At 61.0% G+C, this 227,476-nt stretch carries 225 protein-coding genes, 3 tRNA genes and 1 riboswitch (2 of these 229 running past the window's edge); of the genes, 96 read left to right on the top strand and 132 right to left on the bottom strand.

Features of this window, described 5'->3' with window-relative positions:
• From BM229_RS01935 to BM229_RS01910, 6 genes are all read right to left on the bottom strand, one after another.
• On the bottom strand, positions 1–875 hold the beginning of the coding sequence (locus BM229_RS01935) for an OmpA family protein (RefSeq protein ID WP_093926014.1). It extends 1,096 nt beyond the left edge of the window; the window shows 875 of its 1,971 coding nt (coding positions 1–875); it begins with the start codon at positions 873–875; its stop codon lies off the left edge, out of view.
• Between the two features lie 162 nt (positions 876–1,037).
• Positions 1,038–1,826, bottom strand: coding sequence for an FAD binding domain-containing protein (locus tag BM229_RS01930; protein WP_093926013.1), 789 nt, complete (start codon positions 1,824–1,826; stop codon positions 1,038–1,040).
• A 74-nt stretch (positions 1,827–1,900) separates the two neighbouring features.
• On the bottom strand, positions 1,901–4,276 hold the full coding sequence (locus BM229_RS01925) for a xanthine dehydrogenase family protein molybdopterin-binding subunit (RefSeq protein WP_093926012.1): 2,376 nt from the start codon (positions 4,274–4,276) through the stop codon (positions 1,901–1,903).
• A gap of 115 nt (positions 4,277–4,391) precedes the next feature.
• Positions 4,392–4,877 carry a (2Fe-2S)-binding protein gene (locus BM229_RS01920; protein WP_093926011.1) on the bottom strand — a complete coding sequence of 162 codons (486 nt, stop codon included), beginning with the start codon at positions 4,875–4,877 and terminating at the stop codon, positions 4,392–4,394.
• A gap of 86 nt (positions 4,878–4,963) precedes the next feature.
• Positions 4,964–5,965: a molybdopterin-binding protein gene (locus tag BM229_RS01915; protein ID WP_093926010.1), complete on the bottom strand. Its 1,002-nt coding sequence runs from the start codon at positions 5,963–5,965 to the stop codon at positions 4,964–4,966.
• Positions 5,962–6,921, bottom strand: coding sequence for an XdhC family protein (locus BM229_RS01910; protein ID WP_093926009.1), 960 nt, complete (start codon positions 6,919–6,921; stop codon positions 5,962–5,964). Before BM229_RS01910 ends, BM229_RS01915 begins: the two co-directional genes overlap by 4 nt.
• A gap of 145 nt (positions 6,922–7,066) precedes the next feature.
• Here BM229_RS01910 and BM229_RS01905 point away from each other — a divergent pair, with 145 nt between their 5' ends.
• From BM229_RS01905 to grxD, 3 genes are read left to right on the top strand one after another with little or no spacing between them, the layout of a single operon-like run.
• Positions 7,067–7,303: a BolA family protein gene (locus BM229_RS01905; RefSeq protein ID WP_067629149.1), complete on the top strand. Its 237-nt coding sequence runs from the start codon at positions 7,067–7,069 to the stop codon at positions 7,301–7,303.
• 2 nt (positions 7,304–7,305) lie between these two features.
• Positions 7,306–7,650 carry a hypothetical protein gene (locus BM229_RS01900; protein WP_093926008.1) on the top strand — a complete coding sequence of 115 codons (345 nt, stop codon included), beginning with the start codon at positions 7,306–7,308 and terminating at the stop codon, positions 7,648–7,650.
• A gap of 1 nt (position 7,651) precedes the next feature.
• Positions 7,652–8,014, top strand: coding sequence for a Grx4 family monothiol glutaredoxin (gene grxD / locus BM229_RS01895; RefSeq protein WP_093926007.1), 363 nt, complete (start codon positions 7,652–7,654; stop codon positions 8,012–8,014).
• 97 nt (positions 8,015–8,111) lie between these two features.
• Here the strand turns inward: grxD and rpiB are convergent, their stop codons facing one another.
• From rpiB to BM229_RS01875, 4 genes are all read right to left on the bottom strand, one after another.
• Positions 8,112–8,561, bottom strand: coding sequence for a ribose 5-phosphate isomerase B (rpiB, locus tag BM229_RS01890; RefSeq protein ID WP_093926006.1), 450 nt, complete (start codon positions 8,559–8,561; stop codon positions 8,112–8,114).
• A 104-nt stretch (positions 8,562–8,665) separates the two neighbouring features.
• The gene (locus BM229_RS01885; protein ID WP_093926005.1) at positions 8,666–9,001 is read right to left on the bottom strand and encodes an MliC family protein; all 336 of its coding nucleotides are present in this window, start codon (positions 8,999–9,001) and stop codon (positions 8,666–8,668) included.
• Positions 8,998–9,390: a cell division protein ZapA gene (locus BM229_RS01880; protein WP_093926004.1), complete on the bottom strand. Its 393-nt coding sequence runs from the start codon at positions 9,388–9,390 to the stop codon at positions 8,998–9,000. Before BM229_RS01880 ends, BM229_RS01885 begins: the two co-directional genes overlap by 4 nt.
• On the bottom strand, positions 9,390–9,965 hold the full coding sequence (locus BM229_RS01875) for a hypothetical protein (RefSeq protein WP_208604008.1): 576 nt from the start codon (positions 9,963–9,965) through the stop codon (positions 9,390–9,392). Before BM229_RS01875 ends, BM229_RS01880 begins: the two co-directional genes overlap by 1 nt.
• Positions 9,966–10,281: 316 nt before the next feature.
• Here BM229_RS01875 and tkt point away from each other — a divergent pair, with 316 nt between their 5' ends.
• Complete coding sequence (tkt, locus tag BM229_RS01870; protein WP_093926003.1) at positions 10,282–12,297, top strand: transketolase; 2,016 nt, start codon at positions 10,282–10,284, stop codon at positions 12,295–12,297.
• A gap of 83 nt (positions 12,298–12,380) precedes the next feature.
• Here the strand turns inward: tkt and BM229_RS01865 are convergent, their stop codons facing one another.
• The gene (locus BM229_RS01865; protein WP_093926002.1) at positions 12,381–13,355 is read right to left on the bottom strand and encodes a DUF808 domain-containing protein; all 975 of its coding nucleotides are present in this window, start codon (positions 13,353–13,355) and stop codon (positions 12,381–12,383) included.
• Between the two features lie 217 nt (positions 13,356–13,572).
• Here BM229_RS01865 and gap (BM229_RS01860) point away from each other — a divergent pair, with 217 nt between their 5' ends.
• The 3 genes from gap (BM229_RS01860) to gap (BM229_RS01855) all read left to right on the top strand — a co-directional run bounded on the left by gap (BM229_RS01860) (position 13,573) and on the right by gap (BM229_RS01855) (position 15,892).
• Positions 13,573–14,574, top strand: a complete 1,002-nt coding sequence (gene gap / locus BM229_RS01860; RefSeq protein ID WP_093926001.1) for a type I glyceraldehyde-3-phosphate dehydrogenase — start codon at positions 13,573–13,575, stop codon at positions 14,572–14,574.
• Between the two features lie 58 nt (positions 14,575–14,632).
• Positions 14,633–14,776 carry a hypothetical protein gene (locus tag BM229_RS18170; RefSeq protein WP_167360176.1) on the top strand — a complete coding sequence of 48 codons (144 nt, stop codon included), beginning with the start codon at positions 14,633–14,635 and terminating at the stop codon, positions 14,774–14,776.
• A 111-nt stretch (positions 14,777–14,887) separates the two neighbouring features.
• On the top strand, positions 14,888–15,892 hold the full coding sequence (gene gap, locus BM229_RS01855) for a type I glyceraldehyde-3-phosphate dehydrogenase (protein WP_093926000.1): 1,005 nt from the start codon (positions 14,888–14,890) through the stop codon (positions 15,890–15,892).
• Between the two features lie 106 nt (positions 15,893–15,998).
• On the opposite strand, the gene coaD is transcribed toward gap (BM229_RS01855), so the two are convergent.
• The 3 genes from coaD to BM229_RS01840 form a co-directional block, all read right to left on the bottom strand.
• The gene (gene coaD / locus BM229_RS01850) at positions 15,999–16,496 is read right to left on the bottom strand and encodes a pantetheine-phosphate adenylyltransferase (protein ID WP_093925999.1); all 498 of its coding nucleotides are present in this window, start codon (positions 16,494–16,496) and stop codon (positions 15,999–16,001) included.
• Positions 16,497–16,609: 113 nt separating this feature from the next.
• Positions 16,610–17,044: a CBS domain-containing protein gene (locus BM229_RS01845; RefSeq protein ID WP_093925998.1), complete on the bottom strand. Its 435-nt coding sequence runs from the start codon at positions 17,042–17,044 to the stop codon at positions 16,610–16,612.
• Positions 17,045–17,105: 61 nt separating this feature from the next.
• Positions 17,106–18,026: a LysR family transcriptional regulator gene (locus BM229_RS01840; protein ID WP_093925997.1), complete on the bottom strand. Its 921-nt coding sequence runs from the start codon at positions 18,024–18,026 to the stop codon at positions 17,106–17,108.
• Positions 18,027–18,137: 111 nt separating this feature from the next.
• On the opposite strand from BM229_RS01840, the gene BM229_RS01835 reads away from it, so the two are divergent.
• From BM229_RS01835 to BM229_RS01810, 6 genes are all read left to right on the top strand, one after another.
• Positions 18,138–19,637, top strand: coding sequence for a CoA-acylating methylmalonate-semialdehyde dehydrogenase (locus BM229_RS01835; RefSeq protein ID WP_093925996.1), 1,500 nt, complete (start codon positions 18,138–18,140; stop codon positions 19,635–19,637).
• 51 nt (positions 19,638–19,688) lie between these two features.
• The gene (locus BM229_RS01830; RefSeq protein ID WP_093925995.1) at positions 19,689–20,798 is read left to right on the top strand and encodes a carboxylate-amine ligase; all 1,110 of its coding nucleotides are present in this window, start codon (positions 19,689–19,691) and stop codon (positions 20,796–20,798) included.
• Positions 20,799–20,881: 83 nt separating this feature from the next.
• Complete coding sequence (locus tag BM229_RS01825) at positions 20,882–22,024, top strand: acyl-CoA dehydrogenase family protein (RefSeq protein WP_093925994.1); 1,143 nt, start codon at positions 20,882–20,884, stop codon at positions 22,022–22,024.
• Positions 22,025–22,034: 10 nt separating this feature from the next.
• Entirely contained in the window at positions 22,035–23,075 is a 1,041-nt protein-coding gene (locus BM229_RS01820; RefSeq protein WP_093925993.1) for an enoyl-CoA hydratase/isomerase family protein, read from the top strand.
• A complete protein-coding gene (gene mmsB, locus BM229_RS01815) occupies positions 23,072–23,956 on the top strand; it encodes a 3-hydroxyisobutyrate dehydrogenase (protein ID WP_093925992.1) in 885 nt (294 codons plus the stop codon). The genes BM229_RS01820 and mmsB overlap by 4 nt, the downstream gene beginning before the upstream one ends.
• An 80-nt stretch (positions 23,957–24,036) precedes the next feature.
• Positions 24,037–25,074 carry a transketolase gene (locus tag BM229_RS01810; protein WP_244152090.1) on the top strand — a complete coding sequence of 346 codons (1,038 nt, stop codon included), beginning with the start codon at positions 24,037–24,039 and terminating at the stop codon, positions 25,072–25,074.
• A 35-nt stretch (positions 25,075–25,109) separates the two neighbouring features.
• On the opposite strand, the gene uvrA is transcribed toward BM229_RS01810, so the two are convergent.
• The 7 genes from uvrA to BM229_RS01775 form a co-directional block, all read right to left on the bottom strand.
• Positions 25,110–27,995 carry an excinuclease ABC subunit UvrA gene (gene uvrA / locus BM229_RS01805; RefSeq protein ID WP_093925991.1) on the bottom strand — a complete coding sequence of 962 codons (2,886 nt, stop codon included), beginning with the start codon at positions 27,993–27,995 and terminating at the stop codon, positions 25,110–25,112.
• A 66-nt stretch (positions 27,996–28,061) separates the two neighbouring features.
• A complete protein-coding gene (locus BM229_RS01800; RefSeq protein ID WP_093925990.1) occupies positions 28,062–29,237 on the bottom strand; it encodes an MFS transporter in 1,176 nt (391 codons plus the stop codon).
• A 494-nt stretch (positions 29,238–29,731) separates the two neighbouring features.
• The gene (lpdA, locus tag BM229_RS01795; protein WP_093925989.1) at positions 29,732–31,126 is read right to left on the bottom strand and encodes a dihydrolipoyl dehydrogenase; all 1,395 of its coding nucleotides are present in this window, start codon (positions 31,124–31,126) and stop codon (positions 29,732–29,734) included.
• Between the two features lie 99 nt (positions 31,127–31,225).
• The gene (locus BM229_RS01790) at positions 31,226–31,825 is read right to left on the bottom strand and encodes a DUF924 family protein (protein ID WP_093925988.1); all 600 of its coding nucleotides are present in this window, start codon (positions 31,823–31,825) and stop codon (positions 31,226–31,228) included.
• A gap of 65 nt (positions 31,826–31,890) precedes the next feature.
• Positions 31,891–33,225 (bottom strand): MFS transporter, encoded by a 1,335-nt coding sequence (locus BM229_RS01785; protein WP_093925987.1) that lies wholly within the window; start codon positions 33,223–33,225, stop codon positions 31,891–31,893.
• A 72-nt stretch (positions 33,226–33,297) separates the two neighbouring features.
• Positions 33,298–34,362, bottom strand: a complete 1,065-nt coding sequence (gene queA, locus BM229_RS01780; protein WP_093925986.1) for a tRNA preQ1(34) S-adenosylmethionine ribosyltransferase-isomerase QueA — start codon at positions 34,360–34,362, stop codon at positions 33,298–33,300.
• Positions 34,363–34,405: 43 nt separating this feature from the next.
• Complete coding sequence (locus BM229_RS01775) at positions 34,406–37,747, bottom strand: YhdP family protein (protein WP_093925985.1); 3,342 nt, start codon at positions 37,745–37,747, stop codon at positions 34,406–34,408.
• Positions 37,748–37,842: 95 nt separating this feature from the next.
• Here BM229_RS01775 and BM229_RS01770 point away from each other — a divergent pair, with 95 nt between their 5' ends.
• From BM229_RS01770 to BM229_RS01755, 4 genes are all read left to right on the top strand, one after another.
• Positions 37,843–38,316, top strand: coding sequence for a peroxiredoxin (locus tag BM229_RS01770; RefSeq protein ID WP_093925984.1), 474 nt, complete (start codon positions 37,843–37,845; stop codon positions 38,314–38,316).
• The gene (locus BM229_RS01765; RefSeq protein ID WP_093925983.1) at positions 38,313–39,137 is read left to right on the top strand and encodes a ferritin-like domain-containing protein; all 825 of its coding nucleotides are present in this window, start codon (positions 38,313–38,315) and stop codon (positions 39,135–39,137) included. Before BM229_RS01770 ends, BM229_RS01765 begins: the two co-directional genes overlap by 4 nt.
• 189 nt (positions 39,138–39,326) lie before the next feature.
• Positions 39,327–40,655: a M23 family metallopeptidase gene (locus tag BM229_RS01760; protein WP_093925982.1), complete on the top strand. Its 1,329-nt coding sequence runs from the start codon at positions 39,327–39,329 to the stop codon at positions 40,653–40,655.
• Positions 40,645–41,145: a bactofilin family protein gene (locus tag BM229_RS01755; RefSeq protein WP_093925981.1), complete on the top strand. Its 501-nt coding sequence runs from the start codon at positions 40,645–40,647 to the stop codon at positions 41,143–41,145. Before BM229_RS01760 ends, BM229_RS01755 begins: the two co-directional genes overlap by 11 nt.
• 230 nt (positions 41,146–41,375) lie before the next feature.
• Here the strand turns inward: BM229_RS01755 and BM229_RS01750 are convergent, their stop codons facing one another.
• Positions 41,376–41,930: a peptidylprolyl isomerase gene (locus BM229_RS01750; RefSeq protein WP_093925980.1), complete on the bottom strand. Its 555-nt coding sequence runs from the start codon at positions 41,928–41,930 to the stop codon at positions 41,376–41,378.
• Positions 41,923–42,429: a peptidylprolyl isomerase gene (locus BM229_RS01745; RefSeq protein WP_093925979.1), complete on the bottom strand. Its 507-nt coding sequence runs from the start codon at positions 42,427–42,429 to the stop codon at positions 41,923–41,925. Before BM229_RS01745 ends, BM229_RS01750 begins: the two co-directional genes overlap by 8 nt.
• A 127-nt stretch (positions 42,430–42,556) precedes the next feature.
• Between BM229_RS01745 and BM229_RS01740 the strand changes: the two genes are divergently transcribed.
• The 6 genes from BM229_RS01740 to BM229_RS01715 all read left to right on the top strand — a co-directional run bounded on the left by BM229_RS01740 (position 42,557) and on the right by BM229_RS01715 (position 48,514).
• A complete protein-coding gene (locus BM229_RS01740) occupies positions 42,557–43,735 on the top strand; it encodes a phosphoglycerate kinase (protein WP_093925978.1) in 1,179 nt (392 codons plus the stop codon).
• Positions 43,736–43,855: 120 nt separating this feature from the next.
• Complete coding sequence (locus BM229_RS01735; RefSeq protein ID WP_093925977.1) at positions 43,856–44,155, top strand: FtsB family cell division protein; 300 nt, start codon at positions 43,856–43,858, stop codon at positions 44,153–44,155.
• 182 nt (positions 44,156–44,337) lie between these two features.
• On the top strand, positions 44,338–45,351 hold the full coding sequence (gene pdhA, locus BM229_RS01730; protein WP_093925976.1) for a pyruvate dehydrogenase (acetyl-transferring) E1 component subunit alpha: 1,014 nt from the start codon (positions 44,338–44,340) through the stop codon (positions 45,349–45,351).
• Entirely contained in the window at positions 45,351–45,737 is a 387-nt protein-coding gene (locus tag BM229_RS01725; protein ID WP_093925975.1) for a VOC family protein, read from the top strand. Before pdhA ends, BM229_RS01725 begins: the two co-directional genes overlap by 1 nt.
• Position 45,738: 1 nt before the next feature.
• Positions 45,739–47,145, top strand: coding sequence for a pyruvate dehydrogenase complex E1 component subunit beta (locus BM229_RS01720; protein WP_093925974.1), 1,407 nt, complete (start codon positions 45,739–45,741; stop codon positions 47,143–47,145).
• A 10-nt stretch (positions 47,146–47,155) separates the two neighbouring features.
• Positions 47,156–48,514 carry a pyruvate dehydrogenase complex dihydrolipoamide acetyltransferase gene (locus BM229_RS01715; RefSeq protein ID WP_093925973.1) on the top strand — a complete coding sequence of 453 codons (1,359 nt, stop codon included), beginning with the start codon at positions 47,156–47,158 and terminating at the stop codon, positions 48,512–48,514.
• Between the two features lie 71 nt (positions 48,515–48,585).
• Here the strand turns inward: BM229_RS01715 and cysE are convergent, their stop codons facing one another.
• The 26 genes from cysE to fabD form a co-directional block, all read right to left on the bottom strand.
• Positions 48,586–49,398 (bottom strand): serine O-acetyltransferase, encoded by an 813-nt coding sequence (gene cysE / locus BM229_RS01710; protein WP_093925972.1) that lies wholly within the window; start codon positions 49,396–49,398, stop codon positions 48,586–48,588.
• A 98-nt stretch (positions 49,399–49,496) separates the two neighbouring features.
• Positions 49,497–53,426: a baseplate multidomain protein megatron gene (locus BM229_RS01705; RefSeq protein ID WP_093925971.1), complete on the bottom strand. Its 3,930-nt coding sequence runs from the start codon at positions 53,424–53,426 to the stop codon at positions 49,497–49,499.
• A complete protein-coding gene (locus BM229_RS01700; protein ID WP_093925970.1) occupies positions 53,426–53,872 on the bottom strand; it encodes an NlpC/P60 family protein in 447 nt (148 codons plus the stop codon). The genes BM229_RS01705 and BM229_RS01700 overlap by 1 nt, the downstream gene beginning before the upstream one ends.
• A complete protein-coding gene (locus BM229_RS01695; RefSeq protein ID WP_244152089.1) occupies positions 53,869–54,759 on the bottom strand; it encodes a DUF2163 domain-containing protein in 891 nt (296 codons plus the stop codon). Before BM229_RS01695 ends, BM229_RS01700 begins: the two co-directional genes overlap by 4 nt.
• Positions 54,756–55,388 (bottom strand): DUF2460 domain-containing protein, encoded by a 633-nt coding sequence (locus BM229_RS01690; protein ID WP_093925969.1) that lies wholly within the window; start codon positions 55,386–55,388, stop codon positions 54,756–54,758. The genes BM229_RS01695 and BM229_RS01690 overlap by 4 nt, the downstream gene beginning before the upstream one ends.
• Positions 55,389–55,415: 27 nt before the next feature.
• The gene (locus tag BM229_RS01685) at positions 55,416–56,075 is read right to left on the bottom strand and encodes a phage tail tape measure protein (protein WP_093925968.1); all 660 of its coding nucleotides are present in this window, start codon (positions 56,073–56,075) and stop codon (positions 55,416–55,418) included.
• Positions 56,068–56,280: a rcc01693 family protein gene (locus BM229_RS01680; protein WP_093925967.1), complete on the bottom strand. Its 213-nt coding sequence runs from the start codon at positions 56,278–56,280 to the stop codon at positions 56,068–56,070. Before BM229_RS01680 ends, BM229_RS01685 begins: the two co-directional genes overlap by 8 nt.
• Positions 56,277–56,591, bottom strand: a complete 315-nt coding sequence (locus BM229_RS01675; protein ID WP_093925966.1) for a gene transfer agent family protein — start codon at positions 56,589–56,591, stop codon at positions 56,277–56,279. The genes BM229_RS01680 and BM229_RS01675 overlap by 4 nt, the downstream gene beginning before the upstream one ends.
• 2 nt (positions 56,592–56,593) lie before the next feature.
• Positions 56,594–57,016, bottom strand: coding sequence for a phage major tail protein, TP901-1 family (locus tag BM229_RS01670; RefSeq protein ID WP_093925965.1), 423 nt, complete (start codon positions 57,014–57,016; stop codon positions 56,594–56,596).
• Between the two features lie 39 nt (positions 57,017–57,055).
• Complete coding sequence (locus BM229_RS01665; protein ID WP_093925964.1) at positions 57,056–57,466, bottom strand: DUF3168 domain-containing protein; 411 nt, start codon at positions 57,464–57,466, stop codon at positions 57,056–57,058.
• Positions 57,463–57,801 carry a phage head closure protein gene (locus BM229_RS01660; RefSeq protein WP_093925963.1) on the bottom strand — a complete coding sequence of 113 codons (339 nt, stop codon included), beginning with the start codon at positions 57,799–57,801 and terminating at the stop codon, positions 57,463–57,465. The genes BM229_RS01665 and BM229_RS01660 overlap by 4 nt, the downstream gene beginning before the upstream one ends.
• On the bottom strand, positions 57,798–58,397 hold the full coding sequence (locus BM229_RS01655; protein ID WP_093925962.1) for a head-tail connector protein: 600 nt from the start codon (positions 58,395–58,397) through the stop codon (positions 57,798–57,800). Before BM229_RS01655 ends, BM229_RS01660 begins: the two co-directional genes overlap by 4 nt.
• Before the next feature lie 166 nt (positions 58,398–58,563).
• Positions 58,564–59,748 (bottom strand): phage major capsid protein, encoded by a 1,185-nt coding sequence (locus BM229_RS01650; protein ID WP_093925961.1) that lies wholly within the window; start codon positions 59,746–59,748, stop codon positions 58,564–58,566.
• Positions 59,749–59,773: 25 nt separating this feature from the next.
• Entirely contained in the window at positions 59,774–60,394 is a 621-nt protein-coding gene (locus tag BM229_RS01645) for an HK97 family phage prohead protease (protein WP_093925960.1), read from the bottom strand.
• Positions 60,395–60,417: 23 nt separating this feature from the next.
• Positions 60,418–60,633, bottom strand: a complete 216-nt coding sequence (locus BM229_RS01640) for a GTA head formation protein, RCAP_rcc01685 family (protein ID WP_093925959.1) — start codon at positions 60,631–60,633, stop codon at positions 60,418–60,420.
• On the bottom strand, positions 60,626–61,801 hold the full coding sequence (locus tag BM229_RS01635) for a phage portal protein (protein WP_093925958.1): 1,176 nt from the start codon (positions 61,799–61,801) through the stop codon (positions 60,626–60,628). The genes BM229_RS01640 and BM229_RS01635 overlap by 8 nt, the downstream gene beginning before the upstream one ends.
• Before the next feature lie 127 nt (positions 61,802–61,928).
• Positions 61,929–63,299 (bottom strand): DNA-packaging protein, encoded by a 1,371-nt coding sequence (locus BM229_RS01630; RefSeq protein WP_420855246.1) that lies wholly within the window; start codon positions 63,297–63,299, stop codon positions 61,929–61,931.
• A complete protein-coding gene (locus BM229_RS18290) occupies positions 63,208–63,552 on the bottom strand; it encodes a hypothetical protein (RefSeq protein WP_093925957.1) in 345 nt (114 codons plus the stop codon). Before BM229_RS18290 ends, BM229_RS01630 begins: the two co-directional genes overlap by 92 nt.
• A 222-nt stretch (positions 63,553–63,774) precedes the next feature.
• On the bottom strand, positions 63,775–64,959 hold the full coding sequence (gene mltG, locus BM229_RS01620) for an endolytic transglycosylase MltG (RefSeq protein ID WP_093925956.1): 1,185 nt from the start codon (positions 64,957–64,959) through the stop codon (positions 63,775–63,777).
• Positions 64,960–66,219 (bottom strand): beta-ketoacyl-ACP synthase II, encoded by a 1,260-nt coding sequence (fabF, locus tag BM229_RS01615; RefSeq protein ID WP_093925955.1) that lies wholly within the window; start codon positions 66,217–66,219, stop codon positions 64,960–64,962.
• Positions 66,220–66,374: 155 nt separating this feature from the next.
• Positions 66,375–66,908 carry a GNAT family N-acetyltransferase gene (locus tag BM229_RS01610; RefSeq protein WP_093925954.1) on the bottom strand — a complete coding sequence of 178 codons (534 nt, stop codon included), beginning with the start codon at positions 66,906–66,908 and terminating at the stop codon, positions 66,375–66,377.
• Between the two features lie 159 nt (positions 66,909–67,067).
• Positions 67,068–67,301 carry an acyl carrier protein gene (locus BM229_RS01605; protein ID WP_067261852.1) on the bottom strand — a complete coding sequence of 78 codons (234 nt, stop codon included), beginning with the start codon at positions 67,299–67,301 and terminating at the stop codon, positions 67,068–67,070.
• A 202-nt stretch (positions 67,302–67,503) separates the two neighbouring features.
• Positions 67,504–68,241, bottom strand: coding sequence for a 3-oxoacyl-[acyl-carrier-protein] reductase (gene fabG, locus BM229_RS01600; protein WP_067626654.1), 738 nt, complete (start codon positions 68,239–68,241; stop codon positions 67,504–67,506).
• A 22-nt stretch (positions 68,242–68,263) separates the two neighbouring features.
• Entirely contained in the window at positions 68,264–68,833 is a 570-nt protein-coding gene (locus BM229_RS01595) for a COG3904 family protein (protein WP_093925953.1), read from the bottom strand.
• Positions 68,830–69,234 (bottom strand): hypothetical protein, encoded by a 405-nt coding sequence (locus tag BM229_RS01590; protein ID WP_093925952.1) that lies wholly within the window; start codon positions 69,232–69,234, stop codon positions 68,830–68,832. The genes BM229_RS01595 and BM229_RS01590 overlap by 4 nt, the downstream gene beginning before the upstream one ends.
• A 17-nt stretch (positions 69,235–69,251) precedes the next feature.
• On the bottom strand, positions 69,252–70,184 hold the full coding sequence (fabD, locus tag BM229_RS01585; protein WP_093925951.1) for an ACP S-malonyltransferase: 933 nt from the start codon (positions 70,182–70,184) through the stop codon (positions 69,252–69,254).
• 213 nt (positions 70,185–70,397) lie between these two features.
• On the opposite strand from fabD, the gene rpsF reads away from it, so the two are divergent.
• The 6 genes from rpsF to BM229_RS01555 all read left to right on the top strand — a co-directional run bounded on the left by rpsF (position 70,398) and on the right by BM229_RS01555 (position 74,731).
• The gene (gene rpsF, locus BM229_RS01580; protein ID WP_007119975.1) at positions 70,398–70,751 is read left to right on the top strand and encodes a 30S ribosomal protein S6; all 354 of its coding nucleotides are present in this window, start codon (positions 70,398–70,400) and stop codon (positions 70,749–70,751) included.
• A gap of 28 nt (positions 70,752–70,779) precedes the next feature.
• Positions 70,780–71,007, top strand: a complete 228-nt coding sequence (gene rpsR, locus BM229_RS01575; RefSeq protein WP_005852865.1) for a 30S ribosomal protein S18 — start codon at positions 70,780–70,782, stop codon at positions 71,005–71,007.
• A gap of 11 nt (positions 71,008–71,018) precedes the next feature.
• On the top strand, positions 71,019–71,645 hold the full coding sequence (gene rplI, locus BM229_RS01570) for a 50S ribosomal protein L9 (protein WP_093925950.1): 627 nt from the start codon (positions 71,019–71,021) through the stop codon (positions 71,643–71,645).
• Between the two features lie 151 nt (positions 71,646–71,796).
• The gene (locus BM229_RS01565; RefSeq protein ID WP_093925949.1) at positions 71,797–72,087 is read left to right on the top strand and encodes a hypothetical protein; all 291 of its coding nucleotides are present in this window, start codon (positions 71,797–71,799) and stop codon (positions 72,085–72,087) included.
• A 127-nt stretch (positions 72,088–72,214) separates the two neighbouring features.
• The gene (locus BM229_RS01560) at positions 72,215–72,700 is read left to right on the top strand and encodes a transglycosylase SLT domain-containing protein (RefSeq protein ID WP_167360175.1); all 486 of its coding nucleotides are present in this window, start codon (positions 72,215–72,217) and stop codon (positions 72,698–72,700) included.
• A 72-nt stretch (positions 72,701–72,772) separates the two neighbouring features.
• Positions 72,773–74,731, top strand: coding sequence for a bifunctional 2',3'-cyclic-nucleotide 2'-phosphodiesterase/3'-nucleotidase (locus tag BM229_RS01555; RefSeq protein WP_093925948.1), 1,959 nt, complete (start codon positions 72,773–72,775; stop codon positions 74,729–74,731).
• A 207-nt stretch (positions 74,732–74,938) separates the two neighbouring features.
• On the opposite strand, the gene tig is transcribed toward BM229_RS01555, so the two are convergent.
• From tig to BM229_RS01540, 3 genes are all read right to left on the bottom strand, one after another.
• Positions 74,939–76,270 carry a trigger factor gene (tig, locus tag BM229_RS01550; protein ID WP_093925947.1) on the bottom strand — a complete coding sequence of 444 codons (1,332 nt, stop codon included), beginning with the start codon at positions 76,268–76,270 and terminating at the stop codon, positions 74,939–74,941.
• 154 nt (positions 76,271–76,424) lie between these two features.
• On the bottom strand, positions 76,425–77,345 hold the full coding sequence (locus BM229_RS01545; protein WP_093925946.1) for a calcium/sodium antiporter: 921 nt from the start codon (positions 77,343–77,345) through the stop codon (positions 76,425–76,427).
• 126 nt (positions 77,346–77,471) lie between these two features.
• Positions 77,472–77,756: a DUF2312 domain-containing protein gene (locus BM229_RS01540; protein ID WP_093925945.1), complete on the bottom strand. Its 285-nt coding sequence runs from the start codon at positions 77,754–77,756 to the stop codon at positions 77,472–77,474.
• Positions 77,757–77,864: 108 nt separating this feature from the next.
• On the opposite strand from BM229_RS01540, the gene BM229_RS01535 reads away from it, so the two are divergent.
• Positions 77,865–78,104, top strand: a complete 240-nt coding sequence (locus BM229_RS01535) for a hypothetical protein (protein ID WP_208604007.1) — start codon at positions 77,865–77,867, stop codon at positions 78,102–78,104.
• Between the two features lie 68 nt (positions 78,105–78,172).
• Complete coding sequence (locus BM229_RS01530) at positions 78,173–78,595, top strand: protein tyrosine phosphatase family protein (RefSeq protein WP_093925944.1); 423 nt, start codon at positions 78,173–78,175, stop codon at positions 78,593–78,595.
• Here BM229_RS01530 and BM229_RS01525 read toward each other — a convergent pair.
• The 4 genes from BM229_RS01525 to BM229_RS01510 form a co-directional block, all read right to left on the bottom strand.
• Positions 78,592–81,342 (bottom strand): ATP-binding protein, encoded by a 2,751-nt coding sequence (locus tag BM229_RS01525; protein ID WP_244152088.1) that lies wholly within the window; start codon positions 81,340–81,342, stop codon positions 78,592–78,594. The two genes, BM229_RS01530 and BM229_RS01525, sit on opposite strands and share 4 nt — an antisense overlap.
• Positions 81,342–81,644, bottom strand: coding sequence for a hypothetical protein (locus tag BM229_RS01520; protein ID WP_093925943.1), 303 nt, complete (start codon positions 81,642–81,644; stop codon positions 81,342–81,344). The genes BM229_RS01525 and BM229_RS01520 overlap by 1 nt, the downstream gene beginning before the upstream one ends.
• A 6-nt stretch (positions 81,645–81,650) precedes the next feature.
• A complete protein-coding gene (locus BM229_RS01515; RefSeq protein ID WP_093925942.1) occupies positions 81,651–82,019 on the bottom strand; it encodes a response regulator transcription factor in 369 nt (122 codons plus the stop codon).
• A gap of 115 nt (positions 82,020–82,134) precedes the next feature.
• On the bottom strand, positions 82,135–83,427 hold the full coding sequence (locus BM229_RS01510; RefSeq protein WP_093925941.1) for a helix-turn-helix domain-containing protein: 1,293 nt from the start codon (positions 83,425–83,427) through the stop codon (positions 82,135–82,137).
• Positions 83,428–83,662: 235 nt separating this feature from the next.
• Between BM229_RS01510 and BM229_RS01505 the strand changes: the two genes are divergently transcribed.
• The 8 genes from BM229_RS01505 (at position 83,663) to aat (ending at position 91,606) form a co-directional block, all read left to right on the top strand.
• Positions 83,663–85,009, top strand: a complete 1,347-nt coding sequence (locus BM229_RS01505; protein WP_093925940.1) for a substrate-binding protein — start codon at positions 83,663–83,665, stop codon at positions 85,007–85,009.
• Positions 85,010–85,110: 101 nt separating this feature from the next.
• Positions 85,111–86,139: a branched-chain amino acid ABC transporter permease gene (locus BM229_RS01500; protein ID WP_067261822.1), complete on the top strand. Its 1,029-nt coding sequence runs from the start codon at positions 85,111–85,113 to the stop codon at positions 86,137–86,139.
• 3 nt (positions 86,140–86,142) lie between these two features.
• Positions 86,143–87,348, top strand: coding sequence for a branched-chain amino acid ABC transporter permease (locus BM229_RS01495; protein WP_093925939.1), 1,206 nt, complete (start codon positions 86,143–86,145; stop codon positions 87,346–87,348).
• Between the two features lie 10 nt (positions 87,349–87,358).
• Positions 87,359–88,123, top strand: a complete 765-nt coding sequence (locus tag BM229_RS01490) for an ABC transporter ATP-binding protein (protein ID WP_093925938.1) — start codon at positions 87,359–87,361, stop codon at positions 88,121–88,123.
• 33 nt (positions 88,124–88,156) lie between these two features.
• Positions 88,157–88,909 (top strand): ABC transporter ATP-binding protein, encoded by a 753-nt coding sequence (locus tag BM229_RS01485; protein ID WP_093925937.1) that lies wholly within the window; start codon positions 88,157–88,159, stop codon positions 88,907–88,909.
• A gap of 192 nt (positions 88,910–89,101) precedes the next feature.
• Positions 89,102–89,602 (top strand): acetyl-CoA carboxylase biotin carboxyl carrier protein, encoded by a 501-nt coding sequence (accB, locus tag BM229_RS01480; protein WP_093925936.1) that lies wholly within the window; start codon positions 89,102–89,104, stop codon positions 89,600–89,602.
• 9 nt (positions 89,603–89,611) lie between these two features.
• A complete protein-coding gene (gene accC / locus BM229_RS01475) occupies positions 89,612–90,964 on the top strand; it encodes an acetyl-CoA carboxylase biotin carboxylase subunit (RefSeq protein ID WP_093925935.1) in 1,353 nt (450 codons plus the stop codon).
• A gap of 6 nt (positions 90,965–90,970) precedes the next feature.
• Positions 90,971–91,606, top strand: coding sequence for a leucyl/phenylalanyl-tRNA--protein transferase (gene aat / locus BM229_RS01470; RefSeq protein ID WP_093925934.1), 636 nt, complete (start codon positions 90,971–90,973; stop codon positions 91,604–91,606).
• Here aat and BM229_RS01465 read toward each other — a convergent pair.
• Together BM229_RS01465 and BM229_RS01460 are read right to left on the bottom strand one after the other, a co-directional pair.
• Positions 91,570–91,932 (bottom strand): DUF2155 domain-containing protein, encoded by a 363-nt coding sequence (locus BM229_RS01465; RefSeq protein ID WP_093925933.1) that lies wholly within the window; start codon positions 91,930–91,932, stop codon positions 91,570–91,572. The genes aat and BM229_RS01465 overlap by 37 nt on opposite strands.
• 55 nt (positions 91,933–91,987) lie before the next feature.
• A complete protein-coding gene (locus tag BM229_RS01460) occupies positions 91,988–92,371 on the bottom strand; it encodes an NADH:ubiquinone oxidoreductase subunit NDUFA12 (RefSeq protein WP_093925932.1) in 384 nt (127 codons plus the stop codon).
• A gap of 123 nt (positions 92,372–92,494) precedes the next feature.
• On the opposite strand from BM229_RS01460, the gene BM229_RS01455 reads away from it, so the two are divergent.
• Positions 92,495–94,270 (top strand): FkbM family methyltransferase, encoded by a 1,776-nt coding sequence (locus BM229_RS01455; RefSeq protein ID WP_093925931.1) that lies wholly within the window; start codon positions 92,495–92,497, stop codon positions 94,268–94,270.
• Here the strand turns inward: BM229_RS01455 and BM229_RS01450 are convergent.
• The 12 genes from BM229_RS01450 to BM229_RS01395 all read right to left on the bottom strand — a co-directional run bounded on the left by BM229_RS01450 (position 94,267) and on the right by BM229_RS01395 (position 104,778).
• Positions 94,267–94,635, bottom strand: coding sequence for a RidA family protein (locus BM229_RS01450; RefSeq protein WP_093925930.1), 369 nt, complete (start codon positions 94,633–94,635; stop codon positions 94,267–94,269). The two genes, BM229_RS01455 and BM229_RS01450, sit on opposite strands and share 4 nt — an antisense overlap.
• A 70-nt stretch (positions 94,636–94,705) precedes the next feature.
• Positions 94,706–95,974: an ATP-dependent Clp protease ATP-binding subunit ClpX gene (clpX, locus tag BM229_RS01445; RefSeq protein ID WP_093925929.1), complete on the bottom strand. Its 1,269-nt coding sequence runs from the start codon at positions 95,972–95,974 to the stop codon at positions 94,706–94,708.
• Between the two features lie 123 nt (positions 95,975–96,097).
• Entirely contained in the window at positions 96,098–96,754 is a 657-nt protein-coding gene (locus tag BM229_RS01440; protein ID WP_067628353.1) for an ATP-dependent Clp protease proteolytic subunit, read from the bottom strand.
• A gap of 121 nt (positions 96,755–96,875) precedes the next feature.
• Complete coding sequence (locus tag BM229_RS01435; protein ID WP_093925928.1) at positions 96,876–97,931, bottom strand: c-type cytochrome; 1,056 nt, start codon at positions 97,929–97,931, stop codon at positions 96,876–96,878.
• Positions 97,915–99,174, bottom strand: coding sequence for a sulfite dehydrogenase (gene soxC, locus BM229_RS01430; protein WP_093925927.1), 1,260 nt, complete (start codon positions 99,172–99,174; stop codon positions 97,915–97,917). The genes BM229_RS01435 and soxC overlap by 17 nt, the downstream gene beginning before the upstream one ends.
• A gap of 73 nt (positions 99,175–99,247) precedes the next feature.
• Positions 99,248–100,948, bottom strand: a complete 1,701-nt coding sequence (gene soxB, locus BM229_RS01425; protein ID WP_093925926.1) for a thiosulfohydrolase SoxB — start codon at positions 100,946–100,948, stop codon at positions 99,248–99,250.
• Positions 100,949–101,036: 88 nt separating this feature from the next.
• Complete coding sequence (soxA, locus tag BM229_RS01420; RefSeq protein WP_093925925.1) at positions 101,037–101,885, bottom strand: sulfur oxidation c-type cytochrome SoxA; 849 nt, start codon at positions 101,883–101,885, stop codon at positions 101,037–101,039.
• 41 nt (positions 101,886–101,926) lie between these two features.
• On the bottom strand, positions 101,927–102,256 hold the full coding sequence (gene soxZ, locus BM229_RS01415) for a thiosulfate oxidation carrier complex protein SoxZ (RefSeq protein ID WP_067941571.1): 330 nt from the start codon (positions 102,254–102,256) through the stop codon (positions 101,927–101,929).
• Positions 102,257–102,289: 33 nt separating this feature from the next.
• Positions 102,290–102,709, bottom strand: coding sequence for a thiosulfate oxidation carrier protein SoxY (gene soxY, locus BM229_RS01410; protein WP_067628363.1), 420 nt, complete (start codon positions 102,707–102,709; stop codon positions 102,290–102,292).
• Between the two features lie 114 nt (positions 102,710–102,823).
• Positions 102,824–103,297 carry a sulfur oxidation c-type cytochrome SoxX gene (soxX, locus tag BM229_RS01405; RefSeq protein ID WP_208604006.1) on the bottom strand — a complete coding sequence of 158 codons (474 nt, stop codon included), beginning with the start codon at positions 103,295–103,297 and terminating at the stop codon, positions 102,824–102,826.
• 136 nt (positions 103,298–103,433) lie between these two features.
• The gene (locus BM229_RS01400) at positions 103,434–104,018 is read right to left on the bottom strand and encodes a thioredoxin family protein (protein WP_420855235.1); all 585 of its coding nucleotides are present in this window, start codon (positions 104,016–104,018) and stop codon (positions 103,434–103,436) included.
• Between the two features lie 22 nt (positions 104,019–104,040).
• Positions 104,041–104,778 carry a cytochrome c biogenesis CcdA family protein gene (locus BM229_RS01395; RefSeq protein WP_093925924.1) on the bottom strand — a complete coding sequence of 246 codons (738 nt, stop codon included), beginning with the start codon at positions 104,776–104,778 and terminating at the stop codon, positions 104,041–104,043.
• Positions 104,779–104,875: 97 nt separating this feature from the next.
• Here BM229_RS01395 and BM229_RS01390 point away from each other — a divergent pair, with 97 nt between their 5' ends.
• The 3 genes from BM229_RS01390 to BM229_RS01380 are packed head-to-tail and all read left to right on the top strand — an operon-like array spanning position 104,876 to position 106,624.
• Entirely contained in the window at positions 104,876–105,238 is a 363-nt protein-coding gene (locus tag BM229_RS01390) for a thioredoxin domain-containing protein (protein ID WP_093925923.1), read from the top strand.
• Positions 105,235–105,573, top strand: a complete 339-nt coding sequence (locus tag BM229_RS01385; RefSeq protein ID WP_093925922.1) for an ArsR/SmtB family transcription factor — start codon at positions 105,235–105,237, stop codon at positions 105,571–105,573. Before BM229_RS01390 ends, BM229_RS01385 begins: the two co-directional genes overlap by 4 nt.
• Positions 105,566–106,624 carry a YeeE/YedE family protein gene (locus BM229_RS01380; RefSeq protein ID WP_093925921.1) on the top strand — a complete coding sequence of 353 codons (1,059 nt, stop codon included), beginning with the start codon at positions 105,566–105,568 and terminating at the stop codon, positions 106,622–106,624. The genes BM229_RS01385 and BM229_RS01380 overlap by 8 nt, the downstream gene beginning before the upstream one ends.
• Positions 106,625–106,868: 244 nt before the next feature.
• Here BM229_RS01380 and BM229_RS01375 read toward each other — a convergent pair whose 3' ends face one another.
• Positions 106,869–108,062 carry a zinc ABC transporter substrate-binding protein gene (locus BM229_RS01375; protein WP_093925920.1) on the bottom strand — a complete coding sequence of 398 codons (1,194 nt, stop codon included), beginning with the start codon at positions 108,060–108,062 and terminating at the stop codon, positions 106,869–106,871.
• Between the two features lie 83 nt (positions 108,063–108,145).
• Between BM229_RS01375 and BM229_RS01370 the strand changes: the two genes are divergently transcribed.
• From BM229_RS01370 to BM229_RS01360, 3 genes are read left to right on the top strand one after another with little or no spacing between them, the layout of a single operon-like run.
• Complete coding sequence (locus BM229_RS01370) at positions 108,146–108,625, top strand: Fur family transcriptional regulator (protein WP_093925919.1); 480 nt, start codon at positions 108,146–108,148, stop codon at positions 108,623–108,625.
• Entirely contained in the window at positions 108,622–109,392 is a 771-nt protein-coding gene (locus BM229_RS01365) for a metal ABC transporter ATP-binding protein (protein ID WP_093925918.1), read from the top strand. The genes BM229_RS01370 and BM229_RS01365 overlap by 4 nt, the downstream gene beginning before the upstream one ends.
• Positions 109,385–110,179 (top strand): metal ABC transporter permease, encoded by a 795-nt coding sequence (locus BM229_RS01360; RefSeq protein ID WP_093925917.1) that lies wholly within the window; start codon positions 109,385–109,387, stop codon positions 110,177–110,179. The genes BM229_RS01365 and BM229_RS01360 overlap by 8 nt, the downstream gene beginning before the upstream one ends.
• Before the next feature lie 58 nt (positions 110,180–110,237).
• Here the strand turns inward: BM229_RS01360 and BM229_RS01355 are convergent, their stop codons facing one another.
• From BM229_RS01355 to BM229_RS01315, 10 genes are read right to left on the bottom strand one after another with little or no spacing between them, the layout of a single operon-like run.
• Complete coding sequence (locus BM229_RS01355; RefSeq protein ID WP_093925916.1) at positions 110,238–110,636, bottom strand: RidA family protein; 399 nt, start codon at positions 110,634–110,636, stop codon at positions 110,238–110,240.
• A gap of 23 nt (positions 110,637–110,659) precedes the next feature.
• On the bottom strand, positions 110,660–110,797 hold the full coding sequence (locus tag BM229_RS18025) for a hypothetical protein (RefSeq protein WP_208604005.1): 138 nt from the start codon (positions 110,795–110,797) through the stop codon (positions 110,660–110,662).
• A 54-nt stretch (positions 110,798–110,851) separates the two neighbouring features.
• Positions 110,852–112,039 (bottom strand): kynureninase, encoded by a 1,188-nt coding sequence (gene kynU, locus BM229_RS01350; protein WP_093925915.1) that lies wholly within the window; start codon positions 112,037–112,039, stop codon positions 110,852–110,854.
• Complete coding sequence (locus BM229_RS01345) at positions 112,040–112,867, bottom strand: tryptophan 2,3-dioxygenase (RefSeq protein ID WP_093925914.1); 828 nt, start codon at positions 112,865–112,867, stop codon at positions 112,040–112,042.
• Positions 112,864–114,486 carry an AMP-binding protein gene (locus BM229_RS01340; RefSeq protein WP_093925913.1) on the bottom strand — a complete coding sequence of 541 codons (1,623 nt, stop codon included), beginning with the start codon at positions 114,484–114,486 and terminating at the stop codon, positions 112,864–112,866. The genes BM229_RS01345 and BM229_RS01340 overlap by 4 nt, the downstream gene beginning before the upstream one ends.
• Positions 114,483–115,634, bottom strand: a complete 1,152-nt coding sequence (locus tag BM229_RS01335; protein WP_093925912.1) for an acyl-CoA dehydrogenase family protein — start codon at positions 115,632–115,634, stop codon at positions 114,483–114,485. Before BM229_RS01335 ends, BM229_RS01340 begins: the two co-directional genes overlap by 4 nt.
• A 41-nt stretch (positions 115,635–115,675) precedes the next feature.
• Positions 115,676–116,476, bottom strand: a complete 801-nt coding sequence (locus tag BM229_RS01330; RefSeq protein ID WP_093925911.1) for an enoyl-CoA hydratase family protein — start codon at positions 116,474–116,476, stop codon at positions 115,676–115,678.
• Positions 116,466–116,927, bottom strand: coding sequence for a MarR family winged helix-turn-helix transcriptional regulator (locus BM229_RS01325; protein ID WP_093925910.1), 462 nt, complete (start codon positions 116,925–116,927; stop codon positions 116,466–116,468). Before BM229_RS01325 ends, BM229_RS01330 begins: the two co-directional genes overlap by 11 nt.
• On the bottom strand, positions 116,924–117,655 hold the full coding sequence (locus BM229_RS01320; protein WP_093925909.1) for an SDR family NAD(P)-dependent oxidoreductase: 732 nt from the start codon (positions 117,653–117,655) through the stop codon (positions 116,924–116,926). The genes BM229_RS01325 and BM229_RS01320 overlap by 4 nt, the downstream gene beginning before the upstream one ends.
• The gene (locus BM229_RS01315) at positions 117,652–119,943 is read right to left on the bottom strand and encodes a bifunctional salicylyl-CoA 5-hydroxylase/oxidoreductase (RefSeq protein WP_093925908.1); all 2,292 of its coding nucleotides are present in this window, start codon (positions 119,941–119,943) and stop codon (positions 117,652–117,654) included. Before BM229_RS01315 ends, BM229_RS01320 begins: the two co-directional genes overlap by 4 nt.
• A gap of 181 nt (positions 119,944–120,124) precedes the next feature.
• Between BM229_RS01315 and BM229_RS01310 the strand changes: the two genes are divergently transcribed.
• Positions 120,125–121,009 (top strand): 2-dehydro-3-deoxygalactonokinase, encoded by an 885-nt coding sequence (locus tag BM229_RS01310; RefSeq protein ID WP_167360174.1) that lies wholly within the window; start codon positions 120,125–120,127, stop codon positions 121,007–121,009.
• Positions 121,010–121,022: 13 nt separating this feature from the next.
• On the opposite strand, the gene hpaR is transcribed toward BM229_RS01310, so the two are convergent.
• Positions 121,023–121,493 (bottom strand): homoprotocatechuate degradation operon regulator HpaR, encoded by a 471-nt coding sequence (gene hpaR / locus BM229_RS01305; RefSeq protein WP_317406076.1) that lies wholly within the window; start codon positions 121,491–121,493, stop codon positions 121,023–121,025.
• A 186-nt stretch (positions 121,494–121,679) separates the two neighbouring features.
• Between hpaR and BM229_RS01300 the strand changes: the two genes are divergently transcribed.
• Positions 121,680–123,083 carry a pyridoxal phosphate-dependent decarboxylase family protein gene (locus BM229_RS01300; protein ID WP_093925906.1) on the top strand — a complete coding sequence of 468 codons (1,404 nt, stop codon included), beginning with the start codon at positions 121,680–121,682 and terminating at the stop codon, positions 123,081–123,083.
• 3 nt (positions 123,084–123,086) lie between these two features.
• On the opposite strand, the gene BM229_RS01295 is transcribed toward BM229_RS01300, so the two are convergent.
• On the bottom strand, positions 123,087–123,962 hold the full coding sequence (locus BM229_RS01295; RefSeq protein ID WP_093925905.1) for a hypothetical protein: 876 nt from the start codon (positions 123,960–123,962) through the stop codon (positions 123,087–123,089).
• A gap of 127 nt (positions 123,963–124,089) precedes the next feature.
• Between BM229_RS01295 and BM229_RS01290 the strand changes: the two genes are divergently transcribed.
• A tRNA-Thr gene (locus tag BM229_RS01290) sits at positions 124,090–124,165 on the top strand.
• Between the two features lie 150 nt (positions 124,166–124,315).
• Here the strand turns inward: BM229_RS01290 and purU are convergent.
• Positions 124,316–125,200 (bottom strand): formyltetrahydrofolate deformylase, encoded by an 885-nt coding sequence (gene purU / locus BM229_RS01285; protein ID WP_093925904.1) that lies wholly within the window; start codon positions 125,198–125,200, stop codon positions 124,316–124,318.
• 235 nt (positions 125,201–125,435) lie between these two features.
• On the opposite strand from purU, the gene egtB reads away from it, so the two are divergent.
• Positions 125,436–126,698: an ergothioneine biosynthesis protein EgtB gene (gene egtB, locus BM229_RS01280; RefSeq protein WP_093925903.1), complete on the top strand. Its 1,263-nt coding sequence runs from the start codon at positions 125,436–125,438 to the stop codon at positions 126,696–126,698.
• 48 nt (positions 126,699–126,746) lie between these two features.
• On the opposite strand, the gene BM229_RS01275 is transcribed toward egtB, so the two are convergent.
• Entirely contained in the window at positions 126,747–131,945 is a 5,199-nt protein-coding gene (locus BM229_RS01275) for a DUF11 domain-containing protein (protein ID WP_167360173.1), read from the bottom strand.
• Between the two features lie 335 nt (positions 131,946–132,280).
• On the opposite strand from BM229_RS01275, the gene BM229_RS01270 reads away from it, so the two are divergent.
• Together BM229_RS01270 and cueR are read left to right on the top strand one after the other, a co-directional pair.
• Positions 132,281–134,788: a heavy metal translocating P-type ATPase gene (locus BM229_RS01270; protein ID WP_093925901.1), complete on the top strand. Its 2,508-nt coding sequence runs from the start codon at positions 132,281–132,283 to the stop codon at positions 134,786–134,788.
• A gap of 9 nt (positions 134,789–134,797) precedes the next feature.
• Positions 134,798–135,193, top strand: a complete 396-nt coding sequence (gene cueR / locus BM229_RS01265; RefSeq protein ID WP_093925900.1) for a Cu(I)-responsive transcriptional regulator — start codon at positions 134,798–134,800, stop codon at positions 135,191–135,193.
• Between the two features lie 76 nt (positions 135,194–135,269).
• Here the strand turns inward: cueR and choV are convergent, their stop codons facing one another.
• From choV to dctP, 14 genes are all read right to left on the bottom strand, one after another.
• The gene (gene choV, locus BM229_RS01260; RefSeq protein ID WP_093925899.1) at positions 135,270–136,289 is read right to left on the bottom strand and encodes a choline ABC transporter ATP-binding protein; all 1,020 of its coding nucleotides are present in this window, start codon (positions 136,287–136,289) and stop codon (positions 135,270–135,272) included.
• Positions 136,286–137,119 (bottom strand): choline ABC transporter permease subunit, encoded by an 834-nt coding sequence (gene choW, locus BM229_RS01255; protein ID WP_093925898.1) that lies wholly within the window; start codon positions 137,117–137,119, stop codon positions 136,286–136,288. Before choW ends, choV begins: the two co-directional genes overlap by 4 nt.
• An 86-nt stretch (positions 137,120–137,205) precedes the next feature.
• A complete protein-coding gene (locus BM229_RS01250; protein WP_093925897.1) occupies positions 137,206–138,126 on the bottom strand; it encodes a choline ABC transporter substrate-binding protein in 921 nt (306 codons plus the stop codon).
• Between the two features lie 128 nt (positions 138,127–138,254).
• Positions 138,255–139,883, bottom strand: coding sequence for a caspase family protein (locus BM229_RS01245; RefSeq protein WP_093925896.1), 1,629 nt, complete (start codon positions 139,881–139,883; stop codon positions 138,255–138,257).
• A 119-nt stretch (positions 139,884–140,002) separates the two neighbouring features.
• On the bottom strand, positions 140,003–140,398 hold the full coding sequence (locus BM229_RS01240; RefSeq protein ID WP_093925895.1) for a Na+/H+ antiporter subunit G: 396 nt from the start codon (positions 140,396–140,398) through the stop codon (positions 140,003–140,005).
• Complete coding sequence (locus BM229_RS01235) at positions 140,395–140,682, bottom strand: K+/H+ antiporter subunit F (RefSeq protein WP_093925894.1); 288 nt, start codon at positions 140,680–140,682, stop codon at positions 140,395–140,397. The genes BM229_RS01240 and BM229_RS01235 overlap by 4 nt, the downstream gene beginning before the upstream one ends.
• On the bottom strand, positions 140,679–141,179 hold the full coding sequence (locus BM229_RS01230; protein WP_093925893.1) for a Na+/H+ antiporter subunit E: 501 nt from the start codon (positions 141,177–141,179) through the stop codon (positions 140,679–140,681). The genes BM229_RS01235 and BM229_RS01230 overlap by 4 nt, the downstream gene beginning before the upstream one ends.
• A 1-nt stretch (position 141,180) precedes the next feature.
• Positions 141,181–142,725 (bottom strand): monovalent cation/H+ antiporter subunit D, encoded by a 1,545-nt coding sequence (locus tag BM229_RS01225; RefSeq protein ID WP_093925892.1) that lies wholly within the window; start codon positions 142,723–142,725, stop codon positions 141,181–141,183.
• Entirely contained in the window at positions 142,722–143,063 is a 342-nt protein-coding gene (locus BM229_RS01220; RefSeq protein WP_093925891.1) for a Na+/H+ antiporter subunit C, read from the bottom strand. Before BM229_RS01220 ends, BM229_RS01225 begins: the two co-directional genes overlap by 4 nt.
• A gap of 1 nt (position 143,064) precedes the next feature.
• Positions 143,065–145,923: a monovalent cation/H+ antiporter subunit A gene (locus BM229_RS01215; protein ID WP_093925890.1), complete on the bottom strand. Its 2,859-nt coding sequence runs from the start codon at positions 145,921–145,923 to the stop codon at positions 143,065–143,067.
• A gap of 198 nt (positions 145,924–146,121) precedes the next feature.
• Complete coding sequence (locus tag BM229_RS01210; protein ID WP_093925889.1) at positions 146,122–147,639, bottom strand: malonate--CoA ligase; 1,518 nt, start codon at positions 147,637–147,639, stop codon at positions 146,122–146,124.
• A gap of 179 nt (positions 147,640–147,818) precedes the next feature.
• Positions 147,819–149,135 (bottom strand): TRAP transporter large permease, encoded by a 1,317-nt coding sequence (locus BM229_RS01205; protein WP_093925888.1) that lies wholly within the window; start codon positions 149,133–149,135, stop codon positions 147,819–147,821.
• A 1-nt stretch (position 149,136) separates the two neighbouring features.
• Positions 149,137–149,631, bottom strand: a complete 495-nt coding sequence (locus tag BM229_RS01200; RefSeq protein ID WP_093925887.1) for a TRAP transporter small permease — start codon at positions 149,629–149,631, stop codon at positions 149,137–149,139.
• A gap of 7 nt (positions 149,632–149,638) precedes the next feature.
• A complete protein-coding gene (dctP, locus tag BM229_RS01195) occupies positions 149,639–150,610 on the bottom strand; it encodes a TRAP transporter substrate-binding protein DctP (RefSeq protein ID WP_093925886.1) in 972 nt (323 codons plus the stop codon).
• A gap of 226 nt (positions 150,611–150,836) precedes the next feature.
• Here dctP and BM229_RS01190 point away from each other — a divergent pair, with 226 nt between their 5' ends.
• Together BM229_RS01190 and BM229_RS01185 are read left to right on the top strand one after the other, a co-directional pair.
• Entirely contained in the window at positions 150,837–152,072 is a 1,236-nt protein-coding gene (locus tag BM229_RS01190) for a putative DNA modification/repair radical SAM protein (RefSeq protein ID WP_093925885.1), read from the top strand.
• A complete protein-coding gene (locus tag BM229_RS01185; RefSeq protein ID WP_093925884.1) occupies positions 152,072–153,502 on the top strand; it encodes a UdgX family uracil-DNA binding protein in 1,431 nt (476 codons plus the stop codon). Before BM229_RS01190 ends, BM229_RS01185 begins: the two co-directional genes overlap by 1 nt.
• Here BM229_RS01185 and BM229_RS01180 read toward each other — a convergent pair.
• Positions 153,499–154,137 carry an SOS response-associated peptidase gene (locus BM229_RS01180; RefSeq protein WP_093925883.1) on the bottom strand — a complete coding sequence of 213 codons (639 nt, stop codon included), beginning with the start codon at positions 154,135–154,137 and terminating at the stop codon, positions 153,499–153,501. The genes BM229_RS01185 and BM229_RS01180 overlap by 4 nt on opposite strands.
• Positions 154,138–154,272: 135 nt before the next feature.
• On the opposite strand from BM229_RS01180, the gene BM229_RS01175 reads away from it, so the two are divergent.
• The 13 genes from BM229_RS01175 to BM229_RS01115 all read left to right on the top strand — a co-directional run bounded on the left by BM229_RS01175 (position 154,273) and on the right by BM229_RS01115 (position 167,476).
• A complete protein-coding gene (locus tag BM229_RS01175) occupies positions 154,273–155,007 on the top strand; it encodes an ImuA family protein (protein ID WP_244152087.1) in 735 nt (244 codons plus the stop codon).
• Positions 154,955–156,442 carry a Y-family DNA polymerase gene (locus tag BM229_RS01170; protein ID WP_093925881.1) on the top strand — a complete coding sequence of 496 codons (1,488 nt, stop codon included), beginning with the start codon at positions 154,955–154,957 and terminating at the stop codon, positions 156,440–156,442. The genes BM229_RS01175 and BM229_RS01170 overlap by 53 nt, the downstream gene beginning before the upstream one ends.
• The gene (locus tag BM229_RS01165; RefSeq protein WP_093925880.1) at positions 156,442–159,771 is read left to right on the top strand and encodes an error-prone DNA polymerase; all 3,330 of its coding nucleotides are present in this window, start codon (positions 156,442–156,444) and stop codon (positions 159,769–159,771) included. The genes BM229_RS01170 and BM229_RS01165 overlap by 1 nt, the downstream gene beginning before the upstream one ends.
• A 111-nt stretch (positions 159,772–159,882) precedes the next feature.
• A riboswitch (TPP riboswitch) is annotated at positions 159,883–159,979 on the top strand.
• 66 nt (positions 159,980–160,045) lie between these two features.
• Positions 160,046–160,849 carry a bifunctional hydroxymethylpyrimidine kinase/phosphomethylpyrimidine kinase gene (thiD, locus tag BM229_RS01160; protein ID WP_093925879.1) on the top strand — a complete coding sequence of 268 codons (804 nt, stop codon included), beginning with the start codon at positions 160,046–160,048 and terminating at the stop codon, positions 160,847–160,849.
• Positions 160,842–161,822: an FAD-dependent oxidoreductase gene (locus tag BM229_RS01155; RefSeq protein WP_093925878.1), complete on the top strand. Its 981-nt coding sequence runs from the start codon at positions 160,842–160,844 to the stop codon at positions 161,820–161,822. The genes thiD and BM229_RS01155 overlap by 8 nt, the downstream gene beginning before the upstream one ends.
• Positions 161,812–162,009 (top strand): sulfur carrier protein ThiS, encoded by a 198-nt coding sequence (gene thiS / locus BM229_RS01150; RefSeq protein ID WP_093925877.1) that lies wholly within the window; start codon positions 161,812–161,814, stop codon positions 162,007–162,009. The genes BM229_RS01155 and thiS overlap by 11 nt, the downstream gene beginning before the upstream one ends.
• A 3-nt stretch (positions 162,010–162,012) precedes the next feature.
• Positions 162,013–162,774, top strand: coding sequence for a thiazole synthase (locus BM229_RS01145; RefSeq protein ID WP_093925876.1), 762 nt, complete (start codon positions 162,013–162,015; stop codon positions 162,772–162,774).
• Positions 162,771–163,367: a thiamine phosphate synthase gene (locus BM229_RS01140; protein WP_093925875.1), complete on the top strand. Its 597-nt coding sequence runs from the start codon at positions 162,771–162,773 to the stop codon at positions 163,365–163,367. The genes BM229_RS01145 and BM229_RS01140 overlap by 4 nt, the downstream gene beginning before the upstream one ends.
• Positions 163,364–164,326, top strand: a complete 963-nt coding sequence (locus BM229_RS01135) for a HesA/MoeB/ThiF family protein (RefSeq protein WP_093925874.1) — start codon at positions 163,364–163,366, stop codon at positions 164,324–164,326. Before BM229_RS01140 ends, BM229_RS01135 begins: the two co-directional genes overlap by 4 nt.
• A gap of 36 nt (positions 164,327–164,362) precedes the next feature.
• Positions 164,363–165,310 (top strand): ABC transporter substrate-binding protein, encoded by a 948-nt coding sequence (locus BM229_RS01130; protein WP_093925873.1) that lies wholly within the window; start codon positions 164,363–164,365, stop codon positions 165,308–165,310.
• Positions 165,307–165,990 carry a TenA family protein gene (locus tag BM229_RS01125; RefSeq protein ID WP_093925872.1) on the top strand — a complete coding sequence of 228 codons (684 nt, stop codon included), beginning with the start codon at positions 165,307–165,309 and terminating at the stop codon, positions 165,988–165,990. The genes BM229_RS01130 and BM229_RS01125 overlap by 4 nt, the downstream gene beginning before the upstream one ends.
• Positions 165,987–166,724 carry an ABC transporter ATP-binding protein gene (locus BM229_RS01120; RefSeq protein WP_093925871.1) on the top strand — a complete coding sequence of 246 codons (738 nt, stop codon included), beginning with the start codon at positions 165,987–165,989 and terminating at the stop codon, positions 166,722–166,724. Before BM229_RS01125 ends, BM229_RS01120 begins: the two co-directional genes overlap by 4 nt.
• On the top strand, positions 166,724–167,476 hold the full coding sequence (locus BM229_RS01115; RefSeq protein ID WP_093925870.1) for an ABC transporter permease: 753 nt from the start codon (positions 166,724–166,726) through the stop codon (positions 167,474–167,476). Before BM229_RS01120 ends, BM229_RS01115 begins: the two co-directional genes overlap by 1 nt.
• 22 nt (positions 167,477–167,498) lie before the next feature.
• On the opposite strand, the gene BM229_RS01110 is transcribed toward BM229_RS01115, so the two are convergent.
• Positions 167,499–167,588 (bottom strand) — tRNA-Ser (locus BM229_RS01110).
• A 247-nt stretch (positions 167,589–167,835) separates the two neighbouring features.
• Between BM229_RS01110 and BM229_RS01105 the strand changes: the two genes are divergently transcribed.
• From BM229_RS01105 to BM229_RS01075, 7 genes are read left to right on the top strand one after another with little or no spacing between them, the layout of a single operon-like run.
• The gene (locus BM229_RS01105; protein WP_244152086.1) at positions 167,836–168,729 is read left to right on the top strand and encodes an SPOR domain-containing protein; all 894 of its coding nucleotides are present in this window, start codon (positions 167,836–167,838) and stop codon (positions 168,727–168,729) included.
• 23 nt (positions 168,730–168,752) lie between these two features.
• Positions 168,753–169,943, top strand: coding sequence for a D-alanyl-D-alanine carboxypeptidase family protein (locus tag BM229_RS01100; protein WP_093925868.1), 1,191 nt, complete (start codon positions 168,753–168,755; stop codon positions 169,941–169,943).
• Positions 169,940–170,584: a dTMP kinase gene (tmk, locus tag BM229_RS01095; protein WP_208604004.1), complete on the top strand. Its 645-nt coding sequence runs from the start codon at positions 169,940–169,942 to the stop codon at positions 170,582–170,584. The genes BM229_RS01100 and tmk overlap by 4 nt, the downstream gene beginning before the upstream one ends.
• Before the next feature lie 47 nt (positions 170,585–170,631).
• Positions 170,632–171,744 carry a DNA polymerase III subunit delta' gene (locus BM229_RS01090; protein ID WP_093925867.1) on the top strand — a complete coding sequence of 371 codons (1,113 nt, stop codon included), beginning with the start codon at positions 170,632–170,634 and terminating at the stop codon, positions 171,742–171,744.
• 13 nt (positions 171,745–171,757) lie between these two features.
• Entirely contained in the window at positions 171,758–172,564 is an 807-nt protein-coding gene (locus BM229_RS01085; RefSeq protein ID WP_093925866.1) for a TatD family hydrolase, read from the top strand.
• On the top strand, positions 172,564–173,361 hold the full coding sequence (locus tag BM229_RS01080; RefSeq protein ID WP_093925865.1) for an MBL fold metallo-hydrolase: 798 nt from the start codon (positions 172,564–172,566) through the stop codon (positions 173,359–173,361). The genes BM229_RS01085 and BM229_RS01080 overlap by 1 nt, the downstream gene beginning before the upstream one ends.
• Before the next feature lie 33 nt (positions 173,362–173,394).
• Positions 173,395–174,324, top strand: coding sequence for an AEC family transporter (locus BM229_RS01075; RefSeq protein ID WP_093925864.1), 930 nt, complete (start codon positions 173,395–173,397; stop codon positions 174,322–174,324).
• A 60-nt stretch (positions 174,325–174,384) separates the two neighbouring features.
• Here BM229_RS01075 and BM229_RS01070 read toward each other — a convergent pair.
• A tRNA-Leu gene (locus tag BM229_RS01070) sits at positions 174,385–174,468 on the bottom strand.
• Positions 174,469–174,600: 132 nt separating this feature from the next.
• On the opposite strand from BM229_RS01070, the gene BM229_RS01065 reads away from it, so the two are divergent.
• Positions 174,601–175,122, top strand: a complete 522-nt coding sequence (locus tag BM229_RS01065) for a Hint domain-containing protein (RefSeq protein WP_093925863.1) — start codon at positions 174,601–174,603, stop codon at positions 175,120–175,122.
• On the opposite strand, the gene BM229_RS01060 is transcribed toward BM229_RS01065, so the two are convergent.
• Complete coding sequence (locus tag BM229_RS01060) at positions 175,110–175,973, bottom strand: NAD(P)H-hydrate dehydratase (RefSeq protein WP_093925862.1); 864 nt, start codon at positions 175,971–175,973, stop codon at positions 175,110–175,112. The genes BM229_RS01065 and BM229_RS01060 overlap by 13 nt on opposite strands.
• A gap of 213 nt (positions 175,974–176,186) precedes the next feature.
• Between BM229_RS01060 and BM229_RS01055 the strand changes: the two genes are divergently transcribed.
• From BM229_RS01055 to ligD, 11 genes are all read left to right on the top strand, one after another.
• Positions 176,187–176,525: a P-II family nitrogen regulator gene (locus tag BM229_RS01055; RefSeq protein WP_067266338.1), complete on the top strand. Its 339-nt coding sequence runs from the start codon at positions 176,187–176,189 to the stop codon at positions 176,523–176,525.
• 49 nt (positions 176,526–176,574) lie between these two features.
• On the top strand, positions 176,575–177,981 hold the full coding sequence (gene glnA, locus BM229_RS01050; protein WP_093925861.1) for a type I glutamate--ammonia ligase: 1,407 nt from the start codon (positions 176,575–176,577) through the stop codon (positions 177,979–177,981).
• Between the two features lie 139 nt (positions 177,982–178,120).
• Complete coding sequence (locus BM229_RS01045; RefSeq protein ID WP_093925860.1) at positions 178,121–178,711, top strand: exopolysaccharide biosynthesis protein; 591 nt, start codon at positions 178,121–178,123, stop codon at positions 178,709–178,711.
• Positions 178,712–178,795: 84 nt separating this feature from the next.
• Positions 178,796–179,026 (top strand): hypothetical protein, encoded by a 231-nt coding sequence (locus BM229_RS01040; protein WP_093925859.1) that lies wholly within the window; start codon positions 178,796–178,798, stop codon positions 179,024–179,026.
• 98 nt (positions 179,027–179,124) lie between these two features.
• The gene (locus BM229_RS01035; RefSeq protein WP_093925858.1) at positions 179,125–179,925 is read left to right on the top strand and encodes a lytic murein transglycosylase; all 801 of its coding nucleotides are present in this window, start codon (positions 179,125–179,127) and stop codon (positions 179,923–179,925) included.
• Between the two features lie 282 nt (positions 179,926–180,207).
• Positions 180,208–180,813, top strand: coding sequence for a hypothetical protein (locus BM229_RS01030; RefSeq protein ID WP_244152085.1), 606 nt, complete (start codon positions 180,208–180,210; stop codon positions 180,811–180,813).
• Positions 180,810–181,208 (top strand): phage holin family protein, encoded by a 399-nt coding sequence (locus tag BM229_RS01025; protein ID WP_093925856.1) that lies wholly within the window; start codon positions 180,810–180,812, stop codon positions 181,206–181,208. Before BM229_RS01030 ends, BM229_RS01025 begins: the two co-directional genes overlap by 4 nt.
• A complete protein-coding gene (locus tag BM229_RS01020) occupies positions 181,198–182,502 on the top strand; it encodes a DUF3618 domain-containing protein (RefSeq protein WP_093925855.1) in 1,305 nt (434 codons plus the stop codon). Before BM229_RS01025 ends, BM229_RS01020 begins: the two co-directional genes overlap by 11 nt.
• 73 nt (positions 182,503–182,575) lie before the next feature.
• The gene (locus BM229_RS01015; protein WP_093925854.1) at positions 182,576–183,523 is read left to right on the top strand and encodes a YihY/virulence factor BrkB family protein; all 948 of its coding nucleotides are present in this window, start codon (positions 182,576–182,578) and stop codon (positions 183,521–183,523) included.
• Between the two features lie 11 nt (positions 183,524–183,534).
• Positions 183,535–184,374, top strand: coding sequence for a non-homologous end joining protein Ku (gene ku / locus BM229_RS01010; RefSeq protein WP_093925853.1), 840 nt, complete (start codon positions 183,535–183,537; stop codon positions 184,372–184,374).
• A complete protein-coding gene (gene ligD, locus BM229_RS01005; RefSeq protein WP_093925852.1) occupies positions 184,374–186,833 on the top strand; it encodes a DNA ligase D in 2,460 nt (819 codons plus the stop codon). Before ku ends, ligD begins: the two co-directional genes overlap by 1 nt.
• 3 nt (positions 186,834–186,836) lie before the next feature.
• Here ligD and BM229_RS01000 read toward each other — a convergent pair whose 3' ends face one another.
• From BM229_RS01000 to BM229_RS00975, 6 genes are all read right to left on the bottom strand, one after another.
• Positions 186,837–187,862, bottom strand: a complete 1,026-nt coding sequence (locus BM229_RS01000) for a c-type cytochrome (protein ID WP_093925851.1) — start codon at positions 187,860–187,862, stop codon at positions 186,837–186,839.
• Positions 187,859–188,434, bottom strand: coding sequence for a cytochrome c oxidase assembly protein (locus tag BM229_RS00995; RefSeq protein ID WP_093925850.1), 576 nt, complete (start codon positions 188,432–188,434; stop codon positions 187,859–187,861). The genes BM229_RS01000 and BM229_RS00995 overlap by 4 nt, the downstream gene beginning before the upstream one ends.
• The gene (locus BM229_RS00990) at positions 188,431–188,832 is read right to left on the bottom strand and encodes a hypothetical protein (protein WP_093925849.1); all 402 of its coding nucleotides are present in this window, start codon (positions 188,830–188,832) and stop codon (positions 188,431–188,433) included. Before BM229_RS00990 ends, BM229_RS00995 begins: the two co-directional genes overlap by 4 nt.
• Positions 188,829–191,393, bottom strand: coding sequence for a cytochrome c oxidase subunit I (ctaD, locus tag BM229_RS00985; protein WP_093925848.1), 2,565 nt, complete (start codon positions 191,391–191,393; stop codon positions 188,829–188,831). The genes BM229_RS00990 and ctaD overlap by 4 nt, the downstream gene beginning before the upstream one ends.
• Entirely contained in the window at positions 191,390–192,361 is a 972-nt protein-coding gene (locus tag BM229_RS00980) for a cytochrome c oxidase subunit II (RefSeq protein WP_093925847.1), read from the bottom strand. Before BM229_RS00980 ends, ctaD begins: the two co-directional genes overlap by 4 nt.
• 129 nt (positions 192,362–192,490) lie before the next feature.
• Entirely contained in the window at positions 192,491–193,645 is a 1,155-nt protein-coding gene (locus BM229_RS00975; protein WP_093925846.1) for a trans-sulfuration enzyme family protein, read from the bottom strand.
• Between the two features lie 169 nt (positions 193,646–193,814).
• On the opposite strand from BM229_RS00975, the gene BM229_RS00970 reads away from it, so the two are divergent.
• The 4 genes from BM229_RS00970 (at position 193,815) to BM229_RS00960 (ending at position 197,923) form a co-directional block, all read left to right on the top strand.
• The gene (locus tag BM229_RS00970; RefSeq protein ID WP_093925845.1) at positions 193,815–195,026 is read left to right on the top strand and encodes a bifunctional alpha/beta hydrolase/OsmC family protein; all 1,212 of its coding nucleotides are present in this window, start codon (positions 193,815–193,817) and stop codon (positions 195,024–195,026) included.
• 271 nt (positions 195,027–195,297) lie between these two features.
• Positions 195,298–196,602, top strand: coding sequence for an adenylosuccinate lyase (gene purB, locus BM229_RS00965; protein WP_093925844.1), 1,305 nt, complete (start codon positions 195,298–195,300; stop codon positions 196,600–196,602).
• 74 nt (positions 196,603–196,676) lie between these two features.
• Positions 196,677–196,835 carry a hypothetical protein gene (locus tag BM229_RS18165; RefSeq protein WP_162931827.1) on the top strand — a complete coding sequence of 53 codons (159 nt, stop codon included), beginning with the start codon at positions 196,677–196,679 and terminating at the stop codon, positions 196,833–196,835.
• 179 nt (positions 196,836–197,014) lie between these two features.
• Positions 197,015–197,923: a lysophospholipid acyltransferase family protein gene (locus tag BM229_RS00960; RefSeq protein WP_093925843.1), complete on the top strand. Its 909-nt coding sequence runs from the start codon at positions 197,015–197,017 to the stop codon at positions 197,921–197,923.
• Between the two features lie 26 nt (positions 197,924–197,949).
• On the opposite strand, the gene BM229_RS00955 is transcribed toward BM229_RS00960, so the two are convergent.
• Positions 197,950–198,660, bottom strand: a complete 711-nt coding sequence (locus BM229_RS00955; protein WP_093927168.1) for a DUF1223 domain-containing protein — start codon at positions 198,658–198,660, stop codon at positions 197,950–197,952.
• Between the two features lie 253 nt (positions 198,661–198,913).
• Here BM229_RS00955 and acnA point away from each other — a divergent pair, with 253 nt between their 5' ends.
• Both acnA and BM229_RS00945 read left to right on the top strand, forming a co-directional pair.
• Complete coding sequence (acnA, locus tag BM229_RS00950) at positions 198,914–201,688, top strand: aconitate hydratase AcnA (RefSeq protein ID WP_093925842.1); 2,775 nt, start codon at positions 198,914–198,916, stop codon at positions 201,686–201,688.
• A gap of 150 nt (positions 201,689–201,838) precedes the next feature.
• A complete protein-coding gene (locus BM229_RS00945; protein WP_093925841.1) occupies positions 201,839–202,429 on the top strand; it encodes an NAD(P)H-dependent oxidoreductase in 591 nt (196 codons plus the stop codon).
• Here the strand turns inward: BM229_RS00945 and BM229_RS00940 are convergent.
• The 10 genes from BM229_RS00940 to yajC all read right to left on the bottom strand — a co-directional run bounded on the left by BM229_RS00940 (position 202,419) and on the right by yajC (position 209,244).
• On the bottom strand, positions 202,419–202,937 hold the full coding sequence (locus BM229_RS00940; RefSeq protein ID WP_167360215.1) for a DsbE family thiol:disulfide interchange protein: 519 nt from the start codon (positions 202,935–202,937) through the stop codon (positions 202,419–202,421). The genes BM229_RS00945 and BM229_RS00940 overlap by 11 nt on opposite strands.
• Before the next feature lie 13 nt (positions 202,938–202,950).
• Positions 202,951–203,106, bottom strand: a complete 156-nt coding sequence (ccmD, locus tag BM229_RS00935; RefSeq protein ID WP_067627937.1) for a heme exporter protein CcmD — start codon at positions 203,104–203,106, stop codon at positions 202,951–202,953.
• The gene (locus BM229_RS00930; RefSeq protein ID WP_093925839.1) at positions 203,106–203,840 is read right to left on the bottom strand and encodes a heme ABC transporter permease; all 735 of its coding nucleotides are present in this window, start codon (positions 203,838–203,840) and stop codon (positions 203,106–203,108) included. The genes ccmD and BM229_RS00930 overlap by 1 nt, the downstream gene beginning before the upstream one ends.
• A gap of 66 nt (positions 203,841–203,906) precedes the next feature.
• The gene (ccmB, locus tag BM229_RS00925; protein ID WP_093925838.1) at positions 203,907–204,563 is read right to left on the bottom strand and encodes a heme exporter protein CcmB; all 657 of its coding nucleotides are present in this window, start codon (positions 204,561–204,563) and stop codon (positions 203,907–203,909) included.
• Complete coding sequence (ccmA, locus tag BM229_RS00920; RefSeq protein WP_093925837.1) at positions 204,560–205,171, bottom strand: heme ABC exporter ATP-binding protein CcmA; 612 nt, start codon at positions 205,169–205,171, stop codon at positions 204,560–204,562. The genes ccmB and ccmA overlap by 4 nt, the downstream gene beginning before the upstream one ends.
• A gap of 19 nt (positions 205,172–205,190) precedes the next feature.
• Positions 205,191–205,544, bottom strand: a complete 354-nt coding sequence (locus BM229_RS00915) for an Mth938-like domain-containing protein (protein WP_093925836.1) — start codon at positions 205,542–205,544, stop codon at positions 205,191–205,193.
• An 18-nt stretch (positions 205,545–205,562) separates the two neighbouring features.
• Positions 205,563–206,318 (bottom strand): sulfite exporter TauE/SafE family protein, encoded by a 756-nt coding sequence (locus BM229_RS00910; protein ID WP_093925835.1) that lies wholly within the window; start codon positions 206,316–206,318, stop codon positions 205,563–205,565.
• The gene (gene secF / locus BM229_RS00905) at positions 206,311–207,279 is read right to left on the bottom strand and encodes a protein translocase subunit SecF (RefSeq protein WP_093925834.1); all 969 of its coding nucleotides are present in this window, start codon (positions 207,277–207,279) and stop codon (positions 206,311–206,313) included. Before secF ends, BM229_RS00910 begins: the two co-directional genes overlap by 8 nt.
• 1 nt (position 207,280) lies before the next feature.
• A complete protein-coding gene (gene secD / locus BM229_RS00900) occupies positions 207,281–208,930 on the bottom strand; it encodes a protein translocase subunit SecD (RefSeq protein ID WP_093925833.1) in 1,650 nt (549 codons plus the stop codon).
• 35 nt (positions 208,931–208,965) lie between these two features.
• Positions 208,966–209,244: a preprotein translocase subunit YajC gene (gene yajC / locus BM229_RS00895; protein WP_093925832.1), complete on the bottom strand. Its 279-nt coding sequence runs from the start codon at positions 209,242–209,244 to the stop codon at positions 208,966–208,968.
• 218 nt (positions 209,245–209,462) lie between these two features.
• Between yajC and serS the strand changes: the two genes are divergently transcribed.
• Together serS and BM229_RS00885 are read left to right on the top strand one after the other, a co-directional pair.
• A complete protein-coding gene (serS, locus tag BM229_RS00890; protein ID WP_093925831.1) occupies positions 209,463–210,893 on the top strand; it encodes a serine--tRNA ligase in 1,431 nt (476 codons plus the stop codon).
• A gap of 285 nt (positions 210,894–211,178) precedes the next feature.
• Entirely contained in the window at positions 211,179–211,895 is a 717-nt protein-coding gene (locus tag BM229_RS00885) for a hypothetical protein (protein ID WP_093925830.1), read from the top strand.
• Positions 211,896–211,904: 9 nt separating this feature from the next.
• Here the strand turns inward: BM229_RS00885 and der are convergent, their stop codons facing one another.
• The 3 genes from der to BM229_RS00870 form a co-directional block, all read right to left on the bottom strand.
• The gene (gene der / locus BM229_RS00880) at positions 211,905–213,386 is read right to left on the bottom strand and encodes a ribosome biogenesis GTPase Der (protein ID WP_093925829.1); all 1,482 of its coding nucleotides are present in this window, start codon (positions 213,384–213,386) and stop codon (positions 211,905–211,907) included.
• Between the two features lie 60 nt (positions 213,387–213,446).
• Positions 213,447–214,829 carry a PQQ-like beta-propeller repeat protein gene (locus tag BM229_RS00875; protein WP_093925828.1) on the bottom strand — a complete coding sequence of 461 codons (1,383 nt, stop codon included), beginning with the start codon at positions 214,827–214,829 and terminating at the stop codon, positions 213,447–213,449.
• A 67-nt stretch (positions 214,830–214,896) separates the two neighbouring features.
• Positions 214,897–215,601, bottom strand: a complete 705-nt coding sequence (locus BM229_RS00870) for a tetratricopeptide repeat protein (RefSeq protein WP_093925827.1) — start codon at positions 215,599–215,601, stop codon at positions 214,897–214,899.
• A 153-nt stretch (positions 215,602–215,754) separates the two neighbouring features.
• Between BM229_RS00870 and BM229_RS00865 the strand changes: the two genes are divergently transcribed.
• A complete protein-coding gene (locus BM229_RS00865) occupies positions 215,755–216,204 on the top strand; it encodes a DUF302 domain-containing protein (protein ID WP_208604003.1) in 450 nt (149 codons plus the stop codon).
• Between the two features lie 20 nt (positions 216,205–216,224).
• Here BM229_RS00865 and BM229_RS00860 read toward each other — a convergent pair whose 3' ends face one another.
• The 3 genes from BM229_RS00860 to BM229_RS00850 form a co-directional block, all read right to left on the bottom strand.
• On the bottom strand, positions 216,225–217,040 hold the full coding sequence (locus tag BM229_RS00860; protein WP_093927167.1) for an ion transporter: 816 nt from the start codon (positions 217,038–217,040) through the stop codon (positions 216,225–216,227).
• Between the two features lie 110 nt (positions 217,041–217,150).
• Positions 217,151–218,941 (bottom strand): ABCB family ABC transporter ATP-binding protein/permease, encoded by a 1,791-nt coding sequence (locus tag BM229_RS00855; protein WP_093927166.1) that lies wholly within the window; start codon positions 218,939–218,941, stop codon positions 217,151–217,153.
• 216 nt (positions 218,942–219,157) lie between these two features.
• Complete coding sequence (locus BM229_RS00850; protein ID WP_244152084.1) at positions 219,158–221,077, bottom strand: LysM peptidoglycan-binding domain-containing protein; 1,920 nt, start codon at positions 221,075–221,077, stop codon at positions 219,158–219,160.
• 104 nt (positions 221,078–221,181) lie between these two features.
• On the opposite strand from BM229_RS00850, the gene BM229_RS00845 reads away from it, so the two are divergent.
• Positions 221,182–221,730 (top strand): LOG family protein, encoded by a 549-nt coding sequence (locus tag BM229_RS00845; protein WP_093925825.1) that lies wholly within the window; start codon positions 221,182–221,184, stop codon positions 221,728–221,730.
• On the opposite strand, the gene rarD is transcribed toward BM229_RS00845, so the two are convergent.
• The 6 genes from rarD to BM229_RS00815 all read right to left on the bottom strand — a co-directional run.
• Positions 221,667–222,587 (bottom strand): EamA family transporter RarD, encoded by a 921-nt coding sequence (rarD, locus tag BM229_RS00840; protein ID WP_093925824.1) that lies wholly within the window; start codon positions 222,585–222,587, stop codon positions 221,667–221,669. The genes BM229_RS00845 and rarD overlap by 64 nt on opposite strands.
• A gap of 67 nt (positions 222,588–222,654) precedes the next feature.
• Positions 222,655–223,110 (bottom strand): host attachment family protein, encoded by a 456-nt coding sequence (locus BM229_RS00835; RefSeq protein WP_093925823.1) that lies wholly within the window; start codon positions 223,108–223,110, stop codon positions 222,655–222,657.
• The gene (locus tag BM229_RS00830; protein WP_093925822.1) at positions 223,107–223,316 is read right to left on the bottom strand and encodes a hypothetical protein; all 210 of its coding nucleotides are present in this window, start codon (positions 223,314–223,316) and stop codon (positions 223,107–223,109) included. Before BM229_RS00830 ends, BM229_RS00835 begins: the two co-directional genes overlap by 4 nt.
• Positions 223,317–223,569: 253 nt before the next feature.
• Positions 223,570–224,169, bottom strand: coding sequence for a superoxide dismutase (locus BM229_RS00825; protein WP_093925821.1), 600 nt, complete (start codon positions 224,167–224,169; stop codon positions 223,570–223,572).
• 123 nt (positions 224,170–224,292) lie between these two features.
• A complete protein-coding gene (locus tag BM229_RS00820; protein WP_093925820.1) occupies positions 224,293–224,871 on the bottom strand; it encodes a sarcosine oxidase subunit gamma in 579 nt (192 codons plus the stop codon).
• Positions 224,864–227,476, bottom strand: partial view of a sarcosine oxidase subunit alpha family protein gene (locus BM229_RS00815; RefSeq protein ID WP_093925819.1) — the 3' portion only. The gene runs 405 nt beyond the window's last position; only the last 2,613 of its 3,018 coding nucleotides appear in the window; its start codon lies off the right edge, out of view; its stop codon occupies positions 224,864–224,866. Before BM229_RS00815 ends, BM229_RS00820 begins: the two co-directional genes overlap by 8 nt.

Genomic DNA, 227,476 nt, shown 5'->3' with positions numbered 1-227,476 from the left:
GCCTGACGGGCCTCACGACGTTCTTCGCGCGCTTGGATTTGCTCTTCACTTAAACCGGCATCGGCTTCTGCACCGAGTGCTTCACCGCTTGTCTCGGATTCAGTTTCGGCGTTTTGCTCGTCCTGAGCGGGATCAGATTCGGGCGCAGTCTCAACGTCTTGGACGTCTTGAACCGGCTCGTTGGTTTCGGCTTCTGCCTCAACCGCTGTCTCAGCGTCGCTCATGCCCTCAGTCTCAGCCTCGACTTCGGTCTCAGCCTCAACCTCTTGCTCGACCTCCGCATCTGCATCGCCCTCTGCATCAGACGCGACTTCAGGATTTTGCGCGGGCTCAACAGGGTCTTGCGCGGGCTCAACTTCCGCCTCAACTTCGGCGTCAGCAGACATGTCTGCTTCGGCCTCCGCGTCTGTTCCGGTCTCCGGTTCGACAGTCTCTGCTTCCACGGTCTCGGCTTTGGCGCTGGCTTCAGCCTCTGCTGCTACGTTCGCAGCCTCGTCCGCCGCCGCTTGGGCTTCAGCATTCGCTGCTGCAGCGGCTTCTTCGGCCTGCTCTTCAGCGCCGGTAACTGCATCGGATACAGCATCCGCAGCTTGACCCAAAAGCGAACCAGCTTCTGCTTCTGCGTTACCTTCAGCTTCAGCCTGTGCATCTGCACTGTCGCCCGCTTCAGCATTCGCATCGGCACTCAGCCCAGCAACCAACCGAAGCTCTTCGGCGTTTTCCACCGTCTGGTCGTCAAACGCACAGGGGAATTCCGTCGCTTCGCCTACGGGGCCACATTCTGCCAGATTCTGATCCTGCGCAAAGGCACCATGGGGGAAAGCCAATGCAAGGCTCAGACCCAGCGAAGTCGTAGATCTCAGTAGGTTTTTCATGTTCACGTCCTCATTATTACGGGAACGCCGTTCGGGCAGCGCTTGTCACCTAACGCATGATGGGGGCTGAGGTTCCGCTATCCAATATCAATAGCCTATCTCATAAAAAGACCCCGCCCCGGTATGGGAGCGCGGTCAAGGTTTACGGCTTGTTATCGGCTATCAGGCTATGGCTTGGACTGCCCGGCGTGTCATCACACCGCAAAGATGTGCGCGGTAGGCGCCGCTGCCGTGCAGATCGCCGATCATATTGCCGCCATCAAGGGTCAGCCCATCCAGCGCGTCTGCATCGAACCGTTCGCTCAGTGCCGCCTCCGCCTCCGTCCAGCGGAAGACACCTTCGTTGGAAGCGCCAGTGATCGCCACGCGCACCCCATCACTGAACTGCGCAACATAGGCCGCGACCAGCGGAAAGCGCGAGGCGGGTTGGATGAACTTCTCGTAATGCGCGGCTTGCGGGATGGGGAAGCGTACGCCGGTGACGATTTCCCCCTCTTCTAGTGCGGTCGTGAACATGCCTTGGAAGTAGTCGTCAGCCGCGATCTCACGTCGGTCCGTCTCAATCGTCGCGCCGCTGGCCAAGGCCGCGGCCGGGTAGCAGGCGGAGGGATCGTTGTTCGCCAGTGATCCGCCGATCGTGCCACGGTTGCGCACCGCCGGATCACCGATCCGCGCGGCTAGCTTGGCCAAGGCCGGATAGCTCTCTGCCGCGTCGTGCATGACCGTGGCATGGGTGGTGCCGCCTCCAATCCAAAGTGCGCCATCGCGCATCTCGACGCCTTGGAGTTCTTTAATGCCCGTGAGTGACACCAGAACCGATGGCATCGCCAGCCGTGCTTTCAACGTCGGGATCAGCGTTTGCCCCCCACTAAGAGGTTGCGCGTCCTCTTGGCCTAAAGCCTTGACCGCGTCTGCTACGCTGCTGGGGCGCTCTATTTCGAATTCATACATCATTCATCCTTCCCAGAGGCCGCAAGGCGCGTCGCCCCTCTTCTTTATTAGAGATATCAAAGTGGATTAAAGACTTAACCATGCATCGCTTCCCAAACCCGTGCGGGACTGACCGGCATGTCGATATGGCCGATATCCTTGCCACCTGAACGCATGGCATCCAGCACTGCGTTCACCACCGCCGGAGGTGAGCCAATCGCCCCCGCCTCCCCACAGCCTTTCACGCCCAAGGGGTTATGGGTGCAGGGTGTTTGGCAGGAATGATCCACGTCATAGAACGGAAGATCGCTGGCGCGGGGCATGGCATAATCCATATAAGACGCGCTGAGGAGTTGGCCGTCTTCGTCGTAAACGCAGTTCTCCAAAAGCGCCTGTCCGATGCCCTGCGCCAAACCGCCATGCACTTGGCCGGTGACGATCATCGGGTTCACGACGTTGCCAAAATCATCGGCTGCGGTGAACCGCTCGACCGTGACATGCCCGGTTTCGGGATCAAGCTCGACCTCGCAGGCATAGGCCCCCGCCGGATAGGTAAAGTTTGACGGGTCGTAGAAGGCAGTCTCCTCCAGCCCCGGTTCGATCTCCTCCAGCGGATAGTTATGCGGCACATAGGCAGCCAGCGTGACATCGCCCCAAGCCACGGATTTATCGGTGCCTGCCACGCTGAAGGCCCCATCCTTCAACTCGATATCCCCTTCCGAAGCTTCGAGTAGATGGCTGGCGATTTTCTTGGCCTTGGCGATGATCTTTTCCGTCGCGCGCACCATGGCACTGCCGCCCACAGCCAGCGAGCGTGAGCCATAGGTGCCCATGCCCATCGGTGTTCTCGCCGTATCGCCATGGACGATCTCGACCATATTCTCGTCGATGCCGATCATATCGGCCACCACCTGCGCGAATGAGGTCTCATGCCCCTGCCCGTGGCTGTGGCTGCCGGTCATAACAACCAGCCCGCCGGTCGCGTTGACCCGCACCGTGGCGCTTTCATACAGGCCCGCACGTGCACCCAGCTGGCCAACAAGGTTCGACGGCGCGATGCCGCAAGCCTCGATATAGCAGTTCACGCCGAAGCCGCGCAACTTGCCTTTGGCTTCACTCTCGCGGCGCCGCGCTTCAAAGCCCGCGTGGTCGGCGATCTCTTCAAGCTTGTCCATCGTGGCGTTGTAGTCGCCCGTGTCATATTCCACCGCCACCGGCGTGGCATAGGGAAACTCCGTCACGAAGTTCTGGCGGCGCAGTTTGATCGGGTCGACCTTCAACTCATGCGCGGCCTTGTCGATCAAACGCTCCAATTGATAAGTCGCCTCGGGCCGCCCGGCCCCGCGATAGGCATCTACTGGCACGGTATTGGTAAAGACTGCCTTAACGTTCACATAGATCAGCGGCGTTTTATAGTTCCCCGCCATCAGCGTGCCATGCAACCACGTTGGCACCGAGGGCGCGAAGGTCGACAGATAGGCCCCCATATTGGCATAGGTATCGGTGCGCAGGGCGGTGAAGTTGTTCTTGGCATCCAGCGCCAGTTCGATCTTGGTCACGTGGTCGCGGCCATGGGCGTCGGACATGAAGGCTTCCGAGCGGCTCGACGTCCATTTCACCGGACGCCCCACCGCCTTGGCGGCGAAGGTGCAAAAGGCTTCTTCTTGATAGTGGAAAATCTTTGTCCCAAAGCCGCCGCCCACATCCGGGGCCACCACACGCAGCTTATGCTCGGGAATGCCCAGAACGAACGCCCCCATCAACAGACGGATCACATGCGGATTCTGGCTGGTGGTATAGAGCGTATAATCCCCAGCCGAGCGGTCGTACTCGCCGATGGCCACGCGCGGCTCCATCGGGTTGGCGACGAGGCGGTTGTTCACCAGTTCCAGCGTGGTGACATGGGCCGCGTCGTCGAAAGCCTTGTTCACCGCCTCCTTGTTTTCTTCCACGAAACCCCAATCGTAGCAGAGATTGCTGGTCAGATCGTCATGCACCTTGGGCGCATCGTCTTTGACCGCCTCCTTCATGTTCACCACAGCGGGCAACTCGTCGATGTCGACGACAATCGCCTCGGCGGCGTCTCGCGCCTGCGCCAGCGTCTCGGCCACCACGGCGGCGATGGGCTCGCCGACATGGCGGACCTTTTCATGGGCCAGAACCGGGTGTTTCGGCTCTTGCATGGGTTGTCCATGTTTATCAGTGATCTGCCAGCCACAGGGCATGCCGCCGATTTCGGCAAAATCCGCGCCGGTGAAAATCTTTAGCACGCCGGGCATGTCTGCGGCGGCGGAGGTATCGACCCCCGAAAGCCGCCCATGCGCCACGTCCGAGCGCAGGAAAAACACATGGGTCTGGCGGCGCAGATTGATGTCATCGGTATAGCGCCCCGACCCGGTGAGAAAGCGAATATCCTCCCGCCGCTTACTGCTGGCCCCAATTCCGCTGCTCGGTTCAAAATCCTTTGGCATAATGTCCTCCCGTTTGGTGGCGGTGCGGATGCACCTGATCCGTCACGCGGCGCCCGGCTCTGGCGGTCCTCCCTCCGCCATCACCGGTCTGCTCAGCGCGACACTGCTTCCAACGTTACTCTGCCGCCAGCGCGCTGACCTCCTGGCCGCTGGCCGCCATGATCGCTTTGACGATGTTGTGGTAGCCGGTGCAGCGGCAGATGTTGCCGTCAAGGTAATGGCGCACCTCGGCCTCGCTTGGCTTGGGGTTGTCCTTGAGCAGGGCCGCCGCCGACATCACCATGCCCGGCGTGCAAAATCCGCATTGCAGCCCGTGGTGATCCTGAAACGCCTGTTGGATGGTGTTGAGCTTGCCATCTGGGGCCGCCTGCCCTTCGATGGTGTCGACTTCGGCGCCATCCGCCTCGATCGCGAACATGGTGCAGGCCTTGACCGCATTGCCATTCACATGCACCACACAGGCCCCGCATTGGCTGGTGTCGCAGCCCACATGGGTGCCGGTGAGTTCCAGATCATCACGTAGGAAATGCACCAGCAACGTGCGGCCTTCGACCTCCCCTGACGCGGGTATGCCGTTCACGGTCATCTTGACCTGTGTCATGTTCTTCCTCCCAGTCTGACGCTTGTTAGAGGCAGTTAAGCACGACAAGCTCTAGTTGAGAACACATATTTTCTGAGGGCTTTTTCTCAGCTGCCACTCGCGCTTTTGCCGGGGTTTCGCGGCTGTGGGCGGGTCGGGATTTCTTTTAGCAACCCACCAACGCCCATCGCTGCAATATCCGCGCTGGTAACCGGAATGCCGCAGACCAACCTTGAGAGCACCCAATCCGCCCCGTTAAGCGCCGGCGAACGTGCGCAGCCCGGCAGGCCGATCACCGGGCGCTGCCCCAGATGACCGAGGAACAAAAGATTGCCGGGATCGACCGGCATCCCGAACCGCTCAACCTCACCGCCCGCCTGTCGCAAGGCGGAGGGGGCGATGTCGTCAATATCAGATGTGGCAGAAGCGGTGAGTACAAGGGTCAGATCGGTCTGTGCGGCGGCGAGTGCCTTTGCTAACGGCGCAGATCGATGTGGGACCATAACAACGTCATTCAACGTAACCCCAAGCGCATCCAACCGCCTCTCGACCGCCACGCGCCCCTTGTCGCCCGCCCCGCCCGGCACATCCGTGATGATCAGCGTCGCATCGCGAAGTTTTCTTTTTGCTAGACGCAGCGCTGCCTTTCCGGCTGCGGCACAGGCGGCGTCAACGGCTTCCTGCGGCACAGCGTAAGAAATAATCTTGATCGTCGCCACCATCCCATTCTCAGTCATCTGCTGAAAGGGCGGCACAGTGGCCAAGGTGACCATCGGATGTACTGCATTAACCGCCTCAAGTGCGGCGCGGTCCATCATCACAACGCCCGGCCCCTCTGCCAAAAGGTTCACCCGCCCGGTAAAAGGGTCGGAGATCCGCAGCCCAGGGCCGCAGAGCGCCTTGGCGAGACGCTCTGCGCCTGCATTTTCGTCTATATCACCGGGATCTAGGCAGGCGACGATGATCTCTTGAATGCCGGCCTGTTCAAGCGCTGCGATATCTTCTTGCGCCAACACACGGCCCTTGCGCAGCCGTCCGCTGCTGACGGCGACAGAATGGGCCAATGTTGCGCCAAGTGCGTCGCTTAATGGAACCGGACCGAACCTCATGGACGGCGCAGCGTTTGGATCACCTGTCCAAGGATCGACACGGCAATCTCGGCCGGGCTGGCAGCGCCAATGTCGAGACCCACCGGCCCGTGAATGCGCGCCGCTTGATCGGGGGGCACATCCGCCTCTTGCAACCGCGCAAGGCGACTGGCCTGCGTCCGGGTCGAGCCGAGCGCGCCGATGTAAAACGCCTCTGTCCCCAGGGCCACATGCAGCGCCGGGTCATCCAACTTCGGGTCGTGGGTCAACAACACCACGGCAGAACGGGCGTCCAAGCCGATTTCCTCAAGGGCAGCATCTGGCCAATCGTTCATCACGCGGCATTCAGGGAACCGCGCGGCGGAACCAAAGGCTTCGCGCGGGTCAACGACGATCGGATCGAAACCCGCCTCTCCCGCCATGCGCACCAGATGCTGCGCGATATGCACCGCGCCCACGATCACCAACCGCAGCGGCGGGTTGTGAATGGCGATGAAGCGCCCCGTGTCTTCGTCAATCCCAGAGCGGTCACGGCGGAAGCGGTCTTCATGCCCCGCGCGGGCCAGTTCTCGCGTGCTGCCATCAAGCGCCACCTCATAGCCCACGGGCTGCCGTGCAGCGCGTGACGCCACCAGATCGCGCAGCATCTCAAGCGTGAGCGCATCGGATCGTATCGGTTCCACCAGCACCTTGATTGTGCCACCGCAGGCCAACCCCACCGCAAAGGCATCGCCATTGCTCACGCCGTACTCCAGCAACCGGGTGCGCCCGTCCCCAATCGCCTCCAGCGCTTCGACCACCACCGCGCCTTCGACGCAGCCGCCCGAGACCGAGCCCATCATCGTGCCATCGCCCGACACCACCAGTTGCGCGCCTGCGCGGCGCGGGGCAGACCCCCATGTCTCTACCACCGTGGCCAATGCCACGGGCTGTCCGGCCTCAGCCCAATTCAACGCCTGTTCGGGGATGCAGTCCATCTGGTTTCCTCTACCTATTGGGGATGCAGAGTGTGTTGCTTCACGGGCAAAGGTCAATGCGAGATCGGCACAAGCCTTCGTCTTGCACGCAGCGCTATGCGGCACTACATCTAGGCCAAGCTAACACAGTAATCGGAGCCACCCCATGCCCATGCAAGCCAGCGAAATCGAAGACTTGATCCGCGCTTCCTTTCCTGACGCGAAAATCACCGTCGAAGGCAATGACGGCGTGCATATGGCGGCCATGGTCGTGGATGAGAGTTTCCGTGGCATGAACCGCGTACAACAACAGCGCGCCGTCTATGCGGCCCTGAAGGGCAAGATGGACGGATCAAACGGCGATCTGCATGCGCTGGCGCTGACCACGCGGACGCCAGACTAACGATGTGGGGCTGGACTGCAGCAATTGTTTTGGGCGGGATCGCCGCAATTGCTTTTGTTCAGCACCGCATGCAGCGCGGGCGACATGTGCCCTTGTCGCAGCGCCAACCTCCACGCCCTGAGACCGGCAAAGTGCCACTGGGGATGGAGGCGACCGATCTTGATGTCGTGGCAAGTGCGGCACGGCGCAACGAAAGCCTAGAACGCGGGCACACGAATTGGACCAAGAAACGAGGCGGTTTCTTTCTCGGCGGGGCCGAGTTGGACGTAAAGCCTTGGGCCGACGATGAAACCTATGCGCGGCGCTATCATGCTGCGTTCAAGAAATCAGATGTGAAGGACAAATGACATGAGCGATGCCTCAAGCCAGATCAAAGAACAAATCTCCAAAAGCGATGTTGTGCTGTTTATGAAAGGCACCAAGGAAATGCCGCAGTGCGGTTTCTCCAGCCGCGTGGCCGGGGTTCTCAACTATATGGGCGTCGAATATAGCGACGTGAACGTGCTGGCCGACGAAGGTCTGCGTCAAGGGATCAAAGATTTCTCTGACTGGCCAACCATTCCCCAGCTTTACGTCAAAGGCGAATTCGTCGGGGGCTGTGACATCATCACCGAAATGACGCTGTCGGGCGAGTTGGATACGCTTTTTGCCGAGAACGGCGTGACCTTTGACAAAGACGCCGCTGATAAGATCCGCGAAGCCAACGGCTGAAACGGCTTCGGACTGTCGATAATTTCAGGACCCCGGACGCCTATTGGCGCGCCGGGGTCTTTTTTTATCTCTGGTACTTTAGGTCTACCCTCTGGGTTCAGTCCTCAATCGCCGTGATCATATCGACGCGGCGGCCGTGACGCCCGCCTTCAAACTCGGTATCGAGAAAGGCATCCACGATCTCAAGCGCAAGCCCGGCACCGATCACACGCGCACCCATCGACAGCATATTCGCGTCATTGTGCGCCCGGATCATCTTGGCCGAGAATGTATCGGCGCAGACACCACAGCGGATGCCTTTGACCTTATTGGCCGCCATCATGATGCCCTGCCCCGTGCCACAGATCAGAATGCCAAGGTCGAACTCTCCGGCTGCAATGCGCCGTGCTGCGGCTTCTCCGTGCTTGGGGTAATCGGTGCTTTCCGCCGTGGCCGGACCAATGTCTTCAACTGTAAAACCACGGTCGGCGATATGCCGGGCGATGTCTTGGCGCAGGGCGATGTCAGCGTGGTCGCTAGAGATGATGATGCTTGGTTTGGCGGTCATGAGATGGCGTCCTGATTGCTATGGGCGAGAAAGACAGCGCGAATGGGGCGCTTTTCGCGCCCCCCAGAGCATATTGCTGCCTGCGCCGCAATCCCGTGGTTGGATCAATCCTGCGGCACGCAATCGTTATAGATTGGTGTCACCGCGTCGCTGGCGCCATCCCGCCAACCCAAGCGCGCGCGGCCCTGATGCTCCCACCATTGATAGGACGCCCCATCCGACGGCCAACCATACCGCGCACCAGAGGCGGAAGGCATGGTCTGTAGATTGATCAGCCGCCCTTCAACATAGAGCACCGCCACAGCGGAGTCTGCATCGGGAACATAGACCACCGGCACCGACGCGCCGCGCTCGCAGAGATAGGTGATCGCGATGGTCTCAGCGCCGGCGGGCAAGGCCCAGAGCGACGCGCAAAGGGCCACTCTGATTACCCTGCTCATTTGTCCGACTTTTCCTCAACCTCGGCGGCGAGCGCTTCGGCCCGTGCGGCGATCTCGGCCAGCGTGTCTTTGACGCTCTGCGGCACAACGGGCACTTCAATACGTTCAGGCTCGATTTTGGTATTACGCAGGCTCGTCAGCTCCGCTTCACGCTCGGCCAATTCGGCGCGCACTTCGGCAATGCGGTCTTCGACGCTGGCTGTTTTGTCGGCCAACAAGAGGCCCGCCATAAGCAGCATTCGCGCCTCGGGCATGCGGCCCACTTGATCGCTCAGCACATTGGCTTCGTCGTCCAACATCTTGGCCGCGGCGTGCAAATAGCTTTCTTCACCTTCCTGACAGGCGACCTCAAACTGGCGGCCGCCGATGGTGATCCGTATCTCGGGCATCAGTCGGCCCCTCCTGACTTGGGTTCTTCTTCGGCGCTCTCATCCTCGGTGCTATCTTCAGCACTACTTTTAATAGCCGCCTCGGGGGTATCTTCAGCAGCAGGTGCCTCGGAATCACCCTCTTCGACCAGAGGCGCCAGCGCAGTCAACACGGCGTCAATCTCGGCCATCTCAATCGCGCGGGTTGCACGCAGGCTTTCCAACTCGGCAATCACGGCGGTGTCGATCAACTTGGGGTCGGCCAGCCCTTCGGCATTGGCCAGACGCAACTGCTCACAGGCCGCTGACAACTGCTCATTCGCCTGACGCAGACGCTGCACGTCCATATCAAGCTGGGTCATCCGGTCATCGTTGAAGTCCATTTGTTCGCGCAAAGCAGCAAGATCGTTTTGATGGCTTTCTTTCAGGCTCTTCACCCGCTCGGTCAGCTGGGCATTGGCTTGCCGCTCATCTTCCAGCGCCTGCACGATATCCTCATCCGGCTCGGCCGGAGCGGCGTTCAGCTGATCCAGCCCTTTCGCCATCCGGTCCATCGCGGCCGTGATGCGGCGTTGATATTCTTCAAGTTCACTCATCCGCATGAAGTCTCCTTGTTCGTCCTGCTCTAGGGGCCGCATTATTTGCCTGCCGTGCCCATTGTTGGCTGCCGTTCCGGGCAGATAGCGCGCGCCTTGCACAATGTCACGCGCGCGAATCGCGGTAATAAGCCGGTTTCCGCAATCCTAGCCAAAGCGCAGGCGAATTGCGCCCCCCTTTCGTTTCAGCAGCTTGGGCAGCGGAGTTCATCTCAGAGCTTGCTCTGCGCGGGCAATGCAACCCGGTTGTGCTTGAACTTTGCCCGATCACTGGTATGCACAGGCCCAATCTGCCACAGCCGCAAAGGAACGCCCCGTGGATCTGACAGCCCTCGCACGCGCAAACCCCGATCACTGGTCCAAGGCCACCGCCATTCGCGCGCTGACCCTCGATGCCGTCGCCGCCGCCAATTCCGGCCACTCCGGCATGCCGATGGGCATGGCCGATGTGGCCACCGTGCTTTTTGAAAAGCACCTGAAATTTGATGCATCCAACCCGCTCTGGCCTGATCGTGACCGGTTTATCCTGTCTGCGGGCCACGGCTCCATGCTGATCTACTCGCTGCTGCACCTGACGGGCTATGAGCAGTTCCCCATCGAAGAGCTGAAGAACTTCCGCCAGATGGGCGCGCGCACAGCCGGGCACCCGGAGAACTTCCTCGCCGACGCGATTGAGACCACCACCGGCCCGCTCGGCCAAGGCATCGCCAATTCGGTCGGTTTCGCCATGGCCGAAGAGATGCTGCGCGCGCAGTACGGGGCAAAGGTCGTGGATCACCACACCTATGTCATCGCGGGCGACGGCTGCCTGATGGAAGGCGTGAGCCAAGAGGCGATTACCCTCGCCGGCCGCCACAAACTGAGCAAGCTCATCGTGATGTGGGACAACAACAATATCACCATCGACGGCCCGGTGACCCTGTCGGACAACACCGATCAGGTCGCGCGTTTCAAAGCCGCGCAATGGCATGTCATCGAAATCGACGGCCACAACCCCGATGAGATCGACGCGGCCCTGACCGAGGCGAAGGCCTCTGATCTGCCTACGATGATCGCCTGCAAAACTCATATCGCTCTGGGCCACGCGGCACAGGACACCTCGAAAGGCCACGGCGCTTTGACGGATGCCGATCAAATGGCAGATGCGAAGAAAGCCTATGGCTGGACGACTGGCCCCTTCGAAGTGCCCTCGGATGTGAAATCCGCATGGGAAGAGATTGGCAAACGCGGGGCCGACGAACGCCGCGATTGGGAAGAGCGTTTCGACAAGATGCCCCGCGCCAAGCGCGAGACGTTTAACCGCGCACTGGCGCTGGAAGCGCCCAAAAAGATGAGCGCGACCGTCAAAGCCTTCAAAAAGCAAATCACCGAGAGCGCGCCCAAGATGGCAACACGAGCGGCCAGCGAAAAATCCCTCGAAGTGCTGAACCCGATCCTGCCCGAAACGGTTGGCGGCTCGGCGGACCTGACCGGCTCAAACAACACCAAGACCTCTGATCTGGGTGTCTTTGACGTGGACAACCGCGGCGGGCGCTATGTCTACTGGGGCATCCGCGAGCACGGCATGGCGGCGGCGATGAACGGTATGGCGCTGCACGGCGGCATCCGTCCCTATGGCGGCACCTTCATGTGTTTCACCGACTACGCGCGTCCTTCGATGCGTCTGGCGGCGCTGATGCAAATCCCCACGGCCTTTGTCATGACCCATGACAGCATCGGCCTTGGCGAAGACGGCCCGACCCACCAGCCGGTCGAGCATCTGGCGATCAGCCGTGCGACACCCAACACCTACGTCTTCCGCCCCGCCGATGCGGTGGAAACGGCGGAGGCTTGGGAGATTGCCTTCACCTCGAAAACCACGCCGTCGGTACTATCCCTGACCCGTCAGGGCCTGCCGACCGTGCGTCTGGAGCACAAGAACAACAACCTTACCGAAAAAGGCGCCTATGTGCTGGCCGATGCCGAGGGCAAACGTCAGGTGATCCTGATCGCCACCGGTTCGGAAGTGCATGTGGCACTGGCCGCGCGTGATCTGTTGCAGGCCGAGGGCATCGGCACCCGCGTCGTCTCCATGCCCTGTATGGAGCTATTCGCCGCTCAGGATGAAGCTTACCGCAAGCGCGTGCTCCCCGGTGGTGCCGTGCGTGTCGGTATCGAAGCAGGCATGCGTCAGGGCTGGGACCAGTGGCTCTTTGGTGAGCGCGGCAAATACGGCAAGGCGGACTTCGTCGGCATGGACCGTTTCGGTGCCTCTGCCCCGGCGGAAGAACTGTTCGAGCGTTTCGGCTTCACCGCCGAGAACGTCGCTGAGAAAGCCAAGGCGCTGCTCTGATCCACGGATCACACGGCACAGCAAAAAGGGGCGACGGTTCAACCGTCGCCCCTTTTCTATTGTCCTATCACTAGAACCGCGTTTTACACCGCCGCCTTATGAAAGACCTTGCGCCAGATTGGCGTGATGATCTTCTCACCCACCGGGATTAGCAGCAGGCCAAGAGCCAGACCAAAGACGCCATCGATTGCCGCTGTTGTAGTCCACTCCACGGCCCCTTCGAATTGTGCGGGGACCGCATGGCCCACGGTGACTGCCACGTCGTGAATCCAGTCGTAAGGCGCCGCAAAGCCCATCTGCTCTAGCCCGTGAATAATGATCGACCCGCCAACCCAAAGCATTGCAGCCGTTCCGACGATCGTCAGCAGCTTTAGAAAGCCTGGCATCGCGCGCACCAAACCGCGCCCAAATGTCCGTGTCAGGGCAAAACGCCCCCTATTTGCCATCACCAGCCCCAAATCGTCCATCTTCACGATCAAAGCGACCGCACCATAGACCGCAACCGTGATCATCACCGCCACCGCCGCCAGCGTGGCCGCTTCCATCCAGAAATTGCTTTCCGGGATCGCCGACAACGCAATGGTCATAATCTCCGCCGAAAGAATAAAGTCAGTCTTGATCGCGCCCGAGGCCTTCTGCTCTTCCAGATGCGCAGGGTCTTCGACCACCTTCTCCTTATCGGGATAATCCTCGTGCCCGTGCCCCCAGCCAAGTGCATGGGCAACCTTCTCCGCCCCCTCGAAACACAGGTAAGCCCCGCCCAGCATTAACAAAGGCGGGATCGCCCATGGCGCGAAATTCGCCAACAACAGCCCCACTGGCAGCAGATACACCAATTTGTTGCGCAACGAACCTTTGGTGATCCGCCAAATCACCGGCAGCTCACGCTCAGCCTTGAACCCATGCAGATACTTCGGCGTCACCGCTGCGTCGTCAATCACCGCCCCCGCCGCCTTAGAGCCCGCCTTGGCCGCTTGCCCGATCACGTCATCCACGCTCGCCGCCGCAACTTTGGCGATGGCCGCCACGTCATCCACAAGTGCCAGTAAACCGCTCATTCCGTGCCCCTTTTTGCGTGTTGCAACCGAAGTAGCATGTGCAGCCCATCTGGCAAGCCCGAAGCCGCTGTGACCTTTACCGCTAACATGCAGGTTTAACGCTAACATATGGAAATCATTTGGTTTTGCCCCTTTCCCCGGCCTGCCTTGCCCGGATATAGAACGCGCGACCCCGACATACGGCCCCCTTCGCGCGGCCCATGACAAGGAATGCACCATGACCATCAAAGTTGGCATCAACGGATTTGGCCGCATCGGCCGCTGCACCCTCAGCCATATCGCGGCCTCGGGGCGCGATGACATCGAAGTGATCAAGGTGAACGCCACCGGCCCGCTCAGCACTGCTGCGCATCTTATCAAATACGATTCCGTCCATGGCCGTTTTCCCGGCGAAGTCTCCGTCGATGGCGGCTACATGAACCTCGGCCAAAACGACATCGAGATGATGTCGAGCTACAACCTCGAAGAGCTGGACTGGTCCGGCTGCGACGTGGTTTTGGAATGCACCGGCAAGTTCAACGACGGCAACAAAGCCAACGTTCACCTTAAGAACGGTGCCAAGCGCGTCCTGCTCTCCGCGCCCGGCAAAAACGTCGATAAGACAATCGTCTACGGCGTGAATGACGACCAGCTGACCGCTTCCGACCGGATGATTTCAAACGGGTCTTGCACCACCAACTGCCTCGCGCCGCTGGCCAAAGTCATGCATGACGCCGTGGGCATCGAAAGCGGCCTGATGACGACGATCCACAGCTACACCGGCGACCAGCCGACGCTCGACCGACGCCACGATGACCTCTACCGCGCCCGCGCCGCCGCCATGGCCCTGATCCCCACCTCCACGGGCGCGGCCAAGGCTCTGGGCGAAGTGCTGCCCGCGCTCAAAGGCAAACTGGACGGCACCGCCATGCGCGTGCCCACGCCAAACGTCAGCGCCGTTGACCTGACCTTCCAAGCAAGCCGCGACGTGACGGTGGAAGAGATCAACGCCGCCGCCCGTGCCGCGGCCGAAGGTCCAATGAAACGCGTGCTGGCCTATGACCCCGAACAGAAAGTCAGCATCGACTTCAACCATACCGAAGAAAGCTGCATCTTTGCCCCCGACCAGACCATCGTCGTGGCGGGCCGCACCGTGCGCGTGCTGGGCTGGTATGACAACGAATGGGCCTTTTCGGTCCGCATGGCCGATGTCGCCGTCGCCATGGGCAAACTGGGCTAAGGCTTGCACGGCGGGGGTGCGCCTGTAATATCAGGCCAACCCCGCCCGGAGCCGCGCCATGACCAATCCTATCGCCATCGTGCTGGCCCTCGTGATCGCCGGGGCGATGCTGGTTGATATTTATTCCTATGGAGCAGAGCATATGATCTATCTCGGCAAGAAGCTCTTTGACTTGATTGAGTGGATCGCCTTCTGGCGGTAAACAACCGGCGCCCTCAGAAACATTGTATCGGTACTTTTTTCACCCCTGTTGATCCGTTGACACCACGGCGCAGAGGCGCATCTTCGGCGTCGATCGAATGAAAGTACCCCAATGGCTGTGAACCTCGCTATCAATGGCTTTGGCCGCATTGGCCGCAACATCCTGCGTGCCCTGATGGAACGGGCGCCTGGTGATCTGAAAATCGTTGCAATCAACGATCTCGCACCGCTGGACACACTCGCACATTTATTCGAGTTCGATTCCATCCATGGTCGCTACCCCCATGAAATCGCTGTCTCGGATGGCCTGCTAGACATCGGCCCCGGCCCGATCCGCTTCACCCATGAAGCAGCCCCCGAAAATCTCTCGTGGGCCGATGTCGATCTGGTCTTGGAATGCACAGGCCACTTCCGTGACGTCACTCAGGCCGCCCGCCACCACTCCAATGGATCGGGCCGCGTTCTGCTTTCCGCCCCTGCCCGCGGCCACGCGAAAACCATCTGCTATGGGATCAACCACAACGACATCGGCCCCAAAGACCGCATCGTCTCCAACGCCTCCTGCACCACCAATAGCCTCGTGCCTATCGCCCATGTGCTGGATCAGAATTTCGGCATTCGCCGCGGCCATATGACGACGGTCCACAGCTACACCGGCAACCAACCCCTCCACGACAGCCCCCATGACGACCTCTACCGCGCCCGCGCCGCGGCACTTTCGATGATCCCCACCAGCACCGGCGCCGCGGAAACCTTGGGGCTTGTCTTACCAAAACTCGCTGGCCGGATAACCGGCACCGCCGTGCGCGTACCCACCGCCAATGTATCCTGCATTGACCTCGTGGTGGAGCTAGAGCGCGAAACAACTGAAGCCGACGTGAACGCCGCTATGCACGCAGCCGCCAAGGGCGCGCTCAAAGGTGTCCTATCGGTCACCGATCGCAAGCTGGTCTCGACCGATTTCAATCACGACCCCCACAGCGCCATCTTCGCCACAGATCAAACGACGCTACAACAAGGCAACTTGCTGCGCGTGCTGGCATGGTACGACAATGAATGGGCGTTTTCGAACCGCATGCTCGACACCGCCGGGATCATAGCCAGCCAGCCCCACTAACGAAATAGGGCGCGGCCTCTACTCCAGCGCTGCGCCCTACCATTTCATCCTTTTAAAAATACCGTGCAGAACCGAGCCTCACCCGCCCCGCTCGCCGCTCCAGACGCTACATCTGTGCAAACCGTTCAATCAGCACTTCATTCACCGCCGGTGTCACAAACTTGCTGACATCCCCATCCAACCGCGCGATCTCTTTTACCAGCTTGCTGGCGATCGCCTGATGGGTGGCTTCGGCCATCAAAAAGACCGTCTCAATAGAATCGTCTAGCTGGCGGTTCATGCCGACCATCTGGAACTCATATTCAAAATCCGACACCGCGCGCAGGCCGCGCACGATGGTCTGGGCGCCGACATCACGGGCGCAATCGATCAGCAGGTTCTCAAAAGGATGCACGACGATCTCAACACCGGTCTCTTGGGCCAATTGCACACATTCTGCCTCGATCAGTGCGACACGTTCCTCAAGGCTGAATAGCGGGCCTTTGTCACGGTTGATCGCCACACCGATCACCAACCGGTCAACCATGCGGGCAGCACGGCGGATAATGTCGATATGCCCCAGCGTGATCGGGTCGAATGTACCGGGGTATAGGGCTATGCGCATGAAATTGTCCTGAGTGTCAGCTGTGTTGCGCCGCAGCCAACCATTTCACCGCCCCAAGCGCAAGTCAGTTAGCGGTAGCGGTGGCCGCGGCAGCCCGTCACAACCACATGACGTCAGTGGCCCATGATCATACCCTCAAGGGCTTGTTTCTCCATCGATAGCTCTTGCAACTGGGCCTTCACCACATCGCCCAGAGAGATCAGGCCCACCAGTTCGCCATCCTCCAGCACTGGCATATGGCGAAAGCGCCCATCGGTCATTTTCTGCAAAATCGCGTCAGAGCGGTCATCGCGGCTGCAGGTGACCAATTTGGTCGTCATGATGCTCTCGACCGTCTGTTGCAGGCAACCCGCACCCTGACGACCCAGTTCGCGCACAATGTCGCGCTCAGAGAGAATCCCGTCTGGCGTCTTGCCATCGGCAGAGATCACCAGCGTACCGATCCGCTTTTCTGCAAGCATCGCTGCCGCCTCGGAAATCGCCAGTCCGGGTTTGGTCGTGACCACTCTATCGTCCGGTTTGGTCTTGAGAATTTGCGATACGAGCACTTGGCGCCTCCTTCGTTGCACGGCAAAGAGAAGTCCAGCGTCACCGCGAAATCCTTTTCTGTCAAGCTTTTGGCGCAGCCTGCCCTGCGGTGGCGGCCTCCAGCCGCGCAGTTTCGGCCCGCAACCCCACCGCCAGCGCCTCGGCAAAGGCGGCCAGCCGGGCATTGCGGCGATCATCGGCGTGGCGGATCAGATAGAAGGCGCGTTTCAGGCTAACCGCATCGGTCAGAATACGCCGCACACCCGGCGTCGCAGCGAGTGAGAAGTCATGCGCCACGCCAATTCCCCCACCCTGTTGGATCATCCGCACCTGCACAGAGACCGAATTAGACGCGAGCGCCACCCGGCTGACCCCCAGATCGGCAAGGTAATCCAACTCGCGGTCGAAAATCATATCGGGGATATAGCCGACCATCCGGTGCCCTTGCAGATCTGTGACAGCGGTGACTTCGGGATGTTGCGCAAGGTAGCTTTCGGCGGCAGCGAGATGCAGGTGATAATCTGTCACCTTTTGCACCACCAGCCGCCCCGCCGTGGGCGCGCTGACCCCAATTGCCATGTCCGCTTCGCGCCGGGACAGGTTGAACACGCGCGGCAGCGCGACGATCTGCACATCCAGACCGGGGTTTTCCGCAGCAATCGCCGCACAGACCTGCGGCAGCAGATAGTTCGCCGCTCCATCCGGCGCGCCCACACGGATTTGGCCCGTCAATTGATCACTCTGTACCGGCACCCCGGCAGTCGCCGCGCGCATGGCTTGTTCCGCCCGCTCGGCCCGCTGCATCAGGTCGCTCCCCGCTTCAGTCAGCGCATAGCCCTGCGGGGATTTAACGAAGAGCACCGTTTGCACCGATTTTTCAAGCCGCGCCATACGGCGGCCCAATGTCGCCGGATCCAGCCGCAACAGTTTCCCCGCCCCTGAAAGGCTCTCCTCCCGCGCCACGGCGAGGAACAGCCGCAAATCGTCCCAGTTCTGTTCCATTGGTGCCCCCTTTCGCCATCTTGCAAAAATGCAAGACGGTTTTGCCATCCTTCCTCTGTTACATTGCTTTTTGCAAGGCTATCGTGCCGCCAACCATAGAGGAGACCGATCATGCAAGAGATGACCCATTACCTGAACGGCGAACACGTCAAAGGCACCTCCGGGCGCTTTGCCGACGTGATGAACCCCGCCACCGGCGAAGTGCAGGCGAAAGTGCCGCTCGCCAATGGCGAAGAGCTGAACAAAGCCGTCGAATACGCTGCCGCCGCCCAGCCCAAATGGGCCGCGACCAACCCGCAGCGCCGCGCCCGCGTGCTGATGAAGTTCGTTTCCCTGCTGAACCGCGACATGGACAAGCTGGCCGAAGCGCTGAGCCGCGAGCACGGCAAAACCCTGCCCGACGCCGCCGGTGACGTGCAGCGTGGCCTTGAAGTGGTGGAATACTGCATCGGCGCGCCGGAACTGCTGAAAGGTGACTTCACCGACAGCGCGGGTCCGGGCATCGACATGTACTCCATGCGTCAGGCGCTTGGTGTGACCGCGGGCATCACGCCCTTCAACTTTCCCGCCATGATCCCGATGTGGATGTTCGCCCCCGCAATCGCCTGCGGCAATGCCTTCATCCTGAAGCCGTCCGAGCGTGACCCCTCCGTGCCGCTGATGCTGGCCGAACTGCTGGAAGAAGCCGGTCTGCCCAAGGGCATCATTCAGGTCGTCAACGGCGACAAGGAGGCGGTCGACGCGATCCTGCACCATGACGTGATCCAGTCGGTGGGCTTCGTGGGCTCCACCCCGATTGCCGAATACATCTATGCAACCGGCTGTGCCAACGGCAAGCGCGTGCAGTGTTTCGGTGGCGCCAAGAACCACATGATCATCATGCCCGATGCAGACATGGACCAAGCTGCCGACGCGCTGATCGGCGCGGGCTACGGTGCTGCTGGCGAACGCTGCATGGCGATTTCCGTGGCCGTGCCGGTGGGCGACGAAACCGCCGACCGCCTGATCGAAAAGCTTGTGCCGCGCATCGAAAAGCTGAAAGTCGGCCCCTACACCTCCGGCAATGACGTAGACTACGGCCCGGTTGTGACCGCTGCCGCCAAGGCCAATATCGAACGTTTGGTGCAGTCCGGTATCGACCAAGGTGCAGAACTGGTTGTCGATGGCCGCGACTTCAAACTGCAAGGCTATGAGAACGGCTATTTCGTCGGCCCGCATCTGTTTGACCGCGCGACCAAGGACATGGACATCTACCAGCAGGAAATCTTTGGCCCCGTGCTGACATGTGTGCGTGCCAAGGACTACGAAGAGGCGATCGGCCTTGCGATGGACCACGAGTACGGCAACGGCACCGCGATCTTTACCCGTGACGGCGACGCGGCACGTGACTTTGCCAACCGGATCAATGTCGGCATGGTCGGCGTCAACGTGCCGATCCCGGTGCCGCTGGCCTATCACACCTTTGGTGGCTGGAAAAAATCCGTCTTTGGCGATTTGAACCAGCACGGCCCGGATGCGTTCAAGTTCTACACCCGCACAAAAACCGTCACGGCCCGCTGGCCGTCGGGCATCAAAGAGGGTGGCGAGTTCTCCATCCCCGTGATGGAGTGATCCACCTGCCGGCTGCCTTCGGGCGGTCGGCCCCCTGCCAAAGGACAGGCCATGCAATCCAAATTCATCATCGGGATCGAAGAAGAGTATCTGCTGGTTGATAAGGATTCTCTGGCATTGGCCGATGTGCCCGAAGCGCTGATGGACGCCTGCCGCGAAGCGCTACAGGATCAAGTTAGCCCCGAATTTCTTGCCTGCCAAATCGAGATTGGCACCAAACCCTGTGAAACTGCCGCAGAAGCCCGCGACGATCTGTGCCACCTGCGCAGCACGATCGCCCGCCTGTCGGCTGCGCATAACCTTGCCCCTATCGCCGCAGCCTGCCACCCGTTCTCGGATTGGAAGACACAGGAAACCACCGATAAGCAACGATATAGTCAGCTTGAGTCTGAGTTGGAGGACGTGGCCCGGCGTATGCTGATCTGTGGGATGCATGTGCATGTGGGTATCGACAGCGATGATCTGCGTCTCGACTTGATGCCGCAACTGTCCTATTTCCTGCCGCATCTGCTGGCGCTGTCAGCGTCTTCGCCGTTCTGGAAAGGCGAGGACACCGGGCTTGCCTCCTACCGCATGGCCGTGATGGACAACATGCCGCGCACCGGGCTGCCGCCACAGTTCGACAGCTGGGCCGAATACGAACGTACAACGGGCACTTTAGTCGACCTTGGCATCATCGCTGATGCTTCCAAAGTCTGGTGGGATCTGCGCCCTTCGGTGTATTATCCCACGCTTGAGGCGCGTATCTGTGACGTGCAACCGCGCCTTGACCATGCCATCGCCCTCGCCGCGCTGACCCAAGCGCTCTGCCGGATGCTGCTGCGCCTGCGTGACGGCAATCTTAGCTGGCGCAAATATGACCGGTTCCTAATCTCTGAAAACCGTTGGCGCGCCCAACGTTATGGCACCCGCAATACACTGATCGACTTTGGCGACCGGCAAATGAAGGGATTTGACACGCTGTTCGAAGAGATCTTGGGTCTTGTGGCTGAGGATGCCGAAGCACTTGGTTGCCTTGATGAAATTTGCACCCTGCGCGATGTCGCAAAAGGGGGCACATCGGCAGATCGCCAACGCAAGGTCTGGGACAGTGCGCCCGAGGGCAAAGGCGGCGAAGCCGTCGTTCGCCACTTGATGGAGGAATACCACGCCGACCTGTGAGCCTTGTTGCGACGCGGCCCGGCTGATAGAATTAAACAAGTGTTCAGTTACCAGAATACAAAGACACCAGGGAGAGAGCCGCGATGGATTTCGCATTGAACGAAGAACAGACCGCCATTTTCGACATGGCCCATGCCTTTGGGCAAGACAATATCGCCCCCCACGCCCATCAGTGGGAAAAAGACGGCACCATCCCCAAAGACCTCTGGCCTCAGATCGGTGAGTTGGGTTTCGGCGGCCTCTATGTCTCTGTGGAGTCCGGCGGCTCCGGTCTCAGTCGCCTTGACGCAACGCTTGTGTTTGAAGCGCTCAGCATGGCCTGCCCCTCCGTCGCGGCCTTTCTGTCAATCCACAACATGTGCGCCAAGATGCTGGACAATTTTGCCAGCGATGAAATGAAAGCGCGTGTGCTGCCCGGTGTGCTCAGCATGGATACCGTGCTCTCCTACTGCTTGACCGAACCCGGATCTGGCTCAGACGCGGCGGCCCTCAAGACGCGCTGCGAACGGACCAATGACGGGTATACGCTCAACGGCACCAAGGCATTCATTTCAGGCGGTGGCTATTCGGATGCCTATGTCACCATGGTCCGCACCTCAGACGACGGTGCCAAGGGCGTCTCGACCGTCTATGTCGAGGATGGGACTGAGGGACTGAGCTTTGGCGGGCTGGAAGACAAAATGGGCTGGCGCAGCCAACCCACGGCCTTGGTCCAGTTTGACGACTGCAAGATCGGGGCCGAGAACCTTGTCGGACAGGAAGGCAATGGTTTCAAATACGCGATGGCCGGGCTCGATGGCGGGCGGCTGAACATCTCGGCGTGCTCACTGGGGGCGGCACAGACGGCGCTTACAAAAACACTGGAATACATGGGCGACCGCAAGGCGTTTGGCCAGTCGATCGACCAATTTCAAGGGCTTCAGTTCCGTCTTGCTGACATGGAGATCGAATTGCAGGCCGCACGTACCTTCTTGCGGCAGGCGGCATGGAAGCTCGACACTGGCGCGCCGGATGCCACCAAGTTCTGCGCCATGGCCAAAAAGTTCGTGACCGAAACCGGCAGCAAGGTCGTCGACCAATGTCTGCAATTGCACGGCGGTTACGGTTATCTTGCAGACTATGGGATCGAGAAACTGGTCCGAGATTTGCGGGTGCATCAGATCCTTGAAGGCACGAATGAGATCATGCGCGTCATCGTCGCCCGTGACATGCTGAAAAACCGCTGAGGGCTGCGCCGTGAATGACATCAATATCCGCAAAACGGGCCGTGCCGGGCGCATCACCCTCACCCGGCCAAAGGCGCTTAACGCGCTAAGCTATGACATGTGCCTCGCCATCGAGGCCGCGGTGGACGATTGGCGCGAAGATCCCGGCGTAGCGGTGATCGTGCTGGATGCGGAAGGCGACAAGGCCTTCTGCGCGGGCGGTGATGTGGCGCAGCTTTATGAAACTGGGCAAAGTGGCGATTACGCTTTTGCACGGCGTTTCTGGGCCGATGAATACCGACTAAACAACAAACTGCACGGTTATCCCAAACCGGTGATCTCTTTTATGCAGGGCTTCACCATGGGCGGCGGTGTCGGGCTAGGCTGTCACGGCTCGCACCGCGTGGTGGGCGAAACCAGCAAGATTGCCATGCCTGAGTGCGGCATTGGCTTGGTGCCCGACGTGGGCGGCTCTCTCCTCTTGGCGCAGGCCCCCGGACGGGTGGGCGAATACCTTGGCACCACCGGCGCGCGTATGGGTCCGGCGGATGTGTTGCACGCGGGCTTTGCGGATTACTTCATCACTGAGACGGAATGGCCCGCCCTCATCGCGCAGCTTGAGGAGAATGGTGATCCCTTCATCCTCGACAAGGCCGCGACACCTCCGCCGGGGGGTGAATTGGCTGACCTACAAACAGAGATTGATCACGTCTTCGCGGGTGAGACATTGAACGCGGTTATCGCCGCGGTGACGACAGCCAAGAGTGACTTTGCTGCCGAAACCCTCAAGATCTTGCGCCGCGGATCGCCTCTTTCCATGGCCTGTACACTCGAGATGCTGCGCCGCCTACGCGGCCCCGGCATTGGCATGATCCCAGCCTTGCAACAGGAATACCGCTATACGTGGCGGGCGATGGAACATGGCGATTTCATCGAAGGCGTACGCGCGGCGATCATCGACAAAGACCGCAGCCCCAAGTGGCAGCACCATGGGGATGTGCCGCAGTCCGATGTCGACGCGATGCTTGCGCCGCTGGGCGATAACGATTTGAATTTGGAGGAAAATACATGAGCAATCTTACAATCGGTTTCATCGGCCTTGGCAATATGGGCGGTCCGATGGCGGCCAATCTTGCCGCGGCTGGCCATACCCTGCGCGGCAATGATGTGGCCGGCACCACAGCCGAAGGCGTGGCAGAGGCCGCAACCATCGCCGAGGCGGTCGCAGGGGCAGACGTCGTCATCACCATGCTGCCCAACGGCGCGATCCTGCGGCAGGTGGCGGAAGAGGCAATCGCGCATATGGCCCCCGGCGCGCTGTTGGTCGATTGTTCAACTGTGGACGTGGAAAGCGCCCGCTTTGTGGCGGAGGCTGCTGAGAAAGCGGGGTTGCTCTTTGTCGATGCACCCGTCTCTGGCGGGATCGGCGGCGCGCAGGGCGGTACATTGACCTTCATGGCGGGCGGCGCTGAAGCCGCCTTTGAAAAGGCCAAACCGCTCTTTGATATCATGGGTCAGAAGGCCGTGCATTGTGGTGATGCAGGCGCAGGCCAAGCGGCGAAAATCTGTAACAACATGATCCTTGGCGCCACGATGATCGCCACCTGCGAGGCCTTTGCACTGGCCGATAAACTGGGCCTTGATCGCGAACGGATGTTCGATGTGGTCAGCACCTCTTCCGGCTACTCATGGTCAATGAACGCCTATTGCCCGGCCCCCGGCGTCGGACCCCAGTCCCCCGCCGACAACGATTACAAGCCGGGCTTCGCGGCGGAACTGATGCTCAAAGACTTGGGGTTGTCGCAACAGGCCGCCGAAATGGCCAATGCCGACACGCCCATGGGCGCGCTGGCCAAGGAACTCTACACCCACTTCGTCGAAGAAGAAGGCGGCAACGGGAAAGACTTCTCCGCCATGCTGCCCCGTTTCGAAAAACGCGGCTGGCAGGGTTAAACTGATCGCGTCCCCCGCGGGAACGACCTGATCCGGGCAGGCGTTGGCATCAGAATGACCCTATCTGTGGAGATCACCTGATGCGACGCCTGCTCATTACCACGATCCTGACGACCGCCTGCGCGACCGGCCCATTGGCCGCCGCTGGCACCGGCTTTGCTCCGGCGCAGCCTGCGATCGCGTTTGATGCCAATGGCCCTGAGACGCTTTGGCTCGCCAAAGACGAGAAGGGCAAGGACAAGAAAGACAAAAAAGAGAAGAAGAAGGACAAGCGCGAGAAAAAGGCTGAGAAGAAAAAGGCCGAAAAGCACAAGGAAAAGAAGGCCAAGAAAGACGATAAGGTCGAGATCAAAGTCAACGGCGACAAGGTCAAGATCAAGGGCGATGAGATCAAGCTGCCAAAAGGTGTGGACCGTGCCGAATTTAATGAGCGCGTGACCCGCTTCACGCAAGACCGCGAGACCGTTGTAACCCGCCTTCTGAACACTCCTGCACCCGAGGGCCGTGACATGGCCGTTATCCTCGGCGCAGCCGCACTGGCTCTGGCCGCGCCTGAGCTGAACGCAGCCGCCCTGCCCGAAGACGAGTTGATTACCTATCGCAACTGCCCGCCCGGATTGGCCAAGAAAGATCCGCCTTGCGTTCCCCCGGGGCTGGCCAAACAGGGCGTGACCTATGAGCAATGGGCCAGCTATTCTGATGAAGAACTGGACAGACTACTGCGCGAGCGCCGCGAACTCTATCTTGAGGCCGACCCTCTTACAGAACGTGAACTGCTGTTGTTGGAGTCCAATCAGATCGCGCAACTCTACAATCTTGATGCCGCGCCAGATGGTCATCGCTACGCATTGATCGACGGTCAGCCTGTCCTGCTCAGCAACGAAGATCACACCGCCCTGCTGCGGATCAATGAACTGGCGCGTGTCCCTGACATTGGCTCAGGCATTAACGTCGCGCCAACTGCCGCGCTGACGCAGGCGGACCTTATCAACCTCTACCGTCTGGCCGAGCCGCAAGAAGGTTATAACTACGCAGTACTGAACGGTCAGGTGATCTCGCTACAGGACAGTGCCTATGAGACGCTGCAACTGATCCGCATCGCCCGCGCCGTGCTCTAAAAGCACGCCGCAGGGAAAGCCGACTGTGGCGGCGGTTATTCCGCCGCCACTTTTGCTTGTTTGTACAACATCGGCTTGAGGTATTTGCCGGTATGGCTTTCGGCCACTTCCGCGACCTTTTCCGGTGTGCCAGTCGCCACCACCCGTCCACCGCCATCGCCGCCCTCAGGGCCGATATCAATGATGTGATCCGCGGTTTTCACTACGTCAAGGTTATGCTCAATCACCACAACCGAGTTACCCTGATCCACCAGTTCATGAAGCACTTCCAACAGCTTGCGCACGTCTTCAAAGTGCAGACCGGTCGTCGGCTCATCAAGGATATAGAGCGTGCGGCCCGTTGAGCGTTTACTCAACTCCTTACTCAATTTCACGCGCTGCGCCTCACCGCCCGAAAGCGTGGTCGCTTGCTGTCCGACCTTAATGTAGCCTAGCCCCACCCGCATCAGTGCGTCCATCTTCTCCCGGATCGAGGGTACGGCAGCGAAGAACGTTTGCGCATCTTCCACTGTCATATCAAGGACATCGGCGATGCTCTTACCCTTAAAACGCACCTCCAAGGTCTCGCGATTATACCGCGCCCCCTTACAGGTCTCGCATTCGACATAGACATCCGGAAGGAAGTGCATCTCGATCTTGATAACTCCGTCCCCTTGGCACGCCTCACAGCGCCCGCCCTTGACGTTAAAGCTGAACCGCCCCGGCTTATACCCACGCGCCTTTGACTCCGGGAGCCCGGCAAACCAATCACGGATCGGGGTGAAAGCCCCAGTGTAAGTCGCTGGATTTGAACGCGGAGTCCGTCCAATAGGACGCTGGTCGATATCGATAACCTTATCTAGATGCTCCAACCCCTTGATGGTCTGACAGGGTGCAGGCGTCTGCCGCGCGCCGTTCAGATTCATCGACGCGGTTTTAAACAAAGTTTCGATGGTCAGCGTGGATTTACCCCCGCCCGAAACACCCGTTACACACACAAATTTGCCTAACGGGAAGTCGACTGTTACGTTTTGAAGGTTATTCCCAGTCGCCTTTACAACCTGAAGCTTCTTCTTGTTCCCTTTCCGACGCTTTGTCGGAACAGAGATTTCACGCACGCCTGTAAGGTATTGGCCTGTAACAGAATTCGGATCATTTGCCACCTGCTCTGGTGTCCCGTGGCTGACAACCTGCCCGCCATGCACACCCGCACCCGGCCCGATGTCAAAGACGTAATCCGCCTCACGGATCGCTTCTTCGTCATGCTCCACCACAATCACGGTATTGCCCTGATCACGCAGGTTTTTCAGCGTGCCAAGCAACCTGTCGTTGTCTCGCTGGTGCAGACCGATGGAGGGTTCATCAAGCACATAGAGAACGCCGGTCAAACCAGAGCCGATCTGACTGGCCAAACGGATACGCTGACTCTCCCCGCCACTTAATGTTCCACTTGAGCGTGACATCGTAAGATACTCTAAACCCACGTTATTTAAGAATCCCAGGCGTTCACGAATTTCCTTCAAAATGGCTCGGGCAATCTCATTCTTCTGTGAGGTTAGATGCTCTGGCACAGAGGTGCACCATGCGTACGCCTCGCGGATCGACATCTCCACAACCTTACCGATGTGAAGCAACTCATTCTCATCCCCCGTCGCGGGGCCGATGCGAACCGCAAGCGCCTCTGGTCGGAGACGGAAACCACCGCAGGCGCCACAGGGGCGGTTGTTTTGATAGCGCTCGAATTCCTCGCGTACCCAATTGCTGTCAGTTTCACGATACCGACGTTGCATGTTGGGGATCACCCCTTCAAACACACGCTTTACTTCATAGACACGTCCGCCTTCGTCGTACCGAAAAGCAATCTCTTCCTTGCCCGAACCGCGCAGGAATACCTGCTGGACATTCTCCGGCAGGTCTTTCCACCGCGTTTTCTGATCGAATTTATAATGCTTCGCAATGGCTTCGATGGTTTGTTTAAAGTAGGGAGACTTGCCCTTGCGCCAAGGTGCCAGCGCACCATCATAGATCATCAGGTTCTGATCAGGGACCACCAACCGTTCGTCAAAGAACAGCTCAACGCCCAAACCATCGCACGACGGGCAAGCGCCAAAAGGCGCGTTAAAAGAAAACAAACGCGGCTCAATCTCGGGGATGGTAAAACCACTGACGGGGCAAGCGAACTTCTCGGAGAAAGTGTGCCGCTCAGGGTCGCCTTCACTCGGCGCTGTCTCCAACACCGCAATGCCATCGGCAAGGTCTAAGGCCGTGCGCAACGAGTCTGCGAGACGCGTCTCCAACCCTTCACGCACGACAATTCGATCAACGACCACGTCGATGTCATGGCGAAACTTCTTATCTAATGTAGGTGGCTCATCAAGGTCGTGGAACTCTCCATTCACCTTCACCCTTTGAAAGCCTTGCTTTCTTAACTCAATGAATTCCTTACGATATTCACCCTTTCGATCGCGAATGATCGGCGCCAAGAGATAGGCGCGCGTGCCCTCTTCCATGGTCATGATCCTGTCGACCATGTCTTGGACCTGCTGCGCCTCGATAGGCTTACCAGTGGCGGGGCTATAGGGGGTTCCGACGCGCGCAAAAAGCAGACGCATATAATCGTAGATTTCGGTCACCGTGCCGACTGTCGACCGGGGGTTCTTTGATGTGGTCTTTTGCTCGATGGAAATCGCCGGGCTGAGGCCAGAGATATGGTCGACATCCGGTTTCTGCATCATATCGAGGAACTGCCGCGCATAGGCCGACAGCGATTCCACATAGCGGCGCTGCCCTTCGGCGTAGATCGTATCGAACGCGAGGCTCGACTTACCCGACCCAGAAAGCCCCGTGATTACAACCAGTTGGTCCCGTGGAATATCCACGTCGATGTTTTTCAGATTGTGCTCGCGCGCACCGCGCACTTCGATGTTCTTCAACTCAGCCATGACATGCCCCTCTTAACGATTTGTACATAGGTGCTGATGCAGTGTTTTCCAATGAAAATGTGAGAACTAAACAGGAACGCGCAAGCTGCGACGCCGCGCCGCACCAAGGAGGAGATGTGCCACAAGCCCCATACCAAACGCCCCCCCTGCCAGCAGCGGCAGTGCGGCGCCGCCAAAGGACGCCAGACCGAAGGCCATCACAGGCGTGCCCAGACTATTGCCAAGGTTCCCCATCTGCGCCACCGCGCCATTGGCCTGCGCCTGCGCGGCGGGTCCATGGTTCAACTGTGCCACAGCGGTAAAGCTCGCCCCTTGGATCAGGCCCATCGACCCCGCGAGGGCCAGACAGGCCAACGGGGAGCCGGGTGCGATCCAAAGCCACGCCATTGAAAGGGTCGACAATGTGAAACCCGTTTGTACGACGCGAACAGCAGGAAGACGCCGCAGCAATGCGACACCGATGGTCATTGAGACGGCAATGCTGGTCAGCGGCATCGCTGCCATGGTGATCGCGCGCCACCCGTCGGGAAGATAGGGCGGCAGAACGGTAAGAATGGAGACAAAGCTGAATGTATAGAACAACCAGCCCGCAGCCGGAGCAGATAAAAAAGGCGATCGGTAGATCGCCACATGGTCGCGCAGCATCTGTGACAGAGAGAACGGCGGCTGCGCGCCCTCGTCTGGCAGGCTCCGCAGGGTGGCGGAAAGCACCAGAGCGCAGCCCGCCATATAGAGTGCATGGGCGGCGAAAAGCGCTGGTACGCCCCATGCCAGCGCAAGTGGGCGACCAGCAAGGGTCAAGACCGCGAAGGCCACGCCAAAGAAGGTACCCCAGAGCGTCAGTGTAAAGCCGCGGTCCTTCACAGTGCTGAGCTGCGCAATCAGTGTCGGTGCGGCCACGACGATGGCCAGATGTGAAAGGCCTTCGACAACACGACTGGTAAGCATCCAACCGAACCCTGGCAGCAGCGTCTGAAAAGCCGAAACCGCCGCCCCCAGCCACAAGGCGCATAGGATCGCGCGTCGATAGCGAATGCGCGCCACCATCAGCCCGGCAACAACACCTAAGAGGATACCGACACCACCGACCAGCGAAACGAGGAACCCAAGAGCCGCCCCGGCCTGTGGGTAGAGATCGGGCAGCAGATCAAAGATGACGCTCATCTTGCCATATTGAGCCGCAGCGCCCAGCCCGGCGGCCCAAAGCGCGAAAACGCGCAAAAAGGATGTGTGCTCAATCATAGTGTTTCTGTTCTTTAGGTTTCTGCCCGAGTGTAAAGCGGCGTCTTGGTGGCGTTAATAGGATCACTGCCTTTCCGCCCACATGCGGCAGCAAGTCCGGTTTTGAGTCGCACTGTAACCGAGTGGTTGGGCGACAGTCGTGCTCGGCGTTGAACTGAATTAACCGGTCTATTTCAGGTTTTTCCGCAAAAAGGAGGCGCTTTGGGAAGGCGGGAGAAAAGAAACTATGGCTTGATGATAGAGGAAATCCGGTCGGGGCGGAGGGTTCGCGCCGCATAGTTGGTCGCGGTCTGTAAGTACTCACAGAGCTGGTTGACGATTTGATCGGGGGCAAGCAAGCGAAATTTGCCGATACGGCTGTGTGGGCACGTCCGCTGATCGCCCGACGGATACTGAGGTGCAGGACGGCATCTTGGGCCTGACCATCCTATGAGATAGCGCCCAGCGTGCCGGCATCGGAGCAGGTGCATTTCGCGCAGCCTGCTCCGCTGAATTTACATATGAATCACGCGGTCGAAAGCATCGAGCACGGATTCATGCATCATCTCGCTCAGTGTCGGATGCGGGAAGACAGTGTTCATCAGGTCTTCCTCCGTCGTCTCTAACTGACGGCCCACGACATAGCCTTGGATCAACTCTGTCACCTCAGCCCCAACCATATGCGCACCCAGAAGCTCGCCTGTTTTGGCGTCAAAAATGGTCTTTACCATCCCTTCAGGCTCACCCAACGCCACGGCCTTGCCGTTGCCGATAAAGGGGAATCGTCCGACTTTGATGTCATAGCCTTGCTCTTTGGCCTTGGCCTCGGTCAGGCCGACTGAGGCGACCTGCGGGTGGCAATAGGTGCAGCCCGCAATGCTTTCGGGTTTGACCGGGTGCGGCTTCTGGCCGGCGATCAGTTCAGCCACCATAACACCCTCGTGGCTTGCCTTATGCGCCAACCATGGGGCACCGGCGATGTCACCGATGGCAAAGAGCCCGTCGACGCCGGTACGGCAGTATTCGTCTGTCACCACATGGGTCCGGTCCACTTTGACGCCGAGCTCTTCAAGCCCCAGCCCTTCGGTATTGCCGACGATTCCGACCGCAGAGATCACGGTGTCGAACTCCAGCTTTTCGACTTTGCCGTCGCGTTCGATATGGGCGGTGACCTTCTCGGCGGAACGGTCGAGCTTTTTGACCGTGGCCTTTTGCATGATGGTCATGCCCTGCTTCTCAAAGGCCTTCTTGGCGAATTTAGAGATTTCTTCATCTTCTACAGGCAGAACGCGATCCATAACTTCGACCACAGTCGTATCGGCGCCGAGCGTGTTGTAGAAGCTAGCAAATTCAATGCCGATGGCGCCAGAGCCGATCACCAAAAGCTTTTTGGGGTCATGGGCAGGCTGTAGGGCGTGGCGGTAAGTCCAGACCCGCTTGCCGTCGGCCTCAAGCCCCGGCAGCTCCCGGGCACGTGCGCCGGTGGCCAGAACGATGTTCTCGGCCGTCAGATCTTCGCTGCCCTTTTCGGTTTTGACGGAAACCTTCCCCTTCGCGGGGATCGAGGCTTCGCCCATGAAGACCTCGACCTTGTTCTTCTTCAGCAGGTGTTTGACGCCGCTTTCCATCTGTTTGGCAACGCCGCGCGAACGTTTGACCACGGCAGCGAGATCATAGTCTATCTTATCCGCCGCCAGGCCAAAATCCTTGGCGCGGTGCATCAGATGGAACACTTCGGCAGAGCGCAGCAGCGCCTTGGTCGGGATGCAGCCCCAATTGAGACAGATACCGCCCAGATTTTCCCGCTCAACAACCGCGACCTTAAGGCCAAGCTGTGCGCCACGGATGGCGGCGACATAGCCGCCCGGCCCCGCACCGATCACGATCAGATCAAAGGATTTGGCAGCCATGGCACGGACCTCGCGTTAGGGTTTGCAAATATAGTTTACCGCTAAACCATATTTGCAATCGCCACAACCACGCGTGTTGCACCCTGCCCGAGCAATGGCTCAGGCCGCTTGGCGGCTTTCACGAAGTTGCTTGACGGTACGGCCGTAGCCACCCTCTTTGAGGTAAGAGGTTTCCTGCGCGGTGAAGCTGCGCGAGAGAGCTGCGTTGCGATAGGGAAAACGGCCAAACTGGCGGATCACTTCGCGATGCGCGCGGGCATGCAACAGGTTGCTGTCGCGGCTTTCCGGCATCCGCTCACACATCAAGCGCACACAGCGATCCTGATCACAAAGGTTTTCGGAGTGCATCAGCGGCAGATAGAAGAACTGCCGCTCGGGCGCTTCAATGCGCATATCCCAACCCTTTTCAATCGCGCTTTTCGCGGCGGCCAGCGCGACCCGGTCGCTTGAAAACGCCTTGCCCGTATCGCGGAACATGTTGCGCGGAAATTGGTCTGTAAGGATCAAAAAAGCGAGCGCATCGGTGGGATTGGTCAGCCAATGGCTCAGCCTTCCGGCCTGCGCGTCATTCCAAAGCTCTTCAAAGCGGGCAAGGATATCGGCATCCAAATCTTCAGAACTGTTGTACCATCCGGCCGGACCGATGTCTTCCAACCAGAATTTCAGTACGTCTTCGGGTCCTGTATTTGTGCCAGTCATCCCGCACACTCCTTTGCCGCAATTTGGGCGATTCATTAAAGTTAAGAACGTCTTACCGCAAAAGCCTAGTCACGTTTTATGTCATCCGCGACATCGTTATCGCTATCAGAGGCGTTTTTATCTGCTTCGGCGTTTTCTTGGGCCGCCTCTTCGGCGGCTTCCTGTTCTGTTTCAATGATATATTCCTGCGCGATCTCCACGGCCACGGCAGTGGCCGAGGGGTAGATCGGCACGTAGTTGCCCGTCTCGTCGACCGGAATCGCGGCACGCTGCGTCTTACGGTAGGAGGCATAGCCAGCCAGAGCCACGAAAAGCACTGCCGTAAACAAGTAGAACCCCCCCGGCCCAAGCGCGGTGCCCATCATCCAACCTGTTATAACCGGACCCAATACAGCCCCTAAGCCGTTGATAAACAACATCCCGCCCGAAGCTGCGGGCATGTCCTCGTGGTCTAGAAAGTCATTGGTATGGGCCATGATTAGGGAATACAGCGGATTCGACATGCCGCCGACGACAAAGGCTGTCGCAAGCAGGATCGGAAAGATATGCCCCAGCATCATCCCAACGATAGAGCCCCCGCCCCCGATCAGCGCCGTGATGACGATCAAGCTGCGTCGGTCCATTCGGTCCGAGATCCAGCCAATGGGATATTGCAAGATCACGGAACCGACAAAGAAGGCCGCGACAAAAAGTGAGATCTGCGCAACGCTCAGCCCCGCTTCGGCCCCATAAACAGCCGCCATGCCGAATTGGGCTGAGAAGACCCCGCCCAAGAGAAACATGCCGACGCAACCGAGCGGAGAAGTCTCCATCAGTGTGCGAAGGCTCATCGGTTTGGTGGTGCCAAAGGGCGGCGTGGGGCTGATCGACAATAGGATTGGCGTCACCGCTATGCTCACCAAGACGGATGGAATGACAAAAAGCACAAAGCCCGAGGGGTCAGCAGTCAGCAACAACGCTTGAGCGATGACGATGCCGAGTGTTTGCACGATCATATAGGCCGACAGCGCCTGCCCCCGGTTTTCATTGGTGGCGGCGTTATTCAGCCAGCTTTCCGCCGTGACATAGACAGCGGAAAAGCAGAACCCGATCAGCACGCGACCGACCGACCAGACGATGATATTGGGGAACGTGGGGTAAATGATCATCACGGCAGAAATCAGCGAGGCAAGCGCGGCAAAGACTCGAACGTGACCAACCCGCCGGATCATTCCCGGTGCCATTCGCGAACCGCCAAGGAAACCGACAAAATAGGCGGACATAACGATCGACATTTGAAAGGTCGAAAACCCTTCGATGCCGCCGCGAATGCCCAGCAAAGTGCCCTGCATGCCGTTGCCGACCATCAAAAGGCACATGCCCAGCAAGAGCGCCCATGCGCTTGAAACCACTTGAATCATCGGTCAATTCCTTGTTCGCCCAGACCCTCCCATGGACCGCAATCGCAGGCTAGTCACCCCCTAGTGCGACATTCAAGCGGGTTTTTGCGCCTTCGGCAGCAGAAGGGAGGAGTCGCCATACGAAAAGAAACGGTATTTCTCGGCAATGGCATGGGCATAGATGTCTTTGACCTGCTGCACGCCCATCAGGGCCGAGACCAGCATCATGAGGGTCGATTTGGGCAGGTGAAAATTGGTCATCAGCCCGTCGGTTACATTGAATTCGAACCCCGGTGTGATGAAAATATCGGTGTCGCCTTCCCAGGCGGTTATCTGCCCGCCACGCGCCGCAGTCTCGATCAGGCGCAAAGCAGTGGTGCCCACGGGGATCACCCGCCCGCCAGCCACGCGGGTCGCTGTGATCTCTTCGGCAGCCTTGGCGCTGACCCGCCCCCATTCGGCGTGCATCTTATGTTCGGAAATGTCGTCAACCTTGACCGGCAGGAAGGTGCCCGCGCCGACATGAAGCGTCACGTGGCTAAACTCCACGCCCTGTGCCGCCAGCGCCGCCAGCAGCGCCTCGTCGAAATGCAGCGAGGCCGTCGGGGCCGCAACCGCGCCTGCATGGCGGGCAAAGACGGTTTGATAATCAGTCATGTCTTGCGCATCAGCCGCACGTTTGGCGGCGATATAGGGCGGCAGCGGCATAGCACCTGCGGCGTTCAGCGCGGCATCAAAATCATCGCCCGTGCAATTGAAACGAAGATGCCCCTGTCCGTCTTCGACCGCCTCCAATTTTGCGCGTAGGGCGTCGGTGAAGATCACCTCTTCCCCGATCTTCAGTTTGCGCAGCGGCTTGATTAACGCTGACCAAGTGCCGTCACCACGCGGTTCAAGTAACGTAACTTCGATCTTCGCCTGCACGGCCCCCTGCGCCGAGGCACGGTGGCGAACGCCGCTCAGCCGCGCAGGGATCACGCGGGTATCGTTCAGCACCAAACGGTCACCGGGGCGCAGCCAGTCGGTCAAATCGGTCACGCGACGGTCATGCAGCACAGCGCCATCCGCAACCAATAGCCGCGCGGAAGAACGCGGATTGGCGGGGCGCGTGGCGATCAATTCCTCAGGCAGGTCAAAATCGAAATCAGAAAGTTTCATGCGGCATTCCTGCTGGTCTGGCGGGCGTGGGTCGCCCCGGCGCTTAGCGGTCCTCTGGCACTCGGGCAACCGGATTCGCTGGGCCCTGCACACGCGGCGCGGCAGGTGGCGGGCTACGGAACAGCTCCCGGAACATCCCGGGCGTCAGGGCCGACAGCGGATTGACCGAGACATTGGGCTCTTTCGCTGGGCCATTAAGGCTGTAATTGAAACCAATCAACCCCTCGCCCTTGCGGGTGAACAACGACCCGATTCCGTTCACCAGATAGACCGGGGACACCACGCCCTGCATGTCGATTAACCCACTGTCGAGCGCATAGACTCCTTCCATCGACAAGCCCAAGGACGCCCCTACGGCGCTGGCTTCGATCAATGTCAGGCGGTTCGGGGTCAGGCGAAAGTTCGCTTCGACGTCATCGAAATAGATCCCATCGCCATTAAGTTCGTTGATCAGCCCCACGACCGAAATCGCATTAACCAGTGCGGCAATCCCCGGCGCGTCTTGTATGCCCACCTCGCTTACACTGAGTTGCCCATCAAAGGCCCCGCCCGATCCCACCGGCAGCAGGGTCAGCGATAGGTTTCCGCCCACCACCTGTTTGACCAACCCAGCCGAACGCAAGATCCCGCCCGCATCGCCTGAGACCACGCGCACCGCGCTGCGCCCGCCTTGGGGCAGCACCCGGCCTTGCACAGGTGTGCCGCCATTCAGCTGCGCAGTGAACGACCCATCCATCCCCTCGGCAGTGTCGAATGTGCCCGATAGGTTGGTGAGAGAAATTGTATCGGTGATCTGCAACCGATCCAGCGCCACGCGCATCGGTGGTCCGGCCTGCCCCTGGGAAGGCCCGAACTCTGCGCGTCGCATATCAAGTGTGCCGCCGCCCAGCACCACCTGCACCGGATTGCCCTTGCCACGCCCGATAAGTTGCACGGGGATATCAAGCCAGTCGCCGCGCCGCAGGCGGTCGATCCGCACACGGTCAAGCGCACCGCCGGGTTTCAAGTCTATCGATCCGGCAAGCCTCAGCCCCGGTGCGGTGAGTTGAAAGGCGTCGATGTTGGGCGTCTCTCCCAGCCGTCCGGCCAGCCGCAATTCGCCCTTGGTGCCCGGCGCTTTACTCCATGAAAGTTGCGGGACAGAAATGCCCACCCCCGCGAGATTGCTTTGCAGCGAGAACCGCGGCGCTGTGCCCTTTTTCAGATCCACCGCGATTTGCCCCGTGCCGCTGCCACGAATGCTGCCGGGCGGTAGGACGATGCCAAAAGCCTCTAGCCCCGTGGGGGTCAGCGCCACCTGCGCGGTAAGCTTGCTTTCGTCCGATCCCGGCCCAATGGCCTGCGACCATTCCCCGTCAAAGCCTACCCCGTCGATCCGGCCCGCGCCCCCGATGGTGATACGGTCGTTGTTGGCGCTGATTGACAGCTTGCTGGCCTGAAGGCTGCGATCCTTGACCAAGGTATCGGTCGACAAAGACAGCAGTTCCCCCGCAAAGTGATAGCGCACATCCTCGGGCTTGCCGCCCTTTTTCAGCGGCAGCGCCAGCGTGCCATTCAGCACCGCCTCACCATCCGCAAGTGTCACTGGCAGCCCTGCTTTATCCATCACCTGCATCGGCGGTTGGTTCAGCAGCGACAGCGCAGCGGTCAGGGTCGACCGGGTATTGAGGCGGATCACCGATGGGCTGCCGTCCTTCACACGCACGTCCGGGATAATGAAAGACGATCCATCCAGCGTCACCGCCCCACCCTGCGGTGCGATCACCTCGCCCGCGTCCACCGTCACAACCAAACGGTTGTTGAGCAAGCTCATATGCCCGCTGCCGTCGGTGATATGCGGCAAGGTCTTGAGGAAACGCACCTCGGCCCCAGCATAGTCAAAGGCCACATAGGTCTGCGGCGGTGCATCTGGGTCCATGCGCAGGGCCAAATCAAGGTTGCGCATCCGCCCCCCATGCAGGTTCTCATCCAGCCATTTGCGGGTCTTGGGTTTCACCGTTTCAGGCCAAAGGGTCAGCAGCCGCTCTGGGTTCAGCCGGTCCATCCGACCATCAAGCGACAGTTTCCAACCCTCGGGCGCGGCCAGCAATTCGCCATCAAGGCGAAGGCTGCGGCCCTGATCGCTGACCTCCAACCGTCCCAGCTTCAGACGAAAAGGATCAAGGCTGAGTTGGAAGTCGATGTCCGCCTGATCCAGCGCCACAGGCTCGGGGTAGAGTTCGGCAGGATTGGCGCGCAGATCGCGCAGGGTAAACTGCCCCACCATACGCCCCGGAATACCGCCCGTGACATCACCCAACTGCGAACTGCCCGTGATGCTGCCAGAAACCCACGGGCTGTCGAGCGACATCTCGTCAAAACGCAAAAGCTGGCGTGCGGGATCATAGCTAAAGTAGCTGCGCGCGCCGTCAAAGGGGATTGGCGTGGTCTGGGGATTGGGCTGCAACGCGCCCTTGCCGATTTGCAGCGAAGCGTTGATCGGCGTAAAACTGCCCGCGCTGTCGATCCCGCTGCGCACCGCGCCGGAGATATTGGCGCGCAGCACCTCAAGCCACGAAAACGCCGGGCCTTGGGCTGCGATATCACGCGCGTCGATCCCATCAAAGGTCACACCAAAGGTCGCGGCGTTCTGGCCAATTTGGCTGCTGTAATTGGCGGTCAATGTGGCCACCCCGGCGCCCCCGCTTAGCACTGCAAGGTCGGCAGATAGATCAAGCTGATCACCACTACGCGACAGGCGCAGCCGCCCTCCATCACCGGTCCATGCTCGGCCAGCACGGACATCTTCAAAACGCAGCGTCAGGGCGCGCAACTCGACCGATCGCAGGGCGGAAAGCGCAGGCGCTGCCAGCACCTCGTCAATCTGGCCGATCAACTGGGGCAACGTCGCGGCCTCGCGTTCAGGCGGGGCGATCCCGGCCCCGGCGGAAAGGCTCACCCGTCCGTCCGCGCCCCGGCGCAGATTGGCCACAACGCCTGACAATGAGATTTCTCGCGGTTGCGCCACGCCGCGCAACAATGACCGCATCGACAGGCTGGCCTTGAACTCATTGAAGCTGACGATCTCGTCGCCTTCGGGGGTGGTGACAAAGATGTCTTGCAGGCGCACACGAGGCCGCCAGCCCTCGTCGACGACAAACTCCATCGCGCCAAAATCCACCCGCGCCTGTGGCAGGGCGCTCGCGATCCGCGCCTCGATCCGCTCTTGCACCCAAAGCGGCGCAGGGATCGGACGCCCGGTGAAATAGATCGCCGCCCCCGTCGCCAGCGCCGCGAGTAGCACCAGCACCGCGACCGACGCGATCCCCGCACGGCGGCGCGACCTGCGGCGGGTCGGCCCTTCGCCTGTCGGCGCAGGCGGGCTGGAAGGGGATGGGTCGCTCATCGGGCTCCGGTTCGGCTGGGGCGGCTTTGACGTTGTCAAATCAGATGCAGTATGACAGCCCTGAACGACCCTTCACAAGCCAAAGGAACCGCCCCATGTCGCAGATCGGACCGCAGCCCGGCCAACCGGCCCCGGATTTCACCCTTCCCGTGACCGGCGGTGGCGAGATCACGCTCTCTTCCTTACGCGGTGCGCCGGTGGTTCTGTTCTTCTACCCGCGCGATGACACGCCCGGCTGCACCAAGGAATCGATCGGCTTTTCCGAACGTTTGCCCGAGTTCGCCGAGGCAGGCGTGCAGGTCTTCGGCATCTCGCGCGACAGCATGGACAAACACGACAAATTCGCCACCAAACACGCGCTGACGGTGCCGCTTTTGTCCGACACCGATGGCGCGGTGACCGAGGCCTATGAGGTCTGGGTCGAGAAGAACATGTACGGCAAGAAATCCATGGGCATTGAACGCGCGACCTATCTGATCGACGCAAATGGCAAGATCGCGCAGGTCTGGCGCAAGGTGAAGGTGCCCGGCCATGTGGATGCCGTGCTCGACGCGGTGCGCGGCGCATGATGCCGCTCGCGGAAATGGCCGAGGCGGTGCTGCGCACGGCGGATGGGCGCGAGAAGACGGCACTGTCTCGGAAATTCGCGGCGCAGTGGCTCTCGGCCCGGGAGGCCGGTGAACGCCCCGAGGTGGGACGCGCCGACCCGCCGTTGCACCCTGCCCGGCCCGCCAAGCCCGAATTGCTGAGCCCCCGCGAGGTGCCCCGCCGCCGTCCCGGCACGCCCGAGGGCCGCGCGGCGCTATTGCATGCCGTGGCACATATCGAGTTAAACGCCGTCGATCTTCATTGGGACGTGATCGCCCGTTTCTCACATGTGCCGCTGCCTTTGGGCTTCTATGACGATTGGGTCAAAGCGGCGGATGACGAATCCAAACACTTTAACCTGATGTGCGACTGCCTTGAGGAAATGGGCAGCCATTACGGCGCGATGCCCGCCCATGCGGGCATGTGGCGCGCCGCCGAAGATACCGTGGATGATCTGATGGGCCGCCTTGCCGTTGTGCCGATGGTGCTAGAGGCGCGCGGCCTTGATGTGACACCGGGCATGATCAAGATTTTTCGCAATGCTAAAGCCGATAGCGCAGTGGCCGCGCTTGAGACGATCTATTCCGAAGAAGTTGCCCATGTGGCCTATGGCAGCAAGTGGTTTCACTTTCTCTGTGGGCGTCATGATGAAGACCCGAAAGACCGTTTTCACGCCCTCGTACGCAAGTATTTCCATGGCGATTTAAAGCCGCCCTTCAACGAGGAAAAGCGTGCCGAAGCGGGGATTCCTCCTGACTTCTATTGGCCGCTCACAGCTGATGGTGCATCAACAAAGACCTAAGCCCAGTTGAGCAAGTGGTTGGAATAGGCGGATTTTTGCCAATCGCTTGCCGTAATAAACAGGGGAATGGGGGATTGCCGCGCAGGCTTGGGGCAACAGGGTTGCCCCATTTGAAACCACTGGCTATTGACGTTGGGCGCGGTCCGGGAGAGCCCTCCGCGTCGACGGGACGGGACAAAGGACGACAACGTGCGCACACGGATTGCCATCAAGACGCATGCTCTGCTTGAGCATTACTTTCCCGAACGCCGCGTCTTTCTGAAATCCGACAGCGACACCCGTTTCATCCGCCTCCGCCCCGGCACCCAGATTATCGGGCTCGCAGGCTCTGCCTTTCTCGTGTCATGGGCCATCATCGCTACAGCGATCATCCTGATGGACAGCATCGGCTCGGGCAATTTTCGCGAGCAGGCCAAACGCGACCAGCGCACCTATCAGGCCCGGCTAAACGAGCTTTCCGCGCAGCGTGATCTGCGCGCCGAGGAGGCACTGGCCGCCCAGGATCGGTTCAATGCCGCCCTGACTCAGATTTCCGTTATGCAGTCCGAACTGTTGTCGTCCGAGACCCGCCGCCGTGAGTTGGAGACCGGGATCGACGTGATCCAGTCCACCCTGCGCGACACGATGAAAGACCGTCAGAAGGCCCGGTTAAAACTGGCCGAACTGGAAGGCAGTCTTGAGAATGGTGAGGCAGGAAGTGTTCGCGCCGACGCGGATCAAGCCCCGACCGATTTCCTTGCCCAAGCGCTGGCGCGCACTGCCGCTGAGCGGGACAAGGTTGTCGTTGATGCCCAAGACGCCCTGCTGCAAGCCGATGAGATGGCGCAGGAAATTGCGCTCATGCGCGATCAGAACGATGCCATTTTCCGCCAGCTTGAAGAAGCGATGAGCGTTTCGGTTGCTCCACTTGATAAGATGTTCCGCAGCGCGGGCATGCCCACGGACAGCATTCTTGCCACTGTGCGCCGTGGCTATTCCGGTCAAGGTGGCCCGATGACGCCTTTGTCTTTCACCACCCGTGGTGAGGAATTAAGCCCAGACACGCTGCGCGCCAACCGTCTGCTAAACCAGATGGACCGGCTGAACCTTTACCGGATCGCCGCCGAAAAAGCGCCTTTTGCGAACCCGGTCAAAAACGCTTTCCGTTTCACCAGCCAATTCGGCTATCGCCGCGACCCCAAGACGGGTGGACGCCGGATGCACAAGGGTGTCGACTTTGCCGCTGGCATGGGCACGCCGCTCTATTCCACCGCCGATGGTGTGGTGATTCACGCGGGCTGGTCATCGGGCTATGGTCGTCTGGTGAAGATCCAGCACGAGTTTGGCATCGAGACGCGCTATGCGCATATGTCCAAGCTTCGCGTGAAAGTTGGTCAAAGAGTCTCGCGCGGACAGCATATCGGTGATATGGGTGCCTCAGGACGGGTCACCGGTGTTCATCTCCATTATGAAGTCCGCGTAGGTGGCAAAGCTGTCAATCCCATGATCTATATCAAGGCTGCAAACGATGTTTTCTAAAAGCAAAATCAATGATCCCGCGCCCAGTGATGCCGATGCCAACAAGCCGGCCTCTTCCGGTCATGCCCCGGCCCCCACTGCGCCAAAGCAGAACGAGTTCAAGGCCAGCGCGCCCAAGGCAAAGCCGCCTGCCTCTGTTCTGTCCTCTGATCTGCATGTGACCGGCAACATGAAAACCACCGGCGATATTCAGGTCGAAGGTACTGTAGAAGGCGACATCCGCGCGCATCTGCTGACCATCGGAGAGACCGCGACGATCAAAGGCGAAGTGGTTGCCGACGATGTGGTGATTAATGGCCGTATCGTGGGCCGCGTCCGCGGCCTTAAGGTCCGCCTGACATCCACGGCCCGCGTTGAGGGTGACATCATCCACAAGACCATCGCAATCGAATCCGGCGCGCATTTCGAAGGTTCCGTGCAGCGGCAGGATGACCCGCTGAACCCCGGTGCGAAATCCGCACCCGCGCAGAAGCCGAACCCTGCGTCCTAAGATTTCGGCAGGCTAAACATTCGCAGGCGTCGCAGGGAATGCGGCGCCTGTTTGCTTTTGGGGGGACGGTCTAGGCTGCGCCCTGCCCGCTTCGCCAATATCAATAGCTTGGAATATGCACCCCGCTGCGCTGCTGGCAGACCACTGGCGATAACGCTCATTTCATCACGGCCTGAGCTGGCCGGTGCGCGGGGTGAGCAAGCCCACCCCACGCGATGCTAGTCGGGACGTTACTCAGTCACCGTGACCTTCTGCATCACGTCCGGCGTGCCCACGACGGCGCCGTTCGGGCCGGTGCCGCGTTTGATGGCGTCGACCACGTCCTGCCCTTCGGTGACCTTGCCGACGACGGTGTACTGACCGTCAAGGAAAGGTGCCTCATCGAACATGATGAAGAACTGGCTGTTGGCGCTGTCCGGGCTTTGGCTGCGGGCCATGCCGACGATGCCAGCCTCATAGGCTATGTCCGAAAACTCGGCCTTGAGGTCGGGCTTGTCAGAGCCGCCCATGCCAGCGCGCGCGGTGTCGCCGCCGGATTTGCCGAATTGCACATCGCCGGTCTGGGCCATGAAACCATCGATCACGCGGTGAAAGACCACCCCGTCATAAGCGCCTTCTTTGGCCAGCTCGGTGATCTGTGCGACATGGGCAGGTGCCACATCTTCCAGCAGGTCGATCTTGACGGTGCCATTGGACTCACCCGCGACTTCGATCTCAAGCCCGGTTGCCGCAGCCGCCGTGCCAAGGATCGCCAGTACAGCGCTGGTGCCTGCGATCTTACGCATCTGCGGCCACCTTGACCGAGATCATGCGGTCGGGGTTCGCAGGCGGCTCGCCACGGGTGATCGCATCGACATGCTCCATGCCCGAGATGACTTGCCCGTAGACGGTGTACTGACCGTTGAGGAAGTCGTTGTCTTTAAAGTTGATGAAGAACTGGCTGTTGGCGCTGTCGGGGTTGGCCGAACGAGCCGCACCAATAGTGCCACGGGCATGGGGCACCTTGGAGAATTCCGCAGGCAGGTTCGGCAGGTCCGAGCCGCCGGTGCCAGCCGCGCGGAGGTTGAAGTTGTCTTCCATGTTGCCGTTGGCTACGTCGCCGGTCTGGGCCATGAACCCTTCGATCACCCGGTGGAAGGCGACATTGTCGTATTTGCCAGCGCGGGCCAATTCCTTCATGCGCTCAACGTGCTTAGGTGCCAGATCGGGCATCAGCTCGATTGTCACTGTGCCGTCTTTCAGCTCCATCAGGATGGTGTTTTCGGGGTCTTTGATATCGGCCATAGGGCATTCCTTGTGTTTGTCTTTGCCAAATACCTAAGGAGCTTGGCGGCGATTGCCAAGCCGCGCATTGACGTGGGGCCCGATAACAGCAAAACACAGCGCAAGAGATTGGAATGGGAGAAGACCGATGGGCTGGAAATCACTGGACGACATGGACCTGAACGCCAAGCGCGTACTGCTGCGGGTCGACATCAACGTACCCGTAGAGGATGGCCGCGTGACCGATGCCACGCGGATTGAGCGGATCGTGCCCACAGTGAACGACATTCTCTCGCGCGGTGGCAAGGTGACACTGCTGGCGCATTTCGGGCGACCTAAGGGCAAGGTTGTCGAGGAGATGAGCCTAAAACAGGTCCTTCCCGCACTGGAAAACGCTTTGGGTCGTGACGTGGCCTTTGTCCCGTCGCTTGAGGCCGCAGCTGGGGCGCAGGATGATCTGCAACTCATGGAAAACATCCGGTTCTACCCAGGTGAAGAAGCGAATGATGCAGAGTTCGCCCAACGCCTAGCTGATCTGGGTGATGTCTATTGCAACGACGCCTTCTCGGCTGCGCACCGCGCCCATGCATCGACGGAAGCGCTGGCGCGGCTGCTGCCCGCCTGCGCCGGCCGTTTGATGCAAGCTGAACTTTCGGCGCTAGAGGCGGCTTTGGCCAAGCCAGAGCGCCCGGTGGGTGCCGTTGTTGGCGGGGCCAAGGTCTCGACCAAGATCGCGTTGTTGGAAAACCTCGTGAACCGATTGGATGTGCTGGTGATCGGCGGCGGTATGGCGAACACCTTCCTCGCCGCACTTGGCGCAGATTTGGGCAAATCCTTGGAAGAGCCTGACTATTACAGCACCGCCAAAGACATCATGGCGCAGGCGGACAAGGCGGGTTGCCGGGTGATCTTGCCCGTTGACGGTTTGGTCGCGCGCGACTTTGCCAAAGGTGCCGCGCATGAGGTGGCCCAATTGGGCCCCGACGCGAAATTGGCCGCCGATCAAATGGTGCTGGATGCGGGCCCCGATACTGTCGCCCTTGTCGAGGCCGCTTTTGCCGGGCTGCGCACGCTGATCTGGAACGGGCCAATGGGGGCCTTTGAGATCCCGCCGTTCGACACTGCCACTGTTGCTGCCGCCCGCGCGGCGGCCCAGCAAACCCGCGATGGCACGCTGACCTCGGTTGCGGGTGGTGGTGACACGGTTGCGGCACTTAACCAAGCGGGTGTGGCGGATGACTTTACCTATATCTCCACTGCGGGGGGCGCGTTCCTGGAATGGATGGAAGGCAAAACCCTGCCCGGCGTCGCGGCATTGGGCGGATAAGTCACGCCTGCCAAAAAACTGGTTAAATTCCTATGGCATAGGCGCGCGAGGGGTTCCCCTGAGCGAATCGCCTGTGTCATAAAGGTTTCACGCCCGTTAAGAGGCGACAGAGGCAGAGACATGACGCGCACCACCCGCCCCGCATTCGGCACCTTACTGTTCTTCGCGATTGCCTTCGCGTTGAGCCTGTATTTCACCTTTGCCGCCGTGCAGGGTGATTTTGGCCTGTTCCGCCGGACCGAGATCGTGGCCGAAAACCAAAAGCTGGGCGCGCGGCTGGAAGAAGTTCGGGCTGAGGTGGCTCGGATGGAAAACCTCACCAAGCGCCTGTCTGACGATTACCTTGACCTTGATCTGTTGGACGAGCGTGCCCGCAAGGTTCTGGGTATGGTCCGCACCGACGAGATCGTCATCCGCTAAACGCTCCCTACCCCCACGATGGGGTTGCAATTCATTCTCGCTTCTGGCCCACTTTGGCTTGCCAGAACTGGCCTGTGCGCCAGTTTACAAAGTCTCTCGCAATCCATTCAGGAATGCGTTAGGGAATAGTTTAACGCTAAACTACTTTTGGCATCTGACCAGAGCCGACGGAGGAGACGTCCATGGCCGTGAAGAAATCGAGCAAGAAACCCAATGTCTCTGCGGAGGAGTTAAGCAACTATTACCGCGACATGCTGCTGATCCGGCGGTTCGAAGAGAAAGCCGGGCAACTTTACGGCATGGGGCTGATCGGCGGGTTCTGCCACCTTTATATCGGCCAAGAAGCGGTTGTTGTCGGCCTTGAGGCCGCGGCTGAGGAAGGCGACAAACGCGTCACCTCCTACCGCGATCACGGCCATATGCTGGCCTGTGGCATGGACCCAAACGGCGTCATGGCCGAACTGACGGGCCGCGAGGGTGGCTACTCCAAGGGCAAGGGCGGCTCGATGCATATGTTCTCGAAAGAGAAACATTTCTACGGCGGCCACGGTATTGTTGCGGCGCAGGTACCTCTGGGCGCGGGTCTGGCCTTTGCTGACCAGTATAAAGGCAACGGTCGCGTCACCTTCACCTATTTCGGCGACGGTGCGGCGAACCAAGGCCAAGTCTATGAGACTTTTAACATGGCCGCGCTGTGGAAACTGCCGGTGATCTTCGTGATCGAAAACAACCAATACGCCATGGGCACCTCGCAGCAGCGGTCGACCTCCTCGGCCGAGATTTGGGAGCGCGGCAAAGCCTTTGGCATCCCCGGTGAGGCGGTCGATGGGATGGACGTGCTGGCGGTGAAAGAGGCCGGTCAGAAGGCCGTGGCCCACGCCCGCGAGAACGGGCCGTATATTCTGGAGATCAAGACCTACCGCTACCGCGGGCACTCCATGTCCGATCCCGCGAAATACCGCACCCGCGAGGAAGTGCAAAAGATGCGCGACGAGCGTGACCCGATTGAGTCGGTTCGCACCCTGCTGCTCGAAGGTAATCACGCCAGCGAAGACGACCTCAAGGCCATCGACAAAGAGATCAAGAAGATCGTGAACGAGAGCGCCGATTTCGCCAAGGAAAGCCCCGAGCCTGCGCTCGAAGAGCTTTGGACCGATATCTACGCAACCGAAGTTCCGCAGGAGGCCGAAGCCTGATGCCGCATTTCGAGATCCACGCAAGCGACGTCGCGGCCGCCAAAACTTTCTATGCCGGATTGTTTGGTTGGGAATTTTCTCCCATGGAGGGGGGCGAAGACGCTTCCTATCACCTGATCGAAGGCCGGGACATCGGCACGGGCAAAGGCCTGACCGGTGGCATGATGACACGCGGTGACGCGACCCCAACTGCTGGCGGCCCGATCCGTGGCGGCACCATGACTTTTGAGGTCGAAGACTGTGACGCCCGCTATCGCTGGGCGCTTGATAACGGCGGGGCCGAGGCCCTTCCCCCCACAGATTTTCCGGGCATCGGCCGCTGCGCCTATGTCGAGGACGGCCAAGGCAACGTCGTCGGAATGATTACTCCTGCGGAGAAAAACTGATATGGCAACCGAAATTCTTATGCCCGCCCTCAGCCCTACCATGGAAGAAGGCACGCTGGCCAAATGGCTGGTCAAGGAAGGCGATGAAGTCTCTTCTGGTGACATTCTGGCCGAGATCGAAACCGACAAGGCCACGATGGAATTCGAAGCCGTGGACGAAGGCACCATCGGCAAAATCCTGATCGAGGAAGGCACCGAAGGCGTGAAGGTGAACACCGCTATCGCCGTTCTGCTGGAAGAAGGCGAAAGCGCCGACGATATCGACAGCGCGACATCGGCCCCCGCCGAGGACAATGGCGAGGACGCCAAACCCGCACAGGCCAAATCCTCGGACGACGGCGATAATGAAGGCGGGCGCGCCACCCCCGCCGAGGGCAAGAAACAGCCCGAGCCCGACACCAGCCCCGACTGGCCCGAAGGCACGGCGATGAAGCAGCAGACCGTGCGCGAAGCGCTGCGCGATGCCATGGCCGAAGAAATGCGCCGCGACGAGGATGTGTTCCTCATGGGCGAGGAAGTGGCCGAGTACCAAGGCGCCTATAAGATCACCCAAGGGATGCTGGACGAATTCGGCCCCAAACGGGTGATCGACACGCCGATTACCGAACATGGCTTTGCCGGGATCGGTGTTGGTGCGGCCTTTGGCGGTCTCCGCCCGATTGTCGAGTTCATGACCTTCAACTTCGCCATGCAGGCGATGGACCAGATCATCAACTCTGCGGCCAAGACGCTTTATATGTCCGGCGGCCAGATGGGCGCGCCCATGGTCTTCCGTGGCCCCAACGGCGCGGCGGCCCGCGTCGGCGCGCAGCACTCTCAGGACTACGCCGCTTGGTTCATGCAGATCCCCGGCCTCAAGGTCGCGATGCCCTATTCGGCGAGCGATTACAAAGGCTTGATGAAAACCGCGATCCGTGACCCGAACCCGGTGATCTTCCTTGAAAACGAAATCCTCTATGGCCGCAGCTTTGACGTGCCGGATGTCGAGGATTACACCGTCCCCTTCGGCAAAGCCCGCATCTGGCGCGAAGGCTCAGACGTGACCATCGTCAGCTTCGGCATCGGCATGACCTACGCGCTGGAAGCCGCCGAGAAACTGGCCGAGGACGGGATCGAGGCCGAGGTCATCGACCTGCGCACCCTGCGCCCGATGGACACCGACACGATCCTGAAATCGGTGATGAAGACCAACCGCTGCGTCACCGTCGAAGAAGGCTGGCCGCAGGGCTCCGTCGGTGGCTACATCAGCGGCGTGATCATGCAAGAGGCGTTTGATTATCTCGACGCCCCGGTCATCACCTGCACCGGCAAGGACGTGCCCATGCCCTATGCTGCCAACCTTGAAAAACACGCGCTGGTCACCACCGACGAGGTGATCGAAGCCGTGCGCAAAGTCACTTACCGGTAAGGAGCGGATCATGCCCACAGAAATTCTCATGCCCGCCCTGTCCCCCACGATGGAGGAAGGCACGCTCGCCAAATGGCTGGTCAAGGAGGGCGACGAAGTCTCCTCTGGAGACATCTTGGCTGAAATCGAGACCGACAAGGCCACGATGGAGTTCGAAGCCGTCGACGAGGGCACCATCGGCAAGATCTTGATCGAGGAAGGCAGCGAGGGCGTGAAGGTGAACACACCAATCGCCGTGCTGCTCGAAGAAGGTGAAAGCGCCGACGATATCGATACATCCTCCGCCCCGGCCAAAGAAGAGAAGCCTCAGGCCGAAGCAGCGCCCAAAGCAGCCGAAGCCGAGACGCCCGAAGCGGGCTTTGGCCGTGGTGCGACGGATGCGAATGACGCACCGACCAAGAGCGACGCCAAAGCCCCCGCCGCCCCCAAGGACGACAAGGGCGAGCGCATTTTCGCCTCCCCCCTCGCCCGCCGGATCGCCGCCGACAAGGGGTTGGACCTGTCGCAAATCGACGGCAGCGGCCCGCGCGGTCGGATCGTCAAAGCGGATGTCGAAAACGCACAGCCGACTGCGGCAAAATCCGACAGCGCGGCACCTGCCAAAGATGCCGCCCCGGTCGCCCAAGCCGCTGCCACCGGCCCCTCTGCCGATGCGGTCGCCAAGATGTACGAAGGCCGCGAGTACGAGGAAGTCACCCTCAATGGCATGCGCAAGACCATCGCCGCGCGTCTTACCGAAGCCAAACAAACCGTGCCGCATTTCTACCTGCGCCGCGACATCCAGATCGACGCGCTGCTTTCCTTCCGCAGCGATCTGAACAAGCAGTTGGAAGCACGGGGTGTGAAGCTTTCAGTCAACGACTTCATCATCAAAGCCTGCGCGCTGGCCCTGCAATCGGTGCCCGATGCCAATGCTGTCTGGGCCGGGGATCGCATCCTCAAGCTGAAACCCTCAGATGTGGCCGTTGCCGTGGCGATCGAAGGCGGGCTTTTCACGCCGGTCCTACAGGATGCCGACACCAAGTCGCTCTCGAACCTCTCGGCGCAGATGAAAGACCTTGCCACCCGCGCCCGCGACCGCAAGCTGGCGCCGCATGAATATCAGGGCGGCAGCTTTGCGATTTCCAACTTGGGCATGTTCGGCATCGACAATTTCGATGCGGTCATCAACCCGCCGCATGGCGCGATCCTTGCCGTGGGGGCGGGTGTCAAAAAGCCGATCATCGGCAAGGACGGAGAGATCACCGCAGCGACGGTCATGTCCGTAACCCTATCGGTCGACCACCGTGTCATCGACGGTGCCCTCGGTGCGCAGCTGTTGAATGCGATCGTCGAGAACCTCGAAAATCCGATGATTATGCTGGCCTAAGGCCCGCACTCTACGAAATAAAAAAGCCGGGGCATGCCCCGGCTTTTTTATTGCAAAGCTGGCGTCTGGGCCTATTCGCTGTCCGGCCCAAAAAGATGGTTCATCGACATCGACGGCTGATCGCAGCCCGCCTCTCCCACGATCCGCGCCGGAATCCCGGCGACAGTTTTGCAGGCAGGCACAGGCTCCAGCACCACCGAGCCCGCCGCGATCCGGCTGCAATGGCCGATGGTGATGTTGCCCAACACCTTCGCGCCTGCGCCAATCAAAACGCCGTTCCCGATTTTGGGGTGACGGTCCTCTTCTTCCTTGCCGGTCCCGCCAAGGGTCACCGAATGCAGCATCGAGACGTTGTCGCCCACCACCGCCGTCTCACCGATGACGATGGAATGCGCGTGGTCAATCATAATGCCCTTGCCCATCTTGGCCGCCGGGTGGATATCAACGCCGAAAATCTCGCTCACCCGCATTTGGATGAAATAGGCCAAATCGCGTTTGCCCTTGGCATAGAGGTAATGACCAACCCGGTAGGCCTGCACCGCCTGATACCCTTTGAAATATAGGATCGGCTGCAACAGCCGATGGCAGGCGGGATCGCGGTCATAGATCGCCACCAAATCAGCGCGCGCTGCGGCGACGAGGTCGGGGTCTTCGGCATAGGCTTCTTCTACCATTTCGCGCACGACCATCATCGACATCTCGTTCGACGACAGCTTCGCAGCGATGCGATAAGAAAGCGCGTTCTCGATGGATTTATGATGCAGGATACAGGCGTGAACAAAGCCGCCGATCAACGGCTCATCACGCACCGCATCTTCGGCTTCTTGCTGAATTTGGTCCCACACCGGGTCCACTTTCGAGATATTTCTGCGTGTCTGTGCCATGTCACGGGCTCCTTCGCTCTGCCGCTAAGGTAGCTCATGCAATAGCGCAGGACCATTTGTAAATCCGCCCATGCTCAAAAACGTGATAACGCGGGGGCTTACCCCGGCACCGCAAGGCGCGTTGCCAACCCCGCGCCATAGGTTGCAGAAACCTGCGCGACCGTGACCTCTAATGTACCGCTGATACCATCGCTTGCTTGCTCGGCACGGCTGTAGGTCCAAGTGGGCGCAGTAAGCAGCACCTCTCGCAGTTGCTCCGTGCCATCAAAGACCCGTAGAAGGTATTGTTCGTTCTCCTCACCAAGCGGCACGTCCGGCCCCTCCCACGGATCGCCGTCAATGCGTGTCCGACGCACCCAACTGATCGCGATGTCGTCATTCGGCGCGACTTTTGCGCGCAGATGACAAGGGCTGAAGGGGCGCAGGCCTTTCCCGTCGAAGGCTTGAACCTGGTGCACATAGGACGGATCATCCACTGGTCGCCGTGCCGGGCCAATCCGGTAGTGCTGCGCCACCCGCCGCAAATGTGGGCTGAGTTCAACTTGTTGCGGCGTGCCGTTCATCAGGACAAAAGTCGACCCCGCAGGCCAAACCTCCGGCATCAACCCATCGCTGCCCGCCTGCCCGCGCAGACGACCCTTGAGCCAATAGGTCAGCGGAGCGACAAGCTGTGCCTCCTGAAACTGAAACAACTCCCAATTGCCGGTACTGCCATCACCAATGACGGCAAGGTTCGCGCCGTTCAACAGCGCCTCCTTACTAACCGATTCAAGCGTGCCATTGGTCAGTTCAACCTCCAGCACCGGCCCCGCATCCGGCAGCCCGGGCCGCGCCGTATAAAGCGGCGATCGTGTAACACCTATGATTGATCGGCTGGGCACAATGGCGTTAAGCGCGTAATTTGCATCCACCGTCGAGCGATAGACCGCGACGGATCCCGGCCAAGTCGCTGCGGTAACAGCGAGATGCGGCGCATGTGGCACTTCATCACCCCGCATTAGTGGCAAATCCATAAATTGGGGCCAAACGGGCAGCGGAGGTACAAAAGGCCGCAGGCTTGCCAGCTCTTCCTCAAGCGGTGCGGGATCATAGACTTCGGGTTCGATCCGGGTGGCCTCTATCAGCATGGCCCCGACCTGTTCAACGCGGTCAATCCGGTAGCGCCCCGGCCCCTCTGCGCCGTCGCCCGGCAGTTCGATCACATCCCCGACACCCACAGCCATCTGCGACGGCGGCAGACATAGCCGTAACGTTTCGCGTGCGATGCGCGCTTCGGTCAGCCAACGCTCGGCCACCTGCCGCCCCTCGCCGCGTGTCAGCGCCATGTTTAGCTCGGTGCCGCTTACCGCGTGGGTCGCCTCGTCCGCCAGAACCGCCTCTTCCGAGATCGCGTCGAAATCCGCATCTGCCTGAACAAAACGCAATCGCACACGCCCCGAAACCTCGGCCTCCGCCTCGCGCAACTGTTCGGTCAAACCGTCAAGGTCAGGGCTTACGGCTAACCGATCACGGTCAATTGGCGCTGGATTCGCCCCATCTCGCAGGCGGAAGTGCAGCACGCCATTGCGTTCAATCGCGTCGAACCCATAGCGCAGCATAAGCGGTTGCAACGCCGCGCGCGCTTCGCTGACCTCGGTCACCGCATAGCCGCGCACGTAGCCGAACAGCTGTGACGTATCGAAATGCTCCACCCCCGCCCTGCGGCAAATCTCACTCACAACCGAAGCGAGCGACCGAGCCGAGGCACGTCCATTCAGCCAATGGCCTCGGCTGTAATTCTCGCCATCACTCCAAAGATCGACGTTATTGGGGAAGAATGGAAAGGGCCGCGTATCCCAAACCCAAACAAACGCTCGGGACATATCAAGCATCGGCCCGCTATATTCCGTTGAGGTCGGATTATGCGCCGGATCGCGCCAGTATTCCGACATTGCACGCAGATATTGCATCTGCATCAGATCGTCCCGCGCGCCCGTAGAATAATGCGGCAATGCGCTTTCCGAACTCTTCAAATCAAGGAATTTGTTGGGTTGGTTCGCCCCTTTGTCGACCGCGGCACAACCATATTCTGTGAACCAAATCGGCTTCGACATCGGCTGCCAATCCGTTGGCGCGGCTTGGCGCTCTCCGCCTATGCGCTGATGGTGATGTTTCTCCCACCAATTTCGCAGGTCCTTATAGCGGTAAACCCAAGGTTCATCATGTGCCCCATCTGTAATCGGCGTGCGGATCTGTGCGGCGCGGGCCTCGGGCGAATGGTAGTACCAGTCATAGCCCTCGCCACCTTCGATGTTGGATTGCAGATAATCGACATCATAGATGGCGGGCCATTGCGCTCCATCCAGATGCCCCGCCTCATCCCGCCAATCGGCCAGTGGCATATAATTGTCGATACCAATGAAATCGATGTCCTCGTCGGCCCAAAGCGGATCAAGATGGAAGTAGAGATCGCCGCTGCCATCCTGTGGCTGATAGCCGAAATACTCAGACCAGTCAGCGGCATAGCTGATTTTGACCTCTGGCCCTAACAATGCACGCACCTCTCGCGCCAGCATCCGCAATGCCACCACAGCGGGAAAACTATTCGCCGTCCCACGTATCTGCGTCAGCCCGCGCATTTCCGAAGATATGCAAAAGGCCTCAACCCCGCCTGCCGCCGCGCAAAGCGCCGCATAATGCAGAATAAACCGCGAAAGGGTCCATTCCTCAGGGCCATTGTAGCTTACCGTGCCCTGCGTAACCGCAAAATCCGCCGCCGTGACACTGCCGAAGAAGGCGCTCACCTCTGCATCTGCCGTTACCGTGCCATCCGGGCCGCCGGGGCGCCCCGGCGCCGCCGAGAGGGTGATCCGCCCCCGCCATGGCAGGCGCGGCTGGTCTTGCGCATCACTGTAGGGGTCCGGCAAGCCGTTGCCTACGGTTTGATCCATCAAGATGAACGGGTAGAACATCACAGCCTTGCCTGCCGATTTGAGCGCTTGAATGGCCTCGATGACCGCCGCATCCGCAGGCGTTCCGCCATAGATCGGACGCTCATTTTGCTGGGCGATCACCTCCGCAGTTGCACGCGTCACGCCAGACACCTGCCAAGGCATGTTCTCCCCATCAATGGCCGGGTCTTCTACCTTGGGCCGCAGACGACATTCCCCACACCGCAGGTCACTGCCGAACCAAGACACAACGAGAGAGGCCGCCTCTAGATTTGGCAACTCTTCCGTCATATTTTCCAACGCCACGGAAAAATCTGTCTTTGCGGCGGGCGTGTTCACATTTGCGCTCCAGCGACTGCCGGGACCATCTGAATAATGCACCGGCGTTGTCGCGAGCGCATATTCTCCCGTGCCGGGGATCAAAGCGACACCTTGAACCCCAAAGGCAGGCACATGCTCCCATCCCGGCGCGGCGGGCTGCTCAGGTCGCATCACCTCGAAAGAAAACTGCGGCACGCGGTTACCGAATTGCGCCAGTGGCAAATTCTCCATCACTACATAGGCCGTGCCGCGATAGGCAGGCACCTGATCCGCCCCCTCAATTGCGGCCATGGTCGGGTCAGGCTGCTGGTCTGGCTGGCCCAAATAGACACGCATGTTCAGATCATCAGGGGCAATTTCCACCCCATCGGCCCAGATGCGACCTACGCTGGTGATTTCCCCCTCACAAAGCCCAATGGCAAGACTGACAGTGTAGCTATAGTCAGTCGTTTTCGGCGTCGATGGACCACCTTTACCACCGCCGCTAACATTGACGGTCTCTTGGAACTGCGAGGCCCAAATAACATGACCCGCCAACCGTAGCCGCCCGTAAAGCTGAGCGATCGCAGCACCTTCGCCTGAGCTGGTTAGCCGGAAACGATCGACCTTGCCTGTCGCAACGGCCTGCCCACCTTGACCCAGCAACCGCTGGTCTACCAAACGTCCCAAGGTTGCGCCAACCGCACGGCCCACCGCGACTGAAGACAGCCCCGCCAGCGTGCCCCCAATAGAGCCGCCAACCGCTGCACCCGCTGCCGAAAGAACAATCGTCGCCATCAGGAGACCTCCTCAGGAAATATGAAACGCGCCACGATGCGCCGCTGCCAAGGTGCGCTGAGCGGGCTTTCAACCACCCCATGCCCTGCATAGGCATGAATGAAACTTGGGCGATCACCGATGCTTGCCTGCACCCCAAGATGTTTTGCCACCGCACCTTGACGCATCCGAAAGAGCAACACATCACCTCGCGCGGCCCCATCATCGCCCTTTGCCGTCATATGCCGTAGTGCCGCCGCCCAAAGTTGCTCTTCGCCCTGCGGCTCGGACCAATCCATCGAATAGGGCGGCACTGCCTCAGGCTCGCAGCCTAGCAACTCGGACCATACCCCCCGCAGCAGCCCAAGGCAGTCGCAGCCCGCCCCCTTGGTCGCGGCCTGATGCACATAGGGCGTGCCGATCCACTGCCGCGCAGCCCAGACCAGCCTTTCGCCAGCCGCACTCATCTGCGAGAACCGCCGCCGTTGGCTCCGTCGGAACGGGGCACCGCCATCATCCAATCTTCGTTCGGGAGATCGGGAAAACCTTGGAAATTTATCAGATTGTTGAACTTTAACCGGCAGGTTTCCATCCGCTTGTCGCAGCCCGCTGTGAGCCGTACCGCCGCGCCTTCTGGCAGTGGCCCGCGGATCGGCTCCCATAGCTCAACGACACGCTCCGCCCCTTTGAAGTAATCCAGCTTGATCATACCCCAAAGCCCTGCCGCCGGACCGTCGAGTACATCCAGCCTTCCGCGGGCAAACCAACCCTCTTCAAACCCCAGAAATGCACCCCAGCGAAAGTACTGCGCCTCTTGCGCGGCCTCAATCACCCGCTCAGCGATGTAGCCCGATGTGGAAAGGTCAAAGCGGCATTTGCCATCGCCCAGAACCGCCGAACAAGGCTTTTGATAGACACGTCCTAAGGGCCGATTCAGCGGTTCGGTAAGCCCGCGCAACTCAGCCCGAAAACTGCCGCCTGCGCGGCGTAATTCGCCAATGGACCCGCGAAACTGTAACACCCGTTGTGATGGCTCCGCCCAGTTTACCAGCCACGCTTGTACCTCCGCCCGACCAAAGCGCCCCTGTTCAATCTCATCCTCACGGATCGCATCGTCACACAGCGCGCCAAGCGCTTCGGTATTATCAACAGACAAGCCACTGGTCTGCGCCAGTGCCTGCGCACTCAGCCCTGCATTCGCCCGGTACGTAACACCATCAAAATGCAGCGCCACGTCATGGTCGGTAGATGCAAACCCCACCCCATCGCGGCGCGTTACTTGCCAGCAATGACAAAGCGTCGTGACACCGCTGGCGATATGCCCAGCAAATCCGGCTTCTATCCCCGCCCTCACACCCGCACCTCAATCACTGGAACGTTCGGCACCTGCCCGGCGTGAAAACTTTCTACCGACGTAAGAATGCGGTCCGTATCAAAACGCACCGGCACATCGAACTCAAATCCCGCAAAAATTTCCATCCCGGGATCAGGCGGGTGGGCGAAGGTGATGATCCCCGTGCTGGCGTCGACCTCATATTCCACACCTTCTTGCAACTCATCCTGCTCCACCCCCACACGCACTGTACCGACGACTGGTTTGATGATCGGACGGCGGTAGCTCTGCGCGCCCGAACGGTAAGTCTTAACGATCTGGAAGCTGGCCGAGGCCCCGTCGCCGCGACCAATACTCTGATCATCAAAGGCCACCGGAAGCGCCGCCTTGCCCGACTTGAAGTCGGCCCAATCCTTCCAGCGGAACCCATACATCTGCCCCATACGCGCTTCAAAGAATGCAATCAGTGTTTGAATGTCATCAATGGATCGCATCCCCAGCCCTGCATCATAGACACGACGCGAGTGTGCCCACGGCGTGTTGCGCTCCTCATAGCCATTGGCCAGCGTCACCACCTCCGTTTGTCGCTGTGGCCCGCCGACCGAGCCGAAGCTCAGCGAGGGTGGAAATCTGACATCGTGAAATTGCATGGTCTGCTCCTCTCGTTCTTCAACGGATCAGCGGTTGCGGTTGCCCGCGCTGAGCGCTCGGCTCACCTGCGCGGCGATCTGGCTTTGGCTGCGTTGAAAGCCCTGCACATCCGGCGTGGTGATGTTCATCACGATAGTGGTAGACCCCCCGCCGGCACTACGCACACCCAGCTTGCCATCTGCTCCACGGGCCAGCGGCATGATCGCTTCTGGCCCGGCTTCACCCATGACGCCTGTGCCCCCCCGCATGGGAAAGGCCGTGGCCGACGTCACCACCCCGCCTTGTGCGAATGGCATGACCTTCCCTTGGGAAAACGGCGCACCGTTGGCGAAAGGAAATATCCCCTCTACGATCCCGCCCACGCCTTCGCTGATCAGCCCGCCGAAATGGTCCGTAACTGGCCGCATTGCGGCGTTATAGGTCGAGCGGATCATTGAGTTGGCCAGATCGGTCAGCACCTCTGACAGCTTTGCGCCGTCAAAAACCACCCCGTCGAACGCGCGCCGCAGACCACGGCTTAGCCCCTGCTCAAGGGCCGCCATGTCTTTACCCGTGGCCGAGAGCGCGCTCTGCATCCGCCGCAATTCCCCGCCGAAACCCGACACGAGACCGCTGGTTTGCGCCAATGTCTCGTTTAGCCCGTCAGCGCGGCCCTCAAGGTTTTCTAAATCTTCGAAATCAGCCATCCTCGGCCCCTCTCTTCTTATCCGGGTACGCGGCCATCAGTGCTGCCAATCCTTGGCTCAAAAGCGGTGGCGCCTCAGCCGGAGGCCCTAACATCAACTGCAGCTCCGCTGGTGTCAGCGCCCAGAATTCCGCCGGGCGCAGGCCCAGTCGAGACAGTCCAACCCGCAGCAACGCCGGCCAATCAAAACCACGCCCATCGCTCACGCTTGCACCGAAAATGCCCGCGCCAACAATTCCGCTGCCGCCCGCGCCGCCGCCATCGGCCCACCCTCAATCCGCGCATGTTCAAGGGTTGCCGCATCCATCACCGTCCCGCCGCCCCTTAGCCCGGCAAGCAGCAACGCCAGAACATTCCGGCTTGAAAAGCGGTTACTCTCGAACCGCTCAACCAATGCCACCAAACTGTCAGCCCCCAACGCGACCTCCAGCTCAGCCAATGCGCCAAGGGTCAGCCGCGCCTCATAGCCTTGCCCGTCGATCACCAAACCCACTTCACCGCGCCATGGATTGCTCACGCTCAGCCCGCCACATCGGGGGTAAAGGTCAACTCACCCGCCGATTGGAGGCTCAGTTCAAACGTCGCCTCACCATTTAGCGATCCGGCATATTCCAACGCCGAAACTTGGAAAGGCCCCTGCACTACCCCAAAGTCGGGGATTATGATCTGATAATCCGGTGTCAGACCATCAAAGAACAGCTGTCGCGCACGTTCGTCCGTGCCCGCATCGCGAAACACCCCAGAGCCACTGATTGCAGCCGAGCGCACGCCCGCCCGCACCAGCAACTCCCGCCAACCACCGCTGGAATCGAGCGAGGTCACATCGACCGTTTCCGCGTTAAAACTCACCCGCTTGGCCCGTAGCCCGGCGATCGTTTCAAACTGACCGTCGCTGGTCATGTCCACTTTGACCAAAAGGTCTTTGCCCGCTTGAACTGCCATCTCTCTCTCTCCTCGCAACTATCTTGAAACTGTGAAGCCTTATGCGTCCGCAAGCCGCGCGCGGAACTGAAGGTCGATCTCCCTGCCAGCCGCTCCATCGATCCGCCGCGCTGCGGCTTTTTGAAAAGTCATATCAACGATATGGCCGCGGCTAAGCACGGGCACTGCCCCATGCAGCAGGTCGCAAATCACCGAAGCAACATTCTTGGCGGTTACGAATCCCGGCGCGCTTGTGACCACCGACACGACAAACCGATACTCCGCACCCGCGGCGTCCGCATCAGAGGCGTCTTTTGCCGTCTCTTTGCCAAGCAGCACATAGGTCTCAGGCAAGTCTCCCCCCGGCATCGCGTCATAGACCGCGTCACCGATAAGGGCCGTGAGCCCCGGATCATCTTGCAAATGACCATAGATCGCCGCCTGCAAAGCCCCTGAAAGCGCATAGGTCATACCACAACCTCCTCATCCGCAAAGCAGGTCAGATACCGCCCGCCCACATCGTGATCGGCCACCGCGCGGATCACGAAAATCCGTGTGCCATCGCGAAACCGCTGCTCTGCCGTGGGCCGCTCGACCGATCCAATGGGGGCCGCGCGAACCGTGATTTTGAACCCAGTCCGGCTGATCGCCAGCCCGCCTTTCACGGTCTCACGCCCCGTACGCGCGCGCACCTCGGCCCATAGGGTTCCTAGCGGCTGCCAGACCTCAGTATAGCCCCCCGCGCCGTCGTTTGCCCGTTGCGGTACCTCTAGCACCAACATGCGGTTCAGATGCGGCCGGCTCATGCCGCGCCCCCAAAACCAACCCGCACCCGACGATACCGTTCAATCAGGCTGCTCACGCCGAAGGGCATACAGCCTTCACCAAGCGCCGTGTCATCACGGTATTCATAGTAATGCGCCGCAAGAAGCATCACCGCTTGAGCCAAATCATCAGGCAGGCTTTCCCAATCAGGCCCCATCCCGGCGTCAAAGTTGATCAGCGCTGCCCCGGCGCTCGGGATGCGCGGAAGGGACGCCGTGCTGCTGCGCAGGCGAGGTGCCTGAGCATCGCGTTCCAGCCAATAACGACCGGGGTCAACAAGCGTTTCCGTCCCATCCCGCGCCACCAAGGCGAGCTGCGCGATCTCCTGCACGGGTGCCACGGGCAAGACCTGTGCCGCTGCATCACGCCAGAATGTCAACGAAAGCGCGAACCGCCGCGTGATCAGCACCTTTCCCGTGCGCGCCTCGACCGCCGCCATCGCGGCACGTAGGAAGCTGCGCAACACCGGGTCTTGAAGACCGTCCTGCCCAAAACCGCTGCCCGCGCGCAAATGCATTCTGAAGGCTCCCACAGGCAGCACGGCGCCAGGAACATTTGTTTCTTCGATCAACATCATCGAACGTCTCCAAAAATTGGCCCCTCGCCCCTTGGGGCCACTCGCTCAGTCCCGGACGCACACCGGTTGCATTGCTCGGTTGGAGGGGAGCAGCTAGACAACACAACCACGCTGGCGCACGTCCGGACCGGGGCCAAGTTGCCCCGGCCCCGGCTTCAGCACCGGCTTACGCCAGGCCGAATTTCATCAGCTTGATCGCCGCAAAATCGCTCACATCGCCGCCGACACGTTTGGTCGCGTAAAACAGCACATGCGGCTTAGCGCTGAAGGGATCGCGCAAGATCCGCAGATCGGGGCGCTCAGCCACCGTGTACCCGGCCGAGAAGTCACCAAATGCGATGGCCATCGCATCTGTCGTCGGGTCGGGCATATCCTCGGCCACCAGCACCGGATAGCCCATCAACCGCGCAGGCTCTCCCGCGGCCAGTCCATCCGACCACAGAAAGCGCCCGTCGGTGTCTTTCAATTTGCGCACCTTGGCCGTGGTCTTGGAGTTCATCACGAAGACCGCGTTCTTGCGGTAAGCCGCGCCGAGGGCGTAGACCAATTCGATGATCGCATCCGCCTCGGGATTGGCGTTGGTGCCGCTGGGGACATAGCCCAGATTACCCCAGCTCCAGACGTCGTTATCGACCGACGGATGGCTCAAAAAGCCTGTCGGCTTGTCGATCCCGTCGCCGCTGACAAAGGTCGCCGCCTCAGCCCGCGCGAACTTGTCGGCAATGCGCCCTGCCAGCCAACCTTCAATGTCAAAGGCGCTGTCATCCAGCAGCCGCTGGCTCGCCTTCGGCAGCGCGCTCAACTCATGCAATGGCACGGTGATCCGGTCGATCTGCGGCGTGTCCGTCTCGGCCTGCGCGCCGCTCTCGGTGGCCCAACCGGCCCCCACATCAGCATGATCCACCAGCACGTCATAGGACGTCGCCTCAACCTGAACGACCGCCGCAATCGCCCGGATCGAGGCCCCGGAATTCAACACCGACTGGACCCGCTCCGAGGTCTGCGGATCAACCAGATAGCCGCCGTCCGAATTCACCGCCGTCGACATCGACTTGCCGTCCAGCTCCAGCCCGCGAAGCGCATCATCGTCGCCGTTGCGCAGATAGGCATCAAAGGCCTTCTTGTGCGGCGTATCGTGGTCAATCGCGCCCCCAAGTGGGCTACGGGCAGGCAGGGTCATCTTGCGATCCATCATGGCAATTCGCTCTTCTGATTGTTGAAGTTTACTGTTCATTTCGGCCCGAAATCCGTTGAAGTCGCTGACAAAACCATTCACGGCCTGCCGCACTTCCTCCGCCGGGGACAGGTCTGCGCCTGACTTCGTGCTGACGTTTGCATCGCTCTTGCTCATCACATTTCCTCTGTTTTTGTGCAGATCACTGATCGGCCCCGCGCTTCATCTCGGCCCGCGCCTCTTCAAAAGCCGCAGCCATCTCGCGCAAAACCTCACCGACGGCTCTGAACTCGCCCTTGGCCGCGACCCGCGCGTTCGGCAGCATCGGAAAGGTCACCAACGACACTTCCCAAAGCTCCAATTCCGACAGCAGCCGCTGGCCCCTGCTATTCTTGCCCGCCTTCACGGTGCGGTAACCGATGCTCAGCCCATCAATCGCACCCGCCTCAATCAGCGCCGCCGCCTCCCGGCCCCGCGCCACGCTGCTCAGGATTCGTCCCTTGACCCAGAGCCCGCGCCTGTCCTCGCGCACCTCGTCCCAAACACCGATGGGCTGGGCCGGGTCATGCTGCCAAAGCATCTTGATGCTGCGCCCGGCGGATTTGGCGCGCGTGAGGCAGGCCGCATAGGCCCCCGCTTCAACCACATCGCCACCTTGATCCGCCGCACCAAAGAGGCTCGCATAGCCGCTGATCTCAACCCCGCCATCGACGGGCGCCACGTGGCCAAACTTAGCGAATTTATGCTCCAGCCCCGCCGCCCCTGCAGACAAAGCTCCCCCGTTCCCCGTCAAAGCACCGGGGTCAATCACCTGATAACCCATTGTATTTCCTCTTGTTCAGCCCGCTACGGCGACACCACCAGAAAGGATTGGACCGCCTGTGCGAGGATCACCGCCACCACGCCGTAAACCGTCAGCCACAACCGCCGCTCCATCATCTGCTCGATCCGGTCAAACCGCATCTGCATGTTCTCGCGGTGCACCGCGCTGATGGTCTCATGCGCCTGCAACCGCAGCCCTGGCGCACATTCAAACCGCTCAATCTCCCGAGGTTCATGCATGATCCGCCACCACCGGCAGCCCCAGCAGGCTGCGCTTTTCCGCATCGCTCAGAAATTCCGCCGCCGCCACCCGCGCCCATTGCGCGTCCCGCTCGGCAGAAAGCGCTGGCACCTGATCAAGGTCAGGCTTCAAGGTCACCGCCTCGCCCAAATACCCGCTCAGCCAATCCGTCAGCGCCGCCGTCACCCGTGTCGCCAGCGGCAGCACCGTCAGCCGGTAAAATGCCCGATGCGCTTCTTGATAATTCGTGTAAGTCGCATCCCCCTGCACCCCGATCAGCATCGGCGGCACCCCAAAGGCGAGCGCAATTTCACGCGCCGCACTCTCCTTAGTCTTCTGAAACTCCATGTCCGAAGGCGAGAAGCCCATCGGCTTCCAATCCAGCCCACCTTCCAGCAGCATTGGACGCCCTGCGTTCCGTGCGCCCTGATGGTGGCTCTCCATCTCGCTCACCAGCCGGTCATATTGATCCTCGCTCAGCTTGCCCTGCCCCTCGGCCCCGCGATAGACAATCGCCCCCGACGGCCGTGCCGCATTGTCCAAAAGCGCCTTCGACCAGCGGCTCGCCGCGTTATGCACATCCATCGCCATCGCCGCCGCCTGCATGGGGCTGAACCCGTAGTGGTCGTCCTGCGGGTGAAAGTTGCGGATATGACAAACCGGCGTCACCGCCCCGCTGGCGTCAAAGCGATGCTTGCGCCCGCCCACCGCATATTCATAGGCCACCGGCCATCCATCCGCCCCCGGCACCACGCTCATCCGGTCCGAGCGCAGCACATGTAACTCAATCGGCAAACCACCCTCGCCGCCCACCGCCTCGACATAGCCATCACCGCTGAGAAGCATCTGCCCGTAGAGCGCCTCGAACAACTCGGCCCGGCCCTGCCCCGCATTCGGGCGGCGCATCAGCGACATCAGCGGATGATCGTCATAGCGCCGCGCCGCGTCCTGCACGACCAGCGGCAAGGCCGCCGCCGCCTCGGCAATCAGCTTGACCGAGCGAAACCCAACCGGATTGCCACAGAACCCCGAGCGCGTCAGGCTCACACTGTCCCGCGGGCTCCAGGCCACGCGACCCGAGGTCTGATAGGCCACAACCGGCCCGGTCGCCGAAGCTTTCTGCTCAACCGTCTCAGCCGCGCCGCGCCGTAGAAAATCGAATACCATCTGTCGCTCCACATTCTGCTCGGCCTTGGCAGCAGCGTGATCTTCTGCTGCCCGGCGTTGACAAACTTTCTCAATAAAATCTTAAAACCCGCGAAACCCACCGTGCGCTGCTGCCTGCAACACCCCGTCAAAGGCTCCGCACCCCCGGGCTGCGCCACTGGGATGCAGGCTCAATCATCAGCTCATGCAGCGCCCAAACCAGCGCATCGACACGGTCCGGGCTGCCCTTGCCCTCATAGCCCCGCGCCGTCATCAGACACATCTGATCCTCCAGCGCGTCCAACTCCGGCAAATGGCTCACCCGCCCCTGCTCATAAAGCGCGGCCACAGGCTCCGCCCGCGCCACCTTGCCCCGTGCCGCATGAACGGTCTTGAGCGACACCAACGGATCGACCTGCCGCAAGACCTCACTGACCAACTGCCCCCCTTGGTTCACCTCGGCCACCAAACGGTCCGCCCCATAGCGCGTCATCGCCGCTATCGCCGCCTGCGCCCAGCCGTTCGGCGTGGCGCCCTGCACCGTGCAATCGGCCAGCACCACCGCCCGCCAATCCTGCGGCGGCCCTTTGGTCTGCGCGCCCACTACAACGATCCCACATTCATCCGAGCCCGCCCCGCTGGTCGTCGCCGGGTCCAAGCCCACCACGATCCGATCCAACTCCGGCGCCGCGCGCAACCGGCCCGCTTCCAGCAAAGCCGAGGTCCAGAGCGCGCCCTCCGCATCCGCCAGCAACACTCCGTCCAACTCCTGCCGACCGAGCCGCGTGCCGCGGTACCGCGCCCGCACCTCTTCAAGGAAAGACCCCGCCAAGTTCGCCGCATTCGCCTCCGTCGGCGCATGGGTCGTCACCGTGGACGGCGCGGCCAAAAGCGCCTTCAACACATCCACATTGCGCGGCGTCGTGGTGACACAGACCTGAGGCCGCTCCCCCAAGCGCAGCGCAAATTGCAACTGATCCCAAGCCTCCTGCCCGCGTTTCCATTTCGCCAATTCATCCACCCAAGCCGCATCAAACTGCGGCCCGCGCAGCCCTTCGGGATCATGCGCCGTATGCACCGTCGCAATCGCGCCGTTGGGCCAGACCAACCGCTTGCGCGTCGCCTCCCAATCGGGCCGCCGATCCGGCGGGCTACAGGCCAGAATGCCGCTGTCGCCAAAAATCATCACCTCGCGCACCTGCTCAATGGTCTCTCCCACCAGCGCCACACGGCTGCACTCCCCAGGATCAAGCGGACGGCTCCCCTCAACCTTGCTGCGCACCCATTCCGCCCCGGCGCGGGTCTTGCCCGCACCGCGCCCGCCCATGATCACCCATGTCCGCCAATCCCCCTCAGGCGGCAGCTGATGGTCCAGCGCCCAGAACTCGAACAAAAAAGGGAGAGCCAGAAGCTCTCCCTCACCTAGGTCATTCAGAAACTGCGCCTGGGTCAGAGCATCGGCGCAGGCGATCCAGCTTGCACCCGATGTCAGCCCGCGCTTTGTCCATGTCGAGGGCATAGCCCCCGCGCGCGATTCCAGCTTGTCGGTTTCGACAGTCACTCAGCGTGTTCTCCGCTTTCAGGCAATGCGCCAGCAGTCCCGCCACTTTGGACGTTTTGCCAGACACCGCAGTTTCCTTGAGTTCCCCCCCGGACCGGGTCTGTTCCGTCAGACCTTCGATTTCCCGACGCAGCGCGCCGATTGCTTCTTGAAGACCGCGCAGGATTTCTGCGCTGTCTTGCGTCTCTTGCTCCGGGGTAATGATCGTCATCGCTTTACCTCTCGTTGGTTTTCCCCAACCGAGCAGGCACAAAAAAACGACCACCGGGTCACCCCGGGGCCGTTCGCCCATGTCTTCTAGCGTGCCACAACTCCTACGTCAGACCGTGCGCAAAGTCAAGAAAAACTGTGTTAACAAAGCCTTACACCACCGCGCGGAGAGCCCCGTCGGCAAGCAAAAACCCCGCTGTCTCCAGCGGGGTCTCTAGTCGTTTCAGTTACCACCTGTCGAGGCATTCCCGGCCGCTTCTGCGCCGCGCTCCGCCTCGATCTGACGCCAACGCGCCACGTTGCGGTTATGCTCATCCAAGGTCTCAGCAAAAGCGTGCCCCCCGGTGCCATCGGCAACGAAGAAGACGAAATCCGTCTCCGCCGGTTGCGCGGCGGCCATCAGGCTTGCCCGGCCCGGATTGGCAATCGGGGTCGGCGGCAGACCGTCGATCACATAGGTGTTCCACGCCGTCTCTGCCCGCAGCTCCGAGCGGCGCAGCCCGCGGCCCAGCACGCCCTTGCCTTCGGTCACGCCATAGATCACCGTCGGGTCCGTTTGCAGGCGCATGCCTTGGTTCAGACGGTTCACGAAAACGCTCGCCACCTGCTCCCGCTCTGCCGCCACACCGGTTTCCTTTTCGATGATCGACGCAAGGATCAGCAGTTCCTCCGGCGTCTCAATCGGCAGATCAGCGTCGCGCGCTTCAAAGGCTTCGGCCAAAAGCACCTCTTGCGCCGCCGCCATCCGCGCGACCACCTCAGCCCGATCATCGCCCGGGCGGACCTCATAGCTGTCAGGCGCAAGACTGCCCTCGGCGGGCAACTCTTCAACGTCCCCGGACAACTGATCCACCTGCTTGAGCGCCTCAACCACCTGCCAGCTTGTCACACCTTCGGCCAGCGCCACACGAAACCGCGTGTCGTTCTTGCTGGAGATTTCGGAGTATGCCTCAGGGGTCTCTTCCTCACCCGGCGTGAACTCCGCGCGCTCAACGAACCGGCTTGTGACTGGGTCCAACTCACGAACCTGCACACTTACGCGGTTCACGCCCACCCGGTACACAACCTCGGTGCCGCAGGTGCTGGCCCCGCCTTGGGTCACGATATCAACAATCCCCTGCATCGACGTGCCGGGCTGCACAAGAAAACTGCCGGCTTTCAGGCTGCCCGACTTCTCCTCGTAATCCGCGCCCATGCGAAAGAGCGCGGGCGAGGAAACCGCGCCCTGCTCCACAAGGCTCTGGCTCACCTGCCGCATGTTCGAGCCGCGCTCGACCTGCACACAGATCGCCTGCTCCAGCGGCCCTTCGGCGACATAGGTCGTCTTGCCCCAGAGGATGATCCCCCCAAGCAGAAACAGGCCGACCAACAGAAACGTCACGGCGTTAGAAGCGATATGACGCCACATTTAGCGGACTTTCCCGAACAGTACCGATGCGTTTGTCCCGCCAAAGCCGAACGAATTGCTCAGCGCCACGTCGATCTTGCGCTCGACCTTTTTGTTGGGCGCCAGATCAATCGGTGTCTCAACCGCTGGGTTATCAAGGTTGATCGTCGGCGGGGCCACCTGATCGCGGATCGCAAGCATGCAGAAGATCGCCTCGATCGCGCCAGCGGCCCCCAAGAGGTGCCCGGTCGCGGATTTGGTAGAGGACATGGTGACCTTGTCCGCCGCATCGCCCATCAGACGCTCGACCGCGCCCAATTCGATGGTATCGGCCATGGTCGAGGTGCCATGCGCGTTGATGTAATCAACATCCTTGGGCTCAAGTCCTGCGTTCTTCAACGCCGCGCGCATCGAACGCTCACCACCCTCGCCATCTTCGGACGGTGCGGTGATGTGATGCGCGTCGCCCGACAGACCATAGCCCAGCACTTCGGCATAGATCTTGGCACCGCGCGCCTTGGCGTGCTCATATTCTTCCAAGACCACGATGCCCGCGCCCTCACCCATGACAAAACCGTCACGGTCCACATCATAGGGGCGGCTGGCTTTCTTGGGATCGTCGCCGCGTTTGGTGGACAGCGCCTTGCAGGCGTTGAAGCCCGCCATGCCGATCTCACAGATCGCCGCCTCGGCACCACCTGCGATCATCACATCCGCATCGCCGTATTTAATCAGCCGCGCCGCGTCACCGATGGCATGGGCCCCGGTGGAACAAGCAGTCACGACCGAGTGGTTCGGCCCCTTGAACCCATAGCGGATCGACACCTGACCCGAGATCAGGTTGATCAGCGCGCCGGGTACAAAGAACGGGCTCACGCGGCGCGGACCCTTTTCGGCCATCATGACAGCGGTATTGGCGATAGAGTTCAATCCACCGATGCCCGAGCCGATCAACACGCCGGTGCGCTCCTGATCTTCTTTCTCGGTCGGCAACCAACCCGAATCCTCAACCGCCTGCTGGGCGGCGGCCATGCCGAACAGAATGAAAGTATCGACTTTCCGCTGTTCTTTCGGCTCCATGTATTTATTGGCGTCAAAGGTGCCATCACTGCCATCGCCCAAAGGCACTTCGCAGGCGTATTGGGTCACCAATTTGCTGGGATCAAAGCCGGTGATCGGTCCGGCTCCGGATTGCCCATCAAGGATCCGTTTCCAGCTTTCTTCCACGCCGTCCGCGAGGGGGGTAACCAAACCCAAACCCGTTACTACAACTCTGCGCATCTTAGTGCCCCTTGCCGATAATCTCTCGGCGAACCTCTTACCCTGCAAAAGCCTGTAGGCACAAGCATATCGGCAGTGGGCCGCAGGCATAGCACAAAAACGCCTATCTGCGGAATCGGGCGGCCATCACAGGCGGTAAGGGTCTGGTGGTGACGTTAGACTGGCGGCCCACGCCGGGTTAGCAGATGCACCGGGCCACCCGCTGTCTTTGCCTCCCGCAGCGGCTGATACCCAAGCGCGCCCGCGATCCGCAACGCCGCCTCATTGCCCCCCGAAACCATGCAAACCGTGCGTCCGGTGATCACCCTATCAAACCATTCATGCGCCGCGCGTGCGGCCTCAAACCCCAAACGCTGGTCCTGCGCCTGAGGCGCCAAGACCAGCCGCGCTTCGGGGTAAGTATCGAAATCCTCACCTAAATTCCGTGAGCCAAAGACGAAACCCGTCTGCCCCAGCATCTCTCTTTGTCGGTGAAGCTGCACGGCCCATTGCCCGAATCCCGTGATCTGCCAATGCCCAGCATTGCGCAGGAAAGCATCCCACGACTGCCCCTTCGCCCGGGGCCGATCAAGTATCCGATCCGCCACATCCGGCATCGCCCAAATCTCGGCGTAACGCTCAAAATCCTCAGCCCGCATGGCGCGCAGGGTCAGTCTGGCTGTGTTGATGGTCGGGATCGTTCGGGACATGGGGTGAATTGCCTTCACGCTTGAAACTACTTGGCGAAGACATGCGGCTTCGGCACCAAAGGGACAAGCCCACCCCGCTACGGCAAATAAAAACGGCGTCATTCCGCTAGGAACAACGCCGTTCTAAAATCTCAATTCCGCCGGTCGCCCGGCAAAGCCTTAGGAGGCTTCTTTGATGAACTTAACCGCATCGCCAACGGTCTGGATGTTCTCAGCGGCGTCATCGGGGATCTCGATGCCGAACTCTTCTTCGAACGCCATCACCAGCTCCACGGTGTCAAGGCTGTCAGCGCCAAGATCGTCGATGAACGACGCATTCTCAGTCACTTTATCCTCTTCCACGCTCAGGTGTTCCACAACGATCTTTTTCACGCGGTCTGCGACGTCGCTCATAATAAGTCCTCATGTCTTCGGGCCATTCAGGCCCCTTTTGGTTTCCGCCCGCCGATGATCAGCGTTTGGAGGATGCCCCAAAAGGGGCGGCTATTTTCCTTGTTCGCACAAGGCGGAGGGGGCAATCAAGCTCCCTTCGTTTCGATTCTGCGCCCCCTTTAGCACATGCCGAAGGCTTGGCAAACGCTATTGCAGCGCAGGGTCACAACATGGCCATACCGCCGTTCACATGCAAGGTGGTCCCTGTCACATAAGCAGCCTCGGCACTAGAAAGATAGACCACAGCGGCGGCAATCTCATCCGGATCACCCATGCGGCCTGCCGGAATTTGCCCCATGATTCCAGACTTTTGCTCATCCGTCAGCTTGTCGGTCATCGCCGTGGTGATAAAGCCCGGTGCCACAGCATTCACGGTGATCCCACGGCTCGCCACCTCATAGGCAAGCGATTTGGACATGCCCACGACACCCGCTTTGGAGGCCGCGTAATTCGCCTGACCGGGATTGCCGGTGGCCCCCACCACGCTTGAGATATTCACGATCCGGCCCCAACGCGCCTTCATCATCCCGCGCATCACGCCTTTGCACAGCTTAAACGTCGCGGTGAGGTTCACATTCAGCACCGAATTCCATTCATCATCCGACATGCGCATGAACAGGTTATCGCGCGTGATCCCGGCATTATTCACCAGAATATCGACCGAGCCCATCGCCTCAGCCGCCTGTTTCGGCAGAGCATCGACGGCTTCCATGTCGCTCAGGTTACAAGGCAGCACATGCGCCCGCTCGCCCAATTCGGCCTTCAGCGCTTCCAGCGGCTCGGTCCGCGTGCCCGAAAGCCCCACGGTCGCGCCTTGGGCATGCAATTTGCGGGCAATATCCGCGCCAATGCCGCCCGAAGCGCCGGTAATCAGGGCATTCTTTCCTGTAAGATCGAACATGTCTCTTCCTTTATTCTATCAGTCAGGGCCGCGTCAGCAGCCCGTAGCGGCGGATTTCATCCGCTGTCATCTTGTGTATCCCGTCAGATGGCGCGGCCTGCAAGGTAAACCAGTAAAAGCCGTCATTGCCCAGCATCTCGGCCATATAGCGCCGTGTCATCTGGTGTTTGGGCGATTGCCGCGGATAGCTGCTGCCCTCGCGGTAACCATTGCGCCAGCTATGCACTCGCAATGCCGCCCCCGGCGCCATGCGCCGTTTGGCTCCGGCGATGAACAGCTCAACACCCCCAGAATCAACCACACTGCCCGATCGCAGCTCGGTCGCCAGCCCCAATCTGCGAATCTGTCGCCCCATCCGGTGCGTCGCTGCCGCATCAATAGAGCCGTCGATCTGCCCCAGAACCACCGTATCAATCCGCGGATTCTCGGCCAGATGGCGCGCGAAAGTGGCGGGTGTTCGGCTGGTGATCGTGCCGGACATCAACAGATACGGGCCCTGAACCTGCATCCGCGTGCCATCGCTGGCATTCTCAAGCGTGCCGCAGGCCACCAAAGAAACGAGCAGCGCGAATACAGCAATCAGCCGTCTCACGCCTCGGCCCCCAGCGGCGTCCGCTCGCCCAAGATATAACGCAGGACATCCACCACATCGAAGGCCAGCGAGATCAGCAAGGTGGCCAAGATCACCCGGATGATCCACCGCGCGGCAATGGGCATGGCGTCCTTAGCCTGTTTGCGGAACAGGTAGACCGCCAGCGGCCCCCAGATCAGCAGATGCGGCAGACCGAGCAATTTGACGTATCCCATTTGCCGGAACATTCCGTAGACCGCAGCGCCGGTCAGAATGCTCGCCAAAACGGCAATCACCCCGACTCTGCGGCTCTGCGGCCAGATCAGCAGCGTCAAGGGCAAGACCGCCACGGCAAAGACCAGCCAATTGAACCACCAGATCAGCCATTCCGGCAGCAGGGTCAGGGTTTCTTGCATCGTCATCTCGGCCCTCCGGGGCGTTACACCTCTTTCGCGGCTTTGACCTCATCCGGCGTGCCGATGCTGCGGGTGGCAAGCGACTTTTCGATCCGGCGGATCATGCCCGAAAGCGCCTTGCCCGCGCCGATCTCCCATGCTTCGGTGACACCCTGCGCGGCCATCCACTCAACCGAAGACCGCCAGCGCACCCGGCCTGTCACCTGCTCTACCAACAAGTCGCGAATCTTCGCGGCATCGGTGACCGCCTCGGCGGTGACATTCGCCACCAGCGGCACGGCGGGATCATTGAACGTGACCTCCCCCAAAGCGCGCGCCATCTCCTCAGCGGCAGGCCCCATCAGCGGGCAATGGAAAGGCGCAGAGACCGGCAGCAGCAACGCGCGTTTGGCGCCAGCATCCTTGGCCATCGCCACGGCACGCTCCACTGCGGCTTTGTGGCCCGACAATACGTTCTGGCTGGGGTCGTTCTCATTGGCGACCTGACAGACTTCGCCCTCGGCCGCGGCTTCGGCCAGTTTCCCGGTTTCTTCGATGCCAAGGCCAAGGATCGCCGCCATCGCGCCCTCACCCACCGGCACGGCGGCCTGCATCGCCTTACCGCGAATGCGCAGCAGCCGTGCGGTGTCGGCAAGCGACAGCGACCCTGCGGCGCAGAGCGCGGAATATTCGCCAAGACTATGGCCCGCCACATAGGCCGCTTTGCCAACTTCGATCCCTTCGGACTTCAGCGCCGCCATCGCCGCCATCGATGTTGCCATCAACGCAGGCTGGGCGTTTTGCGTCAGGGTCAGCGTCTCAATATCCCCCTCCCAGATCAGGTCAGACAGTTTTTCACCAAGGGCGTCGTCGACTTCTTGGAAAACGGCGCGGGCTTCCAGATAGGCTTCAGCCAGATCGCGGCCCATGCCGATGGTTTGGGCACCCTGGCCCGGGAAAACGAATGCAATGCTCATAGTTGCGGCCTCTCTTATGCGTTTTGCCTGATGTATCCTCTGCGCCTCAGCCGAACAAGCCTTGCCGCAGGCGCTTGGGGCTTGCCGTGCGGCGCAAACCGTGTATACGGGCGCTTCCTTGCAAAGCATATGAACCGCGCAGACTCTCGTGGTGGGGCCGCAAGGTTGAATGCCCCGCCTATGAAATGCGCCTTGATATAAATAGGAGTGCACATGCCGCTTTATGAGCATGTTATGATTGCGCGTCAGGACCTGTCCAACACGCAAGCAGAAGGCCTCATCGAACACTTTGGCACCGTCCTCGCGGACAACGACGGCAAGCTCGTCGACAGCGAGTACTGGGGCGTCAAAACGATGGCCTACAAGATCAACAAAAACCGCAAGGGCCACTATGCCTTCCTGCGTTCGGACGCCCCCGCGACCGCCGTGCAGGAAATGGAGCGCCTGATGCGCCTGCATGATGACGTGATGCGCGTTCTGACCATCAAAGTTGATGAGCACAAAGAACTGCCGTCCGTACAGATGCAAAAGCGTGACGAGCGGCCCGACCGCCGCGAACGCCGTTGATCAACGCTTGAAAAAAAGGACTTAAATCATGGCTGCAAAACCATTTTTCCGTCGTCGTAAAGTGTGCCCCTTCTCGGGCGACAACGCACCTGCGATTGACTACAAGGACACACGTCTGCTGCAACGCTACATCTCTGAGCGTGGCAAGATCGTTCCTTCCCGTATCACCGCCGTATCGGCCAAGAAACAACGCGAACTGGCCCGTGCCATCAAACGCGCTCGTTTCCTCGCCCTGCTGCCCTACGCCGTTAAGTAAGGAGAGAGCACATGCAAGTTATCCTTCTGGAACGTGTGGCCAAACTGGGCCAGATGGGCGAAGTCGTGGACGTAAAGTCTGGCTACGCTCGCAACTATCTTCTGCCCCAAGGCAAAGCGCTGTCGGCCTCCAAAGCCAACGTCGAAGCCTTTGAAGGTCAGAAAGCTCAGCTTGAGGCGCAAAACCTCGAGACCAAAAAAGAAGCCGAAGCCATGGCCGAAAAGCTGAACGGTCAGCAATTCGTCGTGATTCGCTCTGCTTCCGACGCTGGCGCGCTTTATGGTTCCGTCACCACCCGTGACGCCGCCGAAGCCGCCACCGAAGAAGGTTTCTCGGTTGACCGCAAGCAGGTCGTTCTGGGCCAGCCCATCAAGTATCTGGGCGTCCACGAAGTGCAGGTCGTTCTGCACCCCGAAGTGACCGCCACAATCGAGCTGAACGTCGCACGTTCGCCCGAAGAGGCCGAGCTTCAGGCATCCGGCAAATCGATTCAGGAATTGGCCGCCGAAGAGGAAGCCGCTGCTGAATTCGAAATCTCCGAACTGTTTGACGACATCGGTTCCGCCGCTGACGAAGACGGCGACTCGGACGTTGTGCGCACCCCCGAGGGCGACGCACAGGACGACAGCAACAGCTGATCCGTTCGTCAGAGCTAAATTTGAACGCCGTGCGGTCCTCCGCGCGGCGTTTTTCGTATTGCTGCCCCTCTCCGCAGCCCGGCGACAGAAGCCCCTGCAAAAACGATCAAATGTGTGGTATAATGCCCCCATTCAGCATGGAGGACGACACATGCGATACATCACCATTACCACTTGGGAAATCGCCGACGGGGCAGACTATGATGTCGCTCTCAGCGCGATCAAAGAGAAACGCCTGCCCGCACTCAAAGACTTCGGTGCCAGCCGCATCACCGTGGTACGCACCACTGATCGGACCAGCGCCGTCATCACCGAATGGCCAGATAAAGCCACGCGCGACGCTGCCGAGCTTAAAATCGACGAAGTGCGCCGTTCCGTAAGGCGCGAAGATCAAAGCCGCATGACAGGCGAAATGAAAGGCGAAATCGTCGCTGATGTCTGAACATGGCGAAAAGCCGCGCTTTGCGCCTGAACCGCTTGGCAAGGGGTCGCGTATGCGGGACCATGACGCTTGCCCTTGAGGCCCCTTGGGGCGATCTTCGCGCCGATATAACAAGCCCCGGTGCACCATGCCACAGACCACACGCCGCATGTTCCTCTCTTTCATTGCCGCTACTGCTCTCACCGCCTGCAACGCAGCCCCTATGGTGTCACCAGAGCCCCCGCAGCGCCCCGCCCTGCCCCTGCACCCGAACGAGACGCCTGAACTGCGGCGCAAAATCAACCACTGGGCCGATTTCTACGACCTGCCGCGCCCATTGGTTCACCGTCTGGCAATCCGCGAAAGCACCCATAACCCCCGTGCCCGCAACGGCCCCTACTACGGCTTGATGCAAATCTTGCCTGCCACGGCCCGTTCAATGGGTTTCCAAGGCAGTTCGTCCGACCTTTTGGATGCAGACACCAATCTGAAATACGCACTGAAATACCTTCGCGGCGCTTGGCTTTTGTCTGACGGAGACCACGGCACCGCCATCAAATGGTACGCGCGGGGCTATTATTACGAAGCCAAGAAACGCGGTATGCTAGTGGAAACCGGCCTGCGCGATGGGTGATTAATTTTCGGGCTTGCAACGGCCTCTCCCTTCGCCGCAGGTATGAGGTAACGCTGACAAAGGAATGCCCGCATGACCCTTCGCCTTAACCGCCGTCACTTCTTAGCCGGTTCTGCCGGGCTGTTGGCCCTGCATCCGTTTTCGCTCCGCGCTGCGGCCAATCAGGCGCATTTGCGGCTGATGGAAACGACAGACCTGCATGTGCACGTCTTTCCCTACGACTATTACGCCGACAAGGAGGTCGACACCGTGGGCCTTGCCCGCACCGCGAGCATCGTCAAATCGATCCGCGCCGAAGCGACCAATACGCTGATGCTTGACAACGGGGATTTCCTGCAAGGCAACCCAATGGGCGATTACATCGCCTATGAGCGCGGCATGAAAGAGGGTGACATGCACCCGGTCATCCAAGCGATGAACACGCTCGGTTTTGATGCCTCCACCTTAGGTAACCATGAATTCAACTACGGGCTCGATTTCCTGATGAAATCGCTCGCCGGTGCCGATTTTCCCGTGGTCAGCGCCAATGTCGTCAAAAAGACAGGTGCCAAGCCCAGCGACGATGAAACGCTGGTGAAGCCCTATGTCCTGCTTGACCGAAAGCTGACCGATGGCGCGGGCGCGGAACATAGCATCAAGATCGGCATCATCGGCTTTGTCCCGCCGCAGATCATGGCATGGGACCGCCGCCACCTAGAAGGCAAGGTACAGGCGCGCGACATCCTTGAGGCCGCCCGCTCGTGGGTGCCGCAAATGAAAGAGGCCGGAGCCGACATCATCATCGCGCTGTCGCACTCCGGCATCGGCGCGGCGAAAGAAGAAGACCTGATGGAGAACGCCTCGGTCCCGCTGGCCGCTGTCGAAGGGATCGATGCGATCATGACCGGGCACAGTCACCTCGTCTTCCCCTCAGGCACCTATGCCGACTATCCGGGCGTGGATGTGAGCAAGGGCACGATCCACGGCAAACCCGCCACGATGGGCGGCTTCTGGGGCAGCCACCTTGGCCTGATCGACCTAATGCTCGAACGTGATGGCAACGGATGGCGCATTGCCAGCCACAGCGCCGAGGCCCGCGCGATTTCGCAGCGCAACGAAGACCGTTCAGTCTTGCCGCTGGTGGAAAGCGATCCTGAAATCCTCGCTTCAGTCCAGCAAGAACATGACGAAACACTCGCCTATGTCCGCCGCGCCGTGGGTAAGACTGACGCAAACCTGCACAGCTATTTCGCGCTGGTGGCCGATGACCCTTCGGTGCAGATCGTCTCAAACGCGCAGACGTGGTATATTGAACAAATGCTCAAGGGGACCGAGCATGAGGGTCTGCCGATCCTGTCAGCCGCCGCGCCCTTCAAGGCCGGAGGGCGGGGTGGACCGGAGTATTACACCGATGTGCCCAAGGGCGATGTGGCTATCAAAAATGTCGCCGACCTCTACCTCTACCCCAACACCGCCCGCGCCGTGCGGGTGACCGGTGCACAGGTCAAAGACTGGCTGGAGCGGTCTGCTGGTATGTTCAATCAGATTACCCCCGGCGAGCAGGACCAACCCCTGCTCAGCGACAGCTTCCCCAGCTACAACTTCGATGTCATCGACGGGGTGAGTTACCAGATTGACCTAAGCCAACCGTCCAAGTTCGGCCCCGAGGGTGAAGTTCAAAACTCCGATGCCAACCGCATCACCAATCTGGAGTTCGACGGTCAACCGATTGACCCCAAATCTGAATTTATCATTGCCACCAACAACTACCGCGCAGGCGGGGGCGGCGCGTTTCCCGGCGCGAAGGGCGATACAATCGTCTTTGAAGGGCCAGATACAAACCGCGATGTGATCGTCCGCTACATTGTTGAGAAAGGCACCATCAGCCCACGTGCCGACGCCAACTGGCGCTTTGCACCGTTGGAGAACACCAGCGTCTTGTTTGAAACGGGACCAAAGGCTGCCGACTATCTGGATGAGGTGACCGGCGTGGAGATGGAGCAGGTGCGCGATACCGATACTGGTTTCGCCCAGTTCCGCATCACTCTGTAAGGCAAGTACTCAAGGTATCGCCCTCCGCGCCGGGGCGATACCAATTTGCGCATCTCACATCCGTAAAGGGTGCCGTCAGCCCCCTTGCGTGATTGCGCCTCGTGGTTCCCCCGTCTGGAACAGCGATAAGTTTCCACACCACTCCAAAACGAAACAGGGGCGACGGTAAACCGTCGCCCCTGCCCCAAATTCGATCTACGAGAAGACTTATTCGTCCTCCAGTTCCTCAACAGCTTTTTGAAGCTCGTCTTTGGAGATCTCTTTCTCGGTCACTTTGGCTTGCTCAACAACGTGATCGACAACCTTGTCTTCAAAGATCGGCGCACGCATTTGCTGCTGCATCTGCTGGTTTTGCTGCACGAACTCAAAGAACTGGCGCTCTTGACCCGGGTACTGACGCGCCTGGTTCATGATCGCTTGGGTCATCTCGGCATCGGTCACCTGAACCTCGGCCTTTTGACCCAGTTCGGCCAGAAGCAGGCCCAGACGGACGCGGCGCTCGGCCAGTGTCTTGTGCTCGTCTGTCGGCTCAACCTCGGGGTGATCATGGCCCTCAACTTCGGGGTTTTCCTCGTGCCACAGCTGATGCGCGATCTGCTTGGCTTCGGCGTCAACCAGCGACGGCGGCAGGTCAAAGCTGACCTCTTTGTCCAGCGCGTCCAGCAGGTTACGCTTCATCACAGCGCGCGAAGCACCAGCATATTCCGCTTCCAGACGCTCAGCGATCTGACCTTTCAGCGCGTCGAGATCCTCGGCGCCGAATTTCTTGGCCATCTCGTCGTTTACTTCAGCAGCAACAGGCTCTTTCACTTCTTTAACGGTGCAAGCGAATGTCGCTTCCTTACCGGCCAGATGCTCAGCCTGATACTCTTCGGGGAAGTTCACGACGACGGACTTTTCTTCGCCCGCCTTCACGCCGACCAACTGCTCTTCGAAGCCGGGGATGAAGGAGTTGGAGCCCAGCACCAGCGGGTAATCTTCCGCCGCACCGCCTTCGAATTCTTCACCGTCGACGGAGCCTTTGAAGTCGATCACAACCTGATCGCCATCTTCCGCTTTGGCACCCTCTTTGCGGGCTTTGAAGTCTTGTGCAGTTTCGGCAAGGCTTGCCAGCGCTTCTTCGACGGCGGCGTCATCGGCCTTAACGACCATCTTTTCCAGCTCGATCTTGCTCAGATCGACTTCGGGGATTTCCGGCAGTTTTTCGTAAGCCATGGAAACTTCGACGTCATCGCCTTCTTTCCAGTCTTCGTTGGTCATTTTGACTTCGGGCTGCATCGCGGGGCGATCGCCGGACTTTTCAAAATGCTCTGCCATGGCGCCATCGATGCTTTCCTGCATCGCTTCGCCCATGATCCGCTGGCCAAACTGCTTTTTCAGCAGTGCCATCGGAACCTTGCCCTTGCGGAAGCCCTTCATTTCGACTTCGGGCTGCGCTTCGGCCAGCTTTTCGTTGACCTTGGCTTCCAGTTCGGCGGCGGTCACGGTGATGTTGTAACCGCGTTTCAGACCTTCGTTCAGCGTCTCGTTGACCTGCATGTGTGCTCCATAGGGTAAGGCCGCGCAGCCGGGGCGCGGGCGAAAATTTGTGTCCTTCTATGGGTGTTGATCCGCCTGCGCAAGGGGGTCCGCGGCCATCGCACCACATCCGCCGAAATCGGCCCCAGCCCCCGTTCAACGCCTGCCGACAGCCTTAGATCAAAAGCACACCGATGTAGCCCGCATAGGTCAAGGCAAAGACCGCGCCCTGCCCACGCGTCACACGCCCGCCAAACGCGGCGCAGCCGATCAAAGCCAGCGTGGCCGCGAGCATGACCCAGATGTCGAGCATGGCAATCTGCGCAGCCACACCGACCGGCTGAATCACCGCCGTGATCCCAAGCACACCAAGAATGTTAAAGATATTGGAGCCGACCACATTGCCCAGAGCCACATCGCTCTGCCCGCGACGTGCCGCGATGACCGAGGTTACAAGTTCCGGCATGGAGGTGCCCACGGCCACGATGGTCAAGCCAATGACCGCCTCAGAGAGGCCAACGGCCTGCGCCAGCGCCACCGCCCCGGTCACCAGAAACCGCGCCGAAAGGATCGTCAGCACCAGCCCCCCCAAAAGCCAAAGCAGCGACAGTCCCATCGGTGCCTGATCCGGCAGGGGCTCAACGGCCTGTAGGCTGCTGCGATCACTCCGAAAGGTGTAAATCAAATACCCCGCGAGCCCGACGATACAGATCAACCCGGCCACACGGTCAACGCGCCCGAACAGCACCGCTCCCAAACAAAGCACGCTCGCCGCCAACATGACGGATCCATCGCGGGCAAAACTGCCCCGATTAATCGCAAAGGGCGCGATCAGCGCGGCAATGCCTAGAATCAGCAGGATATTCGCGATGTTAGAGCCAACGACGTTGCCAAGCGCGATGTCCGGCGCACCCAGCATCGCAGCCTGAACCGAAGTCACCAGTTCAGGGGTTGAGGTGCCAAAGCCCACGATCGTCAGGCCAATTACCAAGGGCGACAGCCCAACCCTTTGTGCCAGTGCCACGGCACCGCGCACCAGATACTCCCCACCGAGCACGAGACCCAGCAAGCCGCCAAGTACAAACAAAATGTTCACGAGAAAATCTCACCGGTCTCACACCATCGGGCGTCGCGGAGACCGCGCAGACGCCCGATGCAAATGGGCATGGACCGGAGGCGTTCAAGGCCGCGCGGAAAATTCAGTTCCGCTGCGGCCCGGCGCTCACATGCCCAAAGCTTCTTTGTACATCTCCATCACCGCTTCTTCTTCGGCGATGTCGTCCTTGTCGCGCTTGCGCAGGGCGATCACCTTGCGCAGCACTTTGGTGTCGTAACCGCGCGATTTCGCTTCGGCCAGCACCTCTTTTTGCTGTTCAGCGAGGTCTTTCTTCTCGGCGTCCAAACGCTCGATCCGCTCCACGAACTGGCGCAGCTCATTGGCTGTCACGCGGTAAGTGGCGTCGCCTTGGGATTCGACGACGTCGGGGTTGGTGCTGGTATCGCTCATGGAAAGTCCTCACGGAATGGCTGGCTCTGGCGGGTTTGACTACAGGCTGCACGCCCAGCCCGCAAGCGGGACTTGCCCCCCTTGGCGGTTTGGCGTAGCTCTGCCGCCATGGAAAGCGCAAACACATCAATTTTCGATCTCATGGTCTGGGGCGGCGCAGGTCTGTCCCTTCTGGGATTGCTCGGTCTTGGCTTGTGTATCATCAAAGTGAGCCGCGCCAAACGCGCCCAGCTTGACGATGAGGCGATGCGCGTTGTGTTGCGCAAAGTGGTGCCGTTGAACATGGGCGCGCTGTTTCTATCCGTCATCGGCCTGATGATGGTAATTTTGGGCATCTCTCTGGGCTGATCGGCGGGCGGTCGCGGCGGGTCTTAGCCGTCTCTGGACAGGGCCGCTGCATCTGCTTAAATCGACGCATGGATATTCGCCAAATCACCCCCCGCTATTTCGTCGCCCCGCAGATCGAGCCCGGTGACATGGAAAGCCTGCGCGCCCAAGGCATCACCCGCATCCTGTGCAACCGCCCTGATGCGGAAGTGCCGCCCAGCCACCAAGCCGCCGCCATGCGCGAAGCGGCCGAGGCGGCGGGCATCGCCTTTGCCGAACAGCCGCTGACCCATCAGACCATGACCCCCGATGTCATCGCCAACAACCGCACCCTTGGCGTCGAGACAGATGACACCGTGCTGGCCTATTGCGCGTCTGGCACCCGTTCGACCATCGCTTGGGCCTTGGGCCAAGCTGGTGAGATGGACAGTGACGCGATCATCGAAGCGGCGCGTCAGGGGGGCTATGACCTTGAAAACATGCGCCCTATGCTGGGTCAGAGCTACAGCTAAGACCGCGTGTCGGCCCCGACCACGGGGCCGACCGCTGGGCCGGTGTCTCTTGCAGGCGGTGCCAGAACGCTCTGCGGCAATTGCACCCGGAACGCCGTGCCGGGCACATTGCCCAAGAAGCTGATCTCCCCGCCCAAGCGGCACATGATCTCGCGGCAGATGGCAAGACCAAGGCCCGCGCCATCGCCCTCTCCGGTGATGCGCGAAAATTTCTCGAAAATCAGCGCCTCTGATCCTGCATCGATCCCGTGGCCGTTGTCGACGAAATCGATCACCAGCCCCTGCGCCGTGACCTGTGGAGAGATCACCAGTTGCGGCTGATCGGCAGCGCAGTATTTGCGGGCGTTGGTGACAAGGTTGATAAAGACCTGCACCAGCCGGTCGAGGTCGCTCGTCAGTGTGATATCCTCAGCCTGCGGATCGCGCAGCACCTCAAGCGGGCGCGTGGCCCCGGCCTGCGCCGTGGTCACCGCCAGATCGAGCAGGTCGCGCAGGTTGCCCTCCCGCTGGTTCAGCGTCACCTGCCCGTTCTCCAGCACCGACAGATCCAGCAGATCGTCCAACAGCCGCGTCAGGCGGATCGTCTCGCTGTGGATGATCGTGGCGTAGCGATTCTTATCCGCGTCCGTGAGGTCCGGCGCGTCGCGTAGAATCTCGGAAAACGACCGGATCGAGGTCATCGGCGTGCGCAATTCATGGCTGATTTGACTGAGAAAACTGTCCTTTTGCAGCGACAATTGCGTGAGCTTCTCATTCGCCGCGCGCAGCTGCGCCGCCGTTTCTGTCAACTCCCGCGATTTGGTTTCAAGCTGGCTGGAATACTCCAACATCTGCGCGGATTCGTCGGCCACGGCGAGCAGGTCCTGCACCGAAACAGACGCCCCGCCGACGATCTGGGCCACCATCGCATGGGCCGTCGCCGCCCCGACCGAAGCCGCCAACTCCCGCTCCAACGCCTGTACGAATCGTGGCGTGGGTTCCGGCAGGCGTTGCCCATGCCCTTGCCGTTCCGCTTCTCGCGCAAAGAACGCCTGCGCCTCTGTAGCGCCCAAGATCCGCTGCGCCATGATCATCAGGTCTTCGCTGCCCGCGACTGAGGCCGTCCACCCCCGCGCCGGGCCGGAGTGGTCAAAGACATTAACGAATTGCGCGCCCTGAAGCCGCTCCAGAGGCGCGGGAAAGCTGAAAAGCGAGACGACCACGAAGACCAGCGTGTTAAGCGCAAGGCTCCAGACCACCGCATGCACCGTCGGGTCAATCCCAGCGATGCCAAAGAGCGCCTCGGGACGTAGCCACGCAAGCCCCCACAGCCCGCTCTCCAAAGTCGCGCTCGACAATGCCACATCCGCGCCGAAACTGGGCAGCAGCATGGTGAAGACCCACAGCACAAAGCCCGTGCCCAGCCCACAAAGTGCCCCTGCCCGCGTGGCCCCGCGCCACAGGACACCGCCCAACATGGCAGGCAAAAACTGCGCCACACCGCCGAAGGAGATCGTGCCAATCGCCGCCAGCGCCCCGCTGCCGCCCGAGGCGCGGTAGTAGAGGTAGCCTAGCCCGACCACGCAAAAGATCGACAGCCGCCGCGCGAGGATCACGATATTGCGCACGTCACCCGACTGCGTCGCCCCGTCGCGCCGAAACGCCAGCCAAATCGGCATGACGATGTGGTTGCTGACCATGGTCGAAAGTGCCAGCGTGGCGACGATCACCATCGAGGTGGCTGACGAAAACCCGCCCAAGAAAGACAACATCGCCAGCCCATTCTGGCCTTGGCTCAGCGGCAGGCTCAGCACAAACAGATCGGGGTTCGCGCCTTCGGGCATCAGGTCCAGCCCCACCACCGCGATTGGCACGACGAAAAGACTCATCAACATCATATAAAGCGGGAAGGCCCAGCTGGCGATCTGCAACTGGCGCTCGTCGTCATTCTCGACCACCATCACCTGAAACATGCGCGGCAGGCACAAAAGCGCGGCCCCCGAAAGCACCGTCAGCGCGGCCCAACGGCTGCCTTGGACTTCCCATTGGCCGATGTCCGAGGCATCGATCCGCGCCAAAGTCTCACTCAAGCCTCCGGCCAGCCCCCAGATCACGTAGATACCGACCGCCACCAGTGCCAGCAGCTTCACCACCGCCTCAACCGCGATGGCGATGACAACGCCGTGGTGCCGCTCGTTCACGTTCAGGTTCCGCGTGCCGAAAAGCACCGTAAACAGCGTCAGCCCCGCCGCCACCCAGAGGGCGGCCTGCCCACGGTTGATCACATCGCCTCCCGCTTCGGCCAGCGGCACATCCGCGGCGGCGAAAATCGACAGGGACAATATAACCGACTGTAATTGCAGCGCGATATAGGGTGTCACGCCGATCACGGCCATGACCGTCACCACAATTGCCAACGTGTTTGACTTGCCGTAGCGCGAAGAAATCAGGTCGGCGATAGAGGTCACCCGATGGCTCCGCCCGATCCGCACCAAACGCCGCAGCCCCCACCACCAACCGATCATCACCAGCGACGGGCCAAGGTAAATCGTCACATACTCCAACCCCGAACGCGCGGCATAGCCCACCGCGCCATAAAAGGTCCAAGCGGTGCAATAGATCGACAGGGACAGGGTATAGACCAGTGGCGAGCGCAGCAGCCAGCCGCCCTGCCCGCGCAAGGCCGCGCGTTCGGCGGCAAAGGCCACGATGAACAGCCCCGCGACATACATCAGACATACCGCGACCAACTGGTTGAGCGACACCATCAGCGCGGCCCGTCTTTGGTATCGGCACCCCCGTCCGACGCCACATCCCGCGTCCGCCGCCAGAGCGCCCATGTCGCCAAGATCAGCAACGCCCAAACCCCGAAGAGATAGCGCAGTGCCACGCTCATAGCGATTGTCGGCTCGGTGGGTTCGGGGGTGGCGTCAGGCAGGATCTCTGGCACGGGCCACAGCAACGGCACCATCCATAGCATCAGCCCCAGAAACGGCAGCAGCCGCACCGCATCCATCATGCGCCGCTGGCGGTAGCCGCGTTTTTCCAGAAAGATCGGAGAGCGGGGCATGGCGGGTTAACTGGCGATCAGGTCGCGCACCGCGTCGAGCATCTCTGAGTTCGAAAACGGCTTGGTCATAAAGCGGCTGACCCCGGCCTTCTCGGCCATAGCGCGGTCCCGGCTTTGGCCGCGCGCGGTCAGCATCAAGACCGGCAAGGTCTCCATTGCCGGGTCACCGCGCAGCTCATCGAGTATCTCAAATCCGCTCTTGCCCGGCAGCATGACATCCAGCATCACCAGATCAGGCGATGCCTTGCGGATCACCTCCACCGCGCCCGATCCATTGGCCAGCGTCTCCACCCGCCAGCCCTCTTGGCCCAACAAAAAGCGGATGGCCTCGGCGATATTCACCTCGTCCTCCACCAAAACTACGAGTTTGCTCATCGGCAAAAAGTCTCCCCCCTCGGTGTGCGACCGCCCCGTCTTGTTGCAGGGTCTCGCGCACCGGGGCGAGCATGCATCGGTTTGGCAGCCCTGTCAAAAACTGCCTGAGCGCCTGTTAGATTCCGTCGCGCAAGATCGAAGGTTCGCGCCGGGCGCGGCATCCTTCGACCGGACAAATCCGGCAGGTTGCGCCCACGGGCTGCGCAGGTGCCGCCCCCGACGGCACCGGCAAAAGCAACATGACCGATTGGCTCAAGGGCGGCGTGTTATAGGCGGCGGCGGCCTGAACTTCGCAGGTCGCGATCGCCTCAAACAGCGCCTGACCCCGGCCCATCTGCATGACGCGAGATTTCACCACCAGCCCCGGCTGGCCCTGCACCGCAAAAAGCGGCCAAAGCGGGCAGCAGGCCCCAAAGCGTGGCACGGTGAACCCTTCGATCGACTTGGCAAAGGTCACGCTGCCCGAGCGGTCACAGACCACCAGCCCCGCACCCAAATCGGGCAAAGACGCCAAGCGCCGCAGCACCCGGCCCATCGGCTGGTCCAATCTGCGTGCCAATTCGGCTGGGTCATGGCCCGTCTCCTCAACGGTCCGCTCCAGACGCGCCAAGGGCAGCGCCGCCGCGTCCCGCGCGATCTGTTGCAACACCCCCGTCGCGATATGCTGCGCGGCCTTGGTCTTGAGCGCATCGGCCTGCTCCACAAGCGCCGCGATTGCCTCCTGCGGGGCGCGGGCCTGCTCCAACGGGTCAAAGCGGTAGTCATGCGCGGCGAGAAAAGCTTCCACCTCCGCCTGCGGGGAGTGGGCCACCTCACGGGTCTCGGCGGCATTGTCAAAATAGGTCACCAGCGCCTGCGCGCTGTCAGACAGGCGGCGGCTATCCTCGTGAATGTTCGCATGGAACCGGTCGCGCCATTCGGGCTGCAGACTGTCCGTCTCCGCCAAAATCGAGGCGGTCGATCGGATGGCGGCAGCGGTGCTGAGCAGCTCATGCATCGACGTGGCAAGCTGCGGATCATGGGCCAACCGGTCTGACAACGCCTCTACCGTCTGCTCCAACGCATCAATGCGCCGCTGGCTGGTGGCGAGCACTTTGGCCCACCCCGGGAAACGCCCCGCGAATTCGTCGGCGCGGTCGCTTTCCGGCCCCATCAGCCCTGCATCCTCAGCCGCTTCGCGCAGCGCGGCGATCAGCGCGGCTTCGGCCCCTTCGGTCAGCGCCTGCGGCTCCACCCCAAGCGCATGGGCGATGTTGAGCAAGAGTTTCCCGCCGATTCTGCGTCGGTTATGTTCGATCAGATTGAGGTAACTGGCCGAGATACCGCTTTGCTGGGCCAACTCAGCTTGCTTCACCCCCGCCATCACCCGCCGCTCACGGATACGGCTGCCAGTCAGCCCCTCACGCATGAGGTCGCTCCGCGCGTGGTTTCGCCCGTTGTTTCAAGGTCTTTCTGCGGCGCAACATCATGTTATTTACAAACCTCGCGAAGTGATTGCGAATATATTTACAGAAATATCGTTTCCATCAAGCAGGTTATTGATCGGTTTTCAGTTTCCGCGCCATAGTTTCTTTGCATTCTTGCGCGCCGTGGCACCGGGGGAGGTTCCGCTGCCACGGCTCTTAAAAACATGGGAGGACTTCATGTCGTTTACAAAACTGACACGCCGCGGACTGATCCAGACCGGCGCGGTTGCCGGTGCAGGGTTGGCGCTGCCGACCTATCTGCGCGCGGAAAATCACGCGGGCTTTACCAATGCCCCTACGGGCAGCACGGTCACGCTTGGCTTCAACGTGCCCCAGACCGGCCCCTATGCCGAAGAGGGTCTGGATGAGCTGCGCGCGCAGGAGCTTGCGGTCGAGCACCTCAATGGCGGGGGCGACGGCGGCATGATGAACACCTTCAGTTCTAAAGCGCTGAAAGGGAACGGCATTCTGGGCAAGAAGGTCGAATATGTCACGGGCGACACCCAGACCAAATCCGACGCGGCCCGCGCCAGCGCCAAGTCGATGATCGAAAAAGACGGCGCGGTGATGATCAATGGCGGCTCGTCCTCGGGCGTGGCCGTGGCGGTGCAGGACCTTTGCCAATCGGCGGGCGTGATCTTCATGGCGGGTCTGACCCATGCCAACGACACCACCGGCAAGGACCGCAAGGCCAATGGCTTCCGGCATTTCTTCAACGCCTATATGTCTGCCGCCGCCCTCGCCCCGGTGCTCAAGAACGCCTATGGGTCTGAGCGCCGCGCCTATCACCTGACGGCGGATTACAACTGGGGCTGGACCCAGCAGGAATCCATCGCTGCCGCGACCGAGGCGATGGGCTGGGAGACCGTGGAGAACGTGCTGACGCCGCTCGCCTCGACCGACTTCAGCTCCTATATCGCGCCGGTGCTAAACTCCGGCGCCGATGTGCTGGTGCTGAACCACTACGGCGGAAACATGGTGAACTCGCTCACCAATGCGGTGCAGTTCGGCCTGCTCGACAAAGAGGTCAACGGCAAGAAATTCGAGATCGTCGTGCCGCTCTACTCCGAACTGATGGCCGCCGGTGCCGGGGCCAACGTGCAGGGGGTCATCGGCTCGATGAACTGGAACTGGCAATTGCAAGACGAAGGGTCCAAAGCCTTCACCAAATCCTTTGGTGAGAAATATGGCCGTCCGCCGTCGAACTCCGCGCATACCTGCTACGTGCAGACCCTGCTCTACGCCGATGCGGTGGAACGCGCGGGCTCATTCAACCCCTGCGCCGTGGTCGAGGCGCTGGAGGGCTATGAGTTCGACGGTCTGGGCAACGGGCCGACGCTCTACCGCGCGGACGATCACCAATGCTTCAAGGACGTGCTCGTGATGAAGGGGGCGGAGAACCCGACTAACGAATACGACACGCTTGAGATCGTCGAACAGACGCCCCGTGCACAGGTCGAATATGCCCCCGATCACCCGATGTTCGCGGGCGGTGATCTGGGCAAATGCAACCCCGGCGCGTGATCCGCTGAAATCAGATGGCGCGCGGGCCTGATCCTGCGCGCCCTTTTTATCGCTGCATGCGGCCCTGCCGCTTGTAAACGCTTCCCTTACAGGTGGGGACCATGGACGCAATCCTTCTGCAAATACTCAACGGCCTCGACAAAGGCTCTGCCTATGCGCTCATTGCGCTTGGGCTGACGCTGATCTTCGGCACCCTTGGCGTGGTCAATTTCGCCCATGGGGCGCTTTTCATGATCGGGGCTTTCTGTTCGGTCACGCTGCAACGCATTCTGACCCTGAGCGTCGAGACCATCGACGAGACCAAGAAGGATTTCCTCGGCAATCCGCTGAAGGTCAAAACGCCCTATGTCGAACAGTGGTTCGGGCCGGAAACGGGGCAGGCGATTATCGATTGGTCGGTGCCGCTGGCGATCCTCTTTGCGATCCCGGTGATGCTGCTCATTGGCTTCATCATGGAACGCGGGCTGATCAAACATTTCTATAAGCGTCCCCATGCGGATCAGATCCTCGTGACCTTCGGCCTTGCCATCGTCCTGCAGGAAGTCGTCAAGTATTTCTACGGCGCCAACCCGATCCCCACCCCTGCGCCGCAGGCCTTTGTCGGCAGCTTCGACTTCGCGCCGCTCCTAGGCTTGGACACGTCTTTGGCCTACCCCTATTGGCGCTTGGTCTACTTTGGCTTTTCCACACTCATCATCGCCGCCGTCTTTGCTTTCTTGCAATTCACCACCTTCGGCATGGTCGTCCGCGCCGGCATGGCAGACCGCGAAACCGTGGGGCTTCTGGGCATCGACATCGACCGCCGCTTTACCATCATGTTCGGCATCGCCGCCGCCGTGGCGGGGCTTGCGGGGGTGATGTATGCGCCGATCAACTCGCCCAATTATCACATGGGCATGGACTTTCTGGTGCTGAGCTTTGTTGTCGTCGTGGTCGGCGGCATGGGCTCCCTGCCCGGCGCGGTGCTGGCGGGGTTCCTCTTGGGCATCCTCGAAAGCCTCGCGTCCATGAATGAAATCAAAAGCATCATCTACGGTATCGACCAGATCATCATCTACGTCGTTGCCATCGTGATCCTGCTGGTCCGCCCGCGCGGTCTGATGGGTCGCCGCGGCGTGATGGAGGAATAAGACATGTTCGGACTGGAAAAACGCGATACGCTTCTCTTGGGGGTCGTGGTCGTTCTCACGCTCTTTGCCCCCTTCATCCTCAACCCCTTTCCGGCGGATTCGGGCCTTGCGCAATTCAACGCGGGCTACCCCGACCTGATGCAACGCTTTGTGATCTTTGGCATCTTCGCCATCGGGTTCAACATCCTCTTCGGGCTGACCGGCTATCTCTCCTTCGGCCATGCGGCCTTTCTGGGTGTCGGTTCCTACTCTGCCGTGTGGATGTTCAAACTGCTCAGCTACAACGTCGTGCCCGCGCTGGTGCTGGCCGTCATCATGGCGGGGCTGTTCTCGGCGCTGATTGGCTTTATCAGCCTGCGACGCTCGGGCATCTACTTTTCGATCCTGACGCTGGCCTTCGCGCAGATGTCGTTCAACCTCGCCTATTCGGTGCTAACGCCGATCACCAATGGTGAGACGGGGTTGCAGATCTATACCTCCGATCCGCAGTACCTCCAGTCTGTCGACGCGCCGTCATTCCCTAATCTCTTCGGGGCTGCGATGAACTCCTCGACGACGCTGTTCTTTGGCGGTTGGACGTTTACTTTCTCCGTCGGCTACTACTTCTGCGCGATCTTCCTGATCCTCGCCTTCTATCTGGCGATCCGCATCTTCCGCTCGCCTTTCGGCATGATGCTGCGGGCGGTGAAGTCTAACCAGCAGCGGATGAACTACACGGGCCTAAACACGCGGCCCTACACGCTGGCGGCCTTTGTCATCTCGGGCATGTATGCCGGTCTGGCCGGTGGCCTGCTGGCCGCGATGGACCCGCTCGCCGGGGCTGAGCGGATGCAGTGGACGGCCTCTGGCGAAGTGGTGCTGATGACCATCCTTGGCGGCGCGGGCACCTTGATCGGGCCGGTGCTGGGCGCAGGGTTCATCAAGTACTTTGAAAACATCTTTGCCAAGATCAACGACAATGTGCTGCACGGCTGGTTCGCCTTCATGCCCGACGGGATCGAAGACGCGATGGTAGCGATCATCCACCCCTTCGTCGGCAAGGGCTGGCACCTGACGCTTGGCCTGCTGTTCATGCTTGTTGTGATCTTCCTGCCCGGTGGGCTGGTCGAGGGTGGGCAACGTCTGGGCCGTGTCTTCCGCCGAAAAGACAAAAACGCAGGCTCGGTCGAAGCCGACGCCGCCCAACGCCGTAGCGAAGCCGCAGAATAGGAGAGACATCATGTCCATTCTCGAAGTCAAAAATGTCGGCAAACGCTTTGGCGGGTTGCAGGCGCTGAGCGATGTGAACCTCAGTGTGGCGGAGAACTCCGTCCATGCGATCATCGGCCCCAATGGGGCGGGCAAGTCCACGCTACTGAACTGTCTGGTGGGCAAGCTTATCCCCGATACCGGCTCGGTCATGTTCGACGGCCAGTCGGTGCTGGGGCGCAAACCCTATGAGATCAACCAGATGGGCATCAGCCGCGTGTTCCAAACGCCTGAAATCTTTGGTGATCTCACGGTGATGGAGAACATGCTGATCCCCTGCCTTGCCAAACGCGACGGGGCGTTTCAGCTGAACGGCTGGTCGCGGGTCGTGGGCCAGCGTGACATGATCGACAAGGCCGAAGAAATGCTGCGCGACATGAACATGATCGACAAGCGGCACATGCCCGCGGCCTCCATGTCGCGGGGTGACAAACGGCGGCTAGAGATCGCCATGTGCCTCGCCCAAGACCCCCGTCTGCTGCTCTTGGACGAACCGACCGCCGGCATGGCGCGGGCCGACACCAACAACACCATCGACCTGCTCAAACAGATCAAGGACGAGCGCGACATCACCATCGCCATCATTGAACACGACATGCACGTGGTCTTTTCACTGGCCGAGCGGATCACCGTGCTGGCCCAAGGCACGCCACTGGTCGAAGACACGCCCGACCGGATCAAGGGCCACCCCAAGGTCCGCGAAGCCTATCTGGGCGAGAGCCAAGACGCTGCCTGATCTATCCTGTTGCCGAACCCCAAGGACACCCCAATGAGCACCGACACGCTAGACAAAAACGCCAACCACGCCCAAACCGCCCCGGCCTTCCTCTCGGTCTGGGACATTCACGCCTATTACGGCGAGAGCTATATCGTGCAGGGGGTGAGCTTTAACGTCCATGAGGGCGAAATCCTCGCCCTGCTGGGCCGCAACGGGGCGGGCAAAACCTCGACCCTGCGGGCCATCTCAAGGGTCAGCGACCCGGAACTCAAGCGCGGCGAGATTTGGCTCGACCATCAGCCGCTACACAATATGGCCAGCCACCAGGCCGCCGCAGCGGGGCTGGCGCTGGTGCCCGAAGATCGGCGCATCATCTCGGGGCTGACCGTCGAAGAGAACCTGAAACTCGCCCAGATCGCACCGCCTATCGGCTGGTCCCTCGACCGGCTCTATGACCTCTTCCCGCGCCTGCGTGAGCGGCGGAACCAAGAGGGGGTGACCCTTTCGGGCGGAGAGCAACAGATGCTGGCCATCGCCCGCGCCTTGGCCCGCGACATCAAGGTCCTGCTGCTTGATGAGCCCTACGAAGGGCTGGCCCCGGTGATCGTGGACGAGATTGAAAAGACACTGGGCCTTATCAAGGCACAGGGCATCACCACCATCCTTGTTGAGCAAAACGCTGTGCGCGCCCTGAAACTGGCAGATCGCGCGGTGATCCTCGACACCGGCGGCGTGGTCTTTGACGGCACGGCGGCGGAGGTGCTGGACAACGCAGAGCTGCGTGCGGAGTACCTCGCGATCTGATCCCCTTGTCCCCACGGCCCGGCGCCTGAGCATATTGCGTCATCATGTACCGGGCCGCATCTGCGCGTCAAAAAACCGATCCTACCCCCTAGACAACAGTTGGCTTTTCATGGCTTTGCCCATGCCCTATAAGCGAGCACAATCAATCGCGCAGCGATAGGCTGCCTGCCTGTCGAAATCTTCGAGGATCCAATGACAAAAAACACCCATGATAGTGACGTGGCCTTCATCAAGGCCCTCGCCGAACTGCTGAACGAGAACGACCTGACCGAGCTTCAGGTAAAACGCGATTACGCCGAGGACGACAGTCTGAACGTGCGGGTAAGCCGTAAACCCCCACAGCAGGTCATGGCCGCCCCGCAGCAGCAATACCAACCTGCCCCCGCCGCTGCCGCAGCTGCGCCCGCGGCAGGGAACGCCCCTGCCCCCGTTCAGGTCGAAACCGATCCTGCAGACCACCCCGGCGCGGTGACTTCGCCCATGGTCGGCACGGTTTATCTGCAGGGTGAGCCCGGCGCGCCATCGTTTATCAGCGTAGGTGCCAGCGTCTCCGAAGGGGATACGCTGCTCATCGTCGAAGCCATGAAGACGATGAACCACATTCCCGCCCCCCGCGCTGGCACCGTCAAGCGCATCCTCGTCGGTGACGGCGATGCGGTTGAGTTCGGCGCCCCGCTGGTGATCTTGGAATAAGGGCAGATCATGTTCAGCAAAATCCTAGTCGCCAACCGCGGAGAGATCGCCCTGCGCGTCATCCGCGCGGCCCGCGAGATGGGCATCCAGACGGTCGCGGTGCATTCCACCGCCGACAGTGACGCGATGCATGTGCGCATGGCCGACGAATCCGTCTGCATCGGCCCACCGTCCTCAACCCAATCCTATCTGTCGATCCCGGCAATCATCGCTGCCTGTGAAATCACCGGGGCCGAAGCGATTCACCCCGGCTATGGTTTCCTGTCGGAGAACGCCAACTTCGTGCAGATCATCGAAGACCACGGCCTGACCTTCATCGGCCCCACTGCGGAACACATCCGTGTCATGGGCGACAAGATTACCGCCAAGGACACGATGAAGAAGCTCGGCGTGCCTTGCGTGCCCGGCTCCGAAGGCGGCGTAGCTTCGCTCGAAGAAGCCAAGCGCTTGGGCGAAGAGATCGGCTATCCGGTCATCATCAAGGCCACGGCAGGCGGCGGCGGCAAGGGCATGAAAGTCGCCCAGACCGCCAAGGATATGGAAAAAGCCTTCCAGACTGCCCGCGCAGAAGGCAAGTCGAATTTCGGCAATGACGAAGTCTATATCGAGAAATACCTGACCACCCCGCGCCACATCGAGATTCAGGTCTTTGGCGATGGCAAGGGCAATGCCGTGCATCTGGGCGAGCGTGACTGTTCGCTGCAGCGCCGCCACCAGAAAGTCTTCGAAGAGGCCCCCGGCCCCTCGATCACCGAAGAAGAGCGCGCGCGGATCGGTAAGGTCTGTGCGGATGCCGTGGCCAACATCAACTATATCGGTGCCGGCACGATCGAGTTCCTCTATGAGAACGGTGAGTTCTATTTCATCGAAATGAACACCCGCCTTCAGGTGGAACACCCGGTGACCGAGGCGATCTTTGGCGTCGATCTGGTGCGCGAGCAAATCCGCGTCGCCGAAGGGCTGCCAATGTCCTTCACCCAAGAGGATCTGGTCATCAATGGTCACGCCATTGAGGTTCGCATCAACGCCGAGAAACTGCCGAACTTCGCGCCCTGCCCGGGCCGGATCACGCAGTATCACGCGCCGGGCGGCCTTGGCGTGCGGATGGATTCAGCCCTCTATGACGGCTATTCGATCCCGCCTTATTACGACAGCCTGATCGGCAAGCTGATCGTACATGGCCGCGACCGCCCCGAAGCGCTGGCGCGTCTTGGTCGGGCCTTGGGTGAGCTGATCGTGGATGGTGTCGATACCACTGTGCCCTTGTTCCACGCGCTTTTGGCCGAGGAAGACGTGCAGTCGGGCGGATACAACATCCACTGGCTTGAGCATTGGCTGGAAACCAACCTCGGCAACGCCTGACGACTGATGTCGGAGCTTACGCCCGAGATACTGCTCCACGGCTATTCCATCGGGATATTCCCTATGGCCGAACACCGCGACGACCCGGAGATTTTCTGGGTCGACCCGCGGCGCCGTGGCATTATGCCGTTAAACGGTTTTCATATCTCACGGTCGTTGACGCGCGCCATAAGGCGCACGTCGTTTCACCACACGATCGACCGTGATTTTGACGGTGTCGTCGCCGCCTGCGCAGACCGTGAAGACACGTGGATCAACGAAGAAATCGCCGCTCTCTACGGCGCGCTGCACCGCGCGGGCCTCGCCCATTCACTTGAGGTCTGGGACGGAGAGGCACTGGTTGGCGGTGTCTACGGCGTCACGCTGGGCCGCGCGTTCTTTGGTGAGAGCATGTTTTCACGCCGGGACAACGCCTCAAAAATGGCGTTAGCGGCTTTGGTGGACCGCCTTCGTCGCGCCGGGTTTATCCTGTTTGATACGCAGTTCCTGACCGATCATCTGGCTTCTCTCGGGGCCAAAGAGATCAGCCGCGCCGATTATCACGCGCAGCTTGACGTGGCCAAACGCGGCAGCGCCGCGTTTAGTACGCCTGCATTAGACAGTCTTCAGGATGTACTGCAACGGATGACCCAGATGTCATAGCGAAAGTGCTCCAGCGCGTGCAACGCCGGGGCCGAGGCGATCATCCACCCTGAATAAAGCGGGTCTGCGCTGTCATTCTCGGTTATTTCAAGCGCCGCATAGGCATTGGCCGCCGGATCACCCACCGGATAGCGGCAATCAACCATGGTGATTTGCAAATTCCCAAGCGACTGGCTGTCGCCCCTAGTGATCTCAAGGTCGATCGTATTGCCGGAAATCTTATCCAACGCCCGCAACACGCCACCCGTGGCGCTGGCGACCTGACCGCCCTCTTGTGCATGAAGCGGCGCGGCCAGCAAAAGCGCAGCCATCAAAAGCTTTTTCATTCATCCACCCGGATTGCGTGAAACTTGGGGCCGCGCCTCAGGCGCAGCCGTCCGATCATTCAGGCTGCCAGGCCTCATAGTCTTTGCGCTCAACCGGTTCAGCCCGGCGCAGCGACCCTGCTGGCGCATAGGCCATGGGGGTGCCGGTGCGATTCTCGACATGTGCCTTTTCCCACGGCTTGTGGATCAGAGGCTTTTCTGTCGGCGGCTCGTCCCAAGTGCGGTGCAGCCAGCCATGCCAATCTGGGCTCACGCGGCTGGCCTCGGCTTCGCCGTTGAAAATGACCCAGCGTTTGCTGTCATCGGCGTTGCGGTAATAGATATTGCCCTGCGCGTCTTCGCCCACCTTGCTGCCCTTGCGCCAAGTGAAAAGCTGGGTGTTCAGCGTCTGGCCGTTCCACCAAGTGACGCCGCGCAGAAGTGAATTGAGAATGCCCATCGAGGTCTCCGTTCCTGTTGTCCGTTATATGCACCATGGAGGCTTTGGCGTCCAGCCTCACCGCGAAGGAGCTTGGCCTGTGCGCGGCCTCTGGCTAGGATCACAAAAACAGAAAGGGCAGTGATGGTTACGGCGAAAGAGACCCCTCCGGTGGCGGCAGAATGCTATGGCGTTCGGGTGCCGCAGTCGCCCTTTTTGAACGAGACACGCATTCAGCGGATCAACGCAGCGCGCTATGAAGGGCAAGAGATCGCTGGTGCGCTGGCAGTGATCCAGCCCGGCGATCGGGTGCTGGAAATGGGCGCGGGGCTGGGACTGGTGGGTGCCATTGCCGCCCATAAGGGCGCACCCGAAGCGGTTTTGTCGTTTGAGGCGAACGCCGCGCTGATTCCCCATATTCGTGCGCTCTATGACCTGAATGGATTGCAGAATAAGATCACGGTGCGAAATCAGCTGGTGATCAGTGGTGACAACCGGCCAGCTACCCTGCCCTTTCATGTGCGCAACTCCTTCCTTGGATCGTCCCTTATCGACAGTGACAACCGCGAGACGACACAGGTGGAAGTGCCCACAATCAGCTATGCGGAGGTCTGCCAAACCTTCAAACCCGATGTGCTGCTGATGGATATTGAAGGCGCAGAGTTGGAGTTTTTGCGCCATGCGTCCCTTGACGGGCTGCGTGCCGTGGTGATTGAGTTTCACCCCGACGCCTATGGCCGCGAAGGGATGCGCGAATGCAAGAGCATCCTAGAACGCGCCGGGTTTCGCAAGCAGCCCGATGTCAGCACCCGGCTTGTCTGGACCTGTACATGCAATCCGGCCGAGCGTCCGCCCGCGCCCGATGGTGGCTGGTCGACAAAGATTACGACTTTGGACAACGCGCTTGTTCAGCTTCCTGAACGTGACGGCCTTGTCCAGCCCGCGGGCGTACTGCACAGCGATGGCCGCCCCTGCCCGCCGGCAGCGCTGTGGCGAAACGGGCGCGCATTAACAACGCCGCCGCAGATGCCACAAGGCCCGGTTACTGAGCGTGCGGGCACTTGGCTTTGGGGTGGCGTCCTCTGGCTGCACTTCGGGCATTTTTTGGTGGAGAGCACGTCCCGCCTTTGGGCGTTGGATCACCTTGAGGAGGAGATAGACGGCGTCCTTTTCATCCCCAAACGTTCCCGCAATGGCGGAGAGGTGTCGGGGTATCAGCGTGACTTCCTCACACTTCTGGGCTGCGACAAGCCGCTGGTGAGTTTAGACGCACCGACCCGGGTCGAGCGTTTGATCGTGCCGGGGCAAGGCTTTGGTCTGGGAAGTTTGATCACCGGAACAGCGCCTTACCGCAACACCGTCGCCAACCGGTTTGCGCGCGAGATCGCGCCGGAAGGGCCCGAAAAGCTCTATATCAGCCGCAGCCAATTGCCCGCCGGGCGCGGCAACCTGATCGGGGAAGAGGCGTTGGAAACCTATCTGGCGGCACAGGGCTACAAGATCTTTCACCCCGAGAAACACGGGCTGCGCGAACAGATCGCGGTCTATAAGGCGGCCAAGCAGATCATCGCCGCAGAAGGGTCGGCCCTGCATCTCTTGGGGATGGTCGCCCGGCCCGCGCAGCAAGTGGCCATCGTCGTGCGCCGCCCGTCCTCAGCCACGCGCGGGTTGGAACAGCATTTGCAAAGTTTTGCAGGGATCACCACCGCGACGCTCTTCCATCTTACCCGGTCATGGAAGCCGCTCGGCAAAGCCAAGGCGCGGCTTTGGAAGGGGGAGCTTGATATGCCAGCGTTGCAAGACAGCCTACGGGAGACGGGTTTTATCGACCACAGCGGGCCGCGTTGGGCAAACCTAGATCCCGGAGAGGTGCGCGCCCGGCTGGGGGATCAATTTGAATTGGTGCCGGAGAAAACTTAACCCTCCGCCGCCTCTCGCAGCATCGCGGTGACTTCGATCTCAATGCGGTATTTGGGGTCAATCAGCCCGCATTCGATCATCATCGCCGCAGGCGGATGCGCGCCAAAGGCCTCGCGCAGCAGCGACCAGCAGGGCTCAAACTCTGCGGCATCGGGCAGCATATAGGTGACGCGGACCACATGGGCGAAATCACTGCCCGCCTCTGCCAGTGCTCGCTCAATCGTCGCCAATGCGGCTGCGCATTGGGCTTTGACATCCGCCCCTTCGCCCACGCAGCCCGAGACATAGACCATGCCACCTGCCACCACGGCGCGGCTGTAGCCAACCTTTTCCTCATAGGCGCCGCCCGATGAAATCCGCTTCATGACCGTTCCCTTCAATGTAAAAGGGCGGACCCATTGGCCCGCCCTCTATCTCTCTGCCTCGCGTCGGGTCTTAGCCCGCGCTGGCTGGTTCTTTGCTTTCGCTGTCGGCGTGGATCATCAGCGGTTTGGCCTCGGATGTAACGGCCTCTTCGTTGACGACCACCTCGGTCACCGTCTCCAGCCCCGGCAGTTCGAACATCGTGTCGAGCAGGATGTCTTCGAGGATGGAGCGCAGGCCCCGCGCGCCGGTCTTGCGTTCGATGGCACGTTTGGCAATCGCGGTCAGCGCGTCATCGGTGAAGGTCAGCTGCGTGTCTTCCAACTCAAACAGGCGCTGGTATTGCTTGACCAAAGCGTTCTTCGGCTCGGTCAAGATGGTGACCAGCGCGTCTTCGTCCAAGTCTTCGAGCGTTGCCAGAACTGGCAGGCGGCCGACGAATTCCGGGATCAGACCGAACTTCAGCAGGTCTTCCGGCTCAAGGTCAGTGAAAATCTCACCGATGCCACGCGCGTCGTTGTCACGCACATCCGCGCCAAAGCCCATGGCCGAACCTTTGCCCCGCGCCGCGATGATCTTGTCGAGGCCCGCAAAGGCACCGCCGCAGATGAAGAGGATGTTGGTCGTGTCCACCTGCAGGAATTCCTGCTGCGGATGCTTGCGCCCACCCTGAGGCGGCACGGAGGCGACGGTGCCTTCCATCAGTTTCAAGAGCGCCTGCTGCACGCCCTCCCCCGACACGTCGCGGGTGATGCTGGGGTTTTCGGACTTGCGCGTGATCTTATCGACCTCGTCGATATAGACGATGCCGCGCTGTGCACGCTCAACGTTGTACTCGGACGATTGCAGCAGCTTGAGGATGATGTTCTCCACATCCTCGCCCACATAACCGGCTTCGGTCAGCGTGGTCGCATCGGCCATGGTGAAAGGCACATCCAGAATGCGTGCCAACGTCTGCGCCAGCAGCGTCTTGCCGCAGCCGGTGGGGCCGATCAGCAGGATGTTGGATTTCGCCAGTTCGATATCGCCGCCCTTTTGGGCGTGGTTCAACCGTTTGTAGTGGTTGTGGACCGCAACCGAGAGCACGCGTTTGGCCATCGCCTGACCGATCACGTAATCGTCCAACACGCCACAGATGTCGCGGGGTGTTGGCACGCCGTCGGTCGCTTTGAGCCCCGAGGCTTTGGTCTCTTCTCGGATGATATCCATGCACAGCTCGACGCATTCGTCACAGATGAACACGGTCGGCCCCGCAATCAGCTTGCGCACCTCGTGCTGGCTCTTGCCGCAAAAGCTACAGTAGAGCGTATTTTTGCTGTCGTTGCCGGAATTATTCGCCATCTCAAACCTTTCAGGTCTGTCGTGTATGTTCGCCCCGATCTTGGGGCTGCGAGATTTGGCCTCAAGCTTAAGCCAGTGATCCCGGCGCTACAATCGCAAAATATGCAGCGCCGGACCCCTCTATTATTTGTCTTTCTTGCCCTTACCGCTGGCAGCGGCATCATCCGCCTTGCCACGGCTTTCGACGATCTCGTCCAAGTGACCCCATTCTTTGGCTTCTTCGGGGGTCATCCAAAGATCACGGTCGAGGGCTTTTTGAACGGTCTCCAGCGGCTGGCCAGAGTGTTTGACGTAAAGCTGGTACATCCGCTCGCGGGTCCGCTCGATATGGCGAGCCGAGATCAGGATATCTTCGGCCATGCCCTGCGAGCCGCCCGACGGCTGGTGGATCATCACTTCGGCATTGGGCAGCGCGAAACGCATGCCCTTTTCGCCACCGATCGCGATGACCGACCCCATTGAGGCCGCCATGCCGCAGATCAGCGTCGAGACCTTGGGTTTGATGTATTGCATCGTGTCATAGATCGACAGGCCCGCCGTCACCTCGCCACCGGGCGAGTTGATGTACATGCTGATTTCCTTGGTCGGGTTCTCCGCCTCAAGGTGCAGCAGTTGGGCGACGACAAGATGGCTCATCCCGCTGTGGATCGGGCCATTGACGAAAATAATCCGCTCTTTCAGCAAGCGCGAGAAGATGTCGTAGGACCGCTCGCCCCGGCTGGTTTGCTCAACCACCATCGGGACAAGCGTATTCATATAGGTGTTGATCGGATCGTTCATGCGTGCCTGCCTCAGTTCCTGTTCGCGGGACCATACCCGCAAAACTGTTACCCAGAGATTAGTCCCCCCGGTATGGGGGTTCAAGGGGGGCAGGCACGTCAGTTTTCTCTAATCGCCTCAATCACTCCGACGCGTCACGCAGGTAGGCGATCAGAGCGGCGATGTCTTCTTCTTTGCGCACACCGGGGAAGGACATTTTCGTGCCCTTCATATAGCCCTTGGGGTTTCCCAAAAATGCGCTGAGCTCGCGCTCGGTCCAGACCAGACCTGCCTCGGCTGCGGCTGCCATCGGTTTGGAGTACCGGAAGTCATCGACCGCACCCGCTGGGCCATCCACGATGCCGTTCAGCACCGGGCCGACGCGGTTCTTGGCCTTGGCGCCGATCTGGTGGCAGGATTTGCATTTGCGGAACACCTTTTCGCCCGCTTTGATCAGCGCCGGGTCGGCGGCAGGAGCCTCGGCGACCTCAACCGCCGGTGCCTCGGCGGGCGGCGCTTCGGGGGTGGGCTCTGCGGCTTGCGCCTCTTCGGCCTTAGCGGCGGCTTTCGCGGCGGTTTCTTCGGGCGTCACATCCAGCACGGCGGCGCGCATGGTGATTTCGACCGATGGTTTGCATTCGGTCATGCAGGGCTCTTCTTTAAATGCCGCAAACTCGACCTCTGCCCGGTCATCGGGTTTGAAGGCCTGCTCATTCGGCAGACGCGCTTCGGCAAAGTTGTCCGAAGAGAGCACAAAATCCTCATCTACCTCATCATTGAGATAAAGCAGATAGGCCGTGATCGCATAGACCTCATCATGGGTCAGCGACTGCGCGTTGCCAAAGGGCATGGCGCGGTTCACATAGTCGTAAACCGTTGAGAGATAAGGCCAATAGCTGCCGATCGTCTTGACGGGACGTGCATCGGACAGGCTGCCCTGCCCGCCTGCCAGCACCGGCCAGCGGCCTGTGCCTTCGCCAAAGACCCCGTGACAGGCTGAGCATTTCTCGGTGTAGATTTTATCGCCGGTCATCACGTCGCCGCTGCCCGCAGGCAGGCCCAGACCGTCGGGGCGCACGTCGATGTCCCAAAGGGCGATTTCCTCGGGCGTGGCGGCGCGGCCAAGTCCCAAAGGCTCTGCGGCAAGGGGGCTGGCCATGGCGCTGGCCAGCAGCGCAAGTTTAAGAAATCTCGACATTTTCGGCCTTTCCGTCAGCGTCAACAGCCCAAGTCTGGATGCCATTGTTGTGGTAGATCGAATTCTCACCCCGGATCTCGCGCAGGGCATTTTTGGTGGGCTGGACATAGCCGGTGCTGTCATGCGCGCGGCTTTGCAGCAGCAACGGTTTTCCGTCCCATTCGAAATCATAGTAAAAGCGGTGCAGCGCCTTGGGCGTGCTCGGCCCGTCCATCCGTGCCTCGTGCCATGTCATGCCGCCATCAAGGGTCACATCCACGCGCGGGATCGTCCCCCGGCCCGACCACGCCAGCCCCGTCAGAACGGTCGGCCCCGGCCCATGGGTGATCGGCGCTTGCGGGCTGGGGCTGGTGATGACCGATTTCGCGTCCATCTCCCAAGTGAAACGCCGCGCCACACCGTCGGCCATGAGGTCGGTATATTTGCTGGTTTCCTCGCGGTGGTGCCAGGGCTGGTCACCGACTTCGAGACGGCGCAGCCATTTCACCCACATGTTGCCCTCCCAGCCGGGCACAACCAGACGCACCGGGTAGCCCTGTTCGGGGCGCAGTGCCTCGCCGTTCATCTTGAAGGCGACAAGGCAATCGTCGAGCGCCTTTTCCATCGGGATTGAGCGCGTCATAGCGGCGGCATCGGCCCCTTCGGCTAGCAGCCACTTGCCTTCGGGCTTGATCCCCGCCTCTTCCAGCACCAGCCGCAGCGGCACGCCGGTGTACATGACGTTATGGATCATACCATGGGTGAACTGACAGCCGTTAAGCTGAGAACCGCGCCACTCCATCCCAGAATTCGCTGCACATTCAAGGAAGTAGACGTGGTTCTGCCGGGGAAACCGCTTGAGGTCTTCCATGGTCAGCACCAAGGGTTTGTCGACCAACCCGTGGATCATCAGCCGATGCTGGGCCGGATCAACGCGGGCAACGCCAGAGTGGTGACGTTCAAAACACAGACCATTGGGGGTGATCGTCCCGTCGAGGTCATGCAGCGGCGTGAAATTGATCGAACTCACCGGATCGGCAGTGAGCCACTCCACGGTGCGGCGCTTTACATCTGCCTCATGCGGCGATGGCATCCCATAAGGCGCGGCGTCAACGCCGTCGCCCAGCTCCTGCATCCACGGGTGAATGGCAATCGCCGGGTCCGTCTGGGCGCTGGCGCCGCCCGCCAGCGTCCCCGCAGCCGCCGCACCTGCCCCCGTTAGAAAGGCACGGCGCGATGGTCCAGTTTGATTTTCGTCAGTCATGTCGTGGCCCTCACATATTCAAATTCATTTTATTGAATTTGTTGCCGCATGAGAACCCCTATTCTGCTTTTTCTCAGTCTGGCAGAACGATTTCCACCGGCGTGCGGGCCCCATCAGAAACGGTTCCCAACTTAGCGATATGGCTTTCGACCACATCCCAGATCGGCGGACCTTCGGTGCCTTCGTTGACCGAGGCCCAACCGGCGACGACATAGCTGCGCGACGGATCAATCGGCTCACCGGAACTGAGCAGGGTCATATCGCTGATCCGCTCGCCCTGCGGCTTGGCAATGTCCATCTTGAAGCCCATGCCGCCAACGCGGACCATGTCGCCGCCCTGCTGGTAGTAGGGGTCGGGGTTGAACAGGTTGTCGCCTACGTCCTCCAGCACGACCTTCAGGAATTCCCCGGTCATTTCCGTGCGATAGGCATTGGGATAGGACATCGAAGTGACATTGAAAATGTCTTCGCGGGTGATGTCTTGGCCCGGCAGGATCGACGGCCCCCAACGCACCCCGGGGCTCAGCGCGATTTCGGCGTCGCGCTCACTCAGCAGCGCATCGCAAATGAGGTCATCCCATGTCCCGTTGAAGTTGCCGCGGCGGTAGAGCAGCGCATCGGACTGCCCGACCACATGGGTCAACTCATCCAGATAAGGCGCGCGCTGCGCGTCGATCAACTTAGCCACCTCTTGATCGGGTGTGATGAGGTCCGAGAAGATCGGGATCAGCTTGTGCCGGATGCCCATCATTTTGCCATCGCGCACGTCCAGATCCACGCGGGAAACGAATTTCCCGTTCGAGCCGGAGGCGATGATATGCGTCTGCCCTACCAGCACCGGTTCGGGCAGCGCGTCATGGGTATGGCCCGACAGGATCACGTCGATCCCCTTGACGATGCCGGCCATTTTCTTGTCGACGTCGAAACCATTGTGGCTCAGGCAAACGACCAGCTCAGCGCCCTGCGCGCGGACCTCGTCGACCATCTGCTGCATATGCTCGTCGCGGATGCCAAAGGAGTATTCAGGGAACATCCAGCCGGGGTTGGCGATGGGCATATAGGGAAAGGCCTGCCCGATCACGGCGATCTTCACGCCGCCGCGCTCAAAGAATTCGTAGGGTTTGAACAGTTCGGCAGGCTCATCCCATTCCGCGTCAAAGATGTTTTGGCCAAGGGCCGCGAAGGGCAACCCCTGCACGATCTCTTGCACCCGCTCAGACCCCAGCGTAAACTCCCAGTGGAAGGTCATCGCATCAGGCTTCAGCGCGTTCATCACGTTGACCATGTCCTGCCCTTCGGTCTTGAGACAGGTCATCGAGCCGTGCCACGTATCCCCGCCGTCCAACAGCAGCGCATCGGGGCGGTCGGCGCGGATGGCGTTCAGCACGGTGGCCACACGGTCGAGGCCGCCGACCTTACCGTAGGCCTGCGCATGGGCGACGAAATCGTCATAGGTCAGCGCGTAATCAAGCGGCGTGCCGCCGCCGATGCCGTAGCGGATGCGGAAATCCTCGCCGGTGATATGGGGCACCTTGCCGCGGTTCTCGCCCACGCCGATGTTGACCGACGGCTCGCGGAAATAGATCGGCTTCAGTTGCGCGTGGATGTCGGTCACATGCATCAGGGTGACATTGCCGAACTTCTCGAATTCCAGAAGCGCGTCCTGATCGAAGCGGTCCTGCGCCGCCAGCCGCGCCCAGTTGCCGAAGCCCGAGCCGCCGTAGATGGAGGCCGCGGCCATGGACATTTGAAGAAAATCACGGCGAGACAGCATGTTACGCTCCAGCACTTAAAAACAGGGAAAGGCCCCGCCCCCGGTTGAGGGGGCGGGAACATGTCAGGCAAAAAGCCCGGATGTTAAATCAGTTACGCACCGAAGGGGCTTCGACCGACAGGCCATTGCCGCGGCTGGCGACGTAAAGCTCTAGCGCCACGAACTCAGGGCTGCCGGGGCTAAAGGTCTCGGCCCGAGTGTCGCGGATACAGCCTTTGAAACGAGCGTGGCTGCTGTTGAGCTTGGTGTTCTTCAGACGGTAGACCGGAAAGCCGTTGATCTGGCCTTGGCTCAGATGGTCGGCGCGGATCATGTTGCCGTAGTTGTCCTCATGGCAATTGGCGCAGCTCAGCTCCAATTGGCCGTAGCGGGTGTAATACATCTCCTTGCCCTGCTCCCAAACGCTCTGGGCCGGGCCGTCGATGGCCACGTTGACCGGCATGCCGCGCGACTGGACCGAGATCAGCGCCTCCATCGCGGTCATGTCGCTGCCGTCGTATTTCCACGGCTCGGCACCCATCTGGGTCTCGCGGCAGTCGTTGATCTGCATCGCCAACGTGCGGACCTCGCCCGCCTCTTCGTTCCATTTGGGATAGACGGCGCGGACGCCTTCCATCGCTTCCACGTCATTGTGACACGACGCGCAGGACTTGCCCTCGCTGCCCTCTGCCGTGTCCCAAACCGCTTGGGCTTGGTCGACAAAGATCATGCCGGGGTTGTCGAAATCGTCCATCTGCGTTTGCTGCGTCTCATCCGAGCGGAAGCGCCAGCCAGACATGATTTCCGGCAAAGCCCCCTCAAGATGCGCAGGTGCATCGGTCTTGGTCACCATCTCGATCTCGCCGTTGACGACAAGCTCGGCCTCCTCATCGGCCATCCCCAGCATGGGGGCGGCCACCAAAAGCGCCGCGACCGCGGTCATTGCCTTGAATTTCATGTCTTTCCTCCCTGTTCCACGCACGGTTGGCTGACGCGAGGTCAGCCAACCGTGATGGATTTGACTTCTTCGTAGACCGAACCGTCGTCATCGTACCAAGTGAATTTGAAGTCGCCGGCCTCAGGCACAGTGGCGTCAAATTCGAAATAGGGGTTGGTCGACATCGCCGGTTCCATCTTCACGTCGATCACGCTCTCGCCGTTAAACTCAGCTGTGAAGCGGTTGATGATCGAACGCGGGATGACATTGCCGTCGCCGTCTTTGCGCTGGCCCGATTCCATCGGGTGGCTGATCAGGGTCTTGATCGTGATGACCTCACCTGCTTCGGCTTTTTTCGGCACTTTGACGCGAGGGGTTACACCTTCTGCCATTTTGAAAACTCCTAAAAATTGGGGCGCGTGGGCTTAGCCGCCGCAGCCGCCGATTGTGACTTTGATCTCTGCGCTGGTGCGGGCAAAGGTGCCGTCTTCCAGCTTGGCGATGGCGACAACGTCTTGGGTCGTGGCCAAACGAATGCGGGTGGAGGCACTGCGCGAACCGGCCAAGGGGCCAAAATTGAAGGTGCCCACGGGCGGGGTCGGGTTGCCAGTGGCCAGAACCATAATCGCGGACGCGCCGGGCGCTTCGACCGAGATTGGCACGGTGTTGCCGTTTTCCGCGATCTCAGGCGCAGTCAGGGTGACGCCAGTGTCGGCCATATCGGCCCCGCCGGTGAATTCCGCAATCAGCTCGTCAACCGTGGCGGCAGAAGCCCCCACGGGCAGCATGGTCAGCGCCACGGCTCCAAGGCCGAGGCCGAAAGTTTCACGTCTTGAGAAGTTCATCTCTCATCTCCTTATCCGTCAGCGGCGCTCTGCGCCGTTATTCCATTGCCGCGGTGCGCTGACCGCGATGATCTGTCGAGCCATCCGCCGCCCCTCGGCTGCGCAGGCCCCGCGTTACTCTTTTAACGTGACCAAGAAAGCCACGATATCTTCGATCTGCTGGGCGTCCAACAGAGGCGGCAGCGGTTCAGACCCGGCCTTGCCGGTGAAACCGTCGCCGGGGCGGATATATCCGCTTGTCTTGTAGTAGGAGGGCATCATCGAGCCTTCGAAGGTCATTTTGCTGTTGGCGACAATGCCGCGCAGCTCTGCCTCTGACCAGCGGTCGCCCGCCCCGTCAAGCATCGGGCCGATCTCCCCTTGAAAGGGCACATCGCTCAGCGCATCCAACTGGTGACAGGCCACGCAGTTGCCAGCCTTCTTGTTGCCAACGATGGCGGCACCATTGGCAGCATCCCCCGGCGTGCCGGTCAGCGATTGTTCAACCGAACCGTAATCATCATAGGTCACGTCGGCAGGTGCCACGGTTTCAGCGGCGGCCAGAACGGGCGCGCCCGACACAATTGCGGCGGCGATCCATCTCATCATCGAAAACTTCCTCCCAGTGCCGATCACGGTGATGTGTGATCCGGTTTACCTGACCCTAAGACAGGGATGCGGCGCGGCGCAACAACAAATTCAAACTTTTGAATAGCTTTACATCCGCGGCGCTGTTTTTCATGGGTTAATCCGTGCTGCCATTGCTGCGTTCTTGGATCATCCGCGCATGGTATCGCTGGAAATCCTCGTCGCCTTCAAGGGCGTAGCGTTCTTCGTTGACCCAAGTCAGCATATCCAGCGTCGTGCCCTTGCCAAAGGCACCCGGCATCACCGCCACCGCGGCCTGCGGCGCGGCTGCGCCTTCGGCCACCTCTTGGGGCAGGAACATCAGAGTCGGAGTAAAGAGAATCCCCCATTTCCGCGCCATCTGCTTTTCCGAGAGGGTCTCACCATCGAAATCGGTCACTTCGATGTCCCCGTGCAAGTTGAGCTGCACGACGAAGTAATTCTCTTCGATATAATTGGTGATTTCGGGGGCGGGATAGACCTCCTCGTGCATCTTGGTGCAGTAAATGCAGCCCCGTTGTTCAAACATCAGCATCAGGCGCTTATCTTCGGCGTTGGCCTCCTCCAAATCCTCGCGCAGGTCTTTGAAGGTGTCGCGCATCCACGGCGTCTTGTGCAGACCGTCGTCGCCCAGTTCCGCGGCGGCCAATGGCCATGCCAGCAGCATCGCGGCGGCTGCGGCCCCTATCCTTGCGATCATCATATCGGCGTCCTCCTTGTTGCTTTTACCCTAACGTCGTGAAGCTGGGGAACCAACGGATCATTGCATCCGCGATCAATTGCACCCCGCCTGTCACGATCAGCACGGCAAAGAGGATCAGCATGACCCCCATCGCCTTTTCGACCTTTTGCACCAGCGCCATATGCCGCGCCGCCCAGTTAAGGAACGGCTTGGCGAAAAGCGCGGCCACCACGAAGGGTGCGGTCATCCCCGCGCCGTAAGCGGCCAGCAACAGCCCCCCATGCGTGATGTCCCCCATGCCCGACGCTATCATCAAGATCGCTGCCAGCGCCGGGCCAACGCAGGGCGTCCAGCCAAAGCCAAAGGCCAGCCCCATCACATAGGCGCCCCAGATCGAAGTGGGCTTGCCGCCGCCCTCCAGCCGCGCCTCGCGGTAGAGGAGTGGCACCTCGACGACGCCCAGAAAATGCAGGCCAAAGACCAGCAGGATCGCAGCCGCCACCCAGCTCAGCGGCTCAAGGTATTGGGTAAACACCTGCCCCAAGGCCGTGGCCCCCATGCCCAGCAGCACAAAGATCGTCGTCACCCCAAGCGCAAAGAGCACCGATGACAACACCAGCCGCCGCTGCGCCCCTGGCGCAATCGCGCCGTCGCCGCGCAACTCGGTCACGCTGAGCCCCGCCATATAGCTCAGATAGAACGGCACCATCGGCAGAATACAGGGGGTAAAGAAGCTGAGCAGCCCCGCCAGAAGCGCGCCTGCATAGGTGATGTCGAACATGTTACCTCCTGCCCGCGCCGACACATGCCGCCGCGCTTGAACAATTCACATATTCAAATTACGTTGAGTGTTGTCCAAACGTCAATCAGGCAAGCCAATGATCCGCACAGTGACCGCCCTGAGCCTCGCGGCCCTAACCGCCCTGCCCGCCTTGGCGGTGGAACTGGTCATGGTCGAACAGCCCGGTTGCATCTATTGCGAACGCTGGGACAAAGAGATCGCCCCCGTTTACCCCAAAACCGCCGAAGGGAAGTTTGCCCCGCTGCGCCGCGTCGACATCTCGGCGGTCGAGGATAGCGTCACCCCCCAGCGCGCGGTGGTATTTACGCCAACCTTCCTGCTGGTTGAAGATGACACCGAACTGGGCCGTCTCGAAGGCTACCCCGGCGCGGAGTTTTTCTGGCCGATGCTGAATATGCTATTACGCGACAAGACCGATTTCGAGGAACCGACCGAATGACAGCCCTGCCCGTGATTACCCCCGACATGTCCGAAGAAGACATGGACCGGATGCTGACCAATGCCGTGACCGCGTCGAATTTTCTCAAGGCGATCAGCCATGAGGGGAGGTTGATGATCCTGTGTCATCTTGTTTCGGGTGAAAAGTCGGTGAGCGAGTTGGAAGCCCTGCTCTCGACCCGGCAAGCCGCCGTATCGCAGCAACTGTCGCGCCTCAGGCTCGAAGGGCTGGTGACCCCCCGGCGTGATGGGAAAACGATCTACTACCGGCTTGCCGATGACCGGCCCCGCAAATTGCTGGAACTGGTCTACGAATTGTTCTGCAAGGATGATTGAGCTTCTGGGCCAGCCGCTGACCGCCGCCCTCTTGGGTGGATTGGGCGGCGTATTGCTGGGCCTTGCCGCACGATTGGGGCGGTTCTGCACTTTAGGGGCGATCGAAGACCTGCTCTACGGCGGCTCCAGCCACCGGATGCGGATGTGGGGTTTGGCGATCGGTGTGGCGATGCTGGGCAGTTTTACCCTTGGCGGGTTTGGCTTCATCAACATCGACCGCGCCTTTCATCTGACCATCGCCTTCTCTTGGGCGCCTGCGATCTTTGGCGGACTGATCTTCGGCTATGGCATGGCGCTGGCGGGGACCTGCGGCTTTGGCGCATTGGCGCGGCTTGGCGGGGGTGATCTGCGCGCTTTTGTCATCGTGGTGGTCATGGGGCTGGCAGCCTTTGCCGTGCTCTCTGGCCCTCTCGCCCCGGCGCGTGTGCTCCTCTTCCCCCAGCAATTGAACGCAGGTCCGCCCGATGGCATCGCCCATGCGCTTTCCGCACTCACAGGCGGATCGGTGGCAATGATCGGTGTGGCTTTGGGGATGATGATCTGTGCCCTTATGCTGAGCGCCCGCAGCTTTCGCCGTGATTTCCGTATGGTTTTCTGGAGCGTGGTCGCCGGTCTCGCCATCGTTTCGGGCTGGGCGGGCACGGCGTGGCTTGCACAGACCGGCTTTGGTACCCAGACGCTCATGTCTCACAGCTATGCCGCCCCGGTGGGAGAGACACTGCTCTATGCGATGCAGGGGTCGGTCCGTCCGCTCAGCTTTGGCATCGGCTCTGTCTCGGGCGTCTGGATCGGCGCGTTCCTCGGCTCGCTCTGGCAGGGGCATTTCCGTTGGGAAGCTTGCGAAGACCCGCGCGAGCTGCGCCGCCAGATACTCGGCGCAGGGCTTATGGGCGCTGGTGCGGTAATCGCTATGGGCTGCACCATCGGGCAAGGCATCTCTGCCATATCGGTCTTGGCTTTCAGCGGCCCTGTGACCTTAGCGTCGATTTTTGCCGGGGCCGCGATTGGACTGCGCCAACTAATTGTCGGATTTCGCCGCAGCCCGGTCTAGCGCGTCATAAAACCGTGACAGTTATGGTGCAAAGAAACGCCAGTAGAGTTTCCAAAGGGCGCACGGAGCAGGGCGAAGACGGTGCACCCTACGGTAGCTTTGAATACCAACAGGGCAGCGGAAAGACCGCAGACTGATCGAAATTCTATAAAATTGATTTTAGCATGTAAGATGTGGTGCAGCTTCCCCAGCTGCACCACTTTTCTTTAAAAACGCCCGGTTCCTCAACCAAGCGCCCCTTTGGTCAATCCGAAAGGCAAGCAGCCATATCTTCAGCCATACCGCGGAGCAGATCCGCATAGAGGGAGGCCCCCGGTTCAAGATCGGCACCCAGCGGGTCAAGCGTACCGGCCCCGGTGTCCTGTCCTTCTGCCACGGCTGCAATTAGGCCGGGATTGAACTGCGGCTCAGCAAAGACGCATTTGACGCCATTGTCAGCCACCAAGGCCCGTAACTCCGAGACGCGCGCCGCGCCCGGTGCACGGGCGTCATTCTCGCTGATGGCCCCAAGCGCTTCGATGTCAAAACGTGCTTCGAAATAATGGTAGGCATCATGGAAGACGATGAAGGGGCGGTCCCTGACCGGCGCGAGGGTTTCAGAGATTTCCTTTTCTAGTGTGGCGAGCTCTGCCTGTGCTGCCTCGGCGTTCTCGCGGTACTGGGCGGCGTTGTCAGGATTTAGCTCGGCCAAGCTCTCCGCGATCTGACCCAACCACAACTGGCCGTTGCGCGGATCAAGCCAGACATGGGGATCATCGCCACTATGGGCGTGACCGGGTCCGTGGTTATCATGGGGTTCGTGGTCATCATGATCTTTTTCGCCGTGGTCATGCCCCTCATGGTCATCATGCCCCTCATCGCCGTGGTCGTGCCCCTCGTGGTCACCATGCCCCTCATCGCCATGGTCGTGCCCCTCGTGGTCATCATGACCCTCATCGCCGTGATCATACCCCTCGTGGTCCTCATGACCCTCATCGCCGTGGTCATGCCCCTCGTGGTCCTCGTGACCCTCATCGCCGTGGTCGTGCCCCTTGTGGTCATCATGCCCCTCGTCGTCGTGCGCACTATGGTCATGCGCCTCGAATGTTGCGCCCTCACGGAAAGGCAACACGCGGGTGCCGGGTTGCTCCATCAATGCAAGATGGCTCGCACTTCCTGCCAGCGAATTCAGTGGATCGGCCAACCAAGGGGTCAGCAAGGGGCCAACCCAAACGACCAGATCAGCCCCGCTCAGCGCGCGGGCCTCCGAAGGGCGCATCGCGTAGCCATGGGGCGAGCTACGCTGCGGGACGATGAGGTCTGGCGTCCCAACACCCTTCATCACCTGAGACACCAGCGCATGAACTGGTGCGATATCCGTGGCGACGGCAGGCACATCGGCCCAAAGCGGCGTCGAGACCGACGCAAGAACGGCAGCGGGGAGCGAGAAACGATACATGGCAGACCTTCAAAATGTTATAGTATCACCTTGCTAGCATCCTTGTTATAACATATCAATGCACAAACGAATTGAGGTCCCCCATGAGCGCCATCGAATTCCGCGATCACGACCATGCCGCATGTATGCGCAGCACCATGCAGGCCGCCGAGGCACAATGCGCCGCGCGCGGGCTGCGGCTGACGCCCGTTCGCCGTCGTGCATTGGAAATTTTGCTGTCAGAGCACCGCGCTTTGGGCGCCTATGACCTCTTGGCGCATCTCTCGGCCGAAGGCTTGGGCGCGCAGCCCCCTGTGGCTTACCGCGCGCTGGATTTTCTGGTCAAAGCCGGGTTGGCCCATAAGATCGAAGCGCTTAATGCCTATGTCGGCTGCGTGCATCCGGGCGAAGACCATGCGCCCGCCTTCCTGATCTGCCGCGGCTGCCGCTCGGTGGCAGAGGCCGAGACTTCGCCAACCAAAAGCCGCCTTGGCGATGCCGCCCGCGCCGCAGGGTTTCGTATCGAGCGTAGCGTTGTCGAGGCCGAAGGCCTTTGCCCCGCCTGTCAGGAGACCGGTGCATGAGCCTGATTGAGACACGTGGCCTGACCCTGCGCCACGACAGACAAGTCGCCCTGCGCGATGTGAACTTCAACATCGAACCGGGGGAGATTGTCACCATCGTCGGCCCCAACGGCTCAGGCAAGTCCAGCCTGCTGCGTGCGCTGATCGGCGCGTTGAAACCGGCGGCGGGCAAGATCACCCGCAAACCGGGGCTGCGCATCGGATATGTGCCGCAAAAATTGCAGATCGACGCGACCCTACCACTCACCGTGCGCCGTTTCGTCAACCTGCCGCGCCGCCAAACGCCCGAAGCGATCCGCGATGCCCTTGCCACCGCCGGCGTGCCGGAATTGGCCGAGCGGCAGATGGTCGACCTCTCTGGCGGGCAGTTCCAGCGCGTGTTGCTGGCCCGTGCGCTGCTGGAAAAACCTGACCTGCTGATCCTTGATGAGGCGACCCAAGGGTTGGATCAACCCGGATCTGCCGCCTTTTACCGCCAAATCGAAGCGGTGCGCCAAGATTTGGGCTGTGCCGTGCTGATGGTCAGCCATGATCTACACGTCGTGATGGCCGCCAGTGACCGGGTGCTCTGCCTCAATGGCCATGTCTGCTGCGAAGGCACGCCAGAAACCGTGGCGGACGCGCCTGAATACCGCGCGCTATTCGGCAGTGGCACCCAAGGGGCGCTGGCGCTCTACCGTCACGATCACGACCATCATCACCACCATCACAATCACCACCACGGCGACGCTTGTGATGGACAGCACGAAGAGACCGAGAATGCTTGACGATTTTATTGTGCGCGCAGCACTTGCCGGGCTTGGCGTCGCACTGGCCGCCGCGCCGTTGGGCTGTTTCGTGATCTGGCGGCGCATGGCTTATTTCGGCGATGCCACAAGCCACGCGGCCCTTCTGGGCGTCGCTTTGGCGCTGGCAACCGATCTGCCGATCACCGCAGGGGTGCTTTTGGTGGCGCTGGTGATGGCGCTGGTGATCAGCACGCTGTCGGGCCGGAATGTCAGTGCCGATGCCCTACTAGGCGTGATGGCCCATTCCGCGCTGGCGCTTGGATTGGTGGCCGTGTCGCTGCTGCCGGGGCAACGCGTTGATCTTTCGTCTTATCTCTTTGGTGAGATTCTTGCCGTCACGCGCTTTGACCTTGCCGTGATCTGGGGCGGTGCCGTGGCCGTGGCGCTGCTGTTGGCATGGCGTTGGTCTGCACTGCTGGCGGCAACGTTGAACCCCGACCTTGCGCAAGCGGCAGGTGGCAACCCCAAGCGCGAGCAGTTAATCCTAACGCTTGCGTTGGCGATCATGGTGGCTGTGGCGATCAAGGTCGTGGGTGCGCTGCTGATCGCCGCCATGCTGATCATCCCCGCCGCCACCGCACGCCCCTTCGCCCGCACGCCCGAAACTATGGCGATCTGGGCGATGGGACTGGGCGCTTTGGCAGCCTTCGGCGGGCTGATGGCATCACTGGAATTCGACACGCCAACCGGCCCCAGCATCGTCAGCATCGCGGCGGCACTTTTTGCGCTGTCTTCGGCTCTGGCCCCACTGCTGCGGCGAGCCTAAGTCCCTGCCCGCCCGGCCCTGCAAGGGCCGCGCGGTTTGTCTTAGCGGTGCGGTGCGCTTAGCGCTTGATTACCGCATCGGCTTCGATCTCAAGCTTGGCCTCGTCTTCGACCAATCCTGCAACCACCACCATTGCCATGGCGGGGAAATGTTTCCCCATCACTTCACGGTAGGCGCGGCCCACGTCCTTTTGCGCGGCAAGATATTCTTTCTTATCTATCACATACCATGTCAGGCGCATGATATCTTCGGGCGTGCCACCCGCCGCTTCGACCACATCACGGATGTTTTGCAGCGCTTGTTTCATCTGACCGATAAAGTCATGGCATTCGAATTTCTGCTCTGCGGTCCAACCGATCTGACCACCGACAAAAAGATGGCCATCGGCGCTGAGCATACCGTTTGCATAGCCCTTGGCGGGCGCCCAACCTTCGGGGTGGATAACTTGATGCGACATGTCGTGTTCCTTTTTATTAACAGTCACACGCCGAGAAACTGATCGGCGATTTGAGAATTGATCGCAGGCATTGGGCCAGTGCAGGCCGAGTCGCCACGTTCGAGAAAAACGGCGTGATCCGCCACGCGGCGCAGATCGGCGAAGGAGTTAACTACCGCCAACTGCGCCCGCCCAAAGGGCGCGCGGGCGAGACGGCCAGCAAAGAACAGTCCCTGTCAGGTCACCCGCGCGCGGGTCTTGTATTTTTCGTTGTCCCAGAGGCGGTTCTCCATCACATCGCGGATGATCGCGACCGCTTTGGAGACGTCCTCGGCATCGATATAGAGCGGCGTGAAGCCGAAACGCATGATGTCGGGCGCGCGGAAATCACCGATCACGCCGCGGTCGATCACCGCCTGCATCGCGGCATAGCCTTCCTCAAATCGGAACGACACCTGACTGCCCCGCTCAGCGCTGTTGCGCGGGCTGGCAAGGGTCAGTTGCGGCACGTCACGCTCGATCTCGTCGATGAACTGCTCCTGCAACGCGACGGAGGCCGCGCGAAGTTCTTGCATGTCCACGTCTTCCCACAGCCCCATCGCCACTTCCAGCGCGGTCAGTTGGATCACCGGCGGCGTGCCGACGCGCATCCGCTCAATGCCCTGCCCCGGTTTGTACTCCAGATCAAAGGCAAAGGGCTGGCGGTGCCCCAGCCAGCCGGCAAGCGCAGGCTGCACTTCGTCCGCCAGATCGGGGCGCACATAGATGAACCCCGGCGCGCCCGGTCCGCCGTTCAGGTATTTATAGGTGCAGCCTACGGCAAATTCACAATTGCTGCCCGCCAGATCAACCGGCAGCGCACCTGCCGAATGTGCCAGATCCCAGATCATCACCGCGCCACTGGCATGGGCCAGTTCGGTCATCGCCTTCATGTCATGCTTGCGGCCCGTGCGGTAATCGACCTCCGTCAGCATCACGGCAGCGATGTCTTCGTTAATGGCGTCTTTCACCTCTTCGGGGGCGACGCTGCGCAGCTCATAGCCTTGTTCCAACAGCCCGACCAAGCCTTCAGCCATATAGAGGTCCGAGGGGAAGTTGCCGGTATCCGACAAGATCACCTTGCGACCGGGGCGCAGTTTGACCGCCGAAGCCAACGCCTGAAACACCTTGATCGACAGCGTGTCGCCCATCACCACCGACCCTTCCGGCGCGCCGACGATACCCGCGACCATATTGCCAACCCGCGTAGGCTGTTCCATCCATCCGGCTTGATTCCAGCCGCGGATCAGCATGTCACCCCATTCGTCGGCAATCATTTCCTGCACCCGCGCGGCGGCGGCCTTGGGCAGCGGCCCCAGAGAGTTCCCGTCGAGGTAGATCACGCCCTCGGGCAGGATAAACTGATCTTTTTTCAAAACAGACACTTACAGTGCTCCTCTCACATGCCAAAGCTCGGGGAAAAGCTCCACTTCGAGCATTTTACGCAGATAGGTCACGCCCGACGTGCCCCCGGTGCCGCGTTTGAAACCAATGATGCGTTCCACGGTGGTCACGTGGTTGAACCGCCAGCGGCGGAAGTAGTCCTCAAGATCGACGAGCTTTTCCGCCAATTCATAAAGTTCCCAATGGGTTGTCGGGTCTTCATAAACCTGTTTCCAAAGCGCCTGAACCTCAGCTTTGGCCTCCCAAGCCTTTGGTTCCGGTCCGCCTGCCAATGACGGCTCTCCCAGCCGCTCACACAGCAAGTCAATCGCCACCTGATAAAGGCTCGGCTGCTGCATCTCTGCCACCAGTGCCGCATGGGGTTCGGGCGTGTGTTCATGCAGTTTGGTCAGTGCCGCGATGCGGTTGCCCAGAAGATACTCAATCAAACGGTACTGGTACGACTGAAACCCCGACGACGCCCCCAGATACGGGCGGAACTGAGTATATTCGCTGGGCGTCATGGTGCGCAGCACGTCCCACGCGGAGTTAAGCTGTTCAAAGATCCGCGCCACGCGGGTCAACATCTTGAAACTTTGGCGCAACTCCCCCGCTTGAAGCGATTTGCGGCAGGCGGTCAACTCATGGATCGCCAGTTTCATCCACAGTTCCGAGGTTTGGTGCTGAATGATAAACAACAGCCCATCGTGCGCCATATCCAGCGGGTTTTCAGTCGTCAGGATTTGGTCCAGCCCAAGGTAATCCCCATAGGATTTATCCTTGGCAAAACTCATCTTCGCGCCCTTGGAGGCTTCGTCAAACGTGCTCATTTACCCTCTCTCAGCGCGAAACGCTGGATCTTTCCGGTTGCGGTTTTCGGCAACTCTTTGATGAAACGAATGTCGCGCGGGTACTTATAAGGCGCAATGGTCGCTTTAACATGGTCCTGCAGTATCTTGATTGTATTGATATCTTCCGGCGTTCCATCAACCACAACCACATGCGCTTGCACGATAGAACCGCGCGCTTCGTCAGGGGCCGCGACCACGCCGCATTCGCTCACCAATGGGTGACTAAGCAATGCTGCCTCAACCTCTGGCCCGGCAATGTTGTAACCCGAACTGATGATCATATCGTCGTTACGGGCGGCAAAGTGCAGATAACCGTCCTCATCCATGGTGAAACTGTCGCCAGTGATGTTCCAGCCATCCTTGACGTAATCGGCCTGACGCGCATCGCCTAAATAGCGGCAGCCGATAGGGCCGCGCACGGCCAGCCGCCCCACCTCGCCGCGCGGCACCTCAGCACCGTCCGCGTCGATCACCCGTGCCTCATAGCCCGTGACAGGCTTGCCCGTGCAGGCCGCGCGATGGTCGTCGAAACGGTTGGAAATGAAGATATGCAACATCTCTGTCGCGCCGATCCCGTCGAGCATGGGTTTGCCGGTTTTCTCTTTCCACTCATGATAAACAGGCGCAGGGAGTGTTTCCCCGGCAGACACGGCGGCACGCAGGCTGCTGAGGTCCGCGCCCTCTTCCATCGCTTGCAACATCGCGCGGTAAGCCGTGGGGGCGGTAAAACACACGGTCGCTTTATATTTCTCAATGATCTCAATCATATTGGGCGGGCTGGCGGTTTCTAGCAACGTTGCCGCGGCCCCGAAGCGCAGCGGAAAAACCGCAAGCCCGCCAAGCCCGAAGGTAAAGGCCAAGGGGGGCGAACCGACGAAAACATCCTCAGGCGTGACTCCCAGAACCTCGCGCGCATAGCCGTCCGCGATAATTAAAAGGTCTCGGTGAAAATGCATTGTTGCTTTGGGGTTACCAGTCGTTCCTGATGTAAATCCCAGAAGCGCCACATCGTCTTGTGCGGTGTCGGCGGCCTCAAACTGAACCGGCTTTTCGAGCGCCAAACGGTCAAGTTCTGCATCATGGTTGCTGGTGCCGTCAAAGCCCACCACCGTCTTGAGGAATTTCGACGACTTGGCGCATGTCGTCATCTCATCCATCAGCCGTGTATCGCAAAGCGCGTGGCTGATTTCAGCCTTGTCGACAATCGCCGCAAGCTCTCCTGCGCGCAGCATCGGCATGGTATTCACCACCACCGCGCCCGCCTTGGTCGCGGCAAGCCAGCAGGCCACCATCGCCGGGTTGTTGGCCGAGCGGATCAACACCCGATTGCCGGGTTTAACGCCAAGATCATCCACCATGGCGCGGGCCAGACGGTTGGTCCAATCGGCGAGTTCTTTGTACGTGCGCCGCCGCCCATTGCCGATCAGCGCCGTATGATCCCCAAAACCTTTTTCCACCATAGTATCAGTAAGTTCTACGCCTATGTTCAGGCGCTCGGGATAGGTGAACTGATCTAGATTGAGGTCGGGCCATTGATCGTACGGCGGTAGGTTCTCACGGGCGAATGTGTCTTCATGTCCACTCGGGTGCAGCTTCATGTCATGGCTCCCAACGTTTGGCGTGCAATGACGACACGTTGCACGTCAGATGCGCCTTCGTAAATCCGCAAGGCCCTGATTTCGCGGTAAAGTCGCTCGACCGCCTGACCATTACGCACACCATCCCCGCCATGCAGTTGCACCGCTGTGTCGATGACCTTTTGGGCCTGATCGGTAGCAAACAGTTTGGCCATCGCCGCCTCGCGGGTCACGCGGGGCGCGCCGCTGTCTTTGGTCCACGCGGCGCGGTAAACCAGCAAGGCCGCTGCATCCACATCCAACGCCATATCGGCGATATGGCCTTGAACCAACTGCAACTCACTCAATGCTGCGCCCTGCACTTGGCGGGAGGTCACCCGCAAAAGCGCTTCGTCCAAGGCGCGGCGGGCAAAGCCCAAAGCGGCAGCAGCCACGGTTGATCGGAAGACATCAAGCACAGACATCGCAATGGCAAATCCACGCCCCCCCTCGCCCAGAAGCGCCGACCCGGGCAGTTTCACCCCATCGAAATGCAGTGTGGCCAGCGGATGCGGTGCCATAACCTCAAGCCGTTCCTCGACCTTTAGGCCGGGCGTGTCGGCGGGTACGATAAAGGCAGAAAGCCCCTTTGCGCCCGGCGCCTCGCCGGTCCGGGCAAAGACGGTATAGACGTCAGCGATACCACCATTGGAAATCCACGTCTTGCGCCCGTCGAGCACATAGCCATTGCCATCTGCCTTGGCGGTCATGGTGGAATTGGCCACGTCCGACCCGGATTGCGGCTCGGTCAGCGCAAAGGCCGAGATCGCCTGACCCGAACGCGTCTTAGGTAGCCACTCGGCCTTTTGTTCATCAGTGCCAAACAGTGAGATCGCCCCGGTGCCAAGCCCCTGCATTGCAAAGGCAAAATCCGCCAACCCGTCATGGCGCGCCAGTGTTTCGCGGATCAGGCAGAGGGTGCGAACATCAAGCACCTCATCGCCTTCGGCCCCGCTGTGGCGCAGCCAGCCATCTCGGCCCATCATTCCGACCAAATCACGGCAGGCCCCGTCGGTATCGGCGTGATCCACGTTCTTCAATTCTTGTCCGGCCCATTCATCAAGCGCCAGCGCCAACTCTTTGTGGCGCGGCTCAAAAAAGGGCCAGTCGAGAAAAGTTCTATCAGCCATCTTTAGGCCTCCCCGCGTGTTTATCTTTTGGCTTTTGTTGCTCAGTCCCCTTCGAAGACCGGGCGTTCCTTGGCGACGAAAGCGTTATAGGCGCGTTCAAAGTCGCCGGTCTGCATGCAGATCGCCTGCGCTTGTGCTTCGGCCTCAATCGCCTGTTCGATAGACATGGCCCATTCCTGCGCCAGCATCGTTTTCGTCATCATATGTGCAAAATTTGGCCCTGCTTGGATTTTCTGCGCCAGCTTCAGCGCCTCATCTTCCAGCGTCTCGCCTGCGACCAGACGGTTGTAGAAGCCCCAGCGTTCGCCTTCCTCGGCCGATATGGCGCGACCCGTATAAAGCAGTTCTGCCGCGCGGGTCTGTCCAATGATACGCGGCAAGATCGCACAAGCGCCCATATCGCACCCGGCAAGGCCGACGCGGGTGAACAGAAATGCCGTCTTGGCTTCTGCCGTGGCCAAACGCAGGTCAGACGCCATGGCAATGATTGCCCCTGCGCCCACACAGACACCATCGACCGCCGCGATGACCGGCTTGCCGCAATTTACAATCGCTTTGACCAGATCGCCGGTCATGCGAGTGAATCGCAGCAGTTCCTTCATGTTCATCTGCGTCAAAGGTCCAATGATATCATGAACATCGCCGCCAGAGCTAAAGTTGCCGCCGTTGGAGCCAAAGATCACCACGTCGACATCATCGGCATAGACGAGGTCGCGGAACCAGTCGCGCAACTCGGCATAGCTGTCGAAGGTCAACGGGTTCTTACGGTCGGGCCGGTCCAGCCGCACGGTGGCGATCCGGTCTTTGATCTCACATTGAAAGTGCTTCACGTCACTGCGCATTGGCGTTTTCCTCTTCTTCCGTTTGGGCGGCGAAGGCCTGCAAGCGGGCCGCCATCGCGCGGGCTTCCTCGGGGGAGACGCCGCGTAGTTTTTCGTTGATCCAATCTTCATGGGCCTGCGCTTGAAGCGCAAATTCAGCGGCCCCTTGGGGCGTTAGACGCAACATCATCGCACGGCGGTCGCCGGGTACGGGGATACGTTGCACCAGCCCCTCTTCGCTAAGCCGGTCGGCGATGCCAGTGACATTACCGTTGGACACCCGCAGCACGCCCGAAAGTTGGCTCATCTTCAGCCCTTCCGGATGCCGCGACAGGGCCGACATCACATCGAAACGCGGCAGCGTGGTGTTATGCTCGCGGCGCAGCGTGTCGCGCAACTCCTGCTCAAGGCCACGCACGACCTTTAACAGCCGCAGCCAAAGCCGCACGCGATCCTTGGCCGCATTGCTCACACTTCGCCCCCCGACAAAGACAGCGCGTGCCCGTTGACCGAAGCAGCACCGTCCGACAGCAGATAGAGCGCAGCCGCCGTGACCTCATCGGTGGTGACAAAACGGTTCTGCGGGCTCGCGCGTTTAAGGATGGCGCGGGCCTCGTCTGCCGTCTTTCCTGTGGTTTTGGTGATATTCTCGACCGAGCGTTCCAACAGCGGCGTGTCGATGAAACCGGGGCAAATGGCGTTCACCGTGATGCCCGTGCGCGCGACCTCTAACGCCAACGCGCGGGTCAAGCCCACGACACCATGTTTCGCCGCTACATAGCCTGCCACGTAAGGATAGCCCTTGAGCCCGGCGGTAGAAGCCACAGCGATAAGCCTACCCCGCTTGGCCTCTTTCATCTCGGCCAGTGCTGCCTGCCAGACGTTGAAGACGCCCGTTACATTAACGGCCAGCATATCGGCCATGTCCTGCGCGGTGATCTTGTCGAAAGGGGCGGAATGGGCTGCGCCTGCATTGGCTACGACTCCGGTGATGGGGCCATTTTCACTACGGGCGGCGGCAAAGGCGTGGGCCACGGCTTGTGGGTCTGTCACATCACAGACCTGAAACGGCAGCCCTTGTTCGCGCAAAGGTGCTTCTCGGCGGCCCATGATGGTAACTTTTGCGCCGCTGTCGGCGACAGCGCGGGCGATCTTTGCCCCAACGCCTGACCCACCGCCGGTGATAATCACATGGCTCATACTTTCTCCATCTCTGCGGCGCGGTCTGCCAGACGCCATGCTTGATCTCGGCCGGGGCCATAGGGCAGCGGCCAATCAGCGTGGCGGTCGCCAATCGCGGCGGCGGCATGGAGCGTCCAATAGGGATCGGCCAGATGCGGGCGGGCAAGGCAGACCAGATCGGCGCGGCCCGCCATCAGGATCGAGTTGACGTGATCGGCCTCATAGATATTGCCCACGGCCATGGTCTTGATGCCGCCGTCGTTGCGGATGCGGTCGCTGAAGGGGGTCTGGAACATGCGGCCATAGACCGGCTTGGCCTGTTTCGAGGTCTGGCCCGCCGAGACGTCGATGATATCGGCCCCTGCGTCACTGAACATACGGGCGATTTCAACGGCTTCTTCGGGGCTTACCCCGTCTTCTTCGACCCAATCGGTGGCCGAAATGCGCACTGCCATCGGCTTCTCTTTCGGCCATGCATCGCGCATCGCTTTGAATACTTCCAGCGGATAACGCATACGGTTTTCCAAGCTGCCGCCGTATTCATCGTCGCGCTGGTTCGACAGCGGCGAGATGAAGGACGAGATCAGATAGCCATGCGCCGCATGCAGCTCGATCATGTCGAAGTTGGCGCGATGGGCCATGCGCGTGGCATCGACAAACTCATCGCGGATCGTATCCATATCGGCGCGGCTGGCGGCTTTGGGCATGGCATTGCCCTCGGACCACGGGATTGCCGAAGCCGAGATGATATCCCAGTTGCCGGCTTTCAGCGGCGCGTCCATCTCTTCCCACCCAACTTGCGTCGAGCCTTTGCGCCCCGAATGGCCAATCTGGCAACAGATCTTGGCATCCGTTTCGGCATGTACGAAATCGGTCAAACGCTGCCACGCGGCTTCATGTTCGGGCGCGTAAAGCCCCGGACAGCCCGGCGTGATGCGCCCTTCGGGCGAGACGCAAGTCATCTCGGTATAGACCAGCCCGGCACCGCCCTTGGCGCGTTCGGCGTAGTGGATCAGGTGCCAATCTGTCGGGCAGCCATCGACGGCCTTGTACTGCGCCATCGGCGAGACGACGATGCGGTTTTCCAGCTTCATATCACGCAGTTGGAACGGCGCGAACATCGGCGCACGCACCGGGCCGTTGCTATCCGCCCCCGCCTGTTCGAGGAACCATTTCTCGGCCCCCTCAAGCCACTTGGGGTCACGCTCGCGCAGGTTCTCGTGGCTGATGCGCTGGCTGCGGGTCAACATGGAGTAGTTCAATTGCACTGGGTCGAGGTCGAGGTAGCGCTCAACATCCTCAAACCATTCAACCGAGTTGCGCGCCGCCGATTGCAGACGCAGCACTTCGAGACGCCGCGCCTCTTCATACTTTTCAAATGCCGTGCTTAGGTTTTTGTCATCGCTCACATGTTTCGCCAGTGAGATCGCCGATTCCAGCGCCAGCTTGGTGCCCGACCCGATCGAGAAATGCGCCGTGGCCGAAGCATCGCCCAGAAGCACAACATTTTCGTGGCTCCACTTTTCGCAAAGCACGCGAGGGAACTTGATCCAAGCCGAGCCGCGGATGTGGCTGGCGTTGGTCATCAGCTTGTGACCGTCTAAGTGGTCTTTAAAGATCTCCTCACAGATCGCGATGGTCTCTTCTTGGGTCTTTTCGCCGAAACCGTAGGCGTCAAAGGTTTCTTGGCTGCATTCAACGATGAAAGTCGCGGTGTCTTTGTCGAATTGATAGGCGTGGACCCAGATCCAGCCTTTGTCGGTCTTCTCGAAGATAAAGGTGAAGGCGTTGTCAAACTTCTGGTGCGTGCCAAGCCAGACAAAGGGGCAGCGCCGCACATCGATGTCGGGCTGGAACGTCTCTTCGAACTCCATCCGCGTTTTGGAATTCAGACCATCGCTGGCGACCACCAGATCATAGTCGTCCATATATTCCGATGCTGCTTTGACTTCGCTTTCAAATTGAAGGTTAACACCCAATTCCCGTGCCCGTGCTTGCAGGATTAGCAGCAGACGCTTGCGGCCAATGCCGCAGAACCCGTGGCCGGTGCTGTGGATCACATGGCCTTTGTGATGCAGGGCGATGTCGTCCCAATAGGCGAAATGGCTGCGGATTTCGCGTGCCGAAACGGGATCGTTGACCTCAAGATTATCAAGCGTTTCATCTGACAGCACGACGCCCCAACCGAACGTATCATCGGCGCGGTTACGTTCCATCACTGTCACATCTGCGTCGGGCTGGCGCAGCTTTAGCGAAATCGCAAAGTAAAGCCCCGCAGGACCGCCGCCAAGACAGATTGCACGCATCGAAATTCCCCTTTGGTTCGGTTTGGAAGGAGCCTAGGCCGAGTCGCTTTTTCGTTCAAGGATAAATATTTTATGCTTAAAGTAAAATCACTGGATTACGGTTTGCGGTCCGGCCTGCACATTGCACCCGCCTCCGGCAGGCCCTATGCGGTATGGGCAATTCACTCAGAGGGGCAGCGCGATGACAAACGTAGCAGCAGCAGAATGGTTGGCGGCAGATTGCCAAGACGGCAGCCTTACGGTTTGGGTGATGCAGGGCAGTTCGGTGCTAGAGAGTGCTACTGCAAACATCGACGCACCCCGCGTGACGGACAGCATTGAAGCGTTCGACGCCGCGCTCAAATGCCTCATCGCACCATGGCAGCTTCCCCGCCTGCCCGTCTTCATCGCCGGATTGCGCGCCGGAGGGTGGTCCAATGCTGCGCCGCGTCCGGTGCCCTGCGATGCAACCGCCCCTACCACCACGCCCTGCACGACCGAGAACTTCGCGCTTCAGGTCATCCCGCCCCTGCGCCAGCACGCGCCAAGCGGTTTGCTTCAAGGGGCCGAAACGCGGATCGCGGGGTTTCTCAGCCTTAACAAAGATTGGGATGGGGTCATCTGCCTGCCGGGCATGACATCGGTTTGGGCGCAAGTCAGTGCGGGCGAGATCGTCAGCTTTCAGACCTTCCTCACCGGTGAGTTGGCCGGCCGTCTGGGAGAGGCAGCCCCCGCCAATGACACGGCGCTGGACGATACGGCCTTTGACGAAGCCCTGAGCGACGGGTTATCGCGCCCTGAACGGTTGGCCGCGCGGCTTTCGTCTATTCGCGCTGACCTTACGTTGGGAGAGATCCCCCCTCCCACGGCACAGGCGCGTTTGGCTGGCACCTTGATTGGTGCGGAACTGGCAGCGGCACGGCCCTATTGGCTGGGGCAAACTTTGGCGGTGATCGGCGCAGGCACCGAGGCGCGGTTGTATCTACGGGCCTTGTCACAACAGGGTGCACCCGCGACTGAGGCGGATGGCAACCGGATGGCGTTGGCAGGGATCTGCGCGGTACGGCGTGCGGCAAACGGGAGCTAAGCGCCCTTCCCCGTTAGTCTTTCTTTTGCCCGTCGGTCTTTTTCTGCATATCCAGATTAACGAGGTCTTCGAGCATATCCAGCAGGTCTTCCATCCGCTGCTTGCCAAAACGGGCCTCGAAATCGGAAAATAGCGCCGCGGCATCGCCCGCGTGGTCTTGCAAAATCTGTTGGCCCTGATCGGTGATCGTGACGATGGATTTGCGCCCATCATCTGGATCACTGGCACGGCTCAGCAGCCCCTCTTCCTCCATCGCGCGCAACATGCGTGTCAGGCTCGGCAGCAGCAGACAGGCCTGCTGCGCGAGCGCTGTTTGCTCCATTGGGCCGGATTCCTCAACGACACGCAGCACCCGGAATTTCTGTTCCGAGATGCCGCTTTCGTTCAGAATTTCCCGGATCGGGCCCATCACCCTTTCGCGCGCGCGCAACAGCGCTATCGGCAGGGAGCGGGCCGTGCGGCGCAGGGGGGGCATTGTGGCCATTCTTGACGGTTTCCTGATCGCTACTTACCAAGTCAAACACCGCCCCTAAGGGCGTGACGATCACCATAACCGCTGCGGCGCCATTCTTGAAGGGGTGATGCGGAGCGGAACAATAGTGAGACAATACAACAACAAGGGGCGAAAAATGCGCATTAGGACCAAGATCAAAAGCCACGGGAGCCGCGGATGAACTGGGAAGATTTCCGTCACTGGGGCCGCCGCGCGGCTGATTGGGCCGCAGATTATCACGCGGGCCTGCGCAGCCAGCCGGTGCGCGCGCAGGTCGCCCCCGGCGCGGTGCTCTCTGCTCTGCCCGACACGCCGCCCGAGGGGGCCGAGGCGATGCAGGCGATCTTTGACGATTTCGAGCAAACCATCATGCCCGGCATGACCCATTGGCAACATCCTCGATTCTTTGCCTATTTTCCCGCCAACGCCGCCCCCGTCTCGGTTTTGGCAGAGTATTTCGTCTCTGCCATCGCAGCGCAATGCATGCTGTGGCAGACCTCTCCGGCGGCGACAGAGCTAGAGACCCGCGTTTGCGACTGGATGCGCCAGGCGATCGGTCTGCCGGATGGTTTTACGGGTGTGATCCAAGACAGCGCCAGTTCCGCCACGCTTTGTGCCGTACTGACCATGCGCGAACGGGCACTGGACTGGCAGGGCAACAAAGCGGGGCTTTCTGGGCAGCCGCGCTTGCGGGTCTATTGCTCGGCAGAGGTGCACACGTCGGTCGACCGGGCCATTTGGATTGCGGGCTTGGGCGAAGAGAACCTTGTGCGCATCCCCACCCACGGCCCGACACGCGCGATGGACACGAATGCGCTGCGCAACGCCATCGTAGCTGACCGCGCTGCGGGGCATTTGCCTGCGGGGATTATCGCCTGCACCGGCGGCACCAGCGCGGGTGCCAGCGATGACATCGCTGCTGTGATGGATGTGGCCGAAGCCGAGGGGCTTTCCACCCATGTTGATGCCGCCTGGGCCGGGTCTGCGATGATCTGCCCTGAGTTTCGCGCCCTGTGGGCCGGGGTGGAACGTGCCGATTCCGTTGTGATGAACCCGCATAAATGGCTGGGCGCGCAGTTTGATTGCACGACCCACTTCCTGCGCAATCCCGACGATCTTGTCCGTACGCTGGCGATCCAACCTGAATATCTTAAAACCCACGGCGCAGATGGGATCGTGAATTATTCCGAATGGTCAGTCCCACTGGGCCGTCGCTTCCGGGCGCTAAAACTGTGGTTTCTGATCCGGGCCCATGGGTTGGAAGGCCTGCGTGAACTGATCCGCAACCATGTGACATGGGCGCAAGATCTGGCGAAACGGCTGGAACAAACAGACGGGTTTGAGATCGTGACCCAGCCAATGCTGTCGCTATTCACCTTCCGTCATCTTGCGACCGCAGACCTTGATGCGCATAACCAAGACCTGCTCAATCGCATCAACGATGACGGCCGCATCTACCTGACCCAAACCCGTATCGACGGGGCATTGGTGATCCGCTTTCAGGCAGGCGCCTTCACCGCCACGGCCGAGGATGTGGCGATGGCCTATGAGGTGATCACCGAATTGGCAGGCGCGGGCTGAACCTTAGGGCGCGATCAGGGTAACCCCCGGCATGGCGCGGATAATCTCGACATCCGCGTCATAGAGTGCCGTCATCTGCTCGACCAGCTCCTCGGTCCAACCGGGCATGTCGAGCTCCTCTTCAATTTCTTCCTCTAGCGCGTATTTGTCGAGGAAAGCGATGATAACCCGCCGCTTCTGCGCCTCGGACATCTCGGGGTGGGTATCAACATAGCCGCGGAAACGCCGCATCCCCTCTTCGGACATGATGGATTGCAGCAGATCAAAGCCGCCTTTGATTTTGGTCTCTGGTGCCAATTCAGCCATCTCGCGGATTATCTGCGCCCAGATCAGCGGCGTATCTTCGTTGCACCAAATGGTGATCGGAATCTCTGGCGCCATTTCGCGCAACTGTTGGATCGTTTCCGACCACCGCAGGTCTGTCGGCCCCCGCTCTCCCCAGAATGCTGCCGATGTCTTATCCGCCGCTTTTTCATAAAGCATCGGCACCAGCGACGCGGGGTTTCGGATCGCCATGAAGATGCTGATCTCATCATCTGGGAAGAGCCGGGTCATGCGCCGCATCCGCACAGCCGCGGCGGGGTAAAGCACCCCTTCTTTCAACGCCGTCGCAGGCGAGCGGAAGAAATTGGCGTCCGACAGAATTACCCGATCGGCCTTGCCATCATCCAGAATCGCATCCAGCAACACATCGCGCGCCACATCCGAAGGCTCGGTTTTGTGCATCGCATTGAGTGTGTCGCGAAACAGGTTGCGATAGGTGCTGGGCCCCGGCACCCTGATCCCCGCCTTGGCAAAGTCATCTTGGTTGCGCAGCAGGCATTTCAGCAGCCGCTCGTCCTCTGTAAAATGGACGCCTGTGTGTAAAACGAGCTGCATAATACTCCGCTCAACCGCTAAAACCTTGGCGTTGAATAGCCCGTCGCGTGCCCCGTGTAAAATCCGAAAGAATCCGGCAATTCCCCTCTTGCACCCCCCGCGCCATTTCTCTAAATGAGCCCTCAGTGCCCCTATAGCTCAGCTGGTAGAGCAACTGATTTGTAATCAGTAGGTCCGCGGTTCGAGTCCGTGTGGGGGCACCACTTCTCCAAATAGATTAACGATAATTATCTATCGCTCGCAGCAGATAACTTCGCATGCGTCGCCGCCCAATCGCGGTCAACTGCCTTGTCACCATTAATCTGCGCTGCCAAAGCAGCATGCCCCGCGATCAAACGCGGGGCCGCCTGCCCTTACCCCATACGTTTGGAGCTGTAGCTGCCCGGCGAAGCTGGGAAGACCACGGTTTTATTGCCATTCATGAATACACGGTGGTGAGCGTGGGCATGAATCGCCCGCGCCAAGACGCCCGCTTCGACATCACGGCCCAGCGACACATAGTCAGACGCGCTTTGCGATTGGGTGATCCGAACGATGTCTTGCTCAATGATCGGGCCCTCGTCCAGATCAGCAGTTACGTAATGCGAGGTCGCGCCGATCAGCTTCACGCCGCGCTCATAGGCCTGTTTGTAGGGGTTCGCCCCCTTGAATGACGGAAGAAAGGAATGGTGGATATTGATGATCCGGCCCGACATTTTCTGACACATTGCATCCGACAAGATCTGCATGTAGCGGGCCAGCACGATCAACTCCGCGCCGGTTTCTTCCACAATCTCCATGATCCGCGCCTCAGCCTGCGGCTTGTTGTCCTTGGTCACTTTGATGCAGTGGAATGGAATATCGTGGTTCACCACCACCTTTTGGTAATCCATGTGGTTTGAAATCACCGCGACGATCTCGATCGGCAAGGCGCCGATGCGGACCCGATAAAGCAGATCGTTCAAACAGTGACCAAAGCGCGAGACCATGATGACGACCTTCATCGTGGTATCTTGGTCATGGAACTCATAATTCATGGCAAAGGGCTGGGCGACCGCAGCGAAGCCTTCGCGCAATGCCTCAAGCGTCGCACCGGTTTCGGCCTCGGCACTAATGCGCATGAAAAACTGGCCGTTATCCGCATCGTCGAACTGCGCGCTGTCGGTGATATTGCAGCCGGTTTCAGCGATATAATTGGCAATCGCGGCAACAATCCCCCGCTTTGAGGGGCAGGTAACGGTCAGGCAGAACTTGGTCATGGGGCGATCCTTGGGGGCTTTTGTACGGGGCGTGGTCAGGCGCGGAACCTCTGCGCGTTTACGCAAGAACCGAGTGCCGGGTCAGCGCGGGAAAGGCAAGCCATGCTGCGCTCTGCCGGGGCCGAAACGGCGCTATACCGAATGGTGAGCCAGTGTGATCGCTTGAAATCTACGCGTCGGCCTTAAGTTTGCCCATAGTGGAACCTGCCCGCGGACCACCAAAGGAGCGCCTAAGATGAACGCCACCCCCCTGCCGATGTCCCCCAATGAGGCTTTGAACCTCTTTACCGCCACCCGCAGCCGGACGCAGGCCTTGGCAGCGCCGCTATGTCCTGAAGATATGATGCTGCAAAGCATGGAGGACGCCTCGCCGGTCAAATGGCATCTGGCCCATACGACGTGGTTCTTTGAGGAATTCATCCTCAAACCTCGGCTGCCTGAGTACATGTCGCCCGATGACCGTTTCGCCTTGCTTTTCAATTCCTACTACGTGCAAGCCGGGCCCCGCCATGCCCGCGACAAACGGGGGCTGGTGTCGCGCCCCGACGGAGATGCTGTGCGGGCTTATCGCGACCATGTGGAAAACAGCTTGAACGACCTGATGAATGCCAACCGCGCCGACACGGATGAGATCGCGCAACTGGTGGAACTGGGCTGCCACCACGAAATGCAGCACCAAGAGCTTTTGATCACCGACCTGTTGCATGGGCTGAGCTTCAACCCTCTTTTGCCCACCTATAAAGACCCCGAGCCGCTGGCGGTGACCGATGAAACCCCGTTGAATTTTACCCGACACGCAGGCGGGCTGATTAAGATTGGCCATGAGGGGCGCGGCTTTGCCTATGATTGCGAAGGGCCGCGGCACAAGGTGTGGCTGGACCCGTTTGAAATCGCTGACCGCCCAGTGACCAACCGTGAATGGATCGCCTTCATGGAGGATGGCGGCTATAGTGATGCGCGGCTGTGGCTGATGGAAGGCCATGCGGTGGCGCAGCGCGAAAGCTGGGAGCATCCGCTCTATTGGTGGCCGCAGGACGGCACATGGTGGACCTTTAGCCTGCGTGGGGCGCAACCCGTTGCCCTTGATGCGCCGGTTGTGCACGTCAGCTATTATGAGGCAGAGGCCTTTGCGCGGTGGGCCGGAGGCCGTTTACCCACCGAGGCAGAACATGAGGTCGCGTTTTGCGATGTGCCGATCAGCGGTAATTTGATGGGCGATGCGAATGACCTCGGCGCGCTGCGGCCCCTGCCGGGCAAAGGCATTTGGGGCGACGTTTGGGAATGGACCGCCTCTGACTTTGGCCCCTACCCCGGTTTCCGGCCACCTGAGGGCGCATTGGGCGAATACAACGGTAAGTTCATGGTCAATCAGCGGGTGCTACGCGGCGGTTCTTGTGCCACGCCAAAGGATCAACTGCGCCCCAGCTACCGAACGTTTTTCTACCCCCATCAGCGCTGGCAAATGATGGGTCTGCGCTTGGCCCGCGATGTGGGCTAAGCGCGGATGCGCCGGGGCATAAAGCGCCCCGGCTAACGTCCAGTCGATCTACTGTATCCCAACCCGGAACCGCACCGCGCCGGTTTCACCTGGTAACATCTCACCTATGCAATTCCATTCAATCGCGCCTGCATAGTTTGCTACATTGCTCGCAGGGCGCACCAGATTGCAGTTAAGGTTGGGCGAAACCTGCTGCGGGTCGACAATGGGTTCAGACAGGCTCGTATAGGGCGGGGTCATGTCATAGATCTTTACGTTCGACGCCCGCGTGATCGCATTGTTGCGCAGATAAATCCGGTAGAGCAGGATATCATTTACTCCGCCAAGATTAGTGGTGCCTTCAACCGTCCCTTGGGTCTCATTCTCAACCGTTTTGCGCAGCTCGATCTGTGTGGACTGCCCCCCGACAGAGATTTCATCGGTATTGCCGGCAGAACTTGTCACCGTGGTGCGGGCGAACGCCGTCGCCGCCAGAACCTGATAGACATAGGTGCTGCCCTGCCCAGCGCCCGAGCCTGCAGAAACACGCGATACGATGCAGATGGTTTGCCCGGTGGTGACTGCGATGGGGCCGGTGATTGGCCCATCCAGACTGTCGTCACAACCGACGTCTTGATAGAGCGCCGCGCTAAAGGCACCGGTCGGTGTCGAAGTGGCACCTGCGTAGGAGAATGTCACCTGCCCTTCAGACGTGGCGGTATAGATATGCGGTAAGGTTGCCACTTGGCCCTGTGCGACGGTCGTTGTCCGGTCATTCGTCAAGCTGGGCAGTTTCAGAAGTCCAATGTCCAACCCCATGCGATTGCCAAAGGCTTCGGGCGTAAAAGTGAATTCACCATCATGCGGGTTGGTATTAACAAGATCGGGCAGATCGGTCGTTGCCTCAGATATCGCGCGGTAGTCATTGGCCGGAATTGCGCGGATCGTGATTTCCCCATTGTAGGCGCCTGAGAGACCATAGCTCCATGTACCGTCCGTCGCCACGCCAGGTGTCGCCAGCACCGCGCCACCGCTGTCTAGAATTTCCAAAACCGCCGATGACACCCCGCCTTCGCTGCCGTTCAGCAAAGCATCATGCGCGGTGCCGCCGCCTGCCCCATTGTCAATAAAGACACGGCCCGACATGATCCGCTCTCCGGTGACGAGGTTCACGGAATAAGATGCTTCGTCATCATCGGGCAGTTGGTCGAAAAGGTCGTCGGTCAACGGCCCGGTGGTTGGATCACTGTCCGGGTCCGGCAGAGAACTATAGATGATTTCGGCCTGATTGGTGAAGTCACCGCTGCCAAGCACGGTGGTCGTGATAGTGAGGGTTTCGCTGGTCCCACTGAGCAATTCATCCACAAACCACAATCCGGTGTCGGGATCATACGTATCCCCAGTCGACGGCGCATCGTCAGAGACATAGGCAAATCCGCTGGGAATCTGGTCAATTACTTTCACACCAGAAGGTGAGCCACCGCTGACATTGGTGATTGTGATGATCCAGTCAATCGTGTCGCCTTCTGATACGTTGGTGATCGGCGTCGTGGTGCCGGTTGCAGCGGCGATCTTGCTGAGCTCAAGGTCACTGCCCGCCGGGTCAAATCCGAAGTCTTGGTCAGTGGTGAAGCTATTGCCTGAAACCCCAACCCCGATCAGTGGATTTGACGTGCCGATTGTCGCCCCAGAAGGCAGATCAGGGTCAGCCTCATCAAGCGCAACGCGGTAGGTGGTGCTGACCAGAAGGTCGCCCACCGCATATGTCCCATCGGCCGCCGTGTCGGTCGTGACAAGAAACACATCATCTGCGATATTGGCCGGCGTGCCGTTATCGTCATAGATCGAAATGCCCACGCCCGCCCCGAGATTGGTCTCACCATTGTCCCTTACATCAGAGGCATCTGCGTCCTCATAGATATTGCCCGAAATCCCGCCCAAGGGGATTGGTGCTGGCCCCCGGCAAGAGATGCCATCGCTGCGCCCACCTTCGTCAAAGGCGACGGTTGAGATTAACTGCGCCGCACCCGTGGTAGTGGAAATGACGAAAAGGTTGTTGGTGGTGTTCGAGTAGCCATAAAGCCTACCGTCGCCGTCAAACCAGAGCGCATCGAATACGCCAGCATAGATAGCCGGTCCAATTGCTTGGGGTGTCACATTACTCGGGGCGCCGTTATTGACCGCGGCGCGGAACAGAAAGCCTGAGTTTTGATCAATCCCATACATGATGCCGTCAACTGGATTGTAGGCGATATCGTCCGGGTTAACGCTGATGTTGAGACTTATCTGCCCTACGGCAACAGGCGCGGCAGGATTGGTCAAATCCACGATCTGCCATGTGGTCGCGCCCGCTTCATAGATCATTCGACCATTGGGCAGAATATCGCCCGCATTGCGCGCAGCACTCGCGCCGAAAATATCGCCGAAGTTGGTGATGTTACCCGCACCGTCGATCCGGTAGAGCCTACGGGTGCCCTGATCCACGCCATAGATATAGCCATCCAGCGCGTTATACCCCCATGCCCCATCCCGGTTAGCCCCGATAGAGCCTGAGGAATCCACGGTTGTTGAATAGCTGCCGCCACTATCTCGAAAAGTCATTCGCACGAGGGCCGAAGGGCTATCGACCACCGCGTAAAGTGATGCATCGCAGGTCAAAGGCGGCGGATCGTTGGAAATGATAAGTTGATAGTCTTCCACCTCTCCCTCAAAGGCGGTGACAAGCCCTGTAGTGTCTGTTGACCAGCGGAAACGGGCATAGGTTGGCAAGGTCGTGGCATTGGCCGGCACCGCCACCTCGAAAAGGATCGACCCATTGGTTGAGCCATCCTTATCAAGCAAATCGCCATCTTGCAGATTCAGGGCCACCTGTTCCCCGGCTTGCGCAAAGGTGCCATCCCCGTTGAAATCGATGAACGCTTGCAGATAAGACGATCTCGCTGCGCCGCTTAGATCGCTGACAGTAACTGTAATCTCCGCCAGCCCGCCACGATAGAACTGCGGCAAAACTACCCCGTCTTCGTCATCCGATCCATTAACATCATCGCCCGTGGCCCCAACCGAGTTTTGCGGCAGCAGATCAATATCCGGCGGATTGTTCCCCAGATAGATTTCTGGTGCGCCGGGGCCTTCAATGATGTGCTGCGGATCGCCATAGCTCGCCGGGGCATCGCCACGGTCGGCGTCAGGCGGTGTCTTGATGGTAATGCCATAGTCTTCGACTTCCCCATCCGGGGCAGCAATGATGGCATCCAGCCCAATCGCCGAGGACCAGCGCAAGCGGACGAATGTCGGCGTCAGCACGGCTGTCACCGGAACGCTTACTGGGAAGGAAATCTGACCATTTACCGCTCCGTCAAGGTCCTGCGGGCCGCCATCTTGGATATTGGTCGCAACCTGATCGCCAACGAAGATGCCATCTCCGCCGAAATCAACGAATGCCTGAAGATATCCGTTGCCGGGCGTAGGCTCATTCACGGCCACGGTCACCGTGCGGGTCAGATCCCCGTAAAGCTGGGGAAATGCCTCTTCGCTTTCGTCGTCTGTGCCGTCTAGATCATCGCCGGACCCATCAATGGAATGCTGCGGCGAACCGTCCCCATCACCGTTGAGCGCACCAATCCAATATTGGGCGGTGTCGGCATGCTGGGGGTCGCCATAGGTGATCGGCGCATCGCCCCGATCAGGACCAGAGCCAGCGTAGATCGTCGTCGGATCATCGCGCCCTTCACCTGGGCCGTTTGAGGGGGTGCCATCCCCATCGCCGGGATTTTCCGAGTCTGACAGATCAGACACATTTGTTCCACCCGGCGTCTGGGCTGTCACCTCTGCTTGGTTTGTAATCGTGGTGTCCAGATCTTCGGGCACCAGCGTATAGGTCGCGGTATAGACGGCCCTTTCACCGACCAAAAGCGTGCCTTCGGGGGACAAGGATGTCGCAGCCTGAAAGGTGATGACGGGCTGTACCCCTTTGCCGCTGAACTGCGTCTCTTGCAGTTGCACATTGGTCAGATCGACATTGCCAAAGTTCTCAGCCGTAAAGACATAAGCAATCGTTTCGCCTGCATCGGCATAGCCGTTCAAGTTTAAATCCACCAATTGCGCCAACTTTAGCAGACCGACAGATCCCACATCGATCGAGACCTCCGCAGGGGCGGAATAGGCCTGCGGTTCACTGGGTAGGATGATGGGTGATTGGTAACGATAATTAATCGGCGTCGGCGCTGCAAAGAAGGCCGCGAAGGGCGTAAAGGTCAGCTCTCCGGTTAGGTCGTCATAGCTCCATGTCCCTTCGCCCAGCACCTCAAATCCAACGCGGTGCCCTTGGGAATCGGTTACGACATTCAGCGCGCCGGTCGGAGGAATCAGGTCAATGGCCTGTTTGGCGTATTCGCTCGGCTCACCGGAATTATTGGCAGGGGCATTGTTGTTTTCGGTCGCGACACTGTCGTTGAACAAGATGTTCACCACGACCGGCTCCCCCAAGACCTGCTCTTTTAGATCGTCCTGCAACAGCGGCGCTTTGAAGTCGCCGCATTGAAGGTCATAGGTCTGCGCTTCATCATAGGTCGGATTGGAAAGCAGCACGAGGAAGCCATTGTTCGCGGTACGGCCAAAGTTGAAAGTGGAGACCTGCGGGTAGAAAATCTCAAGCCCGGACACCGGTTGGTTGCTATAAGGACGATCTCCAGCGAGGTAGAAAACCTCCGTCCCAAGGTTCGCATCCGGCCCTTCGATATAGCCGCGATAGGTTGTTGCACCTCGGTCAATCCGGACGAATTCGACCGAGCCTTCGCAGATATTCACATAAACCTGCTCGTTCAGTGGCCCGTCAATGTCATTGATCTGAAAGAAAACATCGGCCACCACTGGCACGCCGCCGGAGTTGGTCGTGAGGTTATGGGTACCCGCCTCATAGAGGTAAAAATCCACAAAATGTGGATCTTGCCCCCTCGACGTAATCTGGATCTGTCCATTACCGGTGGTGAATACATGGTCCCGGCCCGCGAAGGCCATCTCGGCCACGATATCGACAGCGACACCGCCGACAGTGCCCGCGTTGGACCACAATGCCCGCTCCCCAACCCCGGCGCCAACCACGGCGGGCAAACCAACAGGGTTAAGGATCAATTGCTGCGCAAGCGCGGCCCGTGTCGCCAGCGAAAGCGGCAAGAGCGACAAAAGCGTGGCAAAGATCAACCGCAGCAGGGGCGCTTTTAAAACGCACCAGCGGAGACTGACGGCCACCCCCTGCAGAATGCGCGTCAAGAACAGACCAATCAGATGAAACTTAAAATGCATTTCTATGCCCACTACTTTTGAAACAGCCTACCGACAAAGCGAGTTGGGATCAGTTGCGCAGGAAGGTATTAAGATATGCTTCAAGCCATAGTGGCGGCGCGATGGGCAGAGCGCTTACTCAAAAGAATAGATAGCATTTTCCAAAGTACTGCATGGCCTGGCGCAGATCTTGTGGGGTTCAGCAGATCATTCACAATGATTCGCAATCCTTTCTGCCCCCGCAATCTTTTTCAGGTTTAGGCCTTGACCTTCCAGCAACTGGAAACCCCATTTTTGGGAAAACAACGAAAAGAGAGCCCGAAATGGACAAGACAGATACACTCACTTTTGGCGTGCAAAACATGAGCTGCGCGTCCTGTGTTGGACGGGTGGAAAAGGCGCTGAACACGGTTAACGGGGTGCACGATGTGCGGGTGAACCTCGCGGCAGAAAATGTGCGGATCGCGACGGCACCGGGGTTCGATGCGGCAAAAGTCGCGGCTGCATTGAGACAGGCAGGTTACCCTGCCCGCACGGCTACGCATCGTTTGAGGCTGTCCAATATGACCTGCGCGTCCTGCGTGGGCCGTGTGGAACGGGCCCTTCTTGCGGTGCCGGGCGTGATCTCGGCCTCCGTCAACCTTGCCAGCGAAGAGGCCCAAGTCGAGGTTTTGGAGGACGCAAATCTGCTGTCCACCCTGCATGATGCAGCGGCGCAGGCAGGCTATCTCGCAGCCGTCGACACGCAAGATGCAGGCAGCCCCGATGCGGCAACCCGAAAGGAAGCAGAGGCGACGCACCTCCGACAAATGACCGTACTGGCAGCCTTATTAACCCTACCCGTCTTTTTGCTTGAAATGGGCGGCCACCTGATCCCGGCGTTCCACACTTGGATCGCTGAAAACATCGGGATGGCGACAAGTTGGTTCGTTCAGTTTGCCCTAACCACCCTCGTTTTGGCTTGGCCCGGACGACATTTCTATAGCAAGGGTCTGCCTGCCTTGTTGAAAGGCGCGCCGGATATGAACTCGCTGGTGGCACTCGGCTCAGGGGCGGCGTGGCTCTTTTCGGTGACCGCCCTTTTTGCGCCGGGACTACTGCCGGAAGGCAGCCGCGTGGTCTATTTCGAAGCCGCGGCAATGATTGTGACGCTGATCTTGCTGGGCCGCTATCTTGAGGCCCGCGCCAAGGGGCGCACCGGGGCGGCGATTGCCAAACTGATGGGCCTGCGCGCCAGCAGCGCAAGGGTCGAACGGGACGGCGCGGTCATTGAACTGCCCATTGATGAAATCATTGCGGGCGACATCATCCACCTGCGTCCCGGCGAAAAGATCGCCACCGACGGCGTAGTTGTCGAGGGCCAATCCTACGTCGATGAAAGCATGATCACGGGCGAGCCTGTCCCGGTTGAGAAAGCCATGGGCACAGAGGTTGTCGGCGGCACGGTCAATGGCACCGGCAGCCTTACGTTTCGCGCGACCAAAGTCGGCGGCGACACGATGCTGGCGCAGATCATCCGCATGGTCGAAGAGGCGCAAGGTGCAAAGCTGCCCATTCAAGACTTGGTCAATCGCATCACCCTGTGGTTCGTTCCCGCCGTGATTGCCGTGGCGCTGGTGACCTTTGGGGTCTGGCTCGCCTTCGGCCCCTCGCTCAGCCACGCCTTGGTGGCGGCGGTGGCGGTGCTGATCATCGCCTGCCCCTGTGCGATGGGTCTGGCCACACCGACCTCCATCATGGTGGGCACCGGACGCGCGGCGCAATTGGGCGTGCTCTTCCGTCAGGGCGATGCGCTGCAAAGCCTGCAAGGCGTCAAGACCGTGGCGCTGGACAAGACCGGCACGCTGACCAAGGGCAAGCCCGAACTCACCGATCTGGTGCTGATGGACGACCTGACCGAAGATGAGGTGCTGCCCCTGATCGGCGCGGTCGAGGCGCGCTCGGAACACCCCATCGCCCAAGCGATCCTGCGGCGGGCAGAAGCTGCGGGCCCTGTGCCCGGCGAGGTCAGCGACTTCCAATCCCACACTGGTTTTGGCGTCAGCGCGACGGTCATGGGCCGTAAGGTTACCTTGGGTGCGGACCGCCTGATGATTCGCGACGGGATTGGTTTGTGCGACACCGGGCGGATCGCGTCAGAGATGGCGAAGGCCGGGAAAACCCCGCTCTATGCCGCTTTGGACGGGAAACTCGCCGCTGTGATCGCCGTGGCCGATCCGATCAAACCCGGCACGCCAGAAGCCATCGCGGGGCTGCACGACCTTGGTCTTGATGTAGCGATGATCACTGGTGACAACCGGGGCACCGCAGACGCTATCGCGGCGCAACTGGGCATTGATAGGGTCGTCGCCGAAGTGCTGCCGGATGGCAAAGTGGCCGCCATCGACAAGTTGAGAGAGGGCGGCAACCGCATCGCCTTCGTTGGCGACGGCATTAACGATGCACCTGCCTTGGCGCAGGCCGATGTGGGGCTTGCCATCGGCACCGGCACCGATGTGGCGATTGAGGCCGCAGATGTGGTGCTGATGTCGGGCGACCTGCGCGGCGTGGTCAATGCCATCGATGTGAGCCAGCGCAGCATGGCCAATATCCGTCAGAACCTCTTTTGGGCCTTTGGCTATAACGTGCTGCTGATCCCGGTGGCGGCGGGTGCCTTCTATCCGCTGACCGGCTGGCTCTTGTCGCCCGCGCTGGCCGCCGGGGCGATGGCATTGTCGAGCGTTTTCGTCCTCAGCAACGCGCTGCGCCTGCGCTGGATCGCAGCCCCCTTGGCCGAAAACGCCACCCCAGAAAAAGAACCACGGGCCGCCGCCCCCGTGGCCGCAGAATAGGAGCGCATTATGAACATTGGAGAAGTCTCACAACACACGGGCCTGCCGCCGAAAACCATCCGCTATTACGAGGATATCGGGCTGGTCAAACCGCTGCGCGACGCGAACGGCTACCGTGCCTTCCGGGAAAGCGAGATGCACAAGCTCTCCTTTCTGGGCCGCGCCAGAACCTTGGGGTTCAGCATTGAGGATTGCCGCAACCTGCTGGCGCTTTGGGAGGATAAGAACCGCGCCAGTGCCGACGTGCGCACGATTGCCGAAGAGCATCTGGCGCAGATCGAAGCCAAGATCAGCGGCCTGCAAGAGATGCGCGACACGCTGAGCACGCTGGTCCATAATTGCGCAGGGGACGATCGTCCCGATTGTCCGATACTAAAGACGCTTGGCACGGCCACGGCGTCCTAACCATCGCTCTAGATACAAAAAGGCGCCGCCCAGCCAATCTGGGCGGCGCCTTTTTGCGTTCAAGTCAGACCAAAGCCTAGGCTTTGAGACGGTCCACGATACTATGCGCGGTGACCGTCCCGATCTGAGCGCCGTCTTCCATGACGGCAATCGCGGCATCGGCACCACGCAGACGGTCCATCAATTCGCGCACCGGGGTCTCGGCTGTGGTCTCGCCTTGGGTGGCAGCACCATCATCCGCGCCCATCACGTCGCGCGCGGTCAGAACCTCCAGCGGGTTCATATTGGCCACGAACTCCGCCACATAGTCCGAAGCGGGGTTCGAGAAGATTTCACGCGGGGTGCCGATCTGCACAATCCGCCCGCCTTCCATAATGGCAATGCGCCCGCCCAGCTTGAAGGCTTCATCAAGGTCGTGGCTCACGAAGATGATCGTACGATTCAACTCGCGCTGCAGGTCCAACAGCTCATCCTGCAGCCGCGTGCGGATCAGCGGGTCGAGCGCCGAGAATGGCTCATCCATCAGCAAGATCGGCGCTTCGGTGGCAAAGGCGCGGGCAAGGCCCACACGCTGCTGCATCCCCCCCGAAAGCTCGCCCACCTTGCGGTCGGCCCAATCGCTGAGGCTCACCAGTTTCAACTGCCGCTCTGCCCGCTCCAACCGCTCGGCCTTGGGGACATTCGACAGTTCCAACCCAAGCGCCACATTGTCGCGCACCGTGCGCCATGGCAGCAGGCCGAACTGCTGAAACACCATCGACACGCATTCCCGGCGCACGCGGCGCAGCTCGGCGGCATTGCTAGCATGAATGTCGCAAGACCAGTTTTCCTCATGCACATGCACCGTGCCGCGCACCATTGGGTTGAGCCCATTCACCGCGCGCAAAAGCGTCGACTTGCCCGAGCCCGAAAGCCCCATCAGCACGAGGATTTCGCCATTCTCAACGGTGAGCGAGCAGTCATGCACGCCCAGCACCTGCCCCGTCGCCGATTCAATCTCGGCGCGGCTTTGGCCTTCGTCCATCAGCGGCAGAGCCTTTTCAGGCTTGTCGCCAAAGACGATGGATACGTTGTCGAATTCTACTGCTTTATTCATTTCCGTCCCACCCGCAGGATACGGTCGAGCATGATCGCCACGACGACGATCACCAACCCGGATTCAAATCCCAAGCCTGTGTTCACTTGGTTCAAGGCACGCACCACCGGCACGCCCAAGCCATCTGCCCCGACAAGTGCGGCGATCACCACCATCGACAGCGACAGCATGATGGTCTGGTTCAGACCCGTCATGATCTGCGGCAGCGCATAGGGCAGCTCGATCTTCCACAGTGTCTGGCGCGGTTTGGCACCAAAGGCCTGCGCGGCCTCCAAAAGCGCCTTGGGGGTCGAAGAGATGCCCAATTGCGTCAACCGGATCGGCGCGGGCAGCACGAAGATCACCGTGGCGATCAGCCCCGGCACCATGCCGATACCGAAGAACACAATCGCAGGGATCAGATAGACGAAAGTCGGCAGCGTCTGCATCAGGTCCAAGACCGGGGCCACCCATGCATAAAGCCGGGGCCGATGCGCCACGGCGATACCAATCGGCACGCCCACGCCCATACAGACCACACAGGCCGAGAGCACGAGCGTCAGGCTCTCCATCGTCTCTTCCCAGTAGTCTTGGTTGAGGATGAACAGGAAACCCAGCACCACAAAGGCCACGGTTTTCCAGTTGCGCTGGATGCCCCAAGTGATCGCGGCGAAGACGGCGATCAGGATCAGCGGATGCGGGGTTTGCAGCACCCAGAGGATCGCCTCGATCAGCCGTTCCATCAGGTCCGACAGCCCGTCAAAGAACCACGCCCCGTTCGTTTGCAACCAATCCAGCGCGTCTTCGGCCACATCGGCCACGGGGATCTTGTTTTCTGTCAGCCAGTCCATGTCAGTCCTTCAGGATTGGAGAATTGCGCATGAGAATGACCCGCCCCATCGCGTTGGGGCGGGTCTTTTCCATCATATCGCGATGATCACTTCAGCGAAGCGACAGCTTCCATCGCATCGCCACCGTCGACGGTGGTCACACCGTCCAGCCAAGTGCCCAGCACGTCGGAGTTCGCTTTGATCCAAGCGGCGGCCGCCTCTTCCGGCTTTTCGCCGTCATCAAGGATCGCACCCATGATCTCATTCTCCATGGCCAGCGTGAACTCGAGGTTGTTCAGGAATTTGCCAAGGTTCGGGCATTCCTCAACAAAACCGGCGCGGGTGTTGGTATAGACTGTTGCACCACCCAGATCGGGGCCGAAGTAGTCATCGCCGCCTTCCAGATAGGTCAGATCGAAGTTGGCGTTCATCGGGTGCGGTTCCCAACCGAGGAAGACAACGGGCTCTTCTTTGCGGGTGGCACGCTGCACTTGGGCCAGCATGCCTTGCTCGGAGGATTCAACGACCTCAAACTCGCCCAGATCAAATGCATTCTCGTCGATCATCGACTGGATCAGACGGTTGCCGTCATTGCCGGGCTCGATGCCATAGATTTCACCTTCCAACGCATCCGCGTTGGCGGCGATGTCGGCGAAGGTTTTGATGCCCATGTCGGCGGCGGCTTTGTTCACAGCCAGCGTGTACTTCGCGCCTTCAAGGTTGGCGCGCACGGTGTCGACGCTGCCCTCTTCGCGGTACTTCGCGATGTCGCCTTCCATGGTGGGCATCCAGTTGCCCAGAAACACGTCGATGTCGCCCGACGCCATGGAGGTGTAGGTCACTGGCACGGCAAGGATCTTGGTCTCGGTATCATAGCCAAGCGCGTCCAGCACAACAGAGGCGGCGGCGGTTGTCGCTGTGATGTCGGTCCAGCCCACGTCAGAGAAGGTGACTTCGTTGCATTCAGCAGCGGCCAGCGAGGTCGCGGCGACCGTCGCCAGAGCGGATGTCATAAGCAGTTTTTTCATTGGTGTTCTCCCCAGAGAAGTTTTTATTGACTGATGCGCCAATCAAAAGCCATCGGCCGCAATATTGCAACCGGATTAATTTTGCCAACTTAGTGGAGGGCAAAAAGCAATACTACTTGTTTCAAAACTCACCCCCGCGCGGCCTGTTTGGGGCGTAGAACCGGGGTGACATTTTCATCCGCGCCGGGCTCAGGCTCGGCGTCTATTTCAGGGGGTTCTTCGGCTGAAGTGGCGCGCTCTTGGGGAGCCGTCCCCTCAGAAGGGGCAGGGTCTGACACAAGCGCTTCTGCCGGCTTATCCTCTTGTGTTTCCCCAATGGTTTCAGGGACTTCTTCCTGTGGTCCCTCTGGAGCCACGCCGAAGGCCGCACGGATTGCGGCCTGGGTTCCGGCACCATATAGCCCGTCGATCGCACCTTCATAGAACCCGAAATCCGAAAGCTTGCGTTGCAGGGCTTTGCGGGTCTCGCTGTTGAACAGTTTGGGCTCATCATGCATCAGCCCCAGCAGGGTGCCGTCCCCCGCCCGCAGCGAGCGATAAAGATAAAGCGCCGCATCCGCCGGCCCACGTCCAGACACTTTGCCATCGTCGATCATCGCGGCAAAGTTGAACATGGCCGCCGGGTGTCGCCTATCGGCTGCGCGATGAAAATAATCCAGCGCCAGTTCGGAGTTGGCCTGCTGCCCCAATGCGCCCTGTAGATAAATGAAGCCCAAATCGTTCAGAGCAGCAGCATGCCCCCGTTCGGCCGCTGCTTGGTAAAGCTGAAGGGCACGCCCCTGATCCTGTGCAACGCCCAGACCCTGTTCGTAAAGCTGCGCCAGTTGAAATCGCGCCTCGGGCGATCCGGTTGCCACGGCCCGTTTAAGGAGTTCCGCAGCGGTTTGCGGGTCATACCGCGGGTCGTCCTTATCGCTCAGGATCGCAGCCAGTCCAAGCTGAGATCGGGTATCCCCCCGCTGTGCAAAACCCGCCAAATCTGCGGCTTGGTCATCACTCAGGCTCGACCATGCGGGGCGCGGCCCGTTTGATCCGTCTGCCTGCTCGCCCCCGCCGATAAAGGTCGGGATGGGGTTCAGCCGTCCAAAGCGGCGCACAGAAAGCCTGCCACCACTACGGCTGCGCAGATCGGCGCGGAATCGGTCCAACATGGTGCCTATCTCTACCTCTGGTTCTGCCAATGCGTCGGCCAATGTGGCCGCGAAAATGCTCGGGCTTTGACCGCTGTCATCGCAAAATCCGACCTCGCCGGATGTGATGACCAACGTGCCTTGGCGCGGCTCTGGCGGGGGCAGCGACGATGTCGACCGAAGCGGGGCTGCATGGCAGTTGTCGAGCACCACGAGCCGTATCTGGCGCGCCTTACCCACCGCGCGCAGCAGCGCTGGCAAAGCCACCCCCTCGCCCCGAAGCGCAGAGGCCGGGGCCATAGGCGCACCAACTGGAATCAGATAACTTTCCCCGCCCGAGGCGATCCGGCGACCTGCATAATAGATCACGGCGATATCCGCCGTTTCCGCCTGAAAAGCGAAATCAGAAAGCTCTTTTTTAAGCGCCCCGCTTTCAGCATCAATCAGCGTGGTAACATCAAATCCCTGCCCCTCAAGCGCGGCAGTCAGGGCGGCGGCATCCTCGCGTGGTCCGTCGGGTACCGCAGCGCCTTCATAGGCGGCCATGCCGATCACCATCGCCACACGGTCTTGGGCCGCTGCCGCAAGAGGTAGGATCAGCATTAGCAGGATGGCAGTTAGACGCATTTGGCGGGCTCCTTTCGGTCAGCTTCGGTTGGGCGACGCCGCCCATTAACCTATGCTGGCAGGAAAAGGTTTCCACCATCGTAACAGTTTGAAATGAATCTGCCCCTTGCCGCTGGGGCTCAAGCGTTGGGCGGTGCTTCTTCGATTTCGCGGTCTTCTTCCGGCACGTTAAGCGTGGCCCAAGTATCCCCATCCGGCAATTCAGGCGGATTGGGCAGGCAGTCCCGGCGGTGGATATTCGCCTTGGCCATAAAATTGGCCGAAACGGGCGCGGTGACAAAGATAAAGGCCATGATCAGCAACTCATGCAGCGATCCCGATCCCGACAGGAAGGAACTGACCATTGCTGCCAATAGATAGGCGCCGATGCCTAATGTGGCAGCCTTGGTCGGCGCGTGCAGCCGGGTCATCGGGTCGTTCAGCTTGAGCAGGCCGATCCCGGCGACGACGACAAAGAAACTGCCGATAATCAGCAACACAGCGACGGCATAGGTGGCGATGATGTCGAGGCTCATTCGATTATATCTCCGCGCAAGACGAACCGGGCATAGGCCACGGTCGAGACGAAACCCAGCATGGCGATGATCAGCGCCGCCTCGAAATAGATCTGCGTGCCCTGCAGGATGCCCAGAAGCACGATGATGCCGATGGCGTTGATGAACATCGTGTCCAGCGCCAGAATGCGGTCCCCGGTGCCGGGGCCGATCCACAGCCGGATCATCGCCATGAACTGGGCGATGGCGACCAGCGTCAGCGCACCGTAAAGCGTGAGGGTCAGAAAATCACTTGCTTGGGTCATACGAAGATCTCCTTCAAGCGGCGTTCATAGCGGTCTTTGATGTCATCGCGCACCGCATCGGGGTCGGTGGCGTCAAGCGCGTGTACCAGCAGGTAGCGGCCGTTGGCTGACAGATCCGCCGACACGGTGCCGGGGGTCAGTGTGATGGTCCCTGCTAGGATGCTGATGGCTTCCGGCTCTTTGAGGTCAAGCGGCACAACAACCCAAGCGGGCGACATGCTGGCGTTGGATTTGGTCAAGATGATCCATGCCACTTGGATATTGGCGATGATGATGTCCCACAGAACCAGCGCCACATAGGCGATCATGCGCATCGGGCGGATGCGGTGAGGCCGGTCGGTCCACCAACGCGCGGTCAGAACCGGAATCACGATCCCAAGGATCAGGCCAAAGACCGCCATGCCAGCGCTGAATTCATTTTGCAGCAGAATCCAGACGACAGTCAGCAGCAGGGTCAGAAACGGATGCGGCAAAAGCCAACGGATAGGTCGCATCATGTCAATGGGCCTCCTCTTTGCCGTCCGACAACTTGCCGGGGGTCTCCAACACGGTGGTCAGGTAACGCTCTGGGCCGAACAATTGATTTGAAATCGCCATGGCATATTGCGTGGCCGGGCCCGCCATCAGCGTATGCGCCACCAGAAGGGCCAACAGCCCGCCGACCGCGACATAGCTCAGCGCAGATGGCGCCTCGGCTGGGGTGGCCCCCTCTTCGGGCGCGACGCTACGGGACTTCCAAAAGACGACGCTGCCCGCGCGGCCAAAACCGACGAGGCTCAAAAGGCTCGCGCCCAAGATCACGGCCCAGATCCAGACCCAAAGCCCGCTCTGCGTGGCGGCGTCCATGATCAGCAGCTTACCGACAAAGCCCGAAAGCGGCGGCACGCCGACCATGGCGATGGCCGCGACAAAGAACAGGGCCGAGGTCAGCTTGGCCCCCGCCACCTGCGGTTGTGCCGTCAGATCAAGGTTGTCCCGCCCTGCCCGCGCCAGATCGGCGATCAGGAACAGCGCGCCCGCGGCCAATGTCGAATGCACGATATAGTAAAGGGCTGCCGCGATCCCCTCGGGCGTGAACAGCGCGATTGAGATCATCACCATGCCCATCGACCCGATGACGGAAAACGCCACCATACGGTCCAACTGCTTGGCCGCGAGCACCCCGATCATGCCAAGCGCCAGCGACAGCAGCGCGGCAGGCAGCAGCCATATGGTGTGCAGGTCCGCCGTGGCGGCCAGTTCGGGCGGGAAGATCAGCGTATAGACGCGGATGATCGCATAGGCGCCGACTTTGGTCATGATGGCGAAAAGCGCCGCCACCGGGCCGGGCGCTTCGGCATAGCTCGACGGCAGCCAGAAGTGCAGCGGCACCACGGCGGCTTTGACCGCGAATACCATCAAGAGCAGCACCGCTGCGATGCGGATACCCACGGTCGCTCCTGCATCGATCAAGGCCACCCGCTGCGCCAGATCGGCCATGTTGAGCGTCCCCGTCTCGGCATAGATCGCCCCGAGCGCAAAGAGAAACAGCGTCGAGCCCAAGAGGTTATAGAGCACATATTGCACCCCCGCCCGCAGACGCGGCGTACCGCCGGCGTGGATCATCAACCCGTAGGAAGCGATCAGCAGCACTTCGAAAAACACGAAAAGGTTGAAAAGGTCGCCCGTCAGGAAAGCGCCCATGATGCCCATCAACTGGAACTGAAACAGCGCATGGAAATGCCGCCCGCGTTCGTCCCATTTCGACCCGATAACGTAAAGCAGCACGAACAGCGCCAGCACTGCGGTCAGGGTAACCATCAGCGTCGACAGGCGGTCGCCCACCAGCACGATGCCAAAGGGTGCTGCCCAATCGCTGAGTTGATAAAGCATCACCGTGCCGTCAGATGCCTCGACCGAGAGGCCAAGCCCGACGACGACCAGCGCCAGCGCCCCAAACAGCGACAGTACCCGCTGGATGGTGATGTGATACCGCGCCGCCAACACGATGAACGGTGCCAGAAAGGCGGGCAGCACGATAGGAAGGATCAGCCAATGGGTCATGTGCGCTCCTCCGCCTCGGTGCTGGGATCGTCGACGTGATCGTCATTGCCCCCCAAATACGCACCAAGTGCGATCATGACGACCACAGCGGTCATGCCGAATGAAATAACGATGGCCGTCAGCACCAAGGCCTGCGGCAACGGATCGGTGTAGCGCGCAGCATCGGTCAGGATCGGCGGCGCGCCTACGGTCAGACGGCCCGATGCAAAGAGAAACACGTTCACCGCATAGGTCAGCAGCGAGGTGCCCATGATCACGGGGAAAGTCCGCAAACGCAGCACCAAATACAGGCCAGAGGCCGTCAGGATGCCGATGGCAGAAGCGACGAGAAATTCCATTTTATGCCTCCGCCTTGGTGTTGTCTTCGCGCGATGGGTCGATGTCCATCGGGTGATCCGCCTCGGGCACATGGGCGCGGCGCGCAAGCCGCGAGAAGCTTTCCAGCGTCAACATCACCGCACCAACGACCGCAAGGAACACCCCAAGGTCAAAGAGCGCCGCCGTGGCCAATTCAAATTTGTAGAAAGGCGGGATGCGCACATAGGTAAAATCCGAGGTCAGGAAGGGTTTGTTAAAGAACCACGAGCCAATGCCCGTCAGCCCCGCGATCAACACACCGGTGCCGATGATCCCGTGATAGGGATAGCGCAGCCGCGCCGATGCCCATGCAAAGCCGCTGGCCATGTATTGCATCACCACCGCGATCGACACGATCAGCCCGGCGATGAAGCCGCCGCCCGGCTCGTTATGGCCACGCAGGAAGATGTAGAAGCCCACCATCAGCACCACCGGCATGATGACGCGGGTCATGACCACCATCATCATCGGGTGCCGGTCCCCTGCCCGCGGCTGGTCCGGCTTGCGGTTGAGCAGGCGTGCGCGGACTGGGCCGGACAGCAGCGTTTCGGTCAGCGCGTAGATCAGCAGCGCCGCGATGCCCAGCACGATGATCTCGCCATAGGTGTCAAAGCCCCGGAAATCGACGAGGATCACGTTCACCACATTGGTGCCGCCGCCGCCCTTGTAGGCGTTGGCGAGGTGGAATTCAGAAATGCTCGGCGCGACAGTGTCGCGCAGCAGATAGTGGTAAGACAGCGCCATGGTCGCCAGACCAGCACCGACGGACACCACCACATCGCGGCTGCGGCGCAAAACGCTGCTTTCGATCGGTGTGCGGTTGGGCAGGAAGTTCAGCGCCAGCAGCAGCAGGATGATTGTCACCACCTCAACCGTCAACTGGGTCATCGCCAAGTCGGGCGCGCTGAAAAAGACGAAACCGGCCGAGACGATCAGCCCCACGATGCCGATCAGGATCAGCGACAACAGGCGGTTGCGGTGCAAGAACACCAAGCCGCAGGCCGCCGCCACCAGCATCAACCAGCCCGCGATCTGCACCGCGTTGGTCGGCTGCAACGCACGGGTCGCGGCCCCGACGGTGCCGGTGGCCCAAGCGTAATAGCCCACCACAACCACAGTTACCGCCATAATCGCGGCATAGCGCGAGAACGCCCCGTTGTGCAGACGCAGCGAAATCGCCTGCGACAGGCCGACAAAGGCCGCGATGATGCGGTCAAAGATCGACTTGGCCTCGGGCCGGGGCGTGGCCTCCCAAACACGCAGCAGCGGGGTGAAAAGCGCAAACAGGATCAGGCCACCGACAACGGCGATGATCGACATATAAAGCGCCGGACCCAGCCCGTGCCAGATTTTGAAATGCGCCGAGGGCATCTCGGCCGCGCCGCCAAGGACCGAAGTCGTCACCAGCTTCACAAAAGGCTCAGCGAGGAAAGGTGCAAGGCCGATCACCACAACGGGAATGATCAACAGCGCAGGCGGCAGCCACAGGCCGGGTTGGGGATCATGCGGATGATCGGGATAGTCGTCACGTTCTTTGCCAAGGAAGGTATGGCCGATCAGACGGAAACTATAGGCCGCCGAGAAGAGCGCGCCAAAGGTCGCAAGCCCCGGCACCAGCCACGGCATGTCAAAGAGCGTCGTGTGCAGGGTTTCCTCCAGCATCATCTCTTTCGACAGGAAGCCGTTGAGCAGCGGGATCCCCGCCATCGACAGCGCCGCGAGCGTGGCGATGACAAAGGTCACCGGCATCAGATGCCGCAACCCACCTAAGCGCCGAATGTCACGGGTATGCACCGCGTGATCCACAATCCCCGCCGACATAAAGAGCGCGGCCTTAAAGGTCGCGTGGTTCAGGATGTGAAACACTGCCGCCATCGCGCCAAAGGCCGTGCCAGTGCCCAAAAGCATGGTGATCAGACCAAGGTGGCTAACGGTCGAAAAGGCCAGCAGCGCCTTCAGGTCATGTTTGAACAGCGCGATCACCGCGCCCAGCACCATGGTGATCAGACCCGCTGTGGTGACGATGACGAACCATTCGGGCGTGCCAGACAGCACCGGCCACATCCGCGCCATCAGGAAAATCCCCGCCTTTACCATCGTGGCGGAGTGCAGATAGGCCGAGACCGGCGTTGGCGCTGCCATGGCGTGGGGCAACCAGAAGTGGAACGGGAACTGCGCGGATTTGGTAAAACAGCCCAAGAGAATCAAGATCAGCGCAGGCAGATAGAGCGGCGAGGCTTGGATCAGTTCGCGGTTTTCCAAGATCACGCTCAGGTCATAGCTGCCGACGATTTGACCCAGCAGGAGCATGCCACCAATCATCGCCAGCCCGCCCATGCCGGTCACGGTCAGCGCCATGCGCGCGCCTTGGCGGCCTTCGGGCAGATGTTTCCAATAGCCGATCAGCAGGAAGGACGACAGCGAGGTCAGCTCCCAGAAGATCAGCAAGATCAGTACGTTATCGCTGAGGACGATACCGACCATCGCGCCTTGGAACAGCAGCAGATAGGTGAAAAACTCACCCATATGATCGTCGCGTGACAGGTAAGACCGCGCATAGGCGATAATCAACAGACCGATGCCAAGGATCAGACAGGCAAAGAAAAAGCCCAAACTGTCGAGCATCAAGGTCAGGTTCAGGCCAAGCTGCGGGATCCAGTCAACCCGCGCGGTGACCAATTCACCCGCCAGCACGGCAGGCAGATGCGTGAGCAAGCCCACCAGCGCCACGAGGGTCACCATAAAGGTCACCCCGGCGCAGGCTTGACGCCCTGCGGAATTCATCAGTCCGGGTAACAATGCGCCCAAGAAGGGCAAGGCAACGATAAGGAAGAGGGACACGCGAACTCCTGATCTGGCGGACTAAAAGGTCACCACGTTCTGTAGAAATTTTCCCGATACCTCAAGCGAAACCGGGCATTAAACGCCAGTTTGTCGCAGGTTACGCGGCCAAGGCAGACCCGTGGCGGTCATGCGGGTGAAGATTTCGCGCAGGACAAATCGCGGTGTGGGGGACAGCCCCCTGCCCGCCCAAGCCCCTTAACTTGTGTGAAACAAGTCCCGGTAGGTGTCGCGCAGCACGTTCTTTTGCACCTTGCCCATGGTGTTGCGTGGCAGTTCCGGCAGCACGATCAGCTTGCGCGGCTGCTTGAATTTGGCCAGCGATGCGGCCATATCTGCGGTAATCTGATCAAGGTCCAACTCTGCATTCTTGCGCGCCACCAGCAGCGCCACCACAGTCTCCCCAAAATCGGGATGCGGCACGCCGATCACCGCGCTTTCCAGCACGCCGGGTTGGTCATCGAGCAGCAGTTCGACTTCCTTTGGGTAAATGTTGTAGCCGCCCGAGATGATCAGGTCTTTGTCGCGGCCCACGATGGTGACGTAGCCATCCGCATCGCGCCGCCCCAGATCGCCGGTGATAAAGAACCCGTCTTCACGCAATTCTTGCGCGGTCTTTTCGGGCATCTGCCAATAGCCTTTAAAGACATTCGGGCCGCGTACCTCAATGCTGCCGATCTCTCCGTCCGGGAGTATCGCGCCGGTCTTGGGGTCGGTGATCTTCAACTCCACATCGGGCAGCGGCAGGCCCACCGTCCCTGCGCGGCGCTCGCCTTCATAGGGGTTTGAGGTGTTCATATTGGTCTCGGTCATGCCGTAACGCTCTAGGATACGGTGGCCGGTCCGGGTTTCGAAATCGACATGGGTTTCGGCCAAAAGCGGCGCCGACCCCGAGATGAACAGCCGCATGTTCGCTGCAGTTTCACTGGTAAAGCGTGCGTCATCCAAAAGCCGGGTATAGAAGGTCGGCACGCCCATCATCGCGGTTGCGTGGGGCATCCGGTCGATCAGCCGGTCGATGTCGAGCTTGGGCATAAAGATCATCGCGCCCCCCGCCACCAGCGTCACATTCGTCGCTACAAACAGACCATGGGTGTGAAAGATCGGCAGCGCATGAAGCAACACGTCCCGCGCGGTGAAGCGCCACAGATCAGCCAGCGTCTGCGCGTTCGACAAAAGGTTCGCCTGCGTCAGCATCGCGCCCTTAGAGCGCCCCGTGGTGCCGGAAGTATAGAGGAAGGCCGCAAGGTCATCTGCCCCCCGCGCGACGGTCTCGAATTTATCGGAAGCCGAGGTGGCGCGATCCGCAAAGCTGCCATCGTTCTCCGTGCCCAAGGTCTCAAGCTGACAGCCTGCGGCCTTGGCCACCGGGGCCATCTCATTTCGGCGCGCGGGCTGGCAGACAAAGGCCGCCGCCCCGCTGTCGGTCACGAAATAGCGCACTTCGTCTGCGGTATAGGCGGTGTTGAGCGGCAAAAAGATCACCCCGGCCTGCACGCAAGCGGCATAGAGCGCCAGCGCATCGGCGGATTTATCGATCTGCACCGCCAGCCGGTCACCGGGCTTCAGCCCCAGCCCGGTCAATACATGGGCGAAACGCGCGGCACGGCCCAGAAACCCCGCATGGGTCAATGTCACCCCGCCTTCGAGATGCAGAAAGGCTGTCGTCTTGCCAGCGTGACGGCCAAACAGGGTGTCATAAAGGGGGTTTGCCATCACGGTGCTCCTCGCGTGTTAGGGGTGGGAAAGCAGACTGCCCCCGCGCGGGATTACAAACGCATTACGCAAGGTAATGCAAGCGGACCCAAGCCCCTGCAGAGGGCATGGTGCAGGCAAATGTCGAATTATGGCAATAACTTGTAGGGCGGCGCTGATCCGCGCCGCCCTTTTAGTCTTTACCGGCCCATTAGGCTGGGCAGCCATGTCGCGATCTGGGGCAGCCAAACGATCAGCGCCAAGACAAATAGCTTGATCAGCAAGAACGGCATCACCGAGGCATAGATCTGCGGCATGCGAATTTCCGGCGGGGCGACCCCGCGCATGACAAACAGCAGCAGACCGAAGGGCGGGGTCAGCAAACCGATCTCCATGGTCAGCAGATAAACGACGCCAAGGGTCAGTTCGTTAATCTCCATCGCACCCGCCAGAGGCACGAAAACCGGCACGGTGACCATCAGCATCGACACCTGATCAATGAAACACCCCAGAAACAGCAGGATCGCGATCATCCCCAAGAGCACCATCAGCGGCGTCGGATCGACCGCGTTGATCGCGTTGATCAGCCCATTGGTCGCCCCCGAAAAGGACAGCACCTGCGCAAAGGTCTGGCTGGCCGCAATGATGAACAGGATCATCACCGACAGCTTCAGCGTCTCCATCAGCGCGCGGCCCATCTTCTCCCAACTCAGCGCGCGATAGGCCGCTCCGATGATCACGGCGGTGATGCTGCCAAGGGCGGCGCTTTCCGTAGGCGTGGCGATCCCCGCCAGAAGCGAGCCGATGACCACAGCAAAAAGTACCGACAGCGGCAGCACATAGATCACGAAGGGGGTCCAACGCTCACGCAGCGACATTTCCTCATAGACATCAGGCGGCGCGACCTTCGGGTCCAAAAGGCTCCGCCCCACCACATAGGCCACAAAAAGCACCGCCAGCAGCAGCGCGGGCAAAACCCCCGCGATCAGCAGCCCGGCGATGGAAATACCCGCGAGCGAGCCCACCAGAACCGCCAGTGCCGAGGGCGGGATCAGCATCGCAATCGCGCCCGAGGCCATGATCGGCCCCATCGCCATCGAGGGGTGATAGCCCCGTTTCAACATTCCCGGCAGCAGCGTGCCACCCAGCATCGCGGTATTGGCGATGGTCGAGCCGGAAAGGGCTGCAAAAATCGTGCCGCCAAAGATCGTTACCACCGACATGCGGCCCGGAATGCGCGTCACCACCCGCTCGATCGCGTCAATGGCGCGATGCGCGACCCCGGTTTGAAAGAGTATTTCCCCCATCAGGATAAACAGCGGTATCGGCGCGAGCTGAAAATTCGCCACCGATTGCGCAGAATTGCGCGCCAGTTGCAGGATGCCGCGATCTCCGCCCAGCACGAAATACGCGCCCACGGTTGTCACGGCGATGAAGGCAAAGGCGACCGGCAGACCAATCAACAGCAAAACCGCCAATCCGCCCAGCATCAAGGTCAGTGTCAGGCCCCAATCCATGTCAAAGACCACTCAAACTACGCTCGGCCGTTTCCGGATAGAGCAGACGACGAATAAAAATGATCGTGCAAAGCGCCAGCGACAGCGGCACAAAGGCCAGCATCCACCACTCCGGGATCACGAAAGACGTGCGGATCATCGACCCACGTGCGGCAGAGGCCAGCACCGCTTGCAGCCCGTACCAGCCCAGCACCCCCGCCGTCACCGCGCCGATGGCGCTGGTCAGGCGGGTCAAAGCATAGGCAGTGCCTTGCGACAGGTTGCTGGTGATCAGATCAACCTTCACATGCCCGCCGATCGACAGCACCCAAGGCGCGCCGAGGAAGGTGGCAATCATCAACGCATATTGGATGGCATCCAGCGCGCCATAGACCACCGGCAAGCCGAGATTGCGCAGTACCACGTTGATCGCGATAAACACCGCGATCACCCCGAGGATACCGGCCGAGAAAACGGCCAGCCCCCGGAGTGTCCGGTCAAACAATGTTGAGATCATCGGGCGATCACTTGGTCATGCAGGCGCGCATCTGCTGCGCAAGATCGGCATCCACCTCTGCGACAGCGGCCCAGCCAGCATCACGCGCGGCATTGGTCCAAGCTTCGGCATCGGCATCGCTGAAGGTGATCGTCTCGATCCCCGCCTCTGCCTGCGCCGCGTATTCCGTCGCGTTGCGGTCGGCGTTGTCGTTGTTGAGCTCTTCCATCCAAGCCGCGCCCTCTTCGAGCTTGGCGCGCTGTTCGTCGGTCAGCCCGTTCCATGTGTCGAGGTTCACCAGCAGGTTCACGTCGACGTTATAGAAGCTCGGGTCGACCCGGTATTTCGTCTGCTCGTCCCAACCGAGATCCAGCACCCCTTGGCTCGGCCAGCCGTAGCCGTCGATCGCGCCGCGTTCCAGCGCGCTATAGACTTCGCCCGGCGCGGTGCGCACCAGATTGGCGCCCAGTTGCGTGAACATCGCCTGATAAACCGGCGTGGTGCGGATGGTCAGACCGCTGAGGTCCGGCCCTTCGACCGGCTTGGTCAGATAAAGGTGATAGCCAATGCCGTCGCCGCCATGGCCGAGGTATTTTACGTTCATCTGCTCTTGGTGGATGCGGTCGACCAGTTCATAGCAGCCATTCTCGCGCTGCTCTTGAATGGTGTTTTCCGCCAGATGCAGCGCATCGCCCGTGGGCAGCAGGTTCGGGTAATAGGCGGTGGTGTTGTTGGCGATATCGACCACACCGGATTGCACGGCGTTGCCCAATTCAAAGGGCGGCACGGCTTCGGGGCCGCCGACAAGATTGATTTGCACAACACCTTTGCCATTCTCATTGATCCACTCAACAAAGGATTCAAATTCGCGGCTGAAAGCGGTGCCAAGGGTAAAGGCCGACACGGCGCGTAGGGTGATTTCCTCTGCCTGGGCGGTGCTGGTGGTGGCAAGGGTGCTCACGGCAAAGAGCGCCGCGCTGAGCGTGGTCGTTGTTTTCATGGTCGTCTCCCAGTTGTTATCAAAAGCTCGCGATCTCTGCCCCGACGCCTTCGCATGCATATGCATAATATGTATCTGCATGTAATTGGTAGCGACAAGATTTCCCTACGTCAATTTAAACTCTCGCCCCCTGCCCGCGCCTTTGCACAGGCGGGACCATGCGCAGATTGTCGCGGCATTAAGATAGTTTAATGACACCCCCGCCATGAGAACATATATAGAACACATGGCAAAACAGACACTCGATCAAAAACTAGCGATTCTCAGCGACGCGGCGAAATACGACGCCTCCTGCGCCTCCTCCGGCTCCATCAAACGCGACTCGCGTGATGGCAAGGGGCTGGGGTCAAACGAAGGCAGCGGCATCTGCCACGCATACGCCCCCGACGGGCGGTGCATCAGCCTGCTCAAGATCCTGATGACCAATTTCTGCATCTACGATTGCAGCTATTGCATCAACCGCGTGTCGTCCAACGTGGACCGTGCGCGGTTCAGCGTAGATGAAGTGGTGAAGCTCACTATCGAATTCTACCGCCGCAATTATATCGAAGGGTTGTTCCTGTCCTCGGGGGTGATCCGCTCACCGGATGCGACGATGTCGGACATGGTGCAGATCGCCCGCAAGCTGCGGCACGAGGAAAACTTCCGCGGCTACATCCACCTCAAGACGATCCCCGACGCTTCGCCCGAGTTGATTGAGGAAGCAGGCTGTCTCGCCGACCGCCTGTCGATCAACGTTGAACTGCCCACCGACAGCGCGGTGCAGCAATATGCGCCCGAGAAGAAGCCCGAGCAGATCCGCCGCGCGATGGCGAATGTGCGGATGACCAAGGAGGCGAGCAAAGAGAAATCCTTCTCTGGCAAGCGCCCGCCGCGTTTTGCGCCCGCAGGGCAGTCGACGCAAATGATTATCGGCGCGGATGGCTCCAACGATGCCACCGTGCTGGGCCAATCGACGCGGCTCTACTCTAGCTACAAGCTGAAGCGCGTTTACTATTCCGCCTTCTCGCCCATCCCCGACAGTTCCGCCAAACTGCCGCTGATCCGCCCGCCCCTGCAACGCGAGCACCGGCTTTATCAGGCCGACTGGCTGCTGCGCTTCTATGATTTCCAACTGGACGAGATCACCTCCGTCACCCGCGACGGCAATCTCGACCTTGAGGTCGACCCCAAGCTCGCTTGGGCGCTGGTGCACCGCGAACACTTCCCGCTCGACGTCAACCGCGCCAGCCGCGAAATGCTGTTGCGGGTGCCGGGGTTTGGCGTGAAAACGGTGACCCGCATCCTCGCCGCCCGCCGTCATCGGTCCTTGCGCTACGAAGACCTGACCCGCATGGGCGCTTCGATGAAAAAGGCCCGCGCCTTCGTCACCGCGGGCGGCTGGACGCCCGGTGGGCTGACCGACAGCGCCGACCTGCGCGCACGTTTCGCGCCGCCGCCCGAACAGTTGACCCTGTTCTGATGCAGCGGGTCTCCCTACCCCCGATCGGCACCGCGAAAGCATGGCGCGAGGCGGCGCGTGGTTTTCTCGCCGCAGGTATCCCGCCCGAGGATATTCTCTGGGGCGACCATGCTGCCGCGCCTGATCTGTTCGGCGGTGAGAGTGTGTCGCCAAAAGGCGGACAGGTCTCGGTCCCGCGCAGTTTTGTCTCCATGGCCGAAACCGCCGTCTGGCACAGCGACCCCGAACGCTTCGCGCGGCTCTATGCCTTCCTCTGGCGCGTGAAAGACGCACCGTATCTGATGTCGGACCGGGGCGATGCCGACCTCGCTGTTTTGCGGGGGATGGAGAAAAACGTCCGCCGCTGCCAGCACAAGATGAAGGCCTTTGTCCGCTTCCGCGAGATCGGCGACCCGGCGGCCCCGCGCCGCAGCTTCGCCGCCTGGTTCGAGCCCACGCATCACACGGTGGAGCCCACGGCGGATTTCTTCGTGCGGCGATTTTCCGACATGGATTGGCGTATCCTGACGCCCGATGTCTCGGCCATTTTCGAGAACGGCAAACTCACGTTCCAAGAAGGGCACGCCAAGCCCGACCTGCCCGAAGACGCGGGTGAGCAGCTTTGGATCACCTACTTCCAGAACATCTTTAACCCCGCCCGCCTGATGGTGAAGGCGATGCAATCCGAGATGCCCAAGAAATACTGGAAAAACATGCCCGAGGCCGCCTTCATCCCCCAGATGATCGCCGAAGCCCCCGCCCGCGCCCGCGCCATGGCCGAAGCGGCGCCGACCCTGCCGCCGGTGCGCATGGACCGGGTGCAGGCGCAGGTTTCGGCCTTCTCATCCGCTTGGGACGGCCCGATGGAAGAGCTTCCGTCCGCCATCCGCGCCTGCACCCGCTGTCCGCTGCATTGCCATGCGACCCAAGCCGTGCCGGGCGAAGGGCCAAGCCGTGCCGATCTGATGGTGGTCGGTGAACAACCCGGCGATCAGGAGGATCTCGCGGGCCGTCCCTTTGTGGGCCCTGCCGGGCAGATGTTCGACCGCGTGGCGGCAGAGGCCGGGCTCGACCGCGAGGCGGCTTTCGTCACCAATGCCGTCAAACACTTCAAATTCACCGCCCGCGGCAAGCGCCGCATTCACCAGCGCCCCGAGACGCCCGAGATCGACCAGTGCCGCTGGTGGATGAACGCTGAGGTGGCGCAGGTACAGCCGAAGATGATCCTCGCCATGGGCGCCACGGCGGCGCAGAGCCTCACCGGCAAGGGCACGGGCATCCTGAAACGCCGTGGCACGATCGAGACGGGGCCCGAAGGCATCCCGGTGCTGATCACCCTGCACCCCTCCTACCTCTTGCGCGTGCCGGATCCGGCGCTGCGCGAAGAGGCCACGGCGCAGTTCCGCTCTGATCTGGCGATGGCGGCACGGATGATGGCCGAGGCGGCTTAATCCTCGGGGTCGATGACCTGCAAGGCACCATCGGGTAGCGGGCGTTGCAGCTTTGGCAGGTCGGCGGTTTCGGCGCTGAGCCACGCCTGCACCTCGTCGGGCGTGGTCAGGATCACCGGCATCGCCTTGGGGTGCACCGCACCGACCTCGGCATTGGGCTCGGTCGTCAGGAAGCCGAAGCGGTTATCCGTGGTCTCCCCGTCCTTGAGTTTTCGCACGCTCGTCCATTGCGTCCAGACCCCGGCAAAGAAGACCAGCGGGCGGTCCTCGCCAAGCGCGAACCAGATCGGGCGCGAGCGTTCGCCGGGGCGGTTCAGCGGCTCGGAAAAGGCGGTGAAAGGCACGACGCAGCGATGCTCCGGCACCAGCCAGCGCCGCCAATGCGGCGAAGCGATGTTGCGGATGTTGGTGACGCCGCGGTCGGTCTTCTTGCCCTTGAGCGCGAAGGCCGGAGAGGGCATCCCCCACCGCATCATCTGCAGCACCGGTCCACCGTCGCCGTGGCACACCACCGGGGCGGCATAGTCGGGGTAGATGCCGGGCATCGGCGGCAGGTTGCCTGTTTGGTCGTCGACCCCATCGAACCAGCCGCGGATCGCGTCCTGCCCCTTGGTCAGGGAATAGAGATTGCACATCGGTTGGCCCCCTTGCCGTCGTCTCGGCCCATTAGATGCGGTTTTGCCCGCGCCCGGCAAGGGTCACAGGATCTTTGACAGCACCGAAATTGATGATTTATAACCAGAACAAAGTGTGAACATATGGAGTCGTGCATGACAACCGATTCTACATATGGGCAGGTCCTTACCCTGCCGCGGCGCCGGCCGTCGACACCCCCCGAACCGGGGGTTCTGGCGGCACATGCGCCGCTGACGGATGTCTTTCCGGGGGCCTTCGCCACGGCCCCGGCCAGTGCCTTCGTGCTGTCGCTGCTGCCGCGCGGCAAGGGGCCGGTGCTTTGGGTGCAGGACTTTCTGTCGCGGCGCGAGAATGGGGCACCCTATACGCCCAGCTTGCGCGGTTTCGGGCTGGAACAACCGGTGCTGCTGGTCACCGTCAGCCACCCGCGCGACGTGCTTTGGACGATGGAGGAAGGGGCCGCCTGTGCGGGGCTTTCTGCCGTGATCGGCGAGGTGCACGGCGGACCGGAGGTGCTGGATTTCACCGCCACCAAACGGCTCTCGCTTCGGGCCGAGGCCTCAAACGTGCCGCTCTACCTCATCCGCAGCGGCGATCCCGGTGGCCTGAGTGCAGCGCGGATGCGGTGGCGCATTTCCTCGCTGCCCTCACAGGCCCATCCCTACGATGCGCAGGCCCCCGGCGCGGCCCGCTGGGATTTGGAACTGTTTCGCGCGCGTGGCCATGCGCCGGGACGTTGGGTGGCTGCCCATGACCCCGACAAAGGCCAAAGCCCCCGCGCCGCGGATCGTCTCCGTCTGGTTCCCTATGCTGACTATGGAGCGGTGGCGCCGGGTGATCGCCCAATACCGCAGCGTTCCGGGGGATGAGGTGCCGGTCATCTTGTCGCGCGACGGAACCCATGGGCCGGTGGTCCATGGGCTGAGCGCTGCCGCCACGATGCGCGGGATCAAGGCGGGCGCGCGGGTGGTCGATGTGCAGGCCATCCACCCCGATCTGCATGTTGAGCCTGCGGATCTGGAGGGCGATGAGGCGCTGATCCAACGGCTAGTGCATTGGGCGCGGCGCTGGTGCCCTTGGACGGCGCGGGATCAGGACCACGGCCTGCTGCTGGACGTGACCGGCTGCACCCATCTGTTCGGCGGAGAGGCCGCGATGCTGCGCGACATCCGCAGCCGTTTTGCGCTACAGGGGCTGACCGCGCGGGTCGCCATGGCCCCCACTCCCGGTGCCGCGCAGGCGCTGGCACGCTTCGGCTCCGGCGCGCAGATCTGCGGAACCGAGGATGTGAGCGCCGCCCTCGCCCCCCTGCCCGTCGCCGCCCTGCGGCTCGATACCCAGACCACACGGCTCTTGGACCGGCTTGGCCTCAAGACCATCGGCGCGCTCAGCGATCTGTCCCGCGCCGCGCTGATGCGGCGTTTTGCCAGCCTCAAGCCCGATCGCAACCCGTTGATCCTGCTCGACAAGGCCCTCGGCAAGGCCCCCGACCCGCTGAACGCCCCGCCGGACCACCGCCATTTCATAACCCGCAGCCGCCTACCTGAGCCGGTGATCGACCCCGCCCCACATCTGCCCGCGCTGGTCGAGGATCTCTGCACCCTTCTGGCCCGCGCCGAGCTTGGCGCGCGGCGGTTGCGGCTGACCATCTACCGCATCGACGGCGATTGGCGCGCGCTTGGGGTCGCCACGGCGCGGGCCAGCCGTGACCCCGCGCATCTGCGCAGACTGTTCGACGGCAAGCTGGAGAACATCGACAGCGGCTTTGGTTTCGATCTGCTGACGCTGGAGGCCACAGACAGCGAACCGCTGCCCCTGATGCAAGACCACCTCGACGGCAAACGCGACCCTTCGGCGGATGTGGCCGGGCTGCTCGACCGGCTCGCCGCGAAGCTGGGCGCGGACAAGGTCAACTGGCCGCAGTGGCGCGAGACCCACAAGCCCGAACGGGTGGAGCAACGTGTCGACGCCCTGCACGGCACCCCCACCGCCGCACCCGCCTTGCTGCGCGACCGCCCGCTGCGTCTGCTAACTCCGCCCGAGGAGGTGCGCGTGATCTATGCCGTGCCCGAAGGCCCGCCCTCGCAGTTCAACTGGCGGCGCGTCACCTATAAAACCACGCGCCACACCGGCCCCGAACGCATCGCGCCGGAATGGTGGCGCGACCGCCCCGGCACCCGGCTGCGCGATTACTACAAGGTGGAGGTCGAAGGCGGCCAGCGCTTCTGGCTCTACCGCGAGGGGGTGATCTATGACGGTCGCGGGGCCGAGCCGCGCTGGTTTTTGCATGGGCTCTTTGCCTGATGCCCGAGCAGGACGGACATAAACGCCGAACGCTGGGCGAAGACGGTTTTGCCGCCCCGCCGCGGGCGGAATACGTCGAATTCGGGCTGGCCAGTTGCTTTTCCTTCCTGCGCGCCGCCTCGGACGCCGTCAATCTGGTCGAGACGGCGCATCACCACGGCTACGACAGCCTCGGCATCGCCGATCACAACACGCTGGCGGGCGTGGTGCGGCTGCATGTGGAGGCGGAAAAGGCCCATATCCGCCCCCTGATCGGCGCGCGTCTGGTGCTGCTCTGCGGGACCGAGATCCTCGCCTACCCGCATGACCGCGCCGCCTATGCGCGGCTCTCGACGCTGCTGTCGGCGGGCAAGATGCAATCGGTGGACGGCGAATGGCAGCAAAAGGGTGAGACCCATCTGACGCTGGAGATGCTGAGCCAACACGCCGAGGGGCTGCATCTGATCGTGATGCCGCCCGAAAACCTCGATGTCTTTGCCGCTGGCCTGCCGCGTCTGGTGAAAGCACTGCCGGACATGCGGCATGTGGGCGCAAGCTTCCTTTATCGTGGAGATGACCGGGCGCGGATCAACCGCTTAGATGCACTGGCCCGCGCCCATGGGCTGAGGATTTTGGCCACCAACGACGTGCTTTACCACGCCCGCCACCGCCGCCCCCTGCAGGACGTGATGGTGGCGATCCGCGAAGGCGTGATCGTGCCGACAGCGGGCTACCTGCTGGCCGCCAATGCCGAGCGGCACCTGAAATCGCCCGAGGCGATGCTGCGCCTCTTCGCCGACTGGCCCCATGCCATCGCCGAAACGCGCCGTCTGGCGGACCGCATCGCCTTTCGCCTCACCGATCTGGCCTATGAATACCCGCATGAGATCGTCCCCGAAGGCCGCAGCCCGATGGAGGAATTGGCCCGCCTCACATGGGAGGGCGCGGCGCGGCGCTACCCGCAAGGCGTGCCCGAGGCGGTGAAAAAGACAATCGAGAAGGAATTCGCCCTCATCTCCGCCAAAAAGATCGCCCGCTATTTCCTGACCATCTACGACATCGTCCGCTTCGCCCGCGAGGAAGCTGAGCCGCCAATCCTCTGCCAAGGGCGCGGCTCGGCGGCCAACTCCGCCGTCTGCTTCTGCCTCGGCATCACCTCGGTCGACCCGGCGGTGCACAACCTTCTGTTCGAGCGGTTCCTGTCGGAGGAACGCGACGAGCCGCCCGACATTGACGTCGATTTCGAGCATGAGCGCCGCGAGGAAGTCATCCAGTATATGTACGGCAAATACGGCCGCCACCGCGCCGGGCTCTGCGCCACGGTGATCCACTACCGCCCGCGCTCGGCCATTCGCGAGGTCGGCAAGGCGATGGGGCTGTCGGAAGACGTGACCTCGAAACTCGCGGGGACGATCTGGGGCAGTTTCGAGGGCCAGATGGACGATGACCGCGCCCGCGAGGCGGGGCTGGACCTCTCCGACCCCTATCTGCGCATGGTGCTGAAACTGGCCTCCCAGATGATCGGCATGCCGCGCCACCTGAGCCAGCACGTCGGCGGTTTCATCCTGACCGAACGCCCCCTGACCGAGATCGTGCCCATCGGCAACGGCGCCATGCCCGAGCGCAGCTTCATCGAATGGGACAAGGACGACATCGACGCCTTGCAGATCTTCAAGGTCGATATCCTCGCCCTCGGCATGCTGACCTGTATCGCCAAATGTTTCGATCTGATCGAGGCGCATTACGACCGCCCGCTGGAACTGGCCACGGTCCCGGTGGAGGATCACGAGGACGACGCCACCGGGCGGCCGACCTACGACATGCTCTGCCGGGGCGACAGTCTGGGGGTCTTTCAGGTGGAAAGCCGTGCGCAGATGGCGATGCTGCCCAAACTGCGCCCCCGCGTCTTCTATGATCTGGTGATTGAGGTCGCCATCGTTCGCCCCGGCCCCATTCAGGGCGACATGGTCCACCCCTACCTGCGCCGCCGTCAGGGGATGGAGAGCGTCGTCTACCCCGCCCCCGGCCCAGCCTATCCGCAGGACGAACTCTTCAGCATCCTCAGCCGGACGCTGGGCGTGCCGATCTTTCAAGAACAGGCGATGAAGATCTCTATCGACGCGGCACAGTTTTCCCCGACCGAGGCGAACGAACTGCGCAAGGCCATGGCCACCTTCCGCTCGCGCGGGACGATTGAAAAGCTGCAGGACAAGATGGTGGGCCGCATGACTAAACGCGGCTACGATCCGGTCTTCGCGCAACGTTGTTTTGATCAGATCAAGGGGTTCGGCGAATACGGCTTTCCCGAAAGCCATGCCGCGAGTTTTGCCAAGCTGGTCTATGTCTCGTCTTGGATGAAGTGCCACTACCCGGCGGCCTTTGCCTGCGCGCTCTTGAACTCCCAGCCCATGGGGTTTTATGCGCCCGCCCAGATTGTGCGCGATGCGCGTGAGCATCAGGTTGAGGTGCGCGCGGTTGATGTGAATTACTCCGACTGGAACTGCACGCTGGAGCCCTGCGGCGACGGTTTTGCCCTGCGGCTGGGGCTGCGCATGGTGGACGGGCTGCAAGAGAAGGCCGGTGCGCGGATCATGGACCGGCGTGATGCGCCGTTCGCAGATGTCGAGGACCTCAAGTCTCGCGCCGGGCTCGATGCCAAGGCGATCCGCCAGCTTGCCGCCGCCGACACGATGCGCAGCATGGGGATCGACCGGCGTCAGGCGCTCTGGCAAGCCCAAGGGCTGCGCGACGTGCCCGCCCTGCCGATTTTTGACCATGCCGAGGCCGCGTCTCAGGGGCCGGAGCCCGAGGTCACCCTACCGGTGATGCCAAAGGCCGAACAGGTGGTGGCCGATTACCAAACCCTGCGGCTCTCGCTCAAGGCGCATCCAATGTCCTTCTACCGCAGCAGCCTTGCCGCGCAGGGGTTTGCTTCGGCCCGCGATTTGGGGCGAATGGGCCACGGGCGGCGGGTGAAACTCGCCGGGTTGGTACTGGTGCGCCAGAAACCCGGTAGCGCCAAGGGGGTGTGTTTCATCACGCTGGAGGATGAATGCGGCGTGGCGAACCTCGTGATCTGGCCCAATATGTTCAAGCTCTACCGCCCCACGATCATGTCGGCGCGGCTTCTGGTCGTCGAAGGGCGCGTGCAGACTGACGGACGAGTGATCCACGTGGTGGCCGATAGGTTGGAGGATCGCTCTGACCGGCTGGCGGACCTGTCGAACGCACCGATGCCCGGCATCACCACGCGGGGCGATCACCCTACCAATCCGCTGCCCGGTCAGGTGGCCATGCACGGCCATCCGCGCGACGCCAAGGTGATCCCCAGATCGCGGGATTTTCATTAACGAATCCTCATGTGATGCATGAGATATGCAGTACAACCACATGATACAAAACGCAGAATAATAAATAAAAGATCCCCTGTTGACCCTATGAACGCCCCTCGCTAGCCTGCCCGAAATCCGTTGGGGTGCCGCAAGGCTGAGAGGTGAAAACCGACCCATCGAACCTGATCCGGGTCGTACCGGCGTAGGGAACGGAACCAAGCATCGGCCCCATGCGGCCCGTCGTTTATCCCGTATCCACACGCCCTTGGCCCATCTGAAGAATGGGGGCCAAATGGCGTTTCAAGCACTGACGATTGCGGGTTCCGACAGCGGCGGCGGGGCGGGGATTCAAGCCGACCTCAAGACCTTCAGCGCACTTGGCGTTTATGGTGCCAGCGTGCTCACCGCCGTGACGGCGCAGAACACCCGCGCGGTCACTGGGGTCGAGATGATCTCCCCCGAAATGATCCGCGCACAGATGGCGGCAGTCTTTGATGATCTGGCGATTGGCGCGGTCAAGATCGGCATGTTGGGCGATCCTGAGACAATCAATGCCGTGGCTGACGGGCTCGCCAATTCCCGCGCCCCGGTGGTACTCGACCCGGTGATGGTGGCGAAATCCGGCGATGCGCTGCTCTCCCCCGAGGCGGTGGCCACCCTGCGCGACCGGATGCTGCCCCTCGCCCATGTGCTGACGCCGAACCTGCCCGAAGCCGCGCGGTTGCTGGGCACGCAGGAGGCCACCGATGAGGCCACGATGTTGGCGCAGGGCCGCGCTTTGCTCTCTGCCGGTCCCGGCGCGGTGCTGATGAAGGGCGGGCATGGCAAGCGGGAAACCTGTGTGGACCTGCTGATTTCAGAGGCCGACACCCTGCGCCTTTCCGCGCCCCGCCAGCAGACGGCGAACACCCATGGCACCGGCTGCACGCTCTCCGCCGCCATTGCTGCCGGACTGGCGCGGGGCCTACCTCTGCCGCAGGCGGTGGAGGCCGCCCATAGCTATCTGCAAAGCGCCATCGCCGCAGCAGACGCCCTCAACATCGGCCACGGCCACGGGCCAGTGCATCATTTTCACGGCGTCTGGCCCCATGAGTGACGTCACTATCATCGGCGCAGGCGTTGCGGGGCTTTGGGCCGCGCGGGCCTGTCTGGCGCAGGGGCTGCGGACCCGGTTGGTCGACCGCAAAGGCACGCCCGGGCCGCATGGCTGTTCATGGTGGGCGGGCGGGATGCTCGCGCCCTTCTGCGAAGGGGCGCTGAGCGAGCCTGCGGTGGTGACCCACGGGCGACGTGCCGCGGCGCTGTGGGGAGAGGTCACTGAGGTCACCCACAGGGGCACGCTGGTCCTCGCCCCCGAGCGGGACCGCGCGGAATTGCAGCGCTTCGCCGCCCGCACCGAGGGCCACAGCGACTGCGACGCCGAAGCCATTGCAGAATGCGAGCCGGACCTCGCCGGGCGTCATCGGCGCGGGCTGTTCTTTGCCGAAGAAGCGCATCTGAACCCGCGCCAAGCGCTACAAGACCTCACCCAAGCGCTTGTCGCCGCGGGCGTCACGGTCGAGACCACGGCCCTCGCCCCGTCGGAAGCCGCAGGCCCGGTGATCGACTGCCGGGGCATGGCCGCCAGCGACGCTCTGCCCGGACTGCGGGCGGTGCGCGGCGAGATGATCTTGCTGCGCGCGCCTGAGATCACCCTCACCCGCCCGATCCGCCTGCTGCACCCGCGCCACCCGCTCTACGTGGTGCCGCGCGGGAACGGAATTTACATGCTGGGCGCGACCCAGATCGAAAGCGCCAGCCGTGCCCAAATGACCGCGCGCTCGGCGCTGGAACTGCTCTCGGCGGCATATGCGCTCGACCCGCGCTTTGCCGAAGCCGAGATCATTGAGATGGGCGCCGACCTGCGCCCCGCCTTTGCCGACAACCTGCCCGGAATCGTCCAGCGCGGCGCGACGCTGCACCTTAATGGATTGTTTCGGCATGGATTTTTGATGGCTCCGGCCTTGGCCGAACAAGCGGCGGCCTTTCTTGCAACAGCGACAACGGGGGATTTATTCCGTGAAGATTGAAGTGAACGGCGAGACGCGTGAGGTCGCGGCCGCGCAGCTTGATGCGGCATTGGTGGAGCTTGGCTGGGGCGAGGCGAAAGTCGCCACCGCGCTCAACGGCAGTTTCGTCCCCGCAGGCGCGCGGGGTGCGACGACGCTCAGCGACGGCGACCGGCTTGAAGTGCTCAGCGCCATGCAGGGGGGCTGAGCGATGCGCGACTTCTACGGCACCACCCTGCCCCTGCCCCTGATGCTAGGCACCGCACGCTACCCCTCGCCCGCGGTGATGGAGGCCGCCTTTCGCCAAAGCGCCGCGCCGGTCGCAACCGTTTCGCTGCGCCGCGAACAGGGCGCGGGTCAGGCGTTTTGGGACATGGTGCGCGGGCTTGGCGTACATCTGCTGCCCAACACCGCCGGCTGCCATTCCGCGCGCGAGGCCATCACCACGGCGCAGATGGCGCGGGAGTATTTCGGCACCAATTGGATCAAGCTGGAGGTCATCGGTCATGCCGACACCCTGCAACCCGATCCCTTCGGGCTGGTCGAGGCCGCCGAAGCGCTCTGCGCCGATGGATTCGAGGTCTTCCCCTACACAACCGAGGATCAGGTGCTGGCCGCGCGGCTGGTCGATGCGGGCTGCCGGGTGCTGATGCCTTGGGGCGCGCCGATCGGCTCGGGGCTGGGGCTGAACAATCTGCACGGGCTGCGCAGCCTGCGGGCGGCATTTCCCGATGTGGCGATGGTGATTGATGCGGGCCTTGGCCTGCCCAGCCATGCGGCGCAAGCGTTGGAGATGGGGTTCGATGCGGTACTCTTAAACACCGCCGTGGCCGAGGCTCGTGACCCCGCTGCCATGGCCGAAGCCTTTGCGCTGGCCTGCCGCGCGGGCGCGCTTGCCGCTGCCTCCGGCCCCATGGGCCAGCGTGACATGGCCGTGCCCTCCACCCCCGTCATCGGAAAGGCTTGGCTATGAGCTTGCCGCGTTTTTATCCCGTTTTTGACAGTGCTGCATGGGTCGCGCGGGCGGTGCCCTTGGGCGTGAAGCTGGTGCAACTGCGCATCAAGGACGCGCCGGAGGAGGTGCGGCGGACCGAGATCACCACCGCGCTCGACCTCTGCCGCCAACACGGCGCGCTGCTGGTGGTGAATGACCATTGGGAATTGGCGATCGAACTGGGGGCCGACTGGCTGCATCTGGGCCAAGAGGATCTGGACACAGCCGACATCCCCGCGATCCGCGCCGCCGGGCTGAAACTGGGCCTGTCGACCCATGACCACGCCGAACTTGACCGCGCGCTGGCCCTCGCCCCCGACTACATCGCCCTCGGCCCCGTCTATCCGACGATCCTGAAAAAGATGAAATGGACCGAACAGGGCCTCGACCGGCTGACCGAATGGAAGGCGCGGATCGGTGATATCCCGCTGTGTGCCATCGGCGGGATGAGCGTCGCCCGCGCGCCGGGGGCCTTTGCCGCCGGGGCTGATACGGTGGCGGCGGTCACGGATATCACGCTGAACGCCGACCCCGAGGCGCGGATGCGCGAATGGCTTGAGGTGACGGCATGAGCCGCTATGCCCGTCAGACCGTTCTGCCGCAGGTCGGTGCGGAAGGCCAAGCACAGTTGGCTGCGGCGCGGGTTCTGGTCGTCGGCGCCGGAGCGCTGGCGGTGCCGGTGCTGCAATACCTCGTCGGTGCCGGTGTTGGGCAGATCACGCTGGTCGATGGCGACGTAGTGGCGATGAGTAATCTGCACCGCCAACCGCTCTACCGCATGGATGATATCGACAGGCCCAAGGTCAGTGCCGCCGCAAAGGCCATGGCAGCACTGAACCCCGAGGTAACGGTTATGCCCCGCGCTGAATGGCTCACCCCCGCCAATGCGCCCGCATTGCTTGCGGAATGCGATATCGCCCTCGACTGCGCGGATACGTTCGCCGCCAGCCTGACGCTGTCGGATGGGGCCTTGGCACAGGGCAAACCGCTGATCTCGGCGTCGGCGCTTGGACTGTCGGGCTATGTCGGCGGTTTTTGCGGGGATGCCCCCTCGCTCCGTTCCATCTTCCCTGACCTGCCGCAAACGGCAGCCACCTGTGCCACGGCGGGCGTCTTGGGCCCCGTGGTGGGGATGATCGGCGCGGCGCAGGCGCAGATGGCGCTGTCGGTGCTGCTGGGGCTCGCGCCCTCCCCGCTTGGGCAGCTGATGATCTGGGACGCCGCAAATTGGCGCATGTCGGGCTTTCGATTTGACGGCGCACCCGAGCCTGAAACGCTGACACCTTTCATTGCCGAAAGCCAGATCACCCCCCGCGATCGGGTCATCGACCTGCGTGCCGAAGCGCCCGCGCCATTCTCACCCCAAGCGTGCTATGTCCCGCCCGATGCGCTGCCCGACATGCCGCTACCGCCCGACACATCCCGCATCGTGCTCGCCTGCCGCACCGGCCTGCGCGCGCATCACGCAGCCAACACCCTTCGCACCCGCTGGCCGGGTGAGATCGCCCTGCTGGCCCTGCCCGGTGCCTGATCCTTTTCTGAACAAACATTATATTGGAGCCTACCCGTGAAAAACATCCTCGCCCCCCTTGCCCTGACCCTGATTGCTGCGCCTGCGCTGGCTCAGGATAAAATGACCGTCATGCTGGACTGGTTCATCAACCCCGATCATGGGCCGATCATTCTAGCGCAAGAAAACGGCTATTTCACCGATGCGGGGCTGGAGGTCGAACTGATCTCCCCCGCCGACCCGAATGAGCCGCCGCGCATGGTCGCGGCGGGCCGGGTCGATCTTGCGGTCTCCTACCAACCAGATCTGCATCTCGCCCAGCGCGAAGGGCTGGACCTGCGCCGTGTCGGCACGTTGATTGAGACCCCGCTCACCTGCCTTGTCGTCCGCGCCGATGGCCCGGTGCAGGAGATGGCCGATCTTAAAGGGCGCAAAGTAGGCTTTGCCGTGGCGGGCGTGCAGGAGATGCTGCTGGACGCGATGCTGAGCAACAATGGTGTGGACCCCTCAGAGGTTGAGCAAGTCAACATCGGCTGGTCGATTTCCCCCGCCCTGATGTCAGGCCAAGTTGATGGTGTAATTGGCGCGTTCCGCAATTTCGAGTTGAACCAGATGCAGATCGAAGGCCATGAGGGCCGCTGCTTCTATCCCGAAGCCGAAGGCGTGCCAGCCTATGACGAGTTGATCTACGTCGCCCATGCCGAAGAGATGGACCGCGACATGATCGCCCGTTTCCTGCGTGCCACCGAACGGGCCGCCGCCGATATCGTGAATGATCCGACCGCCAGCGGAGAGGTCTTCTTTGCCTCCGACGCCGAACTGCGTAACGAGTTGAACACCCGCGCGTGGGAAGACACTTGGCCGCGTTTCGCCACCCGCCCCGCTGCCGTGGACCATGGGCGCTACGATCGCTTTGAGACCTTCATGCAGGAAAGCGGCGTGGTTGAGACGACAATCCCTGCCACCGATCTGGTGGTGGATGTGACCGCGAAGGCCAAGCCATGACGGCCCCCGACTATGGCCGTGCCTTTGCCTCATGGCGCGCTGGGGCCGGACAGGTCTGGCGGGATTACACCTGCCATGCCTTCGTCGAAGGGCTGCGCGACGGCACCCTGCCACAGGCGAGCTACCTGCATTACCTGCAGCAAGATTACGTCTTTCTGATCCACTTCGCCCGCGCTTGGGCGCTGGCTGCAGCCAAGGCGGAAACGCTGGATGAGATGGCCGCCGCCAGCGCCACAGTTCATGCGCTGGTTCATGTCGAGATGCCGCTGCATGTAGAAACCTGTGCAGCCCACGGCATCGACCGCGTGACGCTTGAGGCCACGGCAGAAGCCCCCGGCAACCTCGCCTATACCCGCTATGTGTTAGAGGCCGGCTATTCCGGTGATTTCCTTGATCTCACGGCCGCCCTCGCGCCCTGTGTTTTAGGCTACGGCGAGATCGGTTTTCGGCTCAAAGGCAGCACCGGCCCCTATGCCGATTGGTGCGCCGTCTATGGAGGGGAGGAATACCAAGCCCTGTGCCGTGATGTGGGAGCGCTGATCGATGGTGCGCTAGAACGGCGTCTGGGGCCGGAATGGCAATCATTGCCGCGCACGACGATGCTACAATCGCGGTTTGATACCGCGACACGGCTTGAGGTGGGGTTTTGGAACATGGCGCTTTCGCCGATTGGCGCATGACCGCTCCTGCGATCCATCTTGCGGGGGTTTTACAAGGTGCCAAAGCCACTTTGATTGACCTCTTTGACATCACCTTGCCCGGCGGCGAATGGAGCGTGCTTCTTGGCCCCTCGGGCGTCGGAAAGACCTCGCTTCTGCGTCTGCTGGCCGGGTTGCCCTGTGCGGCGCGGCTGCACGGGCAGATCACAGCAGAGGACGGTGCGCATCTTGCGCCGCGCGTGACGATGATGGCGCAGGACGATCAGCTGCTGCCTTGGGCTGGCGCCTTAGAGAATGTCACAATCGCCGCCCGCCTGCGCGGAGAACGCCCCGACCCTAAGCGCGCTGAGGCGCTTTTGGCCGAGGTCGGATTGGGTTCAGAGGCGGATCGCAGACCTGCCGAACTCTCCGCCGGTCAACGCCAGCGCGTCGCCTTAGCCCGCACGCTCTATGAGGGGCGCGACATTGTCCTGCTGGATGAGCCCTTTTCTGCGCTCGATGTGGTGACCCGCCATCAGATGCAGGGTTTGGCCGCCCGGCTGCTGGCGGGACGGACCGTTGTATTGATCACCCATGACCCTGCCGAAGCCCTGCGGTTGGCCAATCACGCATGGATCGTGGCGCGCCGCGGGATTTCACCCTGCGCCCTACCTTCCCCGCCGCCCCCGCGCCGTATTGATGCGCCCGATACCCTCGCAGCCCAAGCGGATTTGCTGCGCCGGATGGGCCTCACCTTTCCCGACAAAGCCGCCTGATGCCATTTACCGGACATAGAGTATGGCGCGGCGCGGTAAGCTTTGGGCTTGCGGTCGCAGTTTGGCAGTTGGTTGTCACCCTCAGCGGTGTGCCGCGTTTTATCTTGCCGGGGCCGTGGCTTGTGCTGCAAGCGCTTGGTGCGAATGCCACGCTGCTGTGGCAGAACGCCCTTTGGTCAGCGGGCAACCTCGCGCTCGGCCTTGGAGTGGGGGTTTTTCTAGGGATCGAAACCGCGCTGTTGCTGACCCTATCCCGCCACGCGCGCTGGCTGCTGCGCCCGATGCTGGTTGTGGCTCAAGCCGTGCCCGTCTTTGCCCTTGCGCCGGTCATTACGCTCTGGCTCGGCTATGGCATGCCGTCCAAAATCGTAACCATCGCCCTTGTTACCTATTTCCCCATCGCCTCGTCTTTGTTCGACCGCCTGATGGCGCTTCCCCCCGGCCTTGGCGATCTATCGCGCCTTGCCGGGGCCAGCCGCTGGCGCGAAACGCTGCTGCTGCGCCTGCCTCACGCCGTGCCCGGTTTGATCTCTGGCCTGCGCCTTGCTGTGGTCTATGGACCGTTGGCGGTGTTGATCGGCGAATGGGTTGGGTCATCCCGCGGGCTGGGGCATCTGATGCTGATGGCAAATGGCCGCGGCCAGACGGCAATGATGTTTGCAGCACTGATGGTGCTGGCTGCGCTGTCATTAATGTTGTGGGTGATCGTCGAAGCGCTGGCCCGCTGGGCGGCGCGGCGGTTCTATACATAGCGGGCTGCGATTAAGGGGATGGTGGCGGAGGAGGTGGGATTCGAACCCACGGTACGCTCTCACGCACGCCGGTTTTCAAGACCGGTGCATTCGACCACTCTGCCACTCCTCCGCAGCACGCTCCTCCTAGAGCGCTCTGATTGATTCGGCAAATACACATTTTCGCCCCCTAACCCCCAGCACAACCTTGGGGAAATTCGCCGATCTTCTGTCGGCGGCCTTTTCACAGGCGCTTGGTCAGGTTATCGTGCGCCAAAGTCCCTTTCAGAGGGGCGTAGGGCGTGCCGATCCAACGGCGCGACATTCTCGCGGGACATGGGTCGCGATGCGCGACGACAGCAGGCAAGGACATCAAAGGCATGAGCAGGGACAATCAACCGTTGCGCACCAAGAAACGCCGCGCAGCGGGCTTAGGTGTGAGCATTCTCGCAATCGGATTGCTGGCAGGTTGTGAAGGCGGCGATTTCAGCCTGCCCTTCGGCACAAAGGACGGCGCCAGCGCGCCGCGCAGCACCTCGACCAAACTGGTTGAGCGCGATGTCGAAGCACCCGAAGTATTCTCGGCCACAGATGAGGGCCTTTGGGACGGTCGCCCCTCGCTCGGCGGGGTCTGGGTGGCGCACCCTGACGTGACCGAACCTGAGCGCGTGATCGTCCGCAATGAGGCCAATGGCAAATTCGTGATCGGCGCGCTGTTCCGGCGCGAGCGGGAACTGCCCGGCCCGAAATTGCAAATCTCTTCGGACGCTGCCGCGGCACTTGGCATTCTGGCGGGCGCCCCGGCGCCGCTCAACGTAACCGCGTTGCGCCGCGAAGAAAGCGCGGCACCTGAGGAAAGCTTTGAGGCGGAAAATACCGGCGATGCGACAAGCGCCATTGCCGCCCCGGCCCCCGTGACAGCCACAGCGTTGGAGCCTGCCGCGACGGCACCTGCTAAGGCAGCAGCCAGCACCACGCCGACGGCAGCAGCGCCCGCACCTGCGGCCCAAAAACCGGCCGGCCCGGCGGCTGGAGCCAAGCTTTCCAAACCCTTCGTGCAACTTGGTATCTTTAGTGTGGAGGCCAATGCCACCCGCACGGCCAAACAGATGCGCGGCGCGGGCATGGTGCCCACCGTCAAAGAAAGCTCTATAAACAACAAACCCTTCTGGCGCGTGGTGATCGGCCCCGCCACAAGCCAATCCGAACTCGACAGCCTTCTCAAGAAGGTCAAAGCTGAGGGCTTTACCGACGCCTACGCCGTGTCGAACTGACAAAACCGGAGGAAATGCTTCCTATGATCCGCCTTTTTGCCGCCGCCGTGGCACTGGTGCTCACGCTCCAGCCTGCCGCCGCTTTCGACACCCGCGCCACCGCCGCCTATGTGCTGGATCAAACCACCGGCACCGTGCTGCTGGCCAAGAACGCGGATGAACCGCTGCCGCCCGCATCAATGTCCAAGCTGATGACGCTTTATATGGCTTTTGAGGCCGTCGAGCGTGGCAAGCAGAATGGCGGGCTTGATCTGGTTGAGGAATTGCCGGTGTCCGAACACGCCATGTCCTATGGCGGCTCGACGATGTTCCTCGACACCACCGACCGCGTGTCGGTCGAAGACCTGATCCGTGGTGTCATCGTTCTGTCAGGCAATGACGCAAGCGCCGTGATCGCCGAGGCTCTCAGCCCCGATGGCACAGAATACGGCTTTGCCCGGCTGATGACACAGCGCGCACAACAGATGGGAATGACCAATTCTACCTTTGCCAATTCCAACGGCTGGCCGCAGGCAGGGCATCTGATGTCGGTGCGTGACCTCGGTCTGCTGGCGAACCGGATCATCTCGGATTACCCGCAGTTCTACCCGCTTTTTGCCGAACGCGAATTTGCCTTTGATGGCCGCGCACCGCAGAACAAGACCAACCGCAACCCTTTGCTGGGCCTTGGCATCGGCGCGGATGGCCTGAAGACCGGTCACACCAATGAGGCAGGCTATGGGCTTGTCGGCTCGGCCAAGCAGGGCAATCGCCGGGTGATCTTTGTGCTTTCCGGCCTCGACAGTGCAGCCGCCCGCGCACAAGAAGCTGAATCGGTGGTCAATTGGGCTTTCCGCCAATTCACCCAGCGTAATCTGGGCGAAGCAGGCACACAGATCGCCGAAGCACCTGTGGCACTTGGCACCACCCAATCTGTGGGACTTGAACTGAAAGACGATCTGTCGATGCTGGTGCCCGTCACCGGCGGCGATGAGATCGAAGCCGAAGTGATCTATACCGGCCCATTCCAAGCGCCGATCAGCAAAGGCGACGAATTGGGCGAGTTGGTAATCGATCGGGGAGAATTGCCAGCCATGCGCGTGCCGCTGGTGGCTTCCGCCTCCATCTCTCCGGGCGGCTTCATGGTCAAGATGACCGCCGCCGCAATGCATCTGATGAACCGCCTCAACGCCGGGCCGCAGGCCGCCCCCGAAGTGGAAGCGGAAGCTTCGTGACGACTATAGAAAAGACCCGCACGCCGGGTCTGTTTGTCACCTTTGAAGGCATTGACGGGTCCGGCAAATCCACCCAAGCACGGCTTTTGGCAGACCATCTGACAGCGCAGGGCCATGATGTGGTGCTGACCCGCGAACCGGGCGGCAGCCCGGGGGCTGAGGAAATCCGCGCGCTGGTGTTGCAAGGCGATCCCGACCGCTGGTCGGCGCAGACGGAAATCCTGCTTTTCACCGCCGCGCGACGTGACCATCTGGAGCGCACCATACGCCCCGCGCTGGAGGCAGGAAAGATCGTCATCTGCGACCGTTTTGCTGACAGCACGCGGATGTATCAGGGCCTGTCGCGCGGTGATCTGCGGCAGATGGTAGATGATCTGCATGCGCTGATGATCGGTGTGGAGCCTGACCTGACCATCCTGATCGACATGGACCCGGCAAACGGTCTCGAACGCGCCTTGTCGCGCCAGACGGCAGAAGAACGTTTCGAGGATTTCGGCGTCGAGCTTCAGGCCAAGATGCGGGCGGGCTTTCTCAGCCTTGCCGAGGAATTCAGCCACCGTTTCCAAGTAATCGACGGGGGCCGCGATATTGACAGCGTTGCGCGTGATGTGACCACGACCGTGACCGCCCATCTGGGGTGATCGCCCTGCCCGCTTCCCTCTGCGGCGAAACATGCTAGACCGAGGCCATGACAGACGAAGCCCCCCAGCCAGATCGTGTGGAAGGTGCCCGCCACCCGCGCGACACGCCGAAACTGATCGGCCAAAGCGCAGCCGAGGCTGCCTTTCTCGACGCCTTTAACAGCGGAAAGTTGCACCACGCATGGATGCTGACCGGCCCGCGCGGCGTCGGCAAGGCGACGCTGGCATGGCGCATCGCGCGGTTTCTTTTGGCCACGCCCGACCCCGATGGCGGCATGTTTGATCTGCCCCCGGCTGACACGCTTGAGATCGACCCCGAGCATCCTGTCGCCCGCCGTGTGGCCGCCGGGGCCGAAGCGGGGCTGAAATCCGTTACCCGCACGATGAACCCCGATACCAAGAAAATGCGCAAGCAGATCGTCGTCGATGACATCCGCGCTTTGAACGGCTTCTTCCAGATGTCCGCCGCCGACGGGGGCCGACGCGTGGTCATCATCGACGACGCGGATGAGATGAACCCCAACGCCGCCAATGCCTTGCTCAAGATGCTGGAAGAACCGCCAGAGCGGGCGATCCTGCTGCTGCTGAGCCACCAACCCTCCAGCCTGCTGCCCACCATCCGCTCGCGCTGCCGGACGCTGCGGCTCGGCACACTTGACGCGGACCAGATGGCCGAGGCGCTGGCCGGCTCGGGGGTGGAGGTCCAAGACGATCCCGCCGCACTGTCCGAGCTTTCCGGCGGGTCGGTCGGCGGGGCGCTGCGCCTGTCGCTGATGGGCGGGGTCAAAACCTATGCCGATCTCGTCGGCCTGATCTCTTCGCTGCCGCAACTCGACCGGGGCCGCGCCATCAAACTGGCCGAAGCCGCAGCACAGCGCGGAGCCGAGGCCAAGCTCGACCTGCTCTTTACCCTGCTGGACCTGCTGCTGGTCCGTCTGGCGCGCACCGGGGCCACCGGTGCGCCGCCCGCGCGCGCCGCCTGCCCCGATGAGATCGCCGTGCTGCAGCGCCTTTCGCCCAGCCCCGCGCAGGGCCGCGCTTGGGCCGATGCCGCACAACAGATATCCGACCGCGCCCGCCACGGGCTGGCGGTGAACCTTGACCCTGCCGCGCTGGTCCTAGATACCCTGCGGCAAATAGGCCAGACGGCGCCGCGATAGCCGAAAGGACAGCATGACCGACACGCCCCAGATCACCGACAGCCACTGCCACCTCGACTTCGAGAGCCTGCAAGAAGACCTGCCCGGCGTCATCGCCCGCGCCGCTGACGCAGGCGTCACGCGCATGGTCACCATTTGCACCCGGCTAAAGAATGAGCCCGCCGTGCGCGCCATCGCCGAAGCGCATGATCCGGTTTTCTACGCCGCAGGCACCCATCCGATGTCCGCTGCCGAAGAGCCCCTGACTTCCGTCGACGAACTGCTCTCCCTGACCCAGCATCCCAAGATGGTCGGCATCGGTGAGACTGGCCTTGATTACCACTACACCGCCGAGAGTGCCGAGGTGCAAAAGACCTCTCTCCGCATCCATATCGCCGCGGCGCGGGAAAGTGGGCTGCCGCTCATCATTCACGCCCGCGACGCGGATGACGACATGGCCCGCATCCTACGCGAGGAACATGCGAATGGCGCCTATAGCTGCGTCATGCATTGCTTCTCCTCCTCCGCTGAACTGGCGCGTGCTGCGCTTGATCTGGGGTTCTACCTGTCGATGTCCGGCATCACCGCCTTCCCCAAGTCGCAGGAGCTGCGCGATATTTTCGCCGCCGCCCCGCTCGACCGTATTCTGGTGGAAACCGACGCGCCCTATCTCGCCCCGCCGCCGCATCGCGGCAAGCCGAATGAGCCTGCCTTCACCGCCCATACCGCCCGCCGTGCGGCAGAGACCTTTGGCCTCGACTACGCCGATTTCGCGGCCCGCACGCAGGCGAATTTTGAGCGTCTCTTCGCGAAAGCCGCCGCTTGGGAGCCCGCGCACTGATGGCTGAGCTGCGGGTGACCATATTGGGCAGCGGCTCTTCTGGGGGTGTCCCGCGTATCGGCGGCCACTGGGGCGCTTGCGACCCGAATGAGCCCAAGAACGCCCGCCGCCGCTGTTCGATCCTTGTCGAGCGGGTGACGGAGGCAGGCACCACCACCGTATTGATCGACACCTCCCCCGACATGCGCAGTCAACTCCTCGACGCGGGCATCGGGCGGCTTGATGCGGTGATCTACACCCACGCCCATGCGGACCACGTGCACGGGCTGGATGACCTGCGCATGGTCGTGATGAACATGCGCGCGCGGCTGCCGGTCTGGGCCGATGCGCCCACACGGGACGCGCTGATTGAGCGGTTTGGCTATGCCTTTGTGCAGCCCGAATGGTCCAGTTATCCGCCGATCCTCGATATGCATGACATCACCGGAGAGGTCAGCATCGACGGCCCCGGCGGCACGCTGAAATTCACACCCTTCACCGTCACCCACGGCAATATCGACGCGCTTGGTTTTCGCTTTGACGATATCGTCTATCTGCCCGATGTCTCGGCCATCCCCGAGGACTGCTGGCCGATGATGGACAACCTGCGCTGCTGGATCGTTGACGCGCTGCGCCGTGATCCACATCCGACCCATAGCCATTTGGCGCAGACGCTGGAGTGGATCGACCGGGTGCAGCCAAAAACGGCTGTGCTGACCAATCTGCATAACGATCTTGATTACCAGACCCTTGCCGCTGAGACAGCCGCGCACATTCAACCGGCCTATGATGGGCTGACCCTGCATTTCCCCCTCTGACGAGGCATTCCGCGCTTTTTAAAGGCCATATTCGTGCAAACTCTTTTAGACGTCATCCTGCCGGTCTTTCTGGTCATCGGATTTGGGTATGTCGCCGTCTGGCGCGGGCTTTTCCCCGTCTCCGGCATCGATGGGGTGATGAAGTTCACCCAGAATTTCGCCATCCCCTGCCTGCTGTTCCAAGCCATTGCCCGCATTGACCTGTCCAGCAGCTATGACCCACGCCTTTTGGGCAGTTTCTACGGCGGTGCGGCGCTTTGCTTTGCGCTTGGCATTCTTGGCGCGCGGCTGCTGTTCCGCCGCGATTGGGAGGACAGCGGGGCGATCGGGTTTTGCTGTCTGTTCTCAAACTCGATCCTTTTGGGCCTGCCGATCACCGAACGGGCCTACGGGCCGGAGGCGCTGGCAGGGAACTATGCGATTCTCTCGTTCCATGCGCCTTTCTGCTATGGCTTGGGGATCACGGTGATGGAGTTCGTGCGCAACCGGGGGCAGTCGGGTTTGTCGCTTTTGCGCAATGTTAGCCGGGCGATGTTCCGCAATGCGCTGGTCATATCGATTCTGGGGGGCTTTGCCGTTAACCTCAGCGGTCTGCCGATTCCCGGCGTGGTAGATGACGCCTTGTCGCTGATTGTACGCGCCGCCCTGCCAGCGGCCCTCTTCGCCCTTGGTGGGATCTTGCTTCAGTACAAGCCCGAAGGCGACATGAAAGCGATCCTTATGGTCTGTGCGATTGCGCTATTGGTGCACCCTGCTCTGGTTTGGACCTTTGGCACCGCGCTTGATCTGCCGCAGGCGGGATTTCGGTCCGGCGTGCTGACGGCGGCGATGGCACCGGGGTTCAACGCCTATATTTTTGCCAATATGTACGGCCGCGCACGGCGTGTGGCAGCCAGTTCGGTGCTGATCGCAACGGGCAGTTCGATCCTGACGGTTTGGCTCTGGCTGAGTGTGCTGGGCTAAGCCTCAGCGGGAATTCACGCGACGAACGCCCTGCAGCATTTGCAATCATAAGGGGGGAAGTGGTGCGGGTGAAGGGACTCGAACCCCCACGCCATAGGCGCCAGAACCTAAATCTGGTGCGTCTACCAATTCCGCCACACCCGCACTGCACCAACCGGTGCCCGCGCTGATTAGCAAACCCGCGCGGCAGATGCGAGAGCAAAAAACACAAGACATTAACTAGATGTTTGCATATGGTTGATCATACCTGAGCAGGTACAACAGAAAGAAACGCCCATGAAACCGAATACGGTCGGGTGCGTAGGCGGCAATGATCGCCATGCGGGCCAGTTTTCCCCCTATGCTGCGCTGGACACTGGTCTTGTGCAGGGCGCCCTTATTCTAACGCTGGATGGCGAAATTCCGGTTGAGTATCTCTCCGTCGGGGATCGGATCATCACGCGCGATAGCGGTTTCGCAAAGATTTTGCATATCCAACGCTCCACTCGAAAGGCGCGGCGTATTTCTTTGGCGGCTGGATCATTAGGCCATACACGGCCTGAACGTGATGCGCAGCTTGCCGGGGATCAAATGGTGCTGGTCCGTGATTGGCGCGCACGGGCACTGTTCAACTCTGAGCGGGCCTTGGTCGCCGCGCGGGCGCTGGTGGATGACGAATTCATTACCGATCTGGGCGAAGAAGAAACGACGCTGATCCAGATTTTCTGCGACGGTCCGCATATTATCTACGCCGATGGGTTAGAACTTGGCACCGCCGATGCTGCCCGCGCGCGGGGCGCGGTGCTTCACGCCGCTTGAACATTCAAGGCACGAAGCACCTGCGGCAACAGGTCTGGTAAATCCTCAGCAATCAAACCGGGGCCATGGGTCAGCGCTGCTTCGGCGTGCAGCCATGTGGCCAGGGATGCCGCCTCAAGCGGTTCGATCCCCCGCGCCAGTAGCCCTGTGATGAACCCTGCCAACACATCCCCGGCCCCTGCCGTGGCCAACCATGGGGTTGCCCGGTCGTGAGTGGCGCAGTGACGCCGCACATGCCCCTCCGGCGTGGCGATGACCGTCTCTGGCCCTTTGAGCAAAACCACACAACCAAAGCGCGCTGCCGCTTCGCGGGCCGCCCAGGCCTTTGCGCTGGGCCGTTCGGCCTTGGCAGCCTCGGCGAGATCGGGGGCCAGCCGCGCGAACTCACCCATATGCGGTGTCAGGATGCACCGGGGATGAAGACCCGCGCATATCTCAGCATCTTGCGACATCAAGGTCAGCGCATCGGCATCCAACACCACAGATGGCGCGGCAAGCGCCGCCTTCACCAATCCGGCAGCCCGCGCGCCCAACCCCAAAGCCGGGCCGAGGCAGAGCGCGCTGATACGGTTATCTTTTAGCACGTCAGCAAGTGCCGCGCCGTCGGGAATGCGTTCAAGCATGATCGCCGTGACCTGCACCGCCACTTCAAGCTGAGCGGCAGGCGGCACGCCCAGTGTTACCGCCCCTGCGCCGATCCGCAATGCCCCCCGTGCCGCCATGCGCGCGGCCCCGGTTTTCCCCGGCCCGCCTGACAGGACCAGCGCATGGCCGTGGTCATACTTATGCCCCGGCTTTTTGCCCAGCAATGTGACATCAAGGGTGTCGCGGGTGATCTGTGAAATCTGCATAGTGAGAGAAGTAGCAACCACCCCGCAAAGGTACAGCCCAACATCCGATTCATTACTGCCCGATCTTTAGGCAACCTGCGCAAATTCTAATCGACCCTTGGCAAATGCTTCCGTCGCGCCATGTAACCCCCTGCCCGGCGCTGGACGTTACGCGGGCGGGATGCTCTGTCAAAAACCAGAGCATAAATGCGCGGGAATTGTCAGGGGAATACCATGAAAAAGATCGAAGCCATCATCAAGCCGTTCAAACTCGACGAAGTCAAAGAAGCCCTTCAAGATGTGGGTGTTCAAGGCCTCAGCGTCATTGAAGTCAAAGGCTTTGGCCGTCAAAAAGGCCACACCGAACTCTACCGGGGTGCGGAATATGTTGTAGATTTCCTTCCCAAAGTGAAGGTCGAAGTGGTATTGGATGACGATCAGGTCGATGCTGCTATTGAAGCCATCGTCGACGCCGCCAAGACGGAGAAAATCGGTGACGGCAAAATCTTCGTTTCCCCTGTAGAACAAACAATTCGCATCCGTACCGGTGAATCCGGTTCAGACGCACTTTGACAACGGCCCTCGGGCCCAGACTACGAATAGACCATAAAGGACCTACACGATGGATACCCAGGAATTCCTGAGCAAAATCAAGGATGAAGGCATTGAATATGTCGACATCCGATTCACTGACACCCGCGGCGCTTTGCAGCACGTTACCATCGTGAGCGATCTGGTCGACGAAGACTTCCTCGAAGAAGGCTTTATGTTCGACGGCTCGTCCATCGCTGGTTGGAAAAGCATCGAAGCCTCCGACATGAAGCTGATGCCCGATGTGAGCACCGCCTATGTCGACCCTTTCTATGCCGAAACCACCATCTGTGTGCATTGCTCGATCGCTGAGCCCGACACCGGCGAAAGCTATGAGCGCGACCCGCGCGGCACCGCCGAAAAGGCCGAAGCTTACCTCAAGTCTTCCGGCATTGGCGACAACGCTTATTTTGGCCCCGAGGCTGAGTTCTTCCTCTTTGACGATGTGAAGTTCTCCAACAAGGTCAACAAAGTATCCTACGAAGTTGATGCATCCGACGGCTCGTGGAACTCCGACACCGAGTATGAAATGGGCAACATGGGCCACCGCCCGGGCCTCAAGGGCGGCTACTTCCCGGTGAACCCGGTGGACGAAGCGCAAGACCTGCGCGCTGAGATGCTTTCGACCATGAAGCGCCTAGGCATGAAGGTCGACAAGCACCACCATGAGGTTGCGTCCTGCCAGCATGAACTGGGTCTGATCTTTGGTGAGCTGACCAAGCAAGCTGACGAAATCCAGAAGTACAAATACGTTGTTCACAATGTGGCCCATGCCTATGGCAAATCGGCGACCTTCATGCCCAAGCCGATCTTTGGCGATAACGGGTCGGGTATGCACGTCAACATGTCGATCTGGAAAGACGGCAAGCCGCTGTTTGCAGGCGACAAATATGCTGACCTTAGCCAAGAAGCCCTGTGGTTCATCGGCGGCATCCTGAGCCATGCCAAATCGCTCAACGCCTTCACCAACCCAACGACCAACAGCTACAAGCGTTTGATCCCCGGTTTCGAAGCCCCCGTTCTGCGCGCCTATTCCGCGCGTAACCGTTCGGGCTGCGTGCGTATCCCATGGACCGAAAGCCCCAAAGCCAAGCGCGTCGAAGCCCGTTTCCCCGATCCGGCGGCGAACCCCTATCTGGCGTTCTCGGCCCTGTTGATGGCCGGCCTTGACGGCATCAAGAACAAAATCGATCCGGGCGAGGCGATGGACAAGAACCTCTATGACCTGCCCGCAGAAGAGCTGGCGGACATCCCGACAGTGGCAGGTTCGCTGCGCGAAGCGCTCGACGAGCTGTCCAAGGACATGGATTACTTGCTGGCCGGTGACGTGTTCACCCGCGACCAGATCGAAGGCTATATCGCGCTGAAAACCGAAGAGGTTCTGAAATTCGAACAGACCCCGCACCCGGTTGAATTCGGCATGTACTACAGCTGCTAATCTTTCTGGCCCTCAGGGCAGTTGGATAAGTTTTGAAAGGGCGCGGATCACACCGCGCCCTTTTGCTATTGAGGCGTGGAACAGAGGCTTCCGCCCCGCGTTGGCTTGCTAGAGAAGCGCAGGAAGTAAGGTGCGTACTATGGCAGATCAATCGTCAGCGCTTATGGATGTGATTGGAGAGATCAAAGACGCCTCCGAAGGCAAAGACACCGTAGAAGTGGGCCAGTTGATCGACGCACTTGATGAGCGCGGATATGGCCCTGCCCTCGCCGTCCTTCCGTTAATCGAATTGACACCACTGGGTGGCATTCCCGGTTTTCCGACCTTGCTCGCGCTGCTGGTGGCGATCCTCGCCCTGCGCATGTTGATGGGCTATGCGCATTTCTGGGCCCCGAATTGGCTGCGTCGGCGGGATCTGGGGGCGTCGAAGGTATTGAAATCCGTCGAATGGCTGCGCCCCATCTCGGAATGGATTGACGAAAAGCTTCACGCCCGTCTTTCGCGCGTCGCTGGCCCCACCGGTCAAAAGCTCGCCTGCGCTGTGATCCTATGCCTCTGCCTGTCGGTGCCCCCGTTGGAGGTAGTGCCATTTGCAACCTCGGCCCCGATGATCGTCATCTCGATCTTTGGATTGGCGTTATTGTACCGGGATGGATTGTTGATGCTCTTGGGCTTTATCGGCGCGGGCATTGCAACCTTTGCCGGGGCAAACCTGTTTTTTGCGGGCTAACCACCTACGCGCCCCTTCACCGCCACAAAACAGCCACACCGCTTGACCAAGTTGTCACGAAACCCTGCAAAGGAAGCAGATTCGATGGCGATTTCAACGACCACATTTGACGATCGGGTGATGCGCATCCAAGAACGCGCCAAGCGCGTGGAGAGCAAACGTCGCGGTGCAAAGCGAAGCCGCAAGGGGCTGATCTTTTTAGTGACCATCGGCATGCTCTTTGGCGGGGCGAGTTTAGCGCAAGGCAGCGTGCCACAGGTGGACGCATGGGCGGATGTCGTCTTTGGCTATGTGCGCGCACTTCTGCCCCGGTGACGGCAAAAAGATTTTCCGCTTCATATACCAACTTAGTTGAACCGTTGCCCGTTTGGGCTAACCTTTGCCCGGTAATACACACGCAGAGGGTCAAACTCATGTTCAAAACACTTTTCACCACCACCGCGGCCATCTGCACGTTCGTGGCCGCGCCTACTTTGGCCGCGCAATGCGGCAATACGGCCAATGGATTTGAAGCTTGGAAAGGTGCCTTTGCCCAAGAGGCCCGCGCCGCTGGTGTCGGCCAGCCCGGCCTGAACGCTTTGGCAAGTGCGCGCTATGCCAACGGCACGATCGCCGCAGACCGCAATCAGAAATCGTTCAAATATTCTCTGTCCAAGTTCATGCAGGTGCGCGGCGCAGATACGATTGTGGCCCAAGGCCGCAAACGTAAAGCGCGCAATGCCGGTTTCTATAGCTCGCTAGAACAGCGCTACGGCGTGCCCGCGGGCGTTCTGTTGGCGATCCACGGGATGGAGACGGGCTTTGGCGGTTTCATGGGCGATAGTGCTGTCGTCTCGGCCATCACGACGCTGGCCTATGACTGCCGCCGCTCTGATTTTTTCGTGCCCCATGCGATTGGCGCGCTGAAACTGGTGGATCGGGGCGCTATCACGCCAAACACCAAAGGCGCGAAACATGGTGAGTTGGGCCACACGCAGTTTCTGCCCGGCAACGCATTGAACTACGGCGTGGACGGCAGCGGCGACGGCCGCGTGGATTTCTATAGCGAAGCGGATGCCATCGCCTCCACCGCCAACTTCCTGCGCCAAAAAGGCTGGCAGCCCGGCGCCGGATATCAAGAAGGCCAACCGAATTTCCGCGTCATTCAGGCGTGGAACGCAGCGGGCGTCTATCAAAAGGCCATCGCCATCATGGCCAGCCGCATCGACGGCTGAACTTCTTAAAATTTGTTAAGCAGCGGCGCGTCCTTATGGGGCGCGCCGCTTGCGTTTATGGCCTCCGCCCTGGTTCTGTCCTCGTTTAATCGCCGCATGCCAAAGGGTTCCCAGCTTTCTTTTGAAGCCCTCGCGGAACTGCCCGCAGCGTCAGTCGTTGGTCTGTAGATTAGATAATCGACGCAGACGAATGGAGAGACCCATGCACGGAATTTTCTACCTTATCGGCCTGATCGTGGTCGTTCTCGCGATCTTGAATCTCGTATTTTAATGGAGGTCACCATGCCCGAAGACAAGAATACACAGACCCAAACTGCTGCCGTTAAAGAGCAGGCCGCCGCTGCAAAAGACAAAGCTGCCGCCGCCGCGAACAGCGCCGCGGAATCCGCCAAGGCACAGGCCCGCGACGTGGCCGACACCGTTTCTGCCGAAGCGACCAACTATGCCTACCAAGCCCGCGACACGGCTGCCGACGAAGTCAAAAGCGTTTCTTCTGCCCTGCGCACGGCTGCCGATGAACTGCGCAGCGGCTCCCCGCAAGAGCGCAGCTTTAGCCAGCTTGCTGATGGTTTAGCCGACGTGTCGGAAACGATGCGTGACAAAGACCTGGGTGAAGTCGTCGACGACCTAAATGGCTTTGCCAAGCGTAATCCGCTGACCTTCCTTGGTGGTGCTGCGCTGCTTGGCTTTGTTGCTACCCGCTTTGCCAAAGCGTCCGGTTCGCGCCCCAGCGGTGGCTATGGTGGTTCAGGCGTCGAATATGACGATGACGACCGTATTGATCCGCCCATGCCCGGCACGCCGCCGACCGGTGCAGCCAGCACCGTTCCCGGCCGCACTGCCAAGCAACCTGCCGCGCCCAACGTCGTAACAGGAGAGAAAGCATGACCACTGAAAGCAATAAATCCGCCGGGAGCCTGCTGACCGAAGCGCTTTCCCATGTCAGTTCACTGATGCGCAAGGAAGTCGATCTGGCCCGCGCGGAAGTGAATGAAAACCTGAAGCATGCGGGCGTGGCCATTGGTCTGATCGTTGGTGCTGTGGTTGTGGCGCTGACCGCGCTTAACGTTCTCAGCGCCGCACTGGTGGCCGCACTGACCGAAGCAGGCATCGCCGCTGGCTGGTCGGCTGTGATTGTCGGCGTTCTGCTTGCCATCGTCGCTTACGTGATGATCCAGAAAGGCACCAATGATCTGAAGTTGAACAGCCTTGCACCAACCCGCACCGCCAAAAACGTCAAGCGTGACGCACAGACCATGAAGGAGGTTTACGATGACAAATGACTCCAGAAACCCCGAAGAAATTGAACGCGAAATCGAACACGAGCGTGCCGGTTTGGCCAGTACGCTAGACGACCTTCAGGACCGTTTCTCGGTGGAAGGCATTGCTCGCCAGTTCTCAGACCAGTTCCGCGAACATGGCAGCGATTGGGGTCGGTCCGTCTCAGATGCGGCCAAGCGTAACCCGGTGGCTTTGGCCCTAACGGGTGCAGGTCTCGCATGGATGATGTTCGGCAGCGGGAACAAACGTGACAGCCGTAGCTATGAGGGGCTCGACCGGGATCGTGCGCATCCTGTGCCCGTCCCTGTCACCAACACGCAAAACCGTCCCGCTGTGCGCGACGCACACCGCTCGACAGCCCCGGCAAGCGCATATGCGTCCAACTACGGCGCCGACCGTGGCGCTGGCGATAACGTCCCTGCGTGGGCGCGCGATGTGCACCACGATGACGAAGATGGCCGTGGCCTAGGCGACCGTGCCCGCTCTGCCGCTGGCAGCGTAAAAGGGGCCGCAGGCTCCGCGGTGAGCGGCGTTTCGGGGGCCGCAGGTTCCGCTGCAAGTGGCGTATCCGGCGCCGCAAGCTCTGCTGCGGGTGGCGTAAAAGGCGTCGCTAGTTCAGCCGCCGGTCGGGCCCGCTCTGCTGGATCGTCTGTTGCCAGCGGTGCACGCTATGCACGCGACCGCGCGGCATACGGCGCAAGTTCGGCAGTCGACAGCGTGCACAACACCGCCAGCGGTGCCGTACACAGTGTTCGTGACAGTGCAAACGCCGCGAATGAACGTGCCCATGCCCTGCGTGACCGTCTGTCCGAAGGAACCGAGCATATGAGCGCCGAAGCACGTGAACGGATCGTCATGGCCCGTGCCGCCGCGGTTGACGCTTGGAACGCCAGTGGCCGCTATGCCCGACAGGGCAGCGAACGTGCCTCGGACCTCTTCGAAGAGCATCCCTTTGTCGCCGGTGCACTTGCATTGGCCGTAGGAGCCGCGATCGGCGCCGCCCTGCCCCGTAGCCGCACCGAAGACGCCTATATGGGCGAACACAGTGACGCGCTCTTTAACGAAGCCGAGCGTATCTATTCGGAAGAGCGTGAGAAACTGGGCAAAGTGGCCAAGGCTGCGACTGACGAAGCTGGAAAGGTTTTGAGAGAGACCAAAGATAGTGCCGATGCTGCAGCCGATGAAGACACCGCAGCCGATGCGGCAGTCAAAAAAGCCAAGCAGAGCGGCCAGCGCGTCGCTGACGCTGCCAAAAGCGAAGCCGACAAGCAAAAGCTCGGCGACGTCAACAACTGACCTACCCAACGGCCCGTCCCTACAAATGGGGGCGGGCATTTTTTAGATAATATCAACAGACAGAGGTTTACCTATGGCGCGCGGACGTGGAGCGGAAACGCCGATGGAGATACCGGCCCCCGGGTGGAAAGACATCCTGCTGCGGGTCAAGGACGAAATCGCGACGGACCACGTGTCGCTGGTTGCTGCTGGCGTGGCATTCTACGCGTTATTGGCGATTTTTCCTGCTGTCACCGCCCTCATGGCGCTCGCCGGTCTGGTGATGGAACCTGCCGAGGTGACTGCGCAACTTGAAGCGCTCATCAACCTCATCCCCGAGGAAGCGGCCAACATCATTCTAGATCAGGCCGTCGCCGTCACCGGTTCTGAAGAGACCGGCCTTGGCTGGGCTTTCCTGATCGGCTTGGGCCTTGCCCTATACTCTGCTTCCAAAGGTGTAGGCAGCCTGATGGAAGGGCTGAATGTCGCCTATGACGAAAATGAAACCCGCGGGTTCGTCGCGAAATTGATCTGGACACTGGGTCTTACCCTTATGTTGATCGGCGTGCTGCTTCTGGGCCTCGGCGCGACATTAGCAGTGCCGGCTATCGTGGCCTTCCTCGCTCTGCCGGATTGGTTCGAGACACTGCTTACTTACGGCAGTTGGGTGTTGCTCGCCGCACTTACGACGCTCGCCTTGGCCGTGCTTTACCGCTATGGCCCCGCCCGCGACAATGCCGAATGGAAATGGCTCACCCCCGGCTCTGTCATCGCCTGCATCCTGTGGATCGTCGCATCGGTCGGTTTTTCGATCTACGTCAGCAACTTTGGCAGCTACAACGAAAGCTTTGGCAGCATGGCCGGTGCGATCATCCTGCTGATGTGGCTCTGGATTTCGGCATTCATCGTGCTCTTGGGCGCTGAGTTCAATTCTGAAATGGAAGCCCAGACCCGCAAAGACAGCACCACCGGACCGGATGAACCGATGGGCCAGCGCGATGCGGTCAAGGCAGACCGGCTGGGCCGCGCCAAGGGTAAGTAGGAGAAAAGATCATGGCACCGCGCGCACTTTGGAAGGGTCAGCTTCGCCTCTCGCTGGTGTCGATCCCGGTCGAGATATTCTCGGCCACCAAGACCAGTTCCAAAGTGACCTTTCGGCAAATTCACAAACCCTCCGGCAAACGCGTGCGCTATGAGAAATCCGTGCCCGGCATCGGCCCGGTAAAGGCCGAGGATATCGTCAAGGGCTATGAAGTCAGCAATGACGAATACATCCTGCTTGACCCTGATGACGTGGATCAGATCAAGCTGGAGACGAAAAAGACCTTTGAACTGGTGCAATTCGTCGACGCCTGCGAAATCTCGCCGCTCTATTTCGATAAACCCTATTACATCACCGCCTCTGACGATCTGGCCCAAGATGCCTACCGCGTGGTGCGTGACGCGCTGCGGCAGGCGGGCAAAGTGGGGCTGGGTCAGGTCACCATGCGTGGCAAAGAATACCTCGCCTGCGTCAAACCCTGCGGCGACGGGCTGCTGATGGAGACGCTGCACTATGCCGATGAGCTGCGCGAGGCGGATCAGATTTTCACCGATATCGAGGACGACAAGACCGACAAGGAGTTGCTTGAGGTCGCAACCTCCCTCATCGACAAGAAAACCGCGCCCTTCGACGCCTCCGCCTATACCGACAAATATGCCCAAGCGATGCAAAAGCTGTTGGATGCCAAGGTGAAAAACAAAAAGACCCCGCGCGTGCAGACCGGCGATGATGATCCTGCTGAGGGCGAGAACGTCATCGACCTCATGGGCGCGCTGAAAGAGAGCCTGGAAGAAGCGGGCGGCGGAAAATCCAGCGCCAAGAAAAAGGCGCCGCGCAAGAAGGCTTCGTAATGGCCAAATCACCCGACAGGCTCGCCAGCTACAATGCCAAACGTGACTTTGAGGCGACAGCCGAGCCGCGCGGCCAGATCGGCAGCGGTGCGGGGCAGAGTTTCGTCGTTCAGAAACACGATGCCACCCGCCTGCACTATGACTTTCGCCTTGAATGGGAAGGCGTGCTGCTGAGTTGGGCCGTCACCAAAGGCCCCTCCCCCGCCCCCTCAGAAAAGCGTCTTGCCGTGCGGACAGAGGACCACCCGCTCGACTACGGCGGGTTCGAAGGGACGATCCCAAAGGGCCAATACGGCGGCGGCACGGTGATGCTTTGGGACCGTGGCACTTGGATGCCACAGGGCGATGTCGCCAAGGGGCTGAAAGACGGCAAGCTCAAGTTCACGCTGCAAGGCCAGCAGATGCAGGGCGGTTGGACGCTGGTGCGGATGCGGGGCCGGGAAAAGCGTGAAAACTGGCTGCTGATTAAGGAGCGCGATGACTATGCCCGAGATCAGCCCGACGGCCTGACCGAGGGCACCGCCCGGTCGACCACCACGGGTCGCACCATGGCCGAGATCGCCAAGGACGCCCCCGCGAAAAAACTGGCTGACCCAAGCCCCAAACGCAAAGGCAAACGCCCGGCCTTCGTCAGACCACAACTCGCCACCCTCGTCAGCGATGCGCCAGAGGGTGAGAACTGGATGCATGAAACCAAGTTCGACGGCTACCGCTGTCTTGTCTCCCTCGGCAAGGGCGGTGCGCGGCTCTACACCCGCTCAGGCAAGGATTGGACCGAGAAGTTCAACGGGCTGGCTCATGCTTTTGACGCTCTGCCCTGCGACCGGGCCCTGCTGGATGGAGAGGTCATGGCGGCCAAGATCAAAGGTTCGGCATTCTCATCGTTGCAGCGGGCGCTGAAAGAGGAGCATCCGCTGGTTTTCTACGCCTTCGATCTGTTGTCGCTTGATGGCGAGGATTTCCGCGACACAGCACAAGACGACCGCCGCGCACGGCTGGCCAAACTGCTTTCTGGCCTCCCCGCAGGCGGACCGCTGCGGCTGAGCGAGCATGTGGTCGGCCACGGCCCCGAAGTGTTCAAACGTGCCTGTGAAGCCGGAGCGGAAGGGATCATCAGCAAGCGCATCGACGCGCCCTACTCTGGCAGACGCAGCAAGAACTGGCTCAAGATCAAATGCACCCGGCGGCAGGAGTTTGTCATCATCGGCTATTCCCCTTCTGACAAAAAAGGCCGCGCCTTTGCTTCACTGCTGCTCGGCAGCCATGAGGGGGGAGAGTTGCGCTACAAGGGGCGCGTCGGCACGGGGTTCTCCGAAGAGATGATGAATGACCTTGCCCGCGCCATGACCGCCCGCAAGACCCCGCCCGCGCGGGACGTGCCGCCCGAGGTTGCCCGCGATGCCAAATGGGTCCGCGCTGATCTGGTGGCAGAGGTGGATTTCACCGAGTTCACCGCCGATGGCGTGATCCGGCACGGCAGTTTTCTGGGCCTGCGCCACGATAAGGACGCGACCCAAGTGACCGTGGAAGAACCGCAAGAGGAGCTGCAGATGGCCGATGACAGCAGGGTTGGTGGCGTTCAGATCAGCAATGCCAACCGCAAAGTTTTCCCCGATGCGGGCTGCACCAAGGGCGATGTGGCACGGCATTACGCGCGCGTCGGCCCGCGCATGATCGACCTGATGGGCCACCGTCCGCTGTCGCTGTTCCGCTGCCCTTCGGGGATCGACGGACAGTGTTTCTTTCAAAAACACGACAGCGGCGGGATGCCCGACGCGCTGTCGCGGGTCTCAATCGAGGAAAGTGGCGGCGACGCAGCAGATTACCTCTATGCCACACGGCCCGACAGCCTGATTGCGGCGGCGCAGATGGGCAGCATTGAGTATCATATCTGGGCCGCGCGGGTGGATCGGTTGGACCGCCCCGACCGGCTGGTCTTTGACCTTGATCCAGATGAGGGGCTGGACTGGCCCGATGTACGCGCTGCGGCTTTCGAGGTACGCGATGCGCTGACGGCTCTGGGCCTGCAATCGGGGGCCATCGTCACTGGCGGCAAGGGCGTGCATGTCTGGCTGGCCTTGCGCCGAACACGCGGCTGGGACACGGTCAAGCTTTTCTCAAAAACCTTCGCCCATGTCATGGCCGCCCAAAACCCTGACCGCTATGTCGCGACCATGTCCAAGGCCAAGCGCAAGGGCCGCATTTTCATCGACTGGTTGCGCAACGAACGCGGCGCCACGGCCATCGCGCCTTATTCCCTGCGCGCCCGCCCCGGTGCGCCGGTGGCCGTGCCAGTGACTTGGGATGAGTTGGAGAAACTCGACAGCGCTAATGGCTTCCGCATGGGCGATATGGCTGCGCGGCTGGATCGGCCCTGCCCGGCGCTTAAGGTGCAAGAAGAACTGCAATCGCTGACCGATGGGGTGATCGAAAAGTTACAGACGTGGTCTGAGGGCTAAGGGCTACTCAGCAGGAAGCCCCGCGAAATAGTCCGCCAAGGCCGACATATCCGCATCACTTAAATCCTGCGCAGCCTTGCGCATTAAACGCGCCCGTTCTCCACCGCCCCGATTGCCGTTACGCCACAGTCTGAGTTGCCCCGTCAAATAGTCGCGGCTTTGCCCGGTCAGCAGCGGCGCGATGGGCGCGTCGGCCTGCCGCCCCGGACCATGACAGACGGTGCAGGCAGGCACATCGCCAGTGCCACGCTGCGCCAGCAACGCACCGGGGGTTGTGGCTTCGGGCGCAGGTTCGGACTGCCGCCGTGGACCTTTGGATGAACCGAACGTCTGCGCCAACGTGGCGATCTCATTGTCGCTGAGCGCCATCGCTGCCTCTTGCATAATGCCGCTCTGTCGCTGGCCACTGCGATACTGGCGCAGCGCCTCGGCGATCTGGCCGGGGGTAAGCAGATCAAGGCGCGGGATATGGCTGTTGCCACTTTCTCCACCTTCGCCATGGCATTGTGCACAGCTCGCCCGCCCGCGCCCTTCGCCTGCCAGCGCCACCTGCCCCGCCCCATCGGGCAGCGCGTTCAGGTAGGCCACGACCGACCAAACCTCATCGTCGCGATCTTTGGCAGGCCAATGCGGCATGCCGGTCATTTTTACGCCCTCATTGACGATCCAAAACATCTCTCCCGGTGTCCAACCGGTAATGCTGCTGACATGCGGCGGGGTCGGCTCCATCGCCTGTGCCGCGGCGCCTTGCGGCTGCCCCGGCAGCGCATGGCAAAAGGCGCAGGCGTTTTTGAAATGCAACGCGCCGAGCTTCACCCGATCTGGCGAGCCTAGATCATCTGGCACCTCGTCTGGCCCCGGCGCCCGCAGTTTGACCGACTGTTTAAAAGTCGTGTGCATCAACCATGTCACCCCCCACATATGCCCCTCGCGTGCCGAAACATTGTAAAGCCCGATCGCGACGACAGAAACTGCCACCACGGCACCAGTTGCCGCTACTGCGGCGAGGGTCTGGATCACCCGTTTCATGCCATTTCCCTTTTGTCTTCCAGCGCCTTAGCGATCAGCGCCAATCCTGCGACCAGATAAATCGGCGTGCCGATCCCCAGCATCAATAGCCCACCCAACTGCTGTGCATCCAAATCCGGCGCACGGCCACAGATCGCAGCATAAAGATCGCGTGGGGCAAGGATAATCAACGCCCCCAGCAGCGTCATATGCATGGAGGTCAGCAGCAGCCCGCCTGCTCCGGCCAACGGCTCCCCACGCAGACATCCGGCCCAGACCAGCAGTCCGGCCAGAGCAAAACTTAGCTGTTCAAGCACCAGCCCCGGCCAGCCGCCATCGGCCCAGCCGTGCAATGCGGGCAAATGCCAGCCCCAGACGACGACGAACTCAACCACCGCGCCCAAAAGCGGCGACGGGGCGAAAATCGCTGTGACCTTTGGAAAACCTAGCACCAGCAGCGGCGCCACCACAGCCACCAGCCCCATATGCCGCAGCATGTGATGCGGAAAGTCGGCGCCGAGCCATTGCCCCAGAGGCAAAATCCAGAGCACAGCCAGCAGCGCCAGCCCGGCATATCCCAGCCCTACCCTCATCCGCAGCTGCCGATCAGCAGCACAGGCAGCGATACATAGACCACTCCGATGAAAGAGATTACCGCCAGCAAAAACGCCGCGTGACCAAGGAATTGATGCCGGTCTTCGCTTGTTCCCGCGTCATTCTCCCACTCGCGGTCGCGGGGCATATCCCATTGCCGCCATGCGCCCCATGCCAGCCAAAGGATCAGCGCCAGCGCAATCAACGTGCCGATCCCAATGCCCAGCCGCAGCAGCGCCACCGCCCCGGCCCCGCCCTTGGCACAGACGACGGCTGCCGTCCCATAAGACACCGTGAAATACACCGCCCAGATCAATGGGCTGAAGGTGATCCGCCACAGGCTCAGCGCCTCGGCGCGAAACTCATGGGCGTCTTGTTCGTCGCGAATGTCGCTCATGACAGCCACCCCGGTGCAAGCCCCAGGATCGCGGCGGTCACCACCACTTTTACGGCCATGAAATGCCAATAAAGTGTGACATTGCGCAGATCGGCATCATAGCGCGGAGTCAGCTTGCCAAAAACGCTCGCGGCCAGGCAATAGCCCTGCATCAACACACCCACGCTTAGATGCGCCACCAACCACACCATCAGCGCCCAGAGAATTGCCGGGTAAACATGAGAGGTCGGGTCCAGATCACGAACGGCGGTCCAAGCGGCCACACCCGCCACAGCCGCGGCCAATGGTGCCAAGACCAGCGCGGCGCGGGCCAATCCCAGCTTTCCGCGCATATTCGCTTCGCGTGCCGCGAGCGTCAGCGCCCATGCTGCCACACCCGCCAGCGCTGCCACCCCGACCCAAAGGCCCAGAGGGTGCAGTGCCCCCTCGGGCGGGAAATCAGACCGTGCGGTCCAGTAGAAGAAGAACCCGAAAACCACACTGGCAAAGGCCGTGGCATCACCCAACATGGTGATCCACATGGCCCACCAACCGACAGAATCCGGGCCAGACGCATAGGTCGGCAGGCGCAGGCCCAGCCCCGCATCGCGCATCTCTTCCTTCGGAGGGCGGGCGGTGGTGGTCCAGAGCCAATACATGATGCAGACAATGGCGAAGGCCCCGCAGATGATGGCAGGCGTGTAGATGTGAAAGGTGGGAAAGATGAACGCCCCGCCGGTGAAAATCGCGGCGAGGATGGTGATCCACGCAGGCCCGGTGACACGCTGCACATGCACGGGCTTGGCGTCTATGACGCTGGTCACAATGGTCTCGCGCTGATGATCTGGCGCATCGGGCAGATAGTAGCGGCCCGCGTCCATTCGCTCGACCAATTGCGGCTGGTCCCACAGAGGATAGCGCGAGGTGACATGTGGGACAGAGCGCACGCCCCACGCCTCCTCTGGCACCTCATGGGAAAACTCAAGCGTGCCCGCACCCCAAGGGTTTCGCGGGATCTCACCTTGGGCCTTTTTCGGGCGCAGCAGATCATAGAGGAACACGGCAAAGCTCGCCGCAATGATGAAAGCCCCCAATGTCGAAATCAGGTTCAGCCAGCCCCAGCCGGAACTTTCGGGGTAGGTAAACACCCGGCGCGGCATGCCCATCAGCCCGGTCAGGTGCATCGGCAGAAAGGTGATGTTGAAGCCCGAGAAGATCAGCCAGAAGGCCCAGAGACCCAAGCGTTCGCTTAGCAGCTTTTTGGCCATGAAGGGATAGAAGTAATAGACCCCCGAGATCACCGGGAAAACCATGCCGCCAAAAAGCGTGTAATGCAGATGCGCCACGATGAAATAGGTGTCATGCACCTGCCAGTTGAACGGCACGATCGCCAGCATAACCCCCGTTAGACCGCCCGCGACGAAGATCGCCAAGGCCCCCGCGATCCAGAGCATCGGCAGTGTCAGCTTCACCCGCCCCACCATCAGCGTGGCGACAAAGGCGAAGATTTGGATGCCCGTGGGGATCACGACCGCCTCAGACGCCGCTGAAAAGAACCCTAGTGAAATCTGCGGCAGCCCGGTGGTGAACATGTGGTGCACCCAGAGCCCGAAGCTGAGGAACCCGGTGCCAACCGCGCTCAACACGATCCACGAATAGCCCACGATGGGCCGCTGCGCGACGGTGGGCACGATCATCGCGGCGATGGCGATGGAGGGCAGAAAGACGATATAGACCTCCGGATGCCCGAAAATCCAAAACAGATGTTGCCACAGGATCGGATCGCCCCCGCGCGTGGGGTCAAAGAACGGCCAGTCAAAGGACCGCTCCAGCTCAAAAAGGAAATCCCCGGCGATAAGCGGCGGGAAGGCGAACAGGATCATACCCCCCACAACCAGCACATACCACGCATAGAGCGGCATGATGTTAACCCGCATCCCCGGCGGACGGCATTTCAGCGCGCCGACGATCAACTCAACCGCTGCTGCGATAGAGGCGACTTCGATGAAGCTCAGCCCCAAAAGCCAAACATCGGGGCCGATCCCCTCTTCTTTGGTGGCAAGCGGCGGGTACATGAACCAGCCCGCCTTGGGTCCGGAATCGAACAGAAGCGAGCCCAGCACAAAGCAGCCACCGATCAGAAAACACCAATATCCGTAAGCAGATAACCGGGGAAACGGCATGTCCCGAGCACCGAGGAAGGCGGGCAGCAGCAGGATCGATATCGCCTCGAACATCGGCACGGCAAAGAGAAACATCATCGCCGAGCCGTGCATGGTGAAGAACTGGTTAAACCGGTCCGCGTCCAAAAAGGTCATGTCCGGAAAGGCCAATTGCACTCGCATCAAGAGCGCCAGCACCCCTGCAATCAGCATAAAGGCCAGCGCCGTCAGCGCATACCACTTGCCCACTTCAGAGTTATTGACGGCGGTGACATAGCGCCAGCCTTGCGGCGTCTTCCACGCCGCGCGCAACTCCTCGGCGCCGCGCTGCTGCTCGGCCTGCGGTACCGGTTCGGCCAAGGCCGCCTCGCTTGGCGGATATGGCCCTTCGGCCACGGGAAGCGATGCGGGTTTTGTCATGTCAGCCCCTTGAGATAAGCAACCAGCGCGCGCAGGTCTTCGGGCGCGATATGGTTATAGCTTGGCATGGCGACCTCGGGTTTCAGGCTTTCGGTATGGGCGATGAACTGGGCGAAATCTTCTTCGCTGCCGTTCAGAATGCCAGCACCGATGCTCTTGCGGCTGCCGACATGGGTCAAATCCGGCCCCACCTGCCCCACCGCCGGTGTGCCGCGCACGCTATGGCAAGCGCCGCAGCCCTCGCGGGTAAAGACCTGCGCCCCACGAACGGCCTCTCCACTGGCGGGCGCGGTGGCTGCTTCGGCCTCAGCCGTCAGCCACTCGGCAAAGTCTTCGGGCGTCATTACCACCGTTTCAAACGCCATCAGCGCATGGGACGCGCCGCAGAATTCAGCGCATTGACCCCGGTAAACGCCCGGCTCCTCGGGGAAGAACGACAGATAGGTTTCGCGCCCCGGGATCATATCGACCTTGCCGCCAAGGGCGGGCACCCAGAAGGCGTGGATCACCTTATGCGCGTTCAGCACCAACCCGGTGCGCCGCCCCGTAGGCAGCCGCAACTCATTGGCCGAGGTCACGCGGCTGCCATCGGGCAATTCATAATCCACCCGCCACCACCATTGTTCTGCGGTGATGTGGACCTTAAGACCCGGATCGGCCTCGCGTTGGGGTTTCATCATCGGCAGGCTGTAGGTCAAAAGCGCCCCCAGCAGGATGACCGGAAAGATCACCCCGCCGCCGACGATCAGCATCTCCCCCCAACGGCGCGGCATTTCGCGCGGCTCCACGCGGGTCACATAGACAAAAATTGCTGCCAGCAGCAGCCAAAGCAGAACCGCGCCGCCGAACATCACCCAGATGAGCGACAAGACATCCTGCGCATCGCGCCCGGCGGGGCTCAACACCGATTGCCGGCCTTCGCAGGCCGATAGAGCCAGAAAGCTTAGGCAGATCAGCATCAGGCGCATGGTTTTGGCTCCGTCATCCTGCTTGCACATCGGTCAAGGTTTCACGTCAGAGTGGCACAGGCCGCCTCGTGGGAACAGGGCCGCCCTGTGCGAATTTGACCCTCAAAGGACGGCCGCCAGCCCACCTGCCTATTGACCGAGCGCTTGGCCCAGATCGGCACCAAGGTCGTCGACATCCTCGATCCCGACCGACAGTCGCAGCAGCCCTTCGGGGATCCCAGTGTGGGGCTCAATGGTGTGGCGATGCTCAACAAGACTTTCCACCCCGCCAAGCGAAGTCGCCCGGTGGAAAAGCTGCAACCGCCCCGCCGCTTTAAGCGCCGCCTCGGCCCCGCCCTTGACGACAAAGGACAACAAGCCGCCGAACCCGCCGCTCATCTGCTGCGCAGCAAGGGCGTGGCCGGGATGGTCCGGCAGACCGGGGTACATCACCTGTTCGACCTGCGGATGATCCGCCAGAAATTCGGCCAATGTCATGGCATTGCGAGACATCTCGCGCATCCTGAGCGGTAGGGTCCGCATGCCGCGCGCCAGCAACCATGCCTCCATCGGGCCGATTACCGCGCCTGCCTCATTCCGGTCATCGCGGATCATCTGCCAGCGTGCCGCGCCTGCGTCATTGGTGGCCAAGGAACCAGACAATACGTCAGAATGGCCGTTGATCCCCTTGGTCGCCGAATGCATCACGATATCCGCACCATGCTCCAGCGGATGGCTCAGCACGGGCGAGGCCGCCGTGCTGTCGACCATCAGTGTCGCGCCCACCTCATGCGCGGCGGCGGCGGCCCCGGCGATATCGGTGATGCGTAGCCAAGGGTTTGAGGGGGTTTCGATCAGGCATAGGTCGGGCTTTTCGGCACGGCAGAGCGTGGCAAATGCATCCAGATCAGAGGCGTCGACCTCATGCAGCGAAATCTGACGCCGGGCGCAGAAATCACGGATCCATTTCGTCGTGCCCCAGTAGATCTGGCTCTGCACCACCACACGCGCGCCATTGGGCACGGTGCGGAAGACCGCTGCGATTGCTGCCATGCCCGAGGGGAAGATCAACGTCTCTTCGGCCCCTTCGAGCGCATTCAGGATACGCTCCGCCACGCGGGTATTTTCGTTATGCGAACGCAGATAGACGTTATCGGGATTCACCAGCGCGTAATTCTCATCGCGCAGATAGGTGGTGGCGAATTGCACTGGCGGCACAACCCCGCCGGACGCAGGATCAATGGCCCCGGCGGCTTGGGCCGCGATGGTGGCAGGGTGCAGATTTGGTTTGGGGGGCTGGGCCAAGGTTGTTCTCCGACAGGTGTTTTAAAAGAGTGGTATACAAAGCAACAACCCGGAGCAAATGCGATCACGCGCAATGCTTTCGCGTCACGCTTGGGTGAGCAGACGGCCGCAGCCCTTGATCAAACGGTAGAAAATGTCACCTTTGACGCAACCCATTCAGGAGCGCCACATGGGCACCGAACGCATAACCTTCCCCGGCCCCGATGGCACGGAACTCGCCGCACGGCTGGACCTGCCCGACGGGCCGCATCTGGCAACCGCGCTTTTTGCGCATTGTTTTACTTGCGGCAAAGATATCCCCGCCGCGCGGCGCATCGCCGGGCGTCTGGCGGCGATGGGCATTGCCGTGCTGCGCTTTGATTTCACCGGATTGGGCCATTCGGGGGGCGAGTTTGAGAACACATCGTTTTCCTCAAATGTCGATGACCTGATCGCCGCTTGTAGCTATCTTTCCAGCCGTGACATGGCCCCGGCGCTGCTGATCGGTCACTCGCTGGGCGGGGCGGCTGTGTTGAAAGCCGCAGCGCAGCTGGCCCATGTCAAAGCGGTCGCCACGCTCGGCGCGCCCTTCGATCCGGCCCATGTCACCCATAATTTCGCCGAGAGCCTGCCCGAGATTTCGGCCAACGGCAGCGCTGAGGTCAACCTTGGCGGGCGGCCTTTCACCATCAGTCAGGGCTTTATCGACGATGTGCAGGGCGCCTCCCTCGCCCCTGATATCGCCAAGCTGAAAGCCGCGCTGCTGGTGCTCCACGCCCCGCGCGATGAGATTGTGAGCATCGACAACGCAGGCCAGATTTTTCTGGCCGCGAAACATCCCAAAAGCTTTGTTACGCTGGACGATGCCGATCACCTGATCACACGCGCGGGCGATGCCGAATATGCGGCAGAGATCATCGCCACATGGGCGGATCGCTATATGACGCTGAAATCCCCCGCCCCGCCCCCCGGCGCGCCGGAGGGGATCGTGCGTGTGACCGAGGCCGACGCCGATGGGTTCTTGCAAGACGTGAACGCAGGCCCCCACCACCACGCGCTGGCGGATGAACCACTGGCCTATGGCGGCACCAATCGCGGCATGTCGCCCTATGGGTTTTTGTCTGCGGGGCTTGGCGCTTGCACGTCGATGACGATCCGCATGTATGCGCGGCGCAAGGGATGGCCGCTGACGGGGGTGAGCGTCGATGTTTGCCACGACAAGGTGCATGCGCAGGATGCGGGCACCGGGGCTGCGGAGAAGATTGACACGTGGCGGCGGCGTATCCGGTTGGAGGGGGATTTGAGCGAGGAGCAGCGCCAGCGGTTGTTGGAGATCGCGGATAAATGTCCGGTGCATCGGACGTTGGAGCGGAGTTCGACGGTGCTGACGGAACTCCTCTAGGTACGGTGACTTGACCACCCCAGCCCGGAATCAAGCCGCAGGCGCCGGGCCATCGCCTGCCCGCCCGGACGGGTAGGCGATTTGGTGAGGCTGGGCGTAACCTCGCGAGCGCACATCATGGTTGAGCCATAAAGTGGCACCGACCTACGTATGATCGCCGACCCGCGGGCAGGCGATGGCCCTCGTCACCCTCACCACCCCAGACTTGTCCTTAACCGCAAGTCAGTTTATGCCGCCCCTGACCCATCCCCTGTCCTAAAAAGGTGCGCGCATGATCCCCCGCTACTCCCGTCCCGATATGGTTGCCGTTTGGTCGCCGGAAACGAAATTCCGCATCTGGTTCGAGATCGAGGCCCATGCCTGCGACGCGATGGCCGATCTGGGCACCATCCCGCGCGAGAATGCCGACGCCGTGTGGAAAGCCAAAGACGTTGAATTCGACGTGGCCCGTATTGACGAAATCGAAGCCGTCACCAAACATGACGTCATCGCCTTCCTTACACACCTCGCCGAACATGTCGGCAGCGATGAGGCGCGTTTCGTGCATCAGGGCATGACCTCGTCGGATGTGCTCGATACCTGTTTCAACGTACAACTGACCCGCGCCGCTGATCTGCTGCTGGTCGGCATGGAGAAGCTGCTCGCCGCGCTGAAGAAACGCGCGCTTGAGCATAAAGACACCGTGCGCGTGGGCCGCAGCCACGGCATCCACGCCGAGCCGACAACCATGGGCCTGACCTTCGCCCGCTTCTATGCCGAGATGGACCGCAACCGCGCCCGCCTCGTCGCCGCGCGCGAAGAGATCGCCACCGGCGCGATCTCGGGCGCTGTCGGCACTTTCGCCAATATCGACCCGCGCGTCGAAGAGCATGTCTGCGAGAAACTGGGCCTCAACCCCGAGCCGATCTCGACCCAAGTCATCCCGCGCGACCGTCACGCGATGTTCTTTGCCACGCTCGGCGTCATTGCCAGCAGCATTGAAAACGTTGCGATCGAGATTCGCCATATGCAGCGCACCGAAGTGTTGGAAGGCGCGGAATTCTTCTCGATGGGGCAAAAAGGCTCATCGGCCATGCCGCATAAAAAGAACCCGGTGCTGACCGAGAACCTCACCGGGCTTGCCCGTCTGGTGCGCATGGCCGTGGTTCCGGCGATGGAGAACGTAGCACTTTGGCACGAACGCGACATCTCGCACTCCTCCGTTGAGCGTGGCATCGGGCCTGACGCGACTGTCACGCTGGACTTTGCCCTGCACCGTCTGGCTGGCGTGATCGACAAAATGCTGATTTTTCCCGAGAACATGCTGGACAACATGAACAAATTCCCCGGCTTGGTCATGAGCCAGCGGGTGCTTCTGGCCCTGACCCAAGCGGGCGTGAGCCGCGAGGATGCCTATTCCATGGTGCAGCGCAATGCCCTGAAAGTCTGGGAAGAACGCCTCGATTTCCGCGAATTGCTGCTGGCCGACAAAGAGGTCGTCGCGGCCCTTGGCGAAGACGGCATCAACGAGAAATTCGACATGGGCTACCACACCAAACATGTCGACACGATTTTCAAGCGCGTCTTTGGCGACTGATCTGGGAATCGTAACGCTTTGAGATTGGCGCAGATGGGTGTATCCTGTCTGCGCCTGTCAAAGGAGCAAACGACATGAAACTCGCACTGACACTCGGCGCCCTCATGGCGCTCACGGCCCCCTCCCTCGCCCTCGCATCGGGCTGCGTTCATGACAAACAGGTCATGACCTGCGCCGAGGGGATGAAACTCGACATCAGCAGCGGCACCTGCGTGCCAGACGCCACCGCCTGAGGTTTTCACGGGCGGCAGGGTTTCTCGTTGCTGGATCAGAGGGCCGCGCCTTGGCGGCCCTCGCGGTTGCGACTGCGCGGCCCTTCGACGGCTGACCCCGGCCTATGACGCGCAGGATGGCTTGTTGCGCAGGGCGGCGCAGGCTATGTCAGGAAAACTTTAACAGCCTGTCAGAGCCCATGTCGGACCAAGCCCCCCAAGTCAAAAAGCCCTATCCCTTCGGTCGCCGGGCGCGCCATTACCTCAGCAATCTGCTGATCGTCGGGATCATTCGCACGGCTTTGGCCCTGCCCTATAAGGCGCGGCTCAGCTTTGTCGGCAGCTTGGTACAGCATGTCTTGGCCCCGCTGGCGGGCTACCGCCGCCGCGCGCTCGACAATCTTGAACATGTCTGGCCCGAGATGCCGCTCGCCCGTCGCGAGGAAATCGCCACGCGCTGTCTCAACAATCTGGGGCGGTCTTTCATCGAGAATTACTCGGCCGATGATTTCCCCAAACGCATGGCCGATGCCGAGCCACGCGGCCCCGGCATGGCGGCGCTGGAGGAGGCCAACCGCACCGGCCACCCGGTGATCTTGGTGACCGGACATTACGGCAATTACGAAGCGGCGCGGGCGTCCCTCGTGGCGCGGGGCTATGACATCGGCGGGCTTTATCGAGAGATGAAGAACCCTTATTTCAACGCCCATTACGTCAAGACACTCGAAGCTTTCGGCGGGCCGGTGTTTCCGCAGGGGCGGCGCGGCACGGCAGGTTTTGTGCGGCATCTGAAACAGGGTGGTCGGCTGGTGCTGCTGTTTGACCAGCATGTCATCCACGCGCCGATCCTAGATTTCATCGGCAAACCCGCCCGCACCGCGGTTTCTGCCGCGGAGCTGGCGTTGCGCTATGACGCGCTGTTGATCCCCTTTTACGGCATTCGCCAAGACGACGGGGTAAGCTTTAACGTAGTGCTAGAGGCGCCCGTGCCACATAGCGATCCGATGACCATGACGCAGGCGCTGAACGACAGTCTGACCGCGCAGATCACCAAAACGCCCGAACAGTGGTTTTGGGTTCACCGCCGCTGGCGACCTCACGAAGAGTGACGCAAAAAGTGAGCCGCGCTTCGGCCCTATCTGCTGCGTGCTGCCGCTAGAATCGCCCCCGGACCGCCCGGTTCTTGCTGCTGGATGATCACCACAACGGGTAAATCGCCCTCGGCTTTTGCCGTGAGTGATAGCGGTGTCGAGCCGTCCCATTTGGCCAACACCTGCCAACCTTGAACAACGTTGCTGTGTTCCATGACATGGCCTGCATTCTCGCCTCGGGTGACCTTGGTCCGTTCCATTGGCGAATAGCGCAGCATGTGAACTTGCATCTGCCCAGAGGGCTGGGCCAAGGGCTCCGCCTTGATCTGTACAGCATCGCCGGAATGCTCAATGTTCAACGCAATGCTGGGCGCAACCTCTGCATGTTTTTCGACCGCATCCATCAATTTCATCGGCTTGGCACCGACGATATCGGTCTGCCCCTGCACGATCAGTTCAGGCGTGAAAATGCTGCGCCGCCGCCCCACGGCGGCATACCCGCGCTGTCGCTCGGCATGCAATGCGTCGCCAAACGGGTCTTTCCAGCCAATGTAATCCCAATAATCCACATGCAGCGCCAGCGCGATAATATCGTCGCGCCCCGCAATTTCGGCCAGCATTGCATCGGCAGCAGGACAGGATGAACAGCCCTGAGAGGTAAAGAGTTCAACGACCACAGGCTGATCCTGCTGAGCCTGCAAAGGAGCGGCCAGCAGCGACAGCGCGGCGAGAACGGGATAAATCAGCGGCTTCATAAAATTCCAGACGGATAAAAAATTCGAGGTGATGGCCAAGGTTTATCCTTCGCCATCGTAAAACGCTAATCAACCTTTGTTGAAACGCCCGTTAGCGCCCTCATCACATTACCAATAGGCCTCCCCCTTCAAATTCGGTACACAATGGTATACAAAATCGTCCGAACCCGCTTGATAACAGTTGAACCGCCGCGCCTCTAGTGGCATTGAGACATCAATCTAGCCACCCATCAGACCCCGAAGGGAGCCCGCCATGACAATCCAAGTCGGTCACGACAGTGCCAAGACACGCAAGACCCTCTCCGTTGGCAGCCAGAACATCGCCTACTATTCCATTCCTGCTGCCGAGGCTGCGGGCTTGGGCGATTTCTCCAAATTGCCAGCGGCGCTGAAAGTCGTTCTGGAAAACATGCTGCGTTTCGAGGACGGCAAGACCGTCACTCAGGACGACATCAAGGCATTTGCCGAATGGGCGACCAAGGGCGGCAAGAACCCCCGCGAAATCGCCTATCGCCCTGCACGCGTCTTGATGCAGGATTTCACCGGCGTTCCGGCTGTTGTGGACCTCGCCGCGATGCGCGACGGTCTGGTGGCGCTTGGCGGCGACGCGGATAAGATCAACCCGCTGAACCCCGTTGATCTGGTCATCGACCACTCCGTCATGATCGACGAATTCGGCAACCCGCGCGCGTTCCAGATGAACGTCGACCGCGAGTATGAGCGCAACATCGAGCGTTACACATTCCTCAAGTGGGGCCAAAAGGCGTTTAACAACTTCCGCGTTGTGCCCCCCGGTACCGGCATCTGCCACCAGGTGAACCTTGAGTATCTCAGCCAGACCGTTTGGACCGACAAGGACCAAAACGGCGAGGAAGTCGCCTACCCCGATACGCTCGTCGGCACCGACAGCCACACCACCATGGTCAACGGCGCTGCCGTTCTGGGCTGGGGCGTTGGCGGGATCGAAGCCGAAGCCGCGATGCTGGGTCAGCCGATCTCCATGCTGATCCCCGAAGTCATCGGCTTTGAGCTGACCGGCCGCATGATGGAAGGCACCACCGGCACCGACCTCGTGCTGAAAGTCGTGGAAATGCTGCGCGAAAAAGGCGTGGTGAGCAAATTCGTCGAATTCTACGGCGAAGGTTTGGATCACCTGCCGTTGGCAGACCGGGCAACCATCGCCAACATGGCGCCTGAATACGGTGCCACCTGTGGGTTCTTCCCGATCGACGACGAGACCCTGCGTTACCTGACCAACACAGGCCGCGACAAGGATCGTGTGGCGCTGGTCAAAGCCTATGCCCAAGAAAACGGCATGTGGCGCGATGCGAACTATGCGCCGGTCTACACCGACACGCTGTCGCTCGACATGGGCACCATCGTGCCTGCGATCTCGGGCCCCAAACGCCCGCAGGATTACATCGCTCTCGACAGTGCGCACACCGCATTTGGCGAATACGTCAAAGGCATCCGCGAAGGCAAAGACACCTCGGCCAATTCGGAAATCCGTTGGGAAGGCGAAGGCGGCCAGCCCGAGCCGCGCGACATCCCCGGTGACGAAGGCCACCACAACCGCGGCTATGTCGCCACTGAAGATGGCAATTACCAGCTGCATGACGGCTCCATCGTGATCGCCTCGATCACGTCCTGCACCAACACCTCGAACCCCTATGTGATGATCGGCGCGGGCCTCGTGGCACGCAAAGCGCGTGAACTGGGCCTGACCCGCAAGCCTTGGGTCAAGACATCGCTCGCCCCAGGCTCGCAGGTCGTGTCGCATTATCTTGAGGCCGCTGGCCTGCAAGAAGACCTAGATGCGATCGGCTTCAACCTCGTGGGCTATGGCTGCACCACCTGCATCGGTAACTCCGGCCCGCTGGAAGCGCCGATCAGCAAGGCGATCAACGACTACGATCTGATCGGCACCTCGGTCCTCTCGGGCAACCGTAACTTCGAAGGCCGCATCAGCCCCGACGTGCGCGCCAACTACCTCGCCTCCCCGCCCCTCGTCGTGGCCTATGCGCTGGTGGGTGACATGAACCACGATCTGGCCAACAGCCCGCTGGGTCAGGACAAAAACGGCAACGACGTTTACCTGAAAGACATCTGGCCCTCGACGCAGGAAGTCGCTGAATTGGTCGAACAGACCGTGACGCGCGAAGCCTTCCAAGAGAAATACGCCGATGTCTTCAAAGGCGACGAAAAGTGGCAGTCGGTCGAAACCACGGACAGCAAGACCTACGACTGGCCGCCAACCTCGACCTACGTGCAAAACCCGCCCTACTTCCAAGGCATGTCGCCAGAGCCGGGCGTGATCTCCAACATCGACGGCGCGAAAGTGCTGGCGGTGCTGGGTGACATGATCACCACCGACCACATCTCGCCTGCCGGGTCCTTCAAGGAAACCACCCCTGCGGGTCAGTACCTGACAGAGCGTCAGGTGCCGGTGCGGGAGTTCAACTCCTACGGCTCCCGTCGTGGTAACCACGAAGTCATGATGCGCGGCACCTTCGCCAACATCCGCATCAAAAACGAGATGCTGGACGGCGTTGAGGGCGGTTACACCAAAGGCCCCGATGGTAAGCAGACCTCGATCTTCGATGCCGCCATGGCGCATCAGGAGAACGGCACACCGCTCGTGATCTTCGGTGGCGAACAGTACGGCGCGGGTTCTTCGCGTGACTGGGCTGCCAAAGGCACTGCCCTGCTGGGCGTCAAGGCCGTGATCGCCGAGAGCTTTGAGCGTATCCACCGGTCCAACCTCGTCGGCATGGGCGTCATCCCGTTTGAGTTCACCGGCGGCGACACCCGTAAATCGCTGGGCCTGACTGGCGAAGAAACCGTGTCGATCAGCGGGTTGGACACCATCAAGCCGCTACAGGAAGTGCCTTGCACGATCACAATGGCCGATGGCAGCACCAAAGAGATCACGCTGAAGTGCCGCATCGATACCGCGATTGAGATCGAATACATCGAACACGGCGGCGTGCTGCACTACGTGCTGCGCAACTTGGCGAAATCGGCCTAAGCGCCGGACACCGCATCACCGACAAGATTGGGGGAGCGGCCTGTAATGGGCCGCTCCCTTTTCTATGCAGAGCACGCCTGAACCTAAGCTGAGGAACACAAAACGATCGAGTTCGTTGATCCTGAACCACTCCAAGCGGAAGGACGCATAATGAGCCCGAAAATCACCGTTCTCTTTTATTCCACCTACGGCACCAACCACGCCATCGCCCAAGAGGCCGCCCGCGCCGCCGAAGAGGCTGGCGCAGAGGTGCGTCTACGCCGCTGCGCGGAAACCGCCCCACAGGCCGTTGTCGATGGACAGGATGCGTGGCGTGAACAATTGGAGAAGATGAAGGACATCCCCGAGGCCAAGCCCGAAGACATGGAATGGGCCGATGGCTATTTCATCTCTGCGCCGACGCGTTTTGGCGTCGCAGCCAGCCAGTTCCGCGCTTTCATCGACACGCTGGGGCCGCAGTGGCAATCAGGTGCGCTGGCCAATAAGGCAGTCACCGCGACCACCTCTGCGCAGAACCCGCACGGGGGCCAAGAAACCACGATCCAGTCGATCTATGTCACCGCCATGCACTGGGGCGCGATCATCGTGCCGCCGGGCTATGCTGATGACGTGAAGTTCGAGGATGGCGGGAACCCTTACGGCTATTCCTGCGAACCCGGCCCGCTGGATGAAACCGGCAAAAAATCCGTCGCCTTCCAAGCCAAACGTCTGGTCGAATTCGCAGGCAAGATCAGCGGCTAAGCGCGTCTTGTAGTGCCGGGAGAAACCGCTGTTCGTAATCGCTGCCGACCAGTGGCCCGGCAAAGCGGAACAGCACCGTGCCGTCCCCGCCAACGATGAACGTCTCTGGCGGGGCGGTCACGCCCCAATCAATCGCCACCCGCCCTTGAGGGTCGAACCCAACCCCTGCAAAGGGGCTTTTTTCGTCTTCCAGATAGGCGGTGGCGTTCTTCTCGGTATCTTTGAAGTTCACGCCAATGATGTTCATCCCCTCGGCCTGCATCTCCAGCAGTTTGGGGTGTTCAGCGCGGCAAGGCGGGCACCAGCTTGCCCAAAAGTTCACAAGGCTCACCTCCCCCCCGCGCAGCATGTCGTCCGTCGCCTGCGGATAGCCCGGCAGCGCGGCCTCGGGCATCGCGGGTGCTTGTTGCCCGACCAACGTAGAGGGCAGCCCCTCGGGGTCATCGCGGTACATGCCGACCGCCGCCAGTGCAACGAAGGCCGCGAAAATTAGCGGCGGGGCGATCATCATGGGAGAGAACCTAGCCACGGCGTCCGGCCTCCGCTTCGACCTCTTCCAAAGCGCGGCGTGCCGCCCGGCCCCGCAGCAGGGTCAGCCCCACCAATGCGGCCAACAGCAGCAGCGACACCCCATAGGCCGAGAGCACCTCGGCCGCATATTTTCCAAGTTCCGGCATCACGCCCCCCTGTTCATCCGCGCCCGCAGCGCCGCCGTGCGGCGCAAGCGAATTTCGGTGCCCGTGCGGTAAACAACCAGTGCCAAAAACAGCAGGCCAAAGCCGATCATCGCCAGCACCAAAGGATAGAAAAACACATCCGCCACGCTGCGGTTACCGGTGGCCACGGGGATCGACGTGCCCTGATGTAGCCCTTGGTTCCAGAACTGCACCGCATAGCGCGACAGCACCGCAAAGACCGAGCCCACAAGGCAGAGGACCGATGTCAGGTCAGCGGCGGTGTCCGGGTCTTCGACCGCCTGCCACAGCGCGATATAGCCAAGATAAAACAAAAACAGGATCAGAAACGATGTCAGCCGCGGATCCCACGCCCACCATGTGCCCCACATCGGCTGACCCCAGATCGCCCCCGTCACCAGCGCGATTAACGTCATGACCAGCCCCACGGGGGCCGCGGCCTTGGCCGCCAAGGCGCTGACGTGGTGACGGCGGATCAGCCAGATCAGCGAGGCAACAAGCATCATAAACCACGCGTTGATCGCCATGAGGGCGGCAGGCACATGCAAATAGATGATCTTGACAGTGCTGCCTTGGCGCGCGTCATCGGGCGTGCCGAAAAAACCCCAAAGCAGGCCGACACTTACAAAGACTGCCGCCAGCGCCCAAAGCACAGGTTGCACACGCTCTGAAAGCGCAAGGAATTTGACCGGGTTTGCGTATTGCCAAAGGGACATGCGGTTTACCTATCGCGCGGGTGGGTGGTGCTCAATGCACAAATATTTGGGGCACGATTTCTTGGGTCATCGCAACCCCATCCGAAGCACCGCCGCTGCGGCAAATGGCATCAAGGCAACAACGGCCAGCGTCAGTCCCGCCAGCATCAAAAGCGGCGTGCTGGCATCCAGCCCCGCGCTGCCACGCCGCGCAACTTCGGCCCCGAAGATCAGCGTCGGGATATAAAGCGGCAGTACCAGCAGGGACAGCAGCAAGCCGCCGCGTTTGATCCCCACCGTCAGCGCCGCGCCGAACATGCCGATGACCGACAGCGCCGGGGTGCCGAGTGCGAGCGAGGCCAGCAGCCACAGATGACCGGGCGCCGCGAGTTGCAGCATCACCCCAAGGAAAGGCGCCGCCAGCACCAGCGGCAGACCCGTGGTCAGCCAATGCGCCAAAGCCTTGATCGCCAGCGCCCCTTCGAGGGGCAAAGGTGCGGTGAGCAGCAGTTCGAGAGAGCCGTCTTCGAGGTCGAGCGCCAGCAGACGGTCGAGCGACAATAGGCAGGCCAACAGTGCCCCGAGCCAGAGCACACCGGGGGCAATCGCTTTGAGCAGCGTGGCCTCTGGCCCGACGCTAAAGGGCACCAGCATCGTCACGGTCAGGAAAAACGCCAGCCCAAGGCCAAAGCCTCCGCCCGCGCGCAGCGCCAGCCGCAAGTCTCGCAGCAACAGCGCCTTCATAGAAACGCCGCGTCGCTGGCGCCGAGATCGGCATCGGGGGCCGCGCGGTAGGTGCTGATGTCGAGCACACGGGCATCGACCCCCAGATCAATATGCGTGGCCATGAGGGCCGATCCCCCCGCCGTCAGATGCCCAAGCAGGGCGCTGCCGAAGAGCGCGACAGCATCCGCATCGAGCGAAACCGTCGGCTCATCCAGCACCCAGATCGGCCGCCCGGTCACCAACAGCCGCGCCAGCCCCAGTCGCCGCTTTTGCCCGGCAGAGAGCGTCCCCGCCAAACGATCTGCAAGCGGCCGCAGCGCATAACCATCAAGCGCCTGCGCAATATTAACATTTCCAAAGACCTGCGCCCAAAAGCTCAGGTTCTCGCGCACGGTCAGCATGGATTTCAGCCCATCCGCATGGGCGGCATAGGCGACACGGTCCTCCGCCCCCTCGATCTGCCCCGTGAGCGGCGCTTGCAGCCCGGCGATACAGCGCAGCAGCGTCGTCTTTCCGGCCCCGTTCGGGCCGCGCAGCACCAAGGCCTCCCCCGCCTCCAGAGCAAAGGATACGCCCGAAAGCACCGGCACCCCGCCGCGTGCCACGCTGAGATCGCTCACTTTCACTGGCGACGCCGCTCCGCCCTTAGACCGGCAAAAGGGCCAGCGCGATGCGCCGTCCCTCGCTCAGCAAGATGTTATAGGTCCGGCAAGCGGCGGGAGAAGACATCACCTCGACCCCCAGCCCGGCCTCTTCCAAGGTCTCACGCAGCTCGTCGGGGATATGCGCCACCTCCGCCCCGGTGCCAAGGAAGACCACATCGACCTTGCCCGCCAGCACCAACACCGGCGCGGGATCGGCCAGACCGCCCCAGCCGGTGATGCCTTCGGGGCCGATCACCTGCGGGCCTTGCACGACCTCTCCGCCAATGCGGAAGAAGCCGGGGCCGTAGCCGTCGATCGGTTTGGCGTCGGTATAGGTGATCTCGTTCAATCGCATGTTATGTCCCTCTCAGGCTCAGATATTCCACAGCGGCAGGCCAAGGATAGCCGATGCGGCGATGACGATATAGGCCACCGCGCGAAAAAGCCGCTCTCGACCCGGATCAAATAGCCGCGCCCCGATGATATTGGCGATGACATTCGGCACCCCGGCCAAGAGGCCCAGCATCAGCACCGGCCAGACCACCTGCCCCGTCGCTGCCAGCATCACAAAGAGCATCAAGTCCAGCCCCAGAAGATAGAGCAGGAAATTGGCGCGGATCACCGCAGCGGGCCGACGGCTGGCCATATAGAGCAGGATCACCGGCGGCCCGGCGATGCCCGCGAAACCGGTCATAAAGCCCCCCAGAGCGCCGGTGGCGGTCACCAGCTTCGCGCCAAGCGCCCCGTGATAGCGCCAGCCCGCAAGCAGCAGCACAAGAAGCCCCAGAACCACGCCGGAAACGATCCAGCCAAAGCCCTCGGGCGAGATCGTCGACAGCCCCCAGAGCCCCAGCGGCATCCCGATCAGCACCCCCAGCAATAGCCGACCCACTTCACGGGGGGCACCTTCGCGCAGGGCATCGGGGAGGTTTGGCAGGGGGCCGATCAACTCGGCAGCGGTCATGAACAGGATCGCTTCGACCGGAGAGAGCACAGAGGCCGCCACCGGCATGATAATCATGGCAGAGCCGAAACCCGCAAAGCCGCGAACCAGCCCTGCCACGATCACGGCCAGCGCAAGCCAAGCCACCCCGGGGGTGGCCATGGCCTGCGCCAGCAGGTCAGGCATCAATATTGGCGAATTGCGTACCCGCGCCCGCGTCGGGCTTGGACCAGTCGCGTTTCACGCCAAGATAAAGCACCACATTCTTGGCCACATAGACCGAGGAATAGGTGCCGACGATCACGCCCCATGTAATCGCAAAGACAAAGGCCCGGATCACATCGCCGCCCAAGATCAGCAGCGCGATCAGCGCAAGCAGCGTGGTGCCCGAGGTCATCAGCGTTCGGCTCAGCGTTTCATTGACGGATAGGTTCATCACCTCACGCAGAGGGCGCTTTTTGTATTTGCGCAGGTTCTCCCGCAGGCGGTCAAAGATCACCACGGTGTCGTTGATCGAATAGCCGATGATGGTCAGGATCGCCGCCACCACCGGCAGGTCGAAACGGATCTGAAGGAGTGAGAACAGCCCGATGGTCAGCACCACATCGTGGAACAGTGCCACGACCGCACCGACCGAGAACTGCCATTCGAACCGCAACCAGATGTAGATCAGGATCGCCGCCAGCGCCCCGCCCACGGCGAGGAATGCCGTCTGGATCAACTCGCCCGAGACCTTGGGCCCAACGGATTCCACCGAGGTGAACTTGATGTCGGGGGACACGCTTTGCAGCGCCGCTTCGATGGTTTCGATGGTGTCGGTGGTCGCCGCTTCTTGGCCCTCTTGGGCCTGAACGCGGATCATCGCCACATGGCGGTCTTCCCCAAAACCGGGGTCAAAGACCTCGGAAATGGTTACATCGCCCAGCTCCAATGGAGCCAGCGCATCGCGGTAGGCGCCCACGTCGATGGCCTCAGAGCTTTCGGTCCGCAGGGTCGTGCCGCCGCGGAAGTCGATGCCAAAGTTCAGCCCCATCACGCCCCAAGCGATCAGCGACAGGATCATCGCCACCACAGACGCGCCAAAGGTGATCTTGGCATAGCCAAAGAAATCGAAATTCGTGTTGTCGGGTACCAGCTTCAGTCGCATGTCAAACCTCGATTGTCTTGGGACGGCGGCGTTCAAACCAGATCACCACCAGCAAACGGGTGACGAAATAGGCGGTGAAGACCGATGTGACGATGCCAAGACCAAGCGTCACGGCAAAGCCGCGCACCGGACCAGAGCCGAGAGCGAAGAGGATGACCGCCACAATGAAAGTGGTGATATTGGCATCCAGAATGGCGCTGAGCGCACGTTCATACCCCAGTGAGATCGCCCGCGCGGCCCCCTTGGCGTTGCGCTGCTCTTCGCGGATACGCTCGAAAATCAGCACGTTGGCGTCGACCGCCATGCCGACGGTCAGCACGATCCCGGCGATGCCCGGCAACGTCAGGGTGGCTCCGATCAGGCTCAATAGGCCAAAGATCAGCCCGACGTTGATGATCAGCGCGATATTGGCGAAGAACCCGAAGAGGCCATAGGACGCCCACATGAAGAAAAGCACGGCGGTAAAGGCCACCATCGTGGCGATCTTGCCCGCGTCGATGCTGTCTTGGCCCAGTTCCGGCCCGATGGTGCGCTCTTCGACAAAGCTCAGCCCCGCAGGCAAGGCACCTGCCCGCAGCAGCACCGCAAGGTTGGTGCTTTCCTCAACCGAGAAGCGCCCGGTGATGATGCCTGAGCCGCCGGGAATATGGCTTTGGATGGTGGGCGCGCTGATGACTTCGTTGTCGAGCACGATGGCAAAGGGCGAGCCGATGTTCTCGGCCGTGTAATCACCGAACTTGCGCGCGCCGGAAGTGTCAAAGCGGAAGGACACGGCAGGTGCCCCGTTCTGGTCAAAGCTCGGCTGCGCATCGACCAATTGCTCCCCAGTGACGACGGGGGCGGTCTCAATGGTGTAAAAGACCCCCTCTTCATCCGCTGCGGGCAGGATCGCGTTGCCGATGCCGGGGTTGTCGTTCTCATTCGAGCCGCGGTTGACCACCGGGTTGAAGGTCAGCTGCGCCGTGGTGCCGATGATGGCTTTCAACTCAGCGGCCGAGCCAATGCCCGGCACCTGAATCAGAATGCGGTCCGCCCCCTGACGCTGAATCGTCGGCTCACGGGTGCCGACTTCGTCAATGCGGCGGCGCACGATTTCGAGGCTCTGCTGCATGGTGCGTTCGTCGGTCGCCTGTTTTTCGGCATCCGACAGGGTGATGGTGATGGTGCCATTGGCCCCGCTCACGTCGATGTCGCTGCCGCCTGCGCCGGTCACGGTGGTGACGGGGCGGGCCAGATCACGGGTGATCTGCAGCGCCTCGGCCATTTTCGACGGATCGTTCAGACGGACCCGCAACTCCCCCGCTGGCGCTTCTTGGCGGCGCACCGGTGTCAGGCTGCGCAAAGCGTCGCGGACCTCGGGCCATTGTGCTTCCATGCGCGAGGCATAGACATCGGCCAGTTGCACTTCGGCCAGCAGATGCGCACCGCCGCGCAGGTCAAGGCCAAGGTTCACCAGCCCCGAGGGCATCCACTCAGGCCAAAGCGCGCGCTGCGCTTCCAACTCAGGCGTGCTGCCCTGCACGTCGATGGCCGCAACCGCGTCATTGTGCTTTTCAACAGGAGCGTAAAAGGCATTGGGAAGCGCGAGCCAAAGCCCTGCCAAACAGGTCAGGACAATGACAATCCGCTTCCACAGATCAATCTGTAGCATAGTTCCGCCTTTGGGTTGCGGCCTCGGGGTAGGGTTTATTTCGCCGGTTCGGTTTTGGAAACGACGGTCGCGATGGTGGCCTGCACCACCCGGATTTTCACGCCTTCAGCGATTTCGACTTCGACTTCGCCGTCTTCTTTGACCTTAACCACCTTACCGATGATCCCGCCTTGGGTGACGACCTGATCGCCCCGGCGCAGACCGGCGACCATTGCCTGATGTTCCTTCGCCTTCTTCTGCTGTGGGCGGATGAGCAGAAAATACATGATCGCGAAGATCAGGATCAGCGGCACAAATTGCTGGATGCCTTCCATGGGGGTCGTCCTTTTCGATGGGTATTGGGCCGCAAATGGGCCTTGAGAATTTGGCCAGAACCTAAGCGCGGTGACAGCCGGGTGCAAGGTGCAAAGCCCCGTGGTTTATATGGGCCAAGGCTGGCGCATATCGCCGCATGGTTGCGGCCCCTACCGCCCTGCCAAGCTTTGAGGCATAACGCAGCTAAACCGACTCACCCGATCCCGAGGACAGACATATGCACGATATCCGCGCCATCCGCGACAATCCCGAGGCTTTTGATGCCGCTCTTGCCCGCCGGGGCGAAGCTGCAATGTCTGAGGCTGTGCTGTCCCTTGATGCCGCGCGCCGCGCCAAGATCGCTGCGGCTGAAACGGCAAAAGCCGAGCAAAACAAGGCCAGCAAGGAAGTCGGCGCCGCCAAGGCCAAAGGCGACGAGGCAGAGTTTGACCGTCTGCGGGCCTTGGTCAGCGACAAAAAGGCCGAAGTTGCCGCGATGAATACCGAGGCGCAGGAGTTGGATGCAAAGCTGACGGACATGCTGGCGCGCATCCCGAACAGCCCCGCCGATGATGTGCCGCAGGGCGCGAACGAAGAAGACAACGTTGAGGTGAAGGTCTGGGGCGATAAACCCAGTTTTGATTTCACCCCGGTTGAGCATTACGAGATCGCAAGCGTCAAACCCGGCATGGATTTCGAGACGGCCTCGAAAACATCGGGGGCGCGTTTTGTCATGCTGAAAGGCGGCGTGGCCCGTATTCACCGGGCATTGGCGCAATTCATGATCGACACCCATGTAGACGAGAACGGGCTGACGGAATACAACACCCCTGTTCTTGTCAACAATGCAGCAATGTACGGTACAGATAAACTGCCGAAGTTTGGCGGCGATTCATTCGTAGCCGCTTCAATGGCTAGCCGAGCTCGACTGAGCAAAATGGCCTTGGAAGACTATAGTCACTCTGAACGCGAAATTTTGGATATGCTTTCTGACGCCTCTCTTGCCGACATTGTCGCAGAGGCTTACGAAAAAGCTGATACGCAAGAAGACTATTGGCTAATCCCAACCTCGGAAGTCACGCTTACTTATAGCATTGCCGGGGAAACGCTCGAAGAACGATCACTACCCATGCGCATGACTGCCCATACGCTTTGCTTCCGCTCTGAGGCCGGGAGTGCTGGTCGTGACACGGCAGGCATGTTGCGCCAGCACCAGTTTGAGAAGGTCGAGATGGTGTCGATCACCCATCCCGATGAAAGCGACGCCGAGCAGCAGCGCATGGTCGGCTGTGCCGAAGGTATCCTTGAGAAACTCGGCGTGCCCTATCGTACCGTGATCCTCTGCACAGGTGACATGGGCTTTGGCGCGCGCCGCACCTATGACATCGAGGCTTGGGTGCCGGGGCAGAATTGTTACCGCGAGATTTCGTCGGTCTCGACCACTGGCGATTTTCAAGCGCGGCGGATGAATGCGCGGTTCAAGCCTGGGGGCGGCGGCAAGCCGCAGTTCGTGCATACGCTGAACGGTTCCGGCTTGGCTGTTGGGCGCTGCCTGATTGCGGTGCTTGAGAATGGCCAGCAGGCCGACGGGTCAGTGATACTGCCCGAGGTGCTTGCGCCATATCTAGGCGGCAAGACGACACTGACGGCGGAGGGTGTGCTCGCCTAAGGCTATCGCAAGGCCCGATCCGCGCCGCAGGCGCCGGGCCATCGCCTGCCCGCCCGTCACGCCATAGGCGTGCCAATACATATTGGCGCACGTTTAGCGCGGCGGGTAGGCGATTTGGTGAGGCTGGGGGCGACATAGAACACGCACACCACGGCTGAACCATAAAATGGCATAAATCATGGTCAGGATCGCCGACCCGCGGTCAGGCGCTGGCCCCTGGTTGCCGTAGCGGGCGGGCGCTCTAAGATTAGATGTACCGCTACATCTTATCCCGCGAGGCCCCGCTTGCCCAAATCATCCCGCACCCTGATCGCAGCGCTTGCTCTGCTGCTCAGCATCGCCTTCGCAATTTCCCCTTTCTTTGTCCCAAGCTTTGCCGGTTTCGATCCGAACCAATTCCCGATCCCGCAAGACAATCCGCCTGCGCAGCCTGCAGGCTATGCGTTCTCGGTTTGGGGTTTGATCTATCTGTGGTTGATCGTCGGCTTGGGCTACGGTCTGCTGCGCGCACCGCGCGACGCGCAGTGGCATGACATGCGGGTGCCGCTGTGCCTGTCACTGGCGGTTGGCACCACATGGCTTGCCGTCGCTGTTATGAGCCCGGTCTGGGCGGCGGTGCTGATCTGGATCATGTTGGTCACGGCGCTGCTGGCGCTTTTTCTCTCTCCGGTCGAAGACCCGCTATGGGCCGCCGCACCGGTGGGGCTCTATGCAGGATGGCTTTCTGCTGCGTCTTGCGTATCGCTGGCGCTGTTGGCGGCAGGCTATGGGTATCTAGATGGGCAGACGGCGGCGCTGGTCTTTGTCGGGCTCGCAGCCGCGCTTGGGCTTATCATCCAAACGGCTTTGGGCCGCACGCCCACCTATGGGATCGCCGTGATTTGGGGGCTGATGGGGGTTGTGGTGACCAATTGGGGTGAGACACCCGTGGTCCCTTATCTGGCGCTTGCGGGCAGCGTTATCGTAGCGCTGCCCACCCTGCGTGCCTTTCGGCGGGGTTGACCCCGCCGCTTAGTCTTTACGCCGCCCGGCCGTGTGCTTGCGCAGCTTCGATGGGGCCGCCTTCTTGCGGTTTTTATAGGGATTCGCATCGGATTGGCCACGCATCCACAGGCGTATCGGCGTGCCGGGCATGTCAAAGTCCACCCGCAACCCATTGACCAGATAGCGAGAATAGCTGTCAGGCACCTTGTCGGGATGGCTGCACATCACCACGAAACCCGGCGGGCGCGTTTTGGCTTGGGTCATATAACGCAACTTGATCCGTTTGCCCTGCGGTGCGGGGGGCGGATGCGCCTCCAACATGCCCGAGAGCCAGCGGTTCAGTTGCGCAGTGGTCACACGGCGGTTCCATGTCTCATAGGCACGCATGATCGCGGCCTGAAGGCGGTCAAGCCCCCTGCCCGTTTTCGCACTGACGGTAATCAGTGGCGCTCCGCGTAACTGCGGCAGCAGACGCTCAAAACTCTCTTTGAGATCGCGGAGTTTTTCTTGACGGTTTTCTTCGATGTCCCATTTGTTCACGGCAACAACGACCGCACGACCCTCACGCTCGGCCAAATCGGCAATGCGCAGGTCTTGCTGCTCAAACGGGATTTCGGCGTCAAGCAGGACCACCACAACTTCGGCAAACTTCACCGCGCGCAGGCCATCGCTGACACTCAGCTTTTCAAGTTTTTCTTGAACCTTGGCCTTTTTGCGCATCCCGGCAGTGTCGAAAATGCGCATCGGCACCGGATCACCGTCCGGCCCTGCCCAATCGGTCATAAGCGAAATCGCATCACGGGTGATCCCGGCCTCTGGCCCTGTCAGCAGACGGTCTTCGCCCAAAATCTGGTTAATCAACGTCGATTTACCCGCATTGGGGCGGCCCACCACGGCGACCTGCAAAGGTTTGGCTCGCGTCGGCATCGGGACGGTTTCGGCCTCAAGATCGTCGTCATCCTCGGGCAGGTCCACATCCGTTTCAGGTGCGTCCTTGACCGCGCGGTCTTCGTATTCGTCAGCCAGCGGCATCAGCATCGTGTAAAGGTCGTTCAACCCCTCACCATGTTCGGCTGACATGCGGATCGGCTCTCCCAGACCCAGCGAATAGGCTTCGATCATTCCGGCATCGGCGGCTTTGCCCTCGGCTTTGTTGCCGGCAAGGATCACATGCGCGGATTTTTTGCGCAGAATCTCAGCAAAAACCATATCGGATGGGGTCACCCCAACACGGGCGTCGATCATGAACAGGCAGATGTCGGCCATATCAACCGCGCGCTCTGTCAGGCGACGCATACGGCCTTGAAGGCTGTCGTCGGTGACCTCTTCAAGCCCCGCGGTGTCGACCACGGTGAAACGCAGGTCCGCAAGTTTGGCGGCACCTTCGCGCAGGTCGCGGGTCACGCCCGGCTGGTCGTCGACCAGCGCAAGACGCTTGCCGACAAGTCGGTTGAACAGCGTGGATTTGCCGACGTTCGGGCGGCCCACGATGGCAAGGGTAAAGGACATAATTCAGGCTCCGGGCCCCGGTTGGGCCAGTTCAGACACGCGCCTTAGCCTATTTGCGGCCTAACGGAAAGCGTGCAATTGCCCCTTGGACGAGACGACATACAGTGTACCGCCCGCCACGACAGGCGCAGTGGTCGCGCCGCCGGGGATTTCGGTGGTGCCGGTCAACCCGCCATTGGTGGGGTTAAAGCTGCGCAGAACGCCATCATTGGACGCCACGATCACCCGGCCCCCAGCAATAATCGGGCCGTAATGCGCGACGACTTCGGATTGCCGTTTCGGCTTATCCTTGACGAAATTCGGCAGCGGCGTACCCCAGATGCGACGGCCGGTACTGGCATCAAGCCGCACAAGTTCGTTCAGATCGGTCACCGCAAAGACAGAATCGCCCGCAGGCCAGACCGGGCCAATGGCGCCATGGCGTGCGACCCACTTACGATCGCCGCTGTTGACGTCCAGCGCCGCCAAACGGCCCGAGTGGTTGCCCACATAAACGGTCCCGCCCGAGATCACCGGCGCGCTTGTCACATCGCCTACAAAGCTCAGCGCGCGGCCCGGGCGTTTGCCCAGAACAGAGGTCGACCAACGCTCAAGCCCGCCTTGGCGGAACAGCCCCTGCACCTCACCCGACCCAAAAGCGAAGACCGCCAGATCGCTGGTGACAGCAGGCGCAGGCGCACCCAGCACGTTGCTAAGGCTGGTGACCGCACCGGTTTGCCATTGGATGCGGCCAGTCGCCTTGTCCAACGCCCAGCCGGTATCGTCGCCCGCCGTAAGATAGACCAGATCGCCCGACACGGTCGGTGTGCCCGAACCGGTGGCGTCAAGGTCTTGGGTCCAACGCACACCGCCCGTTGTTACGTCGAGCGCGGCCAAAACACCAAAGCCCACGGAGACATAGAGCGTTTGTCCATCCACGGCGAGCCCGCCACCGGTGGCTTGGCCTTCGCGGTCGGACGCGGGGGTGAGGTCGCGGGTCCAGAGCGTTTGGCCCGAGGTCGAGGTCGCCGTGACCTGCGCCCCTGCATCAAGCGTAAAGACACGCCCGCCTGCGACCACGGGATCAGCGGTGATGCGCTGTTTGCGGCTGTCGCCCGCGCCGATCTTGGCGCTCCAGACCGGCTGCAACGCGCTGCGCAGCGCCGGGTGGCTGATGCGCGTCGCGGCGGTGCCGATGCTATGGGTCCAGTTGGCGTTGTTCACGGTGCCGCCCAAAGCAATGGCGCGGCTGGTGTTTTCGGGCACGGGGCCATCAATGGCGTCAAAGGCCGGATCTTGCAGACCTGGGTTTTGCAGGACCGCACGCACATCTTCGCGCTTGCCCGGCAGATAGGTCTGCTGGTCTTCGCAGGCACTTAGCAGCAGCGCGGTGCCAATGGCCCCCGCCACGCCCAGACCACGCAGACCCGGACGTCCAGGCTTGGTTTCGCGATGCTTTGTCATGGACCTGCTCACTTTCTGTCTTTCCTCAACCTTCACGCCCCCGCCGTTTTCGGCGGGTGGATATGTGTCAGTTACCCGTTGCTTCGGGGATCTCTAGCTCAGCCTCTGCGGCGGCGCTATCTAGCCCCGGTTCTTCACCCAAGGCCACAATCACCTGAAGGGCGCGTTGTTGCAAGTCTGGGGTGGTTTCCGCATCGGAAAGAATGGATTGGTAGCGGGCGACGGCCTTGTCGGTCTCGCCTTCTTGGATGTCGATCAGGGCCAATTGCTCTTCCGCCAGCAGACGCAGCGCCGCACCGGGCTGGGCCAACGCCTCCAACGCCTGACGGCGCTCTGCCACGGGCACCGACTGACCCTGTAGCGTGACAGCCTTGAACTGCGCCAGCTGGCGGTAGATCGGTGCAAGATCACCATCAACCGCGATCGCGTCGAGCTGTTCTACGGCGGCATCAGTCTCTCCCGCTTCGGCGAGGGCATCGGCACGCATGAAATGCAGCACAGCACGGGCACCGGGGCCTTCGGCCTCAATCGGGGCAAGCGCTTCGGCGCGGGCATTGCTGGCGTCTGCTTCCAATGCGCCAAGCATCGCATCGCCCAAGGCTTCGGCCTCTGCCCGCTCTTGGGATTTGGTGTATTCGTTCCACGCAGCACCGCCGACGATGGCGATCACAGCAACCACGGCAATCCAGCCAAAGCGGCGCATCAACCCATAAAGCCGGTCGCGGCGGACCTCTTCGTTCACTTCGTCAATAAAACTGTCGGTATCGCTCATCGCGCCCTGCCCCCGGCCTGATTTTGCCCCTCTTACCGCGCGTGAGCAGCCAAGCCAAGACCCAGCGTACGGGACCGGCTCCGCGATGCCTGCTTGGCAGCGCGCTACGTCATGCTAGGTCAGGGGTAGGATAAAGCGAAAAAGGAGACGATGATGAGAGCGATAGCAATGGCCGCAGGTGCAATCATGGCAGCGATGCCCGCCATGGCGCAGGATTTGGTAGCCAAAGTCTCACCCCATGACGTGGTGACGACGATGGACCGGCTGGAAAGCGCTGTTGAGGCGGCAGGGGCCGAGGTTTTCGCCCGCGTCGATCACGCAGCAGGGGCCGAGAAGGTCGAGATGGAACTGCGTCCGACGCAGCTTTTGATCTTTGGCAACCCCAAGCTCGGCACGCCCGCGATGCAGGATGCGCAGACCGCCGGACTTGATCTGCCAATGCGGGTGCTGGTCTATGCCGATGGCGAAGGGGCCGTGCATGTGACCTATGCCGACCCTGAAACACTGGTTACGGCCCATGGCCTGCCCGAAGACGCAGAATATATCACCAAGATGACCGAGGCGCTGGATAACCTCACCGCCAAGGCGATTGGCGAAGAGTAACGCTTCTCCCCGCCCGGACTTTAGCTTTTGGGCGGGGTGTTCTGCGCTTTGATCAGGTTTTCAAGATCGGTTAGCCGCGACATGACCTCATCACGGTAGGTGTTGGTCTGCTCGTTGCTTTCCTCATGATGCGCGTCTTGCATCGAATTCACGATCAGACCGACCAGCAGGTTCACCACCGCGAAGGTCGTGACCATGATGAAGGGCACGAAGAACATCCACGCAAAGGGATAAACCTCCATCACCGGGCGGACGATGCCCATGGACCACGACTCAAGCGTCATGATCTGGAACAGCGAATATCCCGACCGGCCCAGCGTGCCGAACCACTGCGGGAAATCAGCGCCAAAGAGCTTGGTGGCCATGACAGAGGCGATGTAAAAGATCACCCCCATCAGCAAGAAAACCGAGCCCATACCGGGCAGCGCGTTGACCAACCCCTCAACCACGCGGCGCAGCGAGGGGGCAACGGAGACGACGCGCAGCAGACGCAAGATGCGCAGCGCCCGCAGAACGCTGAGCCCTTGGGTGGCGGGGATCAACGAGATGGCGACGATCACAAAGTCAAAAATGCTCCAGCCGCGTTTGAAGAAATCCATCCCCCGACCGTAGAGCTTAATCGCGATCTCAATGACAAAGATGCCGAGACAGATCTTGTCGAGCAGCAGGATCAACGGCCCTACCTGCGCCATCACCTCATCCGAGGTCTCAAGGCCCAGAATGACAGCATTGAAAAGAATCACGGCCAGAATAAAGTTCTGGAACGAGGCGCGGTCAGCCAGTCGGGCCGCGCGGGCGCGCAGCGACTGGTGCGAGGGAGGGGAGAGATCGGTCATGGCGGTAGATATCGTGTGCCGCTTGGCACAACGCAAGAGCAGATCAGCGTCAAAAACGCCATAGGCGGCAATGCCCCGCCCCCCTGCCGCAACAGGGGGCGGGGTTTGCATTAGATCTGTTCTTCTTCCGCCTGCTGGCGCTGCCAGAGTTGGGCATAGCGCCCGCCTTGAGCGAGCAGCACCTCGTGGCTGCCCTGCTCGATGATCTCGCCCTTCTCCAGCACGACAATGCGATCCGCCTCTGCGATGGTGGAAAGACGGTGGGCGATGGTCAGCACTGTGCGGCCTTGGCTCGCGCGGCGCAGCGCGTCTTGGATTTCGTGCTCCGTCTCACTGTCGAGCGCGCTTGTCGCCTCGTCCAGCAGCAGGATGGGCGGGTCTTTCAGCAGCGTCCGAGCAATGCCCACGCGCTGTTTCTCGCCGCCCGACAGTTTCAGCCCCCGCTCGCCCACCGTGGTCGCATAGCCCTGTGGCAACGCCATGATGAAATCGTGGATCTGCGCCGCACGGGCTGCATTCTCGACCTCTTCCTGCGTCGCCCCATCGCGGCCATAGGCGATGTTATAGCCGATGGTGTCGTTGAACAGCACCGTATCCTGCGGCACCACGCCAATCGCCATATGCAGCGAATGCTGGGTCACATCGCGCACATCCTGCCCGTCGATCTTCAGCGCGCCACCAGCGACATCGTAGAAGCGGAACAGCAGCCGCCCGATGGTGGATTTGCCCGAGCCGGTCGAGCCGACAATCGCCACCGTCTCTCCCGGCCGCGCCTCAAGCGAGACGCCTCTGAGAATTTCGCGGTCGGTATCATAGGCAAAGCGCACATTCTCCAGCGTCACATGCCCGCCTGATACCTTAAGGTCTGGCGCATTGGGCTTGTCGTCAATCTCTGCCGGTTGTTCGAGCAGGCCGAACATCTGGCCCATATCCACCAGCGCCTGACGAATCTCACGGTACACGGTGCCAAGGAAGTTCAGCGGCACAGTCAGTTGGATCATGTAGGAATTCACCATGACGAAGTCGCCGACGCTTAGCTCGCCACTTTGCACGCCCATCGCGGCCATCACCATGACCCCCACCAGCCCCGCCGTGATGATCAGCGCTTGGCCAAAGTTCAGGAAGGCCAGCGAATAGTTCGTCTTGATCGCCGCGTTCTCATAGTCGGCCATCGCCAAGTCATAACGCGCGGCCTCGCGGCCCTCGGCGCCGAAGTATTTCACCGTCTCATAGTTCAGCAGGCTGTCGATCGCGCGTTGGTTGGCCTCGGTGTCGCTGTCGTTCATCTGCCGCCGCAGACGCACGCGCCATTCGGTCACGGCAAAGGTGAACCAGACATAAACCGCGATGGTCACGGTCACGACCGCCAGATACCAAATGTCGAACAAAACGGCGAGGATAACGCCGACAAGGATCAGTTCAAGGATCAGCGGCCCGATGGAGAACAGCAAAAAGCGCAGCAGAAAATCGACGCCTTTGACACCACGCTCGATGATCCGGCTCAAGCCCCCGGTCTTGCGGGTGATGTGATAGCGCATCGACAGTTTGTGGATGTGTTGAAAGGTCTCAAGCGCCAACATCCGCAGGGCGCGCTGCCCGACGCGAGCAAAGACCGCATCGCGCACCTGCTGAAAGCCCACGCCCATCAGCCGCGCCATGCCGTAGGCGATGGTCAGACCAATCGCCCCAAGCGCCAGCATCGGCGCGCCCTCGCCCGCCAGTGCATCCACCGCGTCGCGGTAGAAGAACGGCGTGGCGACAATAATTAGTTTCGACACCAAAAGCGCCAGCATGGCCAAGATCACCCGGCGCTTCACCCATGGCATATCCTTGGGCCAAAGGTAGGGCGCCACCTTGCGCAGCACCAAAAAGCCCGACTGACGCTCGGCGGCGTCGATCATTTCGGCCTCTGTGGGGATGCGCTCAGGCTTTGGGGTTTTGCGGTCGCGCAGACGCGCGGCGGGAGATTGGTCTGTATCGGCTGGCATGGGAATTCCTGAAGTGATTACAGGCTACATAGGCCCCATGCGCCGAGGTTGCCAGTGCGGGGCGGCGCACAGCCGCTCTGCGCGCTGCGAATGCCACCCCGGTTTGGGCCTCTGAGGTCGGGCGTCAGATCACTCCGATGCGGGCTCTTCGGGAAGATCGAAAACCTGTCCGGGGTAGATCAGATCGGGGTCGCGGATGTTGCCGCTATTGGCCTCGAACACCTTCACGTAAAGCAAGGGGTCGCCGTAGCGGTCACGTGAGATTGCCCAGAGCGTGTCGCCCTTCTGGACCGTCACAGCGCTCAGCGGCCCGGTCAGCCCTTCGGTGGCCGCGGCCAGCACCTCGGGAGATTCGCGTTTGAAGGGTGTCTCCACCCGGCTGGTCACATCGCCCGCACGGGAAAGCTCATCCACGCGCAGGGTATAGACGCCCTCATCGACATTGGGCAAATCGCCCCGCCAGCGGCCCTCTTGATCGACCGGCAGGTTGATCACCGCGTTATTGTTCAGATAGACGCGCACCTCGCGGGTGTCCGGCTGGGCGCGGCCCGCAAGTTGCACATCGCCTTCGTCGGAATAGCCGATGGTATCAAGCGCAACATTGGTCATGACCTGCGGCGGCGCGGTGTCGAGCCGCTCCACCCCCTCGGCCGTGGATTTCAGCACCGGCGCTGGTGTAGGGGTCGGCTCTGCGGGTTGAGGGATGGTGTTTTCCGCGACGCTGGAGGGTTCGGGGGTCGCATTCGGCGCCGCCTCTGCCGCGTCGTTTTCTTCTGCGGTTCCTGTCTCAGCCGATGGTGTAACCTCAGCCGAGGCGACAGCAGGCTGATCCACCATTTCAGCAGCGCTGTCTGGCTCCGAAGGCGCGGTGCTCTCGCCCTCGGCAGCGCCGATACCTGCAAGCGGTGTGGCCTGTGCCTGAGCGGGCGTGCGGCCGGCTTCGCCTGCCTCCCCCTCTTCTCGGCCTTGCTTCAATGGCGCAGTCTCGTCAGCCTCAGCGGTTCCGGTCCCTGCCAGCGGTGTCGCTTGAGCCGTTGCAGTGGCGCGATCTGTTTGGCCTGACACCCCAGTCGCACTGCCTTGCGCTTTCGGAAGCTCTGCTTCAGCCCCAGCGGTGCCTGTCCCGGCCAGCGGCGTGGCAGTGGTGGCAGGTGTCTGGGTTTGCGCATCGGTGTCTTCAGGTCCAGCGGTCGCAGTGCCCGCTAAAGGAGTCGCTTGGTCAAATATTGAACCCACTGGTGCTGCATTGCCATCAGTCGCAGCCATCGCCTCAGCGTCACTGTTTTGCGGGACCGCCGCTTCGGCCATATCCACTTCAGTTCCAGCGCGCGGCATAGCGTCGGAGGTTTCAGATTTAACCTGTGCCTCAGCCGTATCCTCCGTGGCAACCTCAGCAGCGACACTCTGGCGGTCTATCTCTCCGGCAACCTGCTCTGCATCGTTCTCTATCAGATCAACCGGGTTTTCCTCAGGCGCGGGGTTCGCCTCTGCCATCTCAATTGGTGCATTCTTTGGGGCGGAGGGGGTAAGGATGATCTCTTCTTCCGATGCAATCTTGGTATCACCATCCTGCTCCAGAAGAGTCAGCACATGACCTGTCTCACTGGGCGGGATGATCGCAAGGGTTGCAAATTTCCCGGCTCCATCAGCGGTCGCGCTCGCGACTTCCTTGCCATCTTTCAGCACAGACACGGTGCTGCCCGGCGTCGCGCGGCCTGCGATCACGGTCATGCCATCGCTTTCGCGGCGCACTTCGTCAAAGGCAGGCGCTGCGGGCTGCTCAGCGGTTTCAACGGGCGCATCTGGCTGGGGTTCTGTCGCGGCCTCCCCCTTAGGGCCAAGAGACACGCCCTGAACGGCATTCGGGGCAAGCGTGGCATTTTCTGGCGTGGCATCGCGTTCGGGCACCACGGCAACAGCGGTTTGCGGCGCGTCTTCCGGCCCGGCGCGTTTGCTGCCGATCCACGCCCCAAGTGCGAGCACCGCCGCCGCAAAGGCGCCCGCTGTCATCGCCCCCATGCCGCCAAACCGGCCAAGTCCCTTGAACATCTTCTACTTCCCCTGTGGTTGAGCCTTTTTAGCAAGCAGGCTAACAGGGGTCAAAAGCGCAGACGATCCGCGCCGATTTTTCCTAATCATCAGGACGCTTTACCATGCAACATTCTGTCTGTGTCTATTGCGGCTCTCGCCTCGGCGACGACGAGGCCTTTACCCGCGATGCCGAAACACTGGGCCGTGGTTTGGCCGAAGCCGGGCTGCGGCTGGTCTATGGTGCGGGTGATGTCGGCCTGATGGGCAGTGTCGCACGGGCGGCGCAGCAGGCAGGTGGCGATACCTTTGGCGTGATCCCCGCACATCTAGTGGCATGGGAAGTCGGTAAGACCGATCTGACCCGCTACATCGTGACCGAAACGATGCATGAACGTAAGAAGGTGATGTTCATGAACAGCGATGCCGTGGCGGTTTTGCCGGGCGGCGCAGGATCACTGGATGAGCTTTTCGAGGTCCTGACATGGCGGCAATTAGGCCTCCATGAAAAACCTATCTTCCTTGTGAATACACACGGTTACTGGGATCCCTTCATGTCATTGATGAACCATGTCGTTGACCATGGTTTCGCGGATAGAACCCTGCTGGATTACGTGACTGTAGTTGCGGATGCGGATGCCGCCCTCAGCGCCCTGCGCCGCGCTTTGTCTTGACGGAACGTCGTCAAGGAATAAAGCGCTAGCGCGCACCAGATCAGCACGAAGGCTTGCACATGCCAGCCGGTAAATGGCTCGCGGAACAAGACCACGGCGCAGAAAAACTGCAGGGTCGGATTGATGTAGCTTAACAATCCTGCGGTCGCCATCGACAGCCGTCGGGCAGCATAGCTGAACAGGATCAGCGGTGTTGCTGTGATCGGGCCGGCCAACATCAGCAGCGCGGTATCGCGAAATGACGCGCCAAAAGCCCCGGCACCATTGTCACCCGTTTGCCACAGGACCAAGACTGCAAGCGGTGACAGCAGAAGCACTTCGGCGGTAACAGATACCACCGGTCCCACGGCCAGCCGTTTTTTCGCAAGGCCATAAAGCCCGAATGACGCCGCGATCATCACCGCCAGCCAAGGCGCGCTTCCCAACCCAAAGGTCAGCAGCGCCACTGCGACGAACACCAGCCCCACCGCAGAAAGCTGCACGCGGTTTAGCTGCTCAGCAAAGACCAACCGCCCCAGCAGCACAGACACCAGTGGAAAGATGTAATAGCCTAAAGCGGCCTCTGTCGCCCGCCCGTTCTGCACAGACCAGATAAAAATGTACCAATTCGTCGCGATCATTATCGCAGCGATGGCCAGAAGGCCGAAGGCACGCGGCCCGGCCATGGCAGAGAAGATGGACCGTAACCGCCCCTGCACTGTCAGAACCACCACAAAGAAGGCCAATGACCACAGGGTACGATGGGCCAAGACCTCGGCGGCGGGCACATGCGCGAGTAACTTGTAGAAAATTGACGACAACCCCCAAACGCAGCAGGCCGCGATCATGGCGGCGAACCCTTTGGTTGTGTCTGTCATGGAATATCCTTGGCGCGGTTGAGTGCCTTCCTTGTGGCCGCAATCAATACCCGCGCCAAGGGAAAAGTCAGGCCTCGGCCAACTCCCCCGCGACGATCTTTTCGATCTCATCAATGGGATGGTTCGTCAGGGTCTTGGGAATCTCTCCCACGACCTTGCTTTGCACCTCTTTGTGCAGATTGTCGCGCAGATCCCCAAGCACCGCAGGCGGAGCCACTAGAACGATCCGGTCATAGCGGCCTTTATGCGCGAGTTTGTAAAGAATATCGGACAAATCCTTGGCAAAACGCTCTTTTTCTAACTCATGCCAGTCCGTATCATCAAAGGCAGACCGATGGCCGCTTGGCCCATCGCTCATCCGTCCGGGGCGGTTGGCGGCTTGTTCGCGCGCGGGTGGATTTTCCTGCTCTTCCTTGCGCACAACCTGAAGATAGGGGTCGTCACCATCAGTATGGTTTTGCAGGAACAATGCCTTTTCGCCATCCGCGATCAGCACCCATGTGTCTTGACTAAGTTTGGTCATGAAGCCTCTCCGTGATTGCGTTTGTCTTCGCCCGTGACACGGGTAACCCCGTCATCGCCTTTCTCGGCCCGGCGCTCTGCGTCTTGAGTGCCTACGTCCTTTTGCAGGTCCCCTCCGGCGCGTCCGCCTTGGGATGGCGTCTCGGCATCAGAAACGAATTCTTCCGTCTCCTGCGTACCGTCGTTTGATCTCTTACGCTCGGCCATGTTGTCCTCCTTATGACGTGAAGTGTCAGGGGAAAAACCATTCCGAAGGGTCTTAGGTTCCAACGAAAAACCCCGCAGCGAACTGCGGGGTTTGGGTCTTAATCACAATCAGCTCAAAGGCTGCGATGGTCAGATTACAGACGCGAGGCGAAGTTGCCCAGTTCACCCAGCCTGCGGCGTGCCGTGGGCGTCGGTGACTGAGAGAGCAACGTCCGCTTCAAACGCGGATGTTGATCACAGTCGCATCGTCAGATTACAGACGCGAGGCGACGTTATCCCAGTTCACAAGGTTGTCGAGGAAGTTCGTCAGGTAGTCGGGACGCGCGTTGCGGAAATCGATGTAATAGGAGTGCTCCCACACGTCACAACCCAGCAGCGCAGTCTGGCCGAAGCAAACGGGGTTCACGCCGTTTTCGGTCTTGGTGACCTTCAGGCCGCCGTCTTTGTCTTTGACGAGCCATGCCCAACCTGAGCCGAACTGGCCCGCGCCTGCGGCTTTAAACTCGTCCTTGAACTTGTCGACGGAACCAAAGCTCTCGGTGATCGCTTTTTCCAGCTCGCCGGGCATTTTGCTGTCGTTCGGGGTCATCATTTCCCAGAACTGGTTGTGGTTCCACAACTGGCTGATGTTGTTGAAGATGCCATTCTGGGCGACAGCATTCGCGTCATAGGTGCCTTTGATGATCTCTTCGAGGGTCTTGCCCTCCCACTCGGTGCCTTCGATCGCCTTGTTGCCATTGGTCACATAGGCGTTGTGGTGCTTGTCGTGGTGGTATTCCAGCGTTTCCTTGGACATGCCTTTGGATGCAAGCGCGTCATGGGCATAGGGAAGATCGGGAAGTTGAAAAGCCATTTAGGGGGCCTCCTCATTTTGGAATTTCGCTGCGGCCACTTGATGTGCATCAAGCGGTAACGTCAAGATCAACGTCCGCAAATCATATCTGTTCCGAGCGAATTAGTCAGACTTCATCCCGGTTTACGGCGCTGAAAAATGCCCCACTGCGCTGCCCGGCTGCGCTGCGACTTTAAGCTGGTCGAACATATATTGCGCGACAGAGCGGAAGCAGACCACCTGAAAGGCCCCGTCTTCAAGCAGCCAAAAAGCGGCTGGCACCTGCCCCACGCGGGTGCGGCGAAACATGCCGGGCGTGAATTTCGCGGGGGCCAGATCAACCGGCGCAAGCTTGGCCAAGACCTCTCGGGCATGGGTGCCCTCGATACGAAATGCAGCCCGCGCGCCGGAGACATCGACGGCCAGCGTATGGGTATCCTCAAAGGCTGCAAGCAGCCGCGAAAGCACCTCAGCCACCTGTGCATGGGGGCAAATCAGCAGCAATTCATCCGGCGACATCCATGCAACCGCCGACGTGCCATCGCTGTTGCACATGCCGCTTTCAGGGCGCTCCAGCCCGACGGTTTTATTGATGACCTTGCGCAGAAAGGCCGCTTCCAAATCGCCACGAATGGTGATCATCCCCAGAGGGCCAATCTCAGAAATCGTTGCAATTCCCGCGTCATAACGCGCGTTCTTCAGGGCGGTAACGGCTTCAGACATTTTGCTTCTCCCCCTTGGGATCGTAAAATACGGGATCGACGATTCTGGCCTCATAGGTCTTGCCATCGGTGCCGGGGAAGCTCAGCAATTCGCCCATCCGGTCCGGCCCATGCAGCACCAGCCCCATGGCAATACCCCGATCAAGCGTCGGCGAATGATAGGTCGAGGTCACACGCCCCTGCATCACCTTCTGGCCGTTCTCGTTCTCGCCCTCGCCGAGCGCATACGCGCCATCCGGCAGGGTGCTGCCATCGGTGGTTTCCAGTCCCACCAGCTTCCACCGGGACGGATCCTGCATATGGCTGCGCTGCTGGGCGCGTTTGCCAAGATAGTCGTCTTTCTTTTTCGAGATCGCCCAGTTGAGGCCGAGGTCTTGCGGGATCACCGTGCCATCGGTCTCATCCCCGATCATGATGAAGCCTTTTTCGGCGCGCAGGATGTGCAGACATTCCGTGCCATAGGGCATCACGCCCAAGTCATGCCCGGCGATCAGCAGCGCGTCCCAAAAGGCCTGCCCCTGCCCGGCCTCCACCGCGATCTCATAGCTCAGCTCGCCCGAGAAAGAGATACGGAAGACCCGCACCTTAAAGCCGCCCAATTCGCCCTCGGTCCATTCCATGAAGCCAAGCGCCTCGCGGCTCAGGTCCATGCCGCCGAGTTTCTCTAAACACTTCCGTGCATTCGGCCCGACCACGGCCACCTGCGCATAATGCTCGGTGGCGTTCACCACATGAACCTTCCAGTCCCACCATTCGGTCTGGAGCCATTCCTCCATATGCGCGTGGATGCTGTCGGCCCCGCCTGTAGTGGTGTGGCAGAGGAAGGTCTGTTCATCCAAACGCGCGACCACGCCGTCGTCGATCAGGAAGCCGTTTTCATTGCACATCAACCCATAGCGGCATTTGCCGGGTTTCAGCGTCGACATCATATTCGTGTACATCATGTCGAGGAACCGCGCCGCATCCGGGCCACGCACGATCAGCTTGCCCAGGGTCGAGGCATCCAGCAGGCCGAGGTTTTGCCGCGTGTTCGTCACCTCGCGCATCACCGCGTCATGGGTGCTTTCGCCGCTTTGCACATAGGCATAGGGCCGCCGCCACTGGCCGACCGGCTCCCAAACCGCGCCATTGGCCGCGTGCCAGTCATGCAGCGGGGTGCGGCGGATCGGCTGGAAGGTATCGCCCCGCGCCGCCCCCGCAATCGCGCCCATTGAGATCGGGTGATAGGGCGGGCGGAAGGTGGTGGTGCCGACGCTGGGTATCTCCGCATCCAGCGCCCCCGCCAGCGTGGCCAGCCCGTTGATATTGCTCAGCTTCCCCTGATCCGTCGCCATGCCGAGCGTGGTATATCGTTTGGCGTGTTCGACAGAAACAAAGCCCTCTTGCGCCGCCAGCCGCACGTCCGAGACTTTGACGTCGTTCTGGTAGTCCAGAAAGGTCTTTTCGCGCAGTTTGACGCTGGCGCCCTGCGGCATCTGCCAGACCGGCATCATCGGCGCTTCTTCGCGCCGGGCCGCCGTGGGCGCGGTCAGATCGCGCGGCAGTTTGAAGCCGAGCGATGTCGCCACCCCATCTGCGGCGGCATGGGCGTCATGCAGCACATCGTCAAGCGCGAAGACCCCAGCCGCGGCCCCGGCGGGCGTGACGAAACCGTGCCCGTCCGCGCCGGTGGGCGGGTGGTCCTGATCGGGGCGGAAACAGGCTTTTGCCCCGTCCCACGTCAGCTTGCCGCCGCAATGGGACCATAGATGCACCACGGGCGACCAGCCCCCCGACATGGCGATGGCGTCGCAGGCGATCACTTCTAGCACCGCGCCTTCGCCCCCCTGCGAACAGACCGCCACGCCTGTCACGCGCTTGCCCCCCTGAACCGAGGAAACCGCATGGCCCATGACCACCCGAATGCCGAGCGCCTTGGCCTTTGCGACCAATTCGCTGTCTTGCGGCAATACCCGGGCATCTAGCACAGCAGGCACATCCAGCCCCGCCTGTTTCAGCGCAATGGCGGTGAGATAGGCGTTATCGTTATTGGTGACCAGAACAGTGCGGTCCCCCGGCGAGACCCCATAATTCGCCACATAGTCGCGCATGGCCGAGGCCAGCATCACGCCCGGCACGTCATTGCCCGCAAAGCTCAAAGGCCGCTCAATCGCGCCGGTGGCGGTGATCACGTGGCCAGCGCGGACACGCCAGAGCCGGTGGCGTGGTCCGGCATCCTCCGGCGTATGATCGCGTAGCCGCTCATAGCCCAGCACATAGCCGTGATCGTAAACCCCTGCCCCCATGGTCCGGTCGCGCAGGTCGACATTCTCCATACCGCGCAGACGGTCAAGCGTTTGGGCAACCCAATCCTCAACCGGTGCGTCATCCACCGTGCCCCCATCGACCGGCGCACGCCCGCCCCAATGGGCCGACTGCTCCATCACGATGACACGCGCGCCGCTCAAACCTGCGGCCAAAGCAGCCTGAAGCCCCGCGACACCACCGCCGATGACCAGCACGTCGCAGAAGGCGTGGAAGTGTTCATAAATATCCGCATCCGCCGCCTTGGGCGCTTTGCCCAGACCGGCGGAATGGCGGATGATCGGCTCATAGAGGTGCTTCCA

Origin of the sequence: Sulfitobacter dubius, assembly GCF_900113435.1 — a bacterium.
In the GTDB taxonomy this organism is placed as follows: Bacteria; Pseudomonadota; Alphaproteobacteria; order Rhodobacterales; family Rhodobacteraceae; genus Sulfitobacter; species Sulfitobacter dubius.
This window is presented reverse-complemented; position numbering and strand designations above follow the sequence as displayed.

Excerpts from the sequence above, each read along its gene's own strand:
- purB (WP_093925844.1), top strand. The coding sequence starts at position 195,298 with ATGATCCCCCGCTACTCCCGTCCCGATATGGTTGCCGTTTGGTCGCCG.
- BM229_RS00875 (WP_093925828.1), bottom strand. The coding sequence starts at position 214,829 with ATGACAAAGCATCGCGAAACCAAGCCTGGACGTCCGGGTCTGCGTGGT.
- BM229_RS01250 (WP_093925897.1), bottom strand. The coding sequence starts at position 138,126 with ATGAAAAAACTGCTTATGACATCCGCTCTGGCGACGGTCGCCGCGACC.
- BM229_RS01510 (WP_093925941.1), bottom strand. The coding sequence starts at position 83,427 with ATGCGTGAGGGGCTGACTGGCAGCCGTATCCGTGAGCGGCGGGTGATG.
- BM229_RS01490 (WP_093925938.1), top strand. The coding sequence starts at position 87,359 with ATGTCCATTCTCGAAGTCAAAAATGTCGGCAAACGCTTTGGCGGGTTG.
- BM229_RS01835 (WP_093925996.1), top strand. The coding sequence starts at position 18,138 with ATGCAAGAGATGACCCATTACCTGAACGGCGAACACGTCAAAGGCACC.
- BM229_RS01665 (WP_093925964.1), bottom strand. The coding sequence starts at position 57,466 with ATGACCTATGCGCTTTCAGGGGCTTTGCAGGCGGCGATCTATGGTCAT.
- BM229_RS01590 (WP_093925952.1), bottom strand. The coding sequence starts at position 69,234 with ATGACGATGCAAGAAACCCTGACCCTGCTGCCGGAATGGCTGATCTGG.
- BM229_RS01270 (WP_093925901.1), top strand. The coding sequence starts at position 132,281 with ATGGACAAGACAGATACACTCACTTTTGGCGTGCAAAACATGAGCTGC.
- BM229_RS01610 (WP_093925954.1), bottom strand. The coding sequence starts at position 66,908 with ATGTCCCGAACGATCCCGACCATCAACACAGCCAGACTGACCCTGCGC.
- BM229_RS01520 (WP_093925943.1), bottom strand. The coding sequence starts at position 81,644 with ATGCCCCGCTCTCCGATCTTTCTGGAAAAACGCGGCTACCGCCAGCGG.
- tig (WP_093925947.1), bottom strand. The coding sequence starts at position 76,270 with ATGCAGGTCAACGAGACGCTGAACGAAGGTCTGAAACGCGGTTACAAC.
- fabF (WP_093925955.1), bottom strand. The coding sequence starts at position 66,219 with ATGCGCAGAGTTGTAGTAACGGGTTTGGGTTTGGTTACCCCCCTCGCG.
- BM229_RS01365 (WP_093925918.1), top strand. The coding sequence starts at position 108,622 with ATGAGCCTGATTGAGACACGTGGCCTGACCCTGCGCCACGACAGACAA.
- BM229_RS01930 (WP_093926013.1), bottom strand. The coding sequence starts at position 1,826 with ATGTATGAATTCGAAATAGAGCGCCCCAGCAGCGTAGCAGACGCGGTC.
- mmsB (WP_093925992.1), top strand. The coding sequence starts at position 23,072 with ATGAGCAATCTTACAATCGGTTTCATCGGCCTTGGCAATATGGGCGGT.
- BM229_RS00835 (WP_093925823.1), bottom strand. The coding sequence starts at position 223,110 with ATGACCAAACTTAGTCAAGACACATGGGTGCTGATCGCGGATGGCGAA.
- BM229_RS01640 (WP_093925959.1), bottom strand. The coding sequence starts at position 60,633 with ATGCATGAACCTCGGGAGATTGAGCGGTTTGAATGTGCGCCAGGGCTG.
- BM229_RS01840 (WP_093925997.1), bottom strand. The coding sequence starts at position 18,026 with ATGGAACAGAACTGGGACGATTTGCGGCTGTTCCTCGCCGTGGCGCGG.
- BM229_RS01205 (WP_093925888.1), bottom strand. The coding sequence starts at position 149,135 with ATGGATTGGGGCCTGACACTGACCTTGATGCTGGGCGGATTGGCGGTT.
- BM229_RS01705 (WP_093925971.1), bottom strand. The coding sequence starts at position 53,426 with ATGGCGACGATTGTTCTTTCGGCAGCGGGTGCAGCGGTTGGCGGCTCT.
- BM229_RS00980 (WP_093925847.1), bottom strand. The coding sequence starts at position 192,361 with ATGCGCCTGATGCTGATCTGCCTAAGCTTTCTGGCTCTATCGGCCTGC.
- BM229_RS00860 (WP_093927167.1), bottom strand. The coding sequence starts at position 217,040 with ATGACCGATCTCTCCCCTCCCTCGCACCAGTCGCTGCGCGCCCGCGCG.
- BM229_RS01450 (WP_093925930.1), bottom strand. The coding sequence starts at position 94,635 with ATGAAGCGGATTTCATCGGGCGGCGCCTATGAGGAAAAGGTTGGCTAC.
- BM229_RS01155 (WP_093925878.1), top strand. The coding sequence starts at position 160,842 with ATGAGTGACGTCACTATCATCGGCGCAGGCGTTGCGGGGCTTTGGGCC.
- BM229_RS01525 (WP_244152088.1), bottom strand. The coding sequence starts at position 81,342 with ATGGTGTCGCTCAACCAGTTGGTCGCGGTATGTCTGATGTATGTCGCG.
- choV (WP_093925899.1), bottom strand. The coding sequence starts at position 136,289 with ATGAATAAAGCAGTAGAATTCGACAACGTATCCATCGTCTTTGGCGAC.
- BM229_RS01175 (WP_244152087.1), top strand. The coding sequence starts at position 154,273 with ATGACAACCGATTCTACATATGGGCAGGTCCTTACCCTGCCGCGGCGC.
- cueR (WP_093925900.1), top strand. The coding sequence starts at position 134,798 with ATGAACATTGGAGAAGTCTCACAACACACGGGCCTGCCGCCGAAAACC.
- BM229_RS01060 (WP_093925862.1), bottom strand. The coding sequence starts at position 175,973 with ATGCAGATTTCACAGATCACCCGCGACACCCTTGATGTCACATTGCTG.
- BM229_RS01500 (WP_067261822.1), top strand. The coding sequence starts at position 85,111 with ATGGACGCAATCCTTCTGCAAATACTCAACGGCCTCGACAAAGGCTCT.
- BM229_RS00825 (WP_093925821.1), bottom strand. The coding sequence starts at position 224,169 with ATGGCTTTTCAACTTCCCGATCTTCCCTATGCCCATGACGCGCTTGCA.
- BM229_RS01030 (WP_244152085.1), top strand. The coding sequence starts at position 180,208 with ATGCCCGAAGACAAGAATACACAGACCCAAACTGCTGCCGTTAAAGAG.
- BM229_RS01240 (WP_093925895.1), bottom strand. The coding sequence starts at position 140,398 with ATGAGCCTCGACATCATCGCCACCTATGCCGTCGCTGTGTTGCTGATT.
- BM229_RS01120 (WP_093925871.1), top strand. The coding sequence starts at position 165,987 with ATGACCGCTCCTGCGATCCATCTTGCGGGGGTTTTACAAGGTGCCAAA.
- BM229_RS18165 (WP_162931827.1), top strand. The coding sequence starts at position 196,677 with ATGAAACTCGCACTGACACTCGGCGCCCTCATGGCGCTCACGGCCCCC.
- BM229_RS00865 (WP_208604003.1), top strand. The coding sequence starts at position 215,755 with ATGAGAGCGATAGCAATGGCCGCAGGTGCAATCATGGCAGCGATGCCC.
- BM229_RS01090 (WP_093925867.1), top strand. The coding sequence starts at position 170,632 with ATGACAGACGAAGCCCCCCAGCCAGATCGTGTGGAAGGTGCCCGCCAC.
- BM229_RS01015 (WP_093925854.1), top strand. The coding sequence starts at position 182,576 with ATGGCGCGCGGACGTGGAGCGGAAACGCCGATGGAGATACCGGCCCCC.
- BM229_RS01055 (WP_067266338.1), top strand. The coding sequence starts at position 176,187 with ATGAAAAAGATCGAAGCCATCATCAAGCCGTTCAAACTCGACGAAGTC.
- BM229_RS01515 (WP_093925942.1), bottom strand. The coding sequence starts at position 82,019 with ATGAGCAAACTCGTAGTTTTGGTGGAGGACGAGGTGAATATCGCCGAG.
- rarD (WP_093925824.1), bottom strand. The coding sequence starts at position 222,587 with ATGACAGACACAACCAAAGGGTTCGCCGCCATGATCGCGGCCTGCTGC.
- BM229_RS00870 (WP_093925827.1), bottom strand. The coding sequence starts at position 215,601 with ATGAGCGATACCGACAGTTTTATTGACGAAGTGAACGAAGAGGTCCGC.
- BM229_RS01340 (WP_093925913.1), bottom strand. The coding sequence starts at position 114,486 with ATGAAGCTGCACCCGAGTGGACATGAAGACACATTCGCCCGTGAGAAC.
- BM229_RS01775 (WP_093925985.1), bottom strand. The coding sequence starts at position 37,747 with ATGAGCGACCCATCCCCTTCCAGCCCGCCTGCGCCGACAGGCGAAGGG.
- secD (WP_093925833.1), bottom strand. The coding sequence starts at position 208,930 with ATGCTACAGATTGATCTGTGGAAGCGGATTGTCATTGTCCTGACCTGT.
- gap (WP_093926001.1), top strand. The coding sequence starts at position 13,573 with ATGACCATCAAAGTTGGCATCAACGGATTTGGCCGCATCGGCCGCTGC.
- BM229_RS01400 (WP_420855235.1), bottom strand. The coding sequence starts at position 104,018 with ATGATGATCGCAAGGATAGGGGCCGCAGCCGCCGCGATGCTGCTGGCA.
- BM229_RS01790 (WP_093925988.1), bottom strand. The coding sequence starts at position 31,825 with ATGACTGGCACAAATACAGGACCCGAAGACGTACTGAAATTCTGGTTG.
- BM229_RS01300 (WP_093925906.1), top strand. The coding sequence starts at position 121,680 with ATGAACTGGGAAGATTTCCGTCACTGGGGCCGCCGCGCGGCTGATTGG.
- BM229_RS01220 (WP_093925891.1), bottom strand. The coding sequence starts at position 143,063 with ATGGAATTTCTCGTCGCTTCTGCCATCGGCATCCTGACGGCCTCTGGC.
- BM229_RS00915 (WP_093925836.1), bottom strand. The coding sequence starts at position 205,544 with ATGCGATTGAACGAGATCACCTATACCGACGCCAAACCGATCGACGGC.
- cysE (WP_093925972.1), bottom strand. The coding sequence starts at position 49,398 with ATGGCACAGACACGCAGAAATATCTCGAAAGTGGACCCGGTGTGGGAC.
- BM229_RS01650 (WP_093925961.1), bottom strand. The coding sequence starts at position 59,748 with ATGAGCAAGAGCGATGCAAACGTCAGCACGAAGTCAGGCGCAGACCTG.
- BM229_RS01560 (WP_167360175.1), top strand. The coding sequence starts at position 72,215 with ATGCCACAGACCACACGCCGCATGTTCCTCTCTTTCATTGCCGCTACT.
- BM229_RS01535 (WP_208604007.1), top strand. The coding sequence starts at position 77,865 with ATGGAAAGCGCAAACACATCAATTTTCGATCTCATGGTCTGGGGCGGC.
- BM229_RS01875 (WP_208604008.1), bottom strand. The coding sequence starts at position 9,965 with ATGAGTGAACTTGAAGAATATCAACGCCGCATCACGGCCGCGATGGAC.
- choW (WP_093925898.1), bottom strand. The coding sequence starts at position 137,119 with ATGGACTGGCTGACAGAAAACAAGATCCCCGTGGCCGATGTGGCCGAA.
- BM229_RS00940 (WP_167360215.1), bottom strand. The coding sequence starts at position 202,937 with ATGATCGCCCCGCCGCTAATTTTCGCGGCCTTCGTTGCACTGGCGGCG.
- BM229_RS01140 (WP_093925875.1), top strand. The coding sequence starts at position 162,771 with ATGAGCTTGCCGCGTTTTTATCCCGTTTTTGACAGTGCTGCATGGGTC.
- BM229_RS01035 (WP_093925858.1), top strand. The coding sequence starts at position 179,125 with ATGTTCAAAACACTTTTCACCACCACCGCGGCCATCTGCACGTTCGTG.
- BM229_RS00945 (WP_093925841.1), top strand. The coding sequence starts at position 201,839 with ATGAGCCCGAAAATCACCGTTCTCTTTTATTCCACCTACGGCACCAAC.
- serS (WP_093925831.1), top strand. The coding sequence starts at position 209,463 with ATGCACGATATCCGCGCCATCCGCGACAATCCCGAGGCTTTTGATGCC.
- ku (WP_093925853.1), top strand. The coding sequence starts at position 183,535 with ATGGCACCGCGCGCACTTTGGAAGGGTCAGCTTCGCCTCTCGCTGGTG.
- rpiB (WP_093926006.1), bottom strand. The coding sequence starts at position 8,561 with ATGACCGCCAAACCAAGCATCATCATCTCTAGCGACCACGCTGACATC.
- BM229_RS01655 (WP_093925962.1), bottom strand. The coding sequence starts at position 58,397 with ATGATGTTGATCGAAGAAACAAATGTTCCTGGCGCCGTGCTGCCTGTG.
- BM229_RS01635 (WP_093925958.1), bottom strand. The coding sequence starts at position 61,801 with ATGGTATTCGATTTTCTACGGCGCGGCGCGGCTGAGACGGTTGAGCAG.
- soxZ (WP_067941571.1), bottom strand. The coding sequence starts at position 102,256 with ATGGCAGAAGGTGTAACCCCTCGCGTCAAAGTGCCGAAAAAAGCCGAA.
- BM229_RS01245 (WP_093925896.1), bottom strand. The coding sequence starts at position 139,883 with ATGCGTCTAACTGCCATCCTGCTAATGCTGATCCTACCTCTTGCGGCA.
- BM229_RS01825 (WP_093925994.1), top strand. The coding sequence starts at position 20,882 with ATGGATTTCGCATTGAACGAAGAACAGACCGCCATTTTCGACATGGCC.
- BM229_RS01660 (WP_093925963.1), bottom strand. The coding sequence starts at position 57,801 with ATGAGCCGGCCGCATCTGAACCGCATGTTGGTGCTAGAGGTACCGCAA.
- BM229_RS01530 (WP_093925944.1), top strand. The coding sequence starts at position 78,173 with ATGGATATTCGCCAAATCACCCCCCGCTATTTCGTCGCCCCGCAGATC.
- grxD (WP_093926007.1), top strand. The coding sequence starts at position 7,652 with ATGAGCGATGCCTCAAGCCAGATCAAAGAACAAATCTCCAAAAGCGAT.
- BM229_RS01435 (WP_093925928.1), bottom strand. The coding sequence starts at position 97,931 with ATGTCGAGATTTCTTAAACTTGCGCTGCTGGCCAGCGCCATGGCCAGC.
- BM229_RS01235 (WP_093925894.1), bottom strand. The coding sequence starts at position 140,682 with ATGACCCAAGCAAGTGATTTTCTGACCCTCACGCTTTACGGTGCGCTG.
- soxX (WP_208604006.1), bottom strand. The coding sequence starts at position 103,297 with ATGATGAGATGGATCGCCGCCGCAATTGTGTCGGGCGCGCCCGTTCTG.
- aat (WP_093925934.1), top strand. The coding sequence starts at position 90,971 with ATGTCGGAGCTTACGCCCGAGATACTGCTCCACGGCTATTCCATCGGG.
- BM229_RS01145 (WP_093925876.1), top strand. The coding sequence starts at position 162,013 with ATGCGCGACTTCTACGGCACCACCCTGCCCCTGCCCCTGATGCTAGGC.
- BM229_RS01085 (WP_093925866.1), top strand. The coding sequence starts at position 171,758 with ATGACCGACACGCCCCAGATCACCGACAGCCACTGCCACCTCGACTTC.
- clpX (WP_093925929.1), bottom strand. The coding sequence starts at position 95,974 with ATGGCGAATAATTCCGGCAACGACAGCAAAAATACGCTCTACTGTAGC.
- ccmD (WP_067627937.1), bottom strand. The coding sequence starts at position 203,106 with ATGCCGGAACTTGGAAAATATGCGGCCGAGGTGCTCTCGGCCTATGGG.
- BM229_RS01455 (WP_093925931.1), top strand. The coding sequence starts at position 92,495 with ATGGTTACGGCGAAAGAGACCCCTCCGGTGGCGGCAGAATGCTATGGC.
- BM229_RS01800 (WP_093925990.1), bottom strand. The coding sequence starts at position 29,237 with ATGATTGAGCACACATCCTTTTTGCGCGTTTTCGCGCTTTGGGCCGCC.
- BM229_RS01495 (WP_093925939.1), top strand. The coding sequence starts at position 86,143 with ATGTTCGGACTGGAAAAACGCGATACGCTTCTCTTGGGGGTCGTGGTC.
- der (WP_093925829.1), bottom strand. The coding sequence starts at position 213,386 with ATGTCCTTTACCCTTGCCATCGTGGGCCGCCCGAACGTCGGCAAATCC.
- soxY (WP_067628363.1), bottom strand. The coding sequence starts at position 102,709 with ATGAACTTCTCAAGACGTGAAACTTTCGGCCTCGGCCTTGGAGCCGTG.
- BM229_RS00820 (WP_093925820.1), bottom strand. The coding sequence starts at position 224,871 with ATGTCTGAAGCCGTTACCGCCCTGAAGAACGCGCGTTATGACGCGGGA.
- rpsR (WP_005852865.1), top strand. The coding sequence starts at position 70,780 with ATGGCTGCAAAACCATTTTTCCGTCGTCGTAAAGTGTGCCCCTTCTCG.
- BM229_RS01720 (WP_093925974.1), top strand. The coding sequence starts at position 45,739 with ATGGCAACCGAAATTCTTATGCCCGCCCTCAGCCCTACCATGGAAGAA.
- BM229_RS01165 (WP_093925880.1), top strand. The coding sequence starts at position 156,442 with ATGCCCGAGCAGGACGGACATAAACGCCGAACGCTGGGCGAAGACGGT.
- BM229_RS01330 (WP_093925911.1), bottom strand. The coding sequence starts at position 116,476 with ATGCGCAGTGACGTGAAGCACTTTCAATGTGAGATCAAAGACCGGATC.
- BM229_RS01830 (WP_093925995.1), top strand. The coding sequence starts at position 19,689 with ATGCAATCCAAATTCATCATCGGGATCGAAGAAGAGTATCTGCTGGTT.
- BM229_RS01920 (WP_093926011.1), bottom strand. The coding sequence starts at position 4,877 with ATGACACAGGTCAAGATGACCGTGAACGGCATACCCGCGTCAGGGGAG.
- BM229_RS01230 (WP_093925893.1), bottom strand. The coding sequence starts at position 141,179 with ATGATGCGACCTATCCGTTGGCTTTTGCCGCATCCGTTTCTGACCCTG.
- purU (WP_093925904.1), bottom strand. The coding sequence starts at position 125,200 with ATGACCAAGTTCTGCCTGACCGTTACCTGCCCCTCAAAGCGGGGGATT.
- BM229_RS01025 (WP_093925856.1), top strand. The coding sequence starts at position 180,810 with ATGACCACTGAAAGCAATAAATCCGCCGGGAGCCTGCTGACCGAAGCG.
- BM229_RS01355 (WP_093925916.1), bottom strand. The coding sequence starts at position 110,636 with ATGTCGCATCAAGTTATCCACCCCGAAGGTTGGGCGCCCGCCAAGGGC.
- BM229_RS01125 (WP_093925872.1), top strand. The coding sequence starts at position 165,307 with ATGACGGCCCCCGACTATGGCCGTGCCTTTGCCTCATGGCGCGCTGGG.
- BM229_RS01645 (WP_093925960.1), bottom strand. The coding sequence starts at position 60,394 with ATGGGTTATCAGGTGATTGACCCCGGTGCTTTGACGGGGAACGGGGGA.
- gap (WP_093926000.1), top strand. The coding sequence starts at position 14,888 with ATGGCTGTGAACCTCGCTATCAATGGCTTTGGCCGCATTGGCCGCAAC.
- BM229_RS01555 (WP_093925948.1), top strand. The coding sequence starts at position 72,773 with ATGACCCTTCGCCTTAACCGCCGTCACTTCTTAGCCGGTTCTGCCGGG.
- glnA (WP_093925861.1), top strand. The coding sequence starts at position 176,575 with ATGGATACCCAGGAATTCCTGAGCAAAATCAAGGATGAAGGCATTGAA.
- BM229_RS01440 (WP_067628353.1), bottom strand. The coding sequence starts at position 96,754 with ATGAACGATCCGATCAACACCTATATGAATACGCTTGTCCCGATGGTG.
- BM229_RS00910 (WP_093925835.1), bottom strand. The coding sequence starts at position 206,318 with ATGCCTGACCTGCTGGCGCAGGCCATGGCCACCCCCGGGGTGGCTTGG.
- BM229_RS01630 (WP_420855246.1), bottom strand. The coding sequence starts at position 63,299 with ATGCCCTCGACATGGACAAAGCGCGGGCTGACATCGGGTGCAAGCTGG.
- BM229_RS01925 (WP_093926012.1), bottom strand. The coding sequence starts at position 4,276 with ATGCCAAAGGATTTTGAACCGAGCAGCGGAATTGGGGCCAGCAGTAAG.
- BM229_RS01310 (WP_167360174.1), top strand. The coding sequence starts at position 120,125 with ATGACAAACGTAGCAGCAGCAGAATGGTTGGCGGCAGATTGCCAAGAC.
- BM229_RS01320 (WP_093925909.1), bottom strand. The coding sequence starts at position 117,655 with ATGAGCCATGTGATTATCACCGGCGGTGGGTCAGGCGTTGGGGCAAAG.
- BM229_RS01295 (WP_093925905.1), bottom strand. The coding sequence starts at position 123,962 with ATGCAGCTCGTTTTACACACAGGCGTCCATTTTACAGAGGACGAGCGG.
- BM229_RS01170 (WP_093925881.1), top strand. The coding sequence starts at position 154,955 with ATGGAGCGGTGGCGCCGGGTGATCGCCCAATACCGCAGCGTTCCGGGG.
- BM229_RS00960 (WP_093925843.1), top strand. The coding sequence starts at position 197,015 with ATGTCGGACCAAGCCCCCCAAGTCAAAAAGCCCTATCCCTTCGGTCGC.
- BM229_RS01190 (WP_093925885.1), top strand. The coding sequence starts at position 150,837 with ATGGCAAAACAGACACTCGATCAAAAACTAGCGATTCTCAGCGACGCG.
- BM229_RS01225 (WP_093925892.1), bottom strand. The coding sequence starts at position 142,725 with ATGACCCATTGGCTGATCCTTCCTATCGTGCTGCCCGCCTTTCTGGCA.
- BM229_RS01080 (WP_093925865.1), top strand. The coding sequence starts at position 172,564 with ATGGCTGAGCTGCGGGTGACCATATTGGGCAGCGGCTCTTCTGGGGGT.
- thiD (WP_093925879.1), top strand. The coding sequence starts at position 160,046 with ATGGCGTTTCAAGCACTGACGATTGCGGGTTCCGACAGCGGCGGCGGG.
- BM229_RS01040 (WP_093925859.1), top strand. The coding sequence starts at position 178,796 with ATGGCGATTTCAACGACCACATTTGACGATCGGGTGATGCGCATCCAA.
- BM229_RS01770 (WP_093925984.1), top strand. The coding sequence starts at position 37,843 with ATGTCGCAGATCGGACCGCAGCCCGGCCAACCGGCCCCGGATTTCACC.
- BM229_RS01345 (WP_093925914.1), bottom strand. The coding sequence starts at position 112,867 with ATGAGCACGTTTGACGAAGCCTCCAAGGGCGCGAAGATGAGTTTTGCC.
- BM229_RS01915 (WP_093926010.1), bottom strand. The coding sequence starts at position 5,965 with ATGAGGTTCGGTCCGGTTCCATTAAGCGACGCACTTGGCGCAACATTG.
- BM229_RS01715 (WP_093925973.1), top strand. The coding sequence starts at position 47,156 with ATGCCCACAGAAATTCTCATGCCCGCCCTGTCCCCCACGATGGAGGAA.
- BM229_RS01505 (WP_093925940.1), top strand. The coding sequence starts at position 83,663 with ATGTCGTTTACAAAACTGACACGCCGCGGACTGATCCAGACCGGCGCG.
- uvrA (WP_093925991.1), bottom strand. The coding sequence starts at position 27,995 with ATGGCTGAGTTGAAGAACATCGAAGTGCGCGGTGCGCGCGAGCACAAT.
- pdhA (WP_093925976.1), top strand. The coding sequence starts at position 44,338 with ATGGCCGTGAAGAAATCGAGCAAGAAACCCAATGTCTCTGCGGAGGAG.
- BM229_RS18290 (WP_093925957.1), bottom strand. The coding sequence starts at position 63,552 with ATGACGATCATTACCCCGGAGCAAGAGACGCAAGACAGCGCAGAAATC.
- acnA (WP_093925842.1), top strand. The coding sequence starts at position 198,914 with ATGACAATCCAAGTCGGTCACGACAGTGCCAAGACACGCAAGACCCTC.
- BM229_RS01135 (WP_093925874.1), top strand. The coding sequence starts at position 163,364 with ATGAGCCGCTATGCCCGTCAGACCGTTCTGCCGCAGGTCGGTGCGGAA.
- BM229_RS01000 (WP_093925851.1), bottom strand. The coding sequence starts at position 187,862 with ATGAAACGGGTGATCCAGACCCTCGCCGCAGTAGCGGCAACTGGTGCC.
- BM229_RS01765 (WP_093925983.1), top strand. The coding sequence starts at position 38,313 with ATGATGCCGCTCGCGGAAATGGCCGAGGCGGTGCTGCGCACGGCGGAT.
- BM229_RS01785 (WP_093925987.1), bottom strand. The coding sequence starts at position 33,225 with ATGATTCAAGTGGTTTCAAGCGCATGGGCGCTCTTGCTGGGCATGTGC.
- BM229_RS01540 (WP_093925945.1), bottom strand. The coding sequence starts at position 77,756 with ATGAGCGATACCAGCACCAACCCCGACGTCGTCGAATCCCAAGGCGAC.
- BM229_RS00995 (WP_093925850.1), bottom strand. The coding sequence starts at position 188,434 with ATGAGGGTAGGGCTGGGATATGCCGGGCTGGCGCTGCTGGCTGTGCTC.
- BM229_RS01725 (WP_093925975.1), top strand. The coding sequence starts at position 45,351 with ATGCCGCATTTCGAGATCCACGCAAGCGACGTCGCGGCCGCCAAAACT.
- BM229_RS01735 (WP_093925977.1), top strand. The coding sequence starts at position 43,856 with ATGACGCGCACCACCCGCCCCGCATTCGGCACCTTACTGTTCTTCGCG.
- BM229_RS01370 (WP_093925919.1), top strand. The coding sequence starts at position 108,146 with ATGAGCGCCATCGAATTCCGCGATCACGACCATGCCGCATGTATGCGC.
- BM229_RS01700 (WP_093925970.1), bottom strand. The coding sequence starts at position 53,872 with ATGAGTGCGGCTGGCGAAAGGCTGGTCTGGGCTGCGCGGCAGTGGATC.
- BM229_RS00855 (WP_093927166.1), bottom strand. The coding sequence starts at position 218,941 with ATGATCGACGCCGCCGAGCGTCAGTCGGGCTTTTTGGTGCTGCGCAAG.
- BM229_RS01335 (WP_093925912.1), bottom strand. The coding sequence starts at position 115,634 with ATGGCTGATAGAACTTTTCTCGACTGGCCCTTTTTTGAGCCGCGCCAC.
- BM229_RS01690 (WP_093925969.1), bottom strand. The coding sequence starts at position 55,388 with ATGCAATTTCACGATGTCAGATTTCCACCCTCGCTGAGCTTCGGCTCG.
- BM229_RS01485 (WP_093925937.1), top strand. The coding sequence starts at position 88,157 with ATGAGCACCGACACGCTAGACAAAAACGCCAACCACGCCCAAACCGCC.
- fabD (WP_093925951.1), bottom strand. The coding sequence starts at position 70,184 with ATGAGCATTGCATTCGTTTTCCCGGGCCAGGGTGCCCAAACCATCGGC.
- BM229_RS01115 (WP_093925870.1), top strand. The coding sequence starts at position 166,724 with ATGCCATTTACCGGACATAGAGTATGGCGCGGCGCGGTAAGCTTTGGG.
- BM229_RS01740 (WP_093925978.1), top strand. The coding sequence starts at position 42,557 with ATGGGCTGGAAATCACTGGACGACATGGACCTGAACGCCAAGCGCGTA.
- ccmB (WP_093925838.1), bottom strand. The coding sequence starts at position 204,563 with ATGAAGGCGCTGTTGCTGCGAGACTTGCGGCTGGCGCTGCGCGCGGGC.
- coaD (WP_093925999.1), bottom strand. The coding sequence starts at position 16,496 with ATGCGCATAGCCCTATACCCCGGTACATTCGACCCGATCACGCTGGGG.
- BM229_RS01745 (WP_093925979.1), bottom strand. The coding sequence starts at position 42,429 with ATGGCCGATATCAAAGACCCCGAAAACACCATCCTGATGGAGCTGAAA.
- BM229_RS01390 (WP_093925923.1), top strand. The coding sequence starts at position 104,876 with ATGATCCGCACAGTGACCGCCCTGAGCCTCGCGGCCCTAACCGCCCTG.
- lpdA (WP_093925989.1), bottom strand. The coding sequence starts at position 31,126 with ATGGCTGCCAAATCCTTTGATCTGATCGTGATCGGTGCGGGGCCGGGC.
- hpaR (WP_317406076.1), bottom strand. The coding sequence starts at position 121,493 with ATGGCCACAATGCCCCCCCTGCGCCGCACGGCCCGCTCCCTGCCGATA.
- BM229_RS01065 (WP_093925863.1), top strand. The coding sequence starts at position 174,601 with ATGAAACCGAATACGGTCGGGTGCGTAGGCGGCAATGATCGCCATGCG.
- BM229_RS01750 (WP_093925980.1), bottom strand. The coding sequence starts at position 41,930 with ATGCGTAAGATCGCAGGCACCAGCGCTGTACTGGCGATCCTTGGCACG.
- soxB (WP_093925926.1), bottom strand. The coding sequence starts at position 100,948 with ATGCTGTCTCGCCGTGATTTTCTTCAAATGTCCATGGCCGCGGCCTCC.
- ctaD (WP_093925848.1), bottom strand. The coding sequence starts at position 191,393 with ATGACAAAACCCGCATCGCTTCCCGTGGCCGAAGGGCCATATCCGCCA.
- BM229_RS18170 (WP_167360176.1), top strand. The coding sequence starts at position 14,633 with ATGACCAATCCTATCGCCATCGTGCTGGCCCTCGTGATCGCCGGGGCG.
- BM229_RS00850 (WP_244152084.1), bottom strand. The coding sequence starts at position 221,077 with ATGTTCAAGGGACTTGGCCGGTTTGGCGGCATGGGGGCGATGACAGCG.
- BM229_RS01395 (WP_093925924.1), bottom strand. The coding sequence starts at position 104,778 with ATGTTCGACATCACCTATGCAGGCGCGCTTCTGGCGGGGCTGCTCAGC.
- BM229_RS01755 (WP_093925981.1), top strand. The coding sequence starts at position 40,645 with ATGTTTTCTAAAAGCAAAATCAATGATCCCGCGCCCAGTGATGCCGAT.
- BM229_RS00990 (WP_093925849.1), bottom strand. The coding sequence starts at position 188,832 with ATGAGCGACATTCGCGACGAACAAGACGCCCATGAGTTTCGCGCCGAG.
- rplI (WP_093925950.1), top strand. The coding sequence starts at position 71,019 with ATGCAAGTTATCCTTCTGGAACGTGTGGCCAAACTGGGCCAGATGGGC.
- BM229_RS01460 (WP_093925932.1), bottom strand. The coding sequence starts at position 92,371 with ATGGGCATTCTCAATTCACTTCTGCGCGGCGTCACTTGGTGGAACGGC.
- soxC (WP_093925927.1), bottom strand. The coding sequence starts at position 99,174 with ATGACTGACGAAAATCAAACTGGACCATCGCGCCGTGCCTTTCTAACG.
- queA (WP_093925986.1), bottom strand. The coding sequence starts at position 34,362 with ATGAAACTTTCTGATTTCGATTTTGACCTGCCTGAGGAATTGATCGCC.
- BM229_RS00955 (WP_093927168.1), bottom strand. The coding sequence starts at position 198,660 with ATGAAGCCGCTGATTTATCCCGTTCTCGCCGCGCTGTCGCTGCTGGCC.
- yajC (WP_093925832.1), bottom strand. The coding sequence starts at position 209,244 with ATGGAAGGCATCCAGCAATTTGTGCCGCTGATCCTGATCTTCGCGATC.
- mltG (WP_093925956.1), bottom strand. The coding sequence starts at position 64,959 with ATGTGGCGTCATATCGCTTCTAACGCCGTGACGTTTCTGTTGGTCGGC.
- BM229_RS01865 (WP_093926002.1), bottom strand. The coding sequence starts at position 13,355 with ATGAGCGGTTTACTGGCACTTGTGGATGACGTGGCGGCCATCGCCAAA.
- BM229_RS01045 (WP_093925860.1), top strand. The coding sequence starts at position 178,121 with ATGGCAGATCAATCGTCAGCGCTTATGGATGTGATTGGAGAGATCAAA.
- BM229_RS01020 (WP_093925855.1), top strand. The coding sequence starts at position 181,198 with ATGACAAATGACTCCAGAAACCCCGAAGAAATTGAACGCGAAATCGAA.
- BM229_RS01605 (WP_067261852.1), bottom strand. The coding sequence starts at position 67,301 with ATGAGCGACGTCGCAGACCGCGTGAAAAAGATCGTTGTGGAACACCTG.
- accB (WP_093925936.1), top strand. The coding sequence starts at position 89,102 with ATGACAAAAAACACCCATGATAGTGACGTGGCCTTCATCAAGGCCCTC.
- BM229_RS01200 (WP_093925887.1), bottom strand. The coding sequence starts at position 149,631 with ATGATCTCAACATTGTTTGACCGGACACTCCGGGGGCTGGCCGTTTTC.
- BM229_RS01565 (WP_093925949.1), top strand. The coding sequence starts at position 71,797 with ATGCGATACATCACCATTACCACTTGGGAAATCGCCGACGGGGCAGAC.
- BM229_RS01885 (WP_093926005.1), bottom strand. The coding sequence starts at position 9,001 with ATGAGCAGGGTAATCAGAGTGGCCCTTTGCGCGTCGCTCTGGGCCTTG.
- egtB (WP_093925903.1), top strand. The coding sequence starts at position 125,436 with ATGAACGCCACCCCCCTGCCGATGTCCCCCAATGAGGCTTTGAACCTC.
- BM229_RS01185 (WP_093925884.1), top strand. The coding sequence starts at position 152,072 with ATGCAGCGGGTCTCCCTACCCCCGATCGGCACCGCGAAAGCATGGCGC.
- BM229_RS01900 (WP_093926008.1), top strand. The coding sequence starts at position 7,306 with ATGTGGGGCTGGACTGCAGCAATTGTTTTGGGCGGGATCGCCGCAATT.
- ligD (WP_093925852.1), top strand. The coding sequence starts at position 184,374 with ATGGCCAAATCACCCGACAGGCTCGCCAGCTACAATGCCAAACGTGAC.
- dctP (WP_093925886.1), bottom strand. The coding sequence starts at position 150,610 with ATGAAAACAACGACCACGCTCAGCGCGGCGCTCTTTGCCGTGAGCACC.
- BM229_RS01105 (WP_244152086.1), top strand. The coding sequence starts at position 167,836 with ATGAGCAGGGACAATCAACCGTTGCGCACCAAGAAACGCCGCGCAGCG.
- BM229_RS00970 (WP_093925845.1), top strand. The coding sequence starts at position 193,815 with ATGGGCACCGAACGCATAACCTTCCCCGGCCCCGATGGCACGGAACTC.
- BM229_RS01360 (WP_093925917.1), top strand. The coding sequence starts at position 109,385 with ATGCTTGACGATTTTATTGTGCGCGCAGCACTTGCCGGGCTTGGCGTC.
- BM229_RS01385 (WP_093925922.1), top strand. The coding sequence starts at position 105,235 with ATGACAGCCCTGCCCGTGATTACCCCCGACATGTCCGAAGAAGACATG.
- BM229_RS00930 (WP_093925839.1), bottom strand. The coding sequence starts at position 203,840 with ATGTCCCTTTGGCAATACGCAAACCCGGTCAAATTCCTTGCGCTTTCA.
- BM229_RS01210 (WP_093925889.1), bottom strand. The coding sequence starts at position 147,639 with ATGGCAAACCCCCTTTATGACACCCTGTTTGGCCGTCACGCTGGCAAG.
- BM229_RS01465 (WP_093925933.1), bottom strand. The coding sequence starts at position 91,932 with ATGAAAAAGCTTTTGATGGCTGCGCTTTTGCTGGCCGCGCCGCTTCAT.
- BM229_RS01905 (WP_067629149.1), top strand. The coding sequence starts at position 7,067 with ATGCCCATGCAAGCCAGCGAAATCGAAGACTTGATCCGCGCTTCCTTT.
- BM229_RS01100 (WP_093925868.1), top strand. The coding sequence starts at position 168,753 with ATGATCCGCCTTTTTGCCGCCGCCGTGGCACTGGTGCTCACGCTCCAG.
- accC (WP_093925935.1), top strand. The coding sequence starts at position 89,612 with ATGTTCAGCAAAATCCTAGTCGCCAACCGCGGAGAGATCGCCCTGCGC.
- BM229_RS01910 (WP_093926009.1), bottom strand. The coding sequence starts at position 6,921 with ATGGACTGCATCCCCGAACAGGCGTTGAATTGGGCTGAGGCCGGACAG.
- fabG (WP_067626654.1), bottom strand. The coding sequence starts at position 68,241 with ATGTTCGATCTTACAGGAAAGAATGCCCTGATTACCGGCGCTTCGGGC.
- BM229_RS01180 (WP_093925883.1), bottom strand. The coding sequence starts at position 154,137 with ATGTGCAATCTCTATTCCCTGACCAAGGGGCAGGACGCGATCCGCGGC.
- BM229_RS01375 (WP_093925920.1), bottom strand. The coding sequence starts at position 108,062 with ATGTATCGTTTCTCGCTCCCCGCTGCCGTTCTTGCGTCGGTCTCGACG.
- BM229_RS01315 (WP_093925908.1), bottom strand. The coding sequence starts at position 119,943 with ATGCGTGCAATCTGTCTTGGCGGCGGTCCTGCGGGGCTTTACTTTGCG.
- rpsF (WP_007119975.1), top strand. The coding sequence starts at position 70,398 with ATGCCGCTTTATGAGCATGTTATGATTGCGCGTCAGGACCTGTCCAAC.
- secF (WP_093925834.1), bottom strand. The coding sequence starts at position 207,279 with ATGCGACTGAAGCTGGTACCCGACAACACGAATTTCGATTTCTTTGGC.
- BM229_RS01670 (WP_093925965.1), bottom strand. The coding sequence starts at position 57,016 with ATGGCAGTTCAAGCGGGCAAAGACCTTTTGGTCAAAGTGGACATGACC.
- soxA (WP_093925925.1), bottom strand. The coding sequence starts at position 101,885 with ATGAAATTCAAGGCAATGACCGCGGTCGCGGCGCTTTTGGTGGCCGCC.
- BM229_RS01880 (WP_093926004.1), bottom strand. The coding sequence starts at position 9,390 with ATGCCCGAGATACGGATCACCATCGGCGGCCGCCAGTTTGAGGTCGCC.
- BM229_RS00830 (WP_093925822.1), bottom strand. The coding sequence starts at position 223,316 with ATGGCCGAGCGTAAGAGATCAAACGACGGTACGCAGGAGACGGAAGAA.
- BM229_RS00845 (WP_093925825.1), top strand. The coding sequence starts at position 221,182 with ATGCAACATTCTGTCTGTGTCTATTGCGGCTCTCGCCTCGGCGACGAC.
- BM229_RS01810 (WP_244152090.1), top strand. The coding sequence starts at position 24,037 with ATGCGACGCCTGCTCATTACCACGATCCTGACGACCGCCTGCGCGACC.
- BM229_RS01685 (WP_093925968.1), bottom strand. The coding sequence starts at position 56,075 with ATGGCTGATTTCGAAGATTTAGAAAACCTTGAGGGCCGCGCTGACGGG.
- BM229_RS01380 (WP_093925921.1), top strand. The coding sequence starts at position 105,566 with ATGATTGAGCTTCTGGGCCAGCCGCTGACCGCCGCCCTCTTGGGTGGA.